This is a genomic window from Bradyrhizobium sp. LM2.9 (assembly GCF_054056555.1).
This window is the reverse complement of the sequence record NZ_JBSRYJ010000002.1, coordinates 6,715,496-6,946,181: the sequence shown is the minus strand read 5'-3', so window position 1 is coordinate 6,946,181 and position 230,686 is coordinate 6,715,496. Positions and strand designations below refer to the sequence as shown.

Genomic DNA, 230,686 nt, shown 5'->3' with positions numbered 1-230,686 from the left:
AGTTGCGCAAGCAAGCCCATATCGCGGCCGAGCGCGCCGCGAAGTCGACGGCCGCGAGCATGCTTGCGGACCCCATGCTGCTCGCCACGGGACTCCAGATCGTTCGCGCCATCGGGATCAAGCGGCTGTTGCCGATCCTGGCGATCGGCGGCGTCGCCCTCGGAATCATGGCAAGCCGCGCCGGCGTGCCCGACGAGGCGTCGGCTGAACCTGCCGAGTGACGGCTCAAGCGGGTTAGAAAATTTCGTCGTAAGTCTCACGAGCGCATTTATCGGAATTGGGCACGGACGCCGCCGCGCAATTTTGCGCCATGGGGCAGCGATGCCCCCTCCATCACGCAATCGCTACTCGGATAGGCAGGAGGTTGCCGCTACAAGCAGCGCCCCTGATTCCAAAAGCTATTTTTTCGATGAAACCGTCCGTCAAGGCGAACCTCGCCGCATTCAATCACGACGCCCGGCTCTATTTGACGCTCGGCATCGCCAACTGGTCGGTTTTCGTCGACCACATCCCGAACAATGTCGTCAACTTGCTGACGCTGCGAAACTTCGGCTTCAGCGGCGCCGCAGATCTGTTCGTGTTCGTGGCCGGCTATGGCATGGCCATCATTCATGGCAAGATGGTGCTGGAGCGTGGTTACGTCGTCGCAGCGACGCGCATCTTCCAGCGCGTTTGGCGGCTCTACGCCGCCTATGTCGTTCTGTTCGTGATCTACATCGACACCATCGCCTATGTCGCCTCGCAATCGATGGCGCCCGAGATCATCCACGAATACAACATTTCCGGGATCATCGAGCATCCGCTGCGCATCCTGGTACGCGGACTGGTGCTTCAGGAGGAGCCGCTGAACCTCGATCTCCTGCAACTGATGATCCCGCTGATGGCGTTTCTTCCGTTCGCGCTGTGGGGGCTGTTGCGGCGTCCGAACCTGACGCTGGCGGCATCGGTCGCCCTGTACTTCGCGGCGCGCTGGTTCGATTGGAATTTCCGGGTCTATCCGGACCAGGAGTGGACCTTCAACCCGTTCTGCTGGCAGATGCTGATGGTGCTGGGCGGCTGGTTCGCCGTCACCGGTACGTCGGGCCGCGCCCTGCACGGCCTGACCTGGCTGCGCGTGCTTGCAGGCGCTTATCTCGTATTCGCGATGGCGATCACGCTGATGCGCCACTCGCCGACGCTGGCCGTCTACTTGCCGGATATCGTGCTCGACAACATCACGCCGACCGACAAGGAAAACCTCGCACCCTATGTGTGGGGGGGGGCCGGTGCGCGTGGTCCACTTCCTCGCGCTCGCTTTCCTCGCGACCCATCTGGTCCCGGCCGATCATCCCGGTCTGCAATTGAGGCCGCTCCAGGCGGTCATCAGATGCGGCGAGGAATGGCTCGCCGTGTTCTGCGTCGGCGTGTTCCTGTCCTTTGCCGGACATCTCATCCTGATCACCGGCGCCAATCTGGTGGTGATGCAGATCGCCGTGAGTCTGGCCGGCTTCGCGGCGATGGCCGCGGTCGCGTATTACATCGCCTGGTCGAAGCGGCAGGACCTGCCCGCGGCCTTGCGCCAGCAGGCCTAGCCCGGCACCTTCCGATTCCGCTAGGCCGACCATCACGGCTGCGGTATGCGGAGCGGGAGCGGATTGCGCGAGGAGGCCGGGCGTGGCGATGGTGAAAGGCGGGGGTGAGGGAGCCGACAGCGCGCCCCGGCGCGGCCGGCCAAGGTCGATCGAGACCACCAACGCCATTCTCCAGAGCGCCTATGCGCTGATGGCCACCGACCGGCCTTGCCGCCACCACCATCGACGCGGTCGCGCGGCGTTCCAGCGTCTCCAAGATGACGATCTACAAATGGTGGCCGTCTCGCGAGGCGTTGCTGATCGACGCCTTCCTCCAGCATGCCGCGCGGATGCTGCCGCTACCGCCTGCAAGCTCCGGCAGTGCCGCCGCGCGCGCACGCCGCCACGCCGCGGCCTATGCCGAAGCGCTCCAGGGCGAGTTCGGCAAGGTCCAGCTCGCCGTCATCTCCGAATGCATTTCCAAGACCGGCTCTGCCGAGCTGTTCTACGCCCGCTATCTGCAATTCCGCCGCGACGCCCTGGTCGAGATGATCGCCGCCGGCCAGAACGACGGCAGCATTCTGGCGGAAGCACCGCCGGAGGATCTCTACGACGCGATCTATGGCGGCCTGTTCTACCGCTACGTCTTCGGCATCGCGCCGATCACGCCGGCCTACGCGCGCAATCTGGTTGACCTCGTGCTGCGGCCGAAGAGCTAGCCTCGCATTACCGCGCCGGCCGGATCGGTGCTGAAAGCTTGTCAGTGCGGTCGCGCTCGGTCATGTCCTCGACCGTGTCCATCGGCGCGGTCAGCTCGTAGACATAGGAGACGTCGGTGAAATAGCGCTTGGCGGCGCCGCCGAGCGCCTCGGGCGCGACCCGGTCGAGCAGGATCAGGCCGAAATCGGAATCGGGGCGGCGCGTCGCCTCGCTGGTGTTGAACTCCTCCCAGCGGAAATGAAAAACCTCGCCAGTCTCCTCGCTCGTCACCGTCCAATTGGCGGTGATGTGCGGATGCTTGCCGACCAGCGACAGGCCCTCGTCGGAGTGCGAGGCCAGTTCGAAGAACAGCAGCGACAGGCTCTGCGCCGCGCGCGCGCTGACTGCGATATCCGGACCGGTGACGGCGATGCGGTCGGCGTGCGGGATGGCGCGCGCCTCGAACAGGCCCTTCAGCTTGACGCCCTGCCACTGGCTCTCGCTGAGCAGCGAGACGACGTTGGACATGGCGTGAATGCGGCCGATCAGGAGTTCACGCGCGACATCGATGTCGGAGCCATGGCGCAGCGTGCGCGTCACGATCGACTGGATCACCGCCAGGATGTTCTTGACCCGGTGGTTGAGCTCGTCGATGACCGCCGTCAGCCGGCGCTCGAAGCCGATTCTGACCTGGATTTCCCGGCTGAGCCGCAGATTGTTGTAGGCGACATAGCCGAACAGGCCACACACCATCGCGGTGATCGCAAAGCCGATCGCCGCCACGATGATCGCAGTCTGCTCGGCGCGGCGCGCCGAGTTGGTCTTGGCGTAATAGCCGAGCTGCCAGTCGCGACCGCCGAAGCTCACCGTGCGCGTCGCCGACGGCGCCGGCCCATCCGCCGCCGTCGTGCGGGCCGAGACCACGCCTTGATCGTTGGCGACAAGCTCGCCACCCTCCCTGCGCGGATCCTTCAGCGCGACCGCGAACAGCGACATGTCGTCATTGGTCAGCATCAAGGAGGCGAGCTCGTAGGAAAATGTGATGAAGCCCACCGGCTCCGTCGCGCCCTCGGGGATGACCGGAGCGGCCACGATGATGCCGACCGGTCCGTCGCCGCGCAGGAGAGGAACCGGCTCGGAGGTAACCGACCTCTTCTCCACTCTGGCGCGTGTCAGCATGGCGCTGCGCACCTGATCCTGGTCGTAGCTGCGGCCGGGCAGCGCCTTGGTCTCATTGCTGCGCGGTTCGAGGTCCATCAGCACGTCGATCGGCTGAGTGACACGCGCCGGATCGATCGGCTTGTCGTCATAGCTGCGGATCTGCGGATTGGGGAAGCCGGCGCTGGCGATGGCGGTCTGCGCTGCGGCAAGTTCGTCCGGCTTCAGGCGGGCGACCCAGCCGGCCACCACGAAATCGGTCTTGAAGGCGTAGATCGCCGAGCGCAGCGGCTCGAGCATGTTCGGTTTGAGCACCGACGGCGTCCGGAACAGGCCGGAGGCGACCCGCGCAAGCAGTTCGCGCTCGGTGAGCCGGTCCTGGACCAGGCTCGCATGGACGTCGATCGCGCGCGCCAGCGCAATCCGGTCCAGCGCCAGCTCCTGGTCGTGGACGCGATAGGCCGCAAGCCCGGAGAGCAAGGCTCCGAGCAGGGCGATGAAGCCGATGATGAAACCCAGCCGGACCACGCGACTACTCAGGCGAAAGCGGGAGGTCGGCAATAAACAAGGAACATATGAACGCCGCTCGAACGGCCATGTGCCGAAACAGGGTGAACCCCGGTGGCGGAGATAATGAAGGAGGAGGCATCAGTACGCAACTTGGGTCGCCTGAAAAGCATAATCCGCTCGGCCGATGGTCCGGCCGGGATGGTTCGGCTCCCGGGCACCGGAGGTAGATAATCGCCGTGTCCGAAATTGGTTCCGCGGATGGCTCCGCCCACTGGGCGTTAACGGAGAGAAACGCCTGCGTTAAGTCGTCGCGTCGGTCAGCTGTCCCGTTTCAAGCCGCCTTTGGCCTCAATGAAGCCGATGATGCGGTCGAGCCCCTGGCTCTTCTTCAGGTTGGTCATGACGAACGGACGCTCGCCGCGCATGCGCCTGGCGTCCGTCTCCATCTTTTCCAGCGAGGCGCCGACATGGGGCGCCAGGTCGATCTTGTTGATGACAAGGAGGTCGGACCGGGTGATGCCGGGGCCGCCCTTGGACGGGATCTTGTCGCCGGCCGCGACGTCGATGACGTAAATGGTGAGGTCGGCGAGCTCCGGGGAAAAAGTGGCAGCGAGATTATCACCGCCGGATTCGATCAGCACGAGATCGAGCCCGGGAAACTTGGCGCGCATGTCCGCCACCGCGGCGAGATTCATCGAGGCATCCTCTCGGATCGCGGTATGCGGGCAGCCGCCGGTCTCGACCCCTGCAATGCGATCCGGCGTCAGCGAGCCCGAGCGCACGAGGAATTCCGCATCCCATTTGGTGTAGATGTCGTTGGTGATCGCGGCGATGTCGTAGCGCTCGCGCATGGTCTTGCAGAGCAGGTCCATCAGCGCGGTCTTGCCCGATCCGACCGGGCCGCCGATGCCGACACGCAAGGGGCCGTGAGACGTAGCCATCGATTCTTTCCTATCGTCGTCCTGGCGACTGCGGAATGTACTGGCCAGCAATCATGATCTGAACAGCCGCGTATATTGCGTTTCGTGCCGCAGGCTGGCGAGGTCGGCGCGAAACGTCGCGCTGCCGAGATCGTCCAACGTCGCATTCAGCGCACGATTTGCCGTCGCGGCAACCGCGGCTTCCAGCTTCACCAGCACGCGCTGGCTGTCGGTCTGGCCGAGCGGGATGAGCCGGCTGGCCGCGGAAATCCAGTTCGAGACCAGCGCATGCAGGAAGCCGTGCAAGGTCGGCGCCAGCGGCACGCCATGCACGGCAGCGACGACGCCGACGGCGACGGGATAGACCAGCGGCGTTCGGCATGCCGCAACCATGGCTTCCAGCCCGTCGGCATCCCAAGCGGCGCGGGCGATGTCGATGAAGGCGCGCCCCTGCGACGTCGTCTCCAGCTGCCGCTCGCGCGACGGCACAAAGGCCGCGGCGAGCTCGGCGATATCGCTCAAGGTGGCGCCCTCGTCCGCTTCAGTGGCGCGATAGGCGTGGACCAGAAACGTCGCATCGCAGAAGCCCGAGCCGTCGCGGAGCATTGCGTCGAGCCAGTCCGCCAGCGTCGCTGTGTCCGCGATGTCTCCGGCTTCGACCGCCCATTCGATGCCGCTGGAGTAGGAAAAGCCGCCGACGGGAAACGCCGGCGACAGCCAGGTCATCAGCCGGTACAGCGCCGCCGCCTCACGTTCCGCGAGATCGCCGGCGCCGACCGGCTCATTTGTGGTCGTGAGCATGCTTGTGGCCGTGGTGATGGTCGGGGTGATCGCAATGCTCGTCGTGGTGATGATGATCGTGGCTGTGACCATGGTCATGCGCAACATGGTCATGCGCGTGGTCGTCGTGTCCATGTGCGTGGCCGGCATCGGCATAGGCGCCGCCTTCGGGATCGAATGGCGCCTCGATCTCGATCACGCGCGCACCGAGGCCCTTCACCATGGCCTCGATGACGTGGTCGCGGCGAATGCGCAGCCCCTTGGCCATGATCTGCGTCGGCAGATGGCGATTGCCGAGATGCCAGCCGACGCGGATGAGGTGGTGCGGATCCTGGCCGCGGATCTCCAGCAGCGGCTCGGGCGCGGCGACCACCTCGACCAGCCGACCGTCCTCCAGCACCAGCGCATCGCCGCCGCGCAGCGCAACGGCATTCTCCAGGTCGAGCAGGAAGGCGAGCCCCCGCGTCCCCGTCATCGCCATGCGGCGGCGGTGCCGATCGTCGAAATCGAGCACGACTGTATCCGCTGGCGCTTCTGTGAAGCGGTGTTGTCCCTTGACCTGCGTCGCCCGGATCATGCGCTGCTACCTCAGAGCTTCTCGACCTTGCCGTCGCTGATGATCTCGATCACCGTCGGCGCCGTCTTCATCTGCGCGGAATATTCGCGCCACACCTTCATGTGCGGCGCCTTGGCATGCGCCGTGAGATCGTCGCGGGTCTCCCAGCGTTCGACCACCACGTACTGATTGGGGTTATTGACACTGACACTACCGTCGTAGGAGAGGCAGCCCTTCTCCTTGAGCGTCTCGACGGTGCAGGCCTTGTGCCCCTTGATGAAGTCGTCCTTGTTTTCCGGCTTCATGGGCGTGGTGGCGATGACATAGATCATGAGGGTTATTCCCTGTTGTTCTTGTTAGCGTATGTCGACCTTCTCGGGCGTGATCACTTCGATCTTCGGCGGTGCCGTGAAGCACTTCACCGCGACGCGGCCGAACGTCTTCATGTGCTCCTGGCCGCGATGCGGCACCAGCGCCTCGACATTCTCCCACTGTTCGACGAACACCATCTTGGCCGGATCGGTGACACTCTCGTGCAAATCATAGGCGATATTGCCGGGCTCCTTCCGGGTCTCCTTGATGCAGGCAGTGGCAGCTGCAATGAATTCGGCGCGCGTTTCGGGCTTGATGGTCAGGGTGGCAACGACGTAGATCACGAGAAATCCTCCCGGCTTTTCTTTTGGGTTCAAGATATCGGGCGGGACATTAGACCAGGCGGGATCGAACGCAACACCGTAAATCCGCTGCCCCGGGGGCGCGCCGGGGGCATGTGTCGAGGCGCTATTTCAGTACATGAAATATCGCTGCGCCATCGGCAGCACTTCGGCCGGCGCGCAACTGAGAAGCTCGCCGTCGGCGCGCACCTCATAGGTCTCCGGATCGACCTCGATATTGGGTGTGGCGTCGTTGTGGATCATGCTCTTCTTCGAGATTTTTCCGCGGGTGTTCTGGACCGCATAGAGCTTCTTGTCGATGCCGAGTTTTCGCGCGAGGCCGCCGGTGATCGCGGCCTTCGAGGTGAACACCACGGAGGATGCGGTGCGCGCCTTGCCGAAGGCACCGAACATCGGCTGGTAGTGCACCGGCTGCGGCGTCGGGATCGAGGCGTTGGGATCTCCCATGGGCGCGGCGACGATCATGCCGCCCTTGACGATACAGTCCGGCTTGACGCCGAAGAAGGCCGGCGACCACAGCACGAGATCGGCGAGCTTGCCCTTCTCCACCGAGCCAATTAGCTTCGAGACGCCATGGGCGATCGCGGGATTGATGGTGTATTTGGCGATATAGCGCTTGACGCGAAAATTGTCGTTGTCCTTGCCCTTGTCCTGCGGCAGCGAGCCGCGCTGCTTCTTCATCTTGTCGGCGGTCTGCCAGGTGCGGATGATGACTTCGCCAAGGCGGCCCATGGCCTGGGAGTCCGAGGACATCATCGAGAGCGCGCCGAGATCGTGCAGGATGTCTTCGGCGGCGATCGTCTCCTTGCGGATACGGCTCTCGGCGAAGGCCAGATCTTCCGCGATCGAGGGGTCGAGATGGTGACACACCATCAGCATATCCAGATGCTCGTCGATGGTGTTGCGCGTGAACGGGCGCGTCGGGTTGGTCGAGGACGGCAACACGTTCTTCAAGCCGGCGACCTTGATGATATCAGGGGCGTGACCGCCGCCGGCGCCCTCGGTGTGGAAGGCGTGGATGGTGCGGCCTTTGAAGGCCTTGATGGTATCCTCGACGAAGCCGGATTCGTTCAGCGTGTCGGTATGGATCATCACCTGGATGTCGTAATCGTCGGCCACCGACAGGCAATTGTCGATGGCAGCCGGCGTCGTGCCCCAATCTTCGTGCAGCTTCAGCGCACAGGCGCCGGCCTTGATCATCTCGACCAGCGCGGCAGGCCGCGAGGCGTTACCCTTGCCGGAGATGCCGAGATTGACGGGGAAGGCGTCGAACGACTGGATCATCCGCCCCATGTGCCACGGCCCCGGCGTGCAGGTGGTGGCGAACGTGCCGTGCGAGGGACCGGTGCCGCCGCCGAGCATCGAGGTCACGCCAGACATCAGCGCGTGCTCGATCTGCTGCGGACAAATGAAATGGATGTGACTGTCGAAGCCGCCGGCGGTGAGGATCTTGCCCTCGCCCGCGATCACGTCGGTGCCGGGACCGATGACGATGGTGACCCCCGGCTGGATGTCGGGATTGCCGGCCTTGCCAACACCGGCGATCATGCCGTCCTTGATCGCGACGTCGGCTTTCACGATTCCCCAGTGATCGACGATCAGCGCATTGGTGATGACGGTATCAGCCGCGCCCTGCTTGTTGGTGACCTGTGATTGCCCCATGCCGTCGCGGATCACCTTGCCGCCGCCGAACTTCACCTCCTCGCCGTAGGTGGTGAAATCCTTCTCGACCTCGATGACGAGGTCGGTGTCGGCCAGCCGCACCCTGTCGCCGGTGGTCGGACCGAACATGTCGGCATAGACGGAACGCTTTATTTTGACGGACATCACAAGCCCCGTTTGCGTTTGAATTTCGGATCGGTGCTCACAGCGAGGCCCTCGCTGTGAGCACCATGTCGTCGAATGTCGTATCGAGCCAGGCGTTGTCGCCGCGGCAGCCCGCGACCACCTGCTCGGACCAGCCGACGTAGTCGGTGAGGTCGTCACGCTCTTCGGCGGCTGGATCGGAATGAATGCGCGCGCCGATGTTGCTGATCTTGTCGGCGATCTTGATCAGCCTGGCACCGGCCGACTTTTTCGGTGCTTCGATCACCTGCCGACGCCGTCGCTCGGCCTTCGACAGGCTCATGTCGTCGGTGCACTCGACGACGAGAGACGCGACACGGTCGGAGAATTTTTGCGCGAGCTCCTCGCGCGTGGTGTCGGTGTCCTCGATCGCATCATGCAGCCAGCCGGCCGCAACGAGTTCGGCGTCGGCGCCATCGGTCGCGGTCGCAAGCAGGTTCGCGACCTCGGCGAGGTGGTTGATGTAAGGCTCATGACCGCGGCCCTTGCGCGCCATTCCGTTGTGGCGGCGCGCGGCGAGCTCGGCGGCTTCGGAGACGAGGCGGACGGGTGACAGCATGGCAAAGACCTCCGTTTTCGTCTCAACCGTGCCGTGCCGCGCTCGTTCCTGTGGAGCTCACAGCTTCCCCATCACGTCGCCGCGGAAGCCGTAGATGGTTTTCTTGCCGGCCACCGCGACGAGCTGGACGTCGCGGGTCTGCCCGGGCTCGAACCGGACGGCTGTGCCGGCGGCGATGTCAAGGCGCATGCCGCGGGCCTTCTTGCGGTCGAACTTCAGTGCCGGATTGGTCTCGAAGAAATGGTAGTGCGAGCCGACCTGGATCGGGCGGTCGCCGGTATTGGCAACCGTCAGCGTCACGGTCTTGCGGCCGGCATTGAGCTCGATCTCGCCGTCCTTGATGAAGAGTTCACCGGGGATCATGCTCTCGCTCCTACCTGATCGGCTCGTGCACGGTGACGAGCTTGGTGCCATCCGGAAACGTCGCCTCGACCTGGATGTCGTGGATCATCTCGGGGATGCCGGGCATCACCTGTTCACGGGTGAGGACCTGCGCGCCGGATTGCATCAGCTCGGCGACGGTGCGCCCGTCGCGCGCGCCTTCGAGGATGAAATCGGAAATGATCGCGATCGATTCGGGATGGTTGAGCTTGACGCCGCGATCCAGCCGGCGGCGGGCCACGATGGCCGCCATCGAGACCAGAAGCTTGTCCTTTTCGCGGGGAGACAGGTTCATGCGAAATCTCTTCCGTTCAACGCATCAATTCAGCCGGTCAGTTCAGCCAGAGCCTCGGCAGCGCCGCACCGCTGCGCGCCAGCACGGTCATCATGTCGGCACGCAGGCGCGCCGCATCTTGGGCACAGAACCGCGCCATTGCAAAGCCATTCCAGGCGGACATTCCGACCTCGCCGGAGAATGAGTCCGACGCTTCCCGGATGCGCTCGATCAATGCCTCGTCGCCGGGCACGATCAGCGCCGTGCCGATCGCCGCGCCGCTTTTGGCCATCGCGGATCGCGCGAGTTTTGCGCCGATATTGCCGTCGAGCCTGACGGTTTCCGCGAACACGAGCTTGCCGCCGCGGGAGAGTCGCCAACGGTCGACGAATTCGCCCTGCTCCACCCGCTCGCCCATGGCGGTGCGGCCGAACACGACGATCTCGCAAAGCAGGAGCGAGGCCGTCACATCGAGAGCGATGTCGAAGCTACGATGGACGCGGGCCCGATCGAACAGAATCGTCTCTTGCGGTAGCCATCCGATATGCGCACCCGCGGCGACCTTCAAGCCGATATTGAGCTGCGCCGCCGCTCCGGGGGCACGATAGACCTTCTCGGCCGCCGCCGTGGTCAAGGTCAGGCGCGAACCCTCGCCCGCGGCAATATCGATATCAAAATTGTCCCCGCCGGCAACGCCGCCGGCCGTGTTGACGAACACGCCGGAGAGGCCCTCGCCTTCCGGAGAGGGAAAGCGGACGCGCAGGGAGCCGGATTCATGCAAGATCCCTCGCCGCGTCACGCCGTCGCGCGCGTGGACGTCGAAGCGCACTACGCCACGGGCGCGGTTGGCTTCAAACACCGAAGATGTCGTTAAAACGTCGCTGCGCATCCGTCTCCCCAGCCGGCCGCGGCAGAAATTTTGGGATTACAGCGCCATCTGGCGGCTGATTTCGGCCGGGTCGAGATTGGAGCGGTCGCAGGTGAACTTCACCGCGCCGCGATCCATCACCGCAAAACTGTCGCCGAGTTCGCAGGCAAAGTCGAGATATTGTTCGACCAGCACGATGGCGATGTTGCCGAGGTTGCGCAGGTACGAGATGGCGCGGCCGATGTCCTTGATGATCGAGGGCTGGATGCCTTCGGTCGGCTCGTCGAGCAGCAGCAGCTTTGGCCGCATCACCAGTGCGCGGCCGATCGCGAGCTGTTGCTGCTGGCCGCCGGAGAGATCGCCACCGCGCCGGCCGAGCATGGATTGCAGCACCGGGAATAGCGAGTACACGTCGTCCGGAATGTGCCTGTCCTCGCGCCTGAGCGGGCCGAAGCCGGTCTTGAGATTCTCCTCGACCGTCAGAAGCGGAAATATCTCGCGGCCCTGCGGCACGAAGCCGATGCCTTTGCGCGCGCGCTCATAGGGCTTCAGGGCCGTGATGTCGCTGCCGTCGAGCACGATCGCGCCCGATGAGATCGGATACTGGCCGACCATGGCGCGCAAGAGCGAGGTCTTGCCGACGCCGTTCCGTCCGAGCACGCAGGTCACCTTGCCCGGCTCGGCCGCGATCGACACACCGCGCAGGGCCTGCGCCGCACCGTAGAACAGGTTGATATCCTTGACCTCGAGCATCGTTCAGCGTCCCAGATAAACTTCGATGACCCGCTCGTTGGCCGAGACCTGGTCGATGGTGCCTTCGGCGAGCACGGTCCCCTCGTGAAGGCAAGTGACCTTGACGCCGAGCTCGCGCACGAACGTCATGTCGTGCTCGACCACCATCACGGTGTGGGTCTTGTTGATTTCCTTGAGCAGTTCGGCGGTGAGATGCGTCTCGACGTCGGTCATGCCGGCGACCGGCTCGTCGACCAGCAGCAGCTTCGGATCCTGCGCGAGCAGCATGCCGATCTCGAGCCACTGCTTCTGGCCGTGGCTGAGGCTGCCGGCGAGACGATTGCGGGCATCGGTGAGGCGGATCGTCTCCAGCACTCTGTCGATGCGCTCGGACTCGTCCTTGCTGCCACGCCAGAACAGCGTGCCCTTGACACTGTGGTCGACATTGAGCGCCAGCAGCAGGTTGTCCTGCACGGTCTGGCTCTCGAACACGGTCGGCTTCTGGAATTTGCGGCCGATGCCGAGTTCGGCGATGCGGGTCTCGTCCAGGCGCGTCAGGTCGGTGACGCCGTCGAACAGCACCGTGCCTTCGTCGGGCTTGGTCTTGCCGGTGATGATGTCCATCATCGTGGTCTTGCCGGCGCCGTTCGGGCCGATGATCGCCCGCATCTCGCCGGGCTCGAGCGTCAGCGACAGGTTATTGATGGCGTGGAAGCCGTCGAAAGAGACGTGCACCCCGTCGAGATAGAGCATTGCGGAAGTGGCGCGGGTGTCCATGACGTTCATCGCGCTACTCCGCCATCCTGGGTTCGGTGATGCCGTCTTCGGCCGCGGCGCTCGCCGTCGTCGCAGCGGCGCGCTTTTCCTTCGACGAGTCCCACCATGCATTGAAGGTGCCGACGATGCCCTTCGGCAGCAGCAGCGTCACCAGGATGAACATCGCGCCCAGCATGAAGAGCCAGTAGGGCGCGAGCATGCCCGAGGTGAAGACCGTCTTGGCGTAGTTGACGACGACGGCGCCGAGCGCCGCGCCGACCAGCGTGCCGCGGCCGCCGACCGCGACCCAGATCACCGCCTCGATCGAATTGCCCGGCGCGAATTCGGACGGGTTGATGATGCCGACCTGCGGCACGTAGAGCGCACCGGCAACGCCGGCCATGCAGGCCGACAACGTGAACACGAACAGCTTGTAGGATTCGACCCGGTAGCCGAGGAACCGGCTGCGCGATTCCGCGTCGCGGATTGCGATCAGCACCTTGCCGAGCTTGGAGGACACGACGGAGCGGCAGATCAGGAAGCTCGCGATCAGCGCCAGACAGCTCAGCGCGAACAGCGCCGCGCGGGTTCCTTCCGCCTGGACGTTGAAGCCCAGGATGTCCTTGAAGTCGGTCAGGCCGTTGTTGCCGCCGAAGCCGAAATCGTTGCGGAAGAAGGCGAGCAGCAGCGCGTAGGTCATCGCTTGCGTGATGATCGACAGATACACGCCGGTGACGCGCGAGCGGAAGGCGAGCCAGCCGAAACAGAAGGCGAGCAGTCCCGGCACGACCAGCACCATCAGGGCTGCGAACCAGAACATGTCGAAGCCTTGCCAGTACCAGGGCAGCTTCGAATAGTTCAGGAACACCATGAAGTCCGGCAGGATCGGGTTGCCGTAGACGCCGCGGCTGCCGATCTGGCGCATGAGGTACATGCCCATCGCATAGCCACCGAGCGAGAAGAAGGCGCCGTGACCGAGCGAGAGGATGCCGCAATAACCCCAGATCAGGTCGATCGAGAGCGCGAGAATTGCGTAGCAGACATATTTGCCCCAGAGCGCGACGAGATAGGTCGGCACCTGCAGGAACGAGCCCGCGGGCAGCAGCAGGTTGGAGAGCGGGATGAGGATGCCGCAGGCCGCGACGACGGCAAGGAAGATCGTCGCGCCGCGGTCCAGCGACCGCGTCAGCATGTGAGGGATCATGCTTCCACCGCACGGCCCTTGAGCGCGAACAGGCCGCGCGGCCGCTTTTGAATGAACAGGATGATGAGAACGAGGATTGCGATCTTGCCGAGCACGGCGCCGGCGACCGGCTCCAGGAATTTGTTGGCGATGCCGAGCGTGAAGGCGCCGACCAGCGTGCCCCAGAGATTGCCGACACCGCCGAACACCACGACCATGAAGCTATCGATGATGTAGCTCTGGCCGAGATTGGGGCTGACATTGTCGATCTGCGACAGCGCCACGCCGGCGATGCCGGCGATGCCCGAGCCGAGACCGAAGGTCAGCGCGTCGACCCGCGAGGTGGCAATGCCCATCGAAGCCGCCATGCGGCGGTTCTGCGTCACCGCGCGCATCTCGAGCCCGAGCGCCGTGTAGCGCAGCATCGCGAGCAGAATGACGAACACCGCAAGCGTGAAGACTAGGATCCAGAGCCGGTTATAGGTGATGGTGATCTGGCCGAGCTCGAACGCACCGCTCATCCAGGAGGGGTTGCCGACCTCGCGGTTGGTCGGACCGAACATGGTGCGCACCGCTTGCTGGAGCACCAGCGACAGGCCCCAGGTCGCCAGCAGCGTCTCCAGCGGACGGCCATAGAGGAAGCGGATGATGCTGCGCTCGATCAGCACGCCGAGGGCGCCGGCGACGATGAAGGCGAGCGGCACGGCGATCAGCAGCGAATAGTCGAACAGGCCGGGATAGCGGGTGCGGATCACGTCCTGCACCACGAAGGTGACGTAGGCGCCGATCATCACCATCTCGCCATGGGCCATGTTGATGACGCCCATCACGCCGAAGGTGATGGCGAGCCCGATCGCGGCGAGCAGCAGCACCGAGCCGAGCGAGAGGCCGTACCAAGCATTCTGCACGGTGGACCAGACCGCCAGCGAGCTCTGGATCGAGCCGATCGCGCTCGCGGCGGCCTTGGTCACCGAGGCCGGCTGGTCGCCCATGCCGGTGAGCAGCGCCAGCGCCTCCTGGTCGCCGCGCGCCTTGAGGGTGGCGACCGCTTCGAGCTTCTCGACCTCGGCGGCATCAGGCTTGAACAGCAGGATGCCGGCGCGGGCGTCGCCGAGCGCAGCCTTGACGGATTTGTTGGTTTCCTTGGCGAGCGCACCATCGACCGCCTCGAGCGCGGTTTCGTCGTGCGACTTGAACACGGATTGCGCAGCCTGGAGCCGCGTTCCGACGTCCGGCGACTGCAGCGTCAGGCTGCCGATCGCAGCGTCGACGCTGCGGCGCAGGCGGTTGTTGAGACGCACTGCGCTCGCGCTGTCGGGAACGCTGGCGACGGATTCACCGGTCGCCGCGTCGATCGACTTGCCGTCGGCGCCGGTGACGTAAACCTTCTTGCTATCAGGATCGGCCATGAGGCGGCCGTCCTGGAGCGCGCTGATGATGGGAAAGGCCAGCTTGTTGCCGCTGCTCGCGACGACGCCGATCGCTTCATCCGTGTCGGAAAAATCATCGTTGGCGAATTTGGCGACCGCATCCTCGAACGGACCGGCGAAGGCCGGCAGCGCGAACGCGATCAGGAACAACGAGAGCAGGAGCGAACAGAAACGGGCGGACAAATTGGCTGGCACTGTGAAAGACCCCGGCAGAATGGTGGAGAAGGCGGCGGGATCGCCGTCTTCTCCGATCGTGCAATGGAGCGTCAGATCCGGATCAGGAGCCCGAACCGAGGCACTTGTTGGTCTTGGTGTTGAAGTTGCCGCACTTCTTGCCGACCCAGTCGCCGACCAGGTCCTTGGAGCCGTCGAGCTCCTTCGACCAGGCATCGCCCGCGACAAGACCCGGGGTTTTCCACACCACGTCGAACTGGCCGTTGGCTTTGATTTCGCCAATGAACACCGGCTTGGTGATGTGATGGTTCGGAAGCATCTTGGAGGTGCCGCCGGTCAGGTTCTTAGCTTCGATGCCCGGGAGCGCATCGATCACCTTGTCCGGATCGGTCGACTTCACTTTCTCGACCGCCTTGACCCACATGTCGAAACCGATGACGTGCGCTTCCATCGGATCGTTGGTCACGCGCTTCGGATTCTTGGTATAGGTCTGCCACGCCTTGATGAACTTCTCGTTCTCCGGCGACTTGATCGACTGGAAGTAGTTCCAGGCGGCGAGATGGCCGAGCAGCGGCTTGGTGTCGATGCCGGCGAGTTCTTCCTCACCCACCGAGAACGCGACGACCGGGATGTCCTTTGCCTTGATGCCCTGGTTGCCGAGCTCCTTGTAGAACGGAACGTTGGCGTCGCCGTTGATGGTCGAGACCACCGCGGTCTTCTTGCCGGCCGAGCCGAACTTCTTGATGTCAGCCACGATCGTCTGCCAGTCGGAATGACCGAACGGCGTGTAGTTGATCATGATGTCTTCCTGGGCGACACCCTTGGACTTCAGATAGGCTTCCAGGATCTTGTTGGTGGTGCGCGGATACACATAGTCGGTGCCCGCGAGCACCCAGCGCTTCACCTTCTCGTCCTTCATCAGATAGTCGACGGCGGGGATCGCCTGCTGGTTCGGCGCAGCACCAGTGTAGAACACGTTGCGCTCGCTCTCCTCGCCCTCGTACTGGACGGGGTAGAACAGGATGCTGTTCAGCTCCTTGAACACCGGGAGCACCGACTTGCGCGACACCGAGGTCCAGCAGCCGAACACGACCGCAACCTTGTCCTTGGTGATCAGCTCGCGCGCCTTCTCGGCGAACAGCGGCCAGTTCGAAGCGGGATCGACGACGACGGCTTCGAGCTTCTTGCCGTTCACGCCGCCCTTCTTGTTCTGCTCGTCGATCAGAAAGAGGATGGTATCCTTCAGCGTGGTTTCGCTGATGGCCATGGTGCCGGAGAGGGAGTGAAGCACGCCGACCTTGATGGTGTCGTCAGCGGCCTTCGCACTGGAAATGGAAGCCAGACCGAGCATCAGTCCGGCGGTCGCGGCGAGAACGCCACGGCGGCTAAATGACGCCGCTATATCGTGAGTGGATTTGCTATGCATGAGTGTCTCATCTCCCTGACGCAGACGTGAAAAACGCTGCGAAACGGCCCCACGGCCGCCTGCGATTAACGGATTCGCAAGAACCGTGCCATGGATTGGACACCGATCAAGTCATTGTTTTTGTTTGTAAAATTGCCTGAAAACGAAGTATCGCCACTATTCGCCAGCCCAAAATTTAGGCAATTCAAATGTATGCGAAAGCGGCAGGCAGGTTACTTTCTGAGCAGGATGCGCACTCTGGCTAAATTTCCGGCATAACTATTTCTGCACCGCAACCGCTATTTGTGGCCCAACGTGCCTTGAAAGCGCCCCCTCAATGTTCCATATGGTGGCCGAGGCCTCTTGCGAATCAAGCGGCCGTTGCGAGCCGCGTGTTCTTAAGCCCTTTCGGGCGTCTGGCTTGCCCCATCTCACCAAGCCATCCGACACCCCAAACACGCAGGTGTCCCATTTGACACCCCTATTGCGCGTGCCCCGCTAACTGCGCCGGGCGCCTGCTTTCGACATGGAAAGAACCCCTCTTTTGACTTCCTTTCAGGATTTCGGCCTCGCCGAACCCATCGCACGTGCCCTCACCGAAGAGAACTACGTCACCCCCACCCCCATCCAGGCCCAGACGATCCCGACCGCGCTGACTGGCCGCGACGTGGTCGGCATCGCCCAGACGGGAACCGGCAAGACTGCGGCCTTCGCGCTGCCGATCCTGCACCGCCTGCTCGAGAACCGCATCAAGCCGCAGCCGAAGACGACCCGCGTCCTGGTGCTCTCGCCCACCCGCGAGCTGTCCGGCCAGATCCTCGACAGCTTCAACGCCTATGGCCGCCACATCCGCCTGTCTTCGACGCTCGCCATTGGCGGCGTGCCGATGGGCCGTCAGGTCCGCTCGCTGATGCAGGGCGTCGAGGTGCTGGTCGCTACTCCCGGCCGCCTGCTCGACCTCGTGCAGAGCAACGGGCTGAAGCTCGGCAGCGTCGAATTCCTCGTGCTCGACGAGGCCGACCGTATGCTCGACATGGGCTTCATCAACGACATCCGCAAAATCGTCGCCAAGCTGCCGATCAAGCGGCAGACGCTGTTCTTCTCGGCCACCATGCCGAAGGACATCGCCGAGCTGGCCGACGCCATGCTGCGGGACCCGGCCCGCGTTGCGGTCACCCCGGTCTCCTCGACGGTGGAACGCATCCAGCAGCGCATCATCCAGGTCGACTTCTCTTCCAAGCCCGCCTTACTGGCCAAGCTGCTGAAGGACGAGCCGGTCAACCGGGCCCTGGTCTTCACACGCACCAAGCACGGCGCCGACAAGGTCGTAAAGACACTCGAGAAGGCGGGCATCCCCGCCAGCGCCATCCACGGTAACAAGTCGCAGAACCATCGCGAACGGACGCTTGCCCAGTTCCGCACCGGTGAAATCCGCACGCTGGTCGCCACCGATATCGCCGCTCGCGGCATCGACGTCGACGGCATCACCCACGTCATCAATTTCGACCTCCCCAACGTGCCCGAGACCTACGTGCACCGCATCGGCCGCACCGCGCGCGCCGGCGCCGAGGGCACCGCGATCTCGCTGGTCGCAGGCGGCGAGGAACTCGCCTATCTCCGCGACATCGAGCGGTTGATCAAAGTGACGCTGCCGCGCGAAGACCACCGCACCGACGCGGGCCGCCGCGATGCGGGCCCTCCCCCGTCCCAGCAGCGTCAAGGCCGGCCCAGCCGCCCAGGCCAGCGTCCGCAAGGCGCACGGAATGGCGACGGGCGGCGTGCCGACGAAAGGCATGCTGACGGTCGTCACCACAGTGCCGGCAAGCAGGGCGACGGACGGCCCGGCAGCGGCCCGAAGGCTTCGAAGCCATCTCGTCACGGCCGCTCCGGCGGCAAGGTGCATTCTTCGCCAAACGGCCGTCCTGAACAGCGTTCCGCGCATAGCGCCGGGGCGTCTGATGGGATACAAGGCGTTGCCTTTTTGCGCCGCGAGAGTCGGCCGAACGGCCAACCGAGCCGCAAACCCCATTCGCACTAGCCGTCCACGACCTGGAGAAATTCATGGCTAAGGAAGAGCTGATCCAGTTCGAAGGACTGGTCACCGAAATCCTCCCCGACGCGCGCTACCGCGTGCAACTCGACGCCGGACACGAGATCGTCGCCTACACCGCCGGCAAGATGAAGAAAAACCGCATCAAGACGCTGGCGGGCGACCGCGTGACGGTGGAGATGTCGCCCTATGACCTCGAAAAGGGCCGGCTGATTTTCCGCCACAAGGATGAACGCCCGAGCGGCATGGGCGGACCTCCGCGTCCCGGGCAGCGCGGTGGCCAGTTCCGCCGCCGCTAACAGGGGTCAGCGCGCGAGCGCGGACCCAAAATCTCGACCTGTATGCTGATCCGCCGTGACCGTCACGGCGGATCAAAAAAACGTGCATGCAGGATTGTTATGCGGCCTCGTTTCCAGTAAAAACAGCTCATCGATTTTCGGCCGGACGACATTGGCATCCACCGGTACAGCCGGTTCAGACACGCTGACGACCCTTCCAAAATTCGATCTAACCTGTCCGCGCAAGCGGGCTCTTACATTGTGTTATCTGAGAAGGGACTACCCCCATGAGCATGGGAACCGTGAAGTGGTTTAACGCGACCAAGGGCTTTGGCTTCATCCAGCCCGACGACGGCGGCCAGGACGTGTTCGTCCACATCAGCGCCGTCGAGCGCGCTGGCCTCGGCACGCTGAACGAAGGCCAGAAGATCTCCTACGAGATCGTGGCCGACCGCCGTTCCGGCAAGTCGGCAGCGGACAACCTCCGCTCCGCCGGCTGAGCTACTGCTTAGGGCCCGATCGGCTCAAGCGAACAAGTCAAAAGAAAAGGCCGGGCGCGACGCCCGGCCTTTTTTTCATTCCACGCAGGGCGACGGTACATCGTTGTAAGGAACGCAGGTGACCTGGCGCGGCCGCGTGTAGGAGACATCGGCCAGCGTTACGCCCGATTTCAACACGTAGCCCACCGAAGGTGTGTAAAGGTAGCTCACCTCACTGAGAATGAGGTAGGTCTTCGGGACCAGGAGCGTCGCGGGGATCATCGACGTGACAATGTCGCCGGCCTTCCGGGCCGAGACCGTCAGCGTCGCCTGCGTTGCACCGCTCGCAATGGTGCCGCCCGTGCTCCAGTCAACCGTGGCAATGCTGTTCTTATCGATATGGATCTGCGAGATCGCCGCCTTCACGAGCGTAGCGTCGTAAGGCATGATGACCGATATGCTTGCCGTGAACGTGTCCGGCATGTTGGTATTGTCGAGCTTCGTTGACTGCGACGTCAAATCGGACAGAGTCCGTGCAATCATCGTGATTTTGCGATCGATGGCCACGGCCGATGAAAATTCGACGGTGCCGAAGAACATCGCCAGCATCAGCGGCATGATCACCGCGAATTCAGTCGCCGCGACCGCGCGCTTGTCGGCGACGAAGTCCCGCACGCAGCTACGGGCATTTCTCCAGATATTCGCAATCTCCTGCATCGGTCTGCTCAGATCCATCTGTCTCAGAAGGGTTCATTCTTGAAGGCCGCGGTCGCCACCAGCAGCCGCTTGTTGCTGCAGCCCATGTTGAAGCCGAGGCCGGTGACGAAGAGCGGCCACTGATAGAACAGCCGCACCACGACGACCTGGCCGGCGGCCCCGGCACTGTACTGCACGCCGGTTGGGTTGAAGCTACAGGAATTGCCATAGCTGGTGAGGCTCAGCGATCCGAAAGTGTTCGTACTCACGACGTCGACGTAGAGCTTGGCGCAATCGAACAGCGCCGGGATCTGGTTACAAACGTAAGTCTTGAACGTCGTTTGCGAGCAGGGTGTGCTCACGCCGGATACCGCGCAGGCCGTCACTGAACCGGATTGCGCCTGACCGGTCAGCAACACGCGCGCGGAATTCTGCGCGACGGTCTCGAGCACCTGGCTCGCGAAGAACATCAGCGCCGACTCGATGATGGCGAACAGCAGCGCGAAGAAAACCGGCGCGACGAGCGCGAACTCGACGGCTGCCGAGCCACGGCGGCTGCCGCGAAACCGGCGTAATGCGGCGAGGAGCGTGAACCTCTTAGGCGCGGGCGATGGCATCAAATTCCCCAGCAGCGGCGATCATCTGCCCCATTCAGTAGCGGAAACTGATTGTTTAAGTGTTCAGGCGATCCGCACTCGGCGGCCCGGGCCGTTAAAGGTGCGTTAACCGCGAACGACCCGAGGCTCGGAGAGAGGAACACCCGCACGCGCGTGCGTCCCGGGCACGACGATCCTGCCCGGGCACACCCGCCAATCGGTCTTGCTAATTCGTCTTGCTAGTTCGTCTTGGCGCCCGCACCGGCGCTGCCGCTGGCCGTGCTGCTCAACGAACCGGCCTGGCTCATCGTGTTGTTGAAGTAGACGTCGCTGTCGCCGAGCGTCACGCGACGCTGGCAAAGCGGCGCGCAGCTGTAGGACTCGCGCTCGATCCCGCGATAGACGGTGACGAGCCGGTCGCTCGGACCTTCGACCTGGATCTGGCGGTCGACCAGGATCTCGCCGCCCCGGTCGAGCGCGATGAAATTGGTGGCGCCATAGCCCTTTCCGGTCACGACGATCATGCCGCCGGGCTGGAGCGTGACGTCGGCGATCATGGGATTGCCGACCACGATGGTCGCCACCTTGCCGGGCAGCCGCACCAGCTTGGCCTGGTCGACATTGACGGCGATCGTATCGGCGGTCGGCTCGGCAAGTCCGGCAGCCGGCGATGCCAGCACCGCGGCCGCAACCAGAAGACAGACGCGCGCATGACGGCGCAGCAGTTGTTTAGGCATACTCTTACCCCCGGGACGTCACAAACCGGCAGAAGCGATCAGATAGCAGCGGAGCCGGTGCCCGACGCGGCTAACCTGCCCTCAATTCGTGAACGTTCCGCAAATTCGCCGACTATTGTTTGAACGGACTGGCGTTTTGCGGCCCTCGAGGACCCTAGTGGCGGAACGGATAGGCAAGCTGCCCTCCGATCTCCTTCGGCATGGTGGCTTCGTCCTTGCCGTAATCCTGCGGCAGTTCCCCCGCGGGCATGCGGAAGGTGCCGAACAGCACGTCCCAGATCGGGAACGTGCCGGCAAAATTGGTGTCGCCGCCCTCTTCGAGAGAGGTGTGATGCCAGCGGTGGAACACCGGCGTCGCCAGCAGATATTTGAACGGCCCGAAGGTCCAGTTCAGGTTGGCGTGCACGAAGGCCGAATGGAAGGTCGTGAACGGGGCGACCCAGATCATGACGTTCGGGGAAATGCCGGCCATCAGCAGCACGACGTCGACCCCGATCGTGCCGAGCATGAGATTGACGGGATGGAAGCGGGCCGCCGAAATCCAGCTTATCTCCTCCGAGGAGTGATGGATCGCGTGGTACTTCCAGAACCCGCCGCCGTGGAACAACCGGTGCAGCCAGTACAGCATGAAGTCGGACAGGACCAGGAACAGCACGGCCTGGACCCAGAGCGGCAATAGCGACAGCGGGCCGTGGCCATTGTCGTAGAAGGCGATGAGCTCGTCGGCATCGTGGATGTTGAAGACGAAGCTCGCGCCGACGATCAGAAGTCCGATCCGCATGACGCGCGCGAACACCGGAACGAAGAACCAGTAGCAGATGTCCGTAACGATCTCCCGCTTGCGCCACCACGGCACGCCGGGATTGCAGGCCCAGAAATGCTCGAGCACGGTGAAGACCACCGCCAGCGCGAAGGTCGTGGGGACCACCTTCGCGATGGTCTCGCCGAGCATCAGGGCGACTTGCATGGGCAGGCTCGACATCATCGTCTCTCTTGCGAATTGCTGGTCCCGCCTACGCGTACTCTCCTAAATTTAAGGGACGGTGAAGCCGGCACTGCGCTTGCTGCACATCCGCTTCCGGGACGAATTGCAGCTGCCGCCTTAAGGTGAAATTCACTCTGGCCAGCGGGAAGCGGGTTTGCCCGATCGAATTAACTCTACCGAAAGAGCTCGGATCTCATGGTCAGCGCGTCAAGCACAGCGCCGAACGAGGCGATCCCACCCCAGATGGAGTTATGTTCATGAAGAACCTGATTGCGCGTTTCGCGAAAGATGAATCCGGCGCCACCGCCATCGAATACGGCCTGATCGCCGCCGGCATCGCGCTGGCCATCATCACCGTCGTCAACAATCTCGGCAGCACGCTGAACACCAAGTTCACCTCGATCAGCACCTCGCTGAAGTAAGCGACCGACGAACGACGGCAAATGCCCCGGACCTCCGGGGCCTTTGTTTTCTAAGACGGTGAGTTCCAGTGGCGTTGCGCAAGTACAGAACCGATGCCGCGGTCGCGGCGAACGAGGCGGAGACGGCGCAGACCGGCTCGCCGGCCTATTGGATCTGCCTTGCGCTGCTGCTTGCGACGACCGCGCTCGCCGCGCGCATCGCCAGTCTCTGGTGAGCACGCGTTCGGCGGGTTGCACCCTTCGGGAGCGCGGCCGTCGTTGTCGGTTTGTTTAGCACTGCCGGCTAGCCTCCGGCGACGCCAGCTCCGCGCCAAAACCCCAGGCCTCAAGACGCAGCCATGATCCTCGACCTTGCGCGCCTTCTGCTCTTCCCTGCCCTGATGGCGTTTGCCGCCGCGAGCGATCTCTTCACGATGACGATCTCGAACCGCGTGTCGCTGGCGCTGGTCGCCGGCTTTTTCGCGCTCGCTCTCGCCGGCGGCATGGCACCTTACGAGATAATGAACCATGTCGGCGCCGGCGCGCTTCTCCTGGTCGTGGCCTTCACCTGTTTTGCAATGGGCTGGATGGGCGGCGGCGACGCCAAGGTCGCCGCGTCGGTCGCGCTCTGGTTCGGCTTCGCGCAATTGATGGATTTTCTGCTCTACGCTTCGCTGTTCGGCGGAGCGCTGACGTTGCTCCTGCTCCAGTTCCGCCAATGGCCATTGCCATACGGGCTGGCGGGCCAGGCCTGGCTGGCACGGCTGCACGACAAGGAAAGCGGCATCCCTTACGGCATCGCGCTCACGCTCGGCGCGCTGATGATCTACCCGGAGACCGAATGGGTGAAGGCGATCGACCTCGCTCACCTCGCATTGCGCTGAACGCATCGGGTAAACCCGGCGTTAAGGCGATTTAGATACGCCTCATTAACCATGCTTTGACGAATAGCTGGTCAACTGCCGATTACAGCGACGGCAGCGTCGCGGCGTTTGGTGGAAAGTGAAGCGTATGAATAGGGCACGCATTGTCGTCCTGACGGTTGCCATTTGCGCCGGCGGTGTCGCCGCGTACTTGGCGAGCGGCTCGGACAATTCTGCGCCGCCTCCGGCTCCGGTCGCGCAGCTTCCGACGGTCGACGTCCTGGTGGCCAAGAACGACATCGGCCTCGGCCAGACCGTCAAACCGGAAGATGTGCAGTGGCAGACCTGGCCGACCGCGACCGCCAGCGCCACTTTTATCCGCCGCAATGAGCGCCCTGAGGCGGTAACCCAGGTCACCGGCTCGATCGCACGCGCTCCCTTCATCCAGGGTGAGCCGATGCGCGACCAGAAGCTGGTCAAGGCCGAAGGCTCCGGCTTCATGGCGGCAATCCTGCCCACCGGCATGCGCGCAATCTCGACCGAGATCTCGCCGGAGACCGGCGCAGGCGGCTTCATCCTGCCCAACGATCGTGTCGACGTGCTTCTGACTCGCCGTCTCAAGAACCCGGACCAGAACAACGGCGCGCCCGATGTCGTCACGTCCGAGATCATCCTGGCCAATGTCCGCGTCCTGGCCATCGACCAGGCACCCAAGGAGAAGGACGGTCAGAACGCGGTGGTCGGCAAGACCGTCACCCTCGAGCTCAACCCCGCGCAGACTGCGACACTCTCCGCCGCGCGCCAGAGCGGCACGCTGTCGCTGGCGCTGCGCAGCATCGTCGACGTCAAGATGAGTGAGATCACGCTCGATGAATCCGCGCAGAAGCGCGACGGCGTTTCCATCATTCGCTATGGCATCCCAAGCTCGACGGCGAAGGCACGATGAGGACTGTCGATATGGAATGCAGGGCAGATTTGACGACGATGCGAACCTCAATGGTCCGCGCCCTGTCGTTTTCGGCTGCCGTTGCGCTCGCGCTCAACCCGGTGCTGACCCCCGCGGTCGCTGCCGACTATCGCCCTGCGGCGCAGGCCGCGGCCGACGGTCAGATGAACGCGCGCTTCCTCTCACTGGGCATCGGCAAGTCGATCGTGATCGACCTGCCGCGCGACATCAAGGACGTGCTGGTCGCTGATCCCAAGATCGCCAATGCGGTCGTTCGCTCGGCGCAGCGCGCCTACATCATCGGCGCCGCGATCGGCCAGACCAACATCGTGTTCTTCGATTCCGCCGGCCAGCAGATCGCGGCCTATGACATCGCGGTCAAGCGCGACCTCAACGGCGTGCGCGCCGCGCTGAAGCAGGTCCTGCCCAATGCAGACATCCAGATCGACGGACTCGGTGACGGCATCATCCTGACCGGCTCGGCGGCGAACCCGGCCGAAGCCCAGCAGGCCAACGATCTCGCCTCGCGCCTCGCGGGCAGCCCCGAGAAGGTCGTGAACTCGATCGTGGTCCGCGGCCGCGACCAGGTCATGTTGAAGGTGACGGTCGCGGAAGTCGCGCGCAGCATTGTCAAGCAGCTCGGCATCGACCTCACGGCCAACCTCAACTACGGCACCTCGGTCGTCAGCTTCACCAACGCCAATCCGTTCACGGCGCTCGGCCACAACCTCGTCGATGGCAACAACCTGACCACCAAGTTCGGCGCGACCCCGTCGGTGCAGGCCACCCTGCGTGCGATGGAAACCGCGGGCGTGATCCGGACGCTGGCTGAACCGAACCTGACCGCGATCTCCGGTGAATCGGCAACTTTCATCGCCGGCGGTGAATTCCCGGTGCCTGCGGGCTATGCGTGCGACCCAACCACGCATGTCTGTACCACCCAGATCAGCTTCAAGAAGTTCGGCATCTCGCTCAACTTCACCCCGGTCGTTCTCAGCGAGGGCAAGATCAGCCTGCGGGTGATGACCGAGGTCTCTGAGCTCTCAAACGAAAATGCGATCACGCTGTCCCAGGCCGTGACCTCGACGTCGGTCAACTCGCTGACGGTGCCCTCGATCAAGACCCGCCGCGCCGAGACCTCGCTGGAAATTCCCTCCGGCGGCGCGATGGCGATGGCCGGCCTGATCCAGCAGCAGACCAAGCAGGCGGTCAGCGGACTGCCGGGCCTGATGCAGCTTCCGATCCTCGGCACGCTGTTCCGCAGCCGCGACTTCGTCAACAACGCGACCGAGCTGGTCGTGATCGTGACGCCCTATATCGTTCGCGCCGTTGCGCAAAAGGACCTGTCGCGGCCGGATGATGGCTTCTCCGCGCCTGCGGATCCGCAGGCCGAGCTGCTCGGCAACATCAACCGCATCTACGGTGTGCCCGGCCGGACCGAACCGGCCAAAAGCTACCGCGGCACCTACGGCTTCATCACCGACTGAGGCGGAACGGGGACTTCATGAAGATCACAAGACCACCCCAGCTTCGCAGTCGCGCCATCCGCCTCGGTGGCGCGCTCGTCGGCATGGCGCTCGCCCTTGGCGGCTGCCAGCACGACGAAGCGGTCACGGGCTCGATTCCCGACGACTACAAGCAGCGCCATCCGATCGCGATCGAGGAGCAGAACCGCTCCATCGTCGTTTTCGTCGGCCATGCCCGCGGCGGATTGACCGCCGCCCAGCGCGCCGACGTGATGGGCGTCGCGTCGGCCTGGCTGCACGAAGGCACCGGCGCCATCCGGATCGACGTGCCGTCCGGCACGCCCAACGCGCGTCCGGTCGCGGAGACCATGCGTGAAATCCAGGCGATGCTGTCGGCGGCGGGCGTTCCGCCGCGCGGCGTCAACGCGCGTCCTTACCAGCCGGAAGACAAGCGTTTCCTGCCGCCGATCCGGCTCACCTATTCCAAGATCGCCGCGGTCGCAGGTCCCTGCGGCCTGTGGCCGGAGGACATCGGCCCCTCAATGAAGAACAAGAGCTGGTTCGAGAACAAGGACTATTACAATTACGGCTGCGCCTATCAGCGCAACCTCGCGGCGATGGTCGACAATCCATCGGATCTCGAGCAGCCGCGGCCGGAAACGCCGTCTTACACGGCGCGGCGCACTGCCGCGTTCGAGAAGTACCGCAAGGGATTGCCGACGGGCGTCGCATATCCTGACGCCGACAAAGCCAAACTCAGCGACACCGGCAGATGATCAACTACGCTCGCCAGCCTCAAGAAGAGCAGTCTGAGGCATCTCTCCCCCCGATCGAGGAGCATATTGCGCCTGCGCCGCGCGTTTCCGTGCAGGCGTTCTGCGAGACCGTGGAAACGGCGGCCGCCGTGCAGTCGGCCGGCGAGGATCGCCGTCTCGGCAAGGCCCATCTGAAGATCCAGATGGGCGGTATGGCGGCTGCGGTCGAAGCCTACCGCTCGGCGCCCACGCCGAACGTGATCGTGCTCGAAAGTGACGGCCGCAGCGACATCCTGGGCGGGCTCGACCATCTCGCGACCGTCTGCGACGCCGGCACCCGCGTGGTCGTGATCGGCCGCATCAACGACGTCACGCTCTACCGCGAGCTGGTGCGCCGCGGCGTCAGCGACTACGTGCTTGCGCCAGTCGGCCCGATCGACGTCGTGCGCTCGATCTGCAACCTGTTCTCGGCGCCGGAAGCCAAGGCGGTCGGCCGTATCATCGCCGTGGTCGGCGCCAAGGGCGGCGTCGGCGCTTCGACCATCTCTCACAATGTTGCCTGGGCGATCGCACGCGATCTCGCGATGGACGCGGTCGTCGCCGACCTCGACCTCGCCTTCGGCACCGCCGGGCTCGACTACAACCAGGACCCGCCGCAGGGCATTGCCGACGCCGTGTTCTCGCCCGATCGCGTCGATACCGCCTTCATTGACCGCCTGCTGTCGAAATGCACCGACCACCTCAGCCTGCTGGCGGCGCCGGCGACGCTCGACCGGGTCTATGATTTCGGCACCGACGCCTTCGATGCCGTGTTCGACACGCTGCGCTCCACCATGCCCTGCATCGTGCTCGACGTCCCGCACCAATGGTCGGGCTGGACCAAGCGCGCCTTGATCGGAGCGGACGACATCCTGATCGTAGCAGCGCCCGACCTCGCCAATTTACGCAACACCAAGAACCTGTTCGATCTCCTGAAGGCCTCGCGGCCCAACGACAGACCGCCGCTCTACTGCCTGAACCAGGTCGGCGTCCCGAAACGGCCTGAAATCGCCGCGGCGGAGTTCGCCAAGGCGATCGAGAGCCAGCCGGTCGTCTCGATCGCGTTCGAGCCGCAGATCTTCGGCTCGGCAGCCAATAACGGCCAGATGATCGCGGAGATATCGGCCAACCACAAGTCAATCGAGATGTTCCTTCAGATCGCCCAGCGCCTGACCGGCCGCAGCGAGACGAAGAAGCAAAAATCGTCCTTGCTTTCACCCCTGATTGAGAAGTTGCGGGGAAAATAGCCCCGCATGGAGTTGTTAAGTGTTCGGTAAGCGTAGCGGAACAGACACCGATACTCGGGCCCCGAAGCCCGGCGCCGTGGCGTCAGAGCCTGCCCAGGCTTCGGCGCCCGCCGTGTCGCGCGCGCCGCCGCCGCCGGCGGTCGCCTCGCCGCCGCTTGCCCCGGCGAAGCCTGCGCCGACCATGGAAGCCCGCCGCTCGGACAATTACTACGAGGTCAAGGCGACCATCTTCGGCGCGCTGATCGAAGCCATTGACCTCGCCCAGCTCGCCAAGCTCGATTCGGAGTCCGCGCGCGAGGAAATCCGCGACATCGTCAACGAGATCATCGCGATCAAGAACATCGTGATGTCGATCGCCGAGCAGGAAGAGTTGCTCGACGACATCTGCAATGACGTCCTCGGCTACGGTCCGCTGGAGCCGCTGTTGTCGCGCGACGACATCGCCGACATCATGGTCAACGGTGCCAATACCGTCTACATCGAGGTCAACGGCAAGATCCAGCGCACCGGCATCCGCTTCCGCGACAACCAGCAGCTGCTCAACATCTGCCAGCGCATCGTCAGCCAAGTCGGCCGGCGCGTCGACGAATCTTCGCCGATCTGCGACGCGCGCCTGGCCGACGGCTCCCGCGTCAACGCCATCGTACCGCCGCTGTCGATCGACGGCCCCACGCTCACCATCCGCAAATTCAAGAAGGACAAGCTGACGCTCGATCAGCTCGTCAAGTTCGGGGCGATCTCGCCGGAGGGCGCTGAAATCCTCCAGATCATCGGCCGCGTCCGCTGCAACGTGCTGATCTCCGGCGGTACCGGCTCGGGCAAGACCACGCTGCTCAACTGCCTTACCAACTACATCGAGCACGACGAGCGCGTCATTACTTGCGAAGACGCCGCCGAACTCCAGCTCCAGCAGCCGCACGTGGTGCGGCTGGAAACCCGGCCACCCAACATCGAGGGCGAAGGCCAGGTCACCATGCGCGAACTCGTGCGCAACTGCCTGCGTATGCGCCCCGAGCGCATCATCGTCGGCGAGGTCCGTGGACCCGAAGCTTTCGACCTGCTTCAGGCCATGAACACCGGCCATGACGGCTCGATGGGCACGCTGCACGCCAACAATCCGCGCGAAGCGCTGTCACGCTGCGAATCCATGATCACGATGGGCGGCTTTTCGCTTCCTTCGCGAACAATCCGCGAGATGATTTGCGCCTCGATCGACGTCATCGTCCAGGCCGCGCGTCTGCGCGACGGCTCGCGCCGCATCACCCACATCACCGAGGGTGATGGGCATGGAAGGCGACACCATCATCACCCAGGACGTCTTCCTCTACGACATGGTCGGCGAGGATGCCAACGGCAAGATCATCGGCCGGCATCGCTCGACCGGCATCGGCCGCCCGAAGTTCTGGGAACGCGCCCGCTATTACGGCGAAGAGAAGCGCCTTGCCGCGGCACTCGACGCCGCAGAAGTGGCACCCCCGACGTGAGGAAGTCAGCACGGCCATGAACATGCAGGTCCTCGCCCTCGCCTTCCTCGCTACCGCCGCCGTCGGCGGCCTCGCCTGGGTCTTCCTCTATCCAGTGCTGTCCGGGGAACGGAAGGCGGAGAGCCGCCGCGCCTCGATCGCGCGCGCCGAGGCGCCCACGGCCCGCGCGGCCGAGAAGACGCAACGCTCGCGTCGCGAGCAGGTCGAGACCTCGCTCAAGGATCTCGAGGCGCGGCGCCAGCAGGAGAAGAGCGTACCGCTCAGTGTTCGCCTGTCGCAGGCCGGCCTCGACTGGGCGCCGCAGAAATTCTGGATCGTGTCCGCCGTCGTGGCGGGCGTGCTGTTCGCAGCCGCCCTGTTCATCGGCGGCGGCCTGCTCGGCGCCGCCGGCCTCGCCTTTGCCGGCGGCCTCGGTCTGCCGCGCTGGGCGCTGGGCTTCCTAAAGAATCGCCGCGAAGCCAAGTTCCTGAAGGCGCTGCCCGACGCCGTCGACGTCATCGTCCGCGGCATCAAGGCCGGCCTGCCGCTGTTCGAATCGATCAAGGTCGTCGCCGCCGACGCGCCCGAGCCGCTGCGCAGCGAGTTTCTGTCTATCATCGAGACCCAGGCGGTCGGCATGCCGCTCGGCGAGGCCTGCACGCGGCTCTACGATCGCATGCCGCTGCCCGAGGCCAACTTCTTCGGCATCGTCATCTCGATCCAGCAAAAGTCGGGCGGAAACCTCTCCGAAGCGCTCGGCAACCTCTCCAAGGTGCTGCGCGACCGCAAGAAGATGAAAGAGAAGATCCAGGCGATGTCGATGGAAGCCAAGGCCTCGGCCGGCATCATCGGCTCGCTGCCGCCGATCGTGATGTTCCTCGTCTATCTCACGACGCCGCAATACATCTCGACGCTTTGGACCCATCCCACAGGCCAGCTCATGCTGGTCGGCTGCGTCGTCTGGATGTCGGTTGGCATCATGGTGATGAAGAAGATGATCAACTTCGACTTCTGATGGTGCCTTATGGTAGAGTTCCTCGTTTCGAAACTTCACGACGTCCACTTCATGACGATGATGCTGGCGGCCATCGCCGCCAGCGCCACCGTCTATTCGCTGGTGATGCCGCTGTTCGCCGGCGAAGGCCTTGCCAAGCGCATGAAGGCGGTGGCGAACGAACGTGAGCGCATCCGGCAGCGCGAGCGCGAGCGCCTTCACAAGAGCGAAAAGGTCTCGCTGCGCCAGACGCCGAAGCAACTCGTCTCGAAAGTCGTCGATGACTTCAACCTGACCAAATGGCTCGCGCAGGAAGCTGCGCGGGACAAGCTCATCATGGCGGGCTATCGCGGCCAGGCGCCCTACATCACCTTCCTGTTCGCCCGCCTGGTGGCCCCGATCGTGTTGTTCGTCGGCTCGGTCGTCTACGTGTTCCTGATCGCGCATATGGAGCAGTCGATGCCGATCAAAATCGGCATCTGCGTCGGTGCGGCCTATCTCGGCCTTCAGGCGCCGATGCTCTTCCTGAGGAACGCGATCTCCAAGCGACAACTCTCGATCAAGCGCGCCTTTCCCGATGCGCTCGACCTGCTCCTGATCTGCATCGAATCCGGCATGTCGGTCGAGATGGCGTTCCGGAAGGTCGCGGTCGAAATCGTGGGCCAGTCGATCGCGCTGTCGGAGGAGTTCACCCTGACCACGGCCGAGCTGTCCTATTTGCAGGACCGCAAGGTCGCCTATGAGAACCTCGCGCGCCGCACCGGGCTCGAGGGCGTCAAGTCGGTATGTCTCGCGCTCCAGCAGGCGGAGCGTTACGGCACCCCGCTCGGCCACTCCTTGCGGGTGATGGCGCAGGAAAACCGCGACATGCGCATGAACGAAGCCGAGAAGAAGGCCGCCGCGCTGCCGCCGAAGCTGACGGTGCCGATGATCCTGTTCTTCCTGCCGGTTCTGTTCGTCGTCATTCTCGGCCCGACCGGCATCAAGATCTCCGCGATGCAATGACGCAAGACGCGGACCGCGCGGTCCGCGGTTGTCTTCAGCATTGGAAAATCACGTCTGATCAGTCGGGCTGACCGAGCGAGGCGACCGGAGTCCGCTTCGGGGCCCCGCGCGGGGCGGCGCTGCGGGTCAGCATTTCCTTGAGATAGGCGACATTGGCCGCGGCCTGGTCCGGCGGCAGGTCCGCCTTCACGATGGTCTCGGCTTCGGCGAAGCGGCCCTGGAGACCGACGACCAGACCGAGATTCTGCCGCACCCGCGTGCTTGCGCGCGGCGAGGCGTAGGCCTGTCGCAGCGCGTCTTCGGCCTTCGGCAGGTCTCTTGACAACATGTAGGACAGGCCGAGATTGGAGAGCACGCCGGCATCGCCCGGCGCGATCTTCAGCGCGCTCGCATAATAGGAACGCGCTTCCTCGTGACGACCCATCTGATCGAGCGCGGTACCCTGCACCGAGAGCAGGCGCCAATCCGGATTGTCGGGCGAATGCGCCTTCGACAGCACATCGAAGGCCTGCTGGAAATTTCCGTTGTCGGAGAGCGCGCGACCGTATTGGGCCATCAGCGCCTTGTTGCCGGGATTGGCGATGGTCGCCTGCTCGAGCACGGCGGCGGCCTGGGCGCGCTGGCCGTTGGCGCGCAAGGCCTGGCCGTAGGCGAGCGCCGCCTCGGCGTCCTTGGGATTGGCACGGTAGCGCTCGCCATAGACTTCAGCGGCGCGCGCGGGATCGGTGGGAGCGGCTTCCGCCCGCGGCCCGATCGAGCCCGTGACGTCGGAGAGTTTCGACATGGCCGTGCAGCCGCCGAGGCCTATGGCCACCGCCGCGACCAGCGAGGTAGACGCAAGAAGCCGGGCAAGACTGAACCGTTCGAGACTGAACCGTTGACGCATGACGCTTTGACTCTCGAGCCGATTGATCGAGCCGAACGCGCCAGCAATAGACTGTTAACCCTAACGGCCGGTTAACGCTCCCCGACCCGCCTGTCACTGCGGCGTCTGCGGCGGCACCTTGCCGCCGAGACCCGGATCGAGGCCGAGCGCCTTCGCCTGCTCGTTCAGGTCCCGCAGCAATTGCAGTCGTTGCTGCGCCTCGACCTCGACATCGATGCCCGGGCGCGCCACCCTCGGCAATTCGCGGCGAAGATCGTCGCGATTGACCAGACGCCTCGCGCGGAGCTCGTCGAGCTGAAAATCGTCGATGCCGAGCACATTGGCCGATTGCTCGACCAATCGGCGCAGCACCGATGTCACCACGGACGCCGCCTCGACGTCATGCTTGCACGCAGACCTCGGGAACTTGCTTTCGAGATCGGCCCAGGCGTTGAGAGGTGACGAGATAGACGTGGAGCAAATTGGCCCAATCCACCTCCCCGTCGGCATAGAAGGCGCGGCGCAGCAGGAGCCGGCGGACAAATGCTGTAACCTCATCCAGTTTCAGCGCCGTGCATGCGTCGATCTCGATGGCCGACTGGACGGCCGGGTCACGGAAAAAATCCCGCCCTGCCGGCAGCCTGACGACGCCGTGCGGCAGGTTCGAATCGAGCGGCCTGAAGACTCCGTCGTTGCGTGAGCGTGAGTAGCGGGCGATCGCGAAGCGATATTCCATACGGCCGGCATGGGACATCGGGCCGAAATAGATGACGTTGAAGCCGGCATCGTCACCGGCCCGTCCGGTCGATGACGGACAGGACAAGACGTAGATCGTGCGCCACAATGCTTCACCGCTCTCGCTCGACGTGGCACGCGGATCGGGGATCGAATAACGTGTCAGCCCCTCGACATGCCGGTGCCCGTGCAGAACCAGATCGACGTTGAGCGACGTCGCCGCTTCGAGGAAGGTCGCGGGCGCGGCGAGATACATCAGCGGCTCGTCGGGCACGCCGAGAAATCGCTTCCCCTCTCCGGTTGCCTGCGGTAGCGGATGATGGTGCAGCGCCAGCACACGCACGAGGTTTTCCGCCGGCTCGGCATAATCGGCGCGGCCGGCCGACCCAAGGCTGCCCGCAAGCTCGACGCTCAGCCGCGCGGAATCCGCAACCATGGCGCTATAGGCGCCCTCGTCCAATTTGCCGCTCGCGAGTGTCGTAATGCTGGCGCGGTTGGAATCGAGCAGCACCAGATCGAGGCCGGCCCGGCGGTAGTAGACGCTCTTCGAGGTGCGTGGCAGATGCAGGTAATCATAGACGTCGTGGCGGCCTGCACGCTGGCTCGGGCGCTTCACGTCGTGATTGCCGGCAATCGCCTGGATGTCGGTGAACAGCCCGGTCTGCCGGAAGGACGCAATGACGGCGAGCGCCTCGTCGAGCGCACGCGGCGTCGGGTCGTCCACCAGATCGCCCGTGATCATCAGGATGCGATCGGGAACGTTCGCGAAGTCCGCCATCCTCTCGCGAATTGCGGCATTGAGCGTCTCGATCGTTGCAAGCAGCCGACCCGTCCCGTCCAGATGCAGGTCGGAGATGTGTACAATAACAAACGATCTATCCATCTTGCGCCGCTTGTTTACAAATGCTGCGCCGCCCAAAAGATAAGAGAAATGCCTTCGCCGATCAGGTTCAGTCCGGTTTCAACCCGGGCCGTGATGAGCTAGGGTCTGTTGGGATTCAGGATTCTCATCGGGGCTTGGTTGTGATTCAAGCTTGGGATGGACCGATTCGTTTTGACTGACGCCCAATGGGCGAAGATGGAGCCGCATTGTCTTGGCAAGCCGGGAGATCCGGGCCGCAGCGGCAAGGACAACCGACTGTTTGTCGAGGCCGTTCTGTGGATCGCCCGAACCGGCAGTCCCTGGCGGGATCTGCCGGCGATGTTCGGCCACTGGAATAGCACATTCACGCGCTTTCGCGACTGGGTGAAGGCGGATGTCTGGAAGCGGCTGTTCGAGGCCATCTCCGACGATCCCGACATGGAATACGCCATGGTCGACGCCACCATCGTCAAGGTCCACCGCCACGGTCAGGGCGCAAAAGGGGGACGCAAAGCCAGGCGATCGGCCGCTCGAAAGGCGGCATGATCACCAAAATTCTGGCGCTCACCGATGCGCTCGGCAATCTCGTGCGCTTCGTGCTCCTGCCGGGACAGCGTTTCGATACGGTGGGCGTGCCGCCGCTCATCGAGGGATTGGCCTTCAACGCGCTGATCGCTGATAAGGCCTTCGATAGCAACGCCATCATCGCCGAACTCGAAGCGCGTGGCGCCAAAGTCGTCATCTCCCAGCATCCGCGCCGTGCACAGCCTCTCGCCATCGACAAGGAGATGTACAAATGGCGGCATCTCATCGAGAACTTCTTCGGCAAGCTCAAGGAATTCAAGCGCATCGCAATGCGCGCCGACAAGACCGACCAGAGCTTCACTTCAATGATCTATCTGGCCGCGGCCGCGATAAACTCCAGATGAATCCCAACAGACCCTAGGTGAGAATAAACTCTCGCTAGGTGCAGAACCGCACGACACAATCTAAAATAATTATCGATAATGCCACAACCGCAGCGCTAGTAAAGCCCTTGCGGCCACACTCGCGTGAACGGCAGTTCTCAGCATGAGATACGAGTCCTACCAGATGATGGCTTCGCTCGCCCGATCAATATTCGATGGCCATCCGCTTGCGGATTTCGTCGATGCGCTTGTCGAGCGCATCGAACCGCGCGTGAACGGAGCGGTCGTGGAGATAGAAGACGTAACCGCCGGCAAGGAATGCGAAGATCCAATGATGATGCTCGACATAGCCGAAACTCGCCTCGACGGCCTGGCCCATGAATGTGACCACGCTCCACACAAATTCCATTGCATTCCTCCCGGCCGGCTTGGTCGTCGGCCGCCGGATATCTCCGCACCTGACGGCCGTTGCCGGAACGTAGCATGGCCCTCCTGCTGCGAGTAGCGGATCGCCGAATGGTGAGCGCAAAGCTGATTGCAGCGGCGGCGAAACTCTGCGAAATCTCGTCCGTTCGTATGACCCGCTCGATCTGACGATCCGGACCCTCCAAATGCCTTCTGTCTTCGAGACGTCGCCCTCCGCCATCCCGATCACCTTCGTCACCAAGTCGAGCTGGGATCAGGTCGCCGAGACGCTGCCGCCGGCGCAACGCCGGTTCGCCACCGCGAGCGCTTTTACCGCAAAGCCGGGCGGCTACCTCGCGCTGCCAGCGCCCGACGGCACGATCGCGCAAGTGCTGTTCGGCCTCGAGGACGAAGGTGCAAGAGCGCCCGACCTGTTCCGGCCGGGCGCCCTGCCCGGCCTGTTGCCGCCGGGCATCTATCGCTTCGCCAATGCACCGCACGACGCACGGCTCGCCGCACTCGCCTTCGCGCTCGGCAGCTATCGCTTCGCCCGGTACCGCAAGGCGGACCGCCCCGAGGTCCGCCTCGTGCCGCCTGACGGCGTCGACGCGGCCGAGATCAACCGCATGGCGGACGCTGCGACGCTGGCGCGCGACCTCATCAACACGCCGGCCAATGACATGGGGCCGGAGGAGCTGGCCACAGCCGCGCAAGATCTCGCCGCCGAATTCGGTGCAAGCTTTGCCTGCACCATCGGCGAGGACTTGAAGACGAATTTTCCGCTCATCCACGCCGTTGGCATGGCCTCGGACCGCGCGCCGCGGCTGATCGACATCGGCTGGGGAGACCCGGCTCATCCCAAGGTGACGCTGGTCGGCAAGGGCGTCTGCTTCGACACCGGCGGGCTCGATTTGAAGCCATCGAGCGGCATGCTGTTCATGAAGAAGGACATGGGCGGCGCCGCCAACGTGCTGGCGCTGGCGCGCATGGTGATGGATGCGAAGCTCAAGGTCCGCCTGCGCGTGCTGGTTCCGGCCGTGGAGAACGCGGTCTCCAGCAACGCTTTCCGCCCGCTCGACATCTTCACCTCGCGCAAGGGCATCACGGTCGAGATCGGCAATACCGACGCAGAGGGCCGCCTCGTGCTCGCCGACGCGCTGGCGCTGGCCGACGAAGAAAAGCCGGACCTGCTGATTGATCTCGGCACGTTGACGGGAGCGGCACGCGTCGCTCTGGGCCCTGATTTACCGCCCTTTTACACCAATGATGAGACGCTTGCCGCCGACGTCGCACGATGTGCGGTGAAGGAGAACGATCCGTTGTGGCGCATGCCGCTGTGGCCGCCTTACGATGCGTGGCTGGACTCCAAGACGGCCACCATCACCAACGCACCGTCCGGCGGCTTTGCCGGCTCGATCATTTGCGCGCTGTTCCTGCAACGCTTCGTCGAGCAGGCCAGGAGCTGGCTGCATGTCGACATCTACGGTTGGACGCCGTCGGCGAAGCCCGCGCGCCCCGAGGGCGGCGAATGCCAGGCCGCGCGCGCGATCTACACATTGCTGAGCGAGCGCTATGCATGATCCGCGACTGACACCAATGCGGGGCGACCTCGCCGCGAAATATCTCGAAGGCAAGGTGCAGGCCGATCGCTTCGTCACGGGCGAGGAATACGAGATAGTCGAGGCGATCGCCCCCGTGCGCCAGCAGCCGTCGTCGAACGCGATGCTGATGACACAAGCGCTACGCGGCGAACGCGTCACGGTCTACGATCGCGACGGCGAAGGCTGGGCCTGGGGTCAGCTTTCCGGTGACGGCTATGTCGGCTGGCTGCCGGATGCAGCGCTCATGAAACCCTCGTCCGCCCCGACCCACATGGTCGGCGCGCTACGAACCTTTGCCTTCCCCGGTCCCTCGATCAAGCTGCCGCCGGCAGACACGCTGGTGATGGGATCGAAGATCGCGGTCGCGCGCGAGGACGGCAGCTTCGCCGTGACGCGCGACGGACAATATCTGCCCAAGGCTCATCTCGTCCCGCTGGAACATCGCGAGTCGGATTTCGTCACAGCCGCCGAGCGTTTCGTCGGCACGCCCTATCTCTGGGGCGGCAAAAGCAGTTTTGGCATCGATTGCTCCGGTCTCGTCCAGGTCTCGCTGACATCGGCGGGCATCGGCTGCCCGCGCGACAGCGACATGCAGCAGGCCGGCCTCGGCCGCGCGCTGGAGCCGCATGAGCTGAGCAAGCTGCAACGCGGCGATCTCATCTTCTGGAAGGGTCATGTCGCCATCGTCCGCGATGGCGCCACCATGGTCCACGCCAACGCGCATCACATGGCAACGGTGATCGAGCCGATCGAGCCGGCAATCGCAAGGATCAAGCAAGCCGGCAGCGAGATCACCGCGATCAAGCGGCTCTGACGGACGCTATGTCGCCGTCGACCCGTTCCCCGCCGTTTCCAGCCGGAACGCCGCCGCAAACAGCGCGCGGGTGTAATCCGTTTTCGGGTTCTTGAAAAGTTCAGAAGCCTGGCCTTCCTCGACCACCTTGCCGCCACGCATCACGATCAGATGGCTGGCGAGCGAGGCAACGACGCGCAGATCGTGCGAGATGAACATGTAGGTGAGATCGCGCCTGCGCTGCAACTCACGCAGCAGATCGACCATCTGCGCTTGAATCAGCATGTCGAGCGCGCTGGTCGGCTCGTCCAGCACGACGAAATCCGGCTCCAGCACCACGGCGCGCGCGATCGAGATGCGCTGGCGCTGGCCGCCGGAGAATTCATGGGGATAGCGGTGGCGAGTGTCTGCCTCTAGCCCGACGTCCTCGAGCGCCTTGACGACGCGCACCTCACGCTCCTCGTGCGAGAGCTTCGGCTGATGCACGGAGAGACCTTCGGCGACGATGTCGGCAACCGACATACGCGGGCTGAGCGAGCCGAACGGATCCTGAAACACGATCTGCATGTCGCGCCGGATGGGCCGCATCTCCTTGAAGCGCAGACCCTGGATATCCTTTCCCAGGAACACGATGCGTCCGTTCGAGGAGATCAGCCGCATCAATGCCAGTCCCAGCGTGGTCTTGCCCGAGCCGGACTCGCCGACAACGCCGAGCGTCTCGCCCTTGCGCACGGCGATGCTGACGCCGTCGACCGCCTTGATGTGACCGACCGTCTTGCGCATCAACCCACGCTTGATCGGAAACCAGACTTTCAGGTCGTCGGCCGACATCACCACCGGCGCATCTGGCTGCGGCGGCGCTGGATCCGGCTTCGGTTCGGCGGCAAGCAGGTCGCGCGTATAGGGATGCTTCGGGCTTTTGAAGACCTGCTCGACCGGCCCCTGCTCGACGATCTCGCCGCCCTTCATGACGCAGACCTGGTCGGCGATGCGGCGCACGATGCCGAGATCGTGGGTGATGAAGAGCAGGCTCATGCCGAGCCGACCGCGGATCTCTGCGAGCAGCGTCAGGATCTGCGCCTGCACGGTGACGTCGAGCGCCGTGGTCGGCTCGTCCGCGATCAGGAGGTCCGGCTCGTTGGCGAGCGCCATCGCGATCATGACGCGCTGGCGCTGGCCGCCGGAGAGCTGGTGCGGATAGCTCTTCAGCCGCGTTTCAGGCTCGGGAATGCCGACCTGCGTCAGCAGCTCCAGCGTCCGCCTGCGCACCTCGGCATTGCCGGTCGGGTTATGGAGCTGGATGATCTCGCCAATCTGCGACTCGATCGTGTGCAGCGGATTGAGCGAGGTCATCGGCTCCTGGAAGATGATGGAGATGTCGCTGCCGCGAATCTCGCGCATCTCCCGCTCCGACTGGTCGATCAGCTCGCGCCCCTTGAAGCGGATACTGCCCGAGGGATGCGAGGCGTTCGGATAGGGCAACAGCTTAAGGATCGAGAGCGCGCTGACCGACTTGCCGGAGCCGGACTCGCCGACCAGTGCGACGCACTCGCCGCGCTTGATCTGGAACGAGACCTTGTCGACCGCGAGCGTGGTGGCGCCGCCCTGGTGGAAGGCCACCGAGAGGTCGCGCACGGCAAGCATGGGGCTGGTTGATCGCGTCCATTGGTTTACCTGAACGTCTTGCGCGGATCGAAGGCGTCGCGCACGGCCTCGCCAATGAAGATCAAGAGCGACAGCATGATCGCGACCGAGAAGAAGCCGGAGAAACCGAGCCAAGGCGCCTGCACGTTGGACTTGCCCTGCGACAGCAGCTCGCCGAGCGACGGCGAGCCGGGCGGCAACCCGAAGCCGAGGAAGTCGAGGGCCGTGAGTGTCATCACCGAACTCGACACGATGAATGGCAGGAACGTCATCGTCGCGACCATCGCGTTCGGCAGCAGATGCCTGAACATGATCACGGCGTTCGACACGCCGAGCGCCCGCGCCGCCTGGATGTACTCGAAATTGCGCCCGCGCAGAAATTCCGCGCGCACGAGTCCCACCAGCGACACCCAGGAAAACAACAGCAGGATGCCGAGCAGCACGAAGAAGCCGGGCACGAGCACCGACGACAGGATCAGCAGCAGATAGAGCGAAGGGATCGCAGTCCATATCTCGATGAAACGCTGGAACAGCAGGTCGATCCAGCCGCCGAAATAGCCCTGCACCGCGCCGGCCGCGATGCCGACGACGGAGGAGACGATGGTCAGGCAGAGGCCGAACAGCACCGAGATGCGGAAGCCGTAGATCAGCCGCGCCACCACGTCGCGGCCCTGATCGTCGGTGCCGAGCCAGTTGTATTCCAGGTCGCGGCAGCTCTTGAGACCCTTCTTCTCGACCACCGGCTTGCACTGCGCTTCCGTCAGCATCCAGGTCGGCGGCGACGGTGCCGGCGTCGGCAGATCGAGATTGTGGGTGTCGTAGGAGTAGCGGATCAGCGGCCAGACGATGCTGCCGCCTTTGTCCCTGATCAGCTTCTGCAAATAGGGATCGCGATAATCGGCCGCCGTTTCGAAGTCGCCGCCGAAAGTGGTTTCCGAATAGGTGATGACGGACGGCCAGTAGAGGCGGCCATCATATTTGATCATGAACGGCCGGTCATTGGCGATCAGCTCGGCGAACAGCGACACCACAAACAGGATCATGAAGAGCCAGAACGACCAGTAGCCGCGCCGGTTCGCCTTGAAATTCTGCCAGCGGCGCCTGTTGAGCGGCGACGGCACGAACGGTTTGCGCGTGATCGGCACCGCATTGCCGAGCGGCGACTTCGCAGTGGTTTCGATCGGCGTGGTGGGGGCGGCCAGCGTCATCAGACCTCCCGCGCCTCGAAATCGATCCGCGGATCGATCCACATATAGGTCAGGTCAGAGATGAGGTTGATGACGAGGCCGACGAGCGAAAAGATGAAGAGCGTGCCGAACACCACGGGGTAATCGCGGTTGAGAACGCTCTCGAAACTGAGCAGTCCCAGTCCGTCCAGCGAGAAGATGGTTTCGATCAAAAGCGAGCCCGAGAAGAAGGCGTGAATGAAGGTGCTGGGAAAGCCCGCGATGACGATCAGCATCGCGTTGCGGAAGACGTGGCCATAGAGCACTCGATTCTCGCTGCAGCCTTTCGCGCGCGCGGTCATCACGTATTGCTTGCGTATCTCGTCCAGAAACGAGTTCTTGGTCAGGAACGTCATGGTGGTGAATGCACCGAGCCCCATGGCGATGAGCGGCAGCGTCAAATGCCAGAAGTAATCGATGATCTTCCAGTACCAGGGAAATTGTGACCAGCCGTCCGAGGTCAGTCCGCGCAGCGGGAACCAGTTGAAGAACGAGCCCCCGGCAAACAGGATGATCAGGAGGATCGCGAACAGGAAGCCGGGAATCGCATAGCCGAGCACGAGCACGCTCGACGTCCAGGTGTCGAAGCGCGTTCCGTCCCTGACCGCCTTGCGGATGCCGAGCGGAATCGAGATCAGGTAGGTCAGCAGTGTCAGCCAGATGCCGAGCGAGATCGAGACCGGCAGCTTCTCCTTGATCAACTGGATCACGCTGACATCGCGGAAGTAGCTCTTGCCGAAATCGAAGCGGGCGAAATTCCACACCATCAGCGCGAACCGCTCGGGCGCCGGCTTGTCGAAGCCGAACTGCACCTCCAGCTTCTTGATGAAATCGGGATCGAGGCCTTGCGCGCCGCGATATTTCGAGTTGATGGCATCGCCGCCGGCCCCTAACTGCCCCGGGGCGCGCTGTGCAAAGTCGCTGCCGCCCGAAATGCGCGAGCTGCCGCCGGTGTCGGCGCCCGAGAGCTGCGCAATCACGCGCTCGACCGGGCCGCCCGGCGCGAACTGCACGACGATGAAGGAGACGAAGAGGATCCCGAGCAAGGTCGGGATCATCAGCAGGATGCGGCGGGCGATATAGGCGCTCATGGCTATTTCGCCTGTTCGAGCTTGGCGGCCTTGCCGCCATCGTGCCACCAGATATCGGGGGCACCGACGCCGTTGGCATAACGCGGCAGCTTCTGCGGATGGCCGAATTGGTCCCAATAAGCAAGCCGGTGCGTCTTGTTATACCATTGCGGCACCCAATAGCGGCCGGCTCGGAACAGGCGATCGAAGGCGCGGCAGGCCACGGTCAATTCTGCGCGGCTGTCAGCCGCCATGATTTTCTCGACCATCGCGTCGATGGCCGGGTTGGCGATGCCCGCCAGATTGTACGATCCCTTGGTTGCCGCGACCTGCGAGGAAAAGAAAGCGCGCATGGCATCACCCGGTGTCGCCGACATGCTGAAGCGCTGGATCGTGATGTCGAAGTCGAAGTCTTCCTGGCGCGCCTTGTGTTGCACGGCATCGACGAGGCGCACACTCGCTTCAATGCCGAGCGTCGCGAGATTCTTGATGTAGGGCGCATGGTGCGGCTGGAAGGAAGGCTCATCCAACAGAAACTCGATCCTGAACACCTCTCCGTTCGGCAGCGTTCGCTTGCCGTCCTTGATCGGCAGGCCGGCGTCGCTGAGCAGTTGCTGCGCCTTGCGCAACAGGCTGCGATCTTGCCCGGAGCCGTCGGAGACCGGCGGCGTAAAGGGCGCGGCGAACACTTCGTCGGGAATCTGGCCGCGAAACGGCTCCAGCAGCTTCAGCTCGTCCGGCGGAGGAGGTCCGTCGCTTGCCATGAGGTCCGAATTCTGGAACGGCGACACCGTACGGGCATAAGCGCCGTACATGATGGTCTTGTTGGTCCATTCGAAGTCGAAAGCATCGATCAGGGCCTCGCGCACGCGAGGGTCTTTGAATTTGTCGCGCCGCGTGTTGATGAACCAGCCTTGCGCACCGGACGGCGTGTCATCGGGCACGATCTCGAGCTTGACGCGGCCATCCTTCACGGCAGCGAAGTCATAGCGCGTGGCCCAGATGCGGGACGTGAACTCCTCGCGGTAGAGATAGTTCTTGCCGGTAAATCCCTCGAAGGCGACGTCGCGGTCGCGATAAAACTCATAGCGCACCACGTCGAAATTGTAGCTGCCGCGACAAGATGGCAGATCGACGGCCCACCAGTCCTTTACCCGCTCGAACTCGATGTAGCGATTGACCTCGAACTTCCCGACCTTGTACGGACCCGAGCCCAATGGCGTCTCAAGCGACGTTTCGTCGAAGGCGCGAGAGGCATAATACGCTTTCGAGAAGATCGGCAGGCTCGCCAAATAGAGCGGGACGTCACGCGCGCGTCCCTTGGCGAAGGTCACGACAAGCGTCGTGGCGTCGATCGCTTCCGCGCTAACCATGTCGCGCATCTGCACAATGATCAGCGGATGCCCCTTGGTCTTCAGCGCCGTCAAGGAAAACGCCGCGTCGTGCGCGGTAAGCTTGGTGCCGTCGTGGAATTTCGCCTCAGGCCGCATCGTGAAGCGATAGACCAGTTTGTCTGCCGATATATTTACAGACTTGGCGGCAAGCCCGTACATCGCGTCCGGCTCGTCGTTTGCGCGCACCATCAGCGGCGCAAACGTCATGTCCATGCCTTGCGCGCCGTCACCCTTCAGGATGAAGGCGTTGAGCGAGTTGAAGGTCTGGTAGGACTGGTTATACGCGCGCACCGACGGAATGAGGGAGAACGTGCCGCCTTTCGGCGCATCGAGATTGGCATAGTCAAAATGGTGGAAGTCGGCGGGGTATTTGAGGTCGCCGAAGGCCGAGATGCCATGGGCCTCGGCGGGCATCTCGGACGCTGTCGCGCCCCGGAGCCAGGAGGCGCTGAACGCGCCGCCGGCACCCAAGGCCAGCACATGCCGGCGTGAAAGCTGCGCCATGCGAGAAATGCCCCTCACGACTTCTTTGCAATCCGCGCCGCCTTGTCCGCGTCGTACCACCAGATGAACGGGAAGCCGGACTGACCATATCTGGGCAGCTCCGCCGGCCGGCCGAAGCGGTCCCAGCGCGCGGTGCGGACTTTCGAATAGGTCCATTGCGGCACGACGTAGTGATTCCACAGCAGCACGCGATCGAGCGCCTTGGTGGCCGCGACGAGATCGTCGCGACCCGTGGCGTAGATCACCCGCTCGATCAGCTTGTCGACTGCCGGATTCTTGATGCCGGTAATGTTGCGCGACCCGGCGATATCAGCCGACTTGGACGACCAGAATTCGCGCTGCTCGTTACCCGGCGACTGCGACTCGCCCCAGGAGTTGGTGACGACGTCGAAATCCCACTCTCTGGTCCTGTTCTCGTATTGGGTCGGATCGACCGTGCGCACGCTGACCGCGATGCCGAGCCGTTCCAGCGACGGCTTGTAGAACAGCGTGATCCGCTCGAAGCTCGGATCCGAGTTCAGCAATTCCAGCGAGAACTGGGCACCGGTCTTGACGTCGATCAGCTTGCGGTCGCGCACCTCGTAGCCGGCTTCCTTGAACAGGCGCAGCGCCTCGCGCAGATTCTCGCGCACGGCTTCCGGACTGCCGCCGACCGGGTTGGTGTAGGCCGTGGTGAAGACTTCGGGCGGGACCTCGGCGCGGACGGTCTCGAGGATTTCGAACTCCTTGCCCTGCGGCAGGCCGGTCGCCATGAGGTCGTCGATGCCGTCGAAATAACTGCTGATGCGCTTGTACTGACCATAGAAGATCTGCTTGTTCATCTCCTCGAAGTCGAACGCATAGTTGAGAGCGTGTCGCACGCGGGGGTCGCTAAACTTGGCGCGGCGCAGGTTCGGTACGAAGGCCTGCATGACGCCCGAGCTGCGATTGGCGAACTCCTCGAGAATCACCCGCTTTTCAGTGACGGCCGGGAAGTCGTAGGCCGTCGCCCAGTTCTTCGCGCTGTTCTCGGTACGCCAATCGACCTGATCGGCCTTGAAAGCCTCGATCGCCACGGTGGCGTCCCGGAAATATTCGTAGCGCATCTCGTCGAAATTATTGCGGCCCACATTGGCGGCGAGATCGCGCCCCCAATAATCCTTGACGCGCTCCAGCGCGATTGACCGTCCGGCAACGAATTCCTTGATCCTGTAGGGGCCCGAACCGAGCGGCACTTCGAGCGTAGTGGCGGAAACGTCGCGCTTGCGACCCTGCGCGTCGGTTCCCTCCCACCAGTGCTTCGGCAAGACCGTGAGCTGCCCGACGATCTGCGGGAGTTCGCGGTTGCCCGGCGCGTCGAACACGAACTTCACCTCGCGCTCGCCGACCTTCTCGGCCTTCGTCACATGGCTGTAATAAGCCGAGTATTGCGGGTGATGCTTCTTGAAGGAATCGAGCGAGAAGATCACGTCGTCCGCGGTAACAGGCTTGCCGTCATGCCATTTGGCGTCGGACCGCAAACGATAGGTGACGAAGGAAAAATCGTCCGGGTGGCTGACGGCCTCGGCCAGCGCGCCGTATTCGGTCGAGACTTCGTCGAGCGAGGGCGTCGTGAGGGATTCGTAAATGAACGCAACGGCGCCGGCGACCTGCCCCTTTACACCGGAGACGACGATGTTGAAATTGTCGAATGTGCCGACGGCGATCTGGCGCGCGACGCCGCCTTTGGGCGCTTCCGGATTGACATAGTCGAAGCGCTTGAAGTCCGCGGGGTACTTGACCTGTCCGAACAGCGACAGAGCGTGGCGCCAGGTGAGCGCACCGGCAGATTGCGCGTGCGCCACGCCGACAGGAAGGCCCCCTACGGAACCGAGGGCGGGGAGCGCGGCGGCAGCAGTGCCGGTGAGCAGGAGATCGCGTCGGGTAATGGCCAAATCAACATTCCTGTCTTGAAGGAGGCTACTCCTTTAAGGTCCCAATATAGGCAAGGTTTCGACGGAATATGTTGCTTTTTCCTCATCTTGGAAGGCCGGACGGCCATCCGATGCGGCCAAACGCCCCGATAACGATGCCGCGAGGCCCGGATACGGAAACGGCCAGGCTTTTCAGCCTGGCCGCATAGTTCAAGAAGGATTTTTTGACGCCTTACTTTGAGGCGGTCGGCAACGGCTGCGGATGGTCCGACAGCGAATTCAGATATGCAATGACGTCGGCGCGCTCGGAATCCTTCGGAATGCCGGCGAAGCCCATGGCGGTGCCCGGGATGAAGCCCTTCGGGTTGGCGATGAACTTGTTGAGGTCGTCGAACGTCCAGGTGCCGCCCTTGGGCCTTCATGGCGGCCGAGAAATTGAACCCGCGTCCTTCACCCCTGGGCTCGCCGACGATGCCAAAGAGATTCGGACCGACGCGGTTCGGGCCGCCCTTCTCGAAGGTATGGCAGGCGCCGCACTTCTTGGCGGCGGAGGCGCCCTTCTCGACCGAGGCGGTCTGGAGCAGCTTTTCGATCGGCTCGGAGGGCGCAGCGGCGGCGGCGCCTTCCTTGCCGTGGCCGGCGTCTTCCTTCACGGCGATCTCAAAGCCCGGCTTTTCCGGCATCTTGGGCGAGAACAGCGCACTCGCGGTGAAGCTCGTCACCAGCAGGATGAGACAGGTGCCGAGCACGGCACCGAGAATTTTGTTGAGTTCGAAAGAGTCCATTTCCGGCCAGGCCCCACACCGCAAGAAGAATTGGCGGCCAGGCGGCCGCCAGGACGAGCCTCGGGAGAATCAAACGTTCCCAATTGTTTCCCCGAGTTTTGCCATTGAGATATCGGTTTGCCCGGGGTCTGGCAACCCGTATAAGCGAGCGGGCTTCAGGCCCGTCCCCACCCCATTTCTCGGCGCGGAAAACGCCCCGTTTCCAGGCCCTTGAACCGATGATCAATCCCCGCATCCTGGTGCTGATTCCGGCCCGCATGGCCGCCACCCGCCTGCCCGGCAAGCCGCTCGCCGATATCGCGGGGCAGCCGATGATCGTGCATGTGATGCGCCGTGCCGAGGCCGCCGGGATAGGCCGGGTCGCAGTCGCAACGGACACGGCGGAGATCGCTTCCGTGGTCACCGCCCATGGCGGCGAGGCCGTGATGACCCGCCCGGAGCACCCCTCCGGCTCCGACCGCATCCACGAGGCCATGCAGAAGCTCGATCCGGACGGCAAGGCCGAGATCGTGGTCAATCTCCAGGGCGATTTTCCGACCATCACGATCGACAACATCCGCGAGGTGCTGCCGCCGCTGCAAGACCCCGTCGTGGACATCGCCACGCTGGCCTCGCAGATCCACACCGAGGAGGAGGACCTCGCGCCGAGCGTCGTGAAGGCAATCGGAACCTCGCTCGGCGGCAGGCGGATGCGCGCACTTTATTTCACCCGCGCCACCGCTCCGACCGGCGACGGACCGCGTTACCACCATATCGGCCTGTACGCCTATCGCCGCGCCGCGCTGGAGCGCTACGTCCGGCTTCCGCCTTCGCCGCTGGAATTGCAGGAGAAGCTCGAGCAGCTTCGGGCGCTTGAGGCCGGAATGCGCATCGACTTCACCATTGTCGATACCGTGCCGCGCGGGGTGGACACGCCGGCGGACCTCGAAACCGCGCGCAGCATCCTTTCCAAATCCTGAGCCGCTGTTACAAGGCCGAGCATGAGCAAGCTTAAAATCGCATTCCAGGGCGAGCCTGGGGCCAATTCCCACATCGCCATTGTCGAGGCCTATCCGGACGCGGAGCCGATGCCTTGTGCCACCTTCGAGGACGCGCTGTCGGCGATCTCCTCGGGCGAGGCCGATCTCGGCATGATCCCGATCGAGAATTCGGTCGCGGGCCGTGTCGCCGACATCCATCATTTGCTGCCGGCCTCGGGCCTCTTCATCATCGGCGAATGGTTTCTGCCCGTCCGTCATCAGCTGATGGCGGTGAAGGGGACCAAGCTTGCCGACGTCAAGAGCGTCGAGAGCCATGTGCACGCGCTCGGCCAGTGCCGGCGCATCATCCGCAAGCTCGGCATCAAGGGGATCGTGCACGCCGATACCGCCGGCAGCGCCCGTGACATCTCCGAGCGCAACGACAAGACCGTCGCCGCGATCGCCTCGCGCCTCGCCGCAAAGATCTACGGCCTCGACATTCTGGCTGAGGACATCGAGGACGAGGCCCACAACACCACGCGCTTCGTGGTGCTCGCGCGCGAGCCGAAATGGGCCGCCCAAAACTCCGGCCCGCTGGTTACCACTTTTGTGTTCCGGGTGCGCAATTTGCCGGCCGCCCTTTACAAGGCGCTCGGCGGTTTTGCCACCAACGGCGTCAACATGACCAAGCTCGAGAGCTACATGGTCGACGGCAATTTCTTCGCCACCCAGTTTTACGCCGACGTCGACGGCCACCCTGACGACAAGGGCCTTGCGTTTGCGATCGAGGAGCTGAAATTCTTCTCGCGCGAATTTCGCATCGTCGGCGTGTATCCGGGGCATCCTTTCCGGGCAACGATGGAATAGTTTCGTGTCCCGGACGCGCGAAGCGCGAGCCGGGATCCAGAGGCTGCGAAGCGTAGGATGGGCCCCGGCTCTGCAGCGCACCGCCGAAGGGCGCTGCGCTGCGTCCGGGGCACGAGAGCTTTATCCGGCCGCCTTAAGTCCAAACGCCTCCGCCAGCAGCGAATACGACTTCTTGCGCGCGTCGTGGTCGTACACGGCGGTGATCACCATCAACTCGTCCGGCTTGCTCGAATCGATCAGCGGCCGCAGCGTCTCTTGCACGGTAGCAGGGCTGCCGACGAACAGACGGGAGCGGTTGCGCCGCATCGAGGTGCGCTCGGAGTCGGTATAGGGATAGGCCAGTGCTTCCTCGACGCTTGGTAGCGGAAGATATTGACCGCGGTCGCGGCGCAGGCGGTTGAGATCGAAAGACGTGGCGAGCTTTTCGGCCTCCTCATCCGTGTCGGCCGCGATGACGGCGACTGCGAGGATCGCGCGCGGGCTCGCGCTCCAGGCCGAGGGCTGAAAACGATTGCGGTAATGCACCATGGCATCGATCGCATCGTGGGACGCAAAATGATGGGCGAAGGCGAAGCCCATGCCGACCTGCGCGGCGAGCTCTGAGGAATAATCGCTGGAGCCGAGCAGCCAGATCGGCGGCAACGGCGTATCGTCGGGCATCGCGACGACGTTGTGGTAGGGATGGCCCGAGGGGAATTCCCGGGTCTGCCACAGGATCAATTCGTGCAGCCGCTCGAGGAAATCGTCGCCTTCGCGGCGATCGAGCCGGCTACGCAGCGCATAGGCCGTGGCGCCGTCGGTGCCGGGGGCGCGGCCGAGGCCGAGATCGATGCGGCCGGGAAACAGCGCCTCCAGCATCTTGAAGCGCTCGGCCACGACCAGCGGCGCGTGGTTGGGCAGCATCACGCCGCCGGAGCCGACGCGGATGTGCTTCGTCACCGCCGCGATCTGCCCGATCATCACGTCGGGCGCTGGGCTCGCGACGGAGGCGAGGTTGTGATGCTCGGCGAGCCAATAGCGGACATAGCCGAGCCCGTCGACATGACGCGCCAGATCGATGCTGTTGCGCAACGCCGCGGCGGGCTTTGTGCCTGTTGTGACGACGGAGAGGTCGAGGACCGAGAGCGGGATCATGGCGCGCTAACGTAGTGGAGAGCGGCGCGGCGGCAATGGGCAGGCCGCGCAGGTCTGACGTGCAGGCCGCGGGCCGGGACACCGAAGCCGGCAGTTGGGACAAATGGCGTGCATATCATTTCTAATTCAGGCTGCCCACAGATCAAGCCAACCACCGAACTGCCCTTAACTTGCATCAAAATATTGATATATCGATGTATTTTACCATGAACATAATTCCCACTATTCGACCATAAGGTAGAAAAATTCAGCCTAATACACATGAAGTGGGCCACTTCCCATCCACGATGGGCTGTCGATCAGACTGCCTTTGTCATATCTTGGACATCCCAGGCTAGCGCTGACCGGCGCCAAAACCTGGTGAATAATCTGGAGTGAGTGGTGCCCATGACTGACGTGACGACGGCTGCCCAGACCGACCGGCACCAGAAGCGGCCTGCGATCTCCTTCGAGTTCTTTCCGCCCAAGACCGAAGATATGGAGCGCAACCTCTGGGACACCATCAACCGGCTGGCCCCGCTCGACCCGAAATTCGTCTCGGTGACCTATGGCGCCGGTGGCTCGACCCGTGAGCGCACCCACTCGACCATCTCGCGTATCCTGAAGGAAACCGCGCTGCTGCCGGCCGCGCATCTGACCTGCGTCGGCGCCTCGCGCGGCGAGATCGACGAGATCGTCGACCGCTATCACGAGGTCGGCGTCCGCCACATCGTCGGCCTGCGCGGCGATCCCGCAGGCGGTATCGGCACGCCCTATTCCAGCCATCCCGACGGCTACCAGACGTCCGATGCGCTCGTCGCCGGCATCAAGAAGCGTCACGCCGACATCGAAGTGTCGGTCTCGGCCTACCCCGAGAAGCACCCCGAGGCGCGCGACTTCGACGATGATATCGACACGCTGAAGGCCAAGGTCGATGCGGGTGCGACCCGCGCGATCACGCAGGTGTTCTTCGATAACGATCTCTACTTCCGCTATCTCGACCGCGTCCGTGCCCGCGGCATCAACATCCCGATCGTGCCGGGCATCATGCCCATGCACAATTTCAAGCAGGCTCGCAATTTCGTCACCCGCGCCGGCACCTCCGTGCCGGACTGGTTCGCCGCGAAGTTCGAGGGCCTCGACGACGACGCCGAGACCCGCAAGCTGGTGGCAGCCACCGTCGCGGCCGGCCAGGTGCAGAAGCTCGCCAAGCACGGCGTCGACACCTTCCATTTCTACACCATGAACCGCGCCGATCTCGTGTTCGCGATCAGCCATTTGCTCGGCATCCGCGCCAAGAGCGCGCAGAAGGCGGCTTAAGACAACATGACCGTATCCACCTCTTCCAAGCGAACTGCCCTTTTGAACGCCGCGCGCGAGCGTATCCTCGTGCTCGACGGCGCCATGGGCACGATGATCCAGAACCTCCAGTTCGACGAGGCCACCTTCCGCGGCGAGCGCTTCAAGAAATTCCATCGCGATTTGCGCGGCAACAACGATCTCTTGATCCTGACCCAGCCGCAGGCGATCGAGGACATCCACGCGGCCTATTTGCGCGCTGGTGCCGACATCGTCGCCACCAACACCTTCTCCACGACCTCGATCGCGCAGGCCGATTACGACCTCACCGACATCGTCTACGAGATGGCGCGCGAAGGCGCCCGCCTTGCCGGCAACGCCGCACGCCGCGTCGAAGCCGAGGACGGCAAGCCGCGCTTCGTCGCCGGCGCCATCGGCCCGACCAACCGCACCGCCTCGATTTCGCCCGACGTTTCCAATCCCGGCTACCGCGCCGTCAGGTTCGACGATCTGCGCAAATCCTATGGCGAGCAGATCAACGGCATGCTCGACGGCGGCGTCGATCTGCTGCTGGTCGAGACCATCTTCGACACGCTGAACGCCAAGGCGGCGCTCTACGCGATCGCCGAGATCACCGAGGAGCGCGGCATCGACATGCCCGTGATGGTGTCGGGCACCATCACCGACAAGTCCGGCCGCCTGCTGTCGGGCCAGCTGCCGGAGGCATTCTGGCATTCGGTGCAGCACGCAAAGCCCGTCACCATCGGCTTCAACTGCGCGCTCGGCGCAGAAGATCTGCGCGCGCACATCGCCGATATCGGCCGCGTCGCCGACACGCTTGTTTGTGCGTACCCCAATGCCGGCCTGCCCAACGAGTTCGGCCAGTATGACGAGACGCCGGAATACATGGCGCGCCTGATCGGCGAGTTCGCACGTGATGGTTTGGTCAACATCGTCGGTGGCTGCTGCGGCACCACGCCGGATCATATCGCGGCGATCGCCGCTGCGGTCGCGCCGCACAAGCCGCGCATCGTGCCGGAGATCGAGCCTCGCTTGCGGCTCTCCGGCCTCGAGCCTTTCATCCTCACCGACGCGATTCCCTTCGTGAACGTCGGCGAGCGCACCAACGTCACCGGCTCCGCCCGCTTCCGCAAGCTGGTCACCGCCGGCGACTACACCGCCGCGCTGCAGGTCGCGCGCGACCAGGTCGAGAACGGCGCGCAGATCATCGACGTCAACATGGACGAGGGCCTGCTCGACTCCGAAGCGGCCATGGTGACCTTCCTCAACCTCGTCGCCGCCGAACCCGACATCGCCCGCGTGCCTGTCATGGTCGATTCCTCGAAATTCTCGGTGATCGAAGCCGGCCTGAAATGCGTACAGGGCAAGCCGGTCGTCAATTCGATCTCGATGAAGGAAGGCGAGGAGAAATTCATTCACGAGGCCAAGATCGCCCGCCGTCACGGCGCGGCCGTTGTGGTGATGGCGTTCGACGAGGTCGGCCAGGCCGACACGTTCGCGCGCAAGACCGAGATCTGCAAGCGCGCCTACGACATCCTGGTCAACCGCGTCGGCCTGCCGCCGGAAGACATCATCTTCGATCCCAACATTTTCGCGATCGCGACCGGCATCGAGGAGCACAACAATTACGGCGTCGACTTCATCGAGGCGACGCGCTGGATCCGCAAGAACCTGCCGGGCGCGCACATCTCGGGCGGCGTCTCCAATTTGTCTTTCTCGTTCCGCGGCAATGAGCCGGTGCGCGAGGCCATGCACTCGGTGTTCCTGTATCACGCCATCAAGGCCGGCATGGACATGGGCATCGTCAACGCCGGGCAGATGATCGTCTATGACGACATCGATGCCGAATTGCGCCAGGTCTGCGAGGACGTCATCCTCAACCGCGATCCGGGCGCGTCCGAGCGTCTGCTGGCGCTCGCGGAAAAATTCCGCGGCAACAAGACCCAGACCAAGGAAGCCGATCTCGCCTGGCGCGAATGGCCGGTGGCGAAGCGGCTGTCGCATTCGCTGGTGCACGGCATCACCGAATTCATCGAGCAGGATACCGAAGAGGCCCGCAAGACCTCGACGCGTCCGCTCGACGTGATCGAAGGACCGCTGATGGCCGGCATGAACGTGGTCGGCGACCTCTTCGGCGACGGCAAGATGTTTTTGCCGCAGGTGGTGAAGTCCGCACGCGTCATGAAGCAGGCGGTGGCCTGGCTGATGCCGTTCATGGAAGAGGAGAAGGCGCGCAATCGCGCCAACGGCATCGACAGCGATGCAAAATCCTCCGCCGGCAAGATCGTGCTCGCGACCGTCAAGGGCGACGTCCACGACATCGGCAAGAACATCGTCGGCATCGTGCTCCAGTGCAACAATTACGAGGTCATCGACCTCGGCGTGATGGTGCCTGCCGCCAAGATCGTCGAGATCGTGAAGGCGGAGAAGGCCGACATCGTCGGCCTGTCCGGTCTGATCACGCCCTCGCTCGACGAGATGGCGTTCTTCGCCGGCGAATTGCAGCGCGAAGGCCTCAAGCTGCCGCTGCTGATCGGCGGCGCGACGACAAGCCGTGTGCATACGGCCGTGAAGATCGACCCGAGCTATCGCGCCGGCCCCGTGGTGCATGTCAACGACGCCAGCCGCGCCGTCGGCGTCGCCTCCGCGCTGCTCTCGCCCGAGAAGCGCGAGGCCTATGCCGCCGAGGTGCGTGCCGAATACGCCAAGATCTCGGACGCGCATATGCGCGCGCAGGCCGACAAGAAGCGGCTGAAGCTGGAGGTGGCACGCAAGAACCGCGTGCCGGTCGATTTCGCAGCGAACAAGCCCGTGAAGCCGACCTTCCTCGGCACCAGAAGCTTCGACGACTACGATCTCGCCGAGCTCGTGCCCTATATCGACTGGACGCCGTTCTTCCAGACCTGGGAGCTCGCGGGCCGCTTCCCGGCGATTCTCGATGATGCCAAGGTCGGCGAAGTCGCGCGTTCGCTTTACGATGACGCGCGAAAAATGCTCGACACCATCGTCAAGGAGAAATGGTTCCGGGCGCGCGCGACCGTCGGCTTCTGGCCCGCGAATGCGCAGGGCGACGACATTGTGCTCTACGCCGACGAAAGCCGCACCAAGTCGATCGCGACGCTGCACACGCTGCGTCAGCAGCTCGAGAAGCGCGAGGGCCGTTTCAACGCGGCGCTGTCCGACTTCATCGCACCGGTCGGCACCGGTGTGCCCGATTATGTCGGCAGCTTCGTCGTCACTGCGGGGATCGGGGAGGATGTGATTGCCGACCGCTTCAAGATGGCGAACGACGACTACTCATCGATCCTGTGCAAGGCGCTGGCCGATCGCCTTGCGGAAGCCTTCGCCGAGCGCATGCATGCGCGCGTGCGCCGCGAGTTCTGGGCCTATGCCCCGGACGAGGCGCTCTCGACTGACGAACTGATCCTCGAAAAGTACCAGGGCATCCGCCCCGCGCCCGGCTACCCCGCGCAGCCCGATCACACCGAGAAGGCGACGCTGTTCGAGCTGCTCGACGCAGAAAACACCGCTGGTGTGACGCTGACCGAGAGCTTTGCGATGTGGCCGGGCTCTTCCGTGTCCGGGCTCTATTTTGCGAACCCCGAGAGCTATTATTTCGGCGTCGGCAAGATCGAGCGGGACCAGGTCGAGGACTATGCCGTACGTAAGGGGATGAGCGTCGCCGAGACCGAGCGCTGGCTCGCGCCGGTGCTGAACTACATCCCGTCGCGGGAGGGCACCGACAAGGCGTTTGCGGCGACACCCGCAAACGACGAGACCTCAAAAGACCTCGCCTCGCACCCGCCCGGCTGCACCTGCGCGGTGCATCTCGTCTGGCAGAAGAAGCGCGCGGGCGCGGGGTAGGCGCGCCCCTCAACTCAAAAACTAAAAAACAACCCCATGCACAGTAGCCATGGGGTTGAAAAGCCTGAACATTTTTTCCCCTCCGGAGCGGCGGACGGGCACGAGATCGTCGGCCGCGACCAGGGCGGCGACCGCAAGCACTGTTGCTCCGTCGGGCAAAACACCTGTAGCATTCCATCATCGCCAACCGCGCCAGTTTCGCACTCCGCGTTGCGAGCCCTCACGCCTCAGTGGCGTTGGCGGCTGCACGATCTCGCCTCTCCGGCTTTTTTCGCGCGGGAACCAGACGGTGTGAAGTCGTTCACTTGTCCACTCAACCTGGATTCGATAGCCTACCGGTCTGCTACCTTCAAACCGATGGTTTGCTCGGGATCGAACACATGAAGCAGTTCATTGCACTGTTCGTCGCCGCGATCGTTCTTGTCGTGCTGCCCACGATTGCCTCGGCGGACTGTCCGAAAGGCTACGTGCCATGCGGAGAGCGAAGTCAGTTGTGCTGCCCAGGCAAGTAGCAAGCCGCAAATGGCTTTGGCTTGGCAGCGGAGTTTTTGTCGCGATTGCCCTCGTGATGGTCTCGGTCTACGCTGGCTTCCCGCGAAAGAAGCACACGATCACGGCCATCCTCTCCGAGACCGGATATTTCGAAGTGGTACCGCCAAGCACTTTTGGCGGCCCCGGCACGATCAACACGATCGAGTATCTGAGCAACGGCCGGCTGGAGCTGCATCCGACCTGCGACATCGACCCTACACTCCTGACCGGCAAGATCCAGAGATCGCGGACCGTTGACCGGGACCTGAAGCAGTCGCTCGAGAAGAAGCTCGACGTGTCGGCCCAGGTCAGGGACAAGCTGTCGGCCGTCGCCGGGATGCAGCAGGTCGAGGCGGTCAACCTCAAGCTCGAGAATGCCAACATTCTGCTGATTTCCGACGAGTCGCTGATATCGACCCGGAACGCATTGCTGAAGGCCGAATGCGAGGACGCGATCACCCAGAACGTTTCGAGCGGCGCCGTCGTGTGCCAGACGCGGTCCGTGCTGGAGGCCGATGTCGTCTACGAGATCAAATATCGCAACGCGATTTCGATGGAGGAGAAGGCCAAGCTGACATCCGAGATCGCCGCGAAGCTCGATCTGGACGTACACGAGAGGGCGGACGACAAGGTGTCCGGCTCTCAACTGTTCTTCGGCATAAGATTGTCGCCAAATCCGATCGTCCTGAAGTCCGCGACGGGCGAGATCAAGCCCTGTACGCGGAAATAGTATCGCGTTTTTACGCTTTCGGCGGCGCCAGCGGCTGCACGATCTCCTGAAACGGCACCCTGCCGTGAACGCAACGCGCGCTCGCTGCGACCAATGGCGGTCGCCGCCGAAGAGCAGGGGAATCGGATGCTGAACGCCCAACAATTGATGTGGACACAGATTGCCGCCGGCATCGCAGTGCTGCTGTTTGGATTGACGCTGTTCAATCTGGTCCGCATGCGGGGCCGGATGCAGGCCGCGCGGAGTTGGGACAGGGTTGAGGGTATCATCACGGTCTCCCGGGTCGACCAGCCGGCGGCGCACGCCTCGGACGATCGGAACGACGCCAAGCCCATCATCCGCTATCGCTATCAGGCCGGCGGCCAGGAGCTGGAAAGCGACAAGATCTTTGTCGGCGGCCCCGCCATCACGACGAGGGTCCTGGCCGCAAAACTGACCGGACGCTATCCGGTCGGCGCCCATGTCGACGTCCATGTCGATCCGAAGCAACCGACCGAGGCGCTGCTGGAGCCTGCTGCCGCGCAGAACGTCGCGGCGCTGGTGGCGTTCACCATGGTGTTCGGCGTCATCGCCGCCACCCTGACCGCGCATTCGTTCGCAGGCCACGTGCTCTACGCCGACAATGGCGTTCCGCTGTTCGCGTTCGCGCTGCCGATCATCGTGCTCGTGGGCGGCGTGTTCTGCGTCGCCGAATATGTCAGGACGCGCCGGCTGGCGAGTGCCAGCCTGCGCTGGCCGACCGCGTCGGGCAGGGTCACGCGCTGCGACGTGATCGAGGAAATCATCGAGGAGAAGACCGACCACGACAATCGACCGACGACATCAAAGCTCGTCCACCGCTATCAGGTCGACCTGCGCTATGCCTACAGGGTCGGCAAGCGCGACTTCATCGGCACCGAAGTCGATTGGAACGGCACCATGATCTCCGGGCTGCGCGAGGTCGCCGCAGAGGCCGCGGCGAAATATCGTCCCGGGCAGAGTGTGAAGGTTTATTACGATCCGGACCAGCCGGGACAAGCCGTGCTGGAGCCCGCAAGCCGGGAAGGCGCGCTGGGGCCGCTGATCGGTGCCGCCGTCTGCGCGCTCGTCGGAGGCCTTTTCCTGACAATCCTGATCAAAATCGGATTTGCGTAGCGGCGCCTCTCCCTCCGCCTCTCCCCGCTAGCGGCGGGGCAATCGCATATGACGTCTCAGCGGCGCCTGAGCGAGCGCCTCGTCCTTCGAGACGACCGCTTCGCGGCCTCCTCAGGATGAGGCTCAGCTGCATCCCTCTGCGTTGAAATGCTGCCGCATACTCATCCCTCATCCTAAGGGCCCGCCGCAGGCGGGCGTCTCGAAGGATGGCCGCAGTCGAGCTTCCAGGCATATGCTTCTTCATATGCACTTGCCCTGCCCGCAAGCCGGGAAGGTGCGCTGGGGTCGCTGATCGGTGCCGCCGTCTGCGCGCTCGTCGGAGGCCTTTTCCTGACAATCCTGATCAAAATTGGATTTGCGTAGCGGCGCCTCTCCCTTCGCCTCGTCCCGCTAGCGGCGGGGCAATCGCACATGACGTCTCAGCGGCGCCTGAGCGAGCGCCTCGTCCTTCGAGACGACCGCTTCGCGGCCTCCTCAGGATGAGGCTCAGCTGCATCCCTCTGCGTTAAAATGCTGCCGCATACTCATCCCTCATCCTGAGGGCCCGCCGCAGGCGGGCGTCTCGAAGGATGGCCGCAGTCGAGCTCCAGCCATATGCTTCTTCATATGCACTTGCCCTGCCCGCAAGCGGGAGAGGGAGCCCGCTGCTGATGCTGCCGCATCATGCACGCCAAATGCAATTGCCCTGCCGCCCGCGGAGAGAGATTGAAAAAGGCTCACCCCTTCGGCGGCGCCAGTGGCTGTACGATCTCCCGGAACGGCGCCAGCGCCTCGCAAGCGTCGGCATGCGCCGACAGCGCCGGATAGCGCACGACGTCGAACAACTGCGGATGCGCCTCGCGGGTGAAGCGGACGACGCAGGCCACCGCAACATCGGCATGACCGATGCGATCACCCAGCCAGTACGGCGTGGTCACCTTGGCGCGTTCGGCCTCCAGCACGCCGAGCACGTCAACAATCTGCGCCTCGCAGCGCTCGACCCACAGCGCAAGCTGCTCCTTCCGCAGCACCCGCTCATAGAGCAGGCTCACCGCCTTGTCGCCGAGGCCGGAGGCGAGCGCGCAGATGCGCAGGTGATGCCGCCGCCCGGCGCCGCCGCGCGGCAGCATCGCCTTCTCGAGTCCCACGAACTCGTCGAGATAATCCAGGATGATCGTGCTCTCGATCAGCGCCTCGCCATCGTCGAGCACCAGCGTCGGCACGCGGCGCAACGGATTATAGGGCGCGATCTTGTCGGCATCGCCGAAGGTCGACCACGGCCGGTGCTCGAAGGCGAGCCCGTAAAGCCGGAGCGCAATCGCGACGCGGCGGACGAAGGGGGAGTCGTATTGGCCGATCAGGAACATGGCGAGACCTTTCGTCATTGCCGGGCTTGACCCGCCTGCGAGGCCGAAGCCCCTTCGGCGCGGCGAAGGCCCCGCAATCCATCTTTCCCCAGATTAGGAAGCGATGGATGCCGGGATCAAGTCCGGGCATGACAGAGCTGGGCGCAGGTGCATGCATGATGACGCGATTTGCGATGTTAGTCCTTGGAGTCTCCGTGCTCGCCGCCACCACTGCTCACGCGCAGGACCGCCCGATCGGGTTCTCGACCCCGTCGAAAAACATCGCCTGCCAATTTTTCACCGATAACGGTCAGGGCGTCCTCCGCTGCGACATCATGAACCTGGAGACTCGCCCGCGCCGGCGCGGTCATCTCCAGATGGGTGACGACGGCAGCCATCTTCCCGTTGGGCACATCGGAATAGCCGTCGGGGAGGATCACTCAGTCCCCCTCGTCGCTCGCCAGCACGCCCTTCACCGCGCGCGCCCAGCCCGCGAGCTTCCGCTCCCGTGTCGCCTGGCTCATGTTCGGCTTGAAGCGATGCTCCAGCCGCCAGTTGTCGGCGAATTTGGTCGGCTCGGGATAGACGCCGGCCTGGAGGCCGGCAAGATAGGCGGCGCCGAGCGCAGTCGTTTCCTGGATCACGGGGCGGTCGACCGGCGCGTCCAACAAATCGGCAAGGCGCTGCATGGTCCAGTCGGATGCGGTCATGCCGCCGTCGACGCGGAGCACGACGCTTGCCGTTTCCGAACTCGGCCAGTCGGCGCGCATCGCGGCCCATAGGTCAAAAGTCTGGTAGCAGACGCTTTCGAGCGCGGCGTGGGCGAGCTCGGCGGGGCCGGTGTTGCGGGTGAGGCCGAACAGCGCGCCGCGCACGCGCGGATTCCAATAGGGCGCGCCCATGCCGACGAAGGCCGGCACGAGATAGACGCTCTGCATGGAGTCCGACTGATCGGCAAGAGGTCCGGTCTCGGCGGCGTGCTTGATGATGCCGAGGCCATCACGCAGCCACTGCACCGCCGAGCCCGCGACGAAGATCGAGCCTTCGAGCGCGTAGGTGCGTTTTCCGCCGAGCTGATAGGCGATGGTGGTGAGCAGCTTGTTCTTCGAAGCCACCGGCGTGGTGCCGGTGTTGAGCAGCGCAAAACAGCCGGTGCCGTAGGTCGACTTCATCATGCCCGGGCGGAAGCAGGCCTGGCCGATGGTCGCGGCCTGCTGGTCGCCGGCGATGCCTGAGATCGCGATAGCGCCGCCGAACAGATCGGGCGTGCTCTCGCCGAAGCGGGGAGGGCGGAGGAATCCTTCACCTCGGGCAGCATCGAGCGCGGCACGCCGATGATCTCCAGCAGTTCGTCATCCCACGCGCCGGTATGGATGTTGAACAGCAGCGTGCGCGAGGCGTTGGTGGCATCGGTGGCGTGCACCTTGCCGCCGGTGAGGCGCCACAGCAGATAACAATCGACGGTGCCGAACATCAGCTCGCCGCGCGCGGCGCGCGCCCGTGCGCCGGGGACGTGGTCGAGAATCCAGGCGACCTTGGTGCCGGAGAAATAGGGATCGATGATCAAGCCGGTCTTCTGCGAGATTACCGGCTCGCGGCCGTCTGATTTCAGTTTGGCGCAGATGTCGGCGGTGCGGCGGTCCTGCCAGACGATGGCGCGGTGCACGGCCTGGCCCGTGGCGCGGTCCCACACCACGGTGGTCTCGCGCTGGTTGGTGATGCCGATCGCGGCGATGTCTTTTGCGGTGATGCCGGCCTGCGCGATCGCATCGCGGCAGACCGTCACGGTCGAGGTCCAGATGTCTTCCGGCTCGTGCTCGACCCAACCCGAGGCCGGAAAATGCTGCGGAAACTCCTGCTGTGCACGGGCGGCGATCGAGATGTCGCCGCGAAACACGATCGCGCGCGAGGAGGTGGTGCCCTGGTCGATGGCGAGGACGAAAGACATGGGAGCTACCTTGGTGTTTCCCGGTGACGGGTCATATGTCGCGCCAAAGGGAGCGGATTAGGACGGGAAGGTCAAGGCTGCCGGAATCGTCTTCACCTCGCCCAGCTCGCGGCAGCTCGCGGGGAGAGGTCGGAATTCAAGCGCAGCTTGAATTCCGGGTGAGGGGCGCGAACTCATCGCCAGCCGTATTCCCGGAGACAGTCCCTCACCCCGACGCTCTCCCCGGAAGAGCGGGGCGAGGGAGTAAACCGCTTTACACCGCCGCCGTCGTCACGCCGCCGTCGATGACGATGGTCTGTCCGGTCATGAAGCTCGACGCATCCGAGGCGAGGTAGGCGACTGCGCCTGCGATTTCGTCGGGTTCGCCGATGCGGCGGAGCGGGGTGGCGGCGGTGCGGCGTTTTAGATTCGCTTCATCTTCCCACAGCGCGCGGGCGAAGTCGGTTTTGACGAGGCCGGGCGCGATGCAGTTGACGCGGACGCCTTTCGGACCCCATTCGCCGGCGAGCGAACGACACAGCGCGAAGTCGGCGGCTTTGGAGATGCCGTAGGCGCCGATCACGGTGGAGCCACGCAGGCCGCCGATCGAGGAGATGATGACGACCGAGCCCTTGCCACGCTCGGCCATCTGCGGGATCGCGAGCGCGGAGAGCCAGATGTTGCTCTTGACGTTCGAGCCCATGATCTTGTCGAAGGCCTCGTCGGTGATGTCGAGCAGCGGCCCGTAATACGGATTCACCGCGGCGTTGCAGACGAGGATGTCGATCTTGCCGTAATGTTTCGTGGCGCCCGCGATCAGCGCCTCGACCTCTTGCTTGCGCGCGATGTTGCAGGGGATGACGGTTGCATCGCCGCCGGCCGCATTGATGCCGTCGGCGACCTCCTTGCAGGCGTCGGCCTTGCGCGAGGAGACCACGACTTTTGCGCCGAGCTTTGCGAGCAGCTCGGCGGAGGAGCGACCGATGCCGCGGCTGGAGCCGGTGACCACGGCGACCTTGCCGGTGAGATCGAACGGGGTGTTTTTCATTGTCGCTGCTCCGTTGATTCCGTTTGCTTCGTCATTGCGAGCGCAGCGAAGCAATCCAGAATCTTTCCACGGAGAAAGCCTGGATTGCTTCGTCGCAAGAGCTCCTCGCAATGACGGCGTGGCGCTTAGATCAACCCGCCACCATCCGCGACGCGGCGCTGGTGGTAGTCGGTGTCGCCGAACGAGTTCTCGATCATGGTCAGGCGCTTGAAGTAATGACCGATCTTCGCCTCCATGGTCATGCCGATGCCGCCGTGGAGCTGGATCGCCTGCTGCCCGACGTACTTCAGCGACTTGCCGATCTGCACCTTGGCGGCGGCGATGGCGTTGGAGCGTTCCTTGGCGTCCTCGAAATCGGCCGCCATGGTCGCGAACATCGACATCGATCTTGCCTGCTCGGCGGCGACGAACATGTCGGAGGCGCGGTGCTGGAGCGACTGGAACGAGCCGATCGCGACGCCGAATTGCTTGCGCGTCTTGATGTACTCGACCGTGGTCTTCAGCGACTCGTCCATCAGGCCGACCGCCTCGGCGCAGAGCGCGACGCGGGCTTCGTCCACGACACGCTCGATCAGCGCGAGCGAGTCGTCGGGATTGCCAAGCGCCGCATCAGCCCCGACTTCAACACCGGTGAAGGTGATGTCGGCGGCGTGCAGGCCGTCCTGGGTCGGGTACGACTTCTTGGTCACGCCCTTGGCGCTCGCCGGGACCAGAAACACGCCGATGCCGCTCTTGTCGCGGCGCTCGCCCTTGGTGCGCGCGGTCACGATGAGGGTATCTGCGTTCTCGCCGTTGAGCACGACGAATTTTTCGCCGTCGATGACCCAACCGTCGCCCTTCTTCTTCGCCGTCGTGGAGACGTCGAAGAGATCGTAGCGCGAATTCTTCTCAAGCTGGGCAAACGCCAGCGTCTTGCTGCCGTCGACGATGCCGGGCACATGCGCAGCCTTCTGCGTATCGGAGCCGGCATGGCGCAGGAAGCCGCCGCCGATCACGACGGTTGCGAGATAAGGCTCGAGCACCAATGCCTTGCCGAGCGCTTCCATCACGATCATGGTCTCGACGCCGCCGCCGCCGAAGCCGCCATCGGCCTCCGCGAAAGGCAGACCGAGCAGGCCCTGCTCCGCGAGCTTGCCCCAGACGGCTTTGCTCCAGCCGCCCTTCTCCTTCATGTACTTCTTGCGGCTCTCGAAATCGTAGGAATCGGTCAAGAGGCCGTCGATGCTTTCCTTGAGAAGCCGTTGCTCCTCGTTCAGATCAAAATCCATGTTCTTTGCTCTCCCGGTATCGATTTCGTCATTCCGGCCTTGTGCCGGGCATCCACGTTCTTTCGGCCGCTAGGCGTGGATGGCCGGGTCAAAGCCCGGCCATGACGGTGAGTGCGTGTTAATAGTGTACGATCAAAGCCCCAGCACCGCCTTGGCGATGATGTTGCGCTGGATCTCGTTGGAGCCGCCGTAGATCGAGACCTTGCGGTTGTTGAAATAACTCGGCGCGATCTGGGCGGTCCAGTCCATGGCTTCGTTCGAGCCGTCGTCGCCATGCACGTCGTAGGGCGCGGCGAACGGGCCGATCACTTCCATCAGCAGCTCGGTGGTGGTCTGCTGGATCTCGGAGCCCTTGATCTTCAGGACCGAGGACGCCGGATTGGGCTTGCCCTTGCCGTGCTTGCCTTCGTCGGCGACGACGCGCAACTGCGTGAGCTCGAGCGCCTTGAGCTCGATCTCGCAGGCCGCGAGCTTCTCACGGAAGGCCGCGTCCTGGATGATCGGCTTGCCGCCGGATTCGACTTTGGAGGCCAAGTCGCGGATGCGGCGCAGCCGCTCCTTGGAGACGCCGACCCGCGCGATGCCGGTGCGCTCATTGCCGAGCAGGAATTTTGCGTAGTCCCACCCCTTGTTCTCCTCGCCGATCAGGTTCTCGTAGGGAACCTCGACGTCGTCGAAGAACACTTCGTTGACCTCGACGCCGCCGTCGATGGTCTGGATCGGGCGCACGGTGACGCCCTTCGACTTCATCGAGAACACGATGAAGGAGATGCCCATCTGCTTCTTCGCGGTCGCGTCGGTGCGGCAGAGGCAGAAGATCATATCGGCGTGCTGGGCGAGCGTGGTCCAGGTTTTCTGGCCGTTGATGATCCACTTGTCGCCCTTGCGCTCGGCTTTTGTCTTCAGCGAAGCGAGATCAGATCCGGAGCCGGGCTCGGAGAAACCCTGGCACCACCAATCCTCGACATTGGCAATGCGCGGCAAATACTGCTTCTTCTGCTCTTCGTTGCCGAAGGTGTAGATCACAGGGCCGACCATGCTGACGCCCGAAGGCGAGCGGCTGCGGCGCCGGATAGGACTGCAGCTCCTCGTTGAAGATGTAGTGCTGCACGGAAGTCCAGCCGGTACCACCATATTGCTTGGGCCAGTGGCTGGTGCCCCAGCCCTTCTTGTTGAGGATGCGCCACCACGTCACCATCTCGTCCTTCGAGAGATGGCGGCCCTCGACCAGCTTGCGCCGCGTATCCGGCGGCACGTTACCGCGGAAGAACTCCCGCACTTCCTCGCGAAACGCCTGCTCTTCTTTCGTGAATGCGAGATCCATCGGATCCTCCTGTGAATTACTGCAAAATCTCAAACAAGCCCGCTGCGCCCATGCCGCCGCCGACGCACATGGTGACGACCGCGTACTTCGCCTTGCGGCGGCGGCCTTCGATCAGGGCGTGGCCGGTGAGGCGCGCGCCCGACATGCCGTAGGGGTGGCCGACCGCGATCGCGCCGCCGTCGACGTTGATCTTGTCAGGGTCGATGCCGAGCTTGTCGCGGCAAATACAGGACCTGCACCGCGAACGCTTCGTTGAGCTCCCACAGGCCGATGTCGTCGACCGTGAGGCCGTGACGCTTGAGCAGCCGCGGCACCGCGAACACCGGGCCGATGCCCATTTCGTCCGGCTCGCAGCCGGCGGAGACGAAGCCGCGGAAGATGCCGAGCGGCTTGAGGCCGCGCTTCGACGCTTCCTTGTCGCTCATGATGACGGAGGCGCTGGCGCCGTCCGAGAGCTGGCTGGCATTGCCGGCGGTGACCGAAAAACCTTCACCGCGCACGGCCTTGAGGCCGGCGAGGCCTTCGGCGGTGGTCTCGGGCCGCGGACCCTCGTCTTGCGACAGCGTCACGTCCTTGAACGAGACTGCGCCGGTCGCCTTGTCGGTCGCGGCCATTTTGGTGGTGATCGGCGCGAGTTCGTCCTTGAACTTACCGCCCTGTTGCGCGGCCGCAGTGCGGCGCTGGCTTTCCAGCGAATATTCGTCCTGCTTCTCGCGCGAGATGCCGTAGCGCTTGGCGACGATTTCGGCCGTGTCGATCATCGGCATGTAGACCTCGCCCTTGATCTCGAGCAGCGCCGGGTCCTGGGCGTGGAAGCTGTTCATCTTGTCGTTCTGCACCAGCGAGATGGACTCGCCGCCGCCGCCGACCGCGATCTCGACGCCGTCAAAAATCACCGAGCGCGCGGCGAGCGCGATCGCCTGGAGGCCCGAGGCGCATTGCCGGTCGATGGTGGTGCCGCCAACGGTGACGGGCAAACCGGCGCGGAGCAGCGCCCTGCGCGCGATATTGCCTCCGGTCGTTCCCTGCTGCAGCGCCGCTCCCATCACGACGTCCTCGACCTCCTTCGGGTCGATCTTGGCGCGCGCGACGGCTTCGCCAATGGCATGGCCGAGCAGGGTCGCACCCTCGGTGGCGTTGAGCGCGCCGCGATAGGCCTTGCCGATCGGGGTGCGGGCGGTGGAAACGATGACGGCGTCGGTCAAGAGCGACCTCCTGATACAGGTTTGGGTGGCAAGTTGGGCGGATTGTGATGGTTTCTGCTGCTGACGCAACTCGTGGCGCGACAGCTTTCCGACCGGCGTGCGCGGCAGATCGTCGACGAATTCGACCTCGGCCGGCAATTCGTGCTTGCCGAGCTTGCCGGTGAGCTGCGCGCGCAAATCGTCGAGCGAGAACGGCTTTGCGTCCGGTTTCAGCTTGATGAAGGCCTTCGCGACCTCGCCGCGGTACTGGTCGGGAATGCCGAGCACGATCACCTCGTGCACGCCGGCAATGGTGTAGATCGCCTGCTCGATCATCTGCGGATAAACGTTGAAGCCGCCGGAGATGATCATGTCCTTCTTGCGGTCGACCAGGAAGAAATAGCCGTCCGTGTCGACGTAACCGATGTCGCCGGTGAGGAAGCGGCCGTCGGCAAAGGACTCCGCGGATTCCTTCGGCTTGTTCCAGTAGCCCTGGGTGACGTTCGGGCCCTTGATGCGGATCTCGCCGACTTCGCCCGGCGGCAGCACGTTCGTGGAATTGTCCAGCGAGACGACATCGAGCTCGATGCCGGGCAGCATCAAGCCGATCGAGCCGGGCTTGTCGGGACCTGTGGGCGGATGGCCGGTGCCGGGCGAGCAGGTCTCGGTCATGCCCCAGCCGCTGCGAAGCTTCTTGCCGACCTTGCGCTCGAAGAAATTTGCGATCTCCACCGGAAGCGGCGCACCCCCGGAGCCGATCGTCGCCAGCGAAGAGAAGTCACGCTTGTCGAGATCGGGAAGGGCTGCGATCGCGATCCACATCGTCGGCACGCCCGGGAAATAGGTCGCGCGCTTGATTTCGATATCGCGCATTACTGCTTGGACGTCAAAACGCTGATGCAGCGAGATCAGATTGCCGCGGCTGAGCGAGGATAACAGCACGACGGTGAGCGCGTAGATGTGGAACAGCGGCAGCACACAGATCACGCGCTCGATGGCATCGCCCCGCGTCACGCGCGACGGCTTGCCCCAGACGTCGTAGATCGACACGGCAGAGGTGAGGTTGCCATGGGTGAGCATCGCGCCCTTGGGCAGGCCGGTGGTGCCACCGGTATATTGCAGCAGCGCGACGTCGTCGGCCGTCACGGACGGCCACTGCGCCGGCGCGGTCGCGCCCTCGACGAAGGTCTTGAAGGTGACGATGCGGGGATCAACGGGGATCGCGGCCTGCGGCGTGCCGACCTTGCCCCAATAGTCGTCCTCGCAGACGACGAGGCGATCGATCAACCCCTTCTCCAGGAACTTCAGCGCGGTGGGCAGCAGCGCCGCGAGGTTGGACGTGACGAGCAGGCGCGAGCCGGAATCGGAGACCTTGTGAGTCAGCGCAATCTCGCCGTCGAGCGGGGAGAGATGCGCAACGCGCGCGCCGGCCTTCAGCGCGCCGAAGAAATTGACGGGGTGATCGGGCGTGTTGCCGAGAAACAGCGCGATGGAGGTGTTCTTGCCGCATCCGGCGCGCAGGAACGCGGCAGCCGCACGCTCCGCCATCGCGGCGAGTTCGGTGTAACTGATCGGACGCTCCCGGAATTCCAGCGCGGTGCGCGGGCCGTACTCGGCGGCGGCTTTTGCCAGCAGGTCAGGCAGCGAGCCCTGGACGATGGTGTCGTCCCAACGCACGCCTTCGGGATAAAACTGTTCGCCGGGATGGGTCATTAACGATCGATACTCTGTAGGGCGGTCGTGACGGTGTCGTGTGGGGTGGGCACAAGCGGACCGGCTCCCTTCCCCCATAAGGGGGAAGGGAGCCGAGAGAGCGTGCCAGCCGCCATCACGCCGCTTTCGAGGCCGCCGCGAGCGAGGCGAAGGTCTTGCCTTCGGCCGCGAGCTTCTTCAGCAGCGGCGCGGGCTCGAGGCTGGGATCGTTGGTCTCCCTGGCATAGAAGGAGAGACGATCGGCGATGTGCTTGAGGCCGACGGTGTCGGCCCAGAACATCGGACCACCGCGGTAGATCGGCCAGCCATAGCCGTAGAGCCAGACCACATCGATATCGGAGGGACGCGCCGCGATGCCTTCTTCCAAAATCTTCGCGCCCTCGTTGATCATCGGGTACATCATGCGCTCGAGGATCTCGTCTTCGCTGACAACGCGCTTCTTGCGGCCCAAACGGAGCAGCGTCTCGTCGATCAGCTTTTCGACCTCGGGATCGGGCAGCGCCGAGCGGGAGCCGGCTTCGTACTTGTAATAGCCCTTGCCGGTCTTCTGGCCGAAGCGACCGGCTTCGCAGAGCGCGTCCGCGATCTCGGACTTGATGCCGCGGTCCTTGCGTGAGCGCCAGCCGATATCGAGGCCGGCGAGGTCGCCCATCGCGAACGGGCCCATCGGCATGCCGAACTTCGTCACCACGGCGTCGACCTGCTGCGGCAAGGCACCTTCGAACAACAGCTTCTCGGACTGCTTGCCGCGCTGGGCGAGCATGCGGTTGCCGACAAAGCCGTCGCAGACGCCGACCACGGCCGGCACTTTCGCAATTTTGCGCGCGATCGAGACAGCCGTCACAAGGGCGTCCGGCGCGGTCTTGTCGGCGCGCACGATCTCGCACAGTTTCATGACGTTGGCCGGCGAGAAGAAGTGCATGCCGAGCACGTCCTGCGGGCGCTTGGTCGACTGCGCGATCTCGTCGATGTTCAGGTACGAGGTGTTGGAGGCGAGCACGGCGCCCGGCTTGACGTATTGGTCGAGCTTGCCGAACACTTCCTTCTTCACCGCCATGGTCTCGAACACGGCTTCGATGACCAAGTCAGCATCGCCGACGTTCTCGATGCCGACGACGCCGTTGATCAGCGCCATGCGCTTGGCGGGCGCATCCGCCGGGATGCCGCCGCGCGCCGCGGTCGCTTCCCAGTTCTTCTGCATGATGCCGAGGCCGCGCTTGAGCTGCTCTTCGCCGGTCTCGATCAGGGTGACGGGAACGCCGGCATTGGCAAATGACATCGCGATGCCACCGCCCATGGTGCCAGCGCCGAGGATGGCGACGCGGTTCACGGGCCGCGACTTGGTGCCTTCAGGCACGCCGGCGATCTTGCTGGCCTCGCGCTCGGCGAAGAAGGCATAGCGCTGCGCCTTGGACTGATCGCTGGCGACGAGCTTCAGGAAGCCCTCGCGCTCCTTCTTCAGACCTTCGTCGAACGGTAGGTCAATGGCGTAGCCGACGGCGTCGGCCGCCGCGAAGGGCGCTTCCAGGCCGCGCGACTTCTTGGTCATGGCGGCGACCGCATTGGTGAAGATCGAGCGATCGGCCTTGGCCGCAGCGATCTTGGAATCGTCGTCACGCAGGCGGCGCAGCGGGCGCTTTTCGGCCAGCAGCTTTCGCACGAAGGCCTCGCCTCCGGCAGCCGGGCCCTCGACGATCTCTTCGATCAGGCCGTTTTTCAGCGCTTCCGCCGCACCGATCGGATCACCGCTGACGATCATCTTGACCGCAAGCTCCGGTCCGACCGCGCGCGGCAGGCGCTGGGTGCCGCCTGCGCCCGGCAGCAGGCCGAGCTTCACCTCGGGCAGGCCGAGCTTGGCTTCTTTTACAGCGACGCGAAAATGACAGGCGAGCGCGACCTCGAGGCCGCCGCCGAGTGCGGTGCCGTGGATCGCGGCAACGACCGGCTTCGGCGAATTCTCGATCTCGGAAAGCACGTCGTTGAGGGCGGGCGCCTTCGGCGGCTTGCCGAATTCGGTGATGTCGGCGCCGGCAATGAAGGTGCGGCCAGCGCAGGTCAGCACAATGCCCTTGATCGCGGGATCGGCGATCGCGGCCTTGATGCACTCCAAAATACCGCCGCGAACCGCGGCACTCAGCGCATTGACCGGAGGGCTGTCGACCGTGACGATCCCGACTTCGTCATGACGCTCAAGCTTGACCACTTCGCTCACGATGTCCCTCCTTGCTGGGTAACTTTGTTCGATTTCGCATTGCGGAATTTAATTCCGCATCTTGACGGCAGGGTTATTTTGAAGCACGTGGCTTGTCAACGACTCCGCGCAAGAAGCAGATCAGGGATGAAGCGTACAGGAAAGAAGACCGCGACCGATCGGAATTTCGTCGTCGCGCTTTCCCGCGGACTAGACGTATTGCGCGCATTCCAGCCCAGCGACGGACTTCTTGGCAATCAGGAAATCGCGGCCCGCACCAACCTGCCCAAACCGACCGTTTCGCGGCTGACCTATACGTTGACGAAGCTCGGTTATCTGACGCCGGTTCCCCGCTTCGAGAAGTATCAGCTTGCGCCGGCTGCGATGGCGCTCGGCTACGCGGCGCTATCCAATCTCGGCGTTCGGCATTTGTCCGAACCGTTCCGCGAGGAAATGATGCGCGCGACCGGGGGAGCCGTCGCGATCGGTGGCCGCGACCGCCAAAGCATGATCTATTTCGGGCAAAGCCGCGGCAGCGAGACGGTCGGCGTTCAACTTGACGTCGGCTCCCGCGTGCCGATTGCAACCACCGCGATGGGCCGCGCCTATTTCTGGGCGCTGAACGACGACGAGCGTGCCGAATTGTTGCGCGATCTGCGCGAGCATTACGGCAGCCGCTGGCCCAAGATGCGCGACGGACTGGAACGTTCCGGCGAAACAATCGCGAAACATGGTTTTGCGACCTCGGTCGGCGACTGGCACGACGACATCGGCGCCGCCGGCGTCGCGCTCAAGCTCAATGACGGAACCGGTCCCTACGCATTTAATTGCGGCGCGCCCGCATTCCGCTTCACGGAAGAGCGTTTGATCAACGACATTGGACCGCGTCTGCTTGCGATGGTAAGGAACATCGAAGCGGCGCTCGGGGGTCTGATGCCGCATTCCAAAAAAGACGTCAGCAAAAAGCTGAAATCAGGAGGAAAAGTTGCGCGTGTGGTCGAGGGGATCAGATAGCCTTTGTGATCATCAGGAGCGGTTCGTATCGCCCCTTCGTCCACTCAACAGCGTGGGCGAGACGAGATGACGCAGGCACAGCTCGCGCAGGGGACATCGCCCCTGCTCGCGGTTCGCGACGTCAGCGTCGTGTTCGGCGGCATTGTCGCGCTCAACGGCGTGTCCTTCGACATGCACAAGGGCCAGATCCTCGGCTTGATCGGCCCCAACGGCGCTGGCAAGACCACGCTCTTCAACTGCCTCTCCCGGCTCTATCAGCCGTCGTCCGGCGACATCCTGATGGAGGGCGCGACCATCCTGAAGCGGCCGCCGCACCGGATCGCGGAGATCGGCATCGGCCGCACCTTCCAGAACGTGGCGCTGTTTCCGAACCTCTCGGTGATGGACAATGTCCGCGTCGGCACCCATGCCCGCACCTCCAGCGACATCATCAGTGACTCGCTGCGTCTCGCCTGGATTCGCCGCAGCGAAGCCGACGTCAACAAGAAGGTGCACGAGATCCTCGCCTATCTGAACCTCGAGGATGTCGCCCACACCGTCGTGTCCGGCCTGCCTTTCGGCACGCAAAAACGCGTCGAGCTGGCGCGCGCGCTTGCTGCCGATCCGAAGATCCTGCTGCTCGACGAGCCCGCCGGCGGCCTCAACCACGAGGAAGTCCACGTTCTCGGCGACCTCATTCGCCGCATCCGCGACGAGCGCCACATGACCGTGCTGCTGGTGGAGCACCACATGGGCCTCGTGATGTCGATCGCCGACCACGTCGTCGCGCTGAATTTCGGCAAGAAGCTCGCGGAAGGCACGCCGGCCCAGGTGCAGGCGGATCCCGACGTCATCAAGGCCTATCTCGGGAGCAAGGACCAATGACGACGCTGCTCAACGTCAAGGACCTGCGCGCCTATTACGGCCAGGTCCAGGCGCTTCACGGCCTGTCCTTCTCGCTCAGCGAGGGATCGCTGACGACGCTGTTAGGGGCGAACGGCGCCGGCAAGACCACTACGCTGCGCGCGATCTGCAATATGGTGCGCTCCACCGGCGGCATCGAGTTCGACGGCAAGCCGCTGAACAACCGCTCCACCGAGAGCATCGTGCGGTTCGGTATCGCGCATGTGCCGCAGGGCCGCGGAACCTTCACCACCATGACAGTGGAGGAGAACCTCCAGCTCGGCGCCATCACCCGCAAGGACAGCGCCGGCATCGTCTCCGACATCGAGCGGATGTATGCGCATTTCCCGGTGCTGAAGCAGCGGCACACCCAGCAGGCCGGCACGCTTTCGGGCGGCGAGCAGCAGATGCTCGCGGTCGCCCGCGCCCTGATGCTGCGGCCGCGGCTGATGCTGCTGGACGAGCCGTCATTCGGCCTGGCGCCGCTCGTCGTGCGCGACCTGTTCGGCATCCTCGGGAAGATCAACCGCGAGGACAAGGTGTCGATCCTGGTGGTGGAGCAGAACGCCCAGCTCGCGCTCGAGCTCGCCGACCAGGCCTATGTGATCGAGACCGGACGCATCGTGATGTCGGGCAATGCCAAGGACATCGCGAACAACGAAGAAATCCGCAAATCCTATCTGGGCTACTGAGGAGCCGGCACGATGGAGCTTTTCACCAACCAGGTGCTGGCCGGGATCGCCACGGGCGCGATTTACGCCTGCATGGCGCTCGCCGTGGTCATGATCTACCAGGCGATCGACCATCTCAACTTCGCGCAGGGCGAGATGGCGATGTTCTCGACCTTCATCTCCTGGCAGCTGATGCAATGGGGCATCCCCTATTGGGCCGCCTTCGTGATCACGCTGGCATTATCCTTCGTCGGCGGCATCGCGATCGAGCGCATTCTTTTCAAGCCGCTCGCCAAGGCGCCGGTGCTGACCAACGTCGCCGGCTTCATCGCGCTGTTCGCGATCATCAACTCCTCGGCTGGCCTGATCTGGGACTTCACCATCAAGCAGTATCCGACCCCGTTCGGTTCCTCGCCGTTCCTCGGCAGCCAGCTGATCTCGACCCACCAGGCCGGCATGATCGGCGTTACCGTGCTGCTGCTGCTCGGCCTCTACTTCTTCTTCCAGTACACCAAGATCGGCCTCGCCATGCGCGCGGCCGCCTCCGTGCCTGAATCGGCCCGGCTGGTCGGCATCAACACGAGTTGGATGATCGCGTTGGGCTGGGGCATGGCCTCCGCGATCGGTGCAATCGCCGGCATGCTGATCGCACCGGTCGTGTTCCTCGAGCCCAACATGATGGGCGGCGTGCTGATCTACGGCTTCGCCGCGGCGGTGCTCGGCGGACTGACCAGCCCGTTCGGCGCCGTGGTCGGCGGCTTCCTGGTCGGCGTCTTCGAAAACCTCGCCGGCACCTACATTCCCGGCGTCGGCAACGAGCTGAAGCTCCCGATCGCGCTCGCGCTGATCATCTCCGTCCTGGTCGTCAAACCCGCTGGCCTGTTCGGCCGGCACATCGTCAAGCGAGTTTGATATGAGCGCTGCAGAAGATGTCGTAACGGAAGCCCCGGCGATCGATGCGGTTCCGAAGCGGGCGATGACGCTGGGCACGGGCACCTCCCTGTTGGTGCTGGCGGTGCTGTTGATCGTGCCGGTGTTCGTCAAGAACTTCATCATCTTCCAGATGACGATGCTCCTGATCTACGGGCTGGCGGTGCTGGCCTTGAACATCCTGACGGGCGGCTCCGGCCAGTTCTCGCTCGGCCAGAGCGCCTTCTACGCCGTGGGCGCTTATACGTCGGCGGTGCTGATGGAGTACTTCAACGTCAACTATGCGCTGACAATTCCGATTTCCGCCGCGGTCTGCTTCGGATTCGGCTACCTGTTCGGCAAGCCGGCGCTGCGGCTGTCGGGCGTCTATCTCGCGCTCGCGACCTTTGCGCTTGCCACCGCGATGCCGCAGCTGCTGAAGCTGAACTTCCTCGAGCACTGGACCGGCGGCGTGCAGGGCCTCGTCGTCACCAAGCCGGACGCGCCGTTCGGGCTGCCGATGTCGCAGGACATGTGGCTATACTACTTCTCACTCGCCGTCGTGCTCGCGATCTACATCTTCTCGGTGAACCTGCTGCGCTCCCGCTCGGGCCGCGCCTTCATGGCGATCCGCGACAACGAGATCGCGGCCTCCTCGATGGGCGTCAACGTCGCGCTCTACAAGACGCTGGCCTTCGGCGTGTCCGCCGGCATCACCGGCGTTGCCGGCTCGCTTGGCGCCATCGCCGTGCAGTTCGTCGCGCCCGACAGCTACACCATCACGCTGGCGATCTCGCTGTTCCTCGGCATGGTCGTCGGCGGCGTCGGCTGGCTGCCCGGCTCGTTCGTCGGCGCAGCCTTCATCATCTTCGTGCCGAACATGGCGGAGGGCATCTCCAAAGGCCTGTCCGGCGCGGTATTCGGCGTACTGTTGTTCCTCGTCATCTACCTGGTGCCGCACGGCGCAAGGCAGATCGCGATTCTGGGCCAGCAACTCGTCGGCCGGCTCAGAAAGAACTGAAAATCCGTTAATTTAACCAAGGAGACCCGAATTGCTTTTTGAAAGAACACTGCGAACCGCTGCGCTGGTCACGGCAACGGCGGTCATCACTCTCACCTCCGGCGCAGCACTCGCGCAGAAGAAATACGACACCGGCGCGTCCGATACCGAGATCAAGATCGGCAACATCATGCCGTACAGCGGCCCGGCGTCGGCCTATGGCATCATCGGCAAGACCGAAGAAGCCTATTTCAAGATGGTCAACGACAAGGGCGGCATCAACGGCCGCAAGATCACCTTCGTCACCTATGACGACGGCTATTCGCCGCCCAAGGCCGTCGAGCAGGTCCGCAAGCTGGTCGAGAGCGACGAGGTGCTGGCCGTGTTCAACCCGCTCGGCACGCCCTCGAACAGCGCGATCCAGAAGTACCTCAACGCCAAGAAGATCCCGCAGCTGTTCGTCGCCACCGGCGCCACCAAGTGGAACGACGCGAAAAACTTTCCCTGGACCATGGGCTGGCAACCCTCCTACCAGAGCGAAGCGCAGATCTACGCGAAATGGCTGTTGAAGGAAAAGCCGGACGCCAAGATCGCGATCCTCTACCAGAATGACGATTTCGGCAAAGACTACCTCAAGGGCACCAAGGACGGCTTGGGCGCCAAGGGCGCGTCCATGATCATCATGGAAGAGAGCTACGAGGTGTCCGAGCCGTCGATCGACGGTCACATCGTCAAGATCAAGGCTGCCAATCCCGACGTGCTGTTGATCTACACGACGCCGAAATTCGCTGCCCAAACCATCAAGAAGACAGCCGAGCTGAGCTGGAAGCCGCTCCAGATCCTCACCAACGTGTCGATCTCGGTCGGCAGCGTGATGAAGCCGGCCGGCTTCGAGGCTGCGCAGAACGTGCTCTCGGCCGCCTACGCCAAGGACTCGACGGACCCGCAGTGGGCCAACGACCCCGGCATGAAGAAGTGGAACGAGTTCGTCGACAAGTACATGCCGGGTGCCGACAAATCCGACACCAGCATGGTCTATGGCTACGGCGCGGCGTCGACGCTGGCCAAGGTCCTGGAGATGTGCGGCGACGATTTGACCCGGGCCAACATCATGAAGCAGGCGGCCTCATTGAAGGATTTTGCTCCGGACACGCTGCTGCCCGGCGGCGTCAAGATCAACACCAGCGCCACCGACTTCGCCCCGATCGCGCAGCTCCAGATGCAGCGCTTCAAAGGCGAGAAGTGGGAACTCTTCGGCGAGATCATCAGCGGCGACGTCGCCACGGAGTGATACTCTGACGCAATAATCCAACGCCTCGAGAAGCCCCCGCGAGCAATCGCGGGGGCTTTTTGTTGACGTCGAGCGTCAATCTTGTTCAATGCGGCGCCGATCCAGCCGGGGTGGGAGAGAAATGACTGCTGTTCGATTTCAGGTTGCGGCCCTGTTGGCCGCATTCATATTGTGCACTGCGATGAGCGGCCCTGCACTGGCGCAGAAAAAATACGACAGCGGCGCTTCCGATACCGAGATCAAGATCGGCAACATCATGCCCTATAGCGGCCCGGCCTCCGCCTACGCGGCGATCGGCAAGGCCGAGGAAGCCTATTTCAACAAGATCAATGCCGAGGGCGGCATCGGCGGCCGCAAGATCAAGTTCATCTCCTATGACGACGGCTATTCGCCGCCGAAGACGGTGGAGCAGGCGCGCAAGCTGGTCGAGAGCGACGGGGTGCTGCTGATCTTCGGCTCGCTCGGCACCTCCACCAACGGCGCCATCCGCAAATACATGAACGAGAAGAAGGTGCCGCAATTGTTCGTGGCGAGCGGCGCTTCGAAGTGGAACGATCCCAGGCAGTATCCCTGGACCATGGGTTGGCAGCCGAGCTATGCGAGCGAGGCGCACATCTACGCCAAGTACATCATGAAGGAGAAGCCGGACGGCAAGATCGGCGTGCTCTACCAGAACGACGATTTCGGCAAGGACTATCTGAAGGGGCTGAAGGACGGCCTTGGGCCCAAGGCCTCGATGATCGTGCTGGAGGAAGGCTACGACACGTCCGAACCGGCCATCGACGAGCACGTCGTGAAATTGAAGGCCGCCGGCGCCGACATCCTCATCAGCATCACCACGCCGAAATTTGCCGCCCAGGCGATCAAGAAGGCGGCCGAGATCAACTGGCACCCGGTCCACATCATCTCCAACGTCTCGGCCTCGGTCGGCGGCGTGCTCGAGCCGGCGGGGCTCGAGATCTCGCAAGGCATCCTGTCGGCGAGCTACACCAAGGACGGCTCCGACCCGCAATGGAACGCCGATGACGGCATGAAGAAGTTCTATAACTTCCTCGCGCAATACGCTCCCACGGCCAACAAGCTCGATGCCGGCGTGGTGTTCGGCTATGCCGCCGCGCAGACCATGGTGAAGGTGCTGCAGATGTGCGGCGATGACCTTACCCGCGAAAACGTCATGAAGCAGGCCGCCAGCCTGAAGGATTTCGAGCCCGATACGCTCTTGCCCGGCATCAAGATCAACACCGCGCCGGACAATTTCGCCCCGATCGAGCAGCTCCAGATGATGCGATTCAAAGGCAAGAAATGGGAGCTGTTCGGCGACATCATATCGAGCGATCCTGGCCATTGAGCCCGATCAACTCAAAATCGCGCTATTCAAATTAATCAATCAGCGGCGGTCGCGATTTTTTCGCAGCGCACACGATCCCGCGGCCGCCTTTGACTACTAAAGAAGCAGCCCCTGCGACGCCGTCGCAGGGGCTTTCTGTTGAAGGCATCAGGTAAATCGTATTGAATTGCGGCCGCGTCACCAAAAACAAGCAACGCAAGAAAAGGAACGCACACACACCAAGAAAATAGGGAGATAGGAATGCCCGCTGTCACCGGCAAACTTGCGGCCGCGTCACTGGCGCTTGCGCTCATTGCGGCCTCGGCCTCCACTGCATCGGCCCAGAAGAAATACGATACCGGCGCGACCGATACCGAGATCAAGGTCGGCAACATCATGCCCTACAGCGGACCGGCCTCCGCCTACGGCATCATCGGGCGGACCGAAGCCGCCTATTTCAAGAAGATCAACGACGAAGGCGGCATCAACGGCCGCAAGATCAACTTCATCTCTTACGACGACGCCTATTCGCCGCCGAAGACGGTGGAGCAGGCGCGCAAGCTGGTCGAGAGCGACGAGGTGCTGCTCATCTTCAACTCGCTCGGCACACCGCCGAACTCGGCGATCCACAAATACATGAACTCGAAGAAGGTGCCGCAGCTCTTCGTCGCGACCGGCGCCACCAAGTGGAACGATCCGCAGAACTTCCCGTGGACGATGGGCTGGCAGCCCAACTACCAGAGCGAGACGCAGATCTACGCGAAGTGGCTGCTCAAGAACAAGCCCGACGCCAAGATCGCCGTGCTGTTCCAGAACGACGATTACGGCAAGGACTATCTCAAGGGCCTGAAGGACGGCCTCGGCGCCAAGGCCGCCTCGATGATCGTCATCGAAGAGAGCTATGAGACTTCGGAGCCGAGCATCGACAACCACATCGTCAAGCTGAAATCGACCGGCGCCGACGTCTTCATGAACATCACGACGCCGAAATTCGCAGCCCAGGCGATCAAGAAGAACGCCGAGATCGGCTGGAAGCCGCTGCACTTCCTCAACAACGTCTCTGCCTCCGTCGGCAGCGTGATGAAGCCTGCCGGGTTCGAGAACGGCCAGGACATTATCTCGGCCGATTATCTGAAGGACGTGTCGGATCCCGAATGGGCCAACGATCCCGGCATGAAGGACTTTCTTGCGTTCATGACCAAATACTTCCCCGACGGCGACAAGCTCGATAAGGGCACCATCGTCGGCTATGCCGTGGCACAGACGCTGGTCCACGTCTTGAAGCAGTGCGGTGATAATCTCACGCGCGAGAACATCATGAAGCAGGCCGCTGGCATGAAGAACTTCCGCACGGAGGCGCTGCTGCCGGGAATCCAGATCAACACGTCCCCGACCGACTTTGCCCCGATCAGCCAGCTCCGGCTCGAGAAGTTCAAGGGCGACAAGTGGGAGCTGTTCGGCGACGTGATCAGCGCCGACGTCGGCGGCTAGCCCCGACACGACAACAAGCCCCCTGCGAACTCTCGCAGGGGGTTTTTGCTTGCGCGCCGATTATGATCACGCGATTGCACAATCGAATGACGACAAAGCCCGCTTACGCTTTCGCGCCTGATGCGGTAGGCAGGTGAACGGCGCGTTTGCCGCCAGTCTTTTCTGTCCGCTCAAGGCCTTTCGTCATGACCGACCGACGCCCCCTGCTCCGCGCGCTCTACGACGCCGCCGTTGCCGCCGCCCATCCCAACACTGTGCTGGCGCCTCACTTGCGGCCTGCACCGAGGGGACGCGTGATCTGCCTCTCCGCCGGCAAGGGCGCGGCCGCGATGGCCGCGGCGGCAGAGCGGCATTATCTCGACACGCTCGGGCTCGCACCGGAGCGCCTCGTCGGCATCGCCACCACGCGCCACGGCTACGGCGTGCCGACCCGCCGCATCCGCGTGGTCGAGGCCGGCCATCCCGTGCCTGACGAGGCCGGCCTGAAGGGCGCGGCCGATACCCTCGCGCTCGCAAGCGAGGCCGGACCCGATGACCTTCTCCTGGTGCTGCTCACCGGCGGTGGCTCGGCGAACTGGATCGCGCCTGTCGACGGCATCAGCTTCGCGCAGAAGCAGGCGGTCAACAAGGCGCTGCTCCGCTCGGGCGCGCCGATCGGCGAGATGAATATCGTGCGCAAGCACCTGTCGCGGATCAAGGGCGGGCGGCTGGCGCGCGCCGGCAAAAATGCCGCCGAGATCATTACGCTCGCGATCTCCGACGTGCCGCATGACGACCCCTCCGCGATCGCCTCGGGCCCCACCGTGCCCGATTCGACCACGCTCGCCGACGCGCGTGCGATCGTGACCAAGTACAAGCTCGACATCGACGATGCCGTCCGCCGCGCGCTGGACGTCCCCGCCAACGAGAGCTGCAAACCGGGTGACGCCGCCTTCGCACGCGCGCATTTCGAATTGATCGCACGTCCGAAGCAATCGCTCGATGCCGCGGTGAAACTCGCGCACGAGGCAGGTTACGAGACCATCGATCTCGGCGCCGATCTGGAAGGGGAGGCCCGCGAGGTTGCCGCCGATCACGCCAGGCTGGCGCTTCAGGCCCGCGCGCAAGGCAAGCGCGTCGCGATCCTCTCCGGCGGCGAGCTCACGGTCACCGTGCGCGGCCAGGGGCGCGGCGGCCCGAACCAGGAATACGCGCTGGCGCTCGCCGACCTGTTGAAGGACACGCCAAACATCTCCGCGCTCGCTGGCGATACCGACGGCGCCGATGGCGGTGCCGGCAATCCCACCGACCCCGCCGGCGCGCTGATCGACGCGGCGACGTTCGCGAAGATGAAGGCGCAGGGGCTGCAGCCGCAGGCGTATCTCGCCAGCAACGACGCGACGACGTTCTTCGAGGCGACGGGTGACCTGTTGCTGCCGGGGCCCACGCTGACCAACGTGAACGATATAAGGGTGATTCTGGTCGACTGAGGCGCCTGCCCCAATCACAGCGTCATTTCCCGCGAAGGCAGGAAATCCAGTACGCCGCGGCTTCTCCATCACCCACTACTGCCCCTGGAACACTGGATCGCCCGCCTTCGCGGGCGACGACAGCTGAGCCGACCGCCCCGTTAAAACTCGTTGGCGATCTTCGAGAGCATCCCGAGCAGCGCTTCGCGGTTGGAGGGGCCGAGCAGCTCGTTCAGCCGGGCCTCGTGCTTGGTGGCGACGAGCTTCTTGGCGCGGGCCAGCACCGCCTTGCCCTTGTCGGTCAGCACCAGGATGTGCGAGCGGCGGTCGTTGGTGGAGCGGATCCGCGCGCAAAGGTCGCGGCTCTCGAGATTGTCGAGCATGGCGACGAAATTCGGGCGCAGGATGCCGAGGGTGGAGGCGATCTCGGTCTGGTTACGGCCCGGATTTTTCTCGACCAGCAGCAGAACGGAGAACTGCGCGGGCGTGAGCTGAAGCGAGGCCATGCAGCGCAGGAAGTTCTCGAACACCTTGAGCTGCGCCCGCTTCAGCACATAGCCGAGCTGCTCCGAGAGCTCGCCGAGCTGGAGGGCTTCGCCGGGCCCCTGGACCTTGCACCTCGGCCGCGTCTTTGCGGACCTTGGCCGGATCGGCGGGCTTTTCAGAGGACTTTTCGGAGGTTTTCGAAACGGTCATCGCCTCATGCTCGTAATCCCGCTAAGTTCGGGAGGGTCGTCCCGCCACCCTTGAAGTTATATTTGATAATTGTTATGGACCATATCAAATATCGTCAGCGTTTTTCAATGGCTGTGAGCGGACCGTCCACGACTATCAGGGGACCGGTCCTTAATCTTTGAGGGGGAGCGTCCGGTCTTGAATACCACCATCATGCTGTTCCTGCTGCAGGACGGCATCACCAATGGCGCAATCTATGCGCTGCTCGGCCTCGCGCTGGTGCTGGTGTTCGCCGTCACCCGCGTGATCCTCATCCCACAAGGCGAATTCGTCACCTATGGTGCGCTGACCTATGCCTCGCTGGCTGCGGGCCAGATGCCGGGTACGGCGAAACTCGCGCTCGCCCTGGGCATCGGCGCCTTCGCGTTCGACCTGTTCGCCGCGCGCAAGGCGCTGCACGGACGCCTGGTCCTGCGCAGCGCCCTCACCAACATCGTGCTCCCGGCCATCGTGCTGGCGCTGACTGTCTACTACGCCGCTCAGAAGCCGCCGGTTGCGGTCTGCATCGCGCTGTCGCTGGTGATCGTGGCGATGATCGGCCTGTTTCTCTACCGTATCGCATTCCAACCGCTGGCGCACACCTCCGTGCTGGTGCTGCTGATCGCCTCGGTGGGCGTCCACCTCGCGCTTCAGGGATTGGGCCTTTTGTTCTTCGGCGCCGAGGGCCAGCGCGGACCTGCCGTACTGTCCGGCTCTTTCACCGCCGGCGCGCTGCGCTTCACCGGCCAGAGCATCACGGTCTACGGCATCACCATCGCCTTCATCGTCGGGCTGTGGCTGTTCTTCGGGCTGACACTTTACGGCAAAGCGCTGCGCGCGACCGCCGTGAACCGGCTGGGTGCCCGGCTCGTCGGCATCCGCACGACGCTGTCCGGGCAAATCGCCTTCCTGCTGGCGTCCGTCATCGGCGCATTGTCGGGCATCATGATCGTGCCGATCACGACGCTCTATTACGACTCGGGCTTCCTGATCGGCCTGAAGGGCTTTGTCGCCGCGATCATCGGCGGTCTCGTCAGCTATCCCCTCACCGCCGTCGCAGCGCTGTTCGTCGGCATCGTCGAGGCGTTCTCGTCCTTCTATGCCTCCAACTACAAGGAGGTGATTGTTTTCATGCTCTTGATCCCCGTGCTGCTGCTGCGCTCGCTCGCTGCCCCCGCGGTCGAGGAAGAGAAGGACTGACGCCAAGATGCAGAGCCGGCTCCCCATCCTCATCTTCGCGCTTCTCATGGCGGCGATCCCGTTCGTTCCGGGCATGCCCCCGTTCTGGATCGTGCTGCTCGACAATATCGGCCTCACCGCCCTCGTCGCGATGGGCCTCGTGCTGCTGACCGGCGTCGGCGGCCTGACCTCGTTTGGACAAGCGGCCTTCGTCGGCTTCGGCGCCTACACCACCGCGGTGCTGTCGACGGCCTACGGGATGTCGCCCTGGCTGACGCTGCCGCTGTCGCTGCTGGTCAGCGGCTTGCTGGCGGTGCTGCTCGGCCTCGTCACGGTCCGTCTCTCCGGCCACTATCTGCCGCTCGGCACGCTCGCCTGGGGACTCGGCTTGTTCTATCTCTTCAGCAAGCTGGAATTTTTAGGAAGGAACGACGGCATCTCGGCGATCCCGCCGCTGTCGATCGGCTCGTTCAAGATGCTCTCGCCCGGCTCGATCTATTACGCGATCTGGGTGGCCGTGATCGTCTCGGCGCTGCTCACGATGAACCTGCTGGACTCCCGCACCGGCCGCGCCATCCGCGCGCTCCGGCGCGGCCATGTCGCGGCCGAAGCATTCGGCGTGCACACGCCGCGGGCCAAGATGCTGGTGTTCATCCATGCCGCCGTGCTCGCCGGCCTCTCCGGCTGGCTCTACGCTCATCTTCAGCGCGCGGTGAACCCCACGCCGTTCGGCGCGCAGGCCGGCATCGAATATCTCTTCATCGCCGTGGTCGGTGGCGCCGGTTATGTCTGGGGCGGCGTCCTCGGCGCGGCGCTCGTCGTGGTCCTGAAAGAAGTGCTCCAGAGCTACCTGCCGCTGATCCTGCCGGGCTCCGGCCAGGTCGAAACCATCGTGTTCGGCATTATGCTGGTGGCGCTGCTCCAGCTCGCACCCGGCGGCGTCTGGCCCTGGCTGATGTCGTTCCTGCCCGAGCGCACCCGTGGCAAAAAGCCGGACACCTCCCTGAAACTGGCGCAGCGCACCCGCTCGCCCGGCCAATCCGGCGTCCTGCTCCAGGTCGAGAAGGCGCGGAAGCAATTCGGCGGCGTGGTCGCGGTAAATAGCGTCTCCTTCGACGTCCAGGCCCGCGAGATCGTTGCGCTGATCGGCCCGAACGGCGCCGGCAAGAGCACGACGTTCAACCTGATCACCGGCGTGCTGTCGGCCACATCGGGCTCGATCTCCGTGCTCGGCAACAAGGTCGACAAGGCGCCGCCGCAGGAGATCGTCAAGCTCGGCATCTCCCGCACCTTCCAGCACGTCAAGCTGGTGCCTGACATGACCGTGCTGGAGAACGTCGCGATCGGCGCGCATCTGCGCGGCCATTCCGGGCCGATCTCCTCGATGCTGCGGCTGGACCGTGCCGACGAGGCCAAGCTGCTCGCGGAAGCCGCCCGCCAGATCGAGCGCGTCGGACTTGGCGAGCAGATGCATCAGCTCGCAGGCGCGCTTTCGCTGGGACAGCAACGGATCGTCGAGATCGCCCGTGCGCTGTGCGTCGATCCGATGCTGCTGCTGCTCGACGAGCCGGCCGCCGGCCTGCGCCACATGGAGAAGCAGCGGCTCGCGACGCTGCTGCGGGAGCTGCGCGACGGCGGCATGAGCGTGCTGCTTGTCGAGCACGACATGGGCTTCGTCATGAACCTCGCCGACCGCATCGTGGTGCTCGATTTCGGCACCAAGATCGCGGAAGGAACGCCGGCCACGATCAAGACCAATCCCGAAGTGATCAAGGCCTATCTCGGAGTGGCGGCATGAGCGCGCTGTTGTCCGTCACCGACGCCCATGTGTCCTATGGCAAGGTCGAGGCGGTGCGTTCGGTCTCGCTCGAAGTCGGCCAAAACCAGATCGTCACCATCGTCGGCGCCAACGGCGCCGGCAAGACCACGCTGCTCTCGGCCATCATGGGCGTTTTTCCGCTGAAGGGCCGCGTCGCCTTTGCCGGCCAGGACCTCTCCCGGCTCGACATCGAGGATCGCGTCGCGATGGGGCTCGGTCTCGTTCCCGAGCACCGCGAACTGTTCGTGACCATGAATGTCGAGGACAATCTCGAACTCGGCGCCTTCAGGATCGAGAGAAGCAAGGCGAAAGCCTCGATGGAGCGGGTCTACACGCTGTTTCCGCGGCTGAAGGAGCGGCGCAAGCAGTTCGCCGGCACGCTCTCCGGCGGCGAGCAGCAGATGCTCGCGATGGGCCGCGCGCTGATGGGCGAGCCCAAGCTCTTGATGCTGGACGAGCCGAGCCTCGGCCTCGCTCCGATCATCGTCGCCGACATCTTCCGCATCGTCACCGAACTGCGTGCCGCCGGCGTCTCCGTGCTGCTGGTCGAGCAGAACGCGCAGGCCGCATTGAAGATCGCGGATCAGGCCTACGTGATGGAGCTCGGCGAATTCGTGCTCAGCGGCAAGGCCAGCGACATCGCCGCAAACGAGCGGGTGGCGGCGAGCTATCTCGGCTTCCAGCACGAAGGCGCGAGTGGGTTGTAGCTCTGCTTCTCAAACTCACCTGTCATCGTCCGCGAAGGCGGACGATCCAGTATTCCGTAAACCGCTGTGCTTGAACCGAGACGCTACGGCGTACTGGATGCCCCGCCTTCGCGGGGCATGACATCGGAGGATTCGGGGAGAGGCGAAAGACCGTCGCCTAGCTCGCCCCCTTCTCCCCCTTCAACGCCGCGACCTCCGCCTCCAGCGCCGCGATCCTTGCATCCCTTGCCGCCAGCGCAGCCGCAACATCGCCGGCGTCGAACTTCTGCGGGATGTGCTGCGGGCAGTTCGTGTCCCACGCTTCGATCTTGAACAGGATCACCTGCTCCGGCCGCGCGCGGTAGCCTTTCGGCATCAGGGACTGCGTCAGCGCGGCGTCGTCCTCGACCACGCGCGCCTCACCCCAGATCTTCACCCGGCGGCGATGGGCGTAGTCCATCACAAAGATGTAGGCCCTGGGATTTTCGGACAGGTTTCCCTGCGTGATGTACTGCCGATTGCCGGCGTAGTCGGCGAACGCGAGCGTCTGCTTATCCAGCACCTTCAAAAAGCCCTTCGGGCCGCCGCGGTGCTGAATGTAGGGCTGGCCATCGGCCGAGGCAGTGGCGAAATAAAAGCTGTTGGCATCAGCGATGAACGCCGCGAGGTTCTCGTCGACCTCGGTGCGCCAGCCGCGCTGCTCGGCATGAGCATAGCCTTCGCGTGATCCTTTTCGGGTCTGGATCGATTTCACCGCCGGCGTGAATGCCACGTCGCTGGCGTAGGTGTGAGTTGCCGTCATCGGAACATCTCCTGAAATCCCGGCGCATCTCTGCGTCTTCGGGACCTAAAATGGACCTTCCGGCTGCCAAAACAATCTGTCCGCTTGACACTTAATCGTTGCAATATATGCAATAATGAGATGGACCGCCTTGAAGCCATGCATGTCTTTGTCACCGTCGCCGATTTGCGCGGCTTTGCGCCAGCGGCACGAAAACTGCGGCTGTCGCCCTCGGCGGTGACGCGGCTGATCGCGGCGCTGGAGGAACATCTCGGCGCGCGGCTGCTGCAGCGGACCACCCGGCAGGTGGGGCTGACCGACGTCGGCACGCGCTATCTGGAACGCGCGCGTCGCATCCTCGCCGACGTCGAGGAGGCCGACGGCTCGGCGCGGGAGGAGCGCAACCGGCCGAGTGGACGTCTGGTGGTGTCGGCTCCGGTCGGCTTCGGCCGTCTCCATGTCGGGTCTGTCATGACCGCCTACCTCAAGCGTTATCCCGACGTCACCTGCGAATTGCGGCTGTCGGACAACCTCGTCAATCTCGTGGAAGATGCCGTCGACGTAGCGGTGCGGATCGGCCATCTCGCCGACTCCTCACTGGTCGCGCGCCAGGTCGGCGAGATGCGGCGGATCGTGGTGGCGACGCCGGGTTACCTGAAGCGCCATGGCGAGCCGAAGACGCCGGAGGCACTGCTCACGCACCAGACCATCGCGTTCGGTCCATCCGCCAGCTGGCGCTTCGTACTGGACGGCCGCGACATCGAGGTGACGCCGGAACCGCGCTTCGCCAGCAACAGCGCCGACGCCGCCCTGCAATATGCGGAGGCCGGCGGTGGCGTGACGCGGGTGCTGGCTTATCAGGCCGCCGAGGGCTTGCGTCGCGGGCGGCTAAAGATCGTGCTTGCGAAATACGAGCAGCCGGCGCTGCCGATCCACATCGTCTACCCGACCTCGCGCCTGCTCTCAGCCAAGGTGCGCGCATTCGTCGATCTCGTGGTGGAGACGGCGGAGTGGAGATTTGGGTGATTTTCGTGCCCCGGACGCGCTGCAACGCATAGCGTTGCTGCGCAGAGCCGGGGCCCAGAAGGCTATGGGTCCCGGCTCTGCGGAGCGGCACTTCGCGCCGCACCGCGTCCGGGACAAGGGAATTCACCCCTTCTTCGGCACGACGCGAAAGGTGCCGCTGGCGCGCGCGATCACGGCGTCGTCGGCCTTCGCGAGGCACTGCGCGAAACAGATCGTGCTGCCGGTCTTGATCGCCTCACCCTCGACCGCGAGCCATTGACCGATTTCGCCGGCACCGACGTAGTCGACCGACAGCGAGATGGTGACGAGCGACGTCGTCCAGCCCGTCGCTTGCGCGCAGCTGTAACCCATGGCGGCATCGGCCAGCGCCGCAATCAATCCGCCATGGATCAGCCCGCGCGCGTTGGTGTGCGGTGTCGCCAGCCGCAATCCCACGGTGACGCCCTTATCGGTCTTTCTGGAATAAAGCGGCTCCCACGGGTCGGTGAGGGGCGCTTTTCGGAAATGCGGCTCGAAGCCGGCGGGAATGTCGGTGCTGGTCATGTCTGGCTCGCGTCGTTGGCTGCCGCCATTGAACGCGATGTAAACGACCGTTTCACCACCTACAAAGTTTTAAACGAAATTTGCGCGGGTGTTTGAAACGAGCGGCACTGTCGCCCCACAACCACTGTCATCACCCGCGAAAGCGGGTGACCCAGTATTCCAGAGGCGGTGACGTGATACGGACGGGCCGCGGCGTACTGGATGCCCCGCCTTCGCGGGGCATGACAGCTATTTTCAAAACGGCAGCCCCACGTAATTCTCCGACAGCGACGTCATCGCGGCCTGCGACTGCGTGACGTAGTCGAGCTCGGCGAGCTGGATGCGGGCGCCGATGGTGCCGGTGTCGGGGAATTTGTGCAGCATCGAGGTCATCCACCAGGAGAACCGCACGGCCTTCCAGACTCGCGCCAGCGCCTTGGCGGAATAGGCGTCGATCCCGGCGCTGGATTTCTCGTCGTAGAATTCGCGAAGCGCGCTCGACAGATAATGGGCGTCGCTGGCCGCGAGGTTCAGTCCCTTGGCCCCGGTCGGCGGCACGATATGGGCGGCGTCACCGCACAGGAACATCCTGCCGAAGCGCATCGGCTCGGCCACGAAGCTGCGCAAGGGCGCAATGCTCTTCTCGATCGAGGGTCCTGTGACCAGGCTGTCCGCAGCCTCCTGGTCGAGCCGGCTCTTGAGCTCGTCCCAGAAGCGGTGGTCGGGCCATTGGTCGACATGGTCGTCGAGCGCGCATTGCACATAGTAACGGCTGCGTTTGGCCGAACGCATGGTGCACAGCGCAAAGCCGCGGGCGTGGTTCGAATAGATCAGCTCGTGGCTGACCGGCGGGGTATCGGAGAGGATCCCGAGCCAGCCCGAATGGATAGATCCGCTCGAACTCCTCGATCGCCGAGGCCGGAACGCTGGCGCGGCTGACGCCGTGAAAGCCGTCGCAGCCGGCGATGAAGTCGCAATCGATGGTGTGGGTGACGCCATCCTTGACGTAGGTCACGCGCGGGCGACCGCCGTCGAAATCATGCGGCTGCACGTCCTTGACCTCGTAGACCGAGGTGAGACCGGCGGCCTTGCGCGCATTCATCAGGTCGAGCGTGACCTCGGTCTGGCCGTAGATCATGACCGTCTTGCCGGTCGCGGCCTTCATGTCGATACGGTGTCGGCGGCCGGAAAAGGCCAGCTCGATCCCTTCATGCAGCAGACCTTCGGCATGCGCCCGCGCGCCGGCGCCGATCTGGTCGAGCAGCGCGACGGTTCCCTCCTCCAGGAGGCCGGCGCGGATGCGGCCGAGCACATAGTCCGGGCTCTGGCGCTCCAGGATGACGTTGTCGATGCCGTAACCGTGCAGAAGTTGCCCAAGCAACAATCCAGCCGGCCCTGCCCCGATGATTGCGACTTTTGTCCGCAATACTTGCTCCTCCCGATCCTGTAGGTTTTCGTCGCGGCTCGCTTGTCGCAGCCGTCCGCGCACGATAATTATATCATATAACGGTTGGGCAAAAGGGGAGTGCGCGGCGGCACGCCGCGCCAGTTCCGGCTTGAATGCGCCGGCTAATTAGATAACATGTTAATTAACGAGACCGGGCCATCGAAGCCCGCAGTCACAAGAGGGAGAGACACGTGATGAGGAAAGCCTGTCTGGCGTTGCTGCTGGCAGCAAGCGTGAGCCCTGCGCTCGCGCAGGACAAGACCTTCGACCTGAAGATCTCGCACTGGGTGCCGGCCTCGCACCCCCTGCAGAAATCGCTGGAGGATTGGGCCGCCGCGGTCGAGAAGGATTCCGGCGGCACCATCAAGGGCAAGGTGTTTCCGGCCCAGCAGATGGGCAAGGCGTTCGACCATTACGATATGGCCCGCGACGGCATCGCCGACGTCACCTACGTCAATCCCGGCTACCAGCCCGGCCGCTTCCCGATCATCGGCGCCGGCGAATTGCCGTTCCTGATCTCGGATGCCAAGGGTGGCTCGATGGGGCTCGACGCCTGGTATCGCAAATATGCCGAGAAGGAGATGAAGGACGTCAAGTACTGTCTCGCCTTCGTCCACTCGCCCTCCTCCTTCCACTCCCGCACCAAGAAGATCGTGATGCCGGAGGACGTGAAGGGCCTGAAGATCCGCCCGGCCCACGCCACCATGGCGAACTTCGTCACCTCGCTCGGCGGCACCAACGTGCAGTCCTCCGCGCCCGAAGTGCGCGACATCATCGAGCGCGGCGTCGCCGACGGCGTCACCTTCCCCTGGGGCTCGCTGGTGCTGTTCGGCATCGACAAGGTGACCAAGTACGACATGGAGGCGCCGCTCTACACCACGACCTTCGTGTTCGTGATGAACAAGGACAAGTACAATGCGATGTCCGACAAGCAGAAGGCCGCGGTCGACAAGAATTGCACGACCGAGATGGCCGGCGTGGTCGGCGAGCACTGGGGCAAGTTCGAGGATGCCGGCATCGACAAGGTCAAGGCGGAATCCGGTCACGAGGTCTACAAGCTGACACCCGAGCAGACCGCCGCCTGGAAGAAGGCCGCCGAGCCGCTGGTCAAGACCTGGTCCGACGGCGCGAAGAAAGCCGGCGCCGATCCGGATGCTGCGCTCGCGGATCTGAAGGCATCGCTGAAGAAGTACAACGCGCTGGCGGAGTGAAGCTGGGCTGCGGCTGCGCACTCCCTGTACCTCTCCCGCTTGCGGGGGAGGTCGGCGCGAAGCGCCGGGTGGGGGCTCTCTCCACATCGGGATTATCGCCTGCGGAGAGACCCCCACCCCGACCCTCCCCCGCAAGCGGGAGAGGGAGCGCAGCTTGATCGCGGGCGCACCTCGAACTCGTCAAGCTTTTGAACAGGACCACCCCATGAAGCGCAGCTGGATGGATCGCGTTATCGATTCGATCGAATGGATCGCAGCGGCCTTCGTCGGCATCGTCGCGCTCGACATCTTCCTGTCGGTGCTGCTGCGCAACACGCTGAACTATGCGATTCCCGACAGTTTCGACATCGGCCGCATGCTGCTCGGCATCCTCATCTTCTGGGGCATCGCGGCGACATCCTATCGCGGCACCCACATCACGGTCGATTTGGTCTGGGGCAATGTCGGACCGCGCTACCAGCGCTGGATCGACGTGTTCGCAACCCTGGTGCTGCTGTTCGTCGTCACGGTGCAGACCTGGACGCTGTTCGACAAGGTCCGCGGCACCTACAACGACAACGTCCAGACCTTCGACATGCACATGCCGACCTGGCCGTTCTTCGCGATCGCCTGGATCGGCGACGTCTCGGCCGTGCTGCTGATCGCGATCCGCACTTACCGGCTGATCTTCCATCCCGAAGAGATGCACGACCCCAAGCTGAAGGCGACGGAATAATCATGAGCACCGATGCCGTCGCCGTTATCGGCTTTGTTTCCCTTTTCGCACTGATGCTGCTGCGCGTGCCCGTCGGCATGGCCATGGGCCTCGTCGGCGTCTCCGGCTTCACCTATCTCGTCGGCGCCACGCCGGCGCTGAAACTGGTCGGCCAGACCTCGATGCGCACGGTCACCGACTACACCTTCGGCGTCATCCCGATGTTTTTGCTGATGGGTTCCTTCGTCAGCAATTCCGGCATGAGCCGCGAGCTGTTCCGCGCCGCCAACGGTTTTGTCGGGCATCTGCGCGGCGGGCTCGGCATCGCCACCGTCGGCGCCTGCGGCGGTTTTGCCGCGATCTGCGGCTCGTCGGTCGCGACCGCCGCGACCTTCTCCGCCGTCGCCTACCCGGAGATGCGCCGCTTCGGCTATCCGCAGTCCTTTGCTACCGGCGTGATCGCGGCCGGCGGCACGCTGGGCGCGATGCTGCCGCCCTCCACTGTGCTCGCGGTCTACGGCATCATCACCGAGCAGGACATCGGGAAACTCTTCATCGCCGGCATCATCCCGGGCATCCTGGCGATGACCATGTACATGATCACGATCTTTCTGATCGGGTATTTCCGGCCCGACTTCCTGCCCAAGGGCAAGGTGCTGCCGTGGCGCGAGCGCTTTGCCGGCCTGAAGGACATCTGGGCGCCGGTGCTGCTGTTCGTGTTCGTGATCGGCGGCCTCTACGGCCTGCCCTATTTGCCGCGCTTCACCCCGACCGAAGCCGGCGGCGTCGGCGCTGCCGGCGCCTTCATCATCGGCGTGGCGACCGGCCGCCTCGACCGCGAGAAGATTTTGGCGTCGCTGCTCCAGGCCACCCGCACGGCGGCCGCGGTGTTCACCGTGCTGATCGGCGCCTTGATCTTCGGTTATTTCCTCACGGTAACGCAGACCCCGCAGAAGGTGACGGAATTCCTCACCGGCCTCGGCCTCGGCCCCTACGGCGTGCTGGCGCTGATCATGGTGATGTATCTCGTGCTCGGCTGCCTGATGGACGCCATGGCGATGATCATCCTCACCGTGCCGATCATCTTCCCCGTGATCATGCATCTCGGTTTCGACCCGATCTGGTTCGGCGTCATCATCGTGATGACCGTCGAGCTCGGCCTGATCCATCCCCCGGTGGGCATGAACGTCTTTGTCATCAAAAGCGTGGTGAAGGACGTCTCCTTCTCCACCATCTTCAAGGGCGTGATCCCGTTCGTGGCGACAGACCTCGTGCGCCTGGTGATCCTGATCGCGTTCCCGCTGCTGGCGACATGGCTGCCGACACGGATGATGGCGCATTGAAAGGCGAAGCGATGACCACACCGGCGCTGGAAACCAAATACGTCTTCACCATCACCGCAAAAATCGGCGACGTCGTCACCGCCGGCGAGACCGGCATCGGCGTTCGCCGCATCATCCCGATCCTCGGCGGCGAGGTGACGGGCGCGATCACCGGTCGCGTGTTGCCGTTCGGGGCGGACTTCCAGACCATCCGCCCGAATGAGCTGATCGATCTCGAAGCGAAGTACGCCTTCGAAACCGACGACGGCGCCATCGTCTATGTCGAGAACAAGGGCATGCGCTTCGGCCCAGTCGAGCTGTTGCAAAAGCTCAAGCGCGGCGAACCGGTCGATCCAAAACTGATCTATTTCCGCACCGTGCCGAAATTCGAGACGGGGCATGAGAAGTACCGCTGGCTGATGGAGCACATTTTTGTGGGTTCAGCGGCACGGCATGCGGATCGCGTCGTGATCGACGTGCATCAGGTGATGTAAGTCAACGTTGACCACCGCCTGTTTAGTGTGTATAAATACACACCATGAATAGTCGAGACATTATCTCGGCCCTTCACAAGGATGGGTGGGTGCAGGTGGCTCAAAAGGGCAGCCACGTCCAGTTCAGACATCCGTCGAAAAAGGGCCGCGTCACGGTCCCTCATCCGAAGCGAGACATCGCGCTCGGAACGTTGAAGAGTATTGAACAGCAATCAGGACTGAAGCTGAGGTAAGCGCCATGCGTCACTACATTGGTCTTATCCATAAGGATGCCGACAGCGATTTCGGCGTGTCGTTTCCGGACCTGCCCGGCGTCGTGACTGCGGGGACCACGCTTGACGAGGCGCGCGACATGGCCGAGGAAGCGCTGGCGTTTCACCTCGAGGGCATGGCGGAGGACGGAGTGGCTATTCCCGAGCCTTCGTTGCTCGAAGACATCATGTCGGATCCCGAGAACCGCTCCGGTGTCGCCATTCTGGTGTCGGTGAAGGATGACCAGCCAAAGGTCGTGCGCGTCAATGTCACTCTGCCCGGAGATGTCCTGGAGCAGATCGACAAGTATGCCGAGGCCCACGGCTATACGCGATCGGGCCTGCTTGCTCAGGCCGCGAAGAAGCTGATGACTGAAGCGGCCTGAGACGCTTCTGAACCTCGCCCCCTATAAGGCGCCCGATTGCCTGGCATTCGTCCGAACCCGAAGGAGCGTTCACACAGCCCTTGGGGAGAGCTTCCCGTATTGACTCCTCCCAAATTCGTTATAGAACATAACTATTCTGACAAGGACGCAAATGACACAGGGAAACGCCGAGACCGCTGACGCGGGCGCCTCCGGGCTATTGAGGATCGAGCGGGCGGACCGGGTTTTGACCGTCGGCCTGAACCGGCCGGCCAAGCGCAATGCGCTCAACGACGGCATCATCCTGGAAATCGGCGAGTGTTTTGCGTCCCTGCCCGAGAATATCGGCGCGGTCGTCATCCACGGCATCGGCGACCATTTCTCCTCCGGGCTCGATCTCTCCGAGCTGACCGACCATGACGCGACAGGCGGCCTGCTGCATTCGCAGATGTGGCACCGGGTGTTCGACCGCATTCAGTACAGCCGCGTGCCCGTGATCGCGGCGCTCAGGGGCGCGGTGATCGGCGGCGGGCTGGAGCTCGCCTGTGCGGCGCATATTCGCGTCGCCGAGCCCTCGACCTATTTCGCCCTGCCGGAGGGGCAGCGCGGCATCTTCGTCGGCGGCGGCGGCTCCGTGCGGCTGCCGCGGCTGATCGGCGTCGCCAGGATGATGGACATGATGCTGACGGGGCGCGTCTATACCGCGACCGAAGGCGCCTCCTACGGCTTTGCGCAATATGTCACGGAAGCCGGCAACGGCCTCGGCAAGGCGCTGGAGCTTGCGACCAAGGTCGCCTCCAACGCGCCGCTGACGAATTTCGCCGTGCTGCAGGCACTGCCGATGATCGCGGAAGCCAATCCGCAGGCCGGTCTTCTGATGGAGTCGCTGATGGCAACGGTGGCGCAGAGCGACAAAGAGGCAAAACGCAGGATTCGCGAATTCCTCGAACACAAGACCGCAAAGGTGAAGCCGAAATCATGAGTGCGCAGCCGTCCTCTTCCAGCATGGAGCGCGGCGCGAGCACTTCCCCGCTGCGGCCCATTTCGTTCGGCGATCCCGCCGTCAACATCGAGCGGCGCGACGACGGCACGATTTATCTGCGGCCAACACAGCCGCTCGGCGACTATCCGGTTCGTATCACCGACCGCCTGCATCATTGGGCGACGACCACACCCGACCGCGTCTTCATGGCCGAGCGCGAAGGCGGCCGCGGCTGGCGCAAGATCAGCTACGCCGAGCTGCTCGCCGCGAGCCGGCACATCGCCTCAGGCCTGATTGCGCGCGGCCTGTCGGCGGAGCGGCCGGTCGTCATCCTCTCCGGCAATTCGATCGACCACGCATTGCTCGCGTTCGGCGCGTTCTATGCCGGCATTCCGTTCTGCCCGGTGTCGCCGGCCTATTCGCTGGTGTCGAAGGATTACGGCAAGCTGTCCTACCTGATGAAGCTGCTGACGCCCGGCCTCGTCTTCGCCGACGACGCCGACAAATTCGCCGACGCGCTCGCCGCCAATGTCTCGCTCGGCACCGAAATCGCCGCGTCTTACGGTCACGTCCCGGGCCGCGACGTCACCTTGCTCGCCGATCTCATGGCAACGCCGATCCGCGCCGATTTGGACAAGGTCCACGGCAAGATCGGCCCCGACACCATCGCGAAATTCCTGCTGACCTCGGGCTCGACCGGCAACCCCAAGGCGGTCATCAACACCCAGCGCATGATCTGCGCCAACCAGGTGATGCTGCGCGAGACGCTCGCCTTCCTCAAGGACGAGCCGCCCGTCATCATCGACTGGCTGCCCTGGAATCATACTTTTGGCGGCAACCACAATATCGGACTGACGCTCTACAATGGCGGCTCGATGTATCTCGACGCCGGCAAGCCGGTGCCCGGAGGCATCGAGGAGACCGTGCGCAATCTCCAGGAGATTTCGCCAACGGTTTATTTCAACGTCCCCAAGGGCTATGAGTCGCTGCTGCCTTATCTGCGCGACGACCAGGGCCTGCGCGCAAAATTCTTCGACCGTCTGCATGCGATGTTCTTCTCGGGCGCGGCGCTGTCGCCGTTCGTCTGGAACAGCCTCGACGAGCTCGCGGTGAAGGAAAAAGGCTACCGCGTGCCGATGCTGACCGGCTTGGGTGCCACCGAGACCGCGCCGTTCTTCATGTCGGTCAACCCGCGCACCAGCCGCTCCGGCCATGTCGGGCTTCCCGTATCTGGCAACGACGCCAAGCTGGTGCCGAACAACGGCAAGATGGAAGTTCGTTGTAAGGGGCCGAACGTGATGCCCGGCTATTGGCGCCAGCCCGACATCACCGCAAAATCGTTCGACGAAGAGGGCTTCTACAAGCTCGGCGATGCGCTCAAGCCCGTTGATCCCGATGATCTCAACGCCGGCTTCGATTTCGACGGCCGCATCGGTGAGGATTTCAAGCTCGGCAGCGGTACCTGGGTCAGCGTTGGCCCGTTGCGCGCGCGCTTCGTTGCGGCCTGCGCACCGCTGGTGCGCGATGTCGTCATCGCCGGCATCAACCGTGACGAGGTCTCCGCGCTCGTCGTGCTCGATCTCGACGGCTGCCGGCTGATCAACCCGACGCTGCCGGCCGACGATCTCGTCGTCGCGACCCGCGACCGGCTGGTGCGCGAAGCTTTCCGCGAACGGCTGACCCGTTTTCTCGGCGAAGCCACCGGCTCCTCGACGCGGATCACGCGCGCGATCCTCATCGACACGCCACTCTCGATCGACAAGGGCGAAGTCACCGACAAGGGCTCGATCAACCAGCGCGCGGTGCTCGAACATCGCAGCCTCCTGATCGAAGAGCTCTACGCTGCCAATCCATCGGACCGTGTGATATCGGTCGGCTAAGAAGTCATCGCTACAGGGAGAACGCCATGTTGTTGAAGGATCAGGCTGTCATCGTCGCCGGCGGCGCGTCGGGACTTGGCGCGGCGACCGCGCGAAAGCTGGCTGCGCAGGGCGCCAAGGTCGCGGTGTTCGATCTCAATGCCAAGCTCGCCGAGACTGTCGCCGCCGAGATCAAGGGCGTGGCCGTGGCTTGCGACGTCTCTGATGCCGCCTCCGCGGAAGCTGCGATCGCGCAGGCGACCAAGGCCCATGGACCCGCGCGCGTGCTGGTCAATTGCGCCGGCATCGGCGTTGCCAAGCGCGTCGTCGGCCGCGACGGCCCGATGGCGCTCGCCGATTTCGACAAGGTGATCAAGGTCAACCTGATCGGCACCTTCAACATGCTGCGTCTTGCCGCAACCGAGATGTCCAAGCTCGAGCCGCAGGCAACCGGCGAGCGCGGCGTCATCATCAACACGGCGTCCGTTGCGGCCTATGACGGCCAGATCGGGCAGTCGGCCTATTCGGCCTCGAAGGGCGGCATCGTCGGTATGACGCTGCCGATCGCGCGCGAGATGGCGCAGTTCGGCGTCCGCGTGCTGACGATTGCGCCCGGCCTGTTCCTGACCCCGCTGCTCGCCAACCTGCCGCAGGAAGCCCAGGACTCACTCGCCGCCGCGATCCCCTTCCCGCGCCGGCTCGGCCACGCCGACGAGTTCGCGGCACTCGCCCTGCACATGGTCGAGAATTCCCCTTCTATCTGAACGGCGAAGTGGTGCGCCTCGACGGCTCGCTGCGCATGGCGCCGAAATAGGGCACGACATATGTTCGTGAACCGGCGCGACGTACAGATCCAGTGGGGTGACTGCGACCCCGCCAACATCGTCTATTACCCGCGCTATTTCGCGATGTTCGACGATTCGACGTCGACCCTGTTCGAGGTCGCCGGCTTCTCCAAGCAGGATTTGGTCAAAAAATACGGCCTGGTGGGCATTCCCATGGTCGACACGCGCGCCAAGTTCTACATTCCATCCACTTATGGCGACTGGATCACCATCGAAACGAAGATCGAGAGCATCAAGCGCTCGAGCTTCGAGGTGAAGCACAGCGTCTACAAGGGCGAGGCGCTGGCGATCGAGGGTTTTGAGACCCGCGTCCTGGTCGGCCGCGACCCCGTTAACCCCGACAAGCTGAAATCGGCACCGTTCCCTGCGGAAATGGTAGCCAAATTCACGGGGAGTTAGGTCTGGAGCTAAATCGCCACATCACCCAAAGAGGGGGCTGAATTACCCCCCGATTTCTGCTTTCAAAGAAACACATAAAGGGAGGAATAGATGAAACGCTTTTACCTGACCGCTGCCGTCACCGCGGCCGCGCTTGCGCTGCCGGCCCTGCCCGCACTGGCCCAGACCACCGAGATCACCATCGGCATCACCACGACCACCACCGGCCCGGGCGCGGCGCTTGGCATTCCCGAACGCAACGCGCTGGAGTTCGTGCCGAAGGAAATCGGCGGCGTGCCGCTGAAGGTGATCGTGCTCGACGACGGCGGCGATCCCACCACCGCGACCACCAACGCCCGCCGCTTCGTCACGGAATCCAAGGCCGACATCATCATGGGCTCGGCGCTGACGCCGCCGACCATCGCGGTCTCCAACGTTGCCAACGAAGCCGGCATCCCGCATTTCGGCCTCGCACCGTTCCCGATCACACCAGAGCGCATGAAGTGGTCGGTGGCGATGCCGCAGCCGATTCCGATCATGGGCAAGGTGCTCTACCAGCATATGAAGTCGAAGGGCGTGAAGACGGTCGGCTATATCGGCTATTCCGACTCCTACGGCGACCTCTGGTTCAACGACTTCAAGGCCCAGGGCGTGCCGATGGGCATGACCCTTGCAGACGAAGAGCGCTTTGCGCGGCCCGACACCTCGGTGACCGGACAGGTGCTGAAGCTCGTCGCCGCCAATCCCGACGCGATCCTGGTCGGAGCCTCCGGCACCGCGGCCGCACTGCCGCAGACCGAGCTGCGCGAGCGCGGCTATCAGGGTCTGATCTACCAGACCCACGGCGCGGCCAGCATGGATTTCATCCGCATCGCGGGCAAGGCCGCGGAAGGCGTGCTGATGGCTTCGGGCCCGGTGATGGACCCGGAAGATCAGCCGGATGAAGCCGCGACCAAGAAGCCGGGCCTGGCGCTCAACTCGGCCTACGAGGGCAAGTACGGCCCGAACAGCCGAAGCCAGTTCGCCGGCCACTCCTACGATGCCTTCGAGATCCTGAAGCGCGTGATTCCAACGGCGCTGAAGACGGCCAAGCCCGGCACGCCGGAATTCCGCGAAGCAATCCGCCAGGCACTGCTGTCGGAGAAGGAAATTGCTGCAAGCCAGGGCGTCTACAATTTCACCGAAAAGGACCGCTACGGCCTCGACGACCGCTCGCGCATCCTGCTGACGGTGAAGAACGGCAAGTACACGCTGGTGAAGTAGATGCGGCGATAGTTTCGAGACGACGAGAGCCGGCCCAATGGGCCGGCTCTTTTCATTTGCGATCCTTGAGCGGCCTCAGGCCGCCTGACGCAGCGGGGTCCAGGCGAATTCCGGATAGTAATTGTCCATCATCCGGTCGACATAGGCGGTGAGATTCGGAAACCCTTCGGCGCGACGGCGCAGTCCGGATTCGAAGAACGGCGTCAGGATGCCGGCCAGCGCGCCGAAGGCAGTGGCATCGACGCCGCTGGGCTTGTTGCCCATCAGATAGGACTTGTCGCCGAGCTGCACCGAGAGCGCAAACAGCGAGCGCACGGCGAGATCGACGTCCTCATCGGGCGCGTGGCGGCCGAGGCCGGAGAGCAGATAGTTCTCGGCGACACGGAATTGTGCGTCCTCGCGTAGCTTCTCGCGAGCGTGCTCCGGCGCGCCGTCGAAGAAATGCGCAGGCCCCTTGGCGAAGTTGACCGGATCGACCCAGCGCGCCCCGACCAGCGCAAAATAAACGTGATGCTCGATCATGCGCTCGAATGCCCAGGCCTGTGCGCGTTCGGCAAGCGACAGGCCGGCGTCGAAATCGAAGCCATAGCGGCGCTCGATATGGGCGCGGATGAAGGTGGAATCCGCCACCGCCTCGCCGCCATCGTCGATGAAAGGCAGCTGCCCCTTGGGAGAGGCGGGCGGCATCGCCCGCTCCTTCCGGTAGGGCAGTCCCGCCATCTTGAGCTGCACCTCCGTCTTGGTGACGAAGGGGCTGATTTCCGGCAGGCCGAAGCCGGTGCCAAAGCCGTAAAGCGTGATCATGAAGGCTCTCCTGAAGCGACCGAAAGAGTTGAGGGAACTTAACCGCCGGCTGCTGCCACCATGGTGGCAGCAGCCGTGATATCTTCTGCGAAACGGGCTCCTCGCCAGGCGCGGGCCATGACATGACGGACCAGCGCGTCCGCAGCCTGGACCAACGAGCGAGCCACCACGGTCGCGAGCGCAAGGCGGAGATCGATGACCATGAGATCAAGCGATACGAGGCGGCTGGACGCCCATGCGCACCAGGCTCGGACTTGCCAAGGCTGGATTTGCCAAGGCTGGACTCTCCAAGGCTGGACTCTCCAGGGCCGGGCCTGCGAAGGCTGGGTCCGCCACAGCGCAGCGGCCGGGCCGAAATGGGTTGGAATGATCATGGACAAATCCTCTTCAGTCGAATTGTTGTCCCGGTATAGAACTCCCCTGCTGCCAACATCCTGTCAGCAGCCGCGCGCCGCCTTCTGAAAAAACAAGCGACAAGAGACCCCTCATGAGACGCGCCGACCGGCTGTTTCAAATCATCCAGGTGCTGAGGCGAACGCGTAAGCCGCTGACTGCAGACGCCATCGCATCCGAGCTCGAGACCTCGAAGCGCACGATCTATCGCGATATCGCGACGCTGATCGGCCAGCGCGTGCCGATCCGCGGAGAAGCCGGCATGGGCTACATCCTGGAAAAGGGTTTTGACCTCCCGCCTTTGATGCTGACACCCGAGGAGATCGAGGCGGCGGTGCTGGGCGCGCAATGGGTCGCCGGCCATGCCGATCCCGCGCTGGCGCGCGCGGCTGAAGATTTGATGGCCAAGATCGCCGACACCGTCCCTGAGCGCCTGCGTCCCTTTGTGCTGGAGCCGGCAAGCCGCGCACGGCCGAGCTGGAACAGGGAGCCGGACCGCCTGGACATGGTGCGCACGCGCACCCAGATCCACGAAGGCAGGAAGATCATGCTGCGCTATCGTGACGAGCAGGGCCGCGCCAGCGAGCGCATGATCTGGCCGATTTCGGTCGGCTATCTCGAAGCCGTGCGCCTGCTCGCGGCCTGGTGCGAGCTACGCGGCGACTTCCGCAGCTTCCGCACCGACCGCGTGGTGGATGCGAGCTATCTCGAGGACAGATATCCGGAGCGGCGCGACGTGCTGCGCGCGAAATGGCGGCAGAGCCTGGTCTGGGGTCCGCCAAAGGACACGTGACGACGATGGACGAGAACTCCCCCATCGACCTGTCGAACTGCTGCCAGAGTTGCGGCGCCTGCTGCGGCTATTCGGCGAACTGGCCGCGCTTCTCGATCGAGAGCGACGAGGAGCTTGCCGCGATTCCCGAAACGCTGGTCAACGACCGCCAGTCCGGCATGCGCTGCGAGGGCGATCGCTGTTCGGCGTTGCAGGGAGAGATCGGAAAGCAGACCGCATGCGGCATCTACCAGGTGCGGCCGGAGGTCTGCCGCACATGCATGCCGGGCGACGCCGAATGCGCGATGGCGCGGCGGAAATTCGGGCTGCCGATTATCACGAACGCATGATCCGGAAAAATGTGCAGCGGTTGTCCGTCAAGATCATGCGCCAGCAAATGAGGCTTAGGCCGGAACGGCTTCGCTGATCTCGTCGTCGATCTCATCGTCCAGCGGTGCGAGCACCGAGAGCGGCTTGGTCGACAGCGTGATCGGCTTGCGGCCACCCGACGACGGCGAGGATTTCGCCGCGCCTTCGCGCGCCAGCGCGTAGAGGGTCGAGCCGACGCGGCCGCCGCTCTCGATCAGGTCGCGCTCGTTGCAGCTGCCTGCGATCGCGACTGCCAGCGAATGCAGATGGCTGCGGCGATAGCAGAACAAGGCCAGCATGGCGCGGACCTCAGGGGTAACAGTCTCAACCAGCCTCGGCAGACCGCTCTCATTGGCGCGATACATCTCGCCAAGGAGTTCGTCGCGGACCGGGCAGAAATCGCTTTCAAAGGCGTCGCGGCTTGAAAACATTGCAGTTCTCCCTCGTGGGGGAAGATGCAGTGCAATTCTCTAATGAAAGGTTAACCACGCTGCCCGGTAGTCACCCGGGGTCCTTGCGCCCTGACCGCGTATCAGAGGGCCGGAAAGGGTTTTCTCCGTGGCCATCCTTCGAGACGCCCGCCTCCGGCGGGCCCTCAGGATGAGGCCGGTTTCTGCTGAAAGATTCTCACCCCTCATGATGAGGAGGCGCGAAGCGCCGTCTCGAACCATGCAGGCCCGACAGCCACTCCAGAGGGCCGCCGGCCTCAGTTCGCCGCCATGAAGATCGACAGGCCGAAGCCGGTCAAATGGTGCAGGGCCTGGTCGACACCGATCAGGGTCCAGAACCAGGGATGCGCAAGGTCGACACCGAAATTGGCCGAGACGAGGCCCTTGGCGCGGTCGATCGTGATGTGGATCACGAAGTCGATCAACGCCACAAACCAGAATTTCGGCGCCACGATCAGGATCAGCGGCAGCGCAACCGCAAGGTGAATCAGGCAATGCACCAGGAGCGGCAGGGCCCAGCCGTGCTTCTGGTCCTTGCCTTGCGCCATCCAGGCGGTCTGCAGAACGAAATCGGCGATGATGTGCTTGAAGGTGAGCAGCAACATCCAGCCAATGAGCGCTTCGACCGGAACCGCCGATGACAGGGATGGAAACGACAAAGCTGACGCCCTCATTGACGTGAGAAGAAGAATTGGAGCGTGCAGCGCAACCTCTTCCTGGACCGGTCAATTTGCCGGGACTTGCGATTTATGACATTTCCCGCGGCGGAATGCAGCCGGGGGAACCGGAAAATCGCCAACTGTGGCAAACTGGTGATAGGATGACCAATGGCCGCGGCCGAGTTGAGTAAGGTTACCTTCGGCTCGAAATTTGCTTTCCGCGACCTGCGCGCTATCATTGTCAGTAGAATATCGTTCCTTTTTCAGACGTTTACGAATTACGGGGGCGTCCGCAGCGATCCACTTCCGCGAGCCGGCCGCCGTTGGAAGAATAAGGCCAGAGTGCTGCCATGAGTACTGAGGGCCCTACCTCGTCGCCGATCGAGCCACTGTCCCGGCGACCCAAGGTGATCAAGACCAATCAGCAGCAGGTCTTCCTCTACGTCGTGCTGACCCTGCTGTTGTCGCTTGCCACCGTCTGGGGCGGCCGCGCGCTGGTGCACCATTCGGAGACGCTGATCTTTGCCGTCGGCGCCCCCAACAGCGACGAGGCGCTGTTCGCGGCCAAGCTTGCCGCTGTGCTGAAGAACAACACCTCGCGCTTCCGGATCAAGATCGTCAACAACGCCGACAACGCCAAGGCGATCGCCCAGTTCGACCGCAAGCAGGCCGACCTTGCCGTGCTGCGCACCGACGCCAAGGTGCCGCTGCGGGCACGCACGCTCGCGATCCTCGAGCACGATCTCGTGCTGCTGCTCGGGCCCGGCAACAAGAAGATCAAGTCGCTCGCCGAGTTGAAGAAGAAGAAGGTCGCCGTCCTTGCCGACAACGAAGCCTCGCTCGCCTTCGTCCGCGGCATCCTCGACGTTCCCGATGGTCCGGACGCGGCGAAGATCCAGATGGCGCCGCAGGGCGCAACGCTCGACAAGCTGTTCGCCCCCGCAAGCGGCTTTGGTGCGGTCGTCGCCATCGTCCACGCCTCGAAGGCGGTGCGGGACAAGGCCTATGAGCAGGTCGCCAAGCGCGGCGGCTTCACACTGAAGGCGATTGACGAGGCGAAGGCGCTGGCGCGCAAGATCCCCGGCATTTCCAGCGAGACGCTGACGGCGGGCACACTGTCTGCATCGCCGGAAATTCCCGACGACGATCTCGACACGATCGGGCTCGAATGGCTGCTGGTGACGCAATCAAAGATGTCGCCGGCCGCCGCGGGCGAGCTGGCGCGCACCGTCTACGAGAACAAGTCCGCGCTCGGGCTCGACAGCGGCTTTGCCAGCCGAATCGAGCCCGCCTCCGTCGAGAAGGACGCCTTCGTGATGGCGCATCAAGGCGCAGCCGACTACATCAACGACGACACCAAATCGTTCATGGATAAGTACAGCGACCTGATGTATCTGGGCGCTGCCGCGCTCAGCGTCATCGGCTCGATCTTCGCCGCGATCTACGCCAAGATCACCCGGATCGCACCCGAGAAGGCCAGCGAACTCTCGACCGCCATCCTCGACATCGGCGAGCGGATCGAGCACGCCCATTCGCTGGACCAGCTCGAATGTCTCCAGGACGAGCTGGAAGGCATCTTGCGCGGCGCGGTGATCGGCTTGCGGGACGGTACGATCAGCACCGACGGACTCGACACCTTCAAGCTCGGCTACGAATTCGTCCGCGACGAGATCGGCATGCGTCGCGATTACCTCAAGCGCCATGCCGGCGAGGGCGAGAAGGCCACTCAGGATGTGGCCCCTCCCCAGCACGACGAGAGCAACATCGTGGTGGTGAAGACAGCTCAGAGTGCCTGACCTATCGATCTGAAGTCTTGCGGCGGCGCGTTGCCGGCATTCCACAAGCAACCAGGCCGGGTTCGGGAACCGTCTTGCCTCCACAACCGTTGCCTCCCGGATACAACCGGAGACCGCGCATGCGTGCACTCCTCATCATCTTCCTGCTGGGAATGCTGACGGCAGTTGGCTATTTCGCTTATTCCGCGATGACGGTCGGGGGCGAGCCGATCCCGACAGAAGGCTATGTGGCGCTGGCGCTGGGGGCCGGGTTTTCCGTTGTTGTCGGCGTAGGCTTGATGGTGCTGCTGTTCTTCAGCAGCCGTCGCGGCTACGACGAACCGCCGCATTTCAGGTAACGGCTCGCGGAACGGCAGGCCGCTCTCGTTGACGGCCTCGGCCCGGGCAGGCACTTTGGCATCGAGGTTCCAGCCGGGACCGCAAAGCACAAACCGAGCCGCCTTTCCGCATGTCCAAGCCGCTGATCTCCGCTCTGGCCCAGTTCGCGGCCGCCACGGCCGGCCGCAACATGACCAGGGCAGCCTATGTGGCGGTCGGCGTCGGCGTGCTCGGCATGGTGCTGCTGACGGTCAATCCGGCCTATGAGACGGCGCATCGCTGGGTCGATGCCCTGCTTTGGACCTGCCTCGTCTACTTCGTGTTCGAATGGGTGGTCCGGCTGCGCCATATGGCGCGACAGGGGCGCCTCGCACTCTACATGTCCTCTTCCGCCGGGCTGGTCGACGCGCTCGGGGCACTGGCCGTGCCGGCCGCGCTGATTGTCGGGCTCGAGCCGAAGACGGCGTGGCTACTCAGCGTGCTCTGGGTGTTGAAGGTGGTGCCGGGCATTCCCGGCCTGCGGCAGCTCCGCCGCGTGCTGGTGCTGGAATCGGGACCGCTGGTCAGCGTGCTCGTGATTTTCCTGATGGTGGTCTTCCTGGCCTCGGTCGCCGAATATTTCCTGGAGCGGGACGTGCAGCCCCAGACTTTCGGCAGCGTGCCGGCCGCGCTGTGGTGGGCTGTCGCAACTCTGACGACGACCGGCTATGGCGATGTCGTGCCGGTGACGCCGCTTGGCCGCATGGTGGCCGCGCTGGTGATGATCTCCGGCCTCGGCGTGTTCGGTCTCTGGACCGGTATTTTGGCCACCGGCTTTGCCGCAGAGACCCGGCGCGACAATTTCCTCAAGACCTGGGAATCCGTCAGCAAGGTACCGTTCTTCGCAGCGCTCGGACCGGCGGCGATCGCCGACGTCACCCACATGCTGCGGACCATGGAGCTGCCGGCGCGCACCATGATCATCCGCAAGGGTACGCAGGGCGACTGCATGTATTTCATCGCCGCCGGCGAGGTCGAGGTCGACCTGCCCGGCAAGAAGGTGCAGCTCGGCGACGGCGCCTTCTTCGGCGAGATGGCACTGCTCGGCAACAATTTGCGCGGCGCCAACGTCTCGACCACCAAGGTGTCGCGGCTCCTGGTGCTCGACCTCGTCGACTTTCGCGTGCTGATGGCCCGGCACCCAGATCTCGCCGAGACCATCGACACGGAAGCAAAGCGCCGCGCGCTCGAAAACAAATAACAGGAGACAAGAATGTCGGACATCACCGACGCGGCCTCTGGCCCCGTGCTCGAAATCATGGGCACACGCGCCACCATCCGCCTCAACCGGCCCAAACATCTCAACCGGCTCCAGGCCGAGGATCTCGGCGTGCTGGTGAAATTGTTCGACCGGATCGAGGCCGATCCCGATATCCGCGTGCTGGTGCTGACCGGCACCGGGCGCGCCTTTTCCGCGGGCTATGATCTCAACTCGGTCGCCGAGCGCGCGGTCAGCGCGAACGAGCAGCAGAGCGCGGGCTCCGCCTTCGAGATGGTCGTCAACCGGCTGGAGGATCTCGGCGTGCCCTCGATCTGCCGGCTCAACGGGGGCGTCTATGGCGGCTCGACCGACCTCGCGCTTGCCTGCGATTTCCGCATCGGCGTCGACACCGCCGAGATGTTCATGCCGGCGGCACGGCTCGGGCTGCATTATTACAGGAGCGGCATCAAACGCTACGTGACGCGGCTCGGCCTCGACAATGCGAAAAGACTGTTCCTGACCGCGCAGAAGATCAGCGCGCCGGAGATGCTGCGGATCGGCTATCTCACCGCAATGGTAGCGGTGGAATTTTTGGATGAAGAGGTCGACAAGCTCGCCAGCATCCTTGCCGGCAACGCGCCGCAGGCGATGCGCGGCATGAAGCGCGCGATCAACGAATTCGCCCGCGGCGAATTGGACGAGCAAGCCGCCGATCAGCGCCACCGCGACAGCATGCGCGGCGACGAGATCAAGGAAGGCATCAAGGCGTTCGCGGAGAAGCGATCGCCAGAATTCTGATTACGCCCGCTTCGACCGCATCGCGCGCACCTGCGTGAGCTTGGGATCGCGGACAAGCTCCTGGTAGCGTTTGCTGTCGATGGCGTAGATCGCGATCCGGCCCTCGCTATCGGCATGAACGCCCCAGCCGAAGCGCTTGCCCAGGCTCGACGCCCTCATGCACGCCTGCCCTCCGGGAGAAGAACGCTTCACGGGCCGCATGCTTCTCCGCTTTCGCCGCCTTCACAGCGAGCTCGCGTCCCGGCGCAGACGTCGCGAAGATCACGTCGTCGGACGTGTATTTATAGGGTGCCTTGGCGATCATCAGATATTGCAGGCACGCCACCGTCGGCTTTCCCGCGCGCAGCGGCGGCTCCTCGCCAGTACGCGCGAGACAGTCTTCGGCAACCCGGATGAAGGTGTTGAAGCAGTTGGTCGTGTGCATATGCGTCGTCATCCGCAACCCTGGATCACTCATCCCCCAGCAGCCGCCGCGGCATGCTGCGCCGCCATCTCGGCATCGGCCGCAGTGATGCGCTGGAACGCAGGCCGCGAGGTCATGCGTTCGGCATAGCGGACGAACACGTCCTTCTTCGGCACGATGCCGAACATCATGGTCCAGCTGAACGCGACACCCCAGAGAACATCTGCGGCCGTCATGCGTTCGCCGAGCAGATACGGCCCGTTCGACAGCTGCGCCTCGAGCGCACCCAGCATGGTGTCATAATCGGCATAGGGCGACTGCGTGATCGGCGCCGGCTCGCGCTGCATGAACTTGTCGATCAGGGCCGGCTCGAAGGACGAGCCGTAATAGGCGATCCAGCGCAGATAAGGGCCGCGCAGCGGATCGTTCAGCGCGGGCGTGAGCCCTGCCTGCGGAAACAGATCGGCGAGATAGATAGTGATCGCGACCTGCTCGGTCACGAGCTGCCCGCCGTGGCCGATCGCCGGCACCTTGCCGAGCGGATTGATGGCGAGATAGGCCGACTTGCGCTGCTCGCCGGCCTTCATGTTGAGGACATGGAGATCGTAGGGCGCCCCCAGCTCCTCCAGCAGCACGCGCGTGCCGGTGGCGCGGCTTTGCGGCGAATAATACAGCGTGATGCGGTTCGAATCGGTCATGGCAGGTCTCCATCTGGCCGGCTGGCGATGGCCTTGTAGCGGACCATACCTGACATCCTGTATCAGGTATGGTTCAAGGGATCATGCGCGCGAGCCGGATGCTGTCAATCCTCACCACCCTCCAGGCCAAGGGGCAGGTCACTGCGCCCGAGCTCGCGGAGGCCTGCGAAGTCTCGGTGCGCACGATCTATCGCGACATCGACGCGCTCGCGGCCTCCGGCGTCCCCGTTTATGCCGACCGCGGCGCGGAGGGCGGCTATCGCCTCCTCGACGGCTATCGCGTGCGGCTGAACGGCTTGTCGCAGAGCGAGGCGGGAGCGCTGTTCCTGACCGGATTGCCGGGCCCGGCCGCGGCGCTCGGGCTCGATGCCGCGATGATCGCCGCGCAGAACAAGCTGATGGCAGCGCTGCCCGCCAATTTGCGCGAGGATGCCAGCCGGATGCAGGAGCGCTTTCATCTCGACGCGCCGGGCTGGTTCGGCGAGGCGGAAGAGCCAAAGCATCTGCGCACCATCGCCGGCGCGGCTCTGCGCGGGACGCTGATAAAAATCCGCTACCAGAGCTGGCGCGCCGAGAAGCAGCGCCGCGTCGCGCCGCTCGGCCTCGTGCTGAAGGGCGGCAGCTGGTATCTCGCAGGTTTGGTCGACGGCAGCGTGCGCACCTATCGCGTCGCGCGCGTGCTCGACTGCACGGCGCTCGACGATCACTGCGAGCGTCCCGCCGATTTCGATCTCGCGGCCTATTGGCGGGATGCAACGCTGCGCCTCGAGGCCGAGATGCATCCCAATGTCGCGGTCGTCCGGCTATCGCCCTTCGGCGTCAAGCTGCTCGACGCGCTGAGCCAGCCTTACGTCAGGGCGCGTACGCAGCTTGAAGACACCGCCGATGCAGACGGCTGGCGCATTGCCAGAGTGCCGACCGGAAAGACGTCGTGGCACGCTGCGGCCGAATTGTTGCGGCTCGGGCCCGAGGCCGAAGTGCTGGAGCCGGCCGATCTGCGCGAGAAGATGGCGGAGCTGACACAGGCGATGGCTGCGCGCTACCGCGCGGCGCGGAAAACATGGCGGCGGCGTAACCCGCCGCGACCGACGAAACACTCCTGAAACACGATTCTCCGCTCGCGGCATGAACGCATTCGCGTTTCGGCTCGACCGAGATGCAGGGACACAACAACGGCCCTTGCGCCACACTGGAGAATGAAAATGTTTCGTAAGCTTGCACTTGGTCTGATCGCTGCCGGCTCGCTCGGCGTTGCCGCTCTCGCGCCGACCGCCGCGTCGGCCCATGGCTTCCATCATCACTGGGGTCCCGGCTGGGGCTTTGGCGGCATCTATGTCAACACCGGCGTCAACAATTGCTACCAGGGGCGCGTCATCCAGACCCGCCACGGCCTGCGCGTCCGCATGGTGAATGTCTGCGCCTACGGCGCCTACTGATGGATCGCCTCCACGACAAAGCTCCGGTCGCGCCGCGACCGGAGCTTTGCGTTTGCGCTAGCCGGCCTGCCGCTGCCGGCGAAACCAGGCCCAGGTCTCGCGCGTCGTTCTGATGTAGCCGCGGCCGCGATAGAGGATCTCGCCGTCGACGATCACGTTCAGCTTCGGCAGCGCGTGAAAGGGAATCGAGGGATAGGCGTGGTGCTCGACGTGATAGGGCATATTCCACGTGAGCCATTTGACAATCGCGCCGGTATAGGTGGTGCGGGTATTCTGGAAAGCGCTGCGGGTGCGCTCGCAGCCGGTGTGCTCGGCATAGAGATACGGCCGCAGGAAGAGTTGCCCGATCATCAGCGGAACGATCCAGACCCAGAGCAGCAGTGCCGACGAGAACCAGAGCGACAGCACGAGCAGCAGCGCATAGAGTGCGACATAGGCACGCGCCTCGGTCACGATGATGGCGCGCCTGTTCTCGGGGATCCAGGGCACGACGACCTTGCCGGTGACGGCATGGCCGAACATCAGCCAAACGCGGCCGACGACCTGAAGCAGGCCGCTATAGGCGAGCGCGAGCTGCGTGTCGGACTTCGGCTTCACGCCGACGACCAGCTCGGGATCCTTGTCCGGATCCTGGGTGTAGCGGTGATGGTCCCAGTGGAACAGACAGTAATATTCGTAAGGCAATCCGATGATGAAGCCTGAGAGATAGCCGACCGCGAGGTTGAGGCCGCGGCTTCTGAACGCGGTCTTGTGCGCGGTCTCATGCACCGCCATGAACAGGAAGGCGACGAAATAGCCCTGCACGGCCACCAGTGGCAGCGCCCAGAGGACGCCGTATGTCGCGGTAACCTTCCATATCAGCGCGCCGACCAGCGTGATCAGGCCGTAATGGCAGAGGCTGCGCGCTGCGCCCTGAAAATTGGAGCGCGACGACAATTCGCGCAGCATCGCCGGTGACAGCGGCTTCAGGCGATGGCCGGACTCTGAAACGGCTGCGTCGCTCATGATCGGATGCCTGCCCTACTTGCCGAGGAGTGTTGCAATCTCGGCCTTGATGAAGGCCTGATCGCCCGGATTGTTGACGGGGTTTCCGGCGCGATGGCCGTGCAGCGACGGGATCGGATGCAGCGCCGCTGATTTCGCGTTGACCAGCCGGCCGAGTTCGTCCTCGTTGTCGCGGACGTCGAAATAGCGATCGGTCGCGCCCGGCATCAGCAGCATGTGCGCCTTGACCGCACCGAGCGCGCGATCGAAATCGCCGTCGAATGCGGTGCAGCGGCTGACGTCGCCGTTCTGCCAGATGCCGATCTGGGCCAGGAGATCGTTGGCGTCGCGCCGGGCAAACGCCGGGTCCCATGCGCGGACGAGATAATCGTCCAGCGAGGCGAAGCCCGCTTCGCGCCAGATCTCGTCGCGATAGAAACCGTGCGACATCGCCCAACCCGCGTAGACGCGCCCCATGGCGCGATAGCCAGCGACAGGCTTCTCGACGAAGCGGCCGTCGCGGAAGGCCGGATCGGCGGTCAGCGCGGCCTTCACGCTTTCCAGAAAGACGTAATTATAGGGCGCGCAGCGGGCACTGCCGCAGACAACAGCCGCGCGCTCGACCATATCGGCATGCAGCGCCGCCCAGTGGTAGGCCTGCATGCCGCCCATCGACCAGCCATAGACCAGGGCAAGCTTGGAGATGCCGAACCGCTCGGTGAGCAGCCGGTGCTGAACCGCGATGGCATCGTGATAGGTCATCATCGGGAACGACGCCGCCGTATTCGACGGCGAGGACGACAGGCCGTTACCGAACAGGTTCGGGATGACGATGAAATAGCGTGTGGGGTCGAGCACGCCGTCGGGGCCGATCAGCCACTCGGTGTCGGTGTGCTGCGCGCTGAACGAGGTCGGATAGAGAATGACGTTGTCCTTGGCGGGGCTAAGCCGGCCGTAGGTCTTGTAGGCGAGCTGGAGCAAAGGGACGACGGCGCCGGACTGGAGCGTGACGTCGCCAGCCTCGAAGATCTCATAGTCGCGGTCCGCCGTCATGCGTCCAACTCCCGCTCGCGCGCTAAGCGCGCCGCCAAAACGGCGATGCATCGATCATGCCGTTCCCGCAGACGCATCGTTGCGCCACGCTTAATAACTGTACTTATAGTCCATTTATTATGGACCGGCAAGGTGAATCCGATCGCGCGTCGGCTCAGGCGATGGCCGCCAGATAGCGCGCGACAGACGCCGCGAATGCGACCTTGGCGCCTGCGGCGATGTTGCGGCCCCACCACGCACCGTAGATGCGATCGAACGCCAGCGGCTCGACCGCAGCTGCAATCCGTCTTACCGCCGCGGCATTGAGTGGCATGTAGTTCGGATAGGAGTACATGAAGCTGACGAAGCGGCGATCCATCGTCACCTGCGCGATATCGCCGGTGAGCAGCGCACCCCTGCCGCCCGCACCGCGCGCATGGTGCAGCACAGTGGCACCGGCGAAATGACCGCCGGTGCGCAGGAGCAGCAAATCGTCCGAGATGCGATGGCTTTCACCGGTCCAGTGCACGATCGATGAATGTGGACGCGTCACCCATTGGCGATCATCGGCGTGCAAATAGACCGGCACCCCGCCGAACGCCTCGCTCCAGTCGGCGAGCGCGCCATAGTAATGCGGATGCGAGATCGCAATCGCCTTCAGCCCGCAGAGTGACCGCACATGCGCGATCGCCTCCGGCGTCGCCAGCGGTACGCAGTCCCACATCAGGCAGCCGCCCGCGAGCGGCACCAGCAGCGCGCGCTGGCCGATGGCAAAGCTTGGCTCGAGCGCGATGCCGGTCAGGCCGAGATCCTCGCGCCAGACCAGGCGGTGACGTTCTCCGAGCGCCTCGCGCGTGAGGAAAGTTTGCCCCTTCCAGCCGACGAATTGCCGTTCGTCCTCGCAAATCGGACAGGACGGGGGCGGATTTTCGCCGTCCGGGAATTGCGCGCCGCAGGTTTCGCAGGTCCAGAGGGGCATGATCATGATCCAGAACGAGACCGGAACGGCGCGAGGCAACATTCCCGTCCTCAATCGCAGGCGCGGCCGGAACCAACGCGCTGAGCGCAGGTTACTTTCTGGTCCGCCCCGGCGCAATTGGCCGGCCGTCAGTCTTGCACGAGACCATAGTCGGTTGGCAGCAATACGTTCAGCGTCTCGATGACATCGCGCCCCGCCCCGTCCCGCCTCTGGCCGCTGTTCGCAGTCAACTTCTTCATGGCCGACATGCAGTCGGGCATCGGGCCGTTCGTCGGAGTGTTCCTTCAGGAGCGCGGCTGGGCGAGCGGGCTGATCGGCACCGCGATGACGATCGGCAATGTCGCAGGCATGCTGGTCACGACGCCGATTGGCGGGTTCATCGATTCCAGCCGCAACAAGCGCCTGTGGGTGGTCATCCCCGGCATCTGCGTGGTGCTTGCGTCCGCGATCATCCTGATCTCGCAGAATTTCTGGGCGGTGACGTTCTCGCAGGTCGCACAATCGCTGGCGAGCGCCGCGATCGTGCCGGCCGTCACAGGTATCACGCTCGGCATCGCGAAACAGAAGGGATTCAATGCACTGAACGGCCGCAACCAGGCGTTCAACCATGCCGGCAACATGGTCGGCGCGGCGCTGTCGGGCTATCTCGGCTATCAATTCGGCTACGTCTCGGTGTTCGTGCTGGCCGCCGCGTTCGGCGCCATCGCGATCGCCTGCGTGCTGATGATACCGGCCAAGACGATCGACGACCGCGCCGCGCGCGGCAGCAAGGAGGATGACCTCGACAGCCAACCGGATGCGCTCACGATCCTGCTCAAGCACAAGGCGCTGCTCGTCCTTGCGCTGGCTCTCGCCCTCTTCCATCTTGGCAACGCCGCGATCGTTCCGCTTTACAGTCTTGCGGCCGTGGCCGACGGACAGGCCAACGGCCCGAGCTTCGTCGCCACCACCGTGGTGATCGCACAGGGCGTGATGATCGTCACCTCGCTAATCGCCATGAAGGTCGCGAGCAAGCGCAATTACTGGCCCGTCATCCTCGTCTCCTTCATGTTCCTGCCGATTCGCGGCGTGCTCGCCTTCTTCGTTACGGGATGGTGGGGCGTCGTGCCGATGCAGGTGCTCGACGGTATCGGCACCGGGCTCCAGACGGTCGCCGTCCCCGGCATGGTCGCGCGCTCGCTCAACGGCACCGGCCGCATCAATCTCGGCCAAGGCGCCGTCATCACCGTGCAGGGCGTTGGCGCGAGCCTCAGTCCCGCCCTTGGCGGCTGGATCGCACAATGGATCGGCTATGGCCCGACCTTCCTGCTGCTCGGCGGCTTCGGGCTCGCGTCGATGGCGCTGTGGCTGGTGTTCGGCGCGGCCGTGAAGAAGTATTGAGAGCGTCATTGCGGGACGAGCGCTCGCTCCGACGCCCCAGCGCATTCCTAAGAGAACTCCACCACGATCTTGCCGAAATGGCCACCCTGCTGCATCAGCCGCAGCACGTCGGGCACGGCGTCGAAGCCGAACACGCGGTCGATCACGGGCTTCATGCCATTGCGGTAGATCGCAGCACTCATACCTTCGAACATCCGGCGGCTGCCGACAGACAGACCAATGACGTGCAGGTTCTTGGAAAACAGGCTCGGAATCGCGATCTGCTGGGAGAAGCCTGTGAGCACGCCGATCACCAGGATGTTGCCACCGACCCGCGCCGCCTCGAGCGATTGCGCAAAAGTATCCTTGCCACCGACCTCGACGACATGATCGACGCCGCCACCGGTCCACTCCGAAGCCGCCTTGCCCCATTCGGGCAACGAACGATAGTTGATGGTGTGATCCGCTCCGAGCGCCTTGGCACGTTCGAGCTTCTCGTCGCTCGACGAGGTCACGATCACGCTCGCACCGGCGAGCTTTGCGAATTGCAGCGCAAAGATCGACACACCGCCGGTACCCTGCACCAGCACCGTGTCACCGGGCTGCACCCTGGCCTCCTCGAACAGCGCGCGCCAGGCGGTTAGCCCGGCACAGGGCAGCGTCGCCGCTTCCCGGAAAGACAGATGCAACGGGATATGGGTGACGCCCTCGGCGTCGAGCACCATGACCTGCTGAAGCACGCCGGGCCGCGTGCCGCCGAGCGCATAGCGACGGCTGGCGGCCGACACCTTCCCGTCGATCCAGGATTGGAAGAACATCGGACAGACGCGATCACCCACCGCGACGCGGACAACGCCATCACCGACAGCGATCACCTCGCCGGCGCCATCCGAGAACGGGATCAGCGGCAATCTGGTGACGCCGCCCTTCCCCTGCACCGTGAGCAGGTCGCGATAATTCACAGATGCCGCCCGCATGCGCACCGCGACCTGCCCCGCGCCAGGTGTGGGCTCGGGCAGATCGGCCAGCTGCAGGCCCTCGATCGACCAGTCACGCGCAACCTGCCAGGCTTTCATGGCGATCGCTCCGCCTCAGGTGCCAAAATTTGTCTGGATCGCCTTGTCGAGCGTCTCGCCCCCGACAAAGCGCTGGCGCAACTCGCGCTTGAGCAGCTTGCCGCTCGGGTTCTTGGGCAAGGCATCGACGAATATGACGCGCTTGGGCACCTTGAAATGCGCCATCTGGCCGGCGCAGTGCTTGATGACGGAATCTTCGTCGAGCTTCTCGCCGCTCTTGACCACGACGATGGCAGTCACCGCCTCGATCCAGCGCGGATCGGGCAAGCCGACGACGGCGACTTCGGACACCGCGGGGATGCGATAGACCATCTCCTCGACCTCGCGGCTGGCGACGTTCTCGCCGCCCGTCTTGATCATGTCCTTGACGCGATCGACCACGGTGATGTGGCCCTCTTCATCGACGATGGCGAGGTCGCCCGAGTGAAACCAGCCGCCGGAGAACGCTGCCGCCGTCTTGACCGGGTCGTTGTAATAGCCGGAGAGCAGATGCGGCGAGCGGTGCACGATCTCGCCGACCTCGCCGATCTTGACGTCCTCCATCGACGTGGTGACGACTCGTGTCTCGACATTGAGCACGGGCTTGCCGGCCGAGCCCGCCTTGCGCAGCTGGTCCGCAGGACCCAGCACGGTCGCGAGCGGCGCTATCTCGGTCTGGCCGTAGAAATTCCAGAACTTGACGTTGGGCAGACGGCGCTGGAGCTCGAGCAACACCTCCACCGGCATGATCGAGGCGCCGTAATAGCCCTTCTGAAGCGTCGACAGGTCGGCCTTGTCGAAGTTCGGCGAGCGCAGCATCGCGATCCAGATCGTCGGCGGCGCGAAGAAGGACGTGATCTTGTGCGCCTGGATCAACGACAGAATGTTGTCGGCGGTCGGCTTGCCCGTGATCACGCCGGAGGCGCCGAGATAAATTTGCGGCCCCAGGAACACGTCAAGCTGCGCGCAGTGATAGAGCGGCAGCGCGTGCAGGAATTTGTCATCTACGCTCATGCCGCCGTCGATGATGCAGCTGACATATTGCCACATCACGGCATCATGGGTCAGCATCGCGCCCTTGGGCAGGGACTCCGTGCCGCTGGTGTAGACGATCTGCGCGAGATCGCGGCTGTCGACGGACGCCTCCAGGAACGAAGCGTCGGGGCTGAGGAGATCGTCGAAGGTGGTGAGGCCCGCGGGCGCCGTGGCCGGATCCTCGCCCGGCAGCCAGATCAACTTTTCGACCGCACAATCCCTGGCGCTTGCGGCGCGCGCGGGCTCGACGAAATCAGGACCGGCCGCGAGCACCTTTGCGCCGGAGCTCTTCAGGATGAAGTTGATCTCGTCCGGATTGAGCATGAAGTTGATCGGCACCAGCACCGCGCCGATCCGGGCCACCGCGAACCGGAGCGCCGCAAAGGCGTGCGAATTGCGCGACAGCACGGCGAGGCGGTCGCCCTTCTTGACGCCGAGGCCGAGCAGACCGCGGCTGAGCCGGTTGCAGATCGCGTCCATCTCGGCAAACGTCCAGCTCACATTGCCACAGCTCACCGCAAGCCTGTCCGGCTCGCGACCCGCCGAACGGCGCAGAAGATCGCCGATGGAATGCTCGCGGGCCTTCGAGATGGTGGCTACGATGTCGCCGGTCATGTGTCCCTCCGTGTGATGTCTTTTTTTGCTGGATTTTGCTTGAAGTCTTGCGGCTTGTCTTTTCTTGCGCATGATCCTCCCGGAAAACCGCTCCACACTTTTCCGGATCATGCGCTATCTGCGTCGGACCGCTTGCGCGTGCTCCATGTACATATGCTCGACGGAACGGTCGAGCGAAGCGATCTTCTCGAAACCGCGCCGCCAATCCTGCAAGTGCCGGCGCGTCCAGAGCACGCCCGCCTCGCGGTCGCGGCGCTGGATCGCCTCGATGAGATGGCGATGCGCGGCGACGAGGCGCGGGCCGCCTTCGGCCACACCAGCGACGATCATCTCGGTGGTCGGATAGAACAATTGCGCGGCCGGCTCACGCGCGAGCTGGAGCACGCGGTTCTGCGAGGCCTTGGCAACCAGCACGTGGAATTCGGCATCGCATTCGGCAAGCATCGCGGGATCGCCGACCACGGCCTCGCTGCGCACGAGGTTATCGGCGAGCTCTGCGAGGTTCTCCTCCGTCGCCCGCTCCACCGCGCCTTCGATGCTCGCCACTTCGAGCGTCATCGAGGCCTCGTAGAGCTCGCGGAAAGTGACCTCGTGCAGCACAAGCGCGCGACTGAGACGGCTCGCGAGCTTGGTGTAGCGTGGCAGACAGGCATGCAGCCGTCGCGAGGAATCGCGGCTGATCAGCCCGCCCTCCTCCAGCACGCGAATGCCTTCGCGAATGGTCGAACGGTTGACGCCGAACTGGCGCACCAGATCGTGCTCGGTGCCGATGGGATCGCCCGGCTTGATGCGGCCATTGACGATCTCGCGCTCGATGGCGTCGGCGACCTTCTGATAGGCGGGCGCGACATCGATCGGACGGAAGAGCGGCGCGAGAGGCAAATCTGGCTCCAATGGCGTTTGTCGGACAAACTATAGGAACGGCGGTGGGCGCGTCAAACTGCGTTATTCGCGCCGACGATGCAACAAATTGACTCCTGAGGAACCCGCCTCTAACTTTGTCGGACAAAGGCACAGCATAGTCCCGCTCAAGAGGAAACGTATCCATGAGACCTATCGCAGCATTCGTGTCTGCGGCCGGCTTGCTGTCGGCTGCCCTGATCACCCCCACCTCCGCCCAGCAGGCGCCGCTCAAGATCGGCGTGCTCTCCGACTTCTCCTCGGTCTATTCCGACATCGGAGGCCAGGGGAATGTCGAGGCCACCAAAATGGCGATCGAGGATTTTGGCGGGCAGATGTTCGGCAAGCCGATCGACATGGTCTCTGCCGATGTGCTGAACAAGCCCGACGTCGCCTCGACCATCGCGCGAAAATGGTGGGAGACCGAAGGCGTCGACATGATCATCGACCTGCCGACATCGGCCACTGCGCTCGCGGTGATGGAGCTGTCGAAGCAATACGAGAAGATCATGATCGTGACGGATGCCGCGAGCTCCGACATTACCGGAAAGTCCTGCTCGCCCTACACTGCGCACTGGACCTACGACACTTATTCCAACGCGCACACGGTCGGCAGCGCCATCGTCAAGAACGGCGGCGACAGCTGGTTCTTCCTCACCGCCGACTATGTATTCGGCCATTCGATCGAACGCGACACCGGCGACGTCGTGAGGGCCGCCGGCGGCAAGGTGCTCGGCAGCGTCAAGCATCCGCTCAACACCGCGGACTTCTCATCCTTCCTGCTCCAGGCCCAGGCATCCAAGGCCAAGATCATCGGGCTGGCGAACGGCGGCGGCGACACCATCAACGCGATCAAGCAGGCCGGTGAGTTCGGTATCGTCGCCGGCGGCCAGAACCTGGCTGCGATCGTGATGTTCATCTCCGACGTGCACAGCTTAGGGCTGAAGCTCGCACAGGGACTGATCATCACCGAGGCCTATTACTGGGACCTCAACGACAAGACCCGCGCCTTCGGCAAGCGTTTCATGGAACGCATGAAGCGCATGCCGACGATGAACCAGGCAGCGACCTACAGCGCGACGCTGCATTACCTGAAGGCGGCGCAGGCCGCCGGCACAAAGGACACCAAGACGGTGATGGCCAAGATGCGCGAGCTACCGGTGAAGGATGCCTTCACCGACAACGGCGTCTTACGCGAGGACGGCCGCATGGTGCACAGCATGTACCTGTTCCAGGTGAAGAAGCCCGAAGAATCGAAAGGGCCTTGGGACTATTACAAGCTGCTCGCCGAGGTGCCTGCCGACCAGGCCTTCCGTCCGCTCAAGGACGGCGGTTGCCCGCTGGTGAAGTAATGCTTTCGCAACGACCGACCTGCATCGCCTCGCGCGGTGCAGGTCCTTTAGCGCCGTCGCAGATCGGATGGGCTGTGCCCGAATTTCCTACGAAAGACCGTGCTGAAGTACGACGAGCTGCTGAATCCCAACTGATAGGCAACTTCGGTGATCGACAGGGAGCGCAACTCGGGACGGGTCAGGACGTCGTAACAGCGCTGCAGCCGGCGATCCAAAATCCATTCGGACACCGAGACATCGGTGAGCCGGAAGAGATAATGCAGATGCCTGAGCGAGACGCCGTTGTTCTTTGCGACCTTCTCGAGCGACAGGTCCGCGTCGGTGAGGTGCGTCTCGATCCAGGCTTTGACCGAGCGCAGACGGGCCTGCTGCGCGCCGGCATCCTCCGAGAATTCGTCCCGGTCACCCATGTCGAGCGCGAGCACCAGCACGTCCATCAGCTCACCGCCGAGCCGGGTCCTTACGGTCTCATCCAGCGGACCTCCTTGCGCCGCGAGCGTGGCGCAGAACTCGGCGGCAATCCGTCCGAGGCCCCGGCTCGTCGCCATCGTCGTGACGACAGGCAGGCGTCCGTCGCTGAAGCGCGCCGAGAATTCCTGGCGCGGAATCTCGAGGTAGAGCGATCGCACCTTGCCGATGCACTCCAGATCATAGGCCTCCGAGGCCGAGAAGATCGCGCCCATACCGGGATTCGAGAGCAGGGTCTGGCCGGCCTGGAGGACGTTGACCCGGCCCTGCTGGACGAACTCGACGTAGTAGCAATCCTTGTCGAGCTTCGCGATATGCCGCTCGCGTCGGGATATGCGCTGTTCGGACAGCAGTACGTCTGTCATCGTAACTGCGCCGAACCGCGCCTCGCGAATGAAGCCGTGGTAGTCGGATCGCTCCTCGGCATCCACGTCGACATGGACGTAGACATCGCAAATAGCGCCTTGCCACGCGGCGTAGCGCTTGGACGGCTCCAGATCGTCTGTCGAAAATACCAGGTTCATCGTCGGCCCATCCATTGCGAGGCCAGGATGAACGTTGTTTGTGCATCGCACAAGTCGGCCAGGCAAAGAGATTCTAGATGGCCGCCGTCTGCACGCAAGACCGGTTTGCGCGGAGAAGCAAAAGCTTTGCGCTCCGGAGCAAGCCGCCTCCGGGCATGTGGCCTATGAAGAACAAAAAACGGACAACGAAATAGGCGGGAAACGTTCGCTTGCATCAGGTCAGATCAACCGCTGCACAATCTGCCGTGCCGCTTGAATGGCGGTGCCCGTGAGCAGCGCGTTGCCGATCACGACGCGGTTCACGCAACCGATCAAGGCCATCGCCGATATCGAAGCGCTGGAGCGGCGGTCTTACGATTCTCTCGTTCCTGCCCGCAATCTTCATCATCTCTTCGAAGCAACGGCGCGCCTGCATCCTGATCGGCCTGCGCTAACGGTTTTGACCAAAGGCTCGCGCGAACCGGGCGACGTCACGCTGACGCATCGGCAGTTGCTCGCGGAAATCGCCCGCGCGGCAAACCTGTTCCGGTCGCACGGGATCAACAGGAATGGCGGAACGATCGCGTTTCTCTGTCCGATCCTTCCGCAGCTATTCCCGGCGCTGCTTGGCGCCCAAATCGCGGGCGTCGCCAGCTCGATCAATTTTCTCCTGAACGAAGATGCGATTGCCGACCTGCTCGAGGCACAGAACGCAACCGTGCTGGTCGTTGCTTCCGAAGCGGCCGATCGCGCGATCTGGACCAAAGCAACTAACGTCGCGAAGCGCGTCCCGTCACTCAGAACGATTTTCGTGCTTGGCAAGGATAGCCGCTCGATTGGCCACTTTTCTGAGCTTCGATGAGGCGATTGCAGGTGCGCCGGACATTCTCGAATTCCAGCCGTCGACAGATCGCCAAGCCGTATGCGCACTCTTCCACACCGGCGGAACGACCGGAAGGCCGAAGCTCGTGCGCCTGACGCATGGAAACCAGATCCATGCCGCCTGGAGCTTTGCGCAGGTTCACGGATTGGACGAGCTAGATGCCGCCGTGAATGGCTTTCCACTGTTTCACGTCGGCGGCACGATGACGCTCGGTCTGTCCATTCTCGCAGCCGGCGGCCATGTCATCATTCCCTCGCCCTACGCTCTCAGAAGTCCGGATGCGATCCGCGATTATTGGCACACCGTGGAGCGCTTCCGCGCAACCATCGTCAGCGGCGTGCCGACGTCGATTGCCGCGCTTGCCGAGGTGCCGATCGGATCCTCCGATATCAGCTCGGTTCGAATGGCCCTCACCGGCGGGGCCGTGGCTCCGAAGGCCATCAGCGAGAGGTTTCAGGCGCGAACCGGGATTACCTTGTTCGAGACCTATGGCATGACGGAAACCGCAGCAGCGATCGCGTTCAATCCCGGCCGCGGGACACCCATACAGGGCAGCGTAGGATTCAGGGCGCCGTTTGCGAGGACCAGAATCGTTTCTCTGGCCGATGCCGACCTGAAGCAAGACTGCCCGCCGCTCACCAGCGGCCTCGTCCTCGTCAGCGGACCGCAGGTGTTTCCCGGATACGTCGACCCCCGGCACAACAAAGGCGTGCTGACCGACGACCAATGGATCGTCACCGGCGACGTCGGATATCTCACCCCGGATCAGCGCCTGGTGCTGACCGGCCGCGAGAAAGACCTGATCGTGCGCAGCGGTCACAACATCGACCCTGCCGCAATCGAGGATGTCGCGAACGCCTTCCCCGGCGTGCAGATGAGTTCGGCAGTCGGCATGCCGGACGCCTATGCCGGCGAGGTCCCGATTCTCTTCGTGGTGCCGTCTCCGGGGCAGACGATCGATCTGCCGCAGCTGCGCGAGCATCTCGAACGCAACGTCAATGAACCTCCTGCGCGGCCGAAGCGGGTCGTGCTGCTCGAAGCGCTGCCAGTCACCGCCGTCGGGAAGATCTTCAAGCCCACGCTTCGCGACCTCGCCGTTCGGGAGAAGGTCAGGACCGAGATCGACCGCATCTTCAGCCCGGACACCGCGGCAAACATCCTCGTCGAGAGGGACGCCAGGCTGAACACACTCGTCCACATCTCGGTGGACTCCAATGATCAGGAACGGGCTAAGGTACTTGCCGAAAGCCTGGCGACGCTTCCGCAAACCTATCGCATAGAGACCCGATCGTCCTGACGGACCCACAGAGGCCGAAGTCGAAGAAAGGCAAAACGGGGATGAAACGCTTTCGGTTCAATCAGCAAGAGATCGTCTTCGCCGTCTTCGCGCTGCTGTTCCTCGTTTTTTCGATCTTCCTGCGCGGCTTTCTGACCGCTGACAACATGCTGACGCTGCTCCAGAACGTGGCGGTGCTCGGCATACTCGGCCTTGCCATGGCGATCGTCGTGATCGGCCGCGGCATCGACATCTCGCTGATCGCAGCCCTCGCGGTCCCGCCGGGGCTGGTGCTGCAGATGGTGCAGAACGGTCATTCGCTGCCGGCCTCGCTGCTGGCCGCAGTGCTGCTCACGATTGCCTTCGGCCTCATCAACGGCTGGCTGATTGCCTATGCGGAGGTCCCCTCGCTATTTGCGACACTCGCAACCGGCCTGCTGCTCGCCGGGCTCGGGCAGACCGCATTGTTTCAGCTCGACGTCGTGCAGTGGAGCCCCGGCATGGACGGCTTCGAGCGGCTCGGACAAGGCACCATCCTCGGCATTCCAACATCAATCGTGATGTTCGCGCTCGCCTGTATCGCAGTCTCTTTCCTGCTGCGCCAGACGCGCTGGGGAGCCTATATCTATGCAATCGGCGATAACCCTTACGCCGCGCGTGTCACCGGCATTCCCTCCCGGCCGATCATCGTGCTGCAATATGTCGTCGCCGCCCTGATCGGCTGCTTTGCCGGTCTGGTAATGGCCGCATCCGTTAATTCAATGCCGACCCGCATCTTCAACTCGACGCTCATCTACGACGTCATCCTGGTCGTCGTGCTTGGCGGCATCGGGCTATCCGGCGGCCGCGGCGGCGTGCTGAACGTCGTGATCGGCACGCTCGTGATCGGCACGATGCTCAACGGCATGACCATCATGGACATTTCCTACGCCGGACAGAATCTCATCAAGGGCGTGGTCCTGCTGCTCGCCGTCATCACGGACTCTTTCTTGAATCCGCGCAACGAAGAAACGGCACAGCAAGGCGACATCTGAACGACCCAACGAGAACGACAACTATAACCGAGGAGGAAGTAATGAAACATTTCGGCAGCCCGACAAAGGCGACCGTGGCCGCACTGGGTCTCGCGGCAATGACCGTACCGGCCCTGGCCCAACAGGGCCTGGACGAGCCGTTCCAGAAGCCGTTCAAGGAAGCCCTGGCCGGCAAGACCGTAGCCTATGTTCCGGTTGCCATGAACTTCGACCTCACCGAAGGCTGGTATGCCGGCCTGAAGAAGGAGCTCGAGCCGTTCGGCGTCAAGTTCGTGATCCGCGATGCCAACTGGAATACCAACGCCGGTGCGCAGGCCGTCACGTCGCTGATCTCGGAGAAGCCGGCGGTGATCGTGGTCCAAAATCCGGACGTGCAAACCTACGCCAAGCTGCTGCAGCGCGCCGAGAACGAAGGCATCTACGTCATCCAGATCAACATGGGCTCGGCCTACCGGAGCTCGGCCTTCGTCGGCGCCAACTGGGTCGAGATCGGCGAACGCCAGACCGAAGCCGTGGTCAAGGCCTGCGAGGGCAAGTCGAACAAGATTGCGATCATCCAGGGGGCGCTGTCGGCGGCAGCGAGCGCCTATACGCTGAAAGGCGTCGAGAACGTGCTCGCCAAGCATCCAGAGGTCAAGGTGGTGTCCAGCCAAGCCGCCGATTGGGACGCGGCCAAGGCCAAGGCGATCACGCAAACGGTGTTGAAGCAGAATCCCGATCTCTGCGGCATCGTCGGCTTCTGGGACGGCATGGATATCGGCACCGCGGCGGCCGTGAAGGAAGCAGGCCTCACCGGAAAGGTGTTCGTCGCCACCTCGGGCGGCGGCGAGCGCAAGGGCGCGTGCGAGCTGGTGAAATCCGGCGCGTTCGATCTCAACATGAGCTACGACGTGCCGACCCAGGCCGCGCAGATGGCCGGCACGATCAAATGGCTGCTGTCCTCGGGCGTCAAGCCCGGCTCGATCAAGGGCTCGGAATACACGACGTTGATTCCGATCACCAAGGAGAACGCCGACAGCCAGATGGCCTGCTGGAATCTCAGCGACCTCAAGAAATAATTCCACGACACCAGACTCAAGCGTCCCGGGCCGCTTCGCGCCCGGGACGTCGCTCCAAATTTGCAAGGTCCTGGAATGCCGATGCGCGATACCCTGACGAGTCTGCGTTACCGTTACTGGCCTGATCATCTGCTCGGTGAAATTCTGTCCAAGCGATGGACCGAGACAGCTATCCCGGTGATCCTTCTCCTGATCATTGGCCTCGCGCTCAGCCGATCCATCGACAATTTCCTGTCGCCGGCGAGCCTTGCCGACACCGCGCGCCAGGCCGGAGAGATCGGTTTCATCGCGCTCGGGCTGGCGCTGGTGGTCATCGTCGGCGGAATCGATCTTTCCGTCGGTTCAATCTTCGCGCTGACAGATTTCTGCGCCCTTTATCTGCTCGACGTATTGGGCTGGCCGGTGCCGGCGGTGGTCGCCGCGACGCTGCTCTGCGGCGCGCTGCTTGGTGCCGTCAATGGTGTGCTGATCGGATATCTGCGGCTACGGGCCTTCATCACCACGCTGATCACGCTGATCATCTACCGCTCGGCCTACGATCTCCTGATCCAGCGCTATTCCAACGCGATCGCGTCGTCCTTTCCCGACATTCCGTCCTGGGATTTCATCGGCGGCGGCAGTGTCTTCGGCTTTCCGACCGTGGCGCTCGTCTATATCGTGATCGCCATCTTCGGTCATATCTTCATGACGCGGTTGCGTCCGGGCTGGCACATCACCGCGATCGGCGGCTCGCGCCGTTCGGCTTACAATTCCGGCATTCCCGTCCGCCGCACCATTGCGCTCTGCTACGTCGCGAGCGGTGTGCTGACCAGCATCGGCGCGCTGTTCTTCGCGTCCCGGCTCGGCACCGTCGGCGGCGACATCGGCGTCGGACTTGAGGTGATCGTGGTGACCGCAACGGTGCTGGGCGGCATCACGCTCGGCGGCGGCAAGGGCTCGGTGGCTAAATCAGCCGTCGGGGTGCTGATCGTACTCCTGATCACCAACGGCCTGACGACCATGAACGCGCGCGGCGGCGTCAACCGGATGGCGCTCGCCGGTATCCTGCTTGTCGCTGCCATGGTCGATATCCGCTGGCAGAAGAACCGCACACGCATCATCAGCAAAGTCTATGTCGCGCCCACCTATCACGCGCTGCCACCGCCCCCACCGACCGAAATCGGGCAAGGCGGCCCGTTCGAGCAGAACGACAAGCTGCGTAACGTCGAGCTGATCGGCCTCGGACGGATCGAGGCACCCGAAGACGTCATCCTCGATCGCCACGACAATCTCTATGCGGGTTCGCGCCACGGTGACATCATCCGCTTTCTCGCACCGGACTATCAGAAGATGGAGGTGTTCGCCCATATCGGCGGCCAGCCGCTCGGCATGGCCTTCGACCGCGAGGACAACCTCTACATCTGCATCGGTGGCATGGGACTCTATCGCGTCAGGCCCGACGGAACGGTGGAAAAGGTGACCGACGAGACCAACCGCAGCATGCGCTCGGTCAACGACGACAGCCGCCTGCGGCTCGCCGACGATCTCGACATCACCGACGACGGCCTCATCTTCTTCTCGGAGGCGACTGTGCGCTACGAGATGGACGAATGGCCGATCGACGGCCTTGAGGCGCGCGGCAACGGACGCATAATTTCCTACGACACCAAGACCGGCACGACACGCACGGAGCTGCGCGGCCTCAAATTCCCGAACGGCATCTGCGTCGCCAGCGACGGCCAGTCGATCCTGTTTGCCGAAACGTTCGGCTGCTCGATCAAGCGCTATTGGTTCGCGGGACCGAAAAAGGATGCCATCGAGGTGGTGATGGACAATTTGCCGGGCTACCCTGACAACATCAACCTGGCCTCGGATGGCAATTACTGGCTGGCGCTGGTCGGCATGCGCAGCCCCTCGCTCGACCTCGCCTGGAAATTGCCTGGCTTCCGGCGACGCATGGCCAAACGCGTGCCCGTGGATGAGTGGCTGTTCCCCAATATCAACACAGGCTGCGTGGTCAAGTTCAACGAGCAGGGCAAGATCGTCGAATCGCTCTGGGATCTGCGCGGCGAAAACCATCCGATGATCACATCGATGCGCGAGCATCGCGGCTATCTCTATCTCGGCGGCATCCTCAACAACCGGATCGGCCGCTACAAGCTCGACAACGCCGATCCGAACTTCGTCCAATACGACAAGAGGTGGGGAAAGCAATCGTGATCGCGGCTGTAAGGGAGTTCGCCAACCGCTTTCTCGGGCGGGGCGACGCCACCATCACCGTGCCGTCCTTTGACGGCGCATTGAAGCCCAACCAGAAGCTGGAATCGGCGGAGATCTTGCTGACCTGCGAAGCGCCGGAGGACATCGCCACCGATGGAAGCAAGCTTTTCATTGCGGATGGTCCGCGCTTGATGCGCCTGGATGGCGTCTCGGCATCAGAGGTCCGCAGCTTCGATCGGCTTATCTCGGCCCTGTGTACTCTTCCCGGCGGCGGCCTCGCAGTCGCGCTCGGAGGGCGCGAGGTGCATCTCTACGCAAACGCTTCGGCCGAGCAGCCAGGCACGACGTTTGCCGATAGCGCCTTCAACGCCATCAACGCGCTCGCGCTCGCGGACGACAATACGCTCATTGCGACTGACGGCTCCACAACATGCGGCGTCGACGACTGGGCGCGCGATCTGATGGAGCTCAACCGGAGCGGCCGCGTGTTCAGGCTGGATCCCGGCAGCAAAACCGTGACGCCGCTGGCGCAAGGGCTCGGCCATGCCTTCGGTGCTTGCGCGCATGGCAATGGCGTACTGGTCAGCGAGAGCTGGCGTCACCGCCTCGTCCTGGTGGCGCCGGGCGCTGCACCGCAGACAATGCTTGCTCGCCTTCCCGTCTATCCATCGCGGCTGGCGAAGGCCTCGGGCGGCGGCTATTGGCTCACGGCCTTCACCGCGCGCACCCAGCTCATCGAGTTCGTGCTGCGCGAGCCGGCCTACCGGCGGCGCATGATGGCCGAAATCGATCCAGAGTACTGGGTCGCGCCGCGCCTGCGCTCCGGCCTCTCGTTCAAGGAGCCGATGCAGGGCGCACATATCAAGACCATGGGCGTGATCAAGCCGTGGGCGCCGCCGCGCTCCTACGGGCTAGTCATCCGGCTCGACGCCGACGGCCAGCCGCTTTACTCGCTGCACAGCCGGGTCGACGGCGTCAATCACGGCGTCGTTGCGGCCATCGAGATGGGCGACGATCTCGTCCTGATCGCCAAGGGGCCGGGCCGTGTCCTGAGATTGCCCCTCGCCGGCCTTGCCGAGGAGTTTGGTTCATGAGCGACATCATGCTCTCGCTGCGCAAGGCCACAAAACTCTACGCCGGCGTGCCCGCCATCGACGGGGTCGACTTCGACCTCCGCCGCGGCGAGATTCACGCACTGGTCGGCGAGAACGGCGCCGGCAAGTCGACCCTGACCAAGGTGATGGCGGGCGTGGTGACGCTGACCTCAGGCGCCATGACGGTTGACGGCGTCGACGTCGCACCAAGGACGCCGCTGGAGGCGCGCAATCTAGGCATCGCCATGGTGTTCCAGGAGAACAGCCTGGTGCCGACCATGACGGTCGCGCAGAACTTGTTTCTCGGACAGGAGAAGTTTTACAACCGCCTGCGCGGCATCTACATCGCCGCACAACAGTTCTTGCAATCGCTCAATTTCGACGTCACGCCGACTGCGACCGTGAGCGGCCTTGGAGCTGCCAAGAAGCAAATGGTGGAGATCGCGCGCGCGGTTCTGCACCGCGCCAAGGTCATCATCTTCGACGAGCCGACCGCATCGCTGACGCCGGAAGAGAAGAAATACTTCTTCGACCTCGTCCGTGATCTCAAGAAGCGCGGCGTCTCGATCGTCTTCATCTCGCACGCCCTCGAAGAGGCCCTGCTGCTCGCCGACCGCATCACGGTACTGCGCGACGGCAAGCATGTCGTGACCGACGACGCCGCAAAATTCGACCGTGCCGCAATCGTGCAGGCCATGGTCGGACGCGACCTTTCCAACACGCTCTACGGCGCAAGGAAAAGTAACGTGCGGCCTGCCGGTGCGCGGGTGCTCACGGTGCAGAATTTGAAGATGGCGCCGATGGTGAAGAACAATTCACTGTCGGTGTTCGCGGGACAGATCACCGGCGTGTTCGGCCTGGTCGGCGCGGGGCGCACCGAAACCTTCAAGATCGTCTCCGGCGTGCTCAAGCGCGACTTCTTCCACGGCGGAGAAATCCTGCTGCACGACAAGCCGGTGCGCTACCGGGTACCGGCGCCGGCGGTCAAGGCCGGCATCGCCTATGTCACCGAGGACCGCAAGGTCGAGGGCTTCTTCGAGACGTCCTCGATCGCGCGCAACATTTATCTCGGCCTGCTGTCGAAATTCCCCAAGGGCCGCATGATGCTGTCCCGGCGGGAAACCGAGACGGTCGGCAGGAGCTGGATCAAGAAACTCGGGGTGCGCGCCATCGGCGACCACGGCAAGGTGGTCGAGCTCTCCGGCGGCAATCAGCAGAAGGTCGTGATCGCAAAATCGCTGGTGCAGGAGCCGGACCTGATCATCTTCGACGAGCCGACGCGCGGCGTCGACGTCGGCGCCATCGTCGAGATCCACGAGCTGATCAACCGGCTTGCCGACGAGGGCAAGGCGGTCGTGGTCATCTCGTCCTATCTGCCCGAGATCATGGCCCTTTCCGACCGGATCCTGGTCTCACGCCAGGGCAAGGTTGTGGAGGAATTCTCCGCGCAGGACGCGACTGAGGAGAGGATCATGTACGCGGCTATCCACTGAGAGAGCTGTCTACAGCTTGTGCCCCTTCTGGCGCAGCGCCTCGATCAGGCGCTGCTTCAACTCGTCGGCAGCCTTCTGGCTGACGTCCTGGCCGATCTGCGCGCTTGCCTGCGCCAGCGCGTCCGACTTCTCCAGAAACTTCTTCCCGGCCGGCTGGGCATAGAAGGCCTCGATCTGGCGCAGCTCGTCGATGCTGAAGCCTTGGGCATAGAGGGCGGCGACCTGGTCGATCATCGAGGTCAGCGCCGGGGTGTAGATCTCGGAGCCGGGTGCCGTCATCGCGTCATAGTCGCGCTCGATCTCCGGCCTGTCCTGCGCGACCACGGGCCGGAGCTTGAGCAGAAGCTGCGGCAACAGCGCGCGATATTGATCCGCGATCTTCAAGGTGACCACGAGCTTGCGCGCCGCGCTCATCGCCTCCGGCGAGGGTGCTTGGGCCGCTGCGTCACAGATCAGGAGCAGGAGGGCGCCGGCGATCGTCAACAAACGTCTGGACATGAACCGCTCCACGAGATGCAGGCTGGCGATGCTCAACGACCGGCAGTTGCCGCCGGCGCGGTCTGCAATGTGGCGTCGGCCTCCTCGACCTCCGTCACCTTCACGAACAGGTTCGGCACTCGTCTGGCCCGGTCGAGCAGCCAGGCGGCTGCGATCATGATGATGATGCCGACGGCGGAGACCGCGAGCTGCTCCCAGACGCCCTTGGTGTATTGCGTCAGGATCCAGTGCGCCGAGAACGACAGGAATACGCCGAGGCAGAAGATCGGCAGCGAATGCCGGCCACACAGGATGACGGGCCGCAGCCAGAGCCCGTGCAGCGCCCGCCATTTGCGCGAGACGAAATGCGTCACCCACATCGCCAGCGCCAGGAAATGCGTGAAGCGCAGCATGTCGAGATCAGTCTTGTCGATCGGGTAGATCGCCTTGATCATCCATTTCGGGACCAGGGCTTCGAGCGCAGGGACATGCCAGGTCATCACGATCAGCAGCGCGAAGGCGAGCCAGGCCGCGGCCAGCCCCATCGCCGCTTTCGACCACACCCATGTCGCGACCTTGTCGATCTGGCCGATGCCGCACCAGGCCGCAAACACGAACATCAGCTGCCAGCAGAACGGGTTGAAATACCAGGTCGTGCCGGGCGGATAGGAGGCGATGTTCCAGTCGAACCAGCGCGACAGCACGTAGAGCACCACGGACGCGGCGAGCGTCAGGTTCGGCCGGCGCACCAGGCACCAGACGATGAACGGCGCGGCGAACACCAGCGCGATGTAGAGCGGCAGCACGTCGAGATTGACCGGCTTGTATTTCAAGAGGATCGCCTGGCCGATCAGCTCGTCCGGATGCGACAGGAAATTGAACACGTTGAACTCGTGCTCGTACATCGGATTGTCGAAGCGGCGCGCGGTCCGGGCGATCTGCGCCGTGAACAACAGGAACAGCATGATGTGAGCGACATACATCTCGGCCGCGCGCCGCCACAGCCGCTTCAGCGCCGCGAGAAACCAGCCGCCTGCGACGATCGGGCCGTAGATCCAGCCGACCAGATAGCCGGAGATGAAGACGAAGAACTCCGCGGCGTCGCTGAAGCCGTAATTGCGCAAGGTCAGCCAGGCCACGACGTCGTGCGGGATGTGGTCGAGGAAGATCATCCACAATCCGATGCCGCGGAAGAGATCGAGCCGCAAATCGCGCTCGACCGGCGCAAGCAGCGCTGACTGGTCCCGTGAGATCATGGCCCCGCCTCGTTCGGTGGGCGTCGCGCCGTCGCGGCGCCGAAAAATCGGATGCTAAAAAACTTGAATCGAAATGTCGCCTGCCCCTGCGGCTAGGGCGGACGGTAGCCGACCTTGCTGTGCGCGCAAGAGGCTTTCATCAAAGCGGATCGCACAAGCGTGCCGTCTCTGCGCTGCACAATGGGAGACCCTTCAAAAAAAGGGCGAAAACAACCCCATGCACAGTAGCTAAACCCTTGCGTCGCCTGCCGGATTTATTTGACGCGTCGGGCAGATTTCGGCTGCGGCGGCCGATCCAACCGGGAGCAGAGTTCAGGTCAGCTCGTCGTCCCGCGCCACCATCTCGTTCAGCATCGCCTCGGCCTTGTGCTGGAGCGGCAGCGCGCCGCTCTCAGTGGCGATCGCGATGGTCGCGCGCAGGGCCGCAAGGATGGCCGCCCTGGCCTCTGCATTCGACGGCGGGGTCACCACGGCCTCGCCGAACAGGGCCTCGGCTTCCAGGCCGGAAAACCCCTGCTGCCGCGCCGTGTTGCGCGCCTCGCGCAGCATGTTCTGCGCGGCCTGGATGTCGCCGAGGCGGTGGGTGGCGAGCGCAAGGTAGATCGAGCTGCGCAGCACCGCCGAGGTATAGCCGACCGCCTTCGCCTCCTCGCGCGCTTCGGTCAGCATGCCGCGCGCCCGGTCGAACAGCCCCTGCTCCAGATAGGCCATGCCGAGGTGACAGCCGAGCACCGGCACGAACAGCCGGATGCCGTGCTTTTGCGCAAGCACAAAACCGTCTTCGAGAATGGCCGCGGCCGCCGCCGGCTCGTTACGGCCGAGCTTCAGCCAGCCGCCGCTATAGGCGGCGGCGACCCGGTCGTAGGGACGGCCCGTCTCCTCCGCGATCGCCGCGGCCTCGCGCTGGAGCTGCTCGGCGGCATCGAGCTCGCCCATGACGGTGTGGGTGAAGCTCTTCATCATGCAGCAGAGAAGGAGTGTGTATTTGGGGGGAGTTCCGAAGGGCGCACTCGCTTCCGGCCCCATGAGATGGGCACGGGCTCGCGCGATAGTCCGCTCCGCCTCGCGATAGCGCCCGGCAAGAAAATAGGCCTGCCCGAGATTGTATTGCGCAAGGTTGCGCCAACCCGGGTTGCCGGACTCTTCGGCAAGACCAACGACCTCCTCGCCAAGAGTAACGGCCTCCGTAGGCGTCCCATAGAAGTTCTGCCCACCCGCCATGACCGTCTTGGCGGCAACCCTTCTGCCGACATCATCGATCTCGCTGGCCCGTTGGTCGGCTTCCTTTCCCAGATCGACCCACTCGGCAACCCGACCGGACCAGATGAACGCCATGCGCGCCTCCATCCGGAGATCAATGGCATTCGTCTCCCTCGAACTCGTTATTGGCGTCTTATCGAGTGAACTCATCGCGGTCCGGAAGTAGTCGACCGCGTCTGCATATGCCGAGCGCAAAAGACACTTCTGTGCGGCGCTTCTCCCGTAGTTGAACGCCTTGGGCCAGTCCTTGGCACGCATCGCGTGGTAACAGAGGGCGTCAGGATCATCTCTCAATATTTCGTCGCTCTCGAATGCGCGCAAGAACGCGCGCATGTACGCTCTCGCGGACCTTTTCGACCATCGACTCGTAGGTCACCTGGCGAACCATCTCGTGTCGAAACTCAAGCGAGTCCGCGATGTCGCTATCGATCTTGACCAGCAGCTCGGCCCGATCGAGCGCTGCAAGGCAGTCCCGCAGGGCGTCTTCGGGCAAGTCCGAGACTCTCCGCACGACGGCTTCGCTCGAGCGCGGCCCTAATGCGGCGGCGACCTGCAAAACCAGGCGCTCCTGCCTCGACACCCGATCGAGTCGCGCCGCAATCACACCTTGGATACTTGTGGGGATACCCAGCTCTTCTATAGGACGCACCAAGGCCAGATCACCCCACTGGCCGCGAAGTGTGCCGTTATCCTTCAGACCACGGCAGACCTCCTCGATGAACAGCGGAACGTTGGCCGTGTGAGAGATGATCCGGTTCTTCAAGCCTGCATTCGTCACGGACGTGCCGAGCATGTCGGCCAACATGGCCATTCCGGATTCATCATCCAATGGCCGCATCGCGATCACTTCTGCATGACAACGCGCGATCCATTCCGGCATTCCGTTCGGCCTGCTCGTGAGGAAAACGAACAGATTCGGCACCTGCAGCGACGCTATGGCGGCAATAACCGTGTCGCTGGCTCGATCAACCCAGTGCAGATCCTCGATGAGAAGAACGGTGCCGTTATGGCGGGCTACGCCTTCCAGGATTGCGCAGCTTGCCTCCGAAATCGCCCGTCCCCGCGCGTAGGGCTCCAATTCGCTCCAACGCGGATCGGAAATGGGCAAATCCAGCACCGCGTCGATTGCAAACTGATGGACCGGCGACAATTCCCTTCGAGGGTCTGTCAGGCGATCTGAGTCCTTGGAGACTGCCTCCAGGAGGGAAAGCACCAGTCGCTTCAGGGTGCTAAATGGCGCGCCCTGAAGATTTGGGCTGCACTCGACGTCGAGCAACCGCCAGCCGTCAGCCCTGAGGCCCTGCGCAAATTCGTGCGCAAGCCGCGACTTTCCAATGCCCGCATCACCCATCAGCAGAACAGTCTGCCCGCTAGTGACGACCTTCTCCGCAGCGCGCCATAGCAGCGCCCGCTCCGTCGTCCGATCGACAAACCGGGAGACGCTACGAGCGCGTCGCACCCGCCAGCTCGAAAGATCGCTCGCTCCAATGATCCGATAGACCGGCAGAGCTTCGTTGAAACCGCGCAGGGTCTTGCGGCCAAGAAAATCAAAGCGGACATGCCCGTCCGCAAGCTTCTGGCAGGCTTCGGACACGTAGATCTGGTTCGCCTCGGCTGCCGTCTCCAGCCGCGCGGCCAGATGCTGGGCAGCGCCGCCGATCTCGTAGACCTTGGAAAATTCGCTGGCGACCATGTAGGCAACGACATGGCCGGAGTGCAGACCGACCCGGACCTGGAGCCCGGGATCCCCCAAACTGCCGACGCGCCGGACCAGCTCGATCGCCGCATGGCAGGCAAGGGGCGCATGGTTGTCGTCGGCGATCGGAGCGCCAAAGACTGCAGCCAGCCCGTCTCCCAGCTCCTTGCTGACGATGCCGCCAAACTGGCGTACCGCGGCCCTCATGGCCGCCAGTGCCGGCTCGAGGCGCGAGACAGCCTCCTCAGGCTCCAATTCGGCAACAAGACCTGTCGAGTCTATGACATCGGCACGAAGAATCGTCACAAACCGACGTTCGCTGTCGGGATCGACCCGCTGACGCACTGCGGCCCCGCATCTGGAGCACCAGCTATCGTCCGGACCGATCGCAGACTGACACGTGAAGCAATTCATTCCTGCGCCTCAAAGGTCGCGGCCATTCTGTCGACCAGAATCCGCGAGCAACTCTCGATAAGAATACCTGTCGAAAACCGCTTAGCAATCGCGCTCGCTCCTCACCGTTAGCGGGGCACGGTGCGGTTGGCGATCTGGACGAAACACAGTCCTGAATGGTAGCGTAAGCAAATCCCAACAAAGACGGGGCACATATTTCGACGGCGCGAGGATTGGCCAAGCTGACCGGCGTCGCTGGAGTTGTACGTATTTTCGCAAAGCCAAGAACATAAAGCCAAGAACATATTGAAGGAAAAGGCGATGGGCTCAAGAACTTATACCGGGGCTTCATTCAAAGATTTGATGAACGAGAATTATTTCCCGCTGGAAAACATGCAGCGGAGCGTGGACATCCTCAAGGCGTCCCCGGACATCCACCTGCCGACGCTCGAATACGGCCAATACCACCTGATCTTGACGCCGCCAGACAGATGGCCAGATGGAAGCGCGGCGTATTGGCACAAGGAAAAAGGCCGAGCCCGCGTCGACCTCAGCACCCAGCCTAACACGATCCCCTTGTCCAACGACGAGCCGGGCGTCATCCCCTTGACGCGATGCGATCTGCTCGATGCCTGTGTCCGAAAATGCTTCAACTCCGAGCCGCCGATCCCGATGAAGACGAAGATCGTCACGCACAAGGCGAGCGACGCCTATGCGCACCGGCATGAGATCCGGCTGGAGTGGGAGTATCGCGATGGCGAGGACAAGGCGCCGACGCTGCTTTATCTGACGATGGTTTGTCCGCACAGACCCTGATCTTCGGACACATTCGACGCGACAGAATGGCTGTCATCACCTCGCGTGTGCCCCACAGGCACGCGGGAAGTGATGAACCCAGGACCTCCCCGTTCGCCGTCGAGCCTGGTCGGAGCGGACGGGAAGGCAATGACGCAGTTCTGAGCTGCCCTGAGGTCCGCGCAAAAAAATGGCCCGCGCGAGACGGGCCATTTCCTCATGTAAACCGAAAAATTCAGCGAAGGCCGCCGGTGACGTGAAGTGTCTCGCCCGTGATGTAAGAGGCTTCGTCCGAAGCGAAGAAGGCCACCGCGGCGGCGATCTCCTCGACCTTGCCGATGCGGCCAAGCGGGGTTGTGGATTCAATCCAGTTGCGCATGTCGCCCTCGTGCAGGCCGGCCGACACGACGCCTTCGGTGGCGATCATGCCCGGATTGACGGCATTGACGCGGATCTTGCGCGGCGCCAGCTCCTTCGACAGCACTGAGGAAATCGCGTCCACCGATGCTTTCGTCGCGGTGTAGACGGCGGTGTTCGCCGGCGCGATGGTCGATACGCCGGAGCTGATGTTGATGATGCTTCCGCCATTGGGGTTGAAGTGCTTCGACGCTTCACCCGAGATCAAAAGCAGACCGAGCACATTGAGGTCGAAATGCTTGTGGAAGTGCTCGGGGGTGATGCCCTCGAGCGGTGCGAATTCGTAGATGCCCGCGTTGTTGACGAGGATATCGATCGCACCGAACGCCTTCACGGTTTCCGCGACCACACTTTTCACGTCCTTGGCGTCGGCCAAATTGCCGTGGACGGCCACCGCTTTGCCGCCCTTGGCGACGATGGCGGCGACGACGCGGTCGGCGGCCTGCTTGCTGGAGCTGTAATTGACGGCGACCGCCGCACCCTCGGCCGCGAGCCGGGCGGAGATTTCGGCACCGATGCCTTTGGATGCGCCGGTCACGAGCGCAACTTTTCCTTCGAGTCTCTTGGTCATCGTATATCTCCATGATCCGGCACGACGCCGATGTTCAATAGTTCAATACTAGTGAACTATTGAATGAGTTCAAGGGAGGTGCTATATTTTAGGTATGGTGCAGTTCGTTCACCCACCGCGGGGCGAGATCACACTGGCCGGGGTGCTAGGCGCGCTCGCGGATCCTATGCGGCTGCGAATCGTCAAAAGCCTGGCCGCGCAGAGCGACTGCATGTCGTGCACCGAGGCGGCGCCTTGCCCCGACATGGCGAAGTCGACCCTGTCGAACCATTTCCGCATCCTGCGCGAGGCCGGCCTGATCCGGACGTCAAAGCAAGGCGTCCAGCACCGCAACGTTTTGCGCGAGGAGGACATCAATGCGCGGTTCCCGAAACTGCTGAAGATGATTTTGAGCTATCCGGAGTGAGGGCATTCGCTCACGAGCAGATTTGCGGGGCGCGCTAGGGTAGCCGATTAAAGTGACAATCCGCACTGTCACCGCAACTGCGAGCCAGCCAGCGTTAATTGCTCAATAGCCCATCGTGAATGTACTTCGGATCAAAGTCCGTGAGTGCATCGAGTGGATTGACCGGAGCGCCCCAGATCGCCCGCCGCTCCTCGGGAGCGAACGCCCAAAACTTCTCAAGCCCGGCCCGGTTCGCAAAATGCTGCCATAGAACCTCATTGAGAACGATCCGCTGCAACGCTATTCGCGCGATGTGCTCGACAATCGCTTCTTTGCGCAAAAGCTCAAGACGCTTGGGGCGATCAAATGGTTCAAGAAGGCGGTCTTCGTGTAAATGTTCAACGGAGCTGCGATCCGCGTAAATTTCTTCCAATACGTTACCATGTCCGGAGCCAATGAACAGTTCGGTTCTGTTTTTAAAATCACTTGCACCCTTGCCCGGCCTTGTCAGCAATAAGCCGTCAACACAGCGCGCATACTGATGCAAGCGGTGGAGCAGATCCTGTTCGGGACGTGTCGCAATATAAAGATGCAAAACTCGGAACAGGCGCCAGTGACTGTCGCCCTTGGCAATCCCGCCAATCCTGCTGAGCTGCGTCCCGGCAGCCGCAGCCTGGCGCAGATCGGACTGCGAGACTTCCGGATAGGGACGAAAAATGCGAGGTACTGGCAATTCCAAATCTTGCGCTTGGCGCACACCGATCCCGTCGTCTTCGCGTGATCCGGTCACGATGACGGGCTTGTGGGCGGTCGCAAATGGACAAGTCAAAAGAAGACCAATATAGAAATTCCAGACGCGTCGCTGAAGGGTTTGGCTTTCGCCGTCCAAAACATCTGGCTGTTTTGACTTCAGTTTACTGAGGATGAAGAGGTTACAGTCGTCCACCTCTTCGGCGCGAATACTGCCTAACCATTCACGCCAGTGCGTAGGCATCTTAAACTTCGCTCCGATTAAAACCGACAGTTCGGGAGAGAGCGGTCCTTCGGAAAACCCGGCTTCATCATCCTTTAGGCTTAGGCCAAGCAAGGCGAATTTCTCGCCGTTCTCTAACCACGTGCCAGACTTCTGATCAGTCATCTCTAATCTCGTTTCCGGTGCAAAGATCGTTGAAGATCGCGAAGCCACCAGCACCGCAAAAAGACCAACAATGTGGCCGGGATAGCCACAACACCTTCGGCATTGATCTTAAGGCTCAGCAGACTGACTTGAAGCTTGGGTTGACGCATCGCACAGCTCTCCATTGAATACTCTGAGAACTGCCGCAGGATTCCTTTTGTCGTCAGTCTCGGAAAGGGCGCCAACTGCTATTGGAAAACCGAGATTGAAGATCGTTTGAAGCACCTCTGAAAGTCACCCTGCTCTCAGCGCAGACCGCGGCCGCCTGACCGATCCCAATTGAGAGGTGATTCGCCTGATAGCCCAACCTCTCATGACTTATTTAGTCGTCATTCTTCAGCGGCTTCTTTTTCCGAGGCCGCTAAGCTTCGCCCCAGTTTTTCGTACCAGTGCCTCAACTGCACCAGGACCATCCCAACGTCGAATGATAATCCGGCTACGTCTGACGTCGCTCTATCGACGTAGGCGGCATCTACGTGCTCCAGATCGAACGACGCTCCGGTTCTCTTTCGCGTCCGCTTGCTGCGCACCGGGGAGTGCCCGATTTTCATGAAATCAAAAATATAGAGAGAGTGGACGATCTTGTTGCGCCGGGTCGCTTCGGCCCTTAGCCGCTGCATAACTTCGTCAAAGGACGTCACCCACGCTTCTTGAGCCGGGCTGCCATCCGCGATTTCCGAAGAATGAACAATCGATTGCACCAGATCAATCTTCTGGCTGTTCGACAGAAGAGCGATGACGCCATGACCAACGTGCCGTCGCTCCAGGCCGATTGCGAGTTGGATGATTTGATCGAGCTTTGATTCCACGTCTTGAAAGACGACCACATACATGCCGATGAACTGAAATAGGCGCTCGATCCCGGCTTTCTCCTTCTGCTCCCCTTCGCCCAGAACGGGTAGCTCGGCGGGGATGTTCTTGCGTTCAGGATTTCGCTCAATCGCGGCGACCAGGCTTTTCCATGTGATGACCATTCGAGCCCCCTAGCTGCTGATCGAAGCGCGATGGCTCCGCATCTTTTCCAACTCTGCTTCCAAGCACTTAACCGACAGGTCGATAACGCCGAACCATTCATACAGCGAGGTAATGAGGATTACTGTTGTGCCAGTGCACGTAATTGACTGCGAGTAGGCATCGAAATTGCTGCGGCGGCTCGCAGGCGCAGCAGACTCAAGGAGTGATCCTCACCTAGTAAAGTTGGCGCGACCGCCCCCCGGCCAAAACAAAAATGGCCCGCTCAATGCGGGCCATTTTCGTACCGGGACCGGTAAAGTCCGAACTTGGTTGCGGGGATAGGATTTGAACCTATGACCTTCAGGTTATGAGCCTGACGAGCTACCGGGCTGCTCCACCCCGCGTTAAACCGTTGCTTGCCCTCGTGAAATGCCGAGGGACGGTGGATGGAGGGCCGACGCTGCTCGCGTGGCTTGCTTCGTCCGTCCCAAAGGCTTCCTTGGAAGGCGACCCCGGGCAAAGCCCGTTGGGTGCGGGCGGTATGTACCAACCCGGGCTGCCTTTGGAAAGGGCTCCGGGGACGATTTTTTCGACTTTATAACAGCGAGCTGGGCCGATTTCCGGCCCATTTGGCGTGCCCTTGCCAGAAGTTCCACAAAGGGCCAGCTTGCGGCAACAAAACCAGGCGGAACGTCGTTAAAATGGGGAGAACGCCATGGACTACCACGGCTTGGATCGCGCCTTGGACCGTCCCCTGGAACGCCCCCCGACGAGCGTCCCAGTTCGAGCGCTGGAGGACGCCTTCCATGCCATGGTCGCGCGGTCGCGGGCCGAGCCGGCGCCTGACCTTGCCGAGCGGCTCGACCGGCTGGCGCGGCTGCGCGCCGTGGTCGCCGACAACGAGGAGCGCTTCCGGCAGGCGATCTCGGCCGATTTCGGCCACCGCTCCGCGGTCGAGACCACCATCGCCGAAACGATGATGGTGTTCTCCGAGATCCGGCATGCCACCAAGCATCTGAAGAGCTGGATGGCGCCGCAGCGCATCGCCACCGCGCTGCAATTTTTGCCCGCGCGCAACCGGCTGATGCCGCAGCCGCTCGGCGTCGTCGGCATCATCGCGCCCTGGAATTATCCGCTCCAGCTGACGCTCGCGCCTGCGATCGGCGCGCTCGCCGCCGGCAACCGTGTCATCATCAAGCCGAGCGAGCTGGTGCCGCGCTTCGCAGGCCTGCTGAAGGAGACGATCGCGCAAAAATTCGATGCCGCGGAAGTGCTCGTCACCGGCGTCGAGGACGACATCGCAAAGGCCTTCGCATCGCTGCCGTTCGATCATCTGGTGTTCACCGGCTCGACCCGGGTCGGACGGCTGGTCGCGGAGGCCGCGGGACGCAATCTGACGCCCGTCACGCTCGAGCTCGGCGGCAAGTCGCCGGCGATCATCGACGCCTCCGCCGATCTCGAAGAGGCGGCCGAGCGCATCGCCTACGGCAAGCTGCTCAATGCCGGGCAGACCTGCATCGCGCCGGATTACGTGCTGGTGCCCGAGCGCTCGTTGCAGGCCTTCGCCGAAAAAGTGCGGGCGCAGATGCGGCGCATGTTCGGCACCGATCCCGCCAACAAGGACTACACCTCCGTGATCTCCGACCGGCATTATGCGCGGCTGGAAAATCTCGTCGCCGATGCGGCAAGCCGCGGCGCAAAGATTTTGCAGCCGGCGAAGGCTAACGATCCGAACTGGAAGGCACACCGCAAATTCCCGCCAACGCTGATCGTGGGCGCGACCGAGGCGATGACGGTGATGCAGGAGGAGATTTTCGGCCCTGTGCTGCCGGTGCTTGGTTATCGCGAACCAGCCGACGCCATCGCCTTCGTCAACCGGCGTGACCGGCCGCTGGCGCTGTACTGGTTCGGCAAGGACCGCATTGCACGCGACGAGATGCTGGCGCGCACCGTCTCCGGCGGCGTCACGATCAACGACTGCCTGTTTCACTTCGCGCAAATCAACCAGCCGATGGGCGGCGTCGGCGCATCCGGCACCGGCGTCTATCACGGCGAATGGGGCTTTCGCACGTTCAGCAAGCTGAAGCCGGTATTCTATCGCTCGAAATTCAACCGCCTCGCCGACCTCTATCCGCCCTACGGCGGCAAGATCGCGCGGCTGGAGAAGATGATGCGGTTCATGTCTTAAGCACAACACCCGTCATTGCGAGCGCAGCGAACCTAGACCCTCACCCTGAGGAGCGCGCATTTCGCGCGCGTCTCGAAGGGCGAGGCCACCAGCCGGGCCTTCATCCTTCGAGACGCGCGAAGTCGCGCTCCTAGCGACAACGGCTTCGCCGTTGCGCAAGGGATGAGGAATGGACAGTCTGGATTGCTTCGCTTCGCTCGCAATGACGAGAAGAAAAATCCGGGGGGAAACATCAGTGACTGACACATTCGATTTCGTCGTCGTGGGCGCGGGCTCGGGCGGCTGCACGGTGGCGGGGCGGCTGTCGGAGGATGCGGGCACATCCGTGGCGCTGCTCGACGCCGGCGGCCCGAACGACAATTGGCGGATCACCACGCCGTTCGGGCTCGCTTTGCCATACAAGGCAGCGAACTGGGCCTTCGATACCGTGCCGCAGAAGGGGTTGAACGGCCGTATCGGCTATCAACCGCGCGGCAAGGGGCTCGGCGGTTCCTCGGCGATGAACGCCATGGTCTACATCCGCGGCAACAAATGGGACTACGACCACTGGGCCTCGCTCGGCAATGCCGGCTGGTCGTACGCGGACGTGCTGCCCTATTTCAAGCGCTCGGAGAACAACACCGATTTCGACGGCGCGTGTCATGGCAAGGGCGGCCCGCTGCATGTCAACAGGCTGCGCTCGGACAATCCGATCCATGACGTCTTCCATCAGGCCGCCCGCGAGGCGCAGTTCCGCATCCGCGAGGACTTCAATGAAGACGACCAAGAAGGGCTCGGCAGCTACCAGGTGACGCAGCATAATGGCGAGCGCTGGAGCGCAGCACGCGCCTATGTGCATCCCTACATGGGCAAGCGCACGAATCTGCGTGTCGAGACGCAGGCGCATGCCACGCGCATCCTGTTCGAGGGCGGGCGCGCGGTCGGCATCGAATATATGCAGGGCAAGCAGACAAAGCAGCTGCGCGCCCGTCGCGAGGTGATCCTCGCCGCCGGCGCCTTCCAGTCACCGCAGTTGCTGATGCTGTCGGGCATAGGCGATGGCGAGGCGCTTCGAGCGCACGGTATCGGCGTCGTGCATCATTTGCCGGGCGTAGGACGCAATCTGCAGGATCATCCGGACTTCGTGTTCGTCTACGCCTCCGACTATCCGCACTTCGTCCACTCATCGATCAGTCGGCTGCCATCCCTGCTCCGCGCCATCCAGCGATACCGCCGGGAGCGACGCGGCCTGATGACCACCAATTTCGCCGAATGCGGTGGCTTCCTGAAGACCCGAGCCGACCTCGATGTGCCCGACATCCAGCTGCACTTCATCATCGCGATGCTCGACGACCATGGCCGCAAGAAGCACAAGGAGGCGGGCTTCTCATGCCATGTCTGCCTGTTGCGACCGAAGAGCCGTGGCAGCGTCTGGCTGAAAAGCGCCGATCCGCTGGCAGCGCCGATGATCGATCCGAATTTTTTGGGTGAGGCGGAGGATCTCGAGACGATGGTCGCGGGCTTCAAGACCACGCGACGGCTGATGGAGACGCCCGCGATGCGCGCGTTGCAGAAGAAGGACATGTTCACGTCTGATGTGAGAACGGACGACGACATCCGCGCCATCCTGCGCGAGCGCGTCGACACCGTCTATCACCCCGTCGGCACCTGCAGGATGGGGACGGATGCGATGGCCGTGGTCAATCCGGCATTGAAGGTGCATGGCGTCGAGGGTCTGCGCGTCGTCGACGCCTCGATCATGGCCGACGCTGATCGGCGGCAACACCAATGCGCCGACAATCATGATCGGGGAGAAGGCGGCGGACATGATCAGGGCGGAGATGCGGTAGCTCAATTGAGCAGGAAACCACCGTCGACGGTGATAACGCTGCCCGTCATGTACCGCGAGGCCTTCGAGGCCAGCAGCAAAATCGCGCCGTCGAGATCGGACTCGGCACCGATGCGGCGCTGGGGGATGCGCTTGGTCAGGCGCTCGCCTGGCGGCGTCGACCAGAAGGCGTGGTTCATCTCGGTGTCGATGTAGCCGGGCGCCAGCGCGTTGATGCGGATGTTTTGCCCCGCAAGCTCCAGCGCCATCGCCTTGGTCGCCTGGATGATGCCCGCCTTGGAAATCGCGTAAGGCGACACCGCCTTCAGCACGCCGGTGCCGAGCACGGAGGCGATGTTGACGATGTTGCCTTCCTGCTTGCGCGCGATCATCCGCCGCGCGATTTCGGTGGCGAGGAAATAGGCGCCCTTGAGATTGGCGCCGATCACCGCGTCCCAATCGGCCTCGGTCTGCTCGGTCGCGAGCTTTTCGATGGCGATGCCGGCATTGTTGATCAGGACCGTGACCGGGCCGAGCGCGGCTTCCGTGGCATCGACGGCCCTGGCGATCGATGCGGTGTCGGTGACGTCGAGCGCGACGGCAGCGGCGCGGCCGCCCTTGCCGCGAATCTCTTCTTCCAGGCTCTTCAGCTTATCGGTCTGCCGCGCCGCAAGCGCGACGGCCGCGCCATGCGCTGCCAGCATCCGGGCAAATTGCCGCCCCAGGCCCTGGCTCGCGCCTGTCACGAGGATGGTTTCTCGACTGACGTCGAATAGGTCTGACATGACGAGTTCCTTGACGTTTTCTTGGGGCGTGATCCCTGAGCTTTGCAGCCATCAATACAGACGATTTTAACGATCTGAAACCGGAATGATCGGTTCTGCGTTCATTCGTTCCATGGCAGGCTCTCGCGCATGAACAGTTTCGATCTCGCAGTCTATGCAGCGCTCGCAATCGCGATCGGCTTCGGTTTCAGGACCGGCCTGCTCGGCAGCGCCATGACGATCCTCGCCTATCTCCTCGCCGCCCCCATCGCCGTCGCGCTGATGCCGCTGATCGTCCCGCAGGTCGCGGGCAATCCGAATTCGCCGCTGCTTCAGAACTGGATCTGGTTCTTCGGCATCTTCGTGGTGGTCGGCATGCTGTTTGGATATCTCGGCCGGCTGGCGCTGAGCGACACGATACGCGAGGCGGGCATCGGCGACCGGCTCGGGGGCGCCGCGCTCGGCGCCATCAGGGTCGGCCTCGTCGCCACCACCTTGGTGCTGGTGTTCGACCAGATCGTGCCGGCCAACCGCCAGCCGCCCTTTCTCGCCGGCTCGCATCTACGGCCGCTGTTCTCGGCCGCGGGACAGATGGGCTTCAAGTCGCTGCCGCCGGAGGCGAGCTCCGCGATCGACCGTCTCAAGCAGGAGCGGCGCATCTGATCAGGCGCATTTGCATCGCCGCGCAGGACCGCATGCATTTTGATGCGAGCCCGTCCCTTATCAGCGGCGCCAAGGTTGGCTAGAATAGCGGCTCTAAAAACCTGCATGACATTACGGGAGTGAAACAGTGGATCTTGGGATCAAAGGTCGCCGCGCCATCGTCTGCGCATCCAGCAAAGGCCTCGGACGCGCCTGCGCCATCTCGCTGGCGGAAGCCGGCGTTCACGTCACACTGACCGCGCGCGGCGCCGAAGCTTTGAAAAAGACGGCCGACGACATCCGCAAGGCCTGTCCTGATGTGACTGTCACCGAGATCGTCGGCGACATCACGACGCCGGCCGGCCGCGAGGCCGTGCTCAAGGCCTGCCCCGAGCCCGACATCCTGATCAACAATGCCGGCGGACCGCCGCCCGGCGATTTCCGCAACTGGACCCGCGACGACTGGATCAAGGCGATCGACGCCAACATGCTGACCCCGATCGAACTGATCAAGTCGACGGTCGACGGCATGATGGCGCGGAAGTTCGGCCGCATCGTCAACATCACCTCGGCCGCGGTGAAGGCGCCGATCGACATTCTCGGTCTCTCCAACGGCGCGCGCGCCGGCCTCACCGGCTTCATCGCCGGCCTGTCGCGCAAGACCGTGATCAACAACGTCACCATCAACGGCCTGTTGCCGGGCCCGTTCGAGACCGACCGCCTGCGCAGCACCGCGAAGGGGGAATCCGAGAAGCGCGGCATCACGCCGGACCAGGTTCTGGCCGAACGCGCCAAGCTCAATCCCGCGGGCCGCTTCGGCGATCCCGACGAGTTCGGCTACGCCTGCGCCTTCCTGTGCGGCAGCAGGGCCGGCTTCATCACCGGCCAGAACCTTTTGCTCGACGGCGGTGCCTTCCCGGGAACGCTGTGAGGGCAGTCTGGTACGAAGAGACAGGACCGGCGGCGGACGTCCTCACCTATGGTGAGATGACGACGCCGGTCGCAGGCCCAGGCGAAGTTCGTATTCGCCTGGAAGCCTCCGGCGTCAACCCGGCCGATGTCGGCCGGCGCGGCGGCAGCTATCGCGCGAAGGAATTTTCGCGTGTCATTCCGAACAGCGATGGCGCGGGGTTTATCGACCAGATCGGCGATGGCGCGACGCGGTTCAAGTTCGGCGACAGGGTCTGGCTGTTCAACGGCCAGCGCAACGGCCGCGCCTTTGGCACCGCGGCCGAACATATCGCGCTTGGCGAGCATCTGGTGACGCCGCTGCCGGACAATCTCTCTTTTGCGGAAGGCGCGACGCTGGGCATTCCCGCAATGACAGCGTGGTGCTCCCTGTTTGCGGACGGACCGATCGTCGGCAAGTCCGTGCTGGTCACCGGCGGCGCGGGTGCAGTAGGGCATTACGCAGTGCAACTCGCGAAATGGGGCGGCGCGCAGGTGATCGCGACCGTCAGCTCGGCGATGAAGGGCGTGCAGGCGCGACAAGCCGGTGCCGATCTCGTGGTCAATTACAGGGACGAAGATGTCGTTGCCAAGGCGATGGCCTTCACCGGCGAACGCGGGGTTGACCACGTGGTCGATGTCGATTTCGGCGGCAACATCGCGACGACCCTGAAGTTGATGGCAATCAATTCGACAATCGCGGTCTACGCCACGAACGGCAACCGCACGCCGACTGTGCCCATGCGCGAGCTGATGGAGAAGTGCATCACGCTCCGCTCGCTCGTCTTGTTCGCGCTGCCGCCGGCGCTGCTTGCGGCGGCGCAGGCCGACGTCTCGAAATGGCTGGCCGCGGGGCCGCGAATTCATAACGTCGCGGCGCAGTTTGCCCTGTCGGAGACGGCGCAGGCCCATGTCGCCGTCGAGAAAGGCGACAAGCTCGGCACCGTGGTCGTCGACTGCGCGCGCTAGTAATCGGCCAGGATCACCGCTGTTGCTTGGTGGGTTCGTCTTCGTCCCGCTGGCTCGAACTGGAGGAATCGGCGACTGGGGTTCCGTCGGTCCAGTCGATGCCGAATTCGTCGAGCCCGTCGGCAAGCAGATCGCCCAGCATCGGCTCACCGAGCAGATAATGCGCCGTTTCGCGCCGGGGGCTGTGATACTCGGCGCGCGCCTGCACGGCGCGTGCGCGCAAATCGTTCCAGTCGTCGATCGTGCCGTCGCCGCGGCCGAGCCAGGTCAGCGTGACGAGATCGATCTGCTCGTCCTCGTTCAGGGCGACGATGAAACTTCCGAGTTCGTTGACGACCGGATCGGAGCCGTCATCCTCGAGGATGTCGACCGCATCGTCATCCGTCGCGTTCGAGCCGGAATCCGGATCGGAATTTCCTTCCTTGACGTCGAATTCGCGCGCCTTTTCGATGATGAAGGCGATCTTCTCGGCGGAGATTGCAAGCTCTGGCATGTCTGGCTCTGGCATGGCTGGCCCTTTGGCTTTCCCTGGGTTCCCGCGATAACGCCGCATCACGTCAGATGATCCATTGCGCCTGACGGCGAAACTGCGCATGTTCCGTGCCAAAGCAAGAACGTCGGAATGCGCCGGATGCAGTGGAAGGTCGGCAGGGTCAAAATCACCAAGGTCGTGGAATTGGAGACGGTCGGCTCGACCCGCTTCATTCTGCCCTTGGCGAGCAACGCGGAAATCCAGAATCTGCCCTGGCTGATCCCGCATTTCGCCACCGAAGAAGGCCGGCTGAAAATGTCGATCCACTCGCTGGTGGTGGAGACGCCGACGCGCCGCATCGTGGTCGACACCGGCCTTGGCAACGACAAGCAGGGCCGCAATGTCCCGACCTGGAACAACCGCACCGCGCCATTCCTTGAGACGATGATTGCGGCGGGCTTTCCGCCCGAGAGCATCGACACCGTGCTGTGCACACATCTTCATGTCGATCACGTCGGGTGGAATACGAAACTGGTCGAGGGCAAATGGATGCCGACCTTCCCCAAGGCGCGCTATGTGTTCGGCAAGACCGAATACGAGCATTGGCGCGACCACTCCACCGAGCCGGACAAGCAGGCCGTATTTGGCGATTCCGTGCAGCCGATCGTCGATGCCGGCCGGGCCGAGTTGATCCCGGGCGACCACCGGCTAAGCGACGAGATCAGCATGATCCCGACCCCGGGCCACAGCCCCGGGCATATGAGCATTCTGATCCAGTCGGACGGTGAGCAAGGACTGTTGACGGGTGACGTCGCCCATCATCCCTGCCAGATGGCGCATCTCGGCTGGTCCTCGACCGCGGATTCCGATCAGGGCCAATCGGCGGTGACGCGCCGCGAATTGTTCGGCCGCTTTGCCGATACCCCGACGCTGGTGATCGGCGGGCATTTTTCGGCCGGGCACATCACGCGGGATGGAGACGCGTTCAGGTTCGAGGCGCTGGGGTGAGGAAGTTGCTCCTCATGGTGAGGAGCGCGTCTTCGCGCGTCTCGAACCATGAAGGCCCCGCTTTCGCCCGCGGCCATCGTTCGAGACGCCCGCCTTTTGGCGGGCCCTCAGGATGAGGGGGAGCAATGCGGCAACGGGCGATAGTCGGCGGTTGAATTTCCCGCCGCCCTGTTCCATGAAGCTGTTCAACTGATCGGTCCATTCCAGGGAGAAACGAGAATGAAACTTGTTCGTTATGGCGAAAAGGGTGCGGAAAAGCCCGGCCTGATCGACAAATCCGGCCAATTGCGCGACCTGTCGGCGCATGTGAAGGACCTGACCGGCGAGGCCTATTCGCCTGACAGCCTGAAGAAGTTGGCGGCGCTCGATCCCGCCTCGCTGCCCGCCGTCTCCGGCAAGCCGCGGTTCGGCGCGCCTGTTACCGGCATCTCGAAATTCGTGGCGATCGGCCTCAACTACAGCGATCATGCCAAAGAGACCGGCGCCGAGATCCCGAGCGAGCCGATCATTTTCATGAAGGCGAACACCTCGCTGTCCGGCCCGAACGACGCGGTCGAGAAGCCGCGCGGCTCGACCAAGCTTGACTGGGAGGTCGAGATCGCCGCGATCATCGGAACTCGCGCAAAATACGTCTCTCGGAAGCCGATGCGCTCAACCACGTCGCCGGCTACTGCGTCTGCAACGACGTCTCCGAGCGCGCCTTCCAGATCGAGCGCCTGGGCCAGTGGACCAAGGGCAAGTCGCACGACACGTTCGGCCCGGTCGGCCCGTGGCTCGCCACCAAGGACGAGATCAAGGACGTGCAGAACCTGTCGATGTGGCTCGACGTCAATGGCCAGCGCCGCCAGTCCGGCTCGACCAAGACCATGATCTTCACCATGGCCAAGTGCATCTCCTATGTCTCGCAGTTCATGACGCTGCTGCCCGGCGACATCATCACCACGGGCACCCCGCCCGGCGTCGGCTTGGGCATGAAGCCGCCGACCTTCCTCAACGTCGGCGACGTCATCACGCTCGGCATCGAGGGTCTCGGCGAGCAGCGCCAGGAGATCGTCGCGGCGTAAAGGCTCCGTCCTCATCCTGAGGAGCGCGCACAGCGCGCGTCTCGAAGGATGGACACGAACACAGTCGCCCGACGTTCGCGCCGGGTGACGAGAGAGCGCCTCCCTCGCCCATCCTTCGAGACGCGCGCCAAACGGCGCGCTCCTCAGGATGAGGTTTGTATGTCTGGATAGAGGTTATTTCCCATGAAGCTCACCTTCTCTCCCGCCTCGCCCTTCGCCCGCAAGGTGCGCATTGCCGCGATCGAGCTCGGGCTGATCGACAAGATCGAGTTCACGCCGGCAGCCGTGGCGCCGGGCACGGCCAACGAGGACTACTCGCGCATCACGCCGCTGAAGAAGCTGCCGGTGCTGATCACCAACGACGGCGATGTCATTTTGGACTCCTACGTCATCGTCGAATATCTCAACGAGATGGTCGGCGGCAGCCTGATCCCCGACTACGGTCCGCGGCGCTGGCAGGCCAAGTCCAATCATTCCCTGCTCAACGGCATGCTCGATTCCATGCTGCTGTGCCGCTACGAGAAGATGGTGCGGCCGCAGGGCCTGCAATGGCAGGCTTGGTCGGACGACCATTGGAATCGGGCCTGGACCGGCATGGCGCGCTTCGAGAATATGCCTGATGTCCTGAACGGCCCGTTCGACATCTCGCAGATCGGCCTCGTCTGCGTGCTCGGCTATGCCGACTTCCGCTTCGCCGATTGCGGCTGGCGCAAGGCCTATCCGAAGCTCGACGCTTTTCATCAGAAGATGCTGGAACGGCCCTCCGTGAAGATCTCGGTGCCGCCAGCGGCTTAAATCTCGGGAATCCTCATGAGCCTCAAATACTCGGTCGGCGATCTCACCATCCATCGCGTCGTCGAGCAGGAGACGACGTTCCTGCCGGCGCTAGACCTCATGCCCGGTCTCACGCCGGAGGTGCTGTCCGAGAATCGCGCATGGATGCGTCAGGCAAATGCGTTGGACGAACAGGATACGCTGATCCTCTGCTTTCAGTCCTATGTCATCAAGACGCCGCATCACACCATTCTGGTCGACAGCTGCATCGGCAACGACAAGCCTCGGCCGCAGCGTCCGAAATGGAACATGAAGACCGACGACACCTATCTGAGCGGGCTCAACGCCGCCGGATTCTCCATTGACGACATCGACTTCGTGATGTGCACACATCTGCATGTCGATCACGTCGGCTGGAATACGCGGATGGAAAACGGCCGCTGGGTGCCGACCTTCCCGAAGGCGCGCTACGTGTTCGCCAGGCAGGAGTTCGACTACTGGACTGAACAAAATGCGAAGGGGCCGGTGCCGCCCTTCGTGGATAGTGTATTGCCGGTGGTGGAGGCCAAGCGGCACGAGATCGTCGGCAATGATCACCAGATCGGCGACCACGTGCGCATCCTGCCGACGCCGGGCCACACGCCCGGCCATGTCGCGTTCACTTTCGGCCGCGGCAAGGACGACGCAGTCTTCAGCGGCGATCTCATGCATTCGCCGATCCAGACGCTCTATCCGGAGATGTCGGTGAAGTTCGACGTCGATCAGGCGCAGGCGGCAACGACGCGCCGCAGCTTCCTGGAACGCTATTGCGACACCGACACGCTGTGCTGCACCGCGCATTTCCCGTCGCCGTCGGTGGGCAAGATCCGGCGCAAGGGCAACGGGTTCGTCTGCGCGGCGGTGTAGCGATTCCACCGAGTGGAGAGACACGATGACAGCGCTCCCCGATATTCCCCTGCCCGCCGGCATCCGCTCACGCTATGTCGACGACATCAACGGCCTGCGCATGCATGTGCTGGAGGCAGGCTTCGAGACCAAGGGGCGGCCTTGCATCCTGCTGCTGCACGGCTTTCCCGAGCTTGCCTTCTCCTGGCGCAAGGTGATGCCGGCGCTTGGCTCGGCCGGCTATCACGTGATCGCCCCGGACCAGCGCGGCTATGGCCGGACGACGGGGTGGAGCGCGGAGTACGATAGCGATCTCGCGCCCTTTTCGCTCTTCAACCTGGTGCGTGACGCGCTGGGGCTGGTGTCGGCGTTCGGCTACAGGCAGGTCGACGTGATCGGACATGATTTCGGGCAGCCCGGTCGCGGCGTGGTGCGCGCTGATGCGGCCCGACGTGTTTCGTTCGGTGGCGATGATGAGTGCGCCGTTCGGCGGAGCGCCGCCGCTGCCGTTAGACACGATCGACACGCCGGCAAAGCCACCGGTCGAAGATCCCGTGCATCGCGAGCTCGCCGCGCTGCCGCGTCCGCGCAAGCATTATCAATGGTACTATGCGACGCGCCCGGCGAATGCCGACATGCACCGCGCGCCGCAGGGCGTGCATGATGTTCTGCGCGCCTATTATCATCACAAGAGCGCGGACTGGACCGGCAACAAGCCGTATCCGCTGAAATCCTGGTCGGCGAACGAGCTGGCGAAGCTGCCGACCTATTATGTGATGGACCTGAACGAGACCATGGCCGAGACGGTGGCGAAGGAGATGCCCTCGCCGGCTACGATCGCTGCCAATCAATGGCTGCCCGACCGCGAGCTCGCCTACTACAGCGCCGAATATGGCCGCACCGGATTCCAGGGCGGCCTGCAATGGTATCGCTGTGGCACATCTGGCGCATTCAACAGCCAGCTGCAATTGTTGGCCGGCCGCAGCATCGACGTCCCCTCCTGCTTCATCTCGGGCAAGCAGGATTGGGGCACCTATCAGCGTCCCGGCGTGTTTGAAGCGATGCAGGCGCGGACCTGCACGAAGCTGCTCGGCTGCCACCTCGTCGATGGCGCCGGCCATTGGGTGCAACAGGAGCAGCCTGTCGAGGTGAGCCGTCTGCTGCTCGATTTCCTGGCGAAGAGCCGCGCGGCGTGATTTGACCCGGGAACCCTGACGCCTTATATAGTTTAGAACTATTCTAAACTATATAGACAGGGCCACCGTGAAGACCTTTGCCGATCTGACCGAACGCGAGGTGCTCGCGGTCGCGATTTCCTCCGAGGAGGAAGACAGCCGCATCTACATGACCTTCGCCGAGGATCTCAGGGAGCGCTATCCGGACACGGCCAAGATATTCGAGGAGATGGCCGAGGAGGAACGCGGCCACCGGCGTCGTCTGCTCAAACTCTACGAAGAGCGCTTCGGTCAGCATCTGCCGCCGATCCGCCGCGAGGACGTCAAAGGCTTTTTGCGCCGGCGCCCGATCTGGCTGACCAAGAACCTGACGCTCGACACGATCCGCAAAGAGGTCGAGACGATGGAGTTCGAAGCCGAGCGCTTCTACGCGCGCGCCGCCGAGCAGGCCGAGGATGTCGGCGTGCGCCGCCTGCTCGGCGACCTCGCCGAGGAGGAGAAGCATCACGAGAATCGCGCCGCCGCGCTCACCGACGAGATACTCAAGCCGGACGTGCGCGCCGAGGAGGATCGCACGCGGCGGCGGACGTTCGTGCTGCAATATGTGCAGCCCGGCCTCGCCGGCCTGATGGACGGATCGGTCTCGACGCTGGCGCCGCTGTTCGCGGCGGCCTTCGCCACGCATCAGAACTGGCAAACGTTTCTGGTGGGCCTCGCGGCTTCGATCGGCGCCGGCATCAGCATGGGATTCGCCGAGGCGCTGTCCGACGACGGATCGCTCTCGGGGCGCGGCTCGCCATGGCTGCGCGGCATCACCTGCGGCGCGATGACGACGCTCGGCGGCCTCGGCCACACCCTGCCTTATCTCGTCCCGGACAGCTGGCCGAACGCATTCTGGATCGCGACGGGAATCGCCGGTGTCGTCGTGTTCTTCGAATTGTGGGCGATCGCCTTCATCCGCTCGCGCTACATGGACACGCCGTTCCTCCAGGCCGTGTTCCAGATCGTGCTCGGCGGCGCCATCGTGCTGGCGGTGGGGATATTGATCGGAGCGGCGTAGGCGCCTCGCGCTCTGTAGCGGCATATCAATCACCATCAAACAGCCGTTGCAGCATTCGGCCAAACTGCGCATCATCCCTCCGGCAATAAGAGCAGGAGAAGCGCCGTGGCCAAGTCGGAATGGAGTTTCAAGAGTGCGGTCGAGCTGTCGGCCGCATTGACCGCGAAGAAGGTCTCGTCGGTCGAGCTCACGCAGGATGCGATCGACCGCATCGAACGCCACGACGGCAAGGTCAATGCGATCTGCGTCCGGGATTTTGATCGCGCGCTTGGCGCCGCGCGCGAGGCGGACGCCGCATTGGCGCGCGGCGAGCGGAAGCCGCTGCTTGGCCTCCCCGTCACGGTGAAGGAATCCTACAACGTCGCCGGCCTGCCCACGACCTGGGGCTGGACGCCGCAAAAGGATTTCAAGCCGGCGGAGGACGCGCTGTCGATCACCCGGGTGAAGAACGCGGGCGGCGTCATCCTCGGCAAGACCAACGTCCCCGTTGGGCTCGCGGATTGGCAGAGCTACAACGACATCTACGGCACGACGAACAACCCGTTCGATCTCGGCCGCACGCCCGGTGGCTCGTCGGGCGGCTCGTCTGCCGCGCTCGCGGCAGGCTACGGACCGCTCTCGCTGGGGTCCGACATCGGCGGCTCGCTGCGCGTGCCCGCCTTCCATTGCGGGGTCTATGCGCACAAGCCGACCTACAATCTCTGTCCGACGCGTGGCCACACGCCGCCGCCGTTTCCAGCGATTCCGATGGAGCGCGATATGGCGGTGATCGGTCCGATGGCGCGGAGCGCAGCCGATCTGCCCCTGCTCCTGGACGTGATGGCGGGCCCCGATCCGCTGGACCTGGGCATCGGATACAGGCTCGCGCTGCCGGAGGCGCGACACCATGCGCTGAAGGATTTCCGTGTGCTGGTGATCGACAGCCACCCGTTGCTGCCTGCGAATGCCGACATCCGCAGCGCGATCGAGAAGCTGGCGGAACAATTGGCGGGCGCAGGTGCGAGCATCACCCGCGAAAGCCCGCTGTTTCCCGACTTCACGGAGTCCTCTCGCCTCTACATGCGCATGCTGATGGGCTTTCTGGGCGCCTTCCTTCCGCCGGACATTCTCGCCGGCGCGCGTGCCGGGGCAGCGCAGCTCTCACCAGAAGACAAGGGCCTGTCTGCCGAGCGGCTGCGCGGCATGACCAGCACACATCAGGCCTGGGTGTTCGACGAGGGCGCTCGCGCCGGCCTGCGCGCGCAATGGCGGCATTTGTTCAGGACATTCGATGCGGTGATCTGCCCGATCATGCCTACCCCCGCCTACCCGCATGATCATTCGCCGCAGCAGGAGGCGCGCCGGATCAACATCGACGGCAAGGACTTTGCCTATCCGGACCAGCTCGCCTGGCCCGGCATCGCCACACTGACGGGCCTGCCGGCAACGGCTATTCCGCTCGGTCTGTCGAAGGACGGCCTGCCGGTCGGCGTTCAAATCATCGGGCCATTCCTCGAGGACCGCACGCCGCTGAAGCTCGCCGCGCTGATCGAACGCGAGTTCGGCGGGTTCGTGCCGCCGAAGATGTTTGATGATTAGTGCTCGTCATTGCGAGCGAAGCGAAGCAATCCAGAAATCCATCCGCGGAGGGACACTGGATTGCTTCGTCGCAAGAGCTCCTCGCAATGACGGTGCAGAACAGCTGCCAGATTCCGGCTCGATGCTTCGCGCGCCCGGAGGTCACCGGTCCAAGTTCTTCAACAGCAAATTCAACGCTGTCGCCGCGAACGTCTGCATGTTGGCGAAGCGGTCGTTGCTGCCCGTCTCCAGCGTCATCACCTCTGCGGCCGGACCGGCAACCGCCATGCAGCTGTGGCCTGCCGCATCGCCGTAGCGGTTGCCGGTGGGACCGGCGGCGCCGGTCTCGGACAGGCTCCAGTCGCAGTTGAAGCGGCCGCGCATCTGCTCGGCCAGCAGTTGCGCGTAGGGCTCCGACGAGGAGCGAAAGCCCTTCATTCCTTCGTCCGAAATATCCATCAGCACGCGCCTGGCGTCGCGGGTGTAGACCACCGCACCGCCGAGGAAGTAGGCGGACGCGCCGGGCACCGCGAGCAGGCTGGCCGCGATCAGGCCGCCGGTGGAGGATTCGGCCACGGCAATGGTCTGTTTGCGCGCGATCAGTTTCGCCGCGACCTGTTCCGCAATACCGACGAGCTCTTTCATGTCCTGCACCTCTGATCCTCGCAACCGAGCTGTGCCTTCCTAGCATATGACAGCGCCATTGGCCGAGTTGCGGACGACGGGCAGGCCTGCTTGAATGGCAGGCACAAGACGGCGCGGCTAAGCGCTGCGCAAGCGTAACGTCAAGAGGAAACGTAAAAGGGAGACGTCATGGCGTCCCTGATCGCCGGCGGGGTGGATTGCGATGTGCATCCGGCCGTGCCGCATCTGACCAGCCTGCTGCCGTACCTGAATGACTATTGGCGCGATCAGGTGACGACGCGCGGCATGGTCGATCTCATCTCGCAGTCCTATCCGCAGAACTCGCCGATCACGGCGCGGCCCGACTGGCGCCCTGAAAGCGGCAAGCCGGGCGAGAGCCTGGCGGACATGCAGCGCCATGTGCTCGATCCCTTCCAGCTCTCGCACGCCATCTGCAATCCGCTTTATGGCGTGCAGATGGTGTTTTCGGAGGATCTGCAGGCCGCCTTCTGCCGCGCGCTGAACGAGTGGCTCGCGAAAGAATGGCTCGATCGCGATCCGCGGCTGCGCGGCTCGATCGTGATCCCCACGCAAAGCATCGAGAAGGCCGTCGCCGAGATCGAGCGCTGCGCGCAGGACCGCCGCTTCGTGCAGGTGCTGATGCTGGTGATGGGCGACACGCCCCTCGGCAAGCGCGCGCTGTGGCCGATCTACGAGGCGGCGGAACGGCTGGAGCTGCCGATCGGCGTGCATGCCGGTTCCGCCTATCACAATCCGCCGACGGCTGTGGGGTGGGGTTCCTATCACATCGAGGACTATGTCGGTCAGGCCCAGGCGTTCCAGACCCAGCTCACCAGCCTGATCGTCGAGGGCGTGTTCGCCAAATATCCGCGCTTGAAGATGGTGATGCTGGAATCCGGCGTCTCCTGGATCTCCCCCTTTCTCTGGCGCCTTCACAAGTTCTGGCGCGGCGTGCGGATGGAGACGCCGTGGGTCGACCGCGCGCCGCTGGACATTGTGCGCAGCAATATCCGCTTCTCGTTACAGCCGTTCGATGCGCCGCCGGATGAGGCGACATTAATTCGCCTGTTTGATCATATGCAGTCGGATGAATTGGTTCTATTCTCCACGGACTACCCGCACTGGCAGTTCGACGGCCAGGACGCGCTGCCCGAAGGTCTAACCCCCGATCTCGTGCGCAAGATCATGATCAACAATCCGCATGCAACCTATCCCCGCCTGACCTAGCCCGCTGCCAAAGGAGGCAAGGCGATGAATATTCAGTTCCGCGAAAGCTCCGAAGCCGCTTCCCCACTGACCGTCAAAACCGCGATCGCGGACTGCGACATCCATCCGGCACGCGCGACCCGCGCCGAGCTCTATCCCTATCTCGCCAAACGCTGGCAGCATCATCTCGAAGTCTACGGCGTCCATGCCTATCAGGGCATGATGGAGGGCCCGCCCTATCCGAAGGCTCAGCCCAACGCCTCGCGCCGCGACGCCTATCCGCCGGAAGGCGGGCCGCAGGGCTCTTCGCTCTCCTTCATGCAGAAGCAGTTGCTCGATCCCAACAACGTGCAGCTCGGCGTGCTCAATCCGCTCAACACCGGACAGGGCATCCGCAATCACGAGCTCTCGGCGGCGCTGTGCTCGGCGATCAACGACTGGCAGATCGACAAATGGACCAGCAAGGACAAGCGGCTGAAGGCGTCCATCGTCGTCGGCAATGAGGACGGGCCGTCGGCCGCGGCCGAAATCCGCGAGCGCGCCGGCGACAAGAATTTCGTGCAGGTGCTCTTGCTCAGCCGCAATGTCGAGCCACTCGGACAGCGCCGCTACTGGCCGATCTATCAGGCCGCGGAAGAGGCCGGCCTTCCCGTCGGCGTCCACGCCTTCGGCTTCGGCGGCAACCCGATCACGCCGTCGGGCTGGCCGAGCTACTACATCGAGGAGATGGTCGGCCACTCGCAGTGCCAGCAATCGGCGCTTGCGAGTCTGGTGCTGGAGGGCGTGTTCGAGCGCTTCCCGAAATTGAAGATGGTGATGATCGAAGCCGGCTTCGGCTGGGCGCCGTCACTGGCGTGGCGGCTCGACAAGGTCTGGCAACGGCTCAGGAGCGAGGTGCCGCACGTCAAACGGCCGCCGTCGGAATATATTCGCGAGCAGGTGTGGTACACGACGCAGCCGATGGAGGATCCGGAGCGGCGCGAGGATCTGTTCGACGTCATCAAGTGGATCGGCTGGGACCGTCTGCTGTTCGCGACCGACTACCCGCATTGGGACTATGACGAGCCGTCGCGCGTCTTGCCGGCGGGCGTCGGCGAGGCCGATCGCGAGGCGTTCTATCTGGGAAATGCGAAGAAGCTGTACGGCATGTCCTGATGGCAAGACACGTCATTGCCGCGGTGGATGAACTGCCGCCCGGCACGCGAAAATTTCTGGAGATCGACGGGCGGCCGATCGCGGTCTTCAACATCAAGGGCGAATATTTCGGCCTGATGAACCGCTGCCCGCATCAGGGCGCGGCGCTGTGCGAGGGACCGCTGATCGGGCTCGCGCAATCCAGTGACCCCGGCGAGATCGAGTATACCAAACTCGGCGAGATCATCCGCTGCCCATGGCACGGCTGGGAGTTCGACATCCGCACCGGCCAGTCCTACTGCGACCCCCGCCGCTTCCGCGTGAAGGCCTATCCGGCCCATGTCGAGCCGGGTGCGAGCGTGGTCAAGGGGCCGTATGTCGCCGAGACGATCCCGGTAAAGGTCGAGAGCGATTACGTGGTGGTGGAGTTGTAACTCCCGCCGTCATTCCGGGGCGGCCGAAGGGCGGCCCCGGACCGACATTCAGTGTCCGGCAACCGGCTCCGCCACCGCATCATACGTCGGCACCGTCTTGCCGCCGCCGCGATAAACGACGAGCGCGGCGATGATGCCGAGCGCCGCGCCGAACATGAGCCAGTACGCCGGCGAAGCCTTGTCGCCATTGGTCATGCTGATCAGTTTGGTCGCGACAATGGGGGTGGACGTGCCGAAGATGCCTGCAGCCATCGCAAAAGCGATCGAGAAACAGGTGGTACGGACATGTGCCGGGACGATCTCGACCAGACATCCCAGCATCGTGCCGCTGTAAACGCCAAAGTAGAACGAGAACATCATCTGCACGGCCAGCAGCTTTCCGAGAGTGGGCTCTGCCGCGAGCCAGGACAGCGCCGGGTAAGCGGTGACCAGCGATAGGCCTGCGATCGTCAGCAGCACCGGCTTGCGGCCGATGCGGTCGGATATCGCGCCGCCGACCGGATTCCAGATGAAGTTGGTCACCGCAACGAAAAGGGTCACGAGCAATGTCCCCGTGGGCGAAAGGTTGAGCTGCTTGCCAAAGCCGGGGGCATACACCGTGATGAAATAGAAAGTCGTCGTGGTCAGGACCGCGATCATCATGCCGAGGACGACAATGCGCCAGTTCGCGAGCGCCGAAGTGAACACCTCGCTTGCGGTCGGATGTCTCTTCATGGCCAGGAAGGCCGGCGTTTCCTCAAGCGAGCGCCGCAACATGAAAATGACGGGGATGATGATGCAGCCGATAAGGAACGGGATGCGCCACTTCGCGATTCCTCCGAGGGAGTCCAAGAACGTGTCGCTGGGCATGACTTCCCTCAGGACAAAGCCGATGACCGCAGCCACAAAGATCGCGACCTGCTGACTGGAAGATTGGAACGAGGTGTAAAAGCCGCGATTGCCGGGCGTCGCGATCTCGGAAAGATAAACAGAGACGCCGCCCAGCTCCACGCCGGCGGAGAACCCCTGTATCAACCGGCCAATCAGGACGATAATCGGGGCGGCAACGCCGATCGCGGCGTAAGAGGGGCAGAAGGCGATCACCACGGTACCGAGCGCCATCAGCGCGAGCGTGACGATCAGCCCCTGGCGACGGCCGATGCGGTCGATATAGGCACCTAGTACGATCGCGCCGACCGGACGCATCAGAGCACCGAGCCAAAACACGCCGTAGGCATTGAGTAGCGCCGCGGTCTCGTCCGCGGCGGGGAAAAACGCCTTTGCGATATCTTGCGCATAGAAGCCGAACAGGAAGAAGTCGAACTGCTCGAGGAAATTGCCGCTCGTTGCACGCAGGATTGCGCCGATGCGCGACTTGATCTCGGGCGGATTGGTTGATGCTGCTGGTCCAGCCATGGCGTCACTCCCCTGGAAGACGTAGCCGGACCGGAACTCACTTCACGGCAGGCGACGGATAGTTGCTGCGACAATCTGCCCTACCCCTCTCGCGCTGGCCGCGGCGCGTCAACTCAATTCGCCGGCGGAGCCGATGATTTTCAGGCTATATTTTGCGTTGCAGCAATCATCCATTCGCGGAATGCGGCGAGCTTCGGGGCCTCGCGGCGGCCCTCCGGCGCGACCAGGTAGAAACCGGCGTCGGCCGGCAGCGCGATCTTGAACGGAACGACGAGCCGGCCCTTGGCGATGTCGTCCCGGACGTAGGAGGTCCGCCCCATCGCCACGCCGATGCCGTCGATCGCGGCCTGGATGGTCATGAAGATCATGTCGAAGGTGACGCCGGGCTGCCTGGCGATGTCGGCCGGCAGACCCGCCGCCGTCAACCACAGCCGCCAGTCGTCGCTATTGGCGTTGGAGGTGTGCAGCAGCATATGGCTCTTGAGGTCCTCCGGAGAGCGCAGCGGCTTGCCCCCGTGCAACAAAGATGGGCTGCACACCGGAAACAGCTCGTCCGCCATCAGCCAGTCGGCGCGCAAGCCCGGCCACTGGCCGCGCCCGTAGCGGATCGCGGCGTCGACATTGTCGCGCTGAAAATCGACCAGGCTGGTCGAGGTGGTGATGCGGACGTCGATGCCGGGATGGTGCTCCTGGAAATCAGTGAGCCGCGGCAGCAGCCATTTTGCGGCGAGCGAGGCCAGCGTCGAGACGGTCAGCACCTTGTCGTCGTCCTTGCGCAGCAGCCGATCGGTGGCAAGGCGGAGGTCGTTGAAGGCGGCACGGACGCCCGGCAGATAGTCGCGCGCCTCCGGCGTCAGCGCCAGCGCGCGGTTCTGCCGGACGAACAGGCGGATGCCGAGCTCCTCCTCCAGCCTGCGGATCTGATGGCTGATCGCAGTCTGGGTCACATTCAGCTCGGAAGCGGCCAGCGTGAAACTGAGATGGCGCGCGGCGGCCTCAAAGGCCCGCAATCCGTTCAGGGAAGGCAATCTGGCAGTCATCTGGCAGCAGGATACATGACGTTATTTCATGCGAAAGAGTACAAATTGTCGTTTGTCGCAGCGCAGTAGGAAGCAGATATAAGCGGTCAACTTAGCTCCAGGAGCTGAAAATGTCTACGTTGACCCAGAATTCGATGACAAATCATCATGCGCCCGGCCTGATCCACCAGATCGGCGAGACCCTTCACGTCTGGCACGAGCGCTACCGAACCCGGCGTGAGCTGACCAACTGGTCCGCGCGTGACCTCCAGGACGTCGGGCTGTCCTGGAGCGATGTGGCCTTCGAGGCCGATAAACCCTTCTGGCGGGCCTGATTGGCCGCCAGGCCGGCGCCGCCTGATCACAGGGGCGCCGGCGGTCCCTTCTCCCTTGAGGTCCCCTTGTGGGCATGTGTCATGAGCACCCTCCGCCTGGAAGATTTGAAGCAATATTCGGACTCGCTGCGCACCCGGCACGGTGAGCCGGTGAACGTTCGCTTCGTCGAGCCGCGCGACACCGACGAGCTCCAGCATTATATCCGCTCGCTCTCGACCCGCTCCCGCTACAACCGCTTCTTCGGCGGGATCAGCGAGCTGCCGAAAGGCCTGCTTCACGACTTCCTTCAGGTCGGCGAGCGCGATCGTTTTACGGTGGTCGCGACCATGATGGTCGACGGGTTCGAGACCATCGTCGCCGAAGCGCGCTACGCGCTGCATGCCGAAACCGCGACGGTTGAATTCGGCCTCTCGGTCGACGATCGCTGGCAGGGCCACGGCATCGCCACCGTGCTCATGAAGAATCTCGAGTGCCGCGCGGCTGCGCTCGGTGCCGAGCACATGCTCGGCGACACGCTCCGTTCCAACGAGGCCATGATCTCGCTCGCGCGCAAATCCGGCTTTGCCTTCGTCAACCATCCCGACGACTGGAAACTGGTCCGCTTCGACAAGGAGATCAGCGTCGCACCAAAGGACATTCCCTGCGCGAGCTGGCGCCTCATCGCCCTTTCCCGTCGGGCCGAAAGCCCCTCAGCCTCGGTCTGACACCACTCGAGCCCGGCCTGGCGAAAACCAGAGCCGGGCATTTTTTTATCCCATTCATAAACCGTCATCCTGAGGCGCTCGTTCTGCGGTCTTCCGCAGAACGGGCCTCGAAGGATGGACGGCCCGGCTGGTTTTTATTTTCGCCGCGGCAACAGCGGGGCCGTCGCCCTTCGAGGCCTCCGCTTCGCTCCGGCACCTCAGGGTGACGGTCAACCACTTTCGGAAGCCCTACTTCCCCCTGAACACCGCCTTGCGCTTCTCGATAAACGCCTGCACCGCCTCCTTGTGATCGGCGGTCGTGGTCAGGCGGATCAGCCGTTCAGCCTCATGATCGCGCGCGGTTTCGAAGTCGAACTGCAGGGCCTCGTCGAGATTGTCCTTCATGTAGCGCAGCGCGAGACGCGGGCCTTCGGCGAGCGACTTCGCCAGCGCGAAGGCCTCTGCTTGCAATTTGTCGTCGGGCACCACGCGGTTGACGAGCCCGATCGCCTCACAACGTGCTGCGTCAACGCGATCGCCGGTGAACAGCAACTCGCGCGCTCGCGCGGTGCCGACGAGCCGCGTCAACAGCCAGGCGATCCCGTAATCGCCGCTCAGCGCGATGCGGGCGTAGCCGGTGGCCACGAAGGCCGATTGCGCGGCGATGCGGATGTCGCAGGCCATGGCGATGGCCAGCCCCGCGCCGACCGCCGGACCGGGGAGCGCCGCGATGGTCGGCTTGCGCACCGACACCAGCGCGCCGGTGAGCAGCCGCTGCCGCTCCTGGAGATCGGCCACGCGGTCTTCCAGCGACACCTCCAGCTTCTTCGGGTCGCGATGCGCGCCCATGCCCTTGACGTTGCCGCCGGCGCAAAAAGCTTCTCCCGCGCCGGTGAGCAGCAGCGCGCCGACATCGGGGTTCTCGCCGCAGCTGCGGATCATCGTGCGCAGCGCCGGCGTCAGCGCGTCCGACAGCGAGTTGCGCGCCTCGGGCCGGTTCAGCGTGATCAATGCGACGCGATCACGGATCACGCAGAGGAGTTCATTGGTGCCGGTGTCGATGGTGGTTTCCGTGGTCATGTCGCTCCCTCTCCTTCGTCATTGCGAGGAGCGAAGCGACGAAGCAATCCAGCCTTTTTCCGCGGAGGCATTCTGGATTGCTTCGCTTCGCTCGCAATGACGGTCGTTGTGACGTTATCGCCCTCAAAACTTCTCCACCCAGGGCCGCAACTCGAGCTCCCAGCTCCAGGCGCTGCGCGGCTGCTGCAACACGTTCCAGTAGCTCTCCGCGATGGCATCGGGATCGAGCATCGAGCCCGGCTTGTCTTCGGGCTCCGTGCGCGCCGCGCTGCGGATGCCGCCGTCGATGACAAAATGCGCGATGTGGATGCCTTGCGGCGACAATTCGCGTGCCATGCTCTGCGCGAGCCCGCGCAGCGCGAACTTGCCCATCGCGAACGAGGCCGACTGCGCATAGCCCTTGACGCTTGCCGAAGCGCCGGTGAACAGGATCGCGCCGTGCTTGTTCGGCAGCATACGTTTTGCCGCCTGCTGCGCCACCAGGAAGCCGCCATAGGCGCTGACCGCGATCGCCTGCGCCACGTCGGCCGGGACGAGATCGACGAACGGCCCGCGCGCGCGACCGCTGGCGTTGTAGACGACCACGTCGGGCGTGCCGATCTCGCGTTCGACGAGGCCAAACAAGCGCTCGACCTCCTCGGGCTCGGTGGCGTTGCAGGCATAGGCCTTGGCGCCGGTCTCGCTGCAGAGCGCGCCAAGCTTCTCGATTTTTCGCGCGGCCAGCGCGACGCGGATGCCTTGGGCAGACAATAGCCGCGCCAGCGAGGCGCTCAGGCCTTCGCCGGCGCCGACGATGAGGGCGATCTTGTATTTCGGGTGTTCCATGGCGTGATCTCTCGCAGACGGGAAGCCGCTGATCTATGCACGGTCCGTGCGGACAACCAGCCGGGACGATCACAATTCCGCAGAGCGAATTGCTCCCTCACGGCGTTCATGCCTCCCTGACGATTTGCGGCTTTCTCCGCTTTCGCGACTGGAGCATGATCGACATCATCTCAAGCGGCAAGCGCCAAATCGGCGCAAAATGTCCGTAAGGCAGAAACGAAGAGGACGATCATGCACAAGCCGGCCCCCGCGCAGGCAAAACAGGTCGCGGCCGCACCATCCGGACTGCTGGCTCCCGATACCACTGGGATGAATTTCTACCGCGCCGATCAGGCGCTGACGGATCTCTTGCGCATCCATCTGCCGGAGACGCTATTCCGTCACATCGAACCGCATCTCGATCGCCTGGGTGAATTGGCCGGCGGCCATCTCGACGACTGCGCGCGGCTCGCCGACCGGCACACGCCGGTGCTGCACCAGCGCGACAAGTTCGGCCGCGACGTGCAGCGGATCGAATACCACCCGGCCTATCGCGAGTTGGAGAAGGCGGCCTTCGGCGAGTTCGGCATCCACGCGCTCTCGATCCGCAAGGGCATCATGGGCTGGCCGGACAAATATCCGGTCGTAGCGAAACACGCTTTCACTTTCCTGTTCAACCAGACCGAATTCGGCATGGGCTGCCCGATCAACGTCACCGACGGCTGCGCGAAATTGCTGGCGAATTTCGGCAGCGAGGCGTTGAAGGCGAAATATCTCGACGGCCTGACCCAGACCGACATGAGCAAGCTGACCCAAGGCGGCCAGTTCATGACCGAGAAGGAAGGCGGCTCCGATGTCGGCACGCTGACGACGACGGCCGTGCAGGAGGGTGACCATTGGCGCCTCACCGGCGAGAAATGGTTCTGCTCGAACGCCGACGCTAAAATCGTGATGCTGCTGGCGCGCCCCGAAGGCGCCGGGCCCGGCACGCGCGGCGTCGGCCTGTTCTTGATGCCGCGCTTCCTCGACGACGGCTCGCAGAACCACTACCGCATCGTGCGTCTTAAGGACAAGCTCGGCACGCGCTCGATGGCGTCAGGCGAGATCAAGCTCGAAGGCGCGATCGCCTATGCGGTCGGCAAGCTCGACCGCGGCTTCGTGCAGATGGCCGAGATGGTGAACTCGTCGCGTCTTTCAAATGGCGTGAAATCCACGGCGCTGATGCGCCGGGCCTATCACGACGCGATGACGGTGGCGAAGAACCGTATGGTGTTCGGCAACCGCATCATCGACCTGCCGCTGGGCCGGCGCCAGATGCTGAAGATCATGCTGCCGGTCGAGCAGGCACTGTCGATGAGCTTTCTCACCGCGGACGCGCTCGACCGCGCCGAGGCCGGCAGCCAGGATGCCGCTGCGCTGCTTCGCATCCTGACCCCGACACTGAAATTCCGCGCCACGCGTGATGCGCGAAAGGTCTGCGGCGATGCCCTCGAGATGCGCGGCGGCATCGGCTACATCGAGGAATTCGCGACCGCGCGGTTGCTGCGCGACGCGCATCTCGGCTCGGTCTGGGAAGGCACCGGCAACATCGTCGCGATTGATGCGCTGAGGCGCGCGGTCGGACGCCACGGCGCCGAATCTGCGCTCGCCGCCGATCTGCACGCCCGGCTCGATGACAGCCCCTCGCTGCCGCAGGCGTGGCGCGACCGGCTGCACATTCTCACCGACCGCGCAGTCGGCTTCGCGCGCGAGGTCGCGGGCAAGGCCGACAACGAGGCCGATGCGCGCCGCGCCACCAGCCTGCTCTATCATGTCGCCAGTGCCGTCGCGCTCGCCTGGGAGGCGCACCGCATTCACGACATGCGCGGCGATGCGCGAAGGCTGCTGATGTCGCGGCTGGTGATCGATCACCGGGTGTCGCCGAGCGATCCGTTCCGGCTGACGGAAAATGCCGCGCAGCAGAAGATCGCCGCGCTGCTGCTCGGCGAGCGCGCAGCTGATATGAGCGAGGTTGGCGAACTGGTTCTGGCAGCGTAGGCTGCACCGGCGTTCAAAGCAAAAAAAGCGATAGGGAGTGCTCGATGAAGGCCGCCGTCCTCCATGAAGTCAACAAACCCCTGGTCATCGAGGATGTCAGCCTGCCGAAGCCCGGCCCGCGCGAGGTCCTGATCCGCACGTCGGTGGCGGGTCTCTGCCACTCCGATCTGCACTTCATGGAGGGGCTCTATCCGCATCCGCTGCCCGCGGTGCTCGGGCACGAGTCCGCCGGTGTCGTCGAGCAGGTCGGCTCCGACGTGACTTATGTGAAGCCCGGCGATCACGTGGTCACCTGTTTGTCGGTGTTCTGCGGTACCTGCGACAATTGCACCACGGGCCGCACGGTGCTCTGCACCGACACCACGGTGAAATTGCTGCCGGGTGCCTCCAATCGGATGCAGTGGGCCCGCTCGGAGAAGCTGCATCAGTTCCTCAATCTTTCCTCCTTCGCCGAGCAGATGCTGGTGCACGAGAACGCGATCGTCAAAATCCGCAAGGAGATGCCGCTCGATCTCGCCGCGCTGATCGGTTGCGGCGTCATCACCGGCTATGGCGCGGTCGTGAACACGGCGAAGGTGACGGCCGGCGAGACCGTGGCCGTGATCGGCTGCGGCGGTGTCGGCATGGCTGCGATCAACGGCGCGCAGATCGCGGGTGCCGGCCGCATCATTGCCATCGACACCAATCCGGCCAAACTCCAGCTCGCGACCAAGCTGGGCGCTACCGACATCATCAACCCTGCCGACGGCGACGTCGTGAAGCAGGTGCGCGATCTCACCAATGGCGGCGTGCATCATTCCTTCGAGGTGCTCGGCCGCAAGGAGACCGCCGAGCAGGCTTTCGGCATGCTCGCCTCAGGCGGCACGGCCACCATCGTCGGCATGATTCCGTTCGGCCAGAAGATCGAGCTGCACGGCTTCGACTTCCTGCGCGAGCGCAGGATCCAGGGCTCCTCGATGGGCTCGAACCATTTTCGCGTCGACATGCCGCGGCTGGTGGATTTCTACCTGCGGGGACGGCTGCATCTGGAAGACTGGATTTCGGCCAAGCTGAAGCTCTCCGAGATCAACGAAGGTTTTGCCAACATGAAAGCCGGCAAGACGCTGCGCAGCGTGATCATGTTCGACAGCTGATTGCTGACGCTCCCGTGTTGCTCCGAAACAGCTGTCAGCGCCCGGCTTGACCGGGCGCGAGTTGGAGTCAAGGCAACCGGTCCGGGCCGTCGGCCGAGCCGCAACGCGACTCTTTCAGGAGCAGCAACGTCATGACCGTGGCGAGACTGGCGGTGAGCAGGTACACGGGGGACATGCTCCAACTGGCACCTTCGAAGACCAGATTGCAGAGCAATCCCGCAATCGACACGATGAAGCCGAACCAGGCAAGCCTCGGAAAGCGAAATCCACGTTCGCCGCGCCAAAGATCAAGCACGAGGTAGAACACGAGAACGGTGTTGCAGAGTGCCGCCGGCAGCAGGCCCAGGACGATCCCGCTTTCGAACGCGAGATAGGATAACACGCCGTCGACTTGAGCAATCGCCGCGAAGGGCAAATAGCGCGGATTGAGGCAGGCGAGCGCGATGGACGCTAGTTCGAACGCGTAGAAGTAGCGCTCGTGCATCTTCGGGAGGAGATACGGCATGAGCATGAGCGATACACACGCGGCGAGCAGAATAAACTCCGGCCCCGCTTGCTTGGAGCGCGCGATGAAGATCGACAAGGCGAGCCCGCTCGCCGCTGCGAGCGCCAGACCGGCCGCGACTCCGATCGCGTACGGCGTTGCCCCAGCCAACACCCAGATGTTCGCTGCATTCATGGTGAGACGGTGAAAGGTGTCGGCCTGGTCTAGATAGACCTCGAACACGGAGGCCAAGGATCTGCCGGCGACGAGAACCGGAATGGAGAGGACCACATAGATCCCGGGAATAGTGGCGAGCCACGCCACGTGTATCTTGCGGCGCAAAATCATGCCGAGCACGAAGGGCCCCAGGAATACGGCCTGGGCCTTCACCGAAAAGGCCAACGCAAATGACACGACGCCATTTCGGTCCCGTATGAACAGCGCCACGGAAACCAGCGTGAAGAAGGTCCAGATCGAATCAGTCTGCCCCCATACTGCCCCGTTGAAGATCACCGTCGGTGCAAGCCAAACGGCGCAGAAGCCCAGGGACGCGCGCAACGGCACCTTTGTAGCTTGCCAGACGATCTGGGCCACAGCGATCGCGCAGCCAAGCTCGAATACTGCCGAGATCATCTTCAGGAGGGAAAGTGGCTCGCCTAGCCCATCAAATCGAGCGGCGATCAACAGGAGGTAGCTGAAAAACGGGGTATAGTTGGTAAAAGCTTCGGCCAGCCCACCAACGCCGTGATCTCGAGCAAAGACATACCAGGGGATCACATACCGAATGGTGTCGTCGGTCGCGTGCTCCCGGGCGAAGTAGCGGAGCACGAGGCCCACAAATCCGCACCCGATCGCTATGGCCATTGCAAGCCGCCAACTCTTTGGCAGCGTCTTGTCCGGATTGACGTAGCGACCGGACTCGCGGCTCGCGTCGTTTCCAACAATCTCTTTTGTCACGGGATCACTCGTGCGGGATTTGTGCGCGACCATCGGCGCCCTCTGGCGGCCGCCATGAAATCGGGAACCGTTGGATACCGGAGTTCCGGACGTGGTCGGCTTTCCTTTGCGCTCGGTCAAACACAGAGGCACTCCAAGCTTCGGGCGCGTCCATAGTGACTTCTTCAAGGTCGAAGCAAGCCTCTGGGCTCCAGGTTCGTGACCTAACCTGTACGAGTAACCAATTCATGGCTGGATAATGTCTGGCTTTGCATGTCTTGGGATTGCTGCGAAAAGATTGTTTGGTTAGCGAATGCTTTAGAGAAACCAAGCGCGACGAATTGCAGCGATCAAGCTTGGGGGCATGACGGCGGAGGCTGGAGTGGCATTACCGCTGCAGATGTCGCGTAAAAATCCGCACGACATGGCCCCTGACCCTCGGCGCCTCGTCGTAGAGGTCTGACGCGAGCCGCTCGATGGTCTCGCGCAGCGACATGAACTGCGCCTGCCGCGCGCTGCTTTCGGTACCCTGCATGCCCGCAAGCTCGTCCATCGCGGCGTCGCTGATCTGGCACTGCACGACCTCGCCGTCGTTCAGCATGGTGAAGAGAAAGGCCAGCCGTTCGAGATCATGGCCAATGATCCTGTCGCGCATGAGTGGCATCAAGTCGTCCCGGTCGAGCCCCCGCGCCGGACAATGCTGAAAATCTGACGCCTTGTCACCATGCGTGGGGTGCGTTAGCCGAAGGCGCAGCCCACTCCTTGTCCCGAGCTGTCGTCGGAATTGGCGGGTACGCTTCGCTAGCCCCGCCCTACGGTCTCAGTAAACGAGAGCCGTGCCAGTAGGTTTGTCCAGCGCAATCGCCAGAGACTTGTACTCTTCGCAATCGCGGCCGCAGATCGTGGCGATACGACTTAGGTGATACATCGCCTGCTCGCGGTTGCCCTGCTCGAGCTGCCAGAGCCCATAATACTGCCAGGTCAGCACGTGATTCGGATCGGCCTTCAGCGCGCGCTCGTACCAGATCTGCGACTGCTTGTAGTCGCCGAGCTTGCGATAGGAGTAGCCGATGAGGTTGGCGACGTTCGGATGATCGTCGTGGTCCAACGCTTTCAACTGCTCGATCGCAGCTGCGTAGTCGTTGCGCTCGTAGATCGTGTCATAGGCCACACGATAGCCGGCCGCGAATGCGGGGTCACCGATGCGCGACTGGTTGTTCGGCTTCTTGCCTTTCTGGGTTGCCTTGGGGCTGGAACGTTTCGGGTAGGCTGGCTGCGCTTTCTGGTCCGAATAGGCGCCCGCATAGGGATCGGTGGAACTGGCGCCACCGCCGCCACCACCACCGCCTCCCGCGGCCAGCCCTGGCGAAGCGAACAACGTCGCGGCGAGCATTCCCGGCACGACAAATTTGATCATCGCTGTGATCATTGCTGCCTCCTGTTTCTGACGACGCAACTCAGACGACGTGATAACCCTGCTCCGACGGCGGTATTCCGGAATGCTTGCGTTCTCACGGAGACGTCAGTGTCGTGCGTGCGACAGCCTTGCTGCCAGATCCTGCCGGCAAGTGGGAGGGACGCGCTACTGGAACGCGACTTCGGCGAAACTGCGGAGCTTTCGCGAATGCAACCGCTCCGATTCCTGCTGCTTGAGCCGTTCCAGCGCCTTCAGGCCGATATCGAGATGCTGGCCGACGCGGCGGCGGTAGAATTCGCTGGCCATGCCCGCGAGCTTGATCTCGCCGTGCAGGGGCTTGTCGGAGACGCACAGCAGCGTGCCGTAGGGGACGCGGGAAACGGTAGCCGTTGGCGGCAATCGCGGCCGATTCCATGTCGAGTGCAACTGCGCGCGATTGCGACAGACGGCGGATCACCGCCGGGCCGGAGATCTCCCAGTTGCGATTGTCCACGCTTGCGACGGTACCCGTGCGCATCAGACGCTTCAGCTCGAAACCTTCGAGGCCCGTGACGTCCTCGACGGCCTCTTCGAGTGCGACCTGCATCTCCGCCAGCGCCGGGATCGGCACCCACAGCGGCAGCTCGCGGTCGAGCACATGGTCCTCACGCACGTAACCATGCGCAAGGACGTAGTCGCCGAGCCGCTGCGTGTTGCGCAGGCCCGCGCAATGGCCGAGCATCAGCCAGGCATGGGGCCGCAGCACGGCCACGTGGTCGGTGACGTTGCGCGCGTTGGACGGGCCGGTGCCGATGTTGATCAGGGTGATGCCGCCATAGCCGGGCTCGACCAGGTGAAAGGCCGGCATCTGCGGCGTGCGGGCGGGCGCAACGCCCGTCTCATCGCGCCGCCGCTGCGCGTGAGTACATTGCCGGGAGCGACGAATGCCTCGAAGCCGGCTTCGCCGGACTGAAGCCGCTGCTGGCAGAGCTGCGCGAAGGCATCGACATAGAACTGGTAGTTGGTGAAGATCACGAAGTTCTGGAAATATTCGGGGTCCGTGCCGGTGTAGTGGTAGAGCCGGCGCAACGAGTAGTCGACGCGGGCCGCCCGAAACAGCGATAGCGGCTCGGGCGCGCCGGGCTGGAGTTCGAAAGTGCCGTCGGCGATGGCATCGTCCATGGTGGCCAAATCAGGCACGTCGAACGCATCGCGCAGCGATCCCGCGACGGCGAAGTTCTCGCTGGTGGTGATGGCCGCCTCGATGTTGATATCGCGGCGATAGGCGAAGTGAACGGGGATCGGTTCGCCGGACTCGCCGATTTCGACCGGGACGCCGTGGTTCTGAATCAACAATCCGATCTGCTCGGTGAGATAGGTCCGAAACAGATCCGGACGCGTGACGCTGGTCTCGTGCACACCGGGCCGGGCGACGAAGCCGTAGGCGAGCCGCGAATCCAGCCGCGCATGCGTCGCAGTGGTGACGCGGACGAAGGGATAGAAGGCCCGCACCCGCGTCGTGATCGCCTCGCCGTTGACGTAAGCCTCGAACCGGTCGCGCAGGAACTTTGTGTTGCGCTCGTAGATCTCTTCGAGGCGGGCGACGGCGAGACCAGCGTCGGAGAAGGATTCGGTGGCGATGGACGGTGGGGATTGGATGGATTGCATTGTTCGACGCCGGGTTGCTGGGGCTGAATCGAACTATAGCAAGAACGAAGGCTCGCCGTCATTGCGAGCGTAGCGAAGCAATCCAGAAATTTCGCTGCGAAGGCAGACTGGATTGCTTCGCTGCACTCGCAATGACGAATGGGATGACGCGCTTTCGCGCGTCACTTCTCCCGGAACGCCCGCATGAACTGGTCGTGCAGCGGCTTCATCAGATAGGACAGCATGGTGCGGTCCACCGGTCTGGACGAAGGCCTCCGCCGGCATACCCGGGATCAGCTTGGAGTCGCCGAGTTTGGCGACCTCTTCCGCTGGCAACGAGACGCGGATGGTGTAGTAGCTCTGGCCGGTGCGCTGGTCGGTGGTGACGTCGGGCGAGACGCGGCTGACGACGCCGTTGAGCTCGGGCGTGGTGCGCTGGTTGAAGGCGGACAGGCGCAGCAGTGTCTTCTGGCCGATCTGGAGCTTGTCGATATCGACCGGATTGACCTTGGCCTCGACCTGGAGATCATCGGCCTGCGGCACGATCAGCATGAGCGCGTCGCCGGCGGTGACGACGCCGCCGACGGTGTGCACCGTCGATTGCAGCACCATGCCGTCCTGTGGCGCGCGGATGTCAACGCGGCGAAGCTGATCTTCGGCCGCGACCTTGCGCTCGATCATTTCGCCGATCTTGTCGTTGGTCTCGCGCAAATCCTTCGAGACCTCGCTCACCATGTCCTTGTCGACCTGGATGATCTGGAGCTCGGTCTCGGTGATCTTGCCCTTGGCCTGCGCGCGCGAGGCAATGTATTGCGCGCGCTCGCCGTTGAGTCGGGCGGAATCGCGTTCGAGCGTGGTCAGGCGGGAGATCTGCACCAGGTGCTTGTCATAGAGATCGCGGACACCGACGAGCTCCTGCTGCACCAGCGAGATTTCCTTGTCCTTGGCTCTCTCCTGCGCGGAGAGCCCCTCGATCTCCTCATTGAGTTGCTGGACGCGCTCGCGAAGCTGCGCCTTCTGGCCGGCGCGGCCGTTGACACGGACGTCGAACAGCTTGGTCTCGGCGGAGAGCAGGTTCTTGACATCGGGATCGTTGCCGCGCTCGAGCAGGACTTGCGGAAACTCCAGCTTGTCGATCCCGCGCTGCTCGGCCTGAAGCCGCGCCGTGCGCGCCTGCGCGGCGTCGAGATTCTTGGTGACGATGGCGAGGTTCGCCTTGGTGACGGTGTCGTCGAGCCGCACCACGATGTCACCTGCCTTGACCACGTCGCCGTCGCGGGCGCGCACCTCGCCGACCACGCCGCCGGTCGGATGCTGCACCTTCTTGACGTTGGATTCGACCACGATCTGGCCCGGCGCGATCAGCGCGCCCGAGATCTGCACCGTCGATGCCCAGCCGCCAAGGCCGACGGCCAGGACCAGCACAATCGCGAGACCGAGCATCAGGTGAAATCGGATCGATTCCCGCACGGTCCGCTTTGCGGCAGGCTTCCCACCGCCGATCGCCATCGTGCTCATGCCTTGGCTCCGCCTTCGCTGACGATCTTGATCGGTGTCGGCGGCGTCACACGCGGCTGGAGCACCTGGGCGAGGACCTGTTCCTTCGGCCCGAAGGCCTGCATGCGGCCGTCGCGCAGCACCAGTATCTGGTCGACCGCCTCCACGCCGATAGGGCGGTGCGCCACCACGATGACGACGGCACCGCGCTCGCGCGCCCCACGGATGGCGCGGGTCAGTGCCTCGTCGCCTTCAGTGTCGAGATTGGAATTGGGCTCGTCGAGCACGATCAGGAACGGGTTGCCGTAGAGCGCGCGCGCCAGCGCCACGCGCTGCGCCTGGCCTGCGGAGAGCGAGGTGCCCTGCTCGCCGACCTGGGTGTTGTAGCCCTCGCGCATCTTGATGATCATCTCGTGCACGCCGGCCTCTTTCGCGGCAGCGATGATGCCGTCGGAGGTGGCGTCGGGATCGAAGCGGCTGATGTTCTGTGCGATGGTGCCGCCGAACAACTCGACGTCCTGCGGCAGATAGCCGATGTGGCGGCCGAGCATGTCCGACGACCATTGGTCGAGCGCCGCGCCGTCAAGCCGCACCTTGCCGCGAACCGGCTGCCAGACGCCGACCAGCGCGCGGATCAGCGACGACTTGCCGGAGCCGCTCGGTCCGATCACGCCGAGGCCGTTGCCGGCTTCGAGCGCAAAGGTGATGTCCTGGACGATGACGCGCTGGTCGCCGGGGGGCACCATGGCGACGCCTTCGACCGAAAGGCGGCTGGTGGGCGCCTGCAACTGGGTCGGCATCGTTTGCGCCGGCATCTGCTCCAAAAGACGGGTAAGGCGGTGCCAGCTCTGACGTGCCGCGACAAAGGATTTCCAGTGCGCGATCGCAAGATCGACCGGCGCAAGCGCACGGGCCGAGAGGATCGAGCCGGCGATGATGATGCCGGCGGTCGCCTCCTGGTGGATGACGAGATAGGCGCCGACGGCGAGCACGGCCGATTGCAGCATCATGCGCAGCACTTTTGCAACCGCGCCGAGACCGCCGGCGACGTCGCTCGCACGCTGGTTGCCGTCGAGATATTTTTCGTTGGCCTCGCTCCAGCGCGCGTTCATCCGGCCGGCCATGCCCATCGACACCATCACCTCGGCGTTGCGGCGGCTGGACTGGGCGATGTCGTTGCGCTGGGCGGCGAGCCCCATCGCCTCGCGCGCCGGCTGGCGGGACATGAACTCGGTGACCAGCGTCAGTCCGACCAGGATGATGGCGCCGATCAGCGCGGTGACGCCGATCATGACGTGGAAGGCGAAGCAAATGGCGAGATAGAGCGGCAGCCAGGGCAGGTCGAAGAACGCGCTCGGTCCCATGCCACCGAGGAAGGAGCGGACATTGTCGAGATCACGCAGCGGCTGAAGGCCCTCGTTGCGGCTGCCAACCAGCAGCGGCAGGCGCACGATGGTGTCGAACACGCGCTTGTTCAGGGCTTCGTCCAGCGCGGTTCCGACCCGCCCCAGGATCCGGTTGCGGATCATATCGAGCACGCCCTGCGCCATGTAGAGGAAGCTGGCGAGGACGATCAGGCCGACCAGCGTCGGAATGCTGCGGCTCGGCAGCACCCGGTCGTAGACCTCCAGCATGAAGATCGACCCGGTCAGATAGAGCAGGTTGATCATGCAGCTCATCAAGCCGACGCCGACAAACGCCGCGCGACAAGCGCGCAGCGCGTCACCGAGCTCTGAACGGCGGAGGCCGGGAACGGGCTGCCATCAGTCTGATCTCTTTCGGGTGGGGGCCAAAGCCCTTGATTTCAAAGGCAAATTCAGGAGTAATTGACCCGGATTAATATCGCGTTTGCGCTCCTCGCCCAACGCAGCCGAATAATCCGGGACTCCTTTGGTCCACATCACCCCCGACCAGCCTCGCACGCAAGTCCGGAATCTCACAGTCTTGCGGCTTTTTCTTGCAGACAAGTCACCTCTCCCCGGGCGGGGACAGGTCGAAAGTTGGATCAACTGAACTCGGGCGCCGCTAGAATCGGCCGCCGCCGCGTACCAGCCGCACCACCAGCAGCAGGATGACCGCGCCGATCGCGGAATAGACGATCTCGGATATCAAGCCGGTGCCGATGTGAATGCCCAGCTTCGGGAACAGGAAGCTTGCGACCAGCGCGCCAGCGATGCCGACCACGATGTCGCCGATGATGCCGAACCCGGTTCCGCGCACCACCTTGCCGGCCAACCAGCCGGCAACCAGGCCGACGACGAACAGGATGACAAGCAGGCCTTCGTTGGAAATGTACATAAGTGAGGTCCCTCTGCGTGAACGGCCCATGGAACCGGAACCGGGATGAATACGGTGTGAATGCTGTTCCCCGCTCCCCCGTGCAAATATTAGGACAGTGTGGTGACCGGCTCCGCGAGCACACACCTTGCTGCCCTGCCCGCTCCCACTTCCACATCCGCAGGCAGTTGCTCCAGGCAGCGGGGCTGGGCCACAGCGCAGCGGGGGGCGAAGGAGCAGTTGTGGGGCTTTTCGGCCAACGAGGGCGGCGTGCCGGGGATGGTTCCGAGCCGTGCGCCACGTTTCGCGCCGTGAACGGTGGAGGCAAGCAGGCCCTTGGCATAGGGATGCACCGGCGAGCGGACGATATCGCGAAGCGTGCCCTGCTCCACGATCTGGCCGGCATACATCACCGCGACGCGGTCGCAGATCTCGATGGCGACGCCGATGTCGTGGGTGACGAAGATGACGGACATACCGAATTCACGCTGCAACTCGCGCAAGAGCAAGAGGATCTGAATCTGCACGGTGGCGTCGAGCGCCGTGGTCGGCTCGTCCGCCAGCAGGATCTTCGGCCGGCAGGCGAGCGCCAGCGCGATCATCGCGCGCTGTCGCATGCCGCCGGACATCTCGTGCGGATAGGCATCGAGACGACGCTTGGCGGAAGGAATGCGCACGACCTCGAGCATGTCGAGTGCTCTCGCGCGTCCCTCCGCATAGCTTTTGCCCTCGTGCCGCACGACGCTTTCGGCGATCTGCGCGCCAATGGTGTAGACCGGATCGAGCGCGAGCGCGGGCTCCTGGAAGATCATCGATACCGTCTGGCCGCGGAACGACGACAGCTGCTCGTCGTTCATGGCGAGCACGTCGCGGCCCATGACGTTGACCTTGCCCGCGATCTGCGTGCGCTTCTTCGGCAACAGCCGCATCAGCGCGCGCAAGGTCACGCTCTTCCCCGAACCGGACTCGCCGAGCAGGCCCAGCACCTCGCCATCGCCGAGCGAGAGACTGAGATCGTTCACGGCATAGACCGTGCGCTCCCCGGTAAAGCGGATGTTGAGGCCTGAGATCTCGACGAGCTTTGTCATGACGGAAGTTTCGGCAGCCTATCGTGATAGTCGGTGACGCGCTGGAATGCCGCGCCGATGGTGAGCAAGGTCGCCTCGTCGAAGGAGCGGCCGACCAGCTGCATGCCAATCGGAAGACCGCTCTTGGTGAAGCCTGAGGGCACGGTGAGCGACGGCAGGCCGAGAAAGTTCACCGGACGGGTGAACAGCGTCAGCCGCTGCAACAGCGCCGGTGCGTTCGGCCCGCCGCCGACGTCGCTCTCCTCGATCGTCGGCGCCGGCACGGGAGAAGCCGGTGCGATAATCGCGTCAACGCCCGCGGCCGCCGCATTGTGCGCGGCGAGCGCCGGGCCGCGCCAGCGCATCGCCTCGAGATAGGTGATGGCGGGAACGGCAAGACCGTTCTGAAGCCGCATCAGGACCTGCGGGCCGTAATCCTGGGCACGCTCGATCATCCAGCGCTTGTGGAACGCGGCCGCTTCGGCCGCGAGAACGAGCTGGCTTGCCGCGGACAATTGCCGCTGGTCCGGCAGCTCGACTGTGACGATGTCGGCGCCCTGGCGCTTGAGAACGGCGATGGTCTCGTCGAGCACGCGCGCGACCTCGCTGTCGAGATCGTCGACATAGAAGGACGAAGGGACGCCGATTTTAAGACCTTTGAGCGAGCCCTTGGTCGCGCCGACATAGTCGGAAAGCGGCTCGTGGCTGCAGGTCGAATCCTGGGGATCAGGGCCGGCCATCAATGCCAGCAGCAGCGCGCAGTCCTCCGCGGTGCGGGCAAGCGGGCCGACCGTGTCGAGCGACTGCGACAGCGGCATCGCGCCGGCGCGGCTGACGCGGCCCACGGTGGTCTTCAGCCCGGTGACGCCGCAGAAATGCGCGGGCATGCGGATCGAGCCGCCGGTGTCGGAGCCCAGCGCCGCATAGGTTAGCCGCGCCGCGACCGCCGAGCCGGAGCCCGACGAGGAGCCACCGGTGATATGCGCGACGTTCCAGGGATTGCGCACCGGACCGTAATGGGCGTTGTGGCCGGTCGGGCCATAGGCGAACTCCGCCAGATGCAGCGTGCCAAGGCGGACCTGGCCGGCGTCCTTCAGGCGCTGCAAGGCGGTGGAGGTCACCGTCGGCACGAAATCGCGACGGATCAGCGAGCCGCAGGTCGCGACGTGGCCGGCATCGTAATACATGTCCTTGTGCGCGAGCGGCACGCCATGCAGCGGCCCGCGGACTTCGCCTTTGGCGAGTTCGGCGTCGGCGGCATCGGCAGCCTTCAGCGCGGCCTCTGATTCGATCGACATGAAGGCGTTGAGATGCGGCTGCCATTGCGCGATGCGGTGCAACAGCGCGCGCGTGACCTCATGCGAGGACACCTGCTTCATCGCGATCGCACGCGCGACCTCGGCGAGCGTCATCAATGCAGGCTCGGTACTCATTTCGACACCTTCTGCGTCTGCGCGATCGGATACAGTGCGGGCTCAAGGTCGAACGGCAACGTGCCGGCGATGGCCGCAAAGCCTTCAAAGGCAGGCCCGATGGAATTGGAGATGCGCGTCGCGATCTCGTCGTCGACGGGAACACCCGCGACCTGTGCCGTCGCCTTGATCTCTTTTATCGTCGGTCTCGTCATGCGGTTTCCTCCTTCGGCGCGCGACTATGGCCTGAACCGGGGATCGCCATGTAGCACGCGGCCTCGTGGCCCATTGTATCGAGCGCGGTGAGCTTTGGTGTCGCATTTGCGCAGAGCGGCTCCGCAAACGGGCAACGGGTATGGAAGCGGCAGCCCGACGGCGGATCGATCGGATTGGGCGGATCGCCCGTGATCGGCGGCGTCTCGGTGCGACGATCTGGGTCCGAGGACGGCATTGCGGCCAGCAGCGCACGCGTATAGGGATGCGCAGGCCCGTCCCACACACGGTCGACCGGACCGAGCTCGACGACCTCGCCGAGATACATCACCAGCACGCGATCGCTGATGTAGCGGACGACGTTGAGGTCGTGGCTGATGAAGAGATAGGTCAGCCCAAACTCGCTCTTGAGATCGGCGAGCAAATTGAGCACCTGCGCCTCGACGGACTTGTCGAGCGCGGAGACCGCTTCATCGAGGATCACCAGCCGCGGCGACAGCGCCAGCGCACGTGCGATGTTGATGCGCTGGCGCTGGCCGCCGGAGATCTCGTGCGGATAGCGGTTGGCGAAGTTTGCAGGGACCAGCCCCACCTTGCCCAGCAGCTCGCGCGCCAACGCACGCGCCGCGCCGTCCGCCATGCCGTGCACCTTCGGGCCGAAGGCGATCGATTCCTCGATGGTCAGGCGCGGATTGAGCGAGGCGTAGGAATCCTGGAACACCATCTGCATGCCGCGGCGCAGTTCGCGCAAGCTGAGCGACTGCCCGACACTCATGCCGTCATAGATGATGTCGCCGGTATCGCGCGGCATCAGGTGCATGAGCAGCCGCGCGGTGGTCGACTTGCCGCAGCCGGATTCACCGACGATGCCGACGGTCTCGCCCTTGGCGACGGAGAAGGAGACGTTGTCCACCGCGCGCACGGTGCGCTTTGCGGCGAACAATCCGCCACGAACCGGAAAATGCTTGGTGAGGCCATTGACCTGAAGCAGCGGCTGCGCGACGCCGCCGCGGTCCTCGACCGGTTCCAGCATCACGACGGAAGCGTTGGTTTCGCTCATGGCTAGTTCCTGATGTCCATGGCGCTACGCAGGCCGTCCGAGAGCAGGTTGAAGCAGATCGAGACCGCGAAGATCATCGCACCGGGGAGCGCGGCGACCCAGGGGTTGACGTAGATCGCGGTGCGCAAGGTGTTCAGCATCAGGCCCCATTCCGGCTCCGGCGGCTTGGTGCCGAGGCCGAGGAATGAGAGGCCTGCCGCCAGGATCATCGAGACCGAAATCAGGCTGGTGGCATAGACGAAGATCGAACCGAGCACATTGCCGAGGATATGCACGCGCATGATGGTGAATGGACCGGCACCGGAGGCACGCGCGGCGTCGACGAAGTCCATGTTGCGCACGCCTGTCGTGACGCTTTCGGCGACGCGTGTGATCTGCGGCACGAACACGACGGTCAACGACACGATGGAATTGAGGATGCCGGCTCCGAGTGCGCCGGAGATCGCAATCGCCAGCAGCACGGACGGAAACGCGTAGAACACGTCGATCGTGCGCATGATCGCGGTGTTGAGTTTGCCGCCGACATAGCCGGCGACGAGGCCGAGCGAGGTGCCGATGCAGAAGGCGAGGATCACCGGCAAAATGCCGATGAGGAGCGACAGCCGCCCGCCATAGATCAGCCGCGCCAGCATATCGCGACCGAGCTCGTCGGTGCCGAACGGGTAGCCCGGCGTGCCGATGTGCCGAAGGCGCCGAATCATCGAGCCCTTGTAGGGTTCTTCCAGACCCAGCCAGGGCGCAACGATCGCAGACAGGAAGATCAACAGCAGCACCAGCGCGCAGACCATGCTGACCTTGTCGCGCCGGATGCGGCGGCCGACGGTCGCCCAATAGCCGCGCGCCTTGGTCGCGGGCGCGGCCTGAAGCGCCGCATCGCTTGTGACGGACAACGGAAGCTCGCTCATCGCTAGCCCCGCTTGATGCGCGGATCGATCGCGGCTTGCGCGATGTCGACCAGCAGATTGAGGAAGACGAAGAACAGCGCCAGGATCAGGATCGTGCCCTGCAGCAGCGGCAGGTCGCGCTGGAAGATCGCGGAGTTGAGCAGGAAGCCCGAGCCCGGCCAGGAGAATACGGTCTCGATCAGGATCGAGCCGCCGAGCATGTAACCCAGTTGAAGCCCCATCACCGCGAGCGCGGTGGGCGCGGCGTTCTTGATGACGTGGCGGAACACCCCGCGCTCATGCAGGCCTTTTGCACGCAGCGCCTCGACAAAATCCTGGCTGAGGATGTCGCCGGTCAGCGCGCGCACCGTGCGGGTGACGATGCCCATTGGGATCACCGAGGTCGTGATCGCCGGCAGCACGAGATATTTGAGATGCTCCCAGTCCCAGGCCCAGGCGGTGGAGCCGCCGGGCCCGGCGCCGACCGCGGGCAACCAGTTCAGCTGGACCGAGAAGATGATGACGAGCACCATGCCGAGCCAATAATGCGGCACCGAAACTCCGGCGATGGCAAAGGACGTCGCCAGCTTGTCGACCCAGGTCTCGCGGAAATAGCCGGCGATCAGGCCGAGCAGGATGCCCATGGTGAAGCCGATGATGGCCGCGGCAATCGCCAGCGTGACGGTGTTGCTGACCGCGCGCATGACCTCGGCAAGCACGGGACGCCCGCTGGCGATGGAATTGCCGAGATCGCCATGCAGCGCGCGCATCAGCCACAGGCCGAACTGCACCGGCAGAGGGCGGTCAAAACCGTAGGCGGCGCGGAGTTGTGCGGCAAGCTCCTGCGACGCATCGGCCGGCAGCACCGCGACGAGCGGATCGCCCGGCGTGATGTGCACAAGCAGAAAGCACACCAGCGCGACGCTGATGACGATCGGGACGACATAGACGATGCGTCTGGCGATATAGGCGAGCACGTCGGATTCTTTCTTCCCTTCTCCCCTTGTGGAAGAAGGTGGCATAGGCCGCCTCAGGCCGTTTTTTTAAGACGACGCCGAAGCAGAGCTTCGGCTACGGCGCCGGACGAGGGCTTGTTTCCGCGGATGATACTGCGTTGAGAGGTCCGCATTCGCGGAGAGAGACCTCTCACCCGGCTTCGCTAAAGCGAAGCCACCCTCTCCCGCAAGGGGAGAGGGTACAGCGAGTACGTTGCTAGCAGCTCACTACTGAATCGACACCAGCGAGAAGTCGATGAACCAGCTCTTCGGCTGCACGACACCTGTCACCTTCGGGCTGATGGCGCGGGGCCCGACGTCGTGGGCGACGTAGAGGAAGGCGGCGTCGTCGACAGAGGCCGCGTGCAGTTCGGCGAGCGCGGCGTCACGCGCGGCGGGATCGAAGGTTTGCCGCGCCTTCTTCACCAGTTCATCGAACTTGGGATTGTTGATAAAGCCCCAATTGTTCGAGACCGGCGGCGCCATGCCCGATTGCAGGAAGCGCACCAGGGCGAAGAACGGATCCATCGCCGCATAGGTGACGTTGGTCGCATTCGAGCTATTGGCGCTGGGATCCTTGGCGCCGCGGCGCCAGTTGGTGAACAGCGTATTCCATTCGATGACGTCGAGCTGCACGTCGAAATAGCATTCGGCCAGTGCTTGCTGGATATATTCGTTCATCGGCAGCGGCTGCATCTGGCCCGAGCCGGACGCCGAGGTCTGGGTCTTGACCGTCAGCTTCTTGTTCGGACCGAAGCCTGCCTCCTGCATCATCTTCTGCGCGGCAGCCTTGTCATACTTGATCTCGAAGGTCGGCTTTCCGCGCCAGGGATGGCCGGGCTCAAAAGTGCCGGTCGCGGGCACCATCAACCCTGCAAGCAGACCGTCCTTGAGACCTTCGCGGTCGACGCAGAGGTTTGCCGCCTTGCGCACGCGGATATCGTTCCAGGGCGAGCCTTCGACACGCGAGAACTGCCACGGCCAGACATGCGGCTGCTCGTTGGCGTAAAGCTTGAAGCCGCGCTGCTTCAATTCAGGCAGCGCGTCCGGCGCCGGCGCCTCGATCCAATCGACCTGTCCGGAGAGCAGCGCCGCAGTGCGTGCATTCGCTTCCGGCATCGGCAACAGCACCATCTTGTCGACCTTGGGCACGCGCGCCTTGTCCCAATAGCTCGCGTTCTTGACCAGTTCGAGCCGCTCGCGCGGGGTGAAGGCCGCCATCTTCCACGGGCCGGTGCCCGAAGCGTCCTTGGCGAACGCGGTCCATGCGGCCTGCGACTTCGCCTTGGCGTCAGCACCTTCCGCCTTGTCATAAAAATGCTGCCACTTCGCCGGGCTCGCCATGAAGAGGGAGTTGGTGAGGTTGATCGGCAGGAAGCTGTCGGGCTCCTTGGTGGTGAGTTCGACCGTCATGTCGTCGATCTTCTTCGCGGACGCCAGCGTCGGCATGCGCGACGCCGTAACGCCGACTTGGCTGGCGTCGAATTGCGGCGCGTCCTGCTTCAGCACTTTCTCGACGTTCCACACCACGGCATCGGCGTTGAACGGCGAGCCGTCATGGAAGGTGACGCCGGGGCGCAGCTTGAATGTCCATTTGGTCTTGTCGGCATCGTCGACCTTCCACTCGGTGGCAAGGCCGGGGATCACCACGCTCGCCTTGTCGGCGGAGGACAAGTCCCAGCCTGTGAGCGCGTCATACATGGTGAGGCCGGTGAAGCGGTTGCCTTCAAATCCCTGATCCGGCTGGCCCAGCGTGCGCGGAATATCGGCAGCGGTCATGCCGATCCGCAGCACGGTGTCGGCACTGGCCGCGCGCGGCCACGCTGCCGCACTCGTCAGGGCCAGCGCCGCAATCAGTGCCGCGCGCGTAGTCTTCTTGATAAGCATCGACTCAATCCTCTTCGTCTTTCGATGATCAATTTTGATGCAATCGTATGCAATGGCTGTGCCAATGGGGAAACTTATTCTGCGAATTGTCCCTGCGACGACAAGTCCTTGTGATCGGACGTCGGCGAGGGCAGCCCGCTGCCTATTCTGGCATCAAGATTGCAAGTTTGGCCCCGATTTCTCCCTGGGAGCTATGGGCCATGCGTATCCGACTGCCGACCTGTCTCGCCGTGCTTGCGCTGGCGTTTTCCGCAATTTCGGCGCGTGCCGAAACGGTGGTGCGCTACGGCATCTCCATGGCGGATATTCCGCTGACGACGGGCCAGCCCGACCGCGGTGCCGGCGCCTATCAGTTCACGGCCTACACGATCTACGACCCCTTGGTGGCCTGGGAGATGGACGTCGCCGACCGGCCCGGCAAGCTGGTGCCGGGACTGGCCACGGAGTGGAAGGTCGACGACACGAACAAGACCAAGTGGCGCTTCACCTTGCGCAAGGGCGTGAAGTTTCACGACGGCAGCGAGTTCGATGCCGATGCGGTGATCTGGAATCTGGACAAGGTGCTCAACGACAAGGCGCCGCAATTCGACAAGCGGCAGAGCGCGCAGGTGAAGACCCGCCTGCCCTCGGTCGCAAGCTACACCAAGATCGACGATTCCACAGTGGAGATCACCACCAAGACGGTCGATTCCTTCTTTCCCTACCAGATGCTCTGGTTTCTTGTGTCGAGCCCCGCGCAATACGACAAGCTCGGCAAGGATTGGGACAAGTTCGCGAGCCAGCCCTCCGGGACCGGCCCATTCAAACTGACGAAACTGGTGCCGCGCGAGCTCGCCGAGCTCACGAAGAATCCGGATTATTGGAACAAGAAGCGCATTCCCAAGGTCGACAAGCTCGTGCTGGTGCCGATGCCGGAAGCGCTGACGCGCACCAATGCGCTGCTCGCCGGGCAAGTCGACCTGATCGAGACGCCGGCGCCGGACGCCGTGCCGCAGCTCAAGGCGGCCGGCATGAAGCTCGTCGATAACATCACGCCGCATGTCTGGAATTATCATCTGAGCGTGCTGCCGGGCTCGCCCTGGACCGACATCCGCCTGCGCAAGGCGCTCAATCTCGCGATCGATCGTGAGGCAGTGGTCGGCCTGATGAACGGCCTCGCAAAACCCGCCAAGGGCCAGGTCGATCCGTCGAGCCCCTGGTTCGGCAAGCCGAGCTTCGAGCTGAAATACGATGTCGCCGCGGCGAAGAAGCTGGTCGAGGAAGCCGGCTACTCCAAGGCGAAGCCGCTGAAGGCTACCTTCATCATCGCACAAGGCGGTACCGGCCAGATGCTGTCGCTGCCGATGAACGAATTTTTGCAGCAGAGCTTCAAGGAAATCGGCATCGACATCGATTTCAAGGTGGTCGAGCTCGAGACGCTCTATACGCATTGGCGCAAGGGCGCGGCCGACGAGATCAACGCCGGCATCACCGCCAACAACATCGCCTACGTCACTTCGGATCCCCTTTACGCCATCGTCCGCTTCTTCCATTCGAGCCAGATCGCGCCGGTCGGCGTCAACTGGGGCGGCTACAAGAACCCGAAGGTCGACGCGCTGATCGACGAGGCCAAGCAGACCTTCGATGCCACCAAGCAGGACGAACTGCTGGCCCAAGCGCATGCGCTGATCGTCGACGACGCCACGCTGGTGTGGGTTGTCCACGACACCAACCCGCATGCACTGTCGCCCAAGATCAAGCAGTTCGTGCAAGCGCAGCACTGGTTCCAGGATCTGACGACGATCGGGGTGGAGTGAAGGCGGCAGCTCAACTCTCTGCCGTCGTCCTGGCGAACGCCAGGACGACACCTCTTGTTGAGGCGGCAGCGAGAGCCTCTCGCCCCCTTACTTCGTCAGCAGTGCATACGCCCCGGTCCAGCCCTCCGGCGGCGGGTTGATCTGGAAATCCTTGATGCGGGCTTCGTACAGCCCGAACAGCTTTTCCAGCGTGTCGGCATCCTCGCTGCGACGACCGCGCTCGATCGCATCCAGCGCGCCCTGCCAGTCGCGGCCGCGATAGCAGGCAAGCATCTCGATGGTGACGTTGCGCAGGCGCTGGAACGGTCCAGAATGCAACACGTCGCCGCGGCCGGCGATGGCGTAGATCACTTCTGGCTCGGTCTTGCCCTTGACCATGATGAAGTCGAGCTCGAGGATTGCGAACTTGTCCTTGGCGGCGAGCGCGGTCCTCGAGCCGACGATGATGGGAAAGCCGTACTCTTTCGACTGACCTTCCAGGCGCGAGGCCAGGTTCACGCTGTCGCCGAGCACCGAATAGTTCTTCTTCAGGTCGGAGCCCATGTTGCCGACCACGCCGATGCCGGTGTTGAGACCGATACCGACATTGAGCGGGATGTAGACGTGGCCGCCATCGGCGGCTTCCTGCTCGCGGTCCTTGTTCACCGCGTCGATCTTCTCGAGCATCTGGATCGCGGCCTCGCAGGCGTTGACCTCGTGCGCGGCATCGTCGAGCGGCGCGTTCCAGAACGCCATGATGGCGTCGCCCATATATTTGTCGATATAGCCCTTCTGATCGATGATCACCTCGGTCAGCGGCGTCAGGAAGCGGTTCATGAGCGCGATAAGCCCTTGCGGGTCGTGCTTGTAGGTTTCCGATATGGTGGTGAAGCCGCGCACGTCGGAGAACATGATCGTCATCTCGCGCTCCTCGCCGCCCAGCACGAGCTTTTCCGGCGACTGGGCGAGCTGCTCGACCAGAACCGGCGACATGTATTGCGCGAACATGCCGCGGATCTGCACGCGCTGCCGCTGTTCGCGCACGAAGCTGGCGAAGATCAGCGTCAAATAGATCGCCGTGGTCGAGAGCAGCGGATAGGTGAAGTCGATGAGATAGCGATATTGCGCGTAGAAGAACCAGGACACGCCGATCAGGATCGCGGCGAACGTCGCACCCGCAAGCACGAGGCGAACCGGTCCGAGATTCGGCGTGAAGATGATGACCAGAATTCCGATGACGAGCGCCGCGAGCAGCTCGACGCCAAGCGCATAGTTCGGCTGCGAGATCACTGCGCCGCTCAGCACGCTTTCGAGCACCTGCGCATGAATCTCGACGCCCGGCATGGTCGAGGATACCGGCGTGGTCTTGATGTCGTTCAGTCCGACCGCGGAAGTGCCGACCAGCACCAGCTTGCCGGAGAACTTGCCCGGCGGCACCGTATTGTCGAGCACGTCGGCGGCCGAGACGTAGATCGAGGGATCCTGGCGGGCATAGTGCACCCACAGCTGACCGTTCCTGTCGGTCGGAATCTCCACGCCCCTCAGACGCACGGCTCGGACGCCGGTCTTGTCGGTCCTGACAAGCAGCGTCGGCGTGCCCGTGACGACGCGCAGAATCTCGAGGCTGAGCGAGGGCATGATCATGCCCTGGGCGCGCATGATCATCGGCACGCGCCGGATCAGGCCGTCGCGCTCGGTCCTGATCGAGAACAGGCCGCGGCCGGCAGCGACCTTCTCGATGACGGGCACGTTGCGCAGGAGGCCCGGGAATTCGAACAGGAAGCGTTCGGCGCCCTCCTCACCGACCGTCGCGACGCCGGTGAAGGGCAGCGACTTGTCGACCTCGGAGGATATGGCGTGCTGCCCGGTCTCGCCCAGCACCACGCGCGAGCGCTTGATCGCTTCGGACAGGATCTGGTCGTTGCTCGGCAGCTCGCGCAGCTTGGCGCGGGTGGCATCGTCCAGATCGCGCATCTGGCTCGCGACGATATCCGGGTTGAGCCGGTCGGCCTCCGAGAACACCACGTCGAAGCCGATCGCGACCGCGCCGTTATTGGTGAGGTTCTGGATCAAATCGGCGATCCGCGTCCGCGGCCACGGCCACTGCCCGAGCTTGGCGAGGCTCTTGTCGTCGATGTCGACGATGGTGACCGGCCGCGCCGTCTTGTGGCGCGGATCGATCAACTGAAACATATCGAAGGTGCGCAGCCGCAATTCCTGGATCGGCGGCGGATCCCAGAGCCGAGCGCCGGCAAACACGACCAGCAGCCCAAGGCACATCAGCCGCGCAAACCCGAACTTCCGCGTAAACCACCGCCGCAGGATCTTGAGACGTTTCATGTCGATCGGACTTCCTGCCTCGCAGCATCATGCCGTGCGTCCCGATCATGGAGCGCGGGACCGCGATTGGCTATTCCCTGGCGGTGGAGGATTATGGATTTTTTGCCGCGGCCAAGGCGGAAGGAAACACAGTTTTCGGGGAGGGGCGGCGCGCTAGGTGACGTGAAGGATGAAATCGTTCGTCTGGAGGCTGACGCCTTTCACGAGGATGGTGTCGGCTGCATCGATCGTGATCAGGGTGTCTGCCCCTGACGCGGCCACATGGTGAGCCATCCAGTCGGAAACGTTGGAGACTCCGACGAACGACAGGTCGATATGGTTCGTGCCGGACGTGAAGTTCACGATCGTATCGTGGTTCGAGTTGGTCGCGAACACGAACTGGTCCTGGTATCCGGTGCCGAAGAACACATCCTTGTCCGTCGTGCCGGTGAGAGCGACCGGGCCTGCTTCGGTCAGGTTGAAGATCAGATTGACCGTGTCGCTCGCGTTGTGCGCGTCGGTCACGGTGACGGTCACCATGTCCGCAGCCGGGCCGCCGCTGCTTGCCTCCGTGTAGGTCACCGCCTGGAGCGCCGAATTGACAATGGCCAGAGAGCCGCCCCCCGTTGACGGGTTCACAGCGGCGCCCGAGGCAGCCGTAGCGGCGATCGTGAACGTGTCATTCGTATCGGGATCGGCGACCGAGAGGCCATGGACTGTCACCTGATCGCCCACTTGCGTGACGCTGGCCTGGTCGACATTGAGCGCGGGCGCGTCGTTCGCGCCGGCGATCGTCACGGTGACCTGTGTCGTGTCGGTCTTATGGCCGTCGTCGAGGGTGATCGTGGAGACGACCTGCGCCGTCTGGGCCTGCACCGAGGAAATCCAGCGCCTTGTCGGCAATCGAGTAGTTCCAGGCGACCGTGCCGTTGTTCGTGTTGCCGGCCTGCTGAAGGGTCAGGGCATGTTCCAGAGCGGTGATCTGGTCCGGCGTCAGCGTCATAGCCGTGGTGTGATCGAGCGCGATGACCAACGGACCGGTGATGGTCGCGGTCGGCCGGTCGGTCAGATCGATATCCTTGAAGACGATCGAGCCTGTCCCGCCCGACGCCGGGTCGAGCGCGGAGGAGCCAGTGGTGTTTTGAAGCTCGGGGCCGGTTGCGGTCAGCGTCGCCCCGGCCGCGGTGAACGCCGGCGGCGCGTCGTCGGCCGCGTTAAACGTGATCAGCGTGCCGCCATGACCGTCGCTGCTGCCGGCGAAATGCGCGTTACTGTAATCGGCGCCCGTGAGCTTCAACGTAATGGTGTGGTTGTGGACGTCGCTCACAACGAGCTCGCCGGTCGTAGCGTTATAAGTCGCCGACGTGCCGTCATCATAGACGATGCTCGACAGGTCGATCTTGTCGCCCGCGGACAGCTGCGCGATCGAGCCGCCAAAGGTCGACGTGTCGATCTGAAGACTGGCGCCGTCGCCGGCGAGCGCGATCGTCTGCGACACCGCGTCTTCCACCTTCAGCAGCGCGCCGGCGTCGACGGTGGCCGAGCCTGCGCCCGACAGCGAGCCGAATAGCGTCAGGGTCCCAGTGTGGACCTCGATGCTGCCGATGTTGATGATGGTGCCGGAGATCGACGCCGTGCCCCAGCTTTCGATGTCGTGGGAATTGGCGATGCTCAGGCTGGTTCCGGAGATCGAGGCGCCATTGAAGAGATCGATCTCGCCGGCGTTGCTGATCGAGGACAGACTGCCGAACACGCTCGTTCCGGAAACGGTCCAGGTGCCGCCCAGCTCATTGTTGAACGCCGCGGTGGCGACCGAGATATTGCCGTTGATGTGACCGGCATTGTTGATCGTGATGGCGCCGCCGGTCTCGACGATGGCGTAGGTCGTGGACGTCACGGTGGAGGCGATCGCGGGCCCGATCGTGCCGGTGACGGAATTGTCGATCGTCGCCAAGCCGGTCGTGTTCTCCTGGATGAAGATCGCGGCGTGGGCGCTCGGCGCCACGATCGATCCGGTATTGGTGATATGAGTCGAGCCGGTCGCACCCGCTTCGTTCTGGGTGACGCTGATGCCGGCAAGGCTCGTGCTGGTGATACCACCATGATTGACGATGGTGATGTCGCCGCTGCCATTCGCGATGGCAGACACGCCGACCGCGCCGGCGGCGGAGCCATTGTTGGTGACGTTGACGTCGCCGCCGCCGTGATCAAAGGCGCCGATCGCGGTGCCCGCAGCGGTGATCGAAGAGGTCGCGCCGGTCGTGACCGCGACGTTTCCGGCACCCCAGGTGAACGCTTCGATGCCGTAGCCCGCGTCGGCGATGATCGTCGCATCGCTCGTGACGGTGACGTCGCCTTTGACCGCGCTCGAGAATACGCCGTTGCCGCCCGGCTTGTAGCCGGCGATGATCGCGCCGGGAATGGTGCCATCGTTATTCGAGATCGAGCCGGAATGGATGATGCCGTGCGCCTCGACCGTGATCGTGCTGCCCACGCCGCTCGCGATCGCGGTCGCATAGTTGACCGCCACGACACCGGAGCTGCCCGAAATGATGCTGTCGCCGCTCGCCATGGTGACGCTGATGTCGCTCGCATCGATGCTGTAGGCCAAAATGCCGTAGCTGGTCGTGCCCGTCACCGACGCTCCGGCACCGAGCGTCACGCTGACGTCGCCGGTACCGCCGCTGAGCGCCTGCGCCCTGATCCCGTCCTCCGCGCCGACGACCGTGGTGCCGGCCGCATCGTTCACCGTGACGTTGCCGTTTCCGTAGTTATAGGCGTGAATACCGCAGCCGGCCGCGGCGGTGACATTGGCATGGTTGTTGACGACGACCGAGCCGTTGACACCGATGTTGGCGCTGCTGCCGGTTGTGGCGCCGTTGTAGCCGGCCTGGATACCGGCAGGCGTATTGCCGCTCTGGTTCAAGCTGCTGCCGGAGTTGATCGTGCCGTAGGCATTGACCGTAATGGTGCTGTGATCCGAGCCATCGAGGGACGTCGCTCGGTTGACGGCGACGATGCCGGAGCTGCCCGAGGTGACGACGCTGCCGGCCGCGGTTGTGACGGCCTCGCTCCCGGCGCCATAGCTGCGCGCCCTGATGCCGTAGACCGAGGTGCCCGTGATGTTGCCGCCGGCCACGATGGTGACGTCGCCGTCGCCCTGGGTAACCGCGTCGATGCCGTACGCGCCGCCGACAGCGCCGCCGGTTGCCGTCAGCGAAACGTCACCGGCGCCGTTCTGGGTCACAACAATGCCGCTCGCCGCGCCCGTCAACGTACCGGTGAGCGCGAGCACGATATCGGCGGGCGCGGCAGATGTGCCGCCCGAAGCCGTGAAGTCAAGTGCGTCGCCGCTCGATGCCGTGATGTCGGCCGCGCCCTGGATCGTGAACGTTCCGGCTTTCGTCGACTGGCCGGCAATGGTGCCGGTGAAGATCTGGCCCGCCACCTTGTCGAGCTGGAGTGTATCGGTGCCGCCGGCGAAGGTGACGGTCTGCGCGTCCGCACCGCCGAGTTCGAACGTTGCGCCGCCGTCGATGATGAGCGAGCCGCCGCCACTGAGGCCGCCGGACAGATTGAGCGTGCCGGCCAGGACCTCGATGGTGCCGGCGTTGGTGACACCGCCCGTGATCGTGTTGAGCCCGGAAACGCTGTAGAGGTTGCCGGCATTGCTCAGGCTGCCGTCATTGATCGTGATGTTGGTCAGATAGAGCTTCGAGTGGCCGTCGACTGTGACCGCTCCGGTGCTGCTGTTGCTGACGGTGAGATTTGCCAGCTTCAGCGTGCCGTAGTTGATCGCCTTGAGAGCCGCGGTGTTGGAAATGTCTTCGCCGGAGACGTCGAGCTCAGCGCCGCTCGCCTGGATCAGGCCGTAATTGGTGATGGCGTGGGTCGTGGCGGGATCGATCGTCAGCGTGCCGCTGGTGACGGTGATCGTGCCGTTGTTCGTGATGTCGCCATTGTTGATGGCGCTCGTACCGGTCGACTCTAGCGTGCCTGAAATCGTCACCGTGCCGCCGTCGATGGTCGCGCCGGCAAGATCGAGCGTCGAGCCAAGTTCGACCGACACGGTGCCGCTGCCGCTATTGGTCACCGTGGCCGAGATCAGCTTCAACGTGCCGTTATTGATGGCGGCAAGCGTGCCTGAGTTGGCGACGGCCTCGCCGTTGACGTCGAGCTCGGCGTGATTGGCCTGGATGGTGCCGCTGTTCGTGATGGCGGCGGCAGGAGTCGTCGCCACCAGCGCCAGCAGGCCGCCGAGGGTCGACTCGAGCAGATAGTTGTTCGAAATATTGGCGTCGGTGATCGTCGTGGCGTCCGAGGACGCGAGTGTACCGACGACGGTGAGCGTGCCGCCGGTCAGGCTCGCACCTGCCAGCGTCAGCTTCTTGCTGGTATCGACCTTGACGATGCCGCCATTGGTGATCGCGGTGCCCACAACGGTCGCGTCGTCGAGCGTCAGCGTGACGCCGGTCTCGATCGCGACGGCGCCCTTGTTCAAGGTCGCATTGCCGTCGATCTTGCTGTCACCGGTGACGTCGATCGTGCCGCCCAGCACGCTGTAATTGTCGATGGTGCCGCCGGTGATCTCGGTGCCGGACAGCGTCAGCGTCTGGCCATCGTCGACCTTGACGATGTGACCGGTGTTGGTGAGGACATCGTTGAGCAGCGTCGCGGCGCCGGCGATCTCGAGCGTGCCGTTGTTGGTGATCGCGCCGCCCTGGATTTTGGCGGCGTCCTTGAGCTTGACGGTGTTGTCGAGCTCGATGCTGGAATTGTCGGTGATCGTCGAACCCGACACCGTGACGCCGTCCAGCGTCAGCTTGGCATCGGCGGTGACCGCGCTAACGCTCAGCGTAGCCCCGCCGTCAATCTTGCTGGCGCCGGTGAGGTGAATGGTGCCGCCGCCGTTGATGGCACCACCGCTGATCGTGGCGTTGTCGAGCGTCAGCGCGGCAGTCGCGTCGACAATGACGCTGCCGCTCGAATTGTTCACCGTCGAGCCGTGATCGATCGCGAGCACGCCATTGGCCAGCACTTCGATGGTGCCGGCATTGGTGACGGTCTCGCCATCCAGCGCGTTGCCGGTGCCGCTGACGTTGAAGATGGCGTTGTTGTTCAGCACGCCGCCGCTCAGTATGGCATTGCCGTTCAGGTCGATCTCGCCGTCGTTGGTGATCGTGCCGGCACCGCTGATCGTTGCCCCGTTCACCGTCAGCTTGCCGGTGGCATAGACGGTGACGTTGCCGGTGTTGGAGACGGTCTCGTGGGCAAACTTCGCCGCGCCCTTGACGTTGACCGCACTGGAATTGTTCAGCGTGCCGTCCTTGATGACGCTGGTGCCGTCGAGCTCAAGCGTGCCGGCGATGGTGACGGTGCCACCGCTGATGGTGGCGGTGTCGACGATCAGCATCGTGCCGGCATCGGCCTGAACGGTACCGCCGGTATTGGCAACATCGCTCTTCAGCACCAGCGTGCCGCCGGACAGGTCGATCGTGCCGGAATTGGCAATGGCGGTCAGAGTATCGATCGTGCCGCCTGCGGCCAGGGTGAACGTGCCTGCATTCGTGATCGTGCTGGTGTTGATGACGACCACGCCGGGTGTTCGGGTGATCGTTCCGACATCGATCGCCCCGCCGACGATGACATGGCTTCCGAACGAGTTGGTGAACTTCGCGTCGGCATTCAGAGTGAGCTTGCCCCCGATAGTCAACGTGCTCTTGTTGACTACCTCCGGCGTCTTGTGGTGCGGCGCCGTGTCGTAGTCGTCCAGAGTCAACGACTTGGCATAGGCAGCGGTGTCGATCGTCACCGGATAGGACGGCGTCAGCCCGTGCAACTGATCGGTGATGACGATGACGTCGTCATTGCTGGTCGGGACCGTGCCCGTTTCCCAGTTGGCGGCGTCCTTCCAGAAGCCACCGGAGGGCGCGCCGGCTTGGTCGGTCGCGATCCACACCACGGCGGCAGCGTCCGTTCCGGTGATCGTGACGGTGATGGTCTGCTGCGAGGTGGCGCCTTGCGCGTCCGTGAGCGTCACCGTGTAGACCAGCGTCAGCACCTCGCCCTTCGGGATGAAGTCGGCGAGATAGACGGGCAGGTCGGCCAGCGACCAGTTGATGGTGCCGGTGCCGCTGCCCTTGCTGTCGGCGCCGGCCGCGATCGCGGCCGACATCGCGCTCTGGAACATCGCCAGCGGGCCCGGCGGCACGGTGCCGTCAGGCAGCGTCGCGCTTGTCAGCTTGACCGCAACCGTGTGGGTGTCGGTGAGGTCGACATCCTTGAAGGTCAGCGTGCCCGAGGTCGGCACCTCGCTGGTGAGCGGGCCACCCGCCACGCTGGTGCCGCCTTCGAAGGTGATGGTCGGAACGCTGCTCGTGATCACCGGCTTGTCGTTGGTGCCGGTGATCGTGATGGTGATCGTTCTGGTGGCGGTGTCCGGGCTCACCGTGAAATTGTTGGCGACGCGGACCGTGTAGGTCAGCGTCAGCGTTTCGCCAGCCGCGAGAAAGTCAAAGACGTGGTCCGGGATCGTGTAGGTCCAGACCGCCGAGCCGGTGTTGGTGTTGCCGCCCTTGGCGACCACGTCGATGTTGATCAGCGTCGCCGCGATGTCCTGCTTCTGGAGCGAGGTGAGCGATCCGGTGACATCGTGCAGTCCGGCGTCCTTGTAGACGTAGTTGGGCGCGTCGCCGAGGCTCACGCTCACCGTCGGCCGGTCACCCAGGTTCTGGTCGAGGAAGGTGATCAGGCCGGAGATCGTGTCGGAATGCGTCGTGTCGCCAGTCGTGTTCGCGCGCTCGGTCAGCGCGAATTCCGACGTCACATTGCCGTTGAGATCGAGGGTGCGCGCGTCGGGCGGGCCGGGAATACGGTTGCTGGTCGACGTGGATGTGCCGGGGCCCTGCGGTCCCTGCGGATTGAGGTTCACGAAGGTCGCAATCGCGGTGGCGCCGATTGGCGTCTTGAGCAAGATATCGTAGCTGGTCTGTGTGATCGAGTCGGTGAAGTTCGTGGTCAGCTTGGTGTTGCTGTTGTTGTCGGTGAACTTCAGCGTGAACACGTCCGTGATCAGCTTCTGGACGTCCGGCGACATCAGCGCATTGCTGATCGAGACGTTGCCGCCGCTGATCTGGATCATCTGGCCGGCCTGGTTGACCGTCGCGATCGGCAGCAGCGTGACCTTGTCGAACAGGATGTAGGAGCCGGTCGTGCCGTTCGGCTCGACCAGCACCTGGAAGCTCGCCTCCGGCTGCGGTTCACCGCCCCCGGCGGGAACGACGAAGTGGATCTGGCTCAGCACCGCCGTGCCGCGGATGCCCATGGTGGCGACCGGGGTGTCGATCTTCATGTCGCCATGCTTGGCGGTCTCGCCGGCAACGAAGGTGATGGTGCCTGCGACCAGACTGAGCAGCGAGGAATTGTTCGACCCGTTGGGGTCGTAGACCATCTCGTTCAGCACCATCCGCGCATTGGAGGACAGGCCGAACACCGTGCCGTCGATGAAGGTGATGCCGAGCGTCGAGTCGCCGCCGGTCGAGACCACGTCGCCCTTCTCGACGTTGTCGCCGTTGTTCAGGATGATGGAGACGCCGTTGCGGACCGCGGTCGCGCTGCCGGACAGCTTGGTGACGTGGCCGATGACCTGGGCGGCGGCAATGCCGGACGCGGCCTGCGCATATTGGACGTGGCCCGTGAGCGCGTTGACGATGTCGCCGCTGAGGTGTGCGCCATCCGGCGACGAGAGCGCCGCGCGCTTGTCGCCCCTGAAATAATCGTGAACGATAAACTCGTGACCGTCGTGGGACAGCACGAGATCGCTGCCTGCGCGCTTGTACTCGCCGTTGAAGATCAGGTTTGGATCGGGAACAACGAACGCACCATCAGGCACGTGACCCTGCGCCTTCGCGATAAAAGGCTTGCCCGTAAAGGAATCGACATGGACGTCGGAGGGCGAGTGGGAACCCCCGCCATCCAAGGAAATCGCGGCGTTAAATATGCCAGCGTAATTCAACCGGGCACCAAAAAAAGGGTTAAAATCTAAGTAAGTATCGATCGCCTAAGCTTGCTTATCATTACCAAGTCCCTAGCGAAACCATCTATTGCTTGTGTGATTTCGCATCACCCAGCGGTCGACGCCCCTGCCAGGCCCCGCCACCTTAGAGGAAACAGCGTATTTATCGAAATATCTGTAAGTATATGATTGCTTATCCGAGCCCATTTTCGGTACCCTCCTGTATTCGCCCGTATAAATTTTACAACGAATACTTGTTTCATCTAGCCTTCGTGGTGCCCCGCAACATACTGCGGCAAATACGGAGCCAAATCTGTGACCCAATTAACAGAACCCGTGAAATAGCGGGTCGTTAGCCATAGGGCGCGGAATCGGCCGCGGCACAACCAGTACCTGCAATTCGTCCGATTTCGCGGCAGGCGGCCTCTTACCTAGTCCCCGATTCGTAAAATTTTATGCAATTGGGCCAGACCGATTTCAGCCTGTTACCCGGTTGTGGGACCTCAGCCGGGCGCGTTAAGCAGAACAAAACAGCCCGTCTCGCACTATCTCCGCGAAAGCAACAAAGCCCGCACGACCAGGTCGAGGGGGACCTGGCGAAGCCGGAAGGGGATGTCAGATGGAGACCGCTGCTCGCTCGCGCGCTTGGCGCGCAATTACTGTGCTGTGCGGATTGATCCTGCTCGGATCGGCCGCCGAGCTTCGCGCCGGCACGCTGCTGTCGCCGGGAGCCGGTGTCCTCGTGCGCAAATCCGCCGAGCCATTCGGCGTGTTCGCCTTCGCCACCTCCGCCGGCGGCCTGCAACAGAAATGGTTCGCGCTGAAGTCCAGGCTCGATGACGACATGGTGCAGCTTGCGCTGTGCGACGGCGACCGGGACAATTGCGCTTCGCCCGCCGCGCTGAAACTGATCGCCATCGTCGACCAGGCCCGCAGCCGTGACGGCCGCGCTCTGCTGGGCGAAACCAATCGCGCCATCAACCTGGCTATCCGTGCCGCCAATGACGGTTCTGAGGACGTCTGGAGCTCGCCGCTCGCGACCTTCGCGCGCGGCGCCGGCGATTGCGAGGACTATGCCATTGCCAAGCTCGCCGCCCTGCGGCTCGCGGGCGTTGCCGCCGAAGACCTTCGCATTGTCGTGGTGCGCGACGTCAGGGCCGGCGAAGAGCATGCGGTTGCCGCCGCACGGCTCGACGGCCATTGGCTGATGCTCGACAACCGCCGCATGGCAATGGTCGAGGACGACGCTGCACGGAGCTACCAGCCGCTGTTCGTGCTCTACCAGTCGGCCGTGATGAAATATGTCGACGAACCCGTGCGGTTCTCGATGGTCGCCGCCGAGACGCATTGATTGATGTTGTAGCCCGGACGGAACGCAGCGAAATCCTGGCTACGAGCCCAACCACCCCGCCACAAAGCCATTTCGCCGCGCGATCCGGGACGCTAGCATGGCCGCGGCTTTGCGGGGGCGACTGAAATGCGGTTCATCGTGCTGACTTTGCTTGCGCTGCTGGCTTTGCCGGCGGCACCGGGCTTCGCGCAATCAGGCACCTCCGACCGCTCCATCGCCGACAGGCTGCCGCTGTTCGCCAGGAACAACTGCCAGCAGATTCGCGATCCCGGTAATCAATTGTTCTGCGGTGATGCCGAGCTTGCCGCCGCCGCAGAGAAGCTGAGCACGGGAATCGAGGCGCGGCTTGCCCGCCTGCCCGATCGCCTGCCTGGAATCGAGGAGAACGCGATCTGGATCCGCCAGCGCAACCTCGGTTGCGGCATCGTCGGCCAGTCCGCAATCCGCACCGACGATTTCGACCGGGTGAAGGCATGCCTCCTCAAGGTGACCGAGGAGCGCGCAGCGATCGTGCGCGATCCGGATTTCGACTGTCTCGCGGCCAACACCGCAGCGGGTGCGCTGATCTGTGCGGACCCGTCGCTGGCGCTTGCCGAGACCGAATTGAACAGCCAGGTGCTCAGCCTGATCAGCAAGCTCGATCCGACAGCGGCACGCTTTGCCTTCGCCGAATATGGCCGGTGGACGCGGGAGCGCGATCGCAAATGCAATCTGGTCGGCAAGGAGAACGTGCCGCTCGGGGAGCTCGAGTCGGCGGAGGACTGTCTCGCCGGCTATCTCAAGCACAAGGCCGGCGAGATCGGCGCGGCGAAAGGCGATCCGAAAAAGGTATTCGGCCGACAGGTCGTAGCCCGCTTGCCCGACACCGACGCCGTCGACTTCTGCGCCGCGCGAATCCACGCGGCCAATTCCTGCGGCAACTTCCTCCGCATCAACCGCGTCTACGCGCTCGACAGCCAGGTGACCGAGCAGGAGGCGCAGGTCACGGGCGAGATCGAGATGGTTGTGCTGGCGCCCTTCACCATGTGCAGCAAGGTCGCGTCCGCCTGCACGGGCACCTGCTGGGACGCCAGGACGGGTCGTCCACAGCCTGGCGGCGGCAACAAGGAGCGCTCCGCAGACGCCTTCAACGTCACACGCCGCCTCAGGATCCAGCGCACTTTTGCGTTTGTGAAAGCCGCCGACGGCTGGCGCTGCCGGGAAGACGAACTGGCCCCGGTGAATTCCGGCACCGCGGGCGGGGGATCGTGAACCGTCCTTAAAAGAACGCCTACGCTTCGCATCGGCTATGGTGCCGGATGAGGGGTTCTCACCACTCGCAAGACCATTCGTGTGGAAAGAGACCCCTCACCGGGCTCGCCGCTTCGCGGCGATCCACCCTCTCCCGCAAGGGGCGAGGGTGCACCGTTAGCGCCGCAAGAGCGATCCGATCAAAACATCAGATTGTCCTTCACCAGGACCCAGCGGCCGCCCTTGACCTGCTGCACCTGGGTGATGGTGTTGGCGAGGTGGTCGGTCTTGGAGAACTTGGTCGGCGGCGAGTTGAAGATGTCGAGGAACTTGTCGCCCGATTCCAGCGCGTCCAGCATCTTCTGGCCGGTCAGATCCTTGCCCGCCTTGTTGGCGTAGAACGCAAACGTCGTCACCGCGTTGTAGCCGATGATCGCCTGGGTGTTGGCATCGGTGTTGAACATCTTCTTGTAGTTGACGAGCCAGTCGTGGACCTTGCCCTTGGCGGTGTCCTCGTAGGGAATCTCGAACCCTGACGCTGCATAGAGGCCCTCGACGGCGTCCTTGCCGAGCGCCGGCACTTCCAGCACGTTGGTCGGCGTCGCCCCCAGGAAGGTGACGTCCCAGCCGAGCTTCTTCGCCTCCGTCATCGCGCCAATGGTTTCGCGGATCACGGTGCCGAGCACGACGAGATCGCAGCCGTCGGACTTCATCTTGGCGATCTGCGCGCTGAAGTCGGAGGCGCCGCGCTTGTAGCTCGTCACCGACGCCGGCTGCAGCTTCATGGCCGTCAATTGCTGGGTGAAGCCGTCGAGCACGTTCTTTCCGTACTCGTCGTCCTGGTGCATGATGCAGGGCTTCCCAAAATTCTTCCACTCCACCATGTATTTCAGCGCGGCGCGCGTGCTCTCGACGTAGGGCAAGAGGTTGTTGAACTTCAGCCGCTCCTGCGGCTTGGCCGGGTCGAACTTGAAGGTGAACTCGGCGGCGGTCAGCGGAAAGAGCTGGAGCACGCCGGCATCGAACAGGATGTCCTGCGCAGCCAGCGTCGGCGCCGATCCCATCGAGCCGATCATGACGAAGATCTTGTCGCGCTCGACCATCTTCTGCGAGGCCAGCACGCCCTTCTTCGGATCGTAGCCGTTGTCTTCGAGGATCATCCTGATCTTGCGTCCCTGGACGCCACCGGCCGCGTTGATTTCCTCGACGGCCATCTTCATGCCGTTGGAGACCGGCACGCCCCAGACCTTGATCGGCCCTGAAAGATCCTGATGGGTGCCGATGACGATCTCGGAGGCCGAGATGCCTTCATTGGTGACCTTGGTCTGCGCTGCGGCGGGCAGACTGGTGAGCACCACCGCGCCTACCGCAAAGCCGAACGCTCTCGACGATCTCGACATTGACGTCTCCTCTCCTTGGGGCCCGCATGATGCGAAGGGTGGGGGCCATCACTCCTTCGCTGTTTTCGAACGAGATTGGTCAAGCCACCGCCCGCGCGAGGTACATCGCCTCGATATCGGCGGCATAGCGCTTGTTCACGAAGCCGCGCTTCAGCTTCATGGTCGGCGTCAGCTCCTCGTCCTCCGGAGTGAGCTGGCGTTCGATCAGATAGAATTTCTTGATGGTTTCGACGCGGGCGAAATTGGCGTTGACCGCTTCGATCTCACGCCAGATCAGGTCCTGGATCTCCGTCGCGCGGCACAGGCTAGCATAATTGGTGAATGGGATGTCGTGGTCCTGGGCGAATTTCTCGACATTCTCCTGGTCGATCATCACGAGGCAGGTGAGGTACGGCCGCTTGTCGCCGATCACCACGGAATCCGAGATGTAGGGCGAAAATTTCAACTGGTTCTCGATCTCGGACGGCGTGATGTTCTTGCCGCCGGAGGTGATGATGATGTCCTTCATCCGGTCGGTGATGCGGACGAAGCCTTCATTGTCGATGGTGCCGACGTCGCCGGTATGCAGCCAGCCGCGATGGTCGATGGTCTCGGCTGTCCTCTCCGGCTGGTTCAGATAGCCCATGAACAGGAAGTCGCCCTTGATCAAAATCTCGCCGTCGGGCGACAGCGCGACCTCACCCCACGACACAGCCTTGCCGACCGAGCCAAGCTTGATCCGCTCCGCCGGCATCATGGTCGCGACGCCGCAATTCTCGGTCTGCCCGTAGAGCTCGTGGATGTCGATTCCGAGCGCGAGATACCAGCGGATCAGATCCGGTGCGATCGGCGCCGCGCCGGTGAAGGCGATGCGGCAACGGTCGAGCCCGATCATGCGGCGGATGTTGCGGAAGGCGAGCCGGTAAGCGATGCCGTTGGCGATGCGCAACGACAGCGGCAGCGCCTTTCCTTCGATCCTGCAATCGACCATGCGATAGCCGATGCCGATGGCGCGGCGGTAGACCCATTGCTGGAACGGCGTCGCATCCTTTAGCGCGATGGTGATGGCGGAATAGAACTTTTCCCAGACGCGCGGCACCGCGAGGAAGATGGTCGGCTGCACCTCGCGCAGATTGTCCGGCACGGTCTCCGGACTCTCGGCAAAATTCATCACCGAGCCGAGCGCGACCGAGATGTAATATCCGCCGATCCGTTCGGCGACATGGCAGAGCGGCAGGAAGATCAGCCGGTCGTCGTTCTCGCGGGCCGGGATGAAATCATTGGCGTGCCACATCTGATGCGTGACGCTGCGGTTGGCGTGCATGGCGCCCTTGGGCGGACCCGTGGTGCCCGATGTATAGACGAGAACCGCGAGATCGCCCGCGCCGCGACTGTCGACCATCTCCTGCCACAGCGCCTCGCGGCCGGCCATGTGGTTGCGCCCGAGCGCGCGAAACTCGTCGAGCGACATCACCATGTCGTCGGAGAAGCCGCTGAGGCCCTCCATGTCGAACACGATGACCTTTTGCAGAGACGGACAGCGCGCGCGGCAGGCCAGCACCTTGTCGAGCTGCTCCTCGTCCTCGGCGAAAATCACTTTGGTCCGGGAATCATTGACGAGGTATTCGACCTGGGACGACGCGTCGGTCGGATAGATTCCGGAGGAGACGCCGCCGGCGCATAGAATGCCCATGTCGGCATGGACCCATTCCGGCACGGCGTTGGCGATGATGGAGGCGACGTCGCCAGGCGTGAAGTCGATGGCGTGCAGCGCGTAGGCGATCTCCTTCGAGATCTCCAGCCATTCGCGCCAGCTCGTCGGCTGCCAGATCCCGAATTTCTTCTCGCGTATAGCCGGCCTGCTGCCCCGCATCTCCGCGGCGCGCAAAAAGCTTTTCGCGATGGTGTCAGCGACCGTCAGCACCGCCTGTCGAGCCATGCACGTCTCCTCCTTGTCGCGTTCTCCTCCGCTGCCTGCCTTGCCGGCGGTCTATTGTTACGGGCGGGTATCCTGATCTAACGCCAAGTCTTGCTCTAACACCAAGTCTTGCTCTAACGCCTGCTTTAACGCCAAGTCTTCTTCTTTTTCCAGCGCCGCTCGCCTCGCGCGCCCGCTTCCTTGGCGCCAAGGTAGAATTCCTGGATGTCCTGGGAATGCATCAAGCGGTCGCAGGTGTCGTTCATCACGATCCGGCCGATCTCCAGCACATAGCCGTAGTGCGCCGTCTCCAGCGCAACCTTGGCGTTCTGCTCGACCAGCAGGATCGACATGCCCTGCTCCTCGTTGACCCGGCGGATGATGGAGAAGATCTCCTTCACGAGCAGCGGCGACAGGCCGAGCGAGGGCTCGTCGAGCAGCAGCAGCGTCGGCCGGTTCATCAGCGCGCGGCCGATCGCGAGCATCTGCTGTTCGCCGCCGGAGAGCTGTCCGGCCGGTTGGTTGATGCGCTCCTTCAAACGCGGGAAATAGCCGTAGACACGCTCCAGATCTTCCGCAACGCCGTCACGATCCCTACGCGGATAGGCGCCCATCATCAGATTCTCGCGCACGGAGAGGAACGGAAACACCTCGCGTCCCTCCGGCACGTGGCTGAGGCCGAGCCGCACGATTCTGTCCGCCTCCATGCGTTGGATCGGCCTGCCCATGAACTCGATGGCGCCCTTCTGCGGATCGAGAATGCCGGAGATGGTCTTCAGCACCGTGGTCTTGCCAGCGCCGTTGGCGCCCAGCAGGGTGACGATACGGCCGCGCGGCACCTCCAACGAGATGCCGCGGATCGCCATGATCGGCCCGTAATAGCTCTCGATGTTGGAGAGCTTCAAGATGATATCGGGCGTGACGGCGGCGTCCATGCGTCAGGCTCCCAAATACGCGGCGACGACGTCAGGGTGTGCTGCTGCACTTCGGCGGGGGAGCCCGTGGCCAGCACCCGGCCGTAGTTCAGCGCAATGACGCGGTCGGAGACGCGGTTGACCAGCGACATGTCGTGCTCGACCATGAGCACGGTGACGCCGAGATCGTTCTTCAGGTCGCGGATCCAGAACGACATGCCGTCGGTCTCCTCGACGTTGAGGCCCGAGGACGGCTCGTCAAGCAGGATCAGCTTGGGCTCCGAGCACAGCGCACGCGCAAGCTCGATCACCTTGCGCACGCCATAGGGAAGGCCGGAGATCAGCTTGTCGCGATAAGGCTCGAGATCGAGGAACTCGATCACCTGCTCGACCCGGCGGCGATGCAGCTTCTCGCCCGCGCGCACGCTTGGCAGGAACAACAGCTCCTGCCAGAGCTGCGTGGTCGAATGCCGGTGGCGGCCGACCAAAAGGTTCGACAGCACGGTGGCATTCTCGAACAGCTCGATGTTCTGGAAAGTGCGGGCGATGCCGAGCCTTGCGATGTCGTAGGGCGGCTGCTCGGTGATATCCTGGTCCTCGAAGAAGATGCGGCCCGAGGTCGGCCGGTAGATCCGCGAGATCAAATTGAAGATCGAGCTCTTGCCAGCGCCGTTGGGTCCGATGATCGAGAGGATCTCGCCCCTCTCCACCGCGAACGACACCGCATCGACCGCCTTCAGCCCGCCGAAATGCAGCGACAGATTCTCTGCGCGAAAATAGCTCATCGGTTGCGCTCCGACTTCACATAGATCTTCTGCCGCTTGAAGGTGGCGCGCTTGTAGAGTGGGAACAGCTGGAAGAAGAGTTTTATCTTCAGCCAGCGGCCGTAGAGCCCGAGCGGCTCGAACAGCACGAACAATACGATAATGATGCCGTAGATCGCGCCTTTCAGGCCGTTGAGCGAGGCGAAGGCCGCGACCTTGGACTGGATGTTGGCCGCGCCTTGCGTGCCTGCTCCGAACGTCGCGGCAATGCCGGCGATGATGCCGGGCATGTCGTCCTTGAGGTAGGTCAGGAACGGATCGATCATCACGATGAAGATCGCCCCCAACACCGCGCCGTGCAGGCTGAAGGTGCCGCCGATCAGGATCACGATGATGAACTCGATCGAGAGCTGCAGGGTGAACATCTCCGGCGAGATGAAGGAGAGCTTGTGCGCGAACAGCACGCCGGCGAAGCCGGTGATCGCCGCCGAGATCGCAAAGGATTTGACTTTGTACAGCGCGACATTGACGCCCATGCTGCGCGCCGCGGTCTCGCTGTCGCGGATCGCGACGAAGGCGCGCCCGGTAGGTGAACGCAGCAAATTGAGGGTGCCGACGATGGTCAGCACCAGCACGGCAAGGCAGAGGAAATAGAAGGTCGGGCTGTCGCGCGAGACTGTGATCCCAAACAGCGCCACCGCCTTGATCCGCATGCCCTCATTGCCGTTGGTGACGCTCTCCCAGCGCGCCAGGATCTCTTCGACAATGAAGGCAAAGGAGATGGTGGCGATGACGAGATAAATGCCTTGCAGCCGCAGTGCGGGGAAGCCGACCAGCGCACCGATCAGACCGGTCAGGAGCCCGGCCGCGAGGAAATAGACCGGGAACGGCACTCCATATTTCTGCAGGTACGCCGCCGTATACGCGCCGATCGCGAGAAACGCCGCATGGCCGAGCGAGGCCTGCCCGGTGAAGCCCGTCAAAATCAGCAGCGCCACACCGACGGTCGCATAGATGCAGACGAAGACGAGTTGGCTCATCAGATAGCTGGAGAGCACATAGGGCGCGATCAGCAGCACGGCCAGCAGGAGACCGTATGAGACGAAATAGCCCGAATGCGGGAACAGCTTGATGTCGTCTTCATAGTCGGTCTTGAACAGGAAGCGCATGGCGTTCAGACCTTCTTGCGGACGTGACGGCCGAACAGGCCTTCGGGCTTCAGCAGGAGCACGGCGAGCAGCACGATGTAGGGCGCGACGTCCTTCCAGCCCTCGACCAGATAGAAGCCGGCCATGCTCTCGATGACGCCGATCAGGACGCCGCCGACGACGGCGCCGGGGATCGAGCCGAACCCGCCGAGCACGGCGGCCGGGAACGCCTTCAGGCCAAGCACCAGACCGACATTGGAATGGATGAAGGTGATCGGCGCCAGCAGCACGCCGGCGCAGGTCGCAACCGCAGCGCTGATCGCCCAGACGATCGACACCACGCGCTTGACCGGGATGCCCATGTAATAGGCTGCCAGCATGTTCTCGGAACTGGCGCGCATCGCGGTGCCGAGCATGGTCTTGTTGAAGAACAGCCAGAGCAACGTGCAGAGGATGACGGTGGCCGCGATCACCGAGAGCTTGTCGTAGGCGAGCACCAGCGAACCAATGCGCAGCACGCCCTGGCTGAACGGCGTGTCGATCTTGAAATCGTCGGTGCCCCAGATCATGCCGGCGACCGAGCGCAGGAAATAGCCGAGCCCGATGGTGGCCATGATGATGGAGAATTGCGGATAGCCGAGGATCGGCCCGCACCACCACGCGCTCGGCCAGCATGCCGAACAGCGCCATAGCCGCCACCGCGCCGGCAAAGCCGACCCAGTAGTTCAGGCCCAACATGCCGATGAAGGTGAAGGCAAAGAAGCCGCCCAGCATCATCAAATCGCCCTGAGCGAAGTTGACGACCTCGGTGGCCTTGTAGACGAGCACGAAACCGAGCGCGATCAGGCCGTAGACGCAGCCGAGCGCAACACCGCTGACCAGCTGCTGAACGAAATCCAGCATCGCCGCGCATCCTCCCGATACAACCGGCGGTTCTTCCTGACCGCCTTGCCGCATCTTGTGTTCAGTCGCTACGCAGTCGTTTCGCTGCGTTCGCGCCATTCGTCCCTTCGCCAATTCAGCCTGAACCGCCAAGCGCTGTCAACAAACGGTGACTTGCCTTTAGTCCAATCCGGACGACGGAATTTGCGGCAGCGCGATTCACGGTGCCGCAACATCTTCGGATCATGGTCGCGGGCGATGCAAAACCCGCAAAGTGTGGCCGTCATGAAGCCGGACGACTCGGCGCTCGAAGTCCTGGGGTTAACGAAGCGTTTTGACCGCCTGGCGGTCGATAGCCTCGATCTCACCATCCATGCCGGCGAATTCTATGCGCTGGTCGGCCCCAATGGCGCCGGCAAGACCACCACTTTGCGCATGGTTGCCGGCTTGCTGCGGCCCGATGCCGGCGCGGTCTCGATCTTCGGCATCGATGCGCTCCAAAACGCCGTCGCCGCCAAGCAGGTGATGGCGTGGGTCTCCGACGAGCCCATGATCTACGACAAGCTCACCCCGCTCGAATATCTCGAATTCGTCGCCGGTCTGTGGGGCATCGCACCATCGGTCTCGGAACTGGTCGCCGAGGGGCTGCTCGCCTCGCTCGGGCTCGAGCCGCACCGGCACGAACGCTGCGAGGGCTTTTCCAAGGGCATGCGCCAGAAGGTCGCTCTCGCCGGCGCACTGGTGCACGATCCCCGCCTCATCATTCTCGACGAGCCGCTGACGGGACTGGACGCCGTCTCCGCCCGCCACGTGAAGGGATTGCTGAGCGATCGCGTGCGCGGCGGCTGCACCGTCATCATGACCACGCATATCCTCGAGGTCGCCGAACGCATGGCTGACCGCATCGGCGTGATCGCAGCCGGGCGCCTGGTCGCGGAGGGCACGCTGACCGAGCTGCGCCAGCAGAACGGCCACGCCGATACCAGCCTGGAAGATCTCTTCATCGCGCTGGTGACGCTCCAGGAAGCCGCATGAGTTCGGCCACCGCGCTCTCCTGGTTTGCCCGCCACGAGCTTCGGCTCGCCTGGCGCGAATGGTTCGCCATGATGACCGGCGGGCGGCGCAAACGGGCGCGTGTCGCGGTGATCGGCCTGCTGTTGTTCGCGGCGCTGCTGCACGTGCCTGCCTGGGCGGTGATCGGCCGCTTCGCGGACCTGGAACTGCCGCTCGACAAATCCTCGCTGATCGTGATCTCGGCGACCATCTTTCTCGCCTGGACGTTGATGCTGTCACAGGCGATCGAATCGGTGACGCGGGTGTTTTACGCCCGCGCCGATCTCGACCTCATCATGTCCTCGCCCGCGACGCTGGCCAATCTGTTCTCGGTGCGCATCGCCGCGATCGCACTCACCGTCACGGTGATAGCGCTGCTGTTCTCGACGCCCTTCATCGACGTGCTGGTGTTCGGGGGCGGCGCACGCTGGCTTGCGGCGTTCGGCCTTGTCGTCGCCATGGGCCTGTCGGCTGCGGCGATCGCGATTGCCGTCACCATCCTGCTGTTCCGCCTGATCGGCCCGGCGCGGACACGGTTCGTCGCGCAGATCCTCGCCGCGATCATCGGCGCCGGCTTCGTGATCGCGCTCCAGGTCGCGGCAATCATGTCCTACGGCACGCTGTCGCGCTTCACCATCCTGACCTCGGGTAGCGTGGCTGACCATGCCCCCGACGTCGACAGCATCTGGTGGTGGCCGGCGCGCGCGGCCATCGGCGACAGCGAAGCGCTGCTGCTGCTTCTGGCGCTCGGCCTCGTGCTGCTCGGGAGCGTCATGGCGATCTTCTCGGGCCGCTTTGCAGACACCGCGATCGATGCCGCCGCCTATGGCGCATCCGGCCGCACAAGCGCGAAGGAGCGCCCGTTCCGCGGCGGGTCGCGGCAGCAGGCGCTGCGGCGCAAGGAGTTTTCGCTGCTGTGGCGCGATCCCTGGCTGATCTCGCAGACCCTGATGCAGCTGCTCTATCTGGTGCCGCCGGCGCTGCTGCTCTGGCGCAGCTTTGCCGACAGCTCCGCGGCGCTGACGCTGATCACGCCCGTCATCGTCATGGCGGCGGGACAACTCGCCGGCGGGCTCGCCTGGCTGACGATCTCGGGCGAGGACGCGCCTGATCTGGTCGCGACCGCGCCGCTAACTTCGTCCAGCGTCATCCGCGCCAAGATCGAAGTGGTGCTGATCGCGATTGCCGTCATCTTCTGCCCGCTGATCGCCGCGCTCGCTTTCGTCTCGCCATTCCAGGCCGCGGTCAGCGCCGGCGCGGTCATCGTCAGCGCGGCGTCCGCGACCGCGATCCAGCTCTGGTTCCGGGTGCAGGCCCGGCGCAGCCAATTCCGCCGCCGCCAGACTTCCTCCCGGCTTGCGACCTTCGCCGAGGCGTTCTCCTCGATCGGCTGGGCTGCCAGCGCAGCGCTGCTGCTCGCGCTGCCCATCGCCGGTCTCGTCAGCGGCCTGATCACCGCTAGCCTGGTCGCCATCACCTGGAAGTTCAGCCCAAGGCGTGAATAATTAGAAGGCGGGAGTGAAGGCGGCCTCCCTTGAAAGTAAGGATAAATTGCCTTACTTATCGAAGATCTCAAGGATCGAAGGAATCCCATGAGCACGCTCACCGTCACGGCAAAGGGGCAGGTCACGTTGCGGAAGGACCTGTTGGAACATCTCGGTGTGCATCCGGGCGATAAAATCTCGATAGAAAAGCTTCCTGGGGGGCGAGTTGAGGTGAAGGCAGTTCGGCCCACCGGGAAGATCTCGAATGCCTTCGGCTTCCTCAAAGGAAAGACGAACGGTCGATCGCTCTCGATCGAGGAGATGAACGCGGTCATTGCTGATGGCTGGGCCGGCAAGCGATGAAGATAACACCCGACACCAACGTCTTGGTGCGGGTGTTGGTCGGCGATGATGCCGAACAGAGCAAGTTGGCCGAAGCCCTTCTGGAGAACGCGGACCTAATAGCCATCTCGATTCCCGCATTATGCGAGTTAGCTTGGGTCCTCTCACGAGGCTACAAAACCTCTGCTGGAAATATCGCGGCTTCGATCCGGCACTTGATCAATGCCTCCAATGTGGTCGTCAACCGGCCCGTAGCTGAGGCTGGATTAGCGCTCCTCGACGCCGGAGGCGATTTTGCCGATGGCGTCATCGCCCACGAAGGCAATTGGCTTGGGGCCGATACTTTCGTGTCGTTCGACAAAAAGGCCGTGAAACTGATCGAGGCGAGCGGCGGAATGGCGCGGCTCGCCAGCACCACATGACGCGAGGATAATTCGTAGATACACTCATCAGATCGTCGATAAGCGGCGGACGGTTCCTGATGTCTCGACTATTGCTGACGGTCTGTGCGCTTCTCGGTTGGCTGGTAACACCTGCCTTCGCCCAGCAGCCTCAGCGCAGCGAATGCCTGGCGATGGCGAATGCGGCCCCCCGCGTGACGCCTGTCGCGTTCCGGCAGGCCGCGGCCTCGGCTGAAGTCCAGATCACCTATGCCGGCCATTCCACCTATTTCATCGACACGCCCGGCGGCTTGCGCATCGCCACCGATTATAGCGGCGCCTATCAGGTGGGACGGCTGCCCGATGTCGCCACCATGAACCGGGCCCACAGCACGCATTACTCTCTGCATCCCGACAGGCGCATTCCTCATGTGCTGCATGGCTGGGGCGAGGACGGCAAGCCGGCGCTGGTTTCGGAGCGCATCGGCGACACCTTCATCCGCAATGTCACCACCGACATCCGCCGCTATTTCGGCGACGATTCCGGCGCCGACATGATCCGCGACGGCAATTCGATCTTCATCTTCGAGGTGGCGGGCCTCTGCATCGGCCATCTCGGCCATCTCCACCACAAGCTCGACGACAGCCATTTTGCCCAGATCGGGCGGCTCGACATCGTAATGGTGCCGATCGACGGCACCTACACTATGTCGCTCGACGGCGTCTCCGAGATCACCAAACGGCTGCGCGCCTCGGTGGTGCTGCCGATGCACCGCTTCGCGACCCCGCTCGACGAGTTTATGCGCCTCATCGGCCAACAGTTCGAGATCGACCGGCGCATGGAGCGAAGTTTCCGGATGTCGCGGGATGCGCTGCCGTCGAAGCCGACGGTGATTATCCTCGACGGCGTCTGACGCGCAATTTTCTCCAAGCCGGCCATCGGCCGGCCGTGCTGGTCTCCTGAGCAGAGGAGATCGACATGACAGACTTTGCGAGATTATTGCATGCGGACGGACCGAACCCCGAGCACGCGGCGGCGCTCCAGCTTTATGGCCGCTTCGTCGGCGATTGGGATGCCGAGATCAGCGCCCATGGCCCCCACGGAACGAAACACACCGCGCCCGGCGAAATCCATTTCGGCTGGGTGCTGGAGGGCCGCGCCGTGCAGGACGTCTGGATCATCCCGCGCCCGACAGGCAGCCCGGCCTTGCCGATCGCCGGCAATTGGTACGGCACCACGCTGCGGGTCTACGATCCGACCATCGATGCATGGCGGATTTCCTGGTTCGATCCCGGCCGTAGCGTATTCCGCCAACAGATCGGCCGTCCGCGCGGCGAGGACATCGTGCAGCAAGGCACGACCGAAGCCGGCGACCTGACGCGCTGGAGTTTTACAGAGATCACCGAGGACTTCTTCCACTGGCTCGGCGAGGTCAAGCCGGCTAGCGCAACCGATTGGCGGCTGATGGTGGGTGTGAAGGCGAAGCGGCGCAAGGGCTAACGACGGCGCCGCTGTGCCCGCGATGACGGGTGCGGTTGCGCAACGCGCGCTGCTGCGTGCGAGGACAAGGTGCTAGGCTCCCAGAACAAGAAGCATACGCAAGGGGAGCGAACGCCGATGGCTGCAAGCAGTCTGCCCGCCAACACGAGCGGGCTATTCGTCGAGCCGCGCGAGGACTGGCTCGCGCTGCATCAGGAGGAGATCATCGATCCCTTACGGCCGATCGTCGATCCCCATCACCATCTCTGGAATCGCGGACACCGCTATCTGATCGAGGAGATGGCAGCCGATGTCGCCTCCGGCCACAACATCATCGCCACCGTCTATGTCGACTGCCGCTCGATGTATCGCGCGCACGGGCCCGAAGCATTCCGGCCCGTCGGCGAGGTCGAGTTCGCCAACGGCGTGGCCGCGATGAGCGCGAGCGGCGCTTACGGCAAGGCCGCGATCTGCGCCGGCATCGTCAGTCACGCCAATCTTCTGCTCGGCGACGCCGCAAAGCCGGTGCTGGAGGCCGAGATCGCCGCGGGCAACGGTCGCTTCCGCAGCATCCGGCATTCCTCGGCCTGGGACGAAGACCCCGCCGTCGCCGGCATGTATGCGAACCGGCCGAAGGGATTGTTGCAGGACCCGACGTTCCGCAAAGGCTTTGCCTGCCTCGCGCCGCTGAACCTCAGCTTCGATGCCTGGCTGTTTCATCCGCAGATCGGCGAGCTGACCGAACTTGCCCGCGCCTTCCCCGACACCAGGATCGTGCTCGACCATTGCGGCGGTCCGGCCGGAATCGGCCGCTTTGGCGGGCGGCGCGAGGAGGTGTTTCCGCAGTGGCGCGCCTCGATCCGGGAGATCGCGAAATGCGAGAACGTGGTAGTGAAGCTCGGCGGGCTCGCAATGTGTTTGCTCGGCCACGACTTCCATTTACGCGACAAGCCACCGTCGTCCGAGGAGCTTGCCGCGGCATGGCGGCCCTATGTCGAGACTTGCATCGAGTCATTCGGGGTGAAGCGCGCAATGTTCGAGAGCAATTTCCCGCCGGACAAAGGCCAGTGCAGCTACCAGGTGATCTTCAACGCCTTCAAGCGCATCGCCGCGCCCTTGAGCGAGACCGAGAAGACGGCGCTATTCTCGCAGACCGCGAGCGACTTCTACCGGCTCGATTTGCCATGAAAAGGTTTGCGCCATGACGGAAAGAGGGGCCGGGATGTTGATCCCGACCCCTCTTCCGTCGTAGCCGCTGGGAAGCGTCCTTGAAACTGTTTGAGCTCTAACCGGCGCCCATCAGCGAGGCGGGGCGGCGCTCGCCGGCGGAGACGAACATCCGCTTGAGCCTGTTGACGACGCGGATCAGGAAACCGATCATCGCGGGATTGGTCTTGCGGCAGAAGGCGATCTTCTTGACGTGGCCTTCGACGTGCCACTTGGCATGCGCGCCATCGCGGAAGAAAATGACGTCGCCCGGACCGTAGCGCTTCGGCGGCATGCCGTCGCTTTCGAGCACGATCGATCCTTCCATGATCATGATCGTCTCGTCGATATCGTAGTACCAGTTGAAGCGCCCTTCGGTGCAAGCCCAGATGATGGTCGAAGCGGTACCATCGGAGCTGGTGGACAGGACGCGCGAGCGCGACACCGGGTTGCCCTCGATGATCCAGGACGGCTCGATCGGCCGCAACTCGAGGTCCACACTGCAACTACCGATTTCAATCAATGAGCGCGACATCTTTTTCCCCTGGGAATAAAATATGACCGGCCGGGCTCGGCCCGGATTGTTTCAAAAGATGTTGGAACGCTAATAGCCGGCTTTTAATTCTTTCTTACGCGGGCCTCGACAATCAGCCGCAAGTTGCAGACCCGAAGCGGTTAACGTCGCGATTCCCCTGCATTTTCGTGCACATGAACCCACCTTTTCCGGGGTGCGACAAAGTGCGCGAACGTGACAATCGAAGGAGCCATGCCGATGCCCCTCACCCCGGAGGTCCTGATAGCCCAAGGCGAAGCCGTCGCCTGGCTCGGCAGCCTCGACGTCTCCTTCACAACCGACGAGGAGCCCTGGTTCACCGTCGACGGCATCGACAGCCCCCGGCAGATCGGCAGTGACGGCTCCGGCGGCGCGTTCGTGCTGCTGCCGTCGCAGAATGTGCTCTACGTCTCATCGGAAGGCCGCGCGGGAATTATCGCGGAGAGTTTCGAGGCTTTCGTGCAGCTCGTCGTCGCGCGCCCCTACTGGCTCGACATCCTCAAATTTTCCGCCGGCGGCGACCTCCCTCAGATGCGGCATGCGGCCGATGAGCTGGAGGCGACGCTCGACGACGAGGACGACGTCAACGAGGCCCGCGAGGAAATCCGCAGGGGCCTCGACCTGCCCGACTCGAGCGATCCGGTCGGCGCGCTCTACGACGCGGTGGCGGCTTCCGACGCCATCGTCCGGGCCACCGACGGCAGCCCGTTCACGACGCTGTTCAACCGCTTCAGTATCGACAACAGCCCGATGCTGCGCAACGCGGCCGCGTGAGAGGGGCTTGAGGGTACTTGCCCGGCCTGCATGGTTCGAGACGCGCCGTAACGCGGCGCTCCTCACCATGAGGGTCTAAGATGTCGCAACGAAGCAAGACCTCATCCTGAGGAGCCCGCCAATGGCGGGCGTCTCGAAGGATGGGCCGCAAGACGCGTTACTTCGCCCATTCGCCCTTGCGAAACACCGGCACCTTGCTTCCGTCGGCGAGAATGCCGTCGATGTCGGTCTCGGCCGAGCCGATCATCCAGTCGATATGGATCAGGCTCTGGTTGCCGCCTTGCGCGGCGATTTGCTGCGGCGTGAGCTGCGCGCCGTTGACGAAGCACTTCGAATAGCACTGGCCGAGCGCGATGTGCGAGGCCGCATTCTCGTCGAACAGCGTGTTGTAGAACAACAGCCCGCTCTGCGAGATCGGCGACGAATGCGGCACCAGCGCGACTTCGCCGAGACGGCGCGCGCCCTCGTCGGTGTCCAGCACCTTGTTCAGCACCTCCGCGCCGCGCGAGGCTTTTGCGTCGACGATCCTGCCGTCCTCGAAGCGCACCGCGATGTTATCGATCAGCGTGCCCTGGTAGGACAGCGGCTTCGAGCTCACGACATGGCCGTAGACCCGCCGGCAATGCGGCGTGGTGAAAACCTCTTCAGTCGGAATGTTGGCGTTGCAGCTGATTCCGTTCTTGGACAGCGAGGCCCCGCCCTCCCACTCGTGTCCGTCGGCAAGCCCGATGGTGAGGTCGGTGCCGGGACCTGAATATTGCAGCGCGCGAAAATGCTGGCCGTTGAGCCAGTTGGTGCGCTCACGCAGCACCGCATTGTGGCTCGCCCAATTGCCCATCGCGTCCTCGCGGTCGACGCGCGAAGCGGCAAAGATCGCATCGGCCAGCTTGCCGATCGCAACGTCTTCCGGATCGTTCGGAAACACCTGCTTCGCCCAGGACGGGCTGGGATAGGCGATGATGTTCCAGTTGGTGTCGAAGTTGACGATTTTCTCCAGCGCCGGCTGATAGGCCATCGAATTGGCCTTGCTGGCGCGCGCCACCTTGGACGGATCTTCGTCCGACAGCAGCATCGGATTGTCCCCGACGATGGCGAGCCGCGCCGTGTTATTGGAGAATGCCTTCGCCATGCCGTCATAGAGCCAGTTGGCGGCGCGATCGAAGCTGTTGTCGTGGCCGTGGCGGTAGCGCGCCAGCGTCATCTCTTCGTCGGAGAGTATCGGCGTCACAATGCCGGCGCCGGCTTTGTAGGCATGCACGGCGATCCGCCGCACCAGCGGCAACGCGATCGCGGGCGCCGTCAAGAGCACATCCTGGCCCGGCCGCAAGCCCAGGCCCACCTTCACCGCCACCTCGGCCAGCCGGTCGAGCTTCACGGGATCGATGGGAGGGGAGGTGATGCGTTGATCAGTCATGCCAGATCCTCTGCCGAACGTCTCTCACTCAATCTAAGTCTAGCATTGCGAGACACAAGTGTGCGAGTGCCTTGCGACACGCCAAAGATACGCAGTTTCATGCATTTTGGTTTTCAACGCGTTGCCGATTTCAGCACCCGGTCGACCATGGCGGGAGCAAGGCCGAGGTAATTTTTCGGTGATGTGAGCGCCTCGATCGTGGCACGGTCGATTCTGGCAGAGACGCGGGCGTCGGACGAGAGCGCGTCCGCCAGCGTCAGGCCGTTCTCATTGGCGAGCCGGCAGGCGTCATAGACCACGTCATGCGCCTCCTGCCGCCCGATCTGCGGCGCGAGCCCCATCATGACCGCTTCGGCCACGATCAGACCGCGGCTGACGGCGAGATTCTCATTCATCTTGCTTTCGTCCACGATGAGGCCGGCGAGCGCGAACTTCGCCTGGTGCAAGGCGCCGGCGGTCAGCACGAAGCCCTCCGGGATCGCCATCCATTCGGCGTGCCAGGGCCCGGTGGCCCGCTCGAAATCCTGCACCATGGCATCCAGCATGAGGCCGGCGTGCTGGCGCACCGCCTTGGACGCAGCGAGCATCAGCTCCGAGGAGATCGGGTTGCGCTTCTGCGGCATGGTCGAAGAAGCGCCGCGCCCCTTGACGAACGGCTCGTAGACCTCGCCGAATTCGGTCGAGGCCATGATCATGATGTCGAGCGCGATCTTGCCGAGCGAGCCGGTGACGAGTGCGAGAAAGTTCACGGTCTCGGCAAAGCCGTCGCGTGCGACGTGCCAGGTCGAGGCGGGAACGCCGAGCTTCAGCTCAGCGCAGAGCGCTTCCTGCACCTCAAAGCCCTTGTCGCCGAGCGAGGCCAGCGTGCCGGCCGCGCCGGCGAACTGGCCGACCAGGACGCGCGGCTTCAATTGTGCCAGACGTTCGGCGTGGCGGTCGAACATCGCGAGCCAGATCGCGGTCTTGTAGCCGAAGGTGACCGGCAGTGCCTGCTGGAGATGGGTGCGGCCCGCCATCGGCGTGTCGCGGTAGCGCTTCGAGATGTCAGCGAGGATCTGGCGCAGGGCGGCGATGTCCTGTTCGACGATCTCAAGCCCGGCGCGCAGTTGCAGCACCACGGCGGTGTCCATGATGTCCTGCGTGGTCGCACCCCAATGCACATAGCGGCCGGCGTCGCCGCATTGCTTCACCATCTGATGCACCAGGGGCAAGATCGGATAGCCGACGACATCGGTCTCCTGCCGCAACAGATCGAAATCGAATGCGGCAACATCGGTCCGCGCCGCGATCTGATCGGCGGCATCCTGCGGGATCACCCCGCACTTCGCTTCCGCCTTCGCCAGCGCCACTTCGACCTCGGCATAGCGCGCGACCGTCGCAACGTCGGAAAACACCTCCCGCATCTGCGGCGTACCGAAGGCATCGCGGAACAAGATAGAATCGAGCACGGTGGTCGAGGCGGGAAAAGCGGGCATGAGCGTTTCTTCGTGGTTTGTGTTCTGTGTGAGGCAGCTTACGCAGACGGAGCTGTTCGGCAATGGACAAAGCCCCCTACTCCCGTCATTCCGGGGCGGGCGTAGCCCGGTGCATCCGGTCGCGACCATCCGGCTTCAATCGCCACATTCTCGTCGAAGTTGCATTCCTCCTCACAAACCGCATGGCAGCCATCACGCGATCGTGGTGAACCGGACAGGCCCCTCGGCGGACTCACAGACTTCAGTCGAAATCCGTTTTGATTTTACTATTGCCGATGTCATCGTAAGGTTTGAGTCTTCGACGTGCAGTTTCTGTTCCGGGATCATCTGCTCGATACCGACTTGCGCGAACTGAGCCGCGAGCAGGTTCCCGTTGCCGTGGAGCCGCAGGTCTTCGATCTCGTCGTCCACCTCATGGAGAACCGCGACCGGGTGGTCAGCAAGGACGAGCTTATCGACAAGATCTGGCACGGGCGCAGCGTCTCCGAATCCACTCTGACCAGCCGGATCAATGCGGCACGCAAGGCGGTCGGCGACAGCGGCGCGAGCCAGGCGCTGATCCGCACCATCTCACGCAAGGGTTTTCGTTTCGTCGGCGATGTCGAGACCAAGCGTGGGGCGACCGCTCCGGAACCCGGTTTCGGCGCGAAGGTTCTGCAGGCCCCGCTCGCACTACCGGACCGGCCGGCGATCGCGGTGCTGCCCTTCACCAACATGAGCGGCGACCGCGAGCAGGATTATTTCTCCGACGGGATCAGCGAGGACATCATCACAGCGCTGTCGAAGCTGCGCTGGTTCTTCGTCGTCGCGCGCAACTCCTCCTTCGTCTACAAGGGCCGCGCCGTGCACATGCACGAGGTCGCGCGAGATCTCGGCGTGCGCTACGTGCTCGAAGGCAGCGTGCGGCGGAGCGGCGATCGCGTGCGCATCTCCGCGCAGCTCAACGACGTCTCGACCGGCAGCCATCTCTGGGCCGAACGATACGATCGCGAGCTTGCCGACATCTTCGCCGTGCAGGACGAGATCACCGAGGCGATCGTCGCCGCGATCGAGCCGCAGCTCTATACCGCCGAAAGTTTTCGCGCCCAGCAGAAGCCGCCGGGAAGCCTGGATGCCTGGGACCTCGTGATGCGCGCCTTGTCGCATTACTGGCGTATCACCCGCGAGGACAATGCCGCCGCGCAAGAACTGCTCGAAAAGGCCGTCGCGCTCGATCCCGCCTATGGCAAGGCGCTCGGCCTGCTCGCGACCAGCCACATCTTCGGCGCGCATATGGGCTGGGCCGGCATGGCCGCGACCGTGCCGGTCGCCGAGCGCGCGGCGCTCGCGGCGGTGGAGGCCGATCGTGAGGATGCCTGGGCCCATCACGGCCTCGCTTACACTTATCTATTCCGCCGCCGTTTCGACGACGCGCTGGCGGAATTCGAGCTGACGCTGGAGCTCAATCCGAACTTTGCGATGGCGCACGCCTTCCACGGCGTGACGCTGTGCTACGCGGGACGATGGCAGGACGGCGATGCCGCCGCGCGCCGCGCGCTGCGGCTCAGCCCGCGCGATCCGCTCGCGGCGATCTATTGCGGCGTTGCCGCCTATGCCCGTTTCATCGGCCACGACTACGAAGGCGCCACGCAGATGGCGCGCGAATCGATGCGGCAGCGCGCCGATTTCGTCGGCGCGCATCGCGTGCTGACGGCCGCCGCCGGAATGTCAGGGGATCCCGCGCTCGCGGCTTCCGCACTGGAAGGCCTGCGCCGCGCCCAACCCGGCATCTCGCTCGCCTGGGTCACGCGCGAGCTGCCGATGCTGCGGGAAGAGGATCGCGAGCATTACCTCGAGGGATTGCGGCGCGCAGGGATGAGGTAGCTAACCTCTCCTCTCCCGCTCGCGAGGAGAGGAGAGGAGAAGGGCACCGCTACTCCTGCATCATCTCGCCGCTGCCGCCGAACTCGGCCGGAAAATCCTTCAGCTTGGGCAGGCCGTCGCGCATTGGCAGCACTGTCTCGGCGTAATTGACGTGAACGCCGGGCGCGAATGCCAGCGTAGGGATGGTGGCGGTGAAGACATCGACCAGGCCGAGCGGCGGATGGTTGGTCATGAGATGGCCGCCGCACTTCCGGCAATATTTGCGCTGGCTGAGCGGTGTCTTGGTAAAGGTCTCGACGTTCTGTGCGCCTTCGGTGATGCGCACGGCTTCGGGCTTCCACAGGCTGAAGGCGTTCACCGGTCCGCCCGACCACGAGCGGCAGGAGCGGCAATGGCAATAACCCATCGCCTCCGGCGCGTCCGTGACCTCGATTGTGACCGCGCCGCAGAAGCAGCTTCCGACATGTTTCATTTGGTCGTCTCCGTTGATGAAGGTTTAAATTCCTCTCCCCGCTCCTGTTTGCCGGTAACTCGGCAGAACGGATGCGGGGCCGCGACGAGCTTTGCTCGCACTGATAGCGTCGGGGTGAGGGGGATTCACCCCGAGAAACGTTGAAGGCCGGGTCGGCAAGCTCCGTTACGCGCCTCGGCGCCGCCGCGCATCCTCCGTTCGGCCGACGCGGCGGAAATGCGCGCCAACTATAGTGACTTGCGCCAGGGAATAAGCATCGACACACGTTGTTTGTACTGCCGATACTCGTCGCCGAAGAGATCGACGAGGTCGTGCTCCTCCAGCGCAATGCCGACGAAGATGTAGAGCGTGGTCACGGCGGCGAACAGCAGATGGCCCGCGGTCATGACCGGCGCCGCCCAGAACGCGATGATGAAGCCGAGATAGATCGGATGGCGAACGAACTTGTAGAGCAGCGGCGTCTTGAAGCGCGCCGGCGACGCCTCCCTGCCGACGAGATGATTGGTCACCTGATGCAATCCGAACAACTCGAAGTGATTGATGATGAAGGTCGAGGTGAACACCAGGACCCAGCCCGCCAGCGACAGCGTGACGATCGTCACAGCAAGATCCGGGTTCGCGACGTCCCATATGACCGTGGGCAGCGGACGCCACTGCCAGAACAGGAGGAGCAATGACAGGCTCGCAAACAGCACATAGGTGCTGCGCTCGACCGGCTTGGGGACGTACTGCGTCCACCATGCCTTGAATTGCTGCCGCGCCATCACGCTGTGCTGGACCGCAAACAGGGCCATCAGGAGCAGATTGATGATGACGGCCTCGGCCGCGGGCGTGTCGGTCCCGGTGTCGATAGTCTTCGGCACCACCAGCCCCATGACGAAGCCGATGGCGTAGAGAATGGTGACAAAAAAAACGAGATACGCCGCAATTCCGTACAGAAAGGCGATGAACCTGAAAATGCGTGAGCCCGCAACCGGGCCGACGGGATGAACCTGATGATCAATTTGGGTCATAAACAGCTCCGTTGTGCCAAAACGCCGGCACTTCATTGGTCGCTGCACCATGCCGCATCGGAGTGCCGAAGACTTTTGCGGACGGTTGATTTTCGCCTGAGACGACTTTGATTTTTGCTTGAGACGACAGAAACGTGCGATTTCGCTTTGAAAACAACCTGCTCGACGGCGACCTGCGGGAACTGACCTGCAGCGGAGCCGCCGTTCCGTTGCAGCCGCAGGTGTTCGATCTCCTGCTCTATCTGGTGGCGCAGCGCACCCGTGTGGTCAGCAAGGATGACCTGATCAGCCAGATCTGGAGCGATCGGATCATTTCGGACTCCGCCCTGAACAGCCGGATCAACGCCGCGCGCAAGGCGCTCGGTGACGACGGTGCGAGCCAGCGGCTGATCAAGACCATTCCGCGCAAGGGCTTTCGTTTCGTCGGCGAAGTCCGGGAAGAATTGGCATTCGCCCCGCCGTCCGCTGAGCCCGTCGCTGCCCTGCCGCGTGCCCAGACGGAGCGTCCGGCGATTGCAGTGCTCGCTTTCGAGAACATGAGCGGCGATCCCGCACAGGACTATTTCGGCGACGGGATCAGCGAGGACATCCTCACCGCGTTGTCGAAGCAACGCTGGTTCCTGGTGATCGCCCGCAACTCGTCCTTCACCTACAAGGGACGCGCGGTCCACATCCGGCAGATCGCCCAGGAGCTCGGCGTCCGCTACATCGTCGAAGGCAGCGTGCGCAAGGCGGACAACCGGGTGCGCATCACCGCGCAGCTCAACGACGCCACAACCGGCAGCCATCTCTGGGCCGAGCGCTACGATCGCGAGCTGGTCGATGTGTTCGCCGTGCAAGACGAGATCACCAACGCGATCGCCGCGGCGATCGAGCCGCAGATTCACGCAGCGGAAAGTTTTCGCGCCCATCGCAAGCCCCCTGCGAGCCTGGACGCCTGGGACCTGCTGATGCGGGCGCTGTCGCATTACTGGCGCGTGACGCGGCGGGATCACGAGACCGCGCGGACGCTGCTGGAGCGTGCGGTCGAGATCGACCCGAACTACGGCCAGGCGCTGTCGGTGCTCGCGGCGAACCACATGTTCGGCGTGCATCTCGGCTGGACCGAGCTTGCCGTGGTGGCGCCGGCGGCGGAGGCCGCCGCGCTCGCCGCGGTGCGCTGCGACCATGAGGATGCCTGGGCGCATGCCGCGCTCGGCAGTGTCTGCTTCTCGACACGAAGACTTGCGGACGCACTGTCTGAGTTCGAGCAGGCGCTCGCGCTCAATCCGAACTTCTCGCTGGCGCAGAGCTATTACGCGCTGGCGCTGTCCTATGCCGGGCGGCCGAAGGAATCGTTCGAGGCAGCGCAGAGGGCAATGCGGCTCTCGCCGCGTGATCCGTCCCTGGCGATCTATCACGGCATCGCCGGCTATGCCCGCTTCACGGAGCGGCGCTATGGCGAGGCCATCGCGCTCGCGCGCGAGGCGATCCGCCACCGCGGCGACCTCACCGGCGCCTACCGCGTGCTCGCGGTTTCTGCCGGCATGACCGGCGACGGCGTGCTTGCGGAGATGGCGCTGAGCGAGCTCCGCCGCACCCAGCCCGGCATCTCGCTGCATTGGATCGCGACGCAATTGCCGTGGGCCAACGAGGCCGATCGCGAGCACTATATGGAGGGATTCCGGCGAGCGGGCTTGCGTTAGACGATCCGCATGCCGGGTCTACGTCGGGCTTCCGGCGCAGATGGACGACGACGTCGAGAGCCGCGCAATCTCGTGGCCCGGGAGCGCCTCGGGCATTTTGGTGAAGGTCTGGCCCTGGCCTGAGGCGCAGATGCGCTCGCGCGACGGCCCGCAGCGCTCGAGCCGGATGCGGGCGCGGCCGTCCTCGACCAGCCGGGTCCCGCCCGGATCGGGCGGCGCTGCGGCGCCGGCTTGGCCGCCAAAGGCCATCACGGGACGCGCTGTACATTTTTTGTGCGAACACTGTCGAGACTTTCATCTTGCGGCGCCGAATGGGACTATGTGAGCCTCGATAGCGGATGGGGACTGGGATGGGCCGGCCGCAGCTTAGCGCGCCACGACGTGCGAAGCGTTCGCGGCTGGTCTCGCTTGAGAAAGATACGACATGTCGAAACGAGTGTTGCTTGGACTCCTCCTGGCCTGCGGCCTCACGGCCCCGGCGCTGGCGCAAGAGCCGAAAACAGGGGGCGCGATCAATGTCGTGATCCAGCCCGAGCCGCCCGGCCTGATGATGGCGATGGTCCAGAACGGCCCGGTGCAGATGGTGGCGGGCAACATTTTCGAAGGCCTGCTTCGCTACAGCCCCAAGCTCGAACCGCAGCCGGAGCTCGCCGAGAGCTGGAGCGTCAGCGAAGACGCAAAAACCTACACCTTCAAGCTGAGGAAGGGCGTGACCTGGCATGACGGCAAGCCCTTCACCGCCGCCGACGTGCTGTTCTCGGTCGAGATGCTGAAGCAGACTCATGCGCGCGCCCGCAACAACCTTGCGCAGGTCGACAAGGTCGAGGCGCCCGACGACACCACGGTGGTGTTCACACTGAAGCAGCCGTTCGGTCCGTTCCTCGGCATCTTCGAGGTCGGCTCGATGCCGATGGTACCGAAGCATCTCTATGAAGGCACCGACTGGAAGACCAATCCCTACAACAACGCCCCTGTCGGCACCGGCCCCTTCATGTTCAAGGAATGGCAGAAGGGCTCTTTCATCCGCCTGGTCAAGAACCCGAACTATTACGAGAAGGGCAAACCCTATCTCGACGATATCTACTGGCAGATCATTCCCGATGCCGCGGCGCGCTCCGTGGCGTACGAGACCGGCAAGGTCGACGTACTGCCCGGCGGCTCGGTCGAGAATTTCGACGTGCCCCGTCTCTCCAAGCTGAAGGACACCTGCGTCACCGGCGCCGGCTGGGAGTTCTTCTCGCCGCTGGCCTGGCTGTGGCTCAACAACCGCCAGGGTCCGCTCGCGGACAAGCGGGTGCGGCAGGCGATCATGTATGCGATCGACCGCGAGTTCGCCAAGGACGTGATCTGGAACGGGCTCGGCAAGGTTGCGACCGGCCCATCGGCCTCGACCATCAAATATTACACCGACGACGTGCCGAAGTACCCCTACGATCCCGCCAAGGCCAAGACGCTGCTGAAGGAAGCCGGCTACAAGGGCGAGAAGATCCGCCTTCTGCCGCTCGCCTATGGCGAGACCTGGCAGCGCTGGGGTGAAGCCGTGAAGCAGAACCTTCAGGACGTCGGCATGAACATCGAGACCATCGCCACCGACGTTGCCGGCGGCAACCAGAAGATCGGCGACTGGGACTACGACATCGCCTTCACCTATCTCTACCAATATGGCGATCCCGCGCTCGGCGTCGGCCGAAACTACGTCTCAAGCGCCATCGCCAAGGGCCAGGTGTTCAACAACGTCGAGGGCTACTCCAACCCGGAAATCGACAAGCTGTTCGCCGACGGCGCGGTGGCGACGCCCGACTCCAAGCGCAAGGAGATCTACGAGAAGGCGCAGAAGATCCTGGTCGAAGACGTGCCGGTGGCCTGGATGCTCGAGCTGCAATTCCCGACCATTATGCGCTGCAAGGTCAAGAACCTGATCACCACGGGCGTCGGGATCAATGATGGCTTCAAGGACGCGTGGCTCGACAAGTGAGGAGACGCGCTCCGAACTCCCCTTACCTCTCCCGCTTGCGGGAGAGGTCGCTACGCTCGAAGAGCGTAGCGGGTGAGGGTTCTCTCCACTTGGCAAATCCCTCTGCGGAAATACCCTCTCCCCTACCCTCTCCCGCGAGCGGGAGAGGGGGCGCACCGCTGTTGCCGCTGCGTTCAACCTGATCTGATCGCCATCTAACAATGCTCTCCTTCATCGCTCAGCGTGACCTGAAGGGCGTGATCGTCCTGCTCGCGATCGTCGTCCTCAATTTCTTCCTGATCCGGCTTGCGCCCGGCGACCCCGCGGTCGTGATGGCGGGCGAGGCCGGTGCAAGTGACCAGATCTTCGTCCAGCAGCTCAGGCAGAAGTTCGGCCTCGACACGCCGCTGCCCGAGCAGCTCTTCGTCTACGTCAAGGGCGTCGTGACGCTCGACCTCGGCTTCTCCTTCCGCCAGCAGGCACCAGTGTCGAAGCTGATCCTGGAGCGGCTGCCGGCGACGCTGTTGCTGACGCTGACCGCGTTCGCGATCTCGCTGATGCTCGGCATCCTGTTCGGCACCTTCGCGGCGCGCTTCGCGGGGACGTGGCTCGACACCGCCATCACGATCTTCGCGCTGATCTTCTACGCCATGCCGCTTTTCTGGGTGGCGCTGATGGGCATCCTGTTGTTCTCGGTCGCTGTCGATTGGCTGCCGAGCTTCGGCTACGAGACCGTCGGCGCCAATTTCACCGGTCTTGCCCATGTGGTCGATGTCGCAAGGCACCTGATCATGCCGGCGATGACGCTCGGCCTGTTCTTCATGGCGACCTACACCCGCATGACGCGCGCCTCGATGCTGGAGGTGAAGCGGCTCGACTTCGTCAAGACCGCGCGTGCGAAAGGCCTGTCCGATGCCGTGATCCAGCGCCGCCACGTGCTCCGCAACGCGCTGCTGCCCGTCGTGACGCTCGCCGGCGTCCATTCCGGCACGCTGATCGGCGGCGCCGTCATCACCGAGACCGTGTTCGCCTGGCCGGGCATCGGACGGCTGATGTACGACGCCCTGCTGCAGCGGGACTACAATCTACTGCTTGGTGTCTTCGTGATCTGCTCCGCCATGGTCCTGACATTCAATCTCATCACCGACCTGGTCTATCGCCTGGTCGACCCGCGCATCGAATTCACCGCATGAAACAGTTCTGGAAATCGATGCTGAGGAGCCCGAGCGGCGTCATCGGGCTCATCATCCTGCTTCTTGCGATCGCACTCGCGGTGTTCGGTCCGATGCTGTTCCCGAACTCGCCCTGGCGCATGGTGCAGCGGCCGTTCCTGCCGCCGTTCACGCTCTCGACCGTGCCGCTCGGCACCGACGCGCTCGGCCGCGACGTGTTCGCCGGCATGATCTTTGGCGCTCGCGTCTCGCTGCTTGTGGGCCTTGTCTCCACACTGGTGGCTCTGGTCGTCGGCCTGCCGATCGGCGCCATGGCCGGCTATTTCGGCGGCAAGGTCGACGACGCCTTGATGCGCTTCACCGAATTCTTCCAGACCATTCCGAGCTTTGCGCTCGCGATCGTGCTGGTCGCGATCCTGCAGCCCTCGATCTATTCGATCGTCGCCTCGATCGCATTGGTGAGCTGGCCGCCGGTCGCGCGTCTCGTCCGCGGCGAGGTGCTGTCGCTGCGCACGCGGGAGTACGTCCAGGCCGCCGTGGTGACTGGCCAGAGCAACACCTGGATCATCCTGCGCGAAATCCTGCCGAACACGCTGTCGCCGGTGATTGTGCTGGCCTCGCTGATGGTGGCGACCGCGATCCTCCTGGAATCCTCGCTGTCGTTCCTCGGCCTTGGCGATCCCAATCTGATCTCCTGGGGCTACATGGTCGGTGCCGGCCGCACCGTGATCCGCCAGGCCTGGTGGATCACCGTGTTTCCCGGCGTCGCGATCCTGATCTCGGTGCTCGGCCTCAATTTGATCGGCGAAGGCCTCAACGACGCGCTCAATCCGCGCTTGTCGCGGGAGGGACGCTAGAGATGACCGCACCGCTCGCCGTCTCCATCAAGAATCTGCGGATCGCGCTGCCCAAGGGCGCCGAGCGTCCCTTCGCTGTCGACGGCGTCTCGCTCGACCTGCGGCCCGGCAAGATCGTCTGCGTTGTCGGCGAGTCCGGCTCCGGCAAATCGATGTGCGCGCATGCGCTGATGGGTCTGTTGCCGGACACGGTCTGCGTCACCTCCGGCGAGATCCAGTTCGAAGGCCGCGACCTGCTCAAGCTGGATGACGACGGCTGGCGCGATCTGCGCGGCCGCCGGCTCGCGATGATCTTTCAGGAGCCGATGACCGCGCTCAATCCGTTGATGCGGATCGGCGACCAGATGGCGGAGATGTTCGAGGCGCACGGCCTGCTCACCCCGAGGGAGCGGCGCGCAAGGGCACTGGCGCTGGCGCGGGAGGTCGGCCTGCCCGAGCCCGAGCGCATCGTGCGCGCCTATCCGCACCAGCTCTCCGGCGGCCAGCGCCAGCGCGCCATGATCGCGATGGCGCTGGCGCTCGAACCGGCGGTGCTGGTCGCCGACGAGCCGACCACGGCGCTCGACGTCACGACGCAGGCACAGATCCTGAAGCTGATCCGCAACCTCCAGCGCAACCGCAACATGGCGGTGATGTTCATCACCCATGATTTCGGCGTGGTCTCCGACATCGCCGATCAGGTCGTAGTGCTCCGCCACGGCAAGGTCGTGGAGGAGGGTCCCGCTGCAACCGTCTTCAACGCGCCGCAGCACGACTACACCAAGGCGCTGCTCGCCGCGGTGCCGTCGATGGATCCGCCGGCGCGCGCGCCGCTGGACGATCAGGCCAGAGCCGTCGAGGTGATCGGATTGGACAAGACTTACGTCACCTCGGGCGGCTGGTTTCGCGAAGACCGCCGCGTCGATGCCGCGCGCGCGGTCAATTTCAACATCCTCAAGGGCGAGACGCTCGGTCTCGTCGGCGAATCCGGCTCCGGCAAATCGTCGGTGGCGCGGCTCGCGATGCGGCTGATCGAAGCCGACCGCGGCACGGTGCGGATCGGCGAGACCGATCTCACCTCACTCTCGGGCAAAGCGCTGCGCGCCGAGCGACATCGCATCCAGATGATCTTTCAGGATCCGTTCGCCTCGCTCAATCCGCGCCGCAAGGTCGGTCACATCATCGCCGACGGTCCTATCGCGGCGGGCACCGATCCGAAAGTGGCATTCGACCGCGCCCGCGATCTGCTCAGGATGGTCGGCCTCGATGCCGGCGCGCTCGAGCGCTATCCGCATGAATTCTCCGGCGGCCAGCGCGAGCGCATCGGCATTGCGCGCGCGCTCGCGCTCGAGCCTGAGATCATCGTCGCCGACGAAGCCGTCTCCGCGCTCGACGTCTCCGTGCAGGCGCAGGTCTTGAAGTTGCTCGAAGACCTCAAGGCACGCCTCGGCCTCTCGATGCTGTTCATCACCCACGATCTGCGCGTCGCAGCCCAAATCTGTGACCGGATCGCGGTGATGCAGCGCGGCGCCATCGTCGAGTTGAAAACGACCGCGCAGCTGTTCGCCGCGCCCGAGCATGCCTATACGCGCGAGCTGCTGGCGGCGGTTACCGGGACGCGAGGAGCGCACGCCGGCGGCGTGAGACGAGCGGTATTCCGCTCTGGCGCCGATACTCGGCCGGATCGTCCTAGGAACAGGGCAGTCACGCGCTTGTTATTGCTCCATCAGCGTTGCTCCGGCTTCAAAGCGGCAAGCGGCGTCCTACATGCATGACATGACACACGTCATCTAATGATGACGTACCGACCAAGTTTTGGAGCGATCATGGGCGAAGTCATTCAGTTTGTCTCGAAATCGGAGCGCGAGCGAGAGCGCCTCATTCGAGAAGCACGCGCGATCTACGACAGCATCTTCCCGCCGGCTGATCCGGTCAGCGACCAGTCGAGCGGAGGTACTGCGCGTCGCAGCGACGGAGGCAATTTCGCGTGATCAAGATCATCGCCGTGCTCTGCAACCTCGCCTCTCCGGCGAATTGTCATGAGCAAACCGTCACCACGTCCGATTTCGCCGAGGTCTCGATGCAGTCCTGCCTGATGGGCGCACCGCAGCTCGCCGAATGGATGAACCAGCATCCGGCCGAGCGCCTCGCCGGATGGCGCTGCGTGATCGGCCAACAGGGCCGCAGGGGCGCCTGAGATCGCAGGGACCGGATCGAACGCCGCGGTCCGGTTGAACCGTGACGGCGGCGCATCTCCAAGCTAGGATGGCATTTATCTGCCTGGCCAAGGGGAAGCCGGATGGAGGTCGCCAGCCTCGTTCTTCCTGTTTTCGCGATCATCGTCACCGGCTGGCTCGCCGGAGAGCTCGGCTATCTCTCCCGCTCGCTTGCCGATGCCCTGGTGCATTTCGCCTACAACGTCGCGATGCCGGCGCTACTGATCGTGACGATCGCCCAGGAGCCGGCACGCAATCTGCTGGAATGGCGCTTCCTGCTCGCGTTCGGCGGCGGGTCCCTGATCTGCTTTGCGCTGGTGTTCCTGGTGGTCCGCACGGGTGGCAAGCGCGATCTCGCCAGCAGCACCATCCATGGCATGGCCGCGGCGATGACCAATACCGGCTTCGTGGCCCTGCCGATCCTGCACGCGATCTACGGCCAGCCCGCCGTCCTGCCCGCGGCGGTGGCGACGGTGTTCGTGGCCGGCGTGATGTTTCCGCTCACCGTCGTCCTGCTGGAGAGGAATGCGCGCGGGCCGGCACATTCCGCCGGACTGGTGAAGCAAATCCTGCTCAATCCGATGGTCCTGTCGACCCTCATTGGTCTCGCATGGGCGATCACCGGCTTGCCAATTCCAGCGCCGGGCATCGCCTATCTGAACATGATTGCCGCTGCGCTCACGCCCTGCGCGCTGTTTGCCATCGGACTAGGTCTGTCGGTCGAGGGACTGCGGTCGAACCTGAAGGCATCGTTCGCGCTCGCCGCCGTGAAACTGGTGGTGATGCCGCTGATCGTCTACGGACTCTGTGTGGTTTTGAGCCTCAGCCCGCTCGACACGGTCGCCGCCGTCATCTGCGCGGCAGTACCGACGGCGAAGACCGTGTATGTGCTGGCGCACGAACACAAGGTCGAGGAAAAGCTGGTCGCTGCCACGGTCTCGGTCACGACGATGCTGTCGGTCGCGACATTGCTGGTCGCGCTCTATCTTCTCTCTGGCCTCGCGACCGGCACACGGTGACCGGTATTGGACGTTCCCTATCTGAGGGGCGGGTTGGTGTTGTTCCAGGTCGGGACCGTGTTGGTGACGCCGACCGATGGCGTATTATACGTGCCGATTGACGGCGCCGTGACCGTCCCGACCGACTGCCCGGTCGACCCATAGGTCCTGGGCTGTGCCGCCGGCGATCCGGCGCTCCCATAGGTCGGAGCCACCACGCCGGTACTGTAAGATCGGCTCGACCGGTGCTTTTTGGCTTCAGCCGCAAGCGGCGCGGCAAGCAGCCCGATCGCGACGAGTACCGCAAGGGCGGGTTTGATGCTTGTCATGGCTGATCCCTTCATACGCTGCGGGCCCCTTGTGCCATTTGTTCACTCAATGGACGATTTCCATAGGCCTCCCGTTCATAACTCCGTGCGCGCGCGAAGGTGCCGGAGCGCGACTGCCGTTTCCGCTCAGATCAATGCCGAACGTCCTGCGAAAGCTCGCTCCAGTCCAGGCATGGACGGCAGAAGATTCGCCTGCTTGCGGATTTCGGTGCCAGCACCGCGCCGAACGCGGAGAGGAAGTGCAATGTCTATTGCACGCCGGATCCCGCGCATTTCGCCACGTTCAACGAAATCTACGCCCGGGCCGGCCCGTTTGACGTCGAGGTCGATTGCGTCGCGCTGGCGAGGTCACATGGATGACATCAGCGGCGGACTGCCTCGCCTTCGGATCGACCCGAATCAGCGCTAGTGCATTGGACCTCAACGACTTCGCGCATTGAGGTGACATGACCGGCCCCGAACTGAAGCAACTCCGCAACGACCTCTCCGAGGCGCTTGAGCGCAAGCTCACCGCGGCCGACATGGCCCGGCTTTGCGGATTGCCGGAGCAGGGCGGCGTCGACACCATCCGACGCTGGGAGGTGAGCGGCCCGACACCATCGGCAACCAAGGTGCTGCGCGTGCTCGCGATGGCGAGCGAGCGCCATCCGATTCTGGAGAAGTTCGACGTCTTCGATCGCCATGACGTGCGCGAGCAAGACCGGCCCGCAAAGCGCGCTGCATTCCGCGAACAGATGCGCGATGAGGCGCGGCGCCGTCTTGGTTGCCGTCTTGGTTAATGAGATACGCGCGCAAGTTACCGGAACAGCGCTGGATTAAGTCTTCCTTCACCACTTCTTAAACCGGCATTAAGCACGAAAATCATTTACAGGCCAATAAGTTAGGTTGGCTGCCGCTGTGCCATGCATGTGACAGCATTTTCGTCAAAAGCGAGCTATCTGCAAAACCAACGACGGCGCGGAAAGCGCGCCTGCCGGGGACCAAAGTGTTGGAGTTTGGACTATGAAGAAGATTCTGTTTGCGACCGTTGCGCTGCTCATGGTGGGCGCTGCTGCGCCGGCGATCGGTTGCCGATCTCGGTAACCGCAATTATTACAAGACGCCCGCGCCGGCTTATGCCGCGCCGATCTACAACTGGACGGGTTTCTACATCGGTGCGCATCTCGGTGGCGCATTCTCCAGCGACAATAATTTCAACGGCCTCTCCACCGGCAACAACGGCAATGGCCGCTTTCTCGGCGGCGTGCAGGCCGGTGCGGACTGGCAGTTCCACCCGAATTTCCTGGTCGGTGTCGAAGGCCAGTATTCCTGGCTCTCCGGTAGCGTCGGCGCGGTGTTCCCGGGCGGCGTCGCCTACACCAACGACCAGCGCGGCCTCGGCTCGATCACCGGCCGCGTCGGCTACACCTGGGGTCCGGGCCTCCTCTACGTGAAGGGCGGCTACGCTTACTCCGACAACAACGAGAAGGTCACTGTTGGCGGCGTGCCGGCCGCCTTCGTCATCGCTGGCGATCACCGCAACGGCTACACCGTCGGCGCCGGCCTCGAATACATGTTCGCCCCGAACTGGTCGGCCAAGGCCGAGTACCAGTACTACAATTTCGGCGACGCGCACTTCATCGGAGGTCCGCTGGCGGGCTCCGGCAACTTCACCACCGACGACCACACCATCAAGGCGGGCGTCAATTACCGCTTCAACTGGGCCAACTCGGCGGTCGCGCGCTACTGAACGGTTACCAAGACCTTATCGTGATGACGGGCCGGCATTGTTGCCGGCCCTTCTTTTTTCGCTGTGCGGAACGCGCGCAACCAATTGAGCAACTTGCGAATTTTTAACCCGCTCCAAGGATACTCCGCGGCGAAAACATAAGATCATGGGTGGGGGAGTTTCGATGGCGATCCGTCTTGGTGGCATTCTTGGCCCTGTCCTTGGCCGTTTCAAGCCTCGCTTCAAGATGCCGAAATGGGGCGTGCGCGGCAGCCTGTTCACGGCCTTCGCAGTGATCGCAGGCATGGGCCTCCTGATCGCCGCAGGCGCCGGCTTCGTCTTCAACCATCTCGGCAGCACCATGATGGACCTGAGCGGCCGCGACATTCCGCGCCTCTCCGCGAGCCTTCAACTCGCATCGCAAAGCGCAACGCTCGCGGCGCAGGGGCCCGGCCTCCTGGCATCGCCGTCCGACGAGGCGCTGAACGAACGCACCAAGAAGGTGCAGGAGATTCAGCAGCTCGCCATGGCCAAACTTGGCGAGATCATCGAGCTCGGCGCCGACAAGCAGATCGCGACCGCACTGCGCGACACCGCCAAGAGCATCGACGAGGCGACCCAGAGCCTGGTGTCGGCCGCGCGCGAGCGGCTCGATACCGGCGCGCTGCACGACAAGCAGTATGAGGCGCTGCGCAAGGCGCAGCTCACCTTCGTCGGTGCGGCCGGTCCTGCCATGCTGGATGCGCAAACGCGCCTGAACGCGATTCTCGGCGCGGCGGAAGTTTCCGCCGATGATGCCACCGAAGCCGCCCGCACCGTCTCCCAGGTCGCGACCATCTCCGCCAACGGGAATCTGATGGCCGCCGACATGATGGCGGCGCTATCGGCCAACAACAGCGACACGCTGGAGGCGATCGAGAAGGAGTTCAAGGCGACGCGCGACCGCGTCAAGTCGAACCTCGAGGACCTGCCGAACATGACCTCGATGCAGGCGGTGCGCGACACCGTGCAAAAGCTGTTCGCCTTCGGCGAGGGCAAGACCGGCGTGTTCAAGATCCGCCAGAAAGAGCTCGACGCCATCGACTACGGCCAGACCATTCTGGACGAGACCCGCAAGCTCAATGTCGGCCTCGGCATCAGCGTGCAGCAGCTCGTCGAGGGCGTGCAGAAGGAGACCAACGCGTCGACCTTCCAGGCGCGGCAGGAGATCTCGCTGGCGACGACCGCGATGCTGGCGCTCGGCGCGCTGATGCTGGTCGGCTCGGCGTTGTTCGTCTGGCTCTATGTCGGCCGCAACATCCTGCGCCGGATCACAGGCCTCCAGCGCGCCATGCAGCTGCTCTCGGCCGGCGATCTCGACACCGAGATCGCGCGCGCGAAGCAGAATGACGAGATCGGCACGATGACGGATACGCTTCAGGTGTTCCGCGACAGCATGATCGAAGCCCGGACCCTCGCCGGCGAGCAGGACAAGGATCGGCTCGCCAAGGCCGAGCGCGCCGCGCGCATGGAGGCGAAGATCGCCGAGTTCGAGGGGACGGTGCGCTCCGCGCTCGACAATCTCGCGCAGTCGGCCAATTCGATGCAGACGACAGCGCAGAGCATGTCGAACACCGCCGACCAGTCCAACGCGCTGGTGAACGCAGTGGCGTCGGCCGCGGAGGAAACCTCGGTCAACGTGCAGACCGTGTCATCAGGCACCGAACAGCTGTCGTCCTCGATCCAGGAGATCAGCAAGCAGGTGATCACCTCCGCCGAGATCGCCAGGAAGGCCGTCGACGAAGCCGGTTCGACGGACGCCACGGTGCAGAGCCTTGCCGACAGCGCGAGCCGCATCAACGTCGTGGTCGATTTGATCCAGACCATCGCCTCGCAGACCAATCTGCTCGCCCTCAACGCCACCATCGAGGCCGCGCGCGCGGGCGAGGCCGGCCGCGGCTTCGCGGTGGTCGCCTCCGAGGTGAAGAGCCTCGCGAGCCAGACTGCCAAGGCAACGGAAGAGATCCGCACCCAGATCGCCAGCATGCAGCAGGTCACCACCTCGGCAGTCGGCGCGATCCAGGGCATCGGCCGGATCATCGGAGAGATCAACGACGTCACCACGACGATCGCCGCCGCGGTCGAGGAGCAGGGCGCGGCGACCCGCGAGATCGCCCGCAACATCCAGCATGCGGCCGGCGGCACCAGCGAGGTCTCCAGCAACATCGTCGGCGTCTCCACGGCTTCGGCGGAAGCCGGCGCAGCAGCGAACGAAGTGCTGGGCGCCTCCGACGCGCTCCGCCGCGAAGCCGACATGCTGCGCGGAGAGATCGACGCGTTCCTCAACAACATACGGGCGGCGTAAGCCGCCGCCGGCCTGTCGTGGCTCCATCCGGGTCACGGAAAAACCCTTGCGGTATGACGGCCATGCGACGGCCGCCGCGCGGCTTTTTTCGGCTGGCGCGCCGCAGCCAGTGGGTTTAAGCCGGTAGAATGAACGCAAAAGCCGACACCGTGCAGTCCTCCGCCGAGGCCCTGCGCTATCCATGGGAACAGCATCCCGGCCCCGAAGAGGTCGTCGAGGTGAAGCCGGGCGTATTGTGGGCGCGGCTGAAACTGCCGTTCCGCCTCAACCACGTGAACATCTACCTGCTCGCCGACGGCGACGGCTATGCCATCGTCGACACCGGCTTCGGCAACGAAGAGACGATCGAGGCCTGGACCAAGCTGTTCGACGGGCCGCTGAAGGGCGTCAACATCACGCGCCTGATCGTGACCCATTCCCATCCCGATCATGTCGGTCTGGCCGGGTGGATCGTCGAGCGATTCAACTGCCCGCTGGTGATGTCGCAGGTCGAATATCTGCAATCGGTCTATCACCAGAACCGCGGCACGGAGGAGCGGCAGCAGGCGCAACGGCTGTTCTTCCGCCGCCACGGCATGGACGAGTCGCTCACCGAAAAACTGCTCGGCCGCGGCCAGGATTATCTCAAGCGTGTCTCGGTGCTGCCGCCGTCCTACCGCCGCATCTCGCATGGCGACGACGTCGTGATCGGCACGCGCCGGTTCAAGGTGATCACCGGCGGCGGTCACGCGCTCGACCAGGTGATGCTGTATTGCGCCGACGACAAGCTGTTCCTCTCGGCCGACCAGGTGCTGAGCAAGATCTCGCCGAACGTCAGCGTGTGGGCGGTCGAACCCGACCAGAACTCGCTCGGCGAATATCTGGCCTCGCTCGCCAGCCTCACCACGACGCTGCCCTATGATGTGCTGGTGCTGCCGGGCCATGGCGTGCCGTTCTACGGGCTGAAGCCCCGCATCAAGCAGCTGGCCGATCACCACGAGGAGCGCTGCCGCCTGATCGCGGAAGCCTGCCGCGAGGTGCCGCAGACCTCGCGCGCCTTGGTGCCCGTCGTGTTCAACAAGCACGTGCTCGACGAACACCAGATGGGTTTTGCCGCCGGCGAGTTGGTCGCCCATGTCAACTACATGATCGTCGAGGGCCGGCTAACGGCGGAGACGAAAGACGGCGTGCTTCAATTCAGAACGAGTTGAGCGCTGACTCCAATTCAACCGATGGTGCAGAGCAACATTGCATCTCGCGCGAACTTGATCGGGATCAAGTTTCAAATCGCACGATAGGGCATTTTGCCCAAATGCCCCGCAGGTCCAAATGTGGGATAGCGCATAGACATTAGAGCTGGAATAGCTCTAAGAAGATGCCGCCCTTTGGTCAGTTCCGTTGCAGGTTTGACGATGGATTACAGCCAGTTTTTCAATTCCGCCCTTGATCGCCTCCACACTGAGCGGCGCTACCGCGTGTTCGCCGATCTCGAGCGCATCGCCGGCCGGTTCCCGCATGCGCTCTGGCACTCGCCCAAGGGCAAGCGCGACGTCGTGATCTGGTGCTCCAACGATTATCTCGGCATGGGCCAGCACCCGAAGGTGGTCGGCGCGATGGTCGAGACAGCGACGCGCGTCGGCACCGGCGCCGGCGGCACCCGCAACATCGCCGGCACGCATCATCCGCTGGTGCAGCTCGAGGCCGAGCTCGCCGATCTCCATGGCAAGGACGCCTCGCTGCTCTTCACGTCCGGCTACGTCTCGAACCAGACCGGCATCGCGACCATCGCGAAGCTCATTCCGAACTGTCTCATTCTCTCGGACGAGCTCAACCACAATTCGATGATCGAGGGCATCCGCCAGTCCGGCTGCGAGCGGGTCGTGTTCCGCCACAACGATCTCGCCGATCTCGAAGCGCTGTTGAAGGCTGCGGGCCCGAGCCGGCCCAAGCTGATCGCCTGCGAGAGCCTTTATTCGATGGACGGCGATATCGCCCCGCTCGCAAAAATCTGCGATCTCGCCGAGAAGTACGGCGCGATGACCTATGTCGACGAAGTCCACGCCGTCGGCATGTACGGCCCGCGCGGCGGCGGCATCGCCGAGCGCGACGGCGTGATGCATCGCATCGACATTCTCGAAGGCACGCTCGCCAAGGCGTTCGGCTGCCTCGGCGGTTACATCGCCGCCAACGGACAGATCATCGACGCCGTGCGCTCTTATGCGCCGGGCTTCATCTTCACCACCGCGCTGCCGCCGGCGATCTGCTCGGCCGCCACCGCTGCGATCAAGCATCTGAAGACGTCGAACTGGGAGCGCGAGCGCCACCAGGACCGCGCCGCCCGGGTCAAGGCGATCCTCAACGCCGCCGGCCTGCCGGTGATGTCGAGCGACACCCACATCGTGCCGCTGTTCATCGGCGATGCCGAGAAGTGCAAGCAGGCTTCCGACCTCTTGCTCGAACAGCACGGCATCTACATCCAGCCGATCAACTATCCGACGGTCGCCAAGGGCACCGAGCGCCTGCGCATCACGCCCTCTCGCCCTATCACGACGACGGCCTGGTGGATCAGCTCGCCGAAGCCCTGCTCCAGGTATGGGACCGCCTCGGGCTGCCGCTGCGCGAGAAGTCGCTGGCGGCGGAGTAGCTCCGGGTCGTCCTGGCGAAAGCCTGGACCCATTACCCCGACTGTGAATTGTTGCGCTCGCTGGGGCCATCATAGGGGTGCCCATAACCATGTCCGGCTGTTATGCGTCCCGGGCTTTCGCCAGGACGACGTTGGGGTTTGCACCTTAACGACAACCCCAGTTCCCGCGCCCGCACGGCATTTCGCTGTCGCCTGCCGCCGGCCAACGCGCTAGATTTGCAGGGAAAATGAGATCGGGCGCTGCCAGCGCGCCCAGGGAGAAGCACGCTCGCCATGCTGCACGACTGGGGCGTGATCGCCGCCGCCTTCGGCTATATCGGCTTTCTGTTCCTGGTGGCGAGCCATGGCGACCGCCGCTCGCCGGCCGGGCGCGGCCGCGCCTCCGGGCTGATTTATCCGCTGTCGCTGGCGATCTACTGCACCTCCTGGACCTTCTTCGGCTCGGTCGGCTTCGCCACCCGCACGTCCACCGACTTCCTCGCGATCTATGTCGGCCCGATCCTGATGATCGGGCTCGGAGCCGGCGTACTCCGCCGCGTGATCCAGCTCGCGAAAGCCCACAACATCACCTCGATCGCCGACTTCATCGGCGCGCGCTATGGCAAGAGCCAGGCGGTGGCGGCGACCGTCGCGCTGATCGCGATCATCGGCTCGGTGCCCTATATCGCGCTCCAGCTCAAGGCGGTCGCCTCCTCGCTCGAAACCATCCTGGGCGAAGACCAGGCCTTCTCTCACATCCCCATCGTCGGCGACATGGCGCTGATGGTAACGCTGGCGATGGCGGCCTTCGCGGTGCTGTTCGGCACGCGGCAGACCGACGCCACCGAGCATCAGCACGGCCTGATGCTGGCGGTCGCAACCGAATCCATCATCAAGCTGGTCGCCTTCCTCACCGCCGGCATCTTCGTCACGTTCTGGATGTTCTCGCCGCACGAACTGATCGAGCGCGCCATGAAGACCCCGGAGGCGGTGCGCGCCATCAACTATTCGCCGTCGATCGGCAACTTCCTGACCATGACGCTGCTGTCGCTGTGCGCGATCATGCTGCTGCCGCGCCAGTTCCACGTCAGCGTGGTGGAAAATTCCTCGGATGCCGAGGTCAGCCGCGCGCGCTGGTTGTTTCCGCTCTACCTCGTCGCCATCAATCTGTTCGTGATCCCGATCGCGCTCGCCGGCCTCATCAGCTTCCCGTTCGGCACCGCCGATCCTGACATGTACGTGCTGGCGCTGCCGATGGAAGGCGGCGCGAATCTGCTCAGCGTCGCCGTCTTCGTCGGCGGCCTGTCGGCGGCGACCGCAATG

At 63.7% G+C, this 230,686-nt stretch carries 192 protein-coding genes, 1 tRNA gene and 23 pseudogenes (2 of these 216 cut by a window edge); 114 read left to right on the top strand and 102 right to left on the bottom strand.

Translation table 11 applies throughout. The annotated features are described in order from the left end of the window. The 3 genes and pseudogenes from ACVWW3_RS35425 to ACVWW3_RS35415 all read left to right on the top strand — a co-directional run. On the top strand, positions 1-221 hold the 3' portion of the coding sequence (locus tag ACVWW3_RS35425; RefSeq protein WP_456651608.1) for a hypothetical protein. 235 nt of this gene lie to the left of the window's left edge; the window shows 221 of its 456 coding nt (coding positions 236-456); its start codon lies off the left edge, out of view; it ends in the stop codon at positions 219-221. A gap of 188 nt (positions 222-409) precedes the next feature. Continuing rightward, a pseudogene (locus ACVWW3_RS35420) lies at positions 410-1,571 on the top strand (OpgC domain-containing protein). 88 nt (positions 1,572-1,659) lie between these two features. Continuing rightward, positions 1,660-2,269, top strand: a pseudogene (locus tag ACVWW3_RS35415) (TetR/AcrR family transcriptional regulator). A 7-nt stretch (positions 2,270-2,276) separates the two neighbouring features. Here ACVWW3_RS35415 and ACVWW3_RS35410 read toward each other — a convergent pair. The 16 genes from ACVWW3_RS35410 to urtA form a co-directional block, all read right to left on the bottom strand. Continuing rightward, positions 2,277-3,935, bottom strand: a complete 1,659-nt coding sequence (locus ACVWW3_RS35410) for a CHASE domain-containing protein (protein ID WP_456651610.1) — start codon at positions 3,933-3,935, stop codon at positions 2,277-2,279. A 299-nt stretch (positions 3,936-4,234) separates the two neighbouring features. Next, on the bottom strand, positions 4,235-4,858 hold the full coding sequence (ureG, locus tag ACVWW3_RS35405; RefSeq protein WP_247343779.1) for an urease accessory protein UreG: 624 nt from the start codon (positions 4,856-4,858) through the stop codon (positions 4,235-4,237). A 51-nt stretch (positions 4,859-4,909) separates the two neighbouring features. Then, positions 4,910-5,638 carry an urease accessory protein UreF gene (locus tag ACVWW3_RS35400; protein ID WP_456652125.1) on the bottom strand — a complete coding sequence of 243 codons (729 nt, stop codon included), beginning with the start codon at positions 5,636-5,638 and terminating at the stop codon, positions 4,910-4,912. Continuing rightward, complete coding sequence (locus ACVWW3_RS35395) at positions 5,619-6,194, bottom strand: urease accessory protein UreE (protein ID WP_456651611.1); 576 nt, start codon at positions 6,192-6,194, stop codon at positions 5,619-5,621. Before ACVWW3_RS35395 ends, ACVWW3_RS35400 begins: the two co-directional genes overlap by 20 nt. Before the next feature lie 11 nt (positions 6,195-6,205). After that, a complete protein-coding gene (locus ACVWW3_RS35390; protein ID WP_247343784.1) occupies positions 6,206-6,505 on the bottom strand; it encodes a putative quinol monooxygenase in 300 nt (99 codons plus the stop codon). A gap of 24 nt (positions 6,506-6,529) precedes the next feature. Then, positions 6,530-6,829, bottom strand: a complete 300-nt coding sequence (locus tag ACVWW3_RS35385; RefSeq protein ID WP_456651612.1) for a putative quinol monooxygenase — start codon at positions 6,827-6,829, stop codon at positions 6,530-6,532. Positions 6,830-6,958: 129 nt separating this feature from the next. Further along, positions 6,959-8,674, bottom strand: a complete 1,716-nt coding sequence (gene ureC, locus ACVWW3_RS35380) for an urease subunit alpha (protein WP_456651613.1) — start codon at positions 8,672-8,674, stop codon at positions 6,959-6,961. A gap of 37 nt (positions 8,675-8,711) precedes the next feature. Continuing rightward, complete coding sequence (locus ACVWW3_RS35375) at positions 8,712-9,251, bottom strand: HD domain-containing protein (protein WP_456651614.1); 540 nt, start codon at positions 9,249-9,251, stop codon at positions 8,712-8,714. A 57-nt stretch (positions 9,252-9,308) separates the two neighbouring features. Beyond that, the gene (locus ACVWW3_RS35370; RefSeq protein ID WP_354044689.1) at positions 9,309-9,614 is read right to left on the bottom strand and encodes an urease subunit beta; all 306 of its coding nucleotides are present in this window, start codon (positions 9,612-9,614) and stop codon (positions 9,309-9,311) included. Positions 9,615-9,624: 10 nt separating this feature from the next. After that, positions 9,625-9,927, bottom strand: coding sequence for an urease subunit gamma (locus tag ACVWW3_RS35365; protein ID WP_247446297.1), 303 nt, complete (start codon positions 9,925-9,927; stop codon positions 9,625-9,627). 37 nt (positions 9,928-9,964) lie between these two features. Beyond that, positions 9,965-10,795, bottom strand: coding sequence for an urease accessory protein UreD (locus tag ACVWW3_RS35360; protein WP_456651615.1), 831 nt, complete (start codon positions 10,793-10,795; stop codon positions 9,965-9,967). Between the two features lie 36 nt (positions 10,796-10,831). Beyond that, entirely contained in the window at positions 10,832-11,527 is a 696-nt protein-coding gene (gene urtE / locus ACVWW3_RS35355) for an urea ABC transporter ATP-binding subunit UrtE (protein ID WP_247343807.1), read from the bottom strand. 3 nt (positions 11,528-11,530) lie between these two features. Continuing rightward, on the bottom strand, positions 11,531-12,292 hold the full coding sequence (gene urtD, locus ACVWW3_RS35350; RefSeq protein ID WP_247343809.1) for an urea ABC transporter ATP-binding protein UrtD: 762 nt from the start codon (positions 12,290-12,292) through the stop codon (positions 11,531-11,533). Between the two features lie 4 nt (positions 12,293-12,296). Next, a complete protein-coding gene (urtC, locus tag ACVWW3_RS35345) occupies positions 12,297-13,466 on the bottom strand; it encodes an urea ABC transporter permease subunit UrtC (RefSeq protein WP_456651616.1) in 1,170 nt (389 codons plus the stop codon). Further along, entirely contained in the window at positions 13,463-15,070 is a 1,608-nt protein-coding gene (gene urtB / locus ACVWW3_RS35340) for an urea ABC transporter permease subunit UrtB (RefSeq protein ID WP_456651617.1), read from the bottom strand. The genes urtC and urtB overlap by 4 nt, the downstream gene beginning before the upstream one ends. Before the next feature lie 82 nt (positions 15,071-15,152). Then, positions 15,153-16,475 carry an urea ABC transporter substrate-binding protein gene (gene urtA / locus ACVWW3_RS35335; RefSeq protein WP_247343819.1) on the bottom strand — a complete coding sequence of 441 codons (1,323 nt, stop codon included), beginning with the start codon at positions 16,473-16,475 and terminating at the stop codon, positions 15,153-15,155. A gap of 505 nt (positions 16,476-16,980) precedes the next feature. On the opposite strand from urtA, the gene ACVWW3_RS35330 reads away from it, so the two are divergent. The 3 genes from ACVWW3_RS35330 to ACVWW3_RS35320 all read left to right on the top strand — a co-directional run bounded on the left by ACVWW3_RS35330 (position 16,981) and on the right by ACVWW3_RS35320 (position 19,282). Continuing rightward, entirely contained in the window at positions 16,981-18,492 is a 1,512-nt protein-coding gene (locus ACVWW3_RS35330) for a DEAD/DEAH box helicase (RefSeq protein WP_456651618.1), read from the top strand. A gap of 23 nt (positions 18,493-18,515) precedes the next feature. After that, on the top strand, positions 18,516-18,803 hold the full coding sequence (gene infA / locus ACVWW3_RS35325) for a translation initiation factor IF-1 (protein WP_007599789.1): 288 nt from the start codon (positions 18,516-18,518) through the stop codon (positions 18,801-18,803). 266 nt (positions 18,804-19,069) lie between these two features. Further along, on the top strand, positions 19,070-19,282 hold the full coding sequence (locus tag ACVWW3_RS35320; RefSeq protein ID WP_247320093.1) for a cold-shock protein: 213 nt from the start codon (positions 19,070-19,072) through the stop codon (positions 19,280-19,282). Positions 19,283-19,357: 75 nt separating this feature from the next. Here ACVWW3_RS35320 and ACVWW3_RS35315 read toward each other — a convergent pair whose 3' ends face one another. The 4 genes from ACVWW3_RS35315 to ACVWW3_RS35300 form a co-directional block, all read right to left on the bottom strand. Next, positions 19,358-19,978 (bottom strand): TadE/TadG family type IV pilus assembly protein, encoded by a 621-nt coding sequence (locus ACVWW3_RS35315; RefSeq protein WP_456651619.1) that lies wholly within the window; start codon positions 19,976-19,978, stop codon positions 19,358-19,360. A gap of 23 nt (positions 19,979-20,001) precedes the next feature. Further along, the gene (locus tag ACVWW3_RS35310; protein ID WP_456651620.1) at positions 20,002-20,574 is read right to left on the bottom strand and encodes a TadE/TadG family type IV pilus assembly protein; all 573 of its coding nucleotides are present in this window, start codon (positions 20,572-20,574) and stop codon (positions 20,002-20,004) included. A 218-nt stretch (positions 20,575-20,792) separates the two neighbouring features. After that, positions 20,793-21,290 (bottom strand): pilus assembly protein N-terminal domain-containing protein, encoded by a 498-nt coding sequence (locus ACVWW3_RS35305; protein ID WP_456651621.1) that lies wholly within the window; start codon positions 21,288-21,290, stop codon positions 20,793-20,795. 154 nt (positions 21,291-21,444) lie between these two features. Further along, positions 21,445-22,272 (bottom strand): sterol desaturase family protein, encoded by an 828-nt coding sequence (locus ACVWW3_RS35300; protein WP_456651622.1) that lies wholly within the window; start codon positions 22,270-22,272, stop codon positions 21,445-21,447. Positions 22,273-22,532: 260 nt separating this feature from the next. On the opposite strand from ACVWW3_RS35300, the gene ACVWW3_RS35295 reads away from it, so the two are divergent. From ACVWW3_RS35295 to ACVWW3_RS35250, 10 genes and pseudogenes are all read left to right on the top strand, one after another. Then, complete coding sequence (locus tag ACVWW3_RS35295; RefSeq protein WP_011084259.1) at positions 22,533-22,697, top strand: Flp family type IVb pilin; 165 nt, start codon at positions 22,533-22,535, stop codon at positions 22,695-22,697. 68 nt (positions 22,698-22,765) lie between these two features. Further along, the gene (locus ACVWW3_RS35290; RefSeq protein WP_247343835.1) at positions 22,766-22,912 is read left to right on the top strand and encodes a hypothetical protein; all 147 of its coding nucleotides are present in this window, start codon (positions 22,766-22,768) and stop codon (positions 22,910-22,912) included. Positions 22,913-23,035: 123 nt separating this feature from the next. After that, positions 23,036-23,560 carry an A24 family peptidase gene (locus ACVWW3_RS35285; protein ID WP_354103055.1) on the top strand — a complete coding sequence of 175 codons (525 nt, stop codon included), beginning with the start codon at positions 23,036-23,038 and terminating at the stop codon, positions 23,558-23,560. A 127-nt stretch (positions 23,561-23,687) separates the two neighbouring features. Beyond that, a complete protein-coding gene (cpaB, locus tag ACVWW3_RS35280) occupies positions 23,688-24,485 on the top strand; it encodes a Flp pilus assembly protein CpaB (protein WP_247343841.1) in 798 nt (265 codons plus the stop codon). An 11-nt stretch (positions 24,486-24,496) separates the two neighbouring features. Next, positions 24,497-25,972: a type II and III secretion system protein family protein gene (locus tag ACVWW3_RS35275; RefSeq protein ID WP_456672437.1), complete on the top strand. Its 1,476-nt coding sequence runs from the start codon at positions 24,497-24,499 to the stop codon at positions 25,970-25,972. 17 nt (positions 25,973-25,989) lie between these two features. Further along, positions 25,990-26,727, top strand: a complete 738-nt coding sequence (locus ACVWW3_RS35270; RefSeq protein ID WP_456651623.1) for a CpaD family pilus assembly protein — start codon at positions 25,990-25,992, stop codon at positions 26,725-26,727. After that, positions 26,724-27,992 carry an AAA family ATPase gene (locus ACVWW3_RS35265; protein WP_456651624.1) on the top strand — a complete coding sequence of 423 codons (1,269 nt, stop codon included), beginning with the start codon at positions 26,724-26,726 and terminating at the stop codon, positions 27,990-27,992. Before ACVWW3_RS35270 ends, ACVWW3_RS35265 begins: the two co-directional genes overlap by 4 nt. Positions 27,993-28,011: 19 nt before the next feature. Beyond that, positions 28,012-29,476: pseudogene (locus ACVWW3_RS35260) on the top strand (CpaF family protein). Positions 29,477-29,492: 16 nt separating this feature from the next. After that, the gene (locus tag ACVWW3_RS35255) at positions 29,493-30,470 is read left to right on the top strand and encodes a type II secretion system F family protein (RefSeq protein WP_456672310.1); all 978 of its coding nucleotides are present in this window, start codon (positions 29,493-29,495) and stop codon (positions 30,468-30,470) included. Positions 30,471-30,479: 9 nt separating this feature from the next. After that, positions 30,480-31,454, top strand: a complete 975-nt coding sequence (locus ACVWW3_RS35250; protein ID WP_247446283.1) for a type II secretion system F family protein — start codon at positions 30,480-30,482, stop codon at positions 31,452-31,454. A 58-nt stretch (positions 31,455-31,512) separates the two neighbouring features. On the opposite strand, the gene ACVWW3_RS35245 is transcribed toward ACVWW3_RS35250, so the two are convergent. From ACVWW3_RS35245 to ACVWW3_RS35235, 3 genes are all read right to left on the bottom strand, one after another. Then, on the bottom strand, positions 31,513-32,340 hold the full coding sequence (locus ACVWW3_RS35245; RefSeq protein WP_456651625.1) for a tetratricopeptide repeat protein: 828 nt from the start codon (positions 32,338-32,340) through the stop codon (positions 31,513-31,515). Between the two features lie 93 nt (positions 32,341-32,433). Beyond that, positions 32,434-32,691, bottom strand: coding sequence for a hypothetical protein (locus ACVWW3_RS35240; RefSeq protein ID WP_456672309.1), 258 nt, complete (start codon positions 32,689-32,691; stop codon positions 32,434-32,436). Positions 32,692-32,719: 28 nt separating this feature from the next. Beyond that, the gene (locus ACVWW3_RS35235; RefSeq protein WP_456651627.1) at positions 32,720-33,937 is read right to left on the bottom strand and encodes a metallophosphoesterase family protein; all 1,218 of its coding nucleotides are present in this window, start codon (positions 33,935-33,937) and stop codon (positions 32,720-32,722) included. A gap of 156 nt (positions 33,938-34,093) precedes the next feature. Here ACVWW3_RS35235 and ACVWW3_RS35230 point away from each other — a divergent pair. After that, a pseudogene (locus ACVWW3_RS35230) lies at positions 34,094-34,845 on the top strand (IS5 family transposase). Between the two features lie 184 nt (positions 34,846-35,029). Here ACVWW3_RS35230 and ACVWW3_RS35225 read toward each other — a convergent pair. After that, the gene (locus ACVWW3_RS35225; RefSeq protein WP_456651628.1) at positions 35,030-35,233 is read right to left on the bottom strand and encodes a hypothetical protein; all 204 of its coding nucleotides are present in this window, start codon (positions 35,231-35,233) and stop codon (positions 35,030-35,032) included. Positions 35,234-35,435: 202 nt separating this feature from the next. Between ACVWW3_RS35225 and ACVWW3_RS35220 the strand changes: the two genes are divergently transcribed. Both ACVWW3_RS35220 and ACVWW3_RS35215 read left to right on the top strand, forming a co-directional pair. Beyond that, entirely contained in the window at positions 35,436-36,809 is a 1,374-nt protein-coding gene (locus tag ACVWW3_RS35220) for a leucyl aminopeptidase family protein (RefSeq protein WP_456672308.1), read from the top strand. Beyond that, positions 36,802-37,644, top strand: a complete 843-nt coding sequence (locus ACVWW3_RS35215; RefSeq protein WP_456651629.1) for a C40 family peptidase — start codon at positions 36,802-36,804, stop codon at positions 37,642-37,644. The genes ACVWW3_RS35220 and ACVWW3_RS35215 overlap by 8 nt, the downstream gene beginning before the upstream one ends. 6 nt (positions 37,645-37,650) lie before the next feature. Here the strand turns inward: ACVWW3_RS35215 and ACVWW3_RS35210 are convergent. The 6 genes and pseudogenes from ACVWW3_RS35210 to ACVWW3_RS35185 form a co-directional block, all read right to left on the bottom strand. Further along, positions 37,651-39,289 (bottom strand): annotated as a pseudogene (locus ACVWW3_RS35210) (ABC transporter ATP-binding protein). 4 nt (positions 39,290-39,293) lie between these two features. Further along, complete coding sequence (locus ACVWW3_RS35205) at positions 39,294-40,475, bottom strand: ABC transporter permease (RefSeq protein WP_247343872.1); 1,182 nt, start codon at positions 40,473-40,475, stop codon at positions 39,294-39,296. Next, positions 40,475-41,584, bottom strand: a complete 1,110-nt coding sequence (locus tag ACVWW3_RS35200; RefSeq protein WP_247446276.1) for a microcin C ABC transporter permease YejB — start codon at positions 41,582-41,584, stop codon at positions 40,475-40,477. Before ACVWW3_RS35200 ends, ACVWW3_RS35205 begins: the two co-directional genes overlap by 1 nt. 2 nt (positions 41,585-41,586) lie before the next feature. Next, a complete protein-coding gene (locus tag ACVWW3_RS35195) occupies positions 41,587-43,461 on the bottom strand; it encodes an extracellular solute-binding protein (protein WP_456651631.1) in 1,875 nt (624 codons plus the stop codon). Between the two features lie 14 nt (positions 43,462-43,475). Then, entirely contained in the window at positions 43,476-45,374 is a 1,899-nt protein-coding gene (locus tag ACVWW3_RS35190) for an extracellular solute-binding protein (RefSeq protein WP_456651632.1), read from the bottom strand. 211 nt (positions 45,375-45,585) lie between these two features. After that, positions 45,586-46,138, bottom strand: a pseudogene (locus tag ACVWW3_RS35185) (c-type cytochrome). A 218-nt stretch (positions 46,139-46,356) separates the two neighbouring features. Here ACVWW3_RS35185 and ACVWW3_RS35180 point away from each other — a divergent pair. Beyond that, positions 46,357-47,097, top strand: coding sequence for a 3-deoxy-manno-octulosonate cytidylyltransferase (locus ACVWW3_RS35180; RefSeq protein ID WP_247446273.1), 741 nt, complete (start codon positions 46,357-46,359; stop codon positions 47,095-47,097). Positions 47,098-47,118: 21 nt separating this feature from the next. Next, the gene (locus ACVWW3_RS35175; RefSeq protein ID WP_456651633.1) at positions 47,119-47,964 is read left to right on the top strand and encodes a prephenate dehydratase; all 846 of its coding nucleotides are present in this window, start codon (positions 47,119-47,121) and stop codon (positions 47,962-47,964) included. A gap of 120 nt (positions 47,965-48,084) precedes the next feature. Here ACVWW3_RS35175 and ACVWW3_RS35170 read toward each other — a convergent pair whose 3' ends face one another. Then, complete coding sequence (locus ACVWW3_RS35170; protein WP_456651634.1) at positions 48,085-49,098, bottom strand: LLM class flavin-dependent oxidoreductase; 1,014 nt, start codon at positions 49,096-49,098, stop codon at positions 48,085-48,087. Between the two features lie 387 nt (positions 49,099-49,485). On the opposite strand from ACVWW3_RS35170, the gene metF reads away from it, so the two are divergent. The 4 genes from metF to ACVWW3_RS35150 all read left to right on the top strand — a co-directional run bounded on the left by metF (position 49,486) and on the right by ACVWW3_RS35150 (position 56,656). Next, the gene (gene metF / locus ACVWW3_RS35165) at positions 49,486-50,397 is read left to right on the top strand and encodes a methylenetetrahydrofolate reductase [NAD(P)H] (protein WP_456651635.1); all 912 of its coding nucleotides are present in this window, start codon (positions 49,486-49,488) and stop codon (positions 50,395-50,397) included. A 6-nt stretch (positions 50,398-50,403) separates the two neighbouring features. Beyond that, positions 50,404-54,261, top strand: coding sequence for a methionine synthase (gene metH, locus ACVWW3_RS35160; protein ID WP_456651636.1), 3,858 nt, complete (start codon positions 50,404-50,406; stop codon positions 54,259-54,261). Positions 54,262-54,733: 472 nt separating this feature from the next. Further along, positions 54,734-55,522, top strand: coding sequence for a hypothetical protein (locus tag ACVWW3_RS35155; RefSeq protein WP_456651637.1), 789 nt, complete (start codon positions 54,734-54,736; stop codon positions 55,520-55,522). A 126-nt stretch (positions 55,523-55,648) separates the two neighbouring features. Continuing rightward, positions 55,649-56,656: a DUF3592 domain-containing protein gene (locus ACVWW3_RS35150; protein WP_456672307.1), complete on the top strand. Its 1,008-nt coding sequence runs from the start codon at positions 55,649-55,651 to the stop codon at positions 56,654-56,656. 716 nt (positions 56,657-57,372) lie between these two features. Here ACVWW3_RS35150 and ACVWW3_RS35145 read toward each other — a convergent pair. From ACVWW3_RS35145 to ACVWW3_RS35105, 9 genes and pseudogenes are all read right to left on the bottom strand, one after another. Continuing rightward, positions 57,373-58,002 (bottom strand): glutathione S-transferase family protein, encoded by a 630-nt coding sequence (locus ACVWW3_RS35145; protein ID WP_456652126.1) that lies wholly within the window; start codon positions 58,000-58,002, stop codon positions 57,373-57,375. Positions 58,003-58,343: 341 nt separating this feature from the next. Next, positions 58,344-58,421, bottom strand: a pseudogene (locus ACVWW3_RS35140) (GNAT family N-acetyltransferase); the annotation flags it as partial. Continuing rightward, positions 58,422-59,929 (bottom strand): annotated as a pseudogene (gene glpK / locus ACVWW3_RS35135) (glycerol kinase GlpK). It abuts the pseudogene before it with no gap. 253 nt (positions 59,930-60,182) lie between these two features. Further along, positions 60,183-60,956, bottom strand: coding sequence for an SDR family NAD(P)-dependent oxidoreductase (locus ACVWW3_RS35130; RefSeq protein WP_456651640.1), 774 nt, complete (start codon positions 60,954-60,956; stop codon positions 60,183-60,185). Positions 60,957-61,081: 125 nt separating this feature from the next. Next, positions 61,082-62,224 carry a pimeloyl-CoA dehydrogenase small subunit gene (gene pimD / locus ACVWW3_RS35125; protein ID WP_456651641.1) on the bottom strand — a complete coding sequence of 381 codons (1,143 nt, stop codon included), beginning with the start codon at positions 62,222-62,224 and terminating at the stop codon, positions 61,082-61,084. A 132-nt stretch (positions 62,225-62,356) separates the two neighbouring features. After that, positions 62,357-63,548: pseudogene (pimC, locus tag ACVWW3_RS35120) on the bottom strand (pimeloyl-CoA dehydrogenase large subunit). Between the two features lie 16 nt (positions 63,549-63,564). After that, positions 63,565-64,753: pseudogene (locus tag ACVWW3_RS35115) on the bottom strand (acetyl-CoA C-acyltransferase). A gap of 24 nt (positions 64,754-64,777) precedes the next feature. Next, a pseudogene (gene pimA, locus ACVWW3_RS35110) lies at positions 64,778-66,445 on the bottom strand (dicarboxylate--CoA ligase PimA); the annotation flags it as partial. Between the two features lie 115 nt (positions 66,446-66,560). Then, the gene (locus ACVWW3_RS35105; RefSeq protein WP_456651644.1) at positions 66,561-68,657 is read right to left on the bottom strand and encodes a 3-hydroxyacyl-CoA dehydrogenase NAD-binding domain-containing protein; all 2,097 of its coding nucleotides are present in this window, start codon (positions 68,655-68,657) and stop codon (positions 66,561-66,563) included. 126 nt (positions 68,658-68,783) lie between these two features. On the opposite strand from ACVWW3_RS35105, the gene ACVWW3_RS35100 reads away from it, so the two are divergent. The 9 genes from ACVWW3_RS35100 to ACVWW3_RS35060 all read left to right on the top strand — a co-directional run bounded on the left by ACVWW3_RS35100 (position 68,784) and on the right by ACVWW3_RS35060 (position 78,690). Next, on the top strand, positions 68,784-69,650 hold the full coding sequence (locus tag ACVWW3_RS35100) for an IclR family transcriptional regulator (RefSeq protein WP_247343920.1): 867 nt from the start codon (positions 68,784-68,786) through the stop codon (positions 69,648-69,650). 66 nt (positions 69,651-69,716) lie between these two features. Further along, entirely contained in the window at positions 69,717-70,514 is a 798-nt protein-coding gene (locus ACVWW3_RS35095) for an ABC transporter ATP-binding protein (RefSeq protein WP_354044619.1), read from the top strand. Beyond that, positions 70,511-71,224 carry an ABC transporter ATP-binding protein gene (locus ACVWW3_RS35090; RefSeq protein WP_007599709.1) on the top strand — a complete coding sequence of 238 codons (714 nt, stop codon included), beginning with the start codon at positions 70,511-70,513 and terminating at the stop codon, positions 71,222-71,224. Before ACVWW3_RS35095 ends, ACVWW3_RS35090 begins: the two co-directional genes overlap by 4 nt. A 12-nt stretch (positions 71,225-71,236) precedes the next feature. Then, positions 71,237-72,115, top strand: a complete 879-nt coding sequence (locus ACVWW3_RS35085; protein WP_247343927.1) for a branched-chain amino acid ABC transporter permease — start codon at positions 71,237-71,239, stop codon at positions 72,113-72,115. Between the two features lies 1 nt (position 72,116). Next, positions 72,117-73,133, top strand: a complete 1,017-nt coding sequence (locus tag ACVWW3_RS35080) for a branched-chain amino acid ABC transporter permease (RefSeq protein WP_247343930.1) — start codon at positions 72,117-72,119, stop codon at positions 73,131-73,133. 31 nt (positions 73,134-73,164) lie between these two features. After that, positions 73,165-74,403 (top strand): ABC transporter substrate-binding protein, encoded by a 1,239-nt coding sequence (locus ACVWW3_RS35075; RefSeq protein ID WP_456672306.1) that lies wholly within the window; start codon positions 73,165-73,167, stop codon positions 74,401-74,403. Between the two features lie 121 nt (positions 74,404-74,524). Next, entirely contained in the window at positions 74,525-75,751 is a 1,227-nt protein-coding gene (locus ACVWW3_RS35070) for an ABC transporter substrate-binding protein (protein WP_354103076.1), read from the top strand. Between the two features lie 240 nt (positions 75,752-75,991). Next, positions 75,992-77,221 (top strand): ABC transporter substrate-binding protein, encoded by a 1,230-nt coding sequence (locus tag ACVWW3_RS35065; protein ID WP_247343937.1) that lies wholly within the window; start codon positions 75,992-75,994, stop codon positions 77,219-77,221. A gap of 185 nt (positions 77,222-77,406) precedes the next feature. Beyond that, positions 77,407-78,690: a glycerate kinase type-2 family protein gene (locus tag ACVWW3_RS35060; RefSeq protein ID WP_456651646.1), complete on the top strand. Its 1,284-nt coding sequence runs from the start codon at positions 77,407-77,409 to the stop codon at positions 78,688-78,690. 140 nt (positions 78,691-78,830) lie between these two features. Here the strand turns inward: ACVWW3_RS35060 and ACVWW3_RS35055 are convergent, their stop codons facing one another. Further along, positions 78,831-79,319, bottom strand: a complete 489-nt coding sequence (locus ACVWW3_RS35055; protein ID WP_456672436.1) for a MarR family winged helix-turn-helix transcriptional regulator — start codon at positions 79,317-79,319, stop codon at positions 78,831-78,833. Positions 79,320-79,542: 223 nt separating this feature from the next. Between ACVWW3_RS35055 and ACVWW3_RS35050 the strand changes: the two genes are divergently transcribed. Genes ACVWW3_RS35050 through ACVWW3_RS35040 form a run of 3 tightly spaced genes read left to right on the top strand, consistent with a single transcriptional unit; the run spans position 79,543 to position 83,088 of the window. After that, positions 79,543-80,583, top strand: coding sequence for a branched-chain amino acid ABC transporter permease (locus ACVWW3_RS35050; RefSeq protein WP_456651647.1), 1,041 nt, complete (start codon positions 79,543-79,545; stop codon positions 80,581-80,583). Positions 80,584-80,590: 7 nt separating this feature from the next. Next, complete coding sequence (locus tag ACVWW3_RS35045) at positions 80,591-82,360, top strand: branched-chain amino acid ABC transporter ATP-binding protein/permease (protein WP_456651648.1); 1,770 nt, start codon at positions 80,591-80,593, stop codon at positions 82,358-82,360. After that, positions 82,357-83,088: an ABC transporter ATP-binding protein gene (locus ACVWW3_RS35040; protein WP_456651649.1), complete on the top strand. Its 732-nt coding sequence runs from the start codon at positions 82,357-82,359 to the stop codon at positions 83,086-83,088. Before ACVWW3_RS35045 ends, ACVWW3_RS35040 begins: the two co-directional genes overlap by 4 nt. 157 nt (positions 83,089-83,245) lie before the next feature. On the opposite strand, the gene ACVWW3_RS35035 is transcribed toward ACVWW3_RS35040, so the two are convergent. After that, entirely contained in the window at positions 83,246-83,869 is a 624-nt protein-coding gene (locus tag ACVWW3_RS35035; RefSeq protein ID WP_456651650.1) for a pyridoxamine 5'-phosphate oxidase family protein, read from the bottom strand. A gap of 120 nt (positions 83,870-83,989) precedes the next feature. On the opposite strand from ACVWW3_RS35035, the gene ACVWW3_RS35030 reads away from it, so the two are divergent. Continuing rightward, positions 83,990-84,874: a LysR family transcriptional regulator gene (locus tag ACVWW3_RS35030; protein ID WP_456651651.1), complete on the top strand. Its 885-nt coding sequence runs from the start codon at positions 83,990-83,992 to the stop codon at positions 84,872-84,874. A gap of 123 nt (positions 84,875-84,997) precedes the next feature. Here the strand turns inward: ACVWW3_RS35030 and ACVWW3_RS35025 are convergent, their stop codons facing one another. Continuing rightward, on the bottom strand, positions 84,998-85,417 hold the full coding sequence (locus ACVWW3_RS35025; RefSeq protein ID WP_354044611.1) for a PaaI family thioesterase: 420 nt from the start codon (positions 85,415-85,417) through the stop codon (positions 84,998-85,000). Between the two features lie 234 nt (positions 85,418-85,651). Further along, positions 85,652-86,822: pseudogene (pobA, locus tag ACVWW3_RS35020) on the bottom strand (4-hydroxybenzoate 3-monooxygenase). A gap of 215 nt (positions 86,823-87,037) precedes the next feature. On the opposite strand from pobA, the gene ACVWW3_RS35015 reads away from it, so the two are divergent. The 11 genes and pseudogenes from ACVWW3_RS35015 to ACVWW3_RS34965 all read left to right on the top strand — a co-directional run bounded on the left by ACVWW3_RS35015 (position 87,038) and on the right by ACVWW3_RS34965 (position 96,507). Next, positions 87,038-88,054 carry a TRAP transporter substrate-binding protein gene (locus ACVWW3_RS35015; protein WP_456651652.1) on the top strand — a complete coding sequence of 339 codons (1,017 nt, stop codon included), beginning with the start codon at positions 87,038-87,040 and terminating at the stop codon, positions 88,052-88,054. Positions 88,055-88,259: 205 nt separating this feature from the next. Further along, positions 88,260-88,769 carry a TRAP transporter small permease gene (locus ACVWW3_RS35010; protein WP_007599673.1) on the top strand — a complete coding sequence of 170 codons (510 nt, stop codon included), beginning with the start codon at positions 88,260-88,262 and terminating at the stop codon, positions 88,767-88,769. A 2-nt stretch (positions 88,770-88,771) separates the two neighbouring features. Then, positions 88,772-90,091 carry a TRAP transporter large permease gene (locus tag ACVWW3_RS35005; RefSeq protein WP_247343970.1) on the top strand — a complete coding sequence of 440 codons (1,320 nt, stop codon included), beginning with the start codon at positions 88,772-88,774 and terminating at the stop codon, positions 90,089-90,091. An 11-nt stretch (positions 90,092-90,102) separates the two neighbouring features. Further along, positions 90,103-90,564: a DUF3237 domain-containing protein gene (locus ACVWW3_RS35000; protein ID WP_456651653.1), complete on the top strand. Its 462-nt coding sequence runs from the start codon at positions 90,103-90,105 to the stop codon at positions 90,562-90,564. Between the two features lie 44 nt (positions 90,565-90,608). Then, positions 90,609-90,797 carry a type II toxin-antitoxin system HicA family toxin gene (locus ACVWW3_RS34995; protein ID WP_247441729.1) on the top strand — a complete coding sequence of 63 codons (189 nt, stop codon included), beginning with the start codon at positions 90,609-90,611 and terminating at the stop codon, positions 90,795-90,797. A 5-nt stretch (positions 90,798-90,802) separates the two neighbouring features. Next, entirely contained in the window at positions 90,803-91,201 is a 399-nt protein-coding gene (locus ACVWW3_RS34990) for a type II toxin-antitoxin system HicB family antitoxin (protein WP_247343978.1), read from the top strand. 151 nt (positions 91,202-91,352) lie between these two features. After that, positions 91,353-92,162 carry a crotonase/enoyl-CoA hydratase family protein gene (locus ACVWW3_RS34985; RefSeq protein ID WP_456651654.1) on the top strand — a complete coding sequence of 270 codons (810 nt, stop codon included), beginning with the start codon at positions 91,353-91,355 and terminating at the stop codon, positions 92,160-92,162. After that, on the top strand, positions 92,159-94,042 hold the full coding sequence (locus ACVWW3_RS34980; RefSeq protein WP_456651655.1) for a feruloyl-CoA synthase: 1,884 nt from the start codon (positions 92,159-92,161) through the stop codon (positions 94,040-94,042). The genes ACVWW3_RS34985 and ACVWW3_RS34980 overlap by 4 nt, the downstream gene beginning before the upstream one ends. A 26-nt stretch (positions 94,043-94,068) precedes the next feature. Continuing rightward, positions 94,069-94,835 (top strand): annotated as a pseudogene (locus ACVWW3_RS34975) (SDR family NAD(P)-dependent oxidoreductase). Positions 94,836-94,845: 10 nt separating this feature from the next. Beyond that, positions 94,846-95,265, top strand: a complete 420-nt coding sequence (locus ACVWW3_RS34970) for an acyl-CoA thioesterase (RefSeq protein ID WP_247441725.1) — start codon at positions 94,846-94,848, stop codon at positions 95,263-95,265. 90 nt (positions 95,266-95,355) lie between these two features. Then, a complete protein-coding gene (locus ACVWW3_RS34965) occupies positions 95,356-96,507 on the top strand; it encodes an ABC transporter substrate-binding protein (protein WP_247343993.1) in 1,152 nt (383 codons plus the stop codon). Positions 96,508-96,582: 75 nt separating this feature from the next. Here the strand turns inward: ACVWW3_RS34965 and ACVWW3_RS34960 are convergent, their stop codons facing one another. Both ACVWW3_RS34960 and ACVWW3_RS34955 read right to left on the bottom strand, forming a co-directional pair. Continuing rightward, a complete protein-coding gene (locus ACVWW3_RS34960; protein ID WP_247343996.1) occupies positions 96,583-97,311 on the bottom strand; it encodes a glutathione S-transferase family protein in 729 nt (242 codons plus the stop codon). A 38-nt stretch (positions 97,312-97,349) separates the two neighbouring features. Further along, entirely contained in the window at positions 97,350-97,685 is a 336-nt protein-coding gene (locus ACVWW3_RS34955; RefSeq protein WP_456651657.1) for a hypothetical protein, read from the bottom strand. A gap of 113 nt (positions 97,686-97,798) precedes the next feature. Between ACVWW3_RS34955 and ACVWW3_RS34950 the strand changes: the two genes are divergently transcribed. Both ACVWW3_RS34950 and ACVWW3_RS34945 read left to right on the top strand, forming a co-directional pair. Continuing rightward, entirely contained in the window at positions 97,799-98,497 is a 699-nt protein-coding gene (locus ACVWW3_RS34950; protein ID WP_247344002.1) for a helix-turn-helix transcriptional regulator, read from the top strand. A gap of 5 nt (positions 98,498-98,502) precedes the next feature. Beyond that, positions 98,503-98,826, top strand: a complete 324-nt coding sequence (locus ACVWW3_RS34945) for a YkgJ family cysteine cluster protein (RefSeq protein ID WP_456651658.1) — start codon at positions 98,503-98,505, stop codon at positions 98,824-98,826. A gap of 54 nt (positions 98,827-98,880) precedes the next feature. Here the strand turns inward: ACVWW3_RS34945 and ACVWW3_RS34940 are convergent, their stop codons facing one another. Both ACVWW3_RS34940 and ACVWW3_RS34935 read right to left on the bottom strand, forming a co-directional pair. After that, positions 98,881-99,276, bottom strand: a complete 396-nt coding sequence (locus tag ACVWW3_RS34940) for a hypothetical protein (RefSeq protein WP_247441717.1) — start codon at positions 99,274-99,276, stop codon at positions 98,881-98,883. Positions 99,277-99,551: 275 nt separating this feature from the next. Beyond that, the gene (locus ACVWW3_RS34935) at positions 99,552-99,899 is read right to left on the bottom strand and encodes a DUF3307 domain-containing protein (RefSeq protein ID WP_247344354.1); all 348 of its coding nucleotides are present in this window, start codon (positions 99,897-99,899) and stop codon (positions 99,552-99,554) included. A gap of 404 nt (positions 99,900-100,303) precedes the next feature. Here ACVWW3_RS34935 and ACVWW3_RS34930 point away from each other — a divergent pair, with 404 nt between their 5' ends. The 4 genes from ACVWW3_RS34930 to ACVWW3_RS34915 all read left to right on the top strand — a co-directional run bounded on the left by ACVWW3_RS34930 (position 100,304) and on the right by ACVWW3_RS34915 (position 104,105). Next, the gene (locus tag ACVWW3_RS34930; protein WP_456651659.1) at positions 100,304-101,749 is read left to right on the top strand and encodes a TAXI family TRAP transporter solute-binding subunit; all 1,446 of its coding nucleotides are present in this window, start codon (positions 100,304-100,306) and stop codon (positions 101,747-101,749) included. A 119-nt stretch (positions 101,750-101,868) separates the two neighbouring features. Then, the gene (locus tag ACVWW3_RS34925; protein ID WP_247344013.1) at positions 101,869-102,087 is read left to right on the top strand and encodes a hypothetical protein; all 219 of its coding nucleotides are present in this window, start codon (positions 101,869-101,871) and stop codon (positions 102,085-102,087) included. A 110-nt stretch (positions 102,088-102,197) separates the two neighbouring features. Next, positions 102,198-103,307: a cyclic nucleotide-gated ion channel gene (locus tag ACVWW3_RS34920; RefSeq protein WP_456651660.1), complete on the top strand. Its 1,110-nt coding sequence runs from the start codon at positions 102,198-102,200 to the stop codon at positions 103,305-103,307. Positions 103,308-103,319: 12 nt separating this feature from the next. Further along, positions 103,320-104,105 (top strand): enoyl-CoA hydratase/isomerase family protein, encoded by a 786-nt coding sequence (locus tag ACVWW3_RS34915; protein WP_456651661.1) that lies wholly within the window; start codon positions 103,320-103,322, stop codon positions 104,103-104,105. Here ACVWW3_RS34915 and ACVWW3_RS34910 read toward each other — a convergent pair whose 3' ends face one another. Genes ACVWW3_RS34910 through ACVWW3_RS34900 form a run of 3 tightly spaced genes read right to left on the bottom strand, consistent with a single transcriptional unit; the run spans position 104,106 to position 105,206 of the window. Beyond that, positions 104,106-104,264, bottom strand: coding sequence for a DUF6157 family protein (locus ACVWW3_RS34910; protein WP_456672305.1), 159 nt, complete (start codon positions 104,262-104,264; stop codon positions 104,106-104,108). Next, positions 104,212-104,541, bottom strand: coding sequence for a DUF6157 family protein (locus ACVWW3_RS34905; protein ID WP_456672304.1), 330 nt, complete (start codon positions 104,539-104,541; stop codon positions 104,212-104,214). Before ACVWW3_RS34905 ends, ACVWW3_RS34910 begins: the two co-directional genes overlap by 53 nt. A 17-nt stretch (positions 104,542-104,558) precedes the next feature. Beyond that, positions 104,559-105,206 (bottom strand): glutathione S-transferase family protein, encoded by a 648-nt coding sequence (locus ACVWW3_RS34900; RefSeq protein WP_354103095.1) that lies wholly within the window; start codon positions 105,204-105,206, stop codon positions 104,559-104,561. A gap of 83 nt (positions 105,207-105,289) precedes the next feature. Here ACVWW3_RS34900 and ACVWW3_RS34895 point away from each other — a divergent pair, with 83 nt between their 5' ends. Together ACVWW3_RS34895 and ACVWW3_RS34890 are read left to right on the top strand one after the other, a co-directional pair. Continuing rightward, on the top strand, positions 105,290-106,309 hold the full coding sequence (locus tag ACVWW3_RS34895; protein WP_456651663.1) for a helix-turn-helix transcriptional regulator: 1,020 nt from the start codon (positions 105,290-105,292) through the stop codon (positions 106,307-106,309). Positions 106,310-106,408: 99 nt separating this feature from the next. Continuing rightward, positions 106,409-106,642 (top strand): hypothetical protein, encoded by a 234-nt coding sequence (locus tag ACVWW3_RS34890; RefSeq protein ID WP_456651664.1) that lies wholly within the window; start codon positions 106,409-106,411, stop codon positions 106,640-106,642. A 57-nt stretch (positions 106,643-106,699) separates the two neighbouring features. On the opposite strand, the gene ACVWW3_RS34885 is transcribed toward ACVWW3_RS34890, so the two are convergent. The 3 genes from ACVWW3_RS34885 to ACVWW3_RS34875 form a co-directional block, all read right to left on the bottom strand. Beyond that, complete coding sequence (locus tag ACVWW3_RS34885; RefSeq protein ID WP_456651665.1) at positions 106,700-107,647, bottom strand: fatty acid desaturase; 948 nt, start codon at positions 107,645-107,647, stop codon at positions 106,700-106,702. A 15-nt stretch (positions 107,648-107,662) separates the two neighbouring features. Next, positions 107,663-108,679, bottom strand: a complete 1,017-nt coding sequence (locus ACVWW3_RS34880) for an alpha/beta fold hydrolase (RefSeq protein ID WP_456651666.1) — start codon at positions 108,677-108,679, stop codon at positions 107,663-107,665. Positions 108,680-108,833: 154 nt separating this feature from the next. After that, positions 108,834-109,637 carry an MBL fold metallo-hydrolase gene (locus tag ACVWW3_RS34875; protein ID WP_456652127.1) on the bottom strand — a complete coding sequence of 268 codons (804 nt, stop codon included), beginning with the start codon at positions 109,635-109,637 and terminating at the stop codon, positions 108,834-108,836. Between the two features lie 180 nt (positions 109,638-109,817). Between ACVWW3_RS34875 and ACVWW3_RS34870 the strand changes: the two genes are divergently transcribed. Beyond that, complete coding sequence (locus ACVWW3_RS34870) at positions 109,818-111,017, top strand: MFS transporter (RefSeq protein WP_456651667.1); 1,200 nt, start codon at positions 109,818-109,820, stop codon at positions 111,015-111,017. 47 nt (positions 111,018-111,064) lie between these two features. Here ACVWW3_RS34870 and ACVWW3_RS34865 read toward each other — a convergent pair whose 3' ends face one another. From ACVWW3_RS34865 to ACVWW3_RS34855, 3 genes are all read right to left on the bottom strand, one after another. Further along, complete coding sequence (locus ACVWW3_RS34865; protein ID WP_456651668.1) at positions 111,065-112,072, bottom strand: zinc-dependent alcohol dehydrogenase family protein; 1,008 nt, start codon at positions 112,070-112,072, stop codon at positions 111,065-111,067. 15 nt (positions 112,073-112,087) lie between these two features. Beyond that, entirely contained in the window at positions 112,088-113,701 is a 1,614-nt protein-coding gene (locus ACVWW3_RS34860) for an acyl-CoA synthetase (RefSeq protein ID WP_456651669.1), read from the bottom strand. A 114-nt stretch (positions 113,702-113,815) separates the two neighbouring features. Continuing rightward, positions 113,816-114,583 (bottom strand): FadR/GntR family transcriptional regulator, encoded by a 768-nt coding sequence (locus ACVWW3_RS34855; RefSeq protein WP_247344048.1) that lies wholly within the window; start codon positions 114,581-114,583, stop codon positions 113,816-113,818. Positions 114,584-114,747: 164 nt separating this feature from the next. Between ACVWW3_RS34855 and ACVWW3_RS34850 the strand changes: the two genes are divergently transcribed. Further along, on the top strand, positions 114,748-115,953 hold the full coding sequence (locus ACVWW3_RS34850) for an ABC transporter substrate-binding protein (RefSeq protein WP_456651670.1): 1,206 nt from the start codon (positions 114,748-114,750) through the stop codon (positions 115,951-115,953). 47 nt (positions 115,954-116,000) lie between these two features. Here the strand turns inward: ACVWW3_RS34850 and ACVWW3_RS34845 are convergent, their stop codons facing one another. Next, positions 116,001-116,945 (bottom strand): helix-turn-helix domain-containing protein, encoded by a 945-nt coding sequence (locus ACVWW3_RS34845; protein WP_456651671.1) that lies wholly within the window; start codon positions 116,943-116,945, stop codon positions 116,001-116,003. A gap of 439 nt (positions 116,946-117,384) precedes the next feature. Here ACVWW3_RS34845 and ACVWW3_RS34840 point away from each other — a divergent pair, with 439 nt between their 5' ends. The 7 genes from ACVWW3_RS34840 (at position 117,385) to ACVWW3_RS34810 (ending at position 125,961) form a co-directional block, all read left to right on the top strand. Further along, the gene (locus ACVWW3_RS34840; protein WP_456672303.1) at positions 117,385-117,786 is read left to right on the top strand and encodes an AMP-binding protein; all 402 of its coding nucleotides are present in this window, start codon (positions 117,385-117,387) and stop codon (positions 117,784-117,786) included. Beyond that, a complete protein-coding gene (locus ACVWW3_RS34835; protein ID WP_456672302.1) occupies positions 117,761-119,104 on the top strand; it encodes an AMP-binding protein in 1,344 nt (447 codons plus the stop codon). The genes ACVWW3_RS34840 and ACVWW3_RS34835 overlap by 26 nt, the downstream gene beginning before the upstream one ends. Positions 119,105-119,145: 41 nt before the next feature. Beyond that, positions 119,146-120,117, top strand: a complete 972-nt coding sequence (locus ACVWW3_RS34830; RefSeq protein WP_247344060.1) for an ABC transporter permease — start codon at positions 119,146-119,148, stop codon at positions 120,115-120,117. A 41-nt stretch (positions 120,118-120,158) separates the two neighbouring features. After that, complete coding sequence (locus tag ACVWW3_RS34825) at positions 120,159-121,175, top strand: sugar ABC transporter substrate-binding protein (RefSeq protein ID WP_456651673.1); 1,017 nt, start codon at positions 120,159-120,161, stop codon at positions 121,173-121,175. 75 nt (positions 121,176-121,250) lie between these two features. After that, complete coding sequence (locus ACVWW3_RS34820) at positions 121,251-123,374, top strand: ABC transporter permease (RefSeq protein WP_456651674.1); 2,124 nt, start codon at positions 121,251-121,253, stop codon at positions 123,372-123,374. After that, a complete protein-coding gene (locus ACVWW3_RS34815) occupies positions 123,371-124,468 on the top strand; it encodes a hypothetical protein (RefSeq protein WP_456651675.1) in 1,098 nt (365 codons plus the stop codon). Before ACVWW3_RS34820 ends, ACVWW3_RS34815 begins: the two co-directional genes overlap by 4 nt. Further along, positions 124,465-125,961 carry a sugar ABC transporter ATP-binding protein gene (locus ACVWW3_RS34810; RefSeq protein WP_456651676.1) on the top strand — a complete coding sequence of 499 codons (1,497 nt, stop codon included), beginning with the start codon at positions 124,465-124,467 and terminating at the stop codon, positions 125,959-125,961. The genes ACVWW3_RS34815 and ACVWW3_RS34810 overlap by 4 nt, the downstream gene beginning before the upstream one ends. Before the next feature lie 9 nt (positions 125,962-125,970). On the opposite strand, the gene ACVWW3_RS34805 is transcribed toward ACVWW3_RS34810, so the two are convergent. The 3 genes and pseudogenes from ACVWW3_RS34805 to ACVWW3_RS34795 form a co-directional block, all read right to left on the bottom strand. Next, positions 125,971-126,459, bottom strand: a complete 489-nt coding sequence (locus tag ACVWW3_RS34805) for a DUF2059 domain-containing protein (RefSeq protein WP_456651677.1) — start codon at positions 126,457-126,459, stop codon at positions 125,971-125,973. Positions 126,460-126,491: 32 nt separating this feature from the next. After that, positions 126,492-127,694, bottom strand: a complete 1,203-nt coding sequence (locus tag ACVWW3_RS34800) for an OpgC domain-containing protein (protein WP_456651678.1) — start codon at positions 127,692-127,694, stop codon at positions 126,492-126,494. Between the two features lie 312 nt (positions 127,695-128,006). Continuing rightward, positions 128,007-131,064, bottom strand: a pseudogene (locus ACVWW3_RS34795) (ATP-binding protein). A 300-nt stretch (positions 131,065-131,364) separates the two neighbouring features. On the opposite strand from ACVWW3_RS34795, the gene ACVWW3_RS34790 reads away from it, so the two are divergent. Beyond that, positions 131,365-131,859 (top strand): hypothetical protein, encoded by a 495-nt coding sequence (locus ACVWW3_RS34790; protein WP_456652128.1) that lies wholly within the window; start codon positions 131,365-131,367, stop codon positions 131,857-131,859. A 214-nt stretch (positions 131,860-132,073) separates the two neighbouring features. Here the strand turns inward: ACVWW3_RS34790 and ACVWW3_RS34785 are convergent, their stop codons facing one another. Continuing rightward, the gene (locus tag ACVWW3_RS34785; RefSeq protein WP_456651679.1) at positions 132,074-132,826 is read right to left on the bottom strand and encodes an SDR family NAD(P)-dependent oxidoreductase; all 753 of its coding nucleotides are present in this window, start codon (positions 132,824-132,826) and stop codon (positions 132,074-132,076) included. Positions 132,827-132,920: 94 nt separating this feature from the next. Between ACVWW3_RS34785 and ACVWW3_RS34780 the strand changes: the two genes are divergently transcribed. Beyond that, the gene (locus ACVWW3_RS34780) at positions 132,921-133,232 is read left to right on the top strand and encodes an ArsR/SmtB family transcription factor (RefSeq protein ID WP_456651680.1); all 312 of its coding nucleotides are present in this window, start codon (positions 132,921-132,923) and stop codon (positions 133,230-133,232) included. A gap of 94 nt (positions 133,233-133,326) precedes the next feature. On the opposite strand, the gene ACVWW3_RS34775 is transcribed toward ACVWW3_RS34780, so the two are convergent. The 3 genes from ACVWW3_RS34775 to ACVWW3_RS34765 form a co-directional block, all read right to left on the bottom strand. Further along, positions 133,327-134,349 (bottom strand): hypothetical protein, encoded by a 1,023-nt coding sequence (locus ACVWW3_RS34775; protein WP_456651681.1) that lies wholly within the window; start codon positions 134,347-134,349, stop codon positions 133,327-133,329. A gap of 368 nt (positions 134,350-134,717) precedes the next feature. Next, positions 134,718-135,362, bottom strand: a complete 645-nt coding sequence (locus ACVWW3_RS34770; RefSeq protein ID WP_456651682.1) for a hypothetical protein — start codon at positions 135,360-135,362, stop codon at positions 134,718-134,720. A 307-nt stretch (positions 135,363-135,669) separates the two neighbouring features. Further along, positions 135,670-135,746: transfer RNA gene (locus ACVWW3_RS34765), tRNA-Met, on the bottom strand. Positions 135,747-136,057: 311 nt separating this feature from the next. Here ACVWW3_RS34765 and ACVWW3_RS34760 point away from each other — a divergent pair. Both ACVWW3_RS34760 and ACVWW3_RS34755 read left to right on the top strand, forming a co-directional pair. Beyond that, positions 136,058-137,530 carry a coniferyl aldehyde dehydrogenase gene (locus tag ACVWW3_RS34760; protein ID WP_456651683.1) on the top strand — a complete coding sequence of 491 codons (1,473 nt, stop codon included), beginning with the start codon at positions 136,058-136,060 and terminating at the stop codon, positions 137,528-137,530. 235 nt (positions 137,531-137,765) lie between these two features. Next, positions 137,766-139,359, top strand: a pseudogene (locus tag ACVWW3_RS34755) (GMC family oxidoreductase). Position 139,360: 1 nt separating this feature from the next. Here ACVWW3_RS34755 and ACVWW3_RS34750 read toward each other — a convergent pair. Then, positions 139,361-140,122 carry an SDR family oxidoreductase gene (locus ACVWW3_RS34750; protein ID WP_456651685.1) on the bottom strand — a complete coding sequence of 254 codons (762 nt, stop codon included), beginning with the start codon at positions 140,120-140,122 and terminating at the stop codon, positions 139,361-139,363. 129 nt (positions 140,123-140,251) lie between these two features. On the opposite strand from ACVWW3_RS34750, the gene ACVWW3_RS34745 reads away from it, so the two are divergent. From ACVWW3_RS34745 to ACVWW3_RS34735, 3 genes are all read left to right on the top strand, one after another. Then, positions 140,252-140,764 (top strand): CvpA family protein, encoded by a 513-nt coding sequence (locus ACVWW3_RS34745; protein WP_456651686.1) that lies wholly within the window; start codon positions 140,252-140,254, stop codon positions 140,762-140,764. Between the two features lie 127 nt (positions 140,765-140,891). Further along, a complete protein-coding gene (locus tag ACVWW3_RS34740) occupies positions 140,892-141,674 on the top strand; it encodes an SDR family oxidoreductase (protein WP_456651687.1) in 783 nt (260 codons plus the stop codon). After that, positions 141,671-142,660, top strand: a complete 990-nt coding sequence (locus ACVWW3_RS34735; RefSeq protein WP_456651688.1) for an NADPH:quinone reductase — start codon at positions 141,671-141,673, stop codon at positions 142,658-142,660. Before ACVWW3_RS34740 ends, ACVWW3_RS34735 begins: the two co-directional genes overlap by 4 nt. A 13-nt stretch (positions 142,661-142,673) precedes the next feature. On the opposite strand, the gene ACVWW3_RS34730 is transcribed toward ACVWW3_RS34735, so the two are convergent. Further along, entirely contained in the window at positions 142,674-143,153 is a 480-nt protein-coding gene (locus tag ACVWW3_RS34730; protein ID WP_247448474.1) for a DUF3775 domain-containing protein, read from the bottom strand. Between the two features lie 138 nt (positions 143,154-143,291). On the opposite strand from ACVWW3_RS34730, the gene ACVWW3_RS34725 reads away from it, so the two are divergent. The 8 genes and pseudogenes from ACVWW3_RS34725 to ACVWW3_RS34690 all read left to right on the top strand — a co-directional run bounded on the left by ACVWW3_RS34725 (position 143,292) and on the right by ACVWW3_RS34690 (position 150,676). After that, the gene (locus ACVWW3_RS34725) at positions 143,292-144,140 is read left to right on the top strand and encodes an MBL fold metallo-hydrolase (RefSeq protein WP_456652129.1); all 849 of its coding nucleotides are present in this window, start codon (positions 143,292-143,294) and stop codon (positions 144,138-144,140) included. A gap of 219 nt (positions 144,141-144,359) precedes the next feature. Beyond that, positions 144,360-145,204, top strand: a pseudogene (locus ACVWW3_RS34720) (fumarylacetoacetate hydrolase family protein). A 183-nt stretch (positions 145,205-145,387) separates the two neighbouring features. Then, a complete protein-coding gene (locus ACVWW3_RS34715; RefSeq protein ID WP_456651690.1) occupies positions 145,388-145,999 on the top strand; it encodes a glutathione S-transferase family protein in 612 nt (203 codons plus the stop codon). Positions 146,000-146,014: 15 nt separating this feature from the next. Further along, positions 146,015-146,884: an MBL fold metallo-hydrolase gene (locus ACVWW3_RS34710; protein WP_247448470.1), complete on the top strand. Its 870-nt coding sequence runs from the start codon at positions 146,015-146,017 to the stop codon at positions 146,882-146,884. A gap of 25 nt (positions 146,885-146,909) precedes the next feature. Beyond that, on the top strand, positions 146,910-147,527 hold the full coding sequence (locus tag ACVWW3_RS34705) for an alpha/beta fold hydrolase (RefSeq protein WP_456672301.1): 618 nt from the start codon (positions 146,910-146,912) through the stop codon (positions 147,525-147,527). Then, the gene (locus ACVWW3_RS34700) at positions 147,418-148,059 is read left to right on the top strand and encodes an alpha/beta fold hydrolase (RefSeq protein WP_456672300.1); all 642 of its coding nucleotides are present in this window, start codon (positions 147,418-147,420) and stop codon (positions 148,057-148,059) included. Before ACVWW3_RS34705 ends, ACVWW3_RS34700 begins: the two co-directional genes overlap by 110 nt. Before the next feature lie 67 nt (positions 148,060-148,126). Next, entirely contained in the window at positions 148,127-149,098 is a 972-nt protein-coding gene (gene mbfA, locus ACVWW3_RS34695) for an iron exporter MbfA (RefSeq protein WP_456651692.1), read from the top strand. 105 nt (positions 149,099-149,203) lie between these two features. Beyond that, positions 149,204-150,676 carry an amidase gene (locus tag ACVWW3_RS34690; RefSeq protein ID WP_456651693.1) on the top strand — a complete coding sequence of 491 codons (1,473 nt, stop codon included), beginning with the start codon at positions 149,204-149,206 and terminating at the stop codon, positions 150,674-150,676. Between the two features lie 141 nt (positions 150,677-150,817). On the opposite strand, the gene ACVWW3_RS34685 is transcribed toward ACVWW3_RS34690, so the two are convergent. After that, entirely contained in the window at positions 150,818-151,300 is a 483-nt protein-coding gene (locus ACVWW3_RS34685) for a CinA family protein (protein ID WP_456672299.1), read from the bottom strand. A gap of 168 nt (positions 151,301-151,468) precedes the next feature. Here ACVWW3_RS34685 and ACVWW3_RS34680 point away from each other — a divergent pair, with 168 nt between their 5' ends. Genes ACVWW3_RS34680 through ACVWW3_RS34670 form a run of 3 tightly spaced genes read left to right on the top strand, consistent with a single transcriptional unit; the run spans position 151,469 to position 154,074 of the window. After that, the gene (locus ACVWW3_RS34680) at positions 151,469-152,527 is read left to right on the top strand and encodes an amidohydrolase family protein (protein WP_456651694.1); all 1,059 of its coding nucleotides are present in this window, start codon (positions 151,469-151,471) and stop codon (positions 152,525-152,527) included. 24 nt (positions 152,528-152,551) lie between these two features. Next, entirely contained in the window at positions 152,552-153,661 is a 1,110-nt protein-coding gene (locus tag ACVWW3_RS34675; protein ID WP_247448463.1) for an amidohydrolase family protein, read from the top strand. Next, positions 153,661-154,074 carry a Rieske (2Fe-2S) protein gene (locus ACVWW3_RS34670; protein ID WP_008541477.1) on the top strand — a complete coding sequence of 138 codons (414 nt, stop codon included), beginning with the start codon at positions 153,661-153,663 and terminating at the stop codon, positions 154,072-154,074. The genes ACVWW3_RS34675 and ACVWW3_RS34670 overlap by 1 nt, the downstream gene beginning before the upstream one ends. Positions 154,075-154,122: 48 nt before the next feature. Here the strand turns inward: ACVWW3_RS34670 and tcuC are convergent, their stop codons facing one another. Next, positions 154,123-155,469: a tricarballylate/proton symporter TcuC gene (gene tcuC, locus ACVWW3_RS34665; protein ID WP_456651695.1), complete on the bottom strand. Its 1,347-nt coding sequence runs from the start codon at positions 155,467-155,469 to the stop codon at positions 154,123-154,125. A 140-nt stretch (positions 155,470-155,609) separates the two neighbouring features. After that, the gene (locus ACVWW3_RS34660) at positions 155,610-156,509 is read right to left on the bottom strand and encodes a transcriptional regulator GcvA (RefSeq protein ID WP_456651696.1); all 900 of its coding nucleotides are present in this window, start codon (positions 156,507-156,509) and stop codon (positions 155,610-155,612) included. 110 nt (positions 156,510-156,619) lie between these two features. Between ACVWW3_RS34660 and ACVWW3_RS34655 the strand changes: the two genes are divergently transcribed. Further along, entirely contained in the window at positions 156,620-156,823 is a 204-nt protein-coding gene (locus tag ACVWW3_RS34655; protein ID WP_247344151.1) for a DUF1127 domain-containing protein, read from the top strand. An 81-nt stretch (positions 156,824-156,904) separates the two neighbouring features. After that, a complete protein-coding gene (locus tag ACVWW3_RS34650) occupies positions 156,905-157,528 on the top strand; it encodes an N-acetyltransferase family protein (RefSeq protein ID WP_456651697.1) in 624 nt (207 codons plus the stop codon). Between the two features lie 228 nt (positions 157,529-157,756). Here the strand turns inward: ACVWW3_RS34650 and ACVWW3_RS34645 are convergent, their stop codons facing one another. Both ACVWW3_RS34645 and ACVWW3_RS34640 read right to left on the bottom strand, forming a co-directional pair. Then, positions 157,757-158,587, bottom strand: a complete 831-nt coding sequence (locus tag ACVWW3_RS34645; RefSeq protein ID WP_247344157.1) for an enoyl-CoA hydratase — start codon at positions 158,585-158,587, stop codon at positions 157,757-157,759. 123 nt (positions 158,588-158,710) lie between these two features. Then, positions 158,711-159,412, bottom strand: a complete 702-nt coding sequence (locus ACVWW3_RS34640) for an SDR family NAD(P)-dependent oxidoreductase (RefSeq protein ID WP_456651698.1) — start codon at positions 159,410-159,412, stop codon at positions 158,711-158,713. A gap of 231 nt (positions 159,413-159,643) precedes the next feature. On the opposite strand from ACVWW3_RS34640, the gene ACVWW3_RS34635 reads away from it, so the two are divergent. Beyond that, positions 159,644-161,428, top strand: a complete 1,785-nt coding sequence (locus ACVWW3_RS34635) for an acyl-CoA dehydrogenase family protein (protein ID WP_456651699.1) — start codon at positions 159,644-159,646, stop codon at positions 161,426-161,428. Between the two features lie 44 nt (positions 161,429-161,472). Then, positions 161,473-162,561 (top strand): Zn-dependent alcohol dehydrogenase, encoded by a 1,089-nt coding sequence (locus ACVWW3_RS34630; protein ID WP_027570101.1) that lies wholly within the window; start codon positions 161,473-161,475, stop codon positions 162,559-162,561. A 67-nt stretch (positions 162,562-162,628) separates the two neighbouring features. Here the strand turns inward: ACVWW3_RS34630 and ACVWW3_RS34625 are convergent, their stop codons facing one another. The 14 genes and pseudogenes from ACVWW3_RS34625 to ACVWW3_RS34560 form a co-directional block, all read right to left on the bottom strand. Then, entirely contained in the window at positions 162,629-164,122 is a 1,494-nt protein-coding gene (locus ACVWW3_RS34625) for a hypothetical protein (protein WP_456651700.1), read from the bottom strand. 247 nt (positions 164,123-164,369) lie between these two features. Further along, positions 164,370-164,645 (bottom strand): DUF1488 family protein, encoded by a 276-nt coding sequence (locus ACVWW3_RS34620; RefSeq protein ID WP_345947009.1) that lies wholly within the window; start codon positions 164,643-164,645, stop codon positions 164,370-164,372. A gap of 156 nt (positions 164,646-164,801) precedes the next feature. Beyond that, positions 164,802-165,410 carry a tetratricopeptide repeat protein gene (locus ACVWW3_RS34615; RefSeq protein ID WP_456651701.1) on the bottom strand — a complete coding sequence of 203 codons (609 nt, stop codon included), beginning with the start codon at positions 165,408-165,410 and terminating at the stop codon, positions 164,802-164,804. Positions 165,411-165,563: 153 nt separating this feature from the next. After that, positions 165,564-167,045 (bottom strand): annotated as a pseudogene (locus ACVWW3_RS34610) (AMP nucleosidase). Positions 167,046-167,206: 161 nt separating this feature from the next. Then, positions 167,207-168,542: pseudogene (locus ACVWW3_RS34605) on the bottom strand (HlyD family type I secretion periplasmic adaptor subunit). After that, a complete protein-coding gene (locus ACVWW3_RS34600; protein ID WP_456672435.1) occupies positions 168,539-170,239 on the bottom strand; it encodes a type I secretion system permease/ATPase in 1,701 nt (566 codons plus the stop codon). The pseudogene ACVWW3_RS34605 and the gene ACVWW3_RS34600 overlap by 4 nt, the downstream one beginning before the upstream one ends. Before the next feature lie 307 nt (positions 170,240-170,546). Continuing rightward, positions 170,547-170,819, bottom strand: a complete 273-nt coding sequence (locus ACVWW3_RS34595; protein WP_456672298.1) for a GlsB/YeaQ/YmgE family stress response membrane protein — start codon at positions 170,817-170,819, stop codon at positions 170,547-170,549. 89 nt (positions 170,820-170,908) lie between these two features. Then, complete coding sequence (locus tag ACVWW3_RS34590) at positions 170,909-171,886, bottom strand: ABC transporter ATP-binding protein (RefSeq protein ID WP_456651704.1); 978 nt, start codon at positions 171,884-171,886, stop codon at positions 170,909-170,911. After that, a complete protein-coding gene (locus ACVWW3_RS34585; RefSeq protein WP_456651705.1) occupies positions 171,883-173,298 on the bottom strand; it encodes an amidase in 1,416 nt (471 codons plus the stop codon). The genes ACVWW3_RS34590 and ACVWW3_RS34585 overlap by 4 nt, the downstream gene beginning before the upstream one ends. Further along, a complete protein-coding gene (locus ACVWW3_RS34580; protein ID WP_456651706.1) occupies positions 173,295-173,492 on the bottom strand; it encodes a hypothetical protein in 198 nt (65 codons plus the stop codon). Before ACVWW3_RS34580 ends, ACVWW3_RS34585 begins: the two co-directional genes overlap by 4 nt. Further along, positions 173,489-174,550 carry an ABC transporter ATP-binding protein gene (locus ACVWW3_RS34575; RefSeq protein WP_456651707.1) on the bottom strand — a complete coding sequence of 354 codons (1,062 nt, stop codon included), beginning with the start codon at positions 174,548-174,550 and terminating at the stop codon, positions 173,489-173,491. The genes ACVWW3_RS34580 and ACVWW3_RS34575 overlap by 4 nt, the downstream gene beginning before the upstream one ends. A 2-nt stretch (positions 174,551-174,552) precedes the next feature. Beyond that, the gene (locus tag ACVWW3_RS34570; protein ID WP_456651708.1) at positions 174,553-175,455 is read right to left on the bottom strand and encodes an ABC transporter permease; all 903 of its coding nucleotides are present in this window, start codon (positions 175,453-175,455) and stop codon (positions 174,553-174,555) included. A gap of 2 nt (positions 175,456-175,457) precedes the next feature. Continuing rightward, complete coding sequence (locus ACVWW3_RS34565) at positions 175,458-176,411, bottom strand: ABC transporter permease (RefSeq protein WP_354103134.1); 954 nt, start codon at positions 176,409-176,411, stop codon at positions 175,458-175,460. 246 nt (positions 176,412-176,657) lie between these two features. Continuing rightward, entirely contained in the window at positions 176,658-178,316 is a 1,659-nt protein-coding gene (locus ACVWW3_RS34560) for an ABC transporter substrate-binding protein (protein WP_456672297.1), read from the bottom strand. 200 nt (positions 178,317-178,516) lie between these two features. On the opposite strand from ACVWW3_RS34560, the gene ACVWW3_RS34555 reads away from it, so the two are divergent. Next, positions 178,517-180,112: an ABC transporter substrate-binding protein gene (locus ACVWW3_RS34555; protein WP_456672296.1), complete on the top strand. Its 1,596-nt coding sequence runs from the start codon at positions 178,517-178,519 to the stop codon at positions 180,110-180,112. Positions 180,113-180,199: 87 nt separating this feature from the next. Here ACVWW3_RS34555 and ACVWW3_RS34550 read toward each other — a convergent pair whose 3' ends face one another. From ACVWW3_RS34550 to ACVWW3_RS34540, 3 genes are all read right to left on the bottom strand, one after another. Next, the gene (locus ACVWW3_RS34550) at positions 180,200-182,431 is read right to left on the bottom strand and encodes a CHASE2 domain-containing protein (RefSeq protein ID WP_456651710.1); all 2,232 of its coding nucleotides are present in this window, start codon (positions 182,429-182,431) and stop codon (positions 180,200-180,202) included. Positions 182,432-182,584: 153 nt separating this feature from the next. After that, positions 182,585-183,286 (bottom strand): hypothetical protein, encoded by a 702-nt coding sequence (locus ACVWW3_RS34545; protein ID WP_456672295.1) that lies wholly within the window; start codon positions 183,284-183,286, stop codon positions 182,585-182,587. After that, positions 183,231-190,424, bottom strand: coding sequence for a VCBS domain-containing protein (locus tag ACVWW3_RS34540; RefSeq protein ID WP_456672294.1), 7,194 nt, complete (start codon positions 190,422-190,424; stop codon positions 183,231-183,233). The genes ACVWW3_RS34545 and ACVWW3_RS34540 overlap by 56 nt, the downstream gene beginning before the upstream one ends. A gap of 619 nt (positions 190,425-191,043) precedes the next feature. Here ACVWW3_RS34540 and ACVWW3_RS34535 point away from each other — a divergent pair. Continuing rightward, complete coding sequence (locus tag ACVWW3_RS34535; protein ID WP_456651712.1) at positions 191,044-191,775, top strand: transglutaminase-like cysteine peptidase; 732 nt, start codon at positions 191,044-191,046, stop codon at positions 191,773-191,775. 126 nt (positions 191,776-191,901) lie between these two features. After that, positions 191,902-193,026, top strand: coding sequence for a lysozyme inhibitor LprI family protein (locus tag ACVWW3_RS34530; RefSeq protein ID WP_456651713.1), 1,125 nt, complete (start codon positions 191,902-191,904; stop codon positions 193,024-193,026). Between the two features lie 179 nt (positions 193,027-193,205). On the opposite strand, the gene ACVWW3_RS34525 is transcribed toward ACVWW3_RS34530, so the two are convergent. From ACVWW3_RS34525 to ACVWW3_RS34500, 6 genes and pseudogenes are all read right to left on the bottom strand, one after another. Next, on the bottom strand, positions 193,206-194,405 hold the full coding sequence (locus ACVWW3_RS34525) for an ABC transporter substrate-binding protein (protein WP_247344223.1): 1,200 nt from the start codon (positions 194,403-194,405) through the stop codon (positions 193,206-193,208). Positions 194,406-194,484: 79 nt separating this feature from the next. Then, the gene (locus tag ACVWW3_RS34520; protein ID WP_456672293.1) at positions 194,485-196,323 is read right to left on the bottom strand and encodes an AMP-dependent synthetase/ligase; all 1,839 of its coding nucleotides are present in this window, start codon (positions 196,321-196,323) and stop codon (positions 194,485-194,487) included. A 125-nt stretch (positions 196,324-196,448) separates the two neighbouring features. Then, on the bottom strand, positions 196,449-197,237 hold the full coding sequence (locus ACVWW3_RS34515) for an ABC transporter ATP-binding protein (protein WP_456672292.1): 789 nt from the start codon (positions 197,235-197,237) through the stop codon (positions 196,449-196,451). 3 nt (positions 197,238-197,240) lie between these two features. Then, positions 197,241-198,001: pseudogene (locus tag ACVWW3_RS34510) on the bottom strand (ABC transporter ATP-binding protein). Beyond that, positions 197,998-199,149, bottom strand: coding sequence for a branched-chain amino acid ABC transporter permease (locus ACVWW3_RS34505; protein ID WP_456651714.1), 1,152 nt, complete (start codon positions 199,147-199,149; stop codon positions 197,998-198,000). The pseudogene ACVWW3_RS34510 and the gene ACVWW3_RS34505 overlap by 4 nt, the downstream one beginning before the upstream one ends. 5 nt (positions 199,150-199,154) lie before the next feature. Further along, positions 199,155-200,031 (bottom strand): annotated as a pseudogene (locus ACVWW3_RS34500) (branched-chain amino acid ABC transporter permease). Positions 200,032-200,295: 264 nt separating this feature from the next. Here ACVWW3_RS34500 and ACVWW3_RS34495 point away from each other — a divergent pair. The 7 genes from ACVWW3_RS34495 to ACVWW3_RS34465 all read left to right on the top strand — a co-directional run bounded on the left by ACVWW3_RS34495 (position 200,296) and on the right by ACVWW3_RS34465 (position 205,937). Further along, positions 200,296-201,045: an ABC transporter ATP-binding protein gene (locus ACVWW3_RS34495; RefSeq protein WP_456651715.1), complete on the top strand. Its 750-nt coding sequence runs from the start codon at positions 200,296-200,298 to the stop codon at positions 201,043-201,045. After that, positions 201,042-202,568, top strand: coding sequence for a permease (locus ACVWW3_RS34490; RefSeq protein WP_456651716.1), 1,527 nt, complete (start codon positions 201,042-201,044; stop codon positions 202,566-202,568). Before ACVWW3_RS34495 ends, ACVWW3_RS34490 begins: the two co-directional genes overlap by 4 nt. 87 nt (positions 202,569-202,655) lie before the next feature. Beyond that, complete coding sequence (locus ACVWW3_RS34485; RefSeq protein ID WP_456651717.1) at positions 202,656-202,910, top strand: AbrB/MazE/SpoVT family DNA-binding domain-containing protein; 255 nt, start codon at positions 202,656-202,658, stop codon at positions 202,908-202,910. Further along, on the top strand, positions 202,907-203,311 hold the full coding sequence (locus ACVWW3_RS34480; RefSeq protein ID WP_354103148.1) for a type II toxin-antitoxin system VapC family toxin: 405 nt from the start codon (positions 202,907-202,909) through the stop codon (positions 203,309-203,311). The genes ACVWW3_RS34485 and ACVWW3_RS34480 overlap by 4 nt, the downstream gene beginning before the upstream one ends. 59 nt (positions 203,312-203,370) lie before the next feature. Further along, a complete protein-coding gene (locus ACVWW3_RS34475; protein ID WP_456651718.1) occupies positions 203,371-204,183 on the top strand; it encodes an MBL fold metallo-hydrolase in 813 nt (270 codons plus the stop codon). A 65-nt stretch (positions 204,184-204,248) separates the two neighbouring features. Next, positions 204,249-204,770, top strand: coding sequence for a hypothetical protein (locus tag ACVWW3_RS34470; protein ID WP_456651719.1), 522 nt, complete (start codon positions 204,249-204,251; stop codon positions 204,768-204,770). A 117-nt stretch (positions 204,771-204,887) separates the two neighbouring features. Continuing rightward, positions 204,888-205,937, top strand: coding sequence for an amidohydrolase family protein (locus tag ACVWW3_RS34465; protein ID WP_456651720.1), 1,050 nt, complete (start codon positions 204,888-204,890; stop codon positions 205,935-205,937). A 97-nt stretch (positions 205,938-206,034) separates the two neighbouring features. On the opposite strand, the gene ACVWW3_RS34460 is transcribed toward ACVWW3_RS34465, so the two are convergent. Beyond that, positions 206,035-206,490 carry a cupin domain-containing protein gene (locus ACVWW3_RS34460; RefSeq protein WP_247344256.1) on the bottom strand — a complete coding sequence of 152 codons (456 nt, stop codon included), beginning with the start codon at positions 206,488-206,490 and terminating at the stop codon, positions 206,035-206,037. Positions 206,491-206,727: 237 nt separating this feature from the next. Here ACVWW3_RS34460 and ACVWW3_RS34455 point away from each other — a divergent pair, with 237 nt between their 5' ends. After that, entirely contained in the window at positions 206,728-207,282 is a 555-nt protein-coding gene (locus ACVWW3_RS34455; protein WP_456651721.1) for a hypothetical protein, read from the top strand. Positions 207,283-207,439: 157 nt separating this feature from the next. On the opposite strand, the gene ACVWW3_RS34450 is transcribed toward ACVWW3_RS34455, so the two are convergent. Together ACVWW3_RS34450 and pcaB are read right to left on the bottom strand one after the other, a co-directional pair. Continuing rightward, the gene (locus tag ACVWW3_RS34450; protein ID WP_247448432.1) at positions 207,440-208,696 is read right to left on the bottom strand and encodes an aminopeptidase; all 1,257 of its coding nucleotides are present in this window, start codon (positions 208,694-208,696) and stop codon (positions 207,440-207,442) included. Positions 208,697-208,809: 113 nt separating this feature from the next. After that, entirely contained in the window at positions 208,810-210,171 is a 1,362-nt protein-coding gene (gene pcaB, locus ACVWW3_RS34445) for a 3-carboxy-cis,cis-muconate cycloisomerase (RefSeq protein WP_456651722.1), read from the bottom strand. Positions 210,172-210,474: 303 nt separating this feature from the next. Between pcaB and ACVWW3_RS34440 the strand changes: the two genes are divergently transcribed. Then, complete coding sequence (locus ACVWW3_RS34440) at positions 210,475-212,034, top strand: winged helix-turn-helix domain-containing protein (protein WP_456651723.1); 1,560 nt, start codon at positions 210,475-210,477, stop codon at positions 212,032-212,034. Between the two features lie 49 nt (positions 212,035-212,083). Here the strand turns inward: ACVWW3_RS34440 and ACVWW3_RS34435 are convergent, their stop codons facing one another. Together ACVWW3_RS34435 and mddA are read right to left on the bottom strand one after the other, a co-directional pair. Then, entirely contained in the window at positions 212,084-212,506 is a 423-nt protein-coding gene (locus ACVWW3_RS34435) for a GFA family protein (RefSeq protein ID WP_247344269.1), read from the bottom strand. A gap of 227 nt (positions 212,507-212,733) precedes the next feature. Beyond that, entirely contained in the window at positions 212,734-213,519 is a 786-nt protein-coding gene (mddA, locus tag ACVWW3_RS34430; RefSeq protein ID WP_456651724.1) for a methanethiol S-methyltransferase, read from the bottom strand. 134 nt (positions 213,520-213,653) lie between these two features. On the opposite strand from mddA, the gene ACVWW3_RS34425 reads away from it, so the two are divergent. Then, positions 213,654-215,204: a winged helix-turn-helix domain-containing protein gene (locus ACVWW3_RS34425; RefSeq protein ID WP_456651725.1), complete on the top strand. Its 1,551-nt coding sequence runs from the start codon at positions 213,654-213,656 to the stop codon at positions 215,202-215,204. A gap of 18 nt (positions 215,205-215,222) precedes the next feature. On the opposite strand, the gene ACVWW3_RS34420 is transcribed toward ACVWW3_RS34425, so the two are convergent. Continuing rightward, the gene (locus ACVWW3_RS34420; protein WP_456651726.1) at positions 215,223-215,453 is read right to left on the bottom strand and encodes a hypothetical protein; all 231 of its coding nucleotides are present in this window, start codon (positions 215,451-215,453) and stop codon (positions 215,223-215,225) included. A gap of 175 nt (positions 215,454-215,628) precedes the next feature. On the opposite strand from ACVWW3_RS34420, the gene ACVWW3_RS34415 reads away from it, so the two are divergent. The 7 genes from ACVWW3_RS34415 (at position 215,629) to ACVWW3_RS34385 (ending at position 222,401) form a co-directional block, all read left to right on the top strand. Continuing rightward, complete coding sequence (locus ACVWW3_RS34415) at positions 215,629-217,179, top strand: ABC transporter substrate-binding protein (protein ID WP_456651727.1); 1,551 nt, start codon at positions 215,629-215,631, stop codon at positions 217,177-217,179. A gap of 200 nt (positions 217,180-217,379) precedes the next feature. After that, positions 217,380-218,351, top strand: a complete 972-nt coding sequence (locus ACVWW3_RS34410) for an ABC transporter permease (RefSeq protein WP_456651728.1) — start codon at positions 217,380-217,382, stop codon at positions 218,349-218,351. Continuing rightward, positions 218,348-219,187 carry an ABC transporter permease gene (locus tag ACVWW3_RS34405; RefSeq protein WP_247344285.1) on the top strand — a complete coding sequence of 280 codons (840 nt, stop codon included), beginning with the start codon at positions 218,348-218,350 and terminating at the stop codon, positions 219,185-219,187. The genes ACVWW3_RS34410 and ACVWW3_RS34405 overlap by 4 nt, the downstream gene beginning before the upstream one ends. A gap of 2 nt (positions 219,188-219,189) precedes the next feature. Beyond that, positions 219,190-220,941, top strand: a complete 1,752-nt coding sequence (locus ACVWW3_RS34400) for an ABC transporter ATP-binding protein (RefSeq protein WP_456672291.1) — start codon at positions 219,190-219,192, stop codon at positions 220,939-220,941. Between the two features lie 51 nt (positions 220,942-220,992). Beyond that, positions 220,993-221,157, top strand: a complete 165-nt coding sequence (locus ACVWW3_RS34395) for a hypothetical protein (RefSeq protein WP_247344290.1) — start codon at positions 220,993-220,995, stop codon at positions 221,155-221,157. Beyond that, a complete protein-coding gene (locus tag ACVWW3_RS34390) occupies positions 221,154-221,363 on the top strand; it encodes a hypothetical protein (RefSeq protein WP_247344293.1) in 210 nt (69 codons plus the stop codon). Before ACVWW3_RS34395 ends, ACVWW3_RS34390 begins: the two co-directional genes overlap by 4 nt. Before the next feature lie 102 nt (positions 221,364-221,465). Next, positions 221,466-222,401 carry an AEC family transporter gene (locus ACVWW3_RS34385; RefSeq protein WP_456651730.1) on the top strand — a complete coding sequence of 312 codons (936 nt, stop codon included), beginning with the start codon at positions 221,466-221,468 and terminating at the stop codon, positions 222,399-222,401. Between the two features lie 17 nt (positions 222,402-222,418). Here the strand turns inward: ACVWW3_RS34385 and ACVWW3_RS34380 are convergent, their stop codons facing one another. Beyond that, positions 222,419-222,709 carry a hypothetical protein gene (locus ACVWW3_RS34380; RefSeq protein ID WP_456651731.1) on the bottom strand — a complete coding sequence of 97 codons (291 nt, stop codon included), beginning with the start codon at positions 222,707-222,709 and terminating at the stop codon, positions 222,419-222,421. A gap of 446 nt (positions 222,710-223,155) precedes the next feature. Here ACVWW3_RS34380 and ACVWW3_RS34375 point away from each other — a divergent pair, with 446 nt between their 5' ends. The 6 genes and pseudogenes from ACVWW3_RS34375 to ACVWW3_RS34350 all read left to right on the top strand — a co-directional run. Next, positions 223,156-223,488 carry a hypothetical protein gene (locus tag ACVWW3_RS34375; protein ID WP_456651732.1) on the top strand — a complete coding sequence of 111 codons (333 nt, stop codon included), beginning with the start codon at positions 223,156-223,158 and terminating at the stop codon, positions 223,486-223,488. Positions 223,489-223,711: 223 nt separating this feature from the next. Beyond that, positions 223,712-224,438, top strand: a pseudogene (locus tag ACVWW3_RS34370) (outer membrane protein). Between the two features lie 163 nt (positions 224,439-224,601). Next, a complete protein-coding gene (locus ACVWW3_RS34365; RefSeq protein WP_456651733.1) occupies positions 224,602-226,761 on the top strand; it encodes a methyl-accepting chemotaxis protein in 2,160 nt (719 codons plus the stop codon). Positions 226,762-226,889: 128 nt separating this feature from the next. Then, the gene (locus ACVWW3_RS34360) at positions 226,890-227,951 is read left to right on the top strand and encodes an MBL fold metallo-hydrolase (RefSeq protein WP_456651734.1); all 1,062 of its coding nucleotides are present in this window, start codon (positions 226,890-226,892) and stop codon (positions 227,949-227,951) included. A gap of 201 nt (positions 227,952-228,152) precedes the next feature. After that, positions 228,153-229,384: pseudogene (gene hemA / locus ACVWW3_RS34355) on the top strand (5-aminolevulinate synthase). Between the two features lie 273 nt (positions 229,385-229,657). Beyond that, a pseudogene (locus ACVWW3_RS34350) lies at positions 229,658-230,686 on the top strand (PAS domain-containing hybrid sensor histidine kinase/response regulator); it runs 2,483 nt beyond the window's last position.

Coding starts and splice junctions, on each gene's coding strand:
- ACVWW3_RS35195 (WP_456651631.1), bottom strand. CDS start 43,461: ATGGCGCAGCTTTCACGCCGGCATGTGCTGGCCTTGGGTGCCGGCGGC.
- ACVWW3_RS34770 (WP_456651682.1), bottom strand. CDS start 135,362: ATGGTCATCACATGGAAAAGCCTGGTCGCCGCGATTGAGCGAAATCCT.
- ACVWW3_RS34980 (WP_456651655.1), top strand. CDS start 92,159: ATGAGTGCGCAGCCGTCCTCTTCCAGCATGGAGCGCGGCGCGAGCACT.
- ACVWW3_RS34810 (WP_456651676.1), top strand. CDS start 124,465: ATGAGCGACATCATGCTCTCGCTGCGCAAGGCCACAAAACTCTACGCC.
- ACVWW3_RS34680 (WP_456651694.1), top strand. CDS start 151,469: ATGGCGTCCCTGATCGCCGGCGGGGTGGATTGCGATGTGCATCCGGCC.
- ACVWW3_RS34580 (WP_456651706.1), bottom strand. CDS start 173,492: ATGACGAGACCGACGATAAAAGAGATCAAGGCGACGGCACAGGTCGCG.
- ACVWW3_RS34360 (WP_456651734.1), top strand. CDS start 226,890: ATGAACGCAAAAGCCGACACCGTGCAGTCCTCCGCCGAGGCCCTGCGC.
- ACVWW3_RS35090 (WP_007599709.1), top strand. CDS start 70,511: ATGACGACGCTGCTCAACGTCAAGGACCTGCGCGCCTATTACGGCCAG.
- ACVWW3_RS34885 (WP_456651665.1), bottom strand. CDS start 107,647: ATGAGCGACGCAGCCGTTTCAGAGTCCGGCCATCGCCTGAAGCCGCTG.
- ACVWW3_RS34455 (WP_456651721.1), top strand. CDS start 206,728: ATGCCCCTCACCCCGGAGGTCCTGATAGCCCAAGGCGAAGCCGTCGCC.
- ACVWW3_RS35390 (WP_247343784.1), bottom strand. CDS start 6,505: ATGATCTATGTCATCGCCACCACGCCCATGAAGCCGGAAAACAAGGAC.
- ACVWW3_RS34585 (WP_456651705.1), bottom strand. CDS start 173,298: ATGAGTACCGAGCCTGCATTGATGACGCTCGCCGAGGTCGCGCGTGCG.
- mddA (WP_456651724.1), bottom strand. CDS start 213,519: ATGACCCAAATTGATCATCAGGTTCATCCCGTCGGCCCGGTTGCGGGC.
- ACVWW3_RS35395 (WP_456651611.1), bottom strand. CDS start 6,194: ATGATCCGGGCGACGCAGGTCAAGGGACAACACCGCTTCACAGAAGCG.
- ACVWW3_RS34930 (WP_456651659.1), top strand. CDS start 100,304: ATGAGTACTGAGGGCCCTACCTCGTCGCCGATCGAGCCACTGTCCCGG.
- ACVWW3_RS34480 (WP_354103148.1), top strand. CDS start 202,907: ATGAAGATAACACCCGACACCAACGTCTTGGTGCGGGTGTTGGTCGGC.
- ACVWW3_RS35375 (WP_456651614.1), bottom strand. CDS start 9,251: ATGCTGTCACCCGTCCGCCTCGTCTCCGAAGCCGCCGAGCTCGCCGCG.
- pcaB (WP_456651722.1), bottom strand. CDS start 210,171: ATGCCCGCTTTTCCCGCCTCGACCACCGTGCTCGATTCTATCTTGTTC.
- ACVWW3_RS35030 (WP_456651651.1), top strand. CDS start 83,990: ATGGACCGCCTTGAAGCCATGCATGTCTTTGTCACCGTCGCCGATTTG.
- ACVWW3_RS34635 (WP_456651699.1), top strand. CDS start 159,644: ATGCACAAGCCGGCCCCCGCGCAGGCAAAACAGGTCGCGGCCGCACCA.
- ACVWW3_RS34725 (WP_456652129.1), top strand. CDS start 143,292: ATGCAGTGGAAGGTCGGCAGGGTCAAAATCACCAAGGTCGTGGAATTG.
- ACVWW3_RS34935 (WP_247344354.1), bottom strand. CDS start 99,899: ATGTTGCTGCTCACCTTCAAGCACATCATCGCCGATTTCGTTCTGCAG.
- ACVWW3_RS34790 (WP_456652128.1), top strand. CDS start 131,365: ATGGGCTCAAGAACTTATACCGGGGCTTCATTCAAAGATTTGATGAAC.
- urtA (WP_247343819.1), bottom strand. CDS start 16,475: ATGCATAGCAAATCCACTCACGATATAGCGGCGTCATTTAGCCGCCGT.
- pimD (WP_456651641.1), bottom strand. CDS start 62,224: ATGGATTTTGATCTGAACGAGGAGCAACGGCTTCTCAAGGAAAGCATC.
- urtC (WP_456651616.1), bottom strand. CDS start 13,466: ATGATCCCTCACATGCTGACGCGGTCGCTGGACCGCGGCGCGACGATC.
- ACVWW3_RS34800 (WP_456651678.1), bottom strand. CDS start 127,694: ATGATCTCACGGGACCAGTCAGCGCTGCTTGCGCCGGTCGAGCGCGAT.
- ACVWW3_RS35130 (WP_456651640.1), bottom strand. CDS start 60,956: ATGAAAAACACCCCGTTCGATCTCACCGGCAAGGTCGCCGTGGTCACC.
- cpaB (WP_247343841.1), top strand. CDS start 23,688: ATGAATAGGGCACGCATTGTCGTCCTGACGGTTGCCATTTGCGCCGGC.
- ACVWW3_RS35150 (WP_456672307.1), top strand. CDS start 55,649: ATGCTGAACGCCCAACAATTGATGTGGACACAGATTGCCGCCGGCATC.
- tcuC (WP_456651695.1), bottom strand. CDS start 155,469: ATGGCTGGACCAGCAGCATCAACCAATCCGCCCGAGATCAAGTCGCGC.
- ACVWW3_RS34870 (WP_456651667.1), top strand. CDS start 109,818: ATGACATCGCGCCCCGCCCCGTCCCGCCTCTGGCCGCTGTTCGCAGTC.
- ACVWW3_RS34925 (WP_247344013.1), top strand. CDS start 101,869: ATGCGTGCACTCCTCATCATCTTCCTGCTGGGAATGCTGACGGCAGTT.
- ACVWW3_RS34450 (WP_247448432.1), bottom strand. CDS start 208,696: ATGACTGATCAACGCATCACCTCCCCTCCCATCGATCCCGTGAAGCTC.
- ACVWW3_RS34865 (WP_456651668.1), bottom strand. CDS start 112,072: ATGAAAGCCTGGCAGGTTGCGCGTGACTGGTCGATCGAGGGCCTGCAG.
- ACVWW3_RS35220 (WP_456672308.1), top strand. CDS start 35,436: ATGCCTTCTGTCTTCGAGACGTCGCCCTCCGCCATCCCGATCACCTTC.
- ACVWW3_RS35285 (WP_354103055.1), top strand. CDS start 23,036: ATGATCCTCGACCTTGCGCGCCTTCTGCTCTTCCCTGCCCTGATGGCG.
- ACVWW3_RS35000 (WP_456651653.1), top strand. CDS start 90,103: ATGACCACACCGGCGCTGGAAACCAAATACGTCTTCACCATCACCGCA.
- ACVWW3_RS35095 (WP_354044619.1), top strand. CDS start 69,717: ATGACGCAGGCACAGCTCGCGCAGGGGACATCGCCCCTGCTCGCGGTT.
- ACVWW3_RS34890 (WP_456651664.1), top strand. CDS start 106,409: ATGTTTCGTAAGCTTGCACTTGGTCTGATCGCTGCCGGCTCGCTCGGC.
- ACVWW3_RS35225 (WP_456651628.1), bottom strand. CDS start 35,233: ATGGAATTTGTGTGGAGCGTGGTCACATTCATGGGCCAGGCCGTCGAG.
- urtE (WP_247343807.1), bottom strand. CDS start 11,527: ATGCTCGAGGTCAAGGATATCAACCTGTTCTACGGTGCGGCGCAGGCC.
- ACVWW3_RS35235 (WP_456651627.1), bottom strand. CDS start 33,937: ATGGATAGATCGTTTGTTATTGTACACATCTCCGACCTGCATCTGGAC.
- ACVWW3_RS35025 (WP_354044611.1), bottom strand. CDS start 85,417: ATGACCAGCACCGACATTCCCGCCGGCTTCGAGCCGCATTTCCGAAAA.
- ACVWW3_RS34555 (WP_456672296.1), top strand. CDS start 178,517: ATGCGTATCCGACTGCCGACCTGTCTCGCCGTGCTTGCGCTGGCGTTT.
- ACVWW3_RS34405 (WP_247344285.1), top strand. CDS start 218,348: ATGAAACAGTTCTGGAAATCGATGCTGAGGAGCCCGAGCGGCGTCATC.
- ACVWW3_RS34685 (WP_456672299.1), bottom strand. CDS start 151,300: ATGAAAGAGCTCGTCGGTATTGCGGAACAGGTCGCGGCGAAACTGATC.
- ACVWW3_RS34640 (WP_456651698.1), bottom strand. CDS start 159,412: ATGGAACACCCGAAATACAAGATCGCCCTCATCGTCGGCGCCGGCGAA.
- metF (WP_456651635.1), top strand. CDS start 49,486: ATGACTGACGTGACGACGGCTGCCCAGACCGACCGGCACCAGAAGCGG.
- ACVWW3_RS34995 (WP_247441729.1), top strand. CDS start 90,609: ATGAATAGTCGAGACATTATCTCGGCCCTTCACAAGGATGGGTGGGTG.
- ACVWW3_RS35170 (WP_456651634.1), bottom strand. CDS start 49,098: ATGATCCCGCTCTCGGTCCTCGACCTCTCCGTCGTCACAACAGGCACA.
- ACVWW3_RS34530 (WP_456651713.1), top strand. CDS start 191,902: ATGCGGTTCATCGTGCTGACTTTGCTTGCGCTGCTGGCTTTGCCGGCG.
- ureC (WP_456651613.1), bottom strand. CDS start 8,674: ATGTCCGTCAAAATAAAGCGTTCCGTCTATGCCGACATGTTCGGTCCG.
- ACVWW3_RS35305 (WP_456651621.1), bottom strand. CDS start 21,290: ATGCCTAAACAACTGCTGCGCCGTCATGCGCGCGTCTGTCTTCTGGTT.
- ACVWW3_RS35250 (WP_247446283.1), top strand. CDS start 30,480: ATGGTAGAGTTCCTCGTTTCGAAACTTCACGACGTCCACTTCATGACG.
- ACVWW3_RS35300 (WP_456651622.1), bottom strand. CDS start 22,272: ATGTCGAGCCTGCCCATGCAAGTCGCCCTGATGCTCGGCGAGACCATC.
- ACVWW3_RS34560 (WP_456672297.1), bottom strand. CDS start 178,316: ATGCTTATCAAGAAGACTACGCGCGCGGCACTGATTGCGGCGCTGGCC.
- ACVWW3_RS34380 (WP_456651731.1), bottom strand. CDS start 222,709: ATGACAAGCATCAAACCCGCCCTTGCGGTACTCGTCGCGATCGGGCTG.
- ACVWW3_RS34595 (WP_456672298.1), bottom strand. CDS start 170,819: ATGTACATTTCCAACGAAGGCCTGCTTGTCATCCTGTTCGTCGTCGGC.
- ACVWW3_RS35100 (WP_247343920.1), top strand. CDS start 68,784: ATGAAGCGTACAGGAAAGAAGACCGCGACCGATCGGAATTTCGTCGTC.
- ACVWW3_RS34775 (WP_456651681.1), bottom strand. CDS start 134,349: ATGACTGATCAGAAGTCTGGCACGTGGTTAGAGAACGGCGAGAAATTC.
- ACVWW3_RS34955 (WP_456651657.1), bottom strand. CDS start 97,685: ATGATCATTCCAACCCATTTCGGCCCGGCCGCTGCGCTGTGGCGGACC.
- ACVWW3_RS34670 (WP_008541477.1), top strand. CDS start 153,661: ATGGCAAGACACGTCATTGCCGCGGTGGATGAACTGCCGCCCGGCACG.
- ACVWW3_RS34460 (WP_247344256.1), bottom strand. CDS start 206,490: ATGTCGCGCTCATTGATTGAAATCGGTAGTTGCAGTGTGGACCTCGAG.
- ACVWW3_RS34785 (WP_456651679.1), bottom strand. CDS start 132,826: ATGACCAAGAGACTCGAAGGAAAAGTTGCGCTCGTGACCGGCGCATCC.
- ACVWW3_RS35010 (WP_007599673.1), top strand. CDS start 88,260: ATGAAGCGCAGCTGGATGGATCGCGTTATCGATTCGATCGAATGGATC.
- ACVWW3_RS35175 (WP_456651633.1), top strand. CDS start 47,119: ATGAGCAAGCTTAAAATCGCATTCCAGGGCGAGCCTGGGGCCAATTCC.
- ACVWW3_RS35085 (WP_247343927.1), top strand. CDS start 71,237: ATGGAGCTTTTCACCAACCAGGTGCTGGCCGGGATCGCCACGGGCGCG.
- ACVWW3_RS34945 (WP_456651658.1), top strand. CDS start 98,503: ATGGACGAGAACTCCCCCATCGACCTGTCGAACTGCTGCCAGAGTTGC.
- ACVWW3_RS34570 (WP_456651708.1), bottom strand. CDS start 175,455: ATGAGCGAGCTTCCGTTGTCCGTCACAAGCGATGCGGCGCTTCAGGCC.
- ACVWW3_RS35295 (WP_011084259.1), top strand. CDS start 22,533: ATGAAGAACCTGATTGCGCGTTTCGCGAAAGATGAATCCGGCGCCACC.
- ACVWW3_RS35310 (WP_456651620.1), bottom strand. CDS start 20,574: ATGCCATCGCCCGCGCCTAAGAGGTTCACGCTCCTCGCCGCATTACGC.
- ACVWW3_RS34620 (WP_345947009.1), bottom strand. CDS start 164,645: ATGCCACTCATGCGCGACAGGATCATTGGCCATGATCTCGAACGGCTG.
- ACVWW3_RS35270 (WP_456651623.1), top strand. CDS start 25,990: ATGAAGATCACAAGACCACCCCAGCTTCGCAGTCGCGCCATCCGCCTC.
- ACVWW3_RS34485 (WP_456651717.1), top strand. CDS start 202,656: ATGAGCACGCTCACCGTCACGGCAAAGGGGCAGGTCACGTTGCGGAAG.
- ACVWW3_RS34575 (WP_456651707.1), bottom strand. CDS start 174,550: ATGAGCGAAACCAACGCTTCCGTCGTGATGCTGGAACCGGTCGAGGAC.
- ACVWW3_RS35365 (WP_247446297.1), bottom strand. CDS start 9,927: ATGAACCTGTCTCCCCGCGAAAAGGACAAGCTTCTGGTCTCGATGGCG.
- ACVWW3_RS34730 (WP_247448474.1), bottom strand. CDS start 143,153: ATGCCAGAGCTTGCAATCTCCGCCGAGAAGATCGCCTTCATCATCGAA.
- ACVWW3_RS34550 (WP_456651710.1), bottom strand. CDS start 182,431: ATGAAACGTCTCAAGATCCTGCGGCGGTGGTTTACGCGGAAGTTCGGG.
- infA (WP_007599789.1), top strand. CDS start 18,516: ATGGCTAAGGAAGAGCTGATCCAGTTCGAAGGACTGGTCACCGAAATC.
- ACVWW3_RS34435 (WP_247344269.1), bottom strand. CDS start 212,506: ATGAAACATGTCGGAAGCTGCTTCTGCGGCGCGGTCACAATCGAGGTC.
- ACVWW3_RS35015 (WP_456651652.1), top strand. CDS start 87,038: ATGAGGAAAGCCTGTCTGGCGTTGCTGCTGGCAGCAAGCGTGAGCCCT.
- ACVWW3_RS35155 (WP_456651637.1), top strand. CDS start 54,734: ATGCGGAGAGCGAAGTCAGTTGTGCTGCCCAGGCAAGTAGCAAGCCGC.
- ACVWW3_RS34505 (WP_456651714.1), bottom strand. CDS start 199,149: ATGCGCTTCCTGTTCAAGACCGACTATGAAGACGACATCAAGCTGTTC.
- ACVWW3_RS34590 (WP_456651704.1), bottom strand. CDS start 171,886: ATGACAAAGCTCGTCGAGATCTCAGGCCTCAACATCCGCTTTACCGGG.
- ACVWW3_RS34630 (WP_027570101.1), top strand. CDS start 161,473: ATGAAGGCCGCCGTCCTCCATGAAGTCAACAAACCCCTGGTCATCGAG.
- ACVWW3_RS34965 (WP_247343993.1), top strand. CDS start 95,356: ATGAAACGCTTTTACCTGACCGCTGCCGTCACCGCGGCCGCGCTTGCG.
- ACVWW3_RS34830 (WP_247344060.1), top strand. CDS start 119,146: ATGAAACGCTTTCGGTTCAATCAGCAAGAGATCGTCTTCGCCGTCTTC.
- ACVWW3_RS34490 (WP_456651716.1), top strand. CDS start 201,042: ATGAGTTCGGCCACCGCGCTCTCCTGGTTTGCCCGCCACGAGCTTCGG.
- ACVWW3_RS34750 (WP_456651685.1), bottom strand. CDS start 140,122: ATGTCAGACCTATTCGACGTCAGTCGAGAAACCATCCTCGTGACAGGC.
- ACVWW3_RS34920 (WP_456651660.1), top strand. CDS start 102,198: ATGTCCAAGCCGCTGATCTCCGCTCTGGCCCAGTTCGCGGCCGCCACG.
- ACVWW3_RS34645 (WP_247344157.1), bottom strand. CDS start 158,587: ATGACCACGGAAACCACCATCGACACCGGCACCAATGAACTCCTCTGC.
- ACVWW3_RS34880 (WP_456651666.1), bottom strand. CDS start 108,679: ATGACGGCGGACCGCGACTATGAGATCTTCGAGGCTGGCGACGTCACG.
- ACVWW3_RS34400 (WP_456672291.1), top strand. CDS start 219,190: ATGACCGCACCGCTCGCCGTCTCCATCAAGAATCTGCGGATCGCGCTG.
- ACVWW3_RS35320 (WP_247320093.1), top strand. CDS start 19,070: ATGAGCATGGGAACCGTGAAGTGGTTTAACGCGACCAAGGGCTTTGGC.
- ACVWW3_RS34365 (WP_456651733.1), top strand. CDS start 224,602: ATGGCGATCCGTCTTGGTGGCATTCTTGGCCCTGTCCTTGGCCGTTTC.
- ACVWW3_RS35245 (WP_456651625.1), bottom strand. CDS start 32,340: ATGCGTCAACGGTTCAGTCTCGAACGGTTCAGTCTTGCCCGGCTTCTT.
- ACVWW3_RS35400 (WP_456652125.1), bottom strand. CDS start 5,638: ATGCTCACGACCACAAATGAGCCGGTCGGCGCCGGCGATCTCGCGGAA.
- ACVWW3_RS35370 (WP_354044689.1), bottom strand. CDS start 9,614: ATGATCCCCGGTGAACTCTTCATCAAGGACGGCGAGATCGAGCTCAAT.
- ACVWW3_RS34970 (WP_247441725.1), top strand. CDS start 94,846: ATGTTCGTGAACCGGCGCGACGTACAGATCCAGTGGGGTGACTGCGAC.
- ACVWW3_RS34410 (WP_456651728.1), top strand. CDS start 217,380: ATGCTCTCCTTCATCGCTCAGCGTGACCTGAAGGGCGTGATCGTCCTG.
- ACVWW3_RS34820 (WP_456651674.1), top strand. CDS start 121,251: ATGCCGATGCGCGATACCCTGACGAGTCTGCGTTACCGTTACTGGCCT.
- ACVWW3_RS34415 (WP_456651727.1), top strand. CDS start 215,629: ATGTCGAAACGAGTGTTGCTTGGACTCCTCCTGGCCTGCGGCCTCACG.
- ACVWW3_RS34525 (WP_247344223.1), bottom strand. CDS start 194,405: ATGTCGAGATCGTCGAGAGCGTTCGGCTTTGCGGTAGGCGCGGTGGTG.
- ACVWW3_RS34845 (WP_456651671.1), bottom strand. CDS start 116,945: ATGAACCTGGTATTTTCGACAGACGATCTGGAGCCGTCCAAGCGCTAC.
- ACVWW3_RS34385 (WP_456651730.1), top strand. CDS start 221,466: ATGGAGGTCGCCAGCCTCGTTCTTCCTGTTTTCGCGATCATCGTCACC.
- ACVWW3_RS34395 (WP_247344290.1), top strand. CDS start 220,993: ATGGGCGAAGTCATTCAGTTTGTCTCGAAATCGGAGCGCGAGCGAGAG.
- metH (WP_456651636.1), top strand. CDS start 50,404: ATGACCGTATCCACCTCTTCCAAGCGAACTGCCCTTTTGAACGCCGCG.
- ACVWW3_RS34655 (WP_247344151.1), top strand. CDS start 156,620: ATGTCTACGTTGACCCAGAATTCGATGACAAATCATCATGCGCCCGGC.
- urtD (WP_247343809.1), bottom strand. CDS start 12,292: ATGAACGTCATGGACACCCGCGCCACTTCCGCAATGCTCTATCTCGAC.
- ACVWW3_RS34465 (WP_456651720.1), top strand. CDS start 204,888: ATGGCTGCAAGCAGTCTGCCCGCCAACACGAGCGGGCTATTCGTCGAG.
- ACVWW3_RS34515 (WP_456672292.1), bottom strand. CDS start 197,237: ATGGACGCCGCCGTCACGCCCGATATCATCTTGAAGCTCTCCAACATC.
- ACVWW3_RS34915 (WP_456651661.1), top strand. CDS start 103,320: ATGTCGGACATCACCGACGCGGCCTCTGGCCCCGTGCTCGAAATCATG.
- ACVWW3_RS34990 (WP_247343978.1), top strand. CDS start 90,803: ATGCGTCACTACATTGGTCTTATCCATAAGGATGCCGACAGCGATTTC.
- ACVWW3_RS34985 (WP_456651654.1), top strand. CDS start 91,353: ATGACACAGGGAAACGCCGAGACCGCTGACGCGGGCGCCTCCGGGCTA.
- ACVWW3_RS35005 (WP_247343970.1), top strand. CDS start 88,772: ATGAGCACCGATGCCGTCGCCGTTATCGGCTTTGTTTCCCTTTTCGCA.
- ureG (WP_247343779.1), bottom strand. CDS start 4,858: ATGGCTACGTCTCACGGCCCCTTGCGTGTCGGCATCGGCGGCCCGGTC.
- ACVWW3_RS34860 (WP_456651669.1), bottom strand. CDS start 113,701: ATGACCGGCGACATCGTAGCCACCATCTCGAAGGCCCGCGAGCATTCC.
- ACVWW3_RS34475 (WP_456651718.1), top strand. CDS start 203,371: ATGTCTCGACTATTGCTGACGGTCTGTGCGCTTCTCGGTTGGCTGGTA.
- ACVWW3_RS34715 (WP_456651690.1), top strand. CDS start 145,388: ATGAAGCTCACCTTCTCTCCCGCCTCGCCCTTCGCCCGCAAGGTGCGC.
- ACVWW3_RS34375 (WP_456651732.1), top strand. CDS start 223,156: ATGACCGGCCCCGAACTGAAGCAACTCCGCAACGACCTCTCCGAGGCG.
- ACVWW3_RS34910 (WP_456672305.1), bottom strand. CDS start 104,264: ATGAGGGCGTCGAGCCTGGGCAAGCGCTTCGGCTGGGGCGTTCATGCC.
- ACVWW3_RS35145 (WP_456652126.1), bottom strand. CDS start 58,002: ATGTTCCTGATCGGCCAATACGACTCCCCCTTCGTCCGCCGCGTCGCG.
- ACVWW3_RS34470 (WP_456651719.1), top strand. CDS start 204,249: ATGACAGACTTTGCGAGATTATTGCATGCGGACGGACCGAACCCCGAG.
- ACVWW3_RS34960 (WP_247343996.1), bottom strand. CDS start 97,311: ATGATCACGCTTTACGGCTTTGGCACCGGCTTCGGCCTGCCGGAAATC.
- ACVWW3_RS34705 (WP_456672301.1), top strand. CDS start 146,910: ATGACAGCGCTCCCCGATATTCCCCTGCCCGCCGGCATCCGCTCACGC.
- ACVWW3_RS34780 (WP_456651680.1), top strand. CDS start 132,921: ATGGTGCAGTTCGTTCACCCACCGCGGGGCGAGATCACACTGGCCGGG.
- ACVWW3_RS35360 (WP_456651615.1), bottom strand. CDS start 10,795: ATGCGCAGCGACGTTTTAACGACATCTTCGGTGTTTGAAGCCAACCGC.
- ACVWW3_RS35060 (WP_456651646.1), top strand. CDS start 77,407: ATGACCGACCGACGCCCCCTGCTCCGCGCGCTCTACGACGCCGCCGTT.
- ACVWW3_RS35200 (WP_247446276.1), bottom strand. CDS start 41,584: ATGAGCGCCTATATCGCCCGCCGCATCCTGCTGATGATCCCGACCTTG.
- ACVWW3_RS34875 (WP_456652127.1), bottom strand. CDS start 109,637: ATGCCCCTCTGGACCTGCGAAACCTGCGGCGCGCAATTCCCGGACGGC.
- ACVWW3_RS35035 (WP_456651650.1), bottom strand. CDS start 83,869: ATGACGGCAACTCACACCTACGCCAGCGACGTGGCATTCACGCCGGCG.
- ACVWW3_RS35045 (WP_456651648.1), top strand. CDS start 80,591: ATGCAGAGCCGGCTCCCCATCCTCATCTTCGCGCTTCTCATGGCGGCG.
- ACVWW3_RS34805 (WP_456651677.1), bottom strand. CDS start 126,459: ATGTCCAGACGTTTGTTGACGATCGCCGGCGCCCTCCTGCTCCTGATC.
- ACVWW3_RS34420 (WP_456651726.1), bottom strand. CDS start 215,453: ATGGCCTTTGGCGGCCAAGCCGGCGCCGCAGCGCCGCCCGATCCGGGC.
- ACVWW3_RS35205 (WP_247343872.1), bottom strand. CDS start 40,475: ATGACGCTGGCCGCCCCCACCACGCCGATCGAAACCACTGCGAAGTCG.
- ACVWW3_RS35065 (WP_247343937.1), top strand. CDS start 75,992: ATGCCCGCTGTCACCGGCAAACTTGCGGCCGCGTCACTGGCGCTTGCG.
- ACVWW3_RS35275 (WP_456672437.1), top strand. CDS start 24,497: ATGGAATGCAGGGCAGATTTGACGACGATGCGAACCTCAATGGTCCGC.
- ACVWW3_RS35080 (WP_247343930.1), top strand. CDS start 72,117: ATGAGCGCTGCAGAAGATGTCGTAACGGAAGCCCCGGCGATCGATGCG.
- ACVWW3_RS34940 (WP_247441717.1), bottom strand. CDS start 99,276: ATGTTTTCAAGCCGCGACGCCTTTGAAAGCGATTTCTGCCCGGTCCGC.
- ACVWW3_RS34660 (WP_456651696.1), bottom strand. CDS start 156,509: ATGACTGCCAGATTGCCTTCCCTGAACGGATTGCGGGCCTTTGAGGCC.
- ACVWW3_RS34950 (WP_247344002.1), top strand. CDS start 97,799: ATGAGACGCGCCGACCGGCTGTTTCAAATCATCCAGGTGCTGAGGCGA.
- ACVWW3_RS34535 (WP_456651712.1), top strand. CDS start 191,044: ATGGAGACCGCTGCTCGCTCGCGCGCTTGGCGCGCAATTACTGTGCTG.
- ACVWW3_RS35070 (WP_354103076.1), top strand. CDS start 74,525: ATGACTGCTGTTCGATTTCAGGTTGCGGCCCTGTTGGCCGCATTCATA.
- ACVWW3_RS34895 (WP_456651663.1), top strand. CDS start 105,290: ATGCGCGCGAGCCGGATGCTGTCAATCCTCACCACCCTCCAGGCCAAG.
- ACVWW3_RS35255 (WP_456672310.1), top strand. CDS start 29,493: ATGAACATGCAGGTCCTCGCCCTCGCCTTCCTCGCTACCGCCGCCGTC.
- ACVWW3_RS35215 (WP_456651629.1), top strand. CDS start 36,802: ATGCATGATCCGCGACTGACACCAATGCGGGGCGACCTCGCCGCGAAA.
- ACVWW3_RS35265 (WP_456651624.1), top strand. CDS start 26,724: ATGATCAACTACGCTCGCCAGCCTCAAGAAGAGCAGTCTGAGGCATCT.
- ACVWW3_RS34650 (WP_456651697.1), top strand. CDS start 156,905: ATGAGCACCCTCCGCCTGGAAGATTTGAAGCAATATTCGGACTCGCTG.
- ACVWW3_RS34760 (WP_456651683.1), top strand. CDS start 136,058: ATGGACTACCACGGCTTGGATCGCGCCTTGGACCGTCCCCTGGAACGC.
- ACVWW3_RS35330 (WP_456651618.1), top strand. CDS start 16,981: ATGGAAAGAACCCCTCTTTTGACTTCCTTTCAGGATTTCGGCCTCGCC.
- ACVWW3_RS34825 (WP_456651673.1), top strand. CDS start 120,159: ATGAAACATTTCGGCAGCCCGACAAAGGCGACCGTGGCCGCACTGGGT.
- ACVWW3_RS34905 (WP_456672304.1), bottom strand. CDS start 104,541: ATGACGACGCATATGCACACGACCAACTGCTTCAACACCTTCATCCGG.
- ACVWW3_RS34495 (WP_456651715.1), top strand. CDS start 200,296: ATGAAGCCGGACGACTCGGCGCTCGAAGTCCTGGGGTTAACGAAGCGT.
- ACVWW3_RS34520 (WP_456672293.1), bottom strand. CDS start 196,323: ATGGCTCGACAGGCGGTGCTGACGGTCGCTGACACCATCGCGAAAAGC.
- ACVWW3_RS34615 (WP_456651701.1), bottom strand. CDS start 165,410: ATGATCACAGCGATGATCAAATTTGTCGTGCCGGGAATGCTCGCCGCG.
- ACVWW3_RS34900 (WP_354103095.1), bottom strand. CDS start 105,206: ATGACCGATTCGAACCGCATCACGCTGTATTATTCGCCGCAAAGCCGC.
- ACVWW3_RS34710 (WP_247448470.1), top strand. CDS start 146,015: ATGAGCCTCAAATACTCGGTCGGCGATCTCACCATCCATCGCGTCGTC.
- ACVWW3_RS35315 (WP_456651619.1), bottom strand. CDS start 19,978: ATGCAGGAGATTGCGAATATCTGGAGAAATGCCCGTAGCTGCGTGCGG.
- ACVWW3_RS35180 (WP_247446273.1), top strand. CDS start 46,357: ATGATCAATCCCCGCATCCTGGTGCTGATTCCGGCCCGCATGGCCGCC.
- ACVWW3_RS34850 (WP_456651670.1), top strand. CDS start 114,748: ATGAGACCTATCGCAGCATTCGTGTCTGCGGCCGGCTTGCTGTCGGCT.
- ACVWW3_RS35040 (WP_456651649.1), top strand. CDS start 82,357: ATGAGCGCGCTGTTGTCCGTCACCGACGCCCATGTGTCCTATGGCAAG.
- ACVWW3_RS34745 (WP_456651686.1), top strand. CDS start 140,252: ATGAACAGTTTCGATCTCGCAGTCTATGCAGCGCTCGCAATCGCGATC.
- ACVWW3_RS34675 (WP_247448463.1), top strand. CDS start 152,552: ATGAATATTCAGTTCCGCGAAAGCTCCGAAGCCGCTTCCCCACTGACC.